The organism is Agarivorans sp. 1_MG-2023 (assembly GCF_030548385.1).
Lineage (GTDB): Bacteria > Pseudomonadota > Gammaproteobacteria > Enterobacterales > Celerinatantimonadaceae > Agarivorans.
The window spans coordinates 346028-521263 of record NZ_JAUOSJ010000001.1; the positions used below are offsets into that span (position 1 = coordinate 346028).

Annotated in this window: 160 protein-coding genes and 2 tRNA genes (1 of these 162 running past the window's edge); 100 read left to right on the plus strand and 62 right to left on the minus strand. The window is 43.2% G+C overall.

Annotated features, from left to right (window positions below; translation table 11 throughout):
- The 12 genes from napA to Q4592_RS01330 form a co-directional block, all read left to right on the plus strand.
- Positions 1-2386 carry the 3' portion of a nitrate reductase catalytic subunit NapA gene (napA, locus tag Q4592_RS01275; RefSeq protein ID WP_137672905.1) on the plus strand. Its footprint begins 104 nt before the window's first position, so only the last 2386 of its 2490 coding nucleotides appear in the window; its start codon lies beyond the left edge, outside the window; its stop codon occupies positions 2384-2386.
- Between the two features lie 84 nt (positions 2387-2470).
- Positions 2471-2920: a nitrate reductase cytochrome c-type subunit gene (locus Q4592_RS01280; protein ID WP_137673112.1), complete on the plus strand. Its 450-nt coding sequence runs from the start codon at positions 2471-2473 to the stop codon at positions 2918-2920.
- A 27-nt stretch (positions 2921-2947) separates the two neighbouring features.
- Positions 2948-3520, plus strand: a complete 573-nt coding sequence (locus tag Q4592_RS01285; protein WP_137672904.1) for a NapC/NirT family cytochrome c — start codon at positions 2948-2950, stop codon at positions 3518-3520.
- Between the two features lie 16 nt (positions 3521-3536).
- Positions 3537-3668, plus strand: coding sequence for a TIGR02808 family protein (locus tag Q4592_RS01290; protein ID WP_137672903.1), 132 nt, complete (start codon positions 3537-3539; stop codon positions 3666-3668).
- Between the two features lie 79 nt (positions 3669-3747).
- Positions 3748-4335: a molybdenum cofactor guanylyltransferase gene (locus Q4592_RS01295; protein WP_303508776.1), complete on the plus strand. Its 588-nt coding sequence runs from the start codon at positions 3748-3750 to the stop codon at positions 4333-4335.
- Entirely contained in the window at positions 4332-4850 is a 519-nt protein-coding gene (gene moaB, locus Q4592_RS01300) for a molybdenum cofactor biosynthesis protein B (protein ID WP_137672901.1), read from the plus strand. Before Q4592_RS01295 ends, moaB begins: the two co-directional genes overlap by 4 nt.
- Positions 4850-5329, plus strand: coding sequence for a cyclic pyranopterin monophosphate synthase MoaC (gene moaC / locus Q4592_RS01305; protein WP_303508777.1), 480 nt, complete (start codon positions 4850-4852; stop codon positions 5327-5329). The genes moaB and moaC overlap by 1 nt, the downstream gene beginning before the upstream one ends.
- A gap of 9 nt (positions 5330-5338) precedes the next feature.
- Entirely contained in the window at positions 5339-5587 is a 249-nt protein-coding gene (gene moaD, locus Q4592_RS01310; RefSeq protein WP_303508778.1) for a molybdopterin converting factor subunit 1, read from the plus strand.
- Positions 5588-6028 carry a molybdopterin synthase catalytic subunit MoaE gene (gene moaE, locus Q4592_RS01315; RefSeq protein WP_303508779.1) on the plus strand — a complete coding sequence of 147 codons (441 nt, stop codon included), beginning with the start codon at positions 5588-5590 and terminating at the stop codon, positions 6026-6028.
- Positions 6029-6066: 38 nt separating this feature from the next.
- Positions 6067-6738, plus strand: a complete 672-nt coding sequence (gene modA, locus Q4592_RS01320) for a molybdate ABC transporter substrate-binding protein (protein ID WP_303508780.1) — start codon at positions 6067-6069, stop codon at positions 6736-6738.
- Positions 6739-6741: 3 nt separating this feature from the next.
- Complete coding sequence (gene modB / locus Q4592_RS01325; protein ID WP_137672896.1) at positions 6742-7434, plus strand: molybdate ABC transporter permease subunit; 693 nt, start codon at positions 6742-6744, stop codon at positions 7432-7434.
- Complete coding sequence (locus tag Q4592_RS01330; protein ID WP_303508783.1) at positions 7421-8458, plus strand: ATP-binding cassette domain-containing protein; 1038 nt, start codon at positions 7421-7423, stop codon at positions 8456-8458. Before modB (Q4592_RS01325) ends, Q4592_RS01330 begins: the two co-directional genes overlap by 14 nt.
- Positions 8459-8470: 12 nt before the next feature.
- Here the strand turns inward: Q4592_RS01330 and moeA are convergent, their stop codons facing one another.
- On the minus strand, positions 8471-9703 hold the full coding sequence (gene moeA / locus Q4592_RS01335) for a molybdopterin molybdotransferase MoeA (RefSeq protein WP_303508785.1): 1233 nt from the start codon (positions 9701-9703) through the stop codon (positions 8471-8473).
- 359 nt (positions 9704-10062) lie between these two features.
- On the opposite strand from moeA, the gene Q4592_RS01340 reads away from it, so the two are divergent.
- Both Q4592_RS01340 and Q4592_RS01345 read left to right on the plus strand, forming a co-directional pair.
- Positions 10063-10662, plus strand: coding sequence for a GNAT family N-acetyltransferase (locus Q4592_RS01340; RefSeq protein WP_137672893.1), 600 nt, complete (start codon positions 10063-10065; stop codon positions 10660-10662).
- 1 nt (position 10663) lies between these two features.
- Positions 10664-10945 carry an acylphosphatase gene (locus Q4592_RS01345; RefSeq protein WP_303508787.1) on the plus strand — a complete coding sequence of 94 codons (282 nt, stop codon included), beginning with the start codon at positions 10664-10666 and terminating at the stop codon, positions 10943-10945.
- Positions 10946-10972: 27 nt separating this feature from the next.
- Here Q4592_RS01345 and metG read toward each other — a convergent pair whose 3' ends face one another.
- Complete coding sequence (gene metG, locus Q4592_RS01350; protein WP_303508790.1) at positions 10973-13030, minus strand: methionine--tRNA ligase; 2058 nt, start codon at positions 13028-13030, stop codon at positions 10973-10975.
- 202 nt (positions 13031-13232) lie between these two features.
- On the opposite strand from metG, the gene udk reads away from it, so the two are divergent.
- The 3 genes from udk (at position 13233) to Q4592_RS01365 (ending at position 16398) form a co-directional block, all read left to right on the plus strand.
- Positions 13233-13877, plus strand: coding sequence for a uridine kinase (udk, locus tag Q4592_RS01355; protein WP_303508792.1), 645 nt, complete (start codon positions 13233-13235; stop codon positions 13875-13877).
- A gap of 132 nt (positions 13878-14009) precedes the next feature.
- Positions 14010-15881 carry an AsmA family protein gene (locus Q4592_RS01360; RefSeq protein WP_303508794.1) on the plus strand — a complete coding sequence of 624 codons (1872 nt, stop codon included), beginning with the start codon at positions 14010-14012 and terminating at the stop codon, positions 15879-15881.
- A gap of 43 nt (positions 15882-15924) precedes the next feature.
- Complete coding sequence (locus Q4592_RS01365; RefSeq protein ID WP_137672888.1) at positions 15925-16398, plus strand: low molecular weight protein-tyrosine-phosphatase; 474 nt, start codon at positions 15925-15927, stop codon at positions 16396-16398.
- A 63-nt stretch (positions 16399-16461) separates the two neighbouring features.
- Here Q4592_RS01365 and rne read toward each other — a convergent pair whose 3' ends face one another.
- Positions 16462-19434 carry a ribonuclease E gene (gene rne / locus Q4592_RS01370; protein WP_303508798.1) on the minus strand — a complete coding sequence of 991 codons (2973 nt, stop codon included), beginning with the start codon at positions 19432-19434 and terminating at the stop codon, positions 16462-16464.
- A 414-nt stretch (positions 19435-19848) separates the two neighbouring features.
- On the opposite strand from rne, the gene rluC reads away from it, so the two are divergent.
- A complete protein-coding gene (gene rluC / locus Q4592_RS01375) occupies positions 19849-20799 on the plus strand; it encodes a 23S rRNA pseudouridine(955/2504/2580) synthase RluC (protein ID WP_303508801.1) in 951 nt (316 codons plus the stop codon).
- A gap of 38 nt (positions 20800-20837) precedes the next feature.
- Here rluC and Q4592_RS01380 read toward each other — a convergent pair whose 3' ends face one another.
- Positions 20838-21422 carry a nucleoside triphosphate pyrophosphatase gene (locus Q4592_RS01380; protein ID WP_303508803.1) on the minus strand — a complete coding sequence of 195 codons (585 nt, stop codon included), beginning with the start codon at positions 21420-21422 and terminating at the stop codon, positions 20838-20840.
- Positions 21423-21551: 129 nt separating this feature from the next.
- Here Q4592_RS01380 and yceD point away from each other — a divergent pair, with 129 nt between their 5' ends.
- The 13 genes from yceD to Q4592_RS01445 all read left to right on the plus strand — a co-directional run bounded on the left by yceD (position 21552) and on the right by Q4592_RS01445 (position 31892).
- A complete protein-coding gene (gene yceD / locus Q4592_RS01385) occupies positions 21552-22082 on the plus strand; it encodes a 23S rRNA accumulation protein YceD (protein WP_137673298.1) in 531 nt (176 codons plus the stop codon).
- Positions 22083-22094: 12 nt separating this feature from the next.
- Positions 22095-22268 carry a 50S ribosomal protein L32 gene (gene rpmF / locus Q4592_RS01390; protein WP_016403344.1) on the plus strand — a complete coding sequence of 58 codons (174 nt, stop codon included), beginning with the start codon at positions 22095-22097 and terminating at the stop codon, positions 22266-22268.
- A gap of 11 nt (positions 22269-22279) precedes the next feature.
- Positions 22280-23305 carry a phosphate acyltransferase PlsX gene (gene plsX / locus Q4592_RS01395; RefSeq protein ID WP_303508816.1) on the plus strand — a complete coding sequence of 342 codons (1026 nt, stop codon included), beginning with the start codon at positions 22280-22282 and terminating at the stop codon, positions 23303-23305.
- 7 nt (positions 23306-23312) lie between these two features.
- Positions 23313-24272 (plus strand): beta-ketoacyl-ACP synthase III, encoded by a 960-nt coding sequence (locus Q4592_RS01400; protein WP_303508819.1) that lies wholly within the window; start codon positions 23313-23315, stop codon positions 24270-24272.
- A 15-nt stretch (positions 24273-24287) separates the two neighbouring features.
- Positions 24288-25220, plus strand: a complete 933-nt coding sequence (gene fabD, locus Q4592_RS01405; RefSeq protein ID WP_303508821.1) for an ACP S-malonyltransferase — start codon at positions 24288-24290, stop codon at positions 25218-25220.
- Between the two features lie 13 nt (positions 25221-25233).
- Positions 25234-25968 carry a 3-oxoacyl-ACP reductase FabG gene (gene fabG, locus Q4592_RS01410; protein WP_137673295.1) on the plus strand — a complete coding sequence of 245 codons (735 nt, stop codon included), beginning with the start codon at positions 25234-25236 and terminating at the stop codon, positions 25966-25968.
- A gap of 165 nt (positions 25969-26133) precedes the next feature.
- Positions 26134-26370, plus strand: coding sequence for an acyl carrier protein (gene acpP / locus Q4592_RS01415; protein ID WP_016403339.1), 237 nt, complete (start codon positions 26134-26136; stop codon positions 26368-26370).
- Positions 26371-26444: 74 nt separating this feature from the next.
- Positions 26445-27689: a beta-ketoacyl-ACP synthase II gene (gene fabF / locus Q4592_RS01420; protein WP_137673294.1), complete on the plus strand. Its 1245-nt coding sequence runs from the start codon at positions 26445-26447 to the stop codon at positions 27687-27689.
- A 73-nt stretch (positions 27690-27762) separates the two neighbouring features.
- The gene (gene pabC / locus Q4592_RS01425; protein WP_303508830.1) at positions 27763-28554 is read left to right on the plus strand and encodes an aminodeoxychorismate lyase; all 792 of its coding nucleotides are present in this window, start codon (positions 27763-27765) and stop codon (positions 28552-28554) included.
- On the plus strand, positions 28544-29536 hold the full coding sequence (gene mltG / locus Q4592_RS01430) for an endolytic transglycosylase MltG (RefSeq protein WP_137673292.1): 993 nt from the start codon (positions 28544-28546) through the stop codon (positions 29534-29536). Before pabC ends, mltG begins: the two co-directional genes overlap by 11 nt.
- 4 nt (positions 29537-29540) lie before the next feature.
- Entirely contained in the window at positions 29541-30170 is a 630-nt protein-coding gene (gene tmk, locus Q4592_RS01435; RefSeq protein WP_303508832.1) for a dTMP kinase, read from the plus strand.
- Between the two features lie 12 nt (positions 30171-30182).
- Positions 30183-31106: a hypothetical protein gene (locus Q4592_RS01440; protein WP_303508837.1), complete on the plus strand. Its 924-nt coding sequence runs from the start codon at positions 30183-30185 to the stop codon at positions 31104-31106.
- A 6-nt stretch (positions 31107-31112) separates the two neighbouring features.
- Entirely contained in the window at positions 31113-31892 is a 780-nt protein-coding gene (locus Q4592_RS01445; RefSeq protein WP_303508840.1) for a TatD family hydrolase, read from the plus strand.
- A gap of 108 nt (positions 31893-32000) precedes the next feature.
- Here the strand turns inward: Q4592_RS01445 and rsmF are convergent, their stop codons facing one another.
- From rsmF to Q4592_RS01465, 4 genes are read right to left on the minus strand one after another with little or no spacing between them, the layout of a single operon-like run.
- On the minus strand, positions 32001-33473 hold the full coding sequence (gene rsmF / locus Q4592_RS01450) for a 16S rRNA (cytosine(1407)-C(5))-methyltransferase RsmF (RefSeq protein WP_303508842.1): 1473 nt from the start codon (positions 33471-33473) through the stop codon (positions 32001-32003).
- Positions 33440-36043, minus strand: a complete 2604-nt coding sequence (locus Q4592_RS01455) for a PqiB family protein (RefSeq protein ID WP_303508845.1) — start codon at positions 36041-36043, stop codon at positions 33440-33442. The genes rsmF and Q4592_RS01455 overlap by 34 nt, the downstream gene beginning before the upstream one ends.
- Positions 36030-36638 (minus strand): paraquat-inducible protein A, encoded by a 609-nt coding sequence (locus Q4592_RS01460; RefSeq protein WP_303508847.1) that lies wholly within the window; start codon positions 36636-36638, stop codon positions 36030-36032. Before Q4592_RS01460 ends, Q4592_RS01455 begins: the two co-directional genes overlap by 14 nt.
- Entirely contained in the window at positions 36622-37188 is a 567-nt protein-coding gene (locus tag Q4592_RS01465; protein WP_303508849.1) for a paraquat-inducible protein A, read from the minus strand. Before Q4592_RS01465 ends, Q4592_RS01460 begins: the two co-directional genes overlap by 17 nt.
- 167 nt (positions 37189-37355) lie before the next feature.
- Between Q4592_RS01465 and Q4592_RS01470 the strand changes: the two genes are divergently transcribed.
- The 4 genes from Q4592_RS01470 (at position 37356) to prc (ending at position 40851) form a co-directional block, all read left to right on the plus strand.
- Positions 37356-37616: a YebG family protein gene (locus tag Q4592_RS01470; protein WP_137673284.1), complete on the plus strand. Its 261-nt coding sequence runs from the start codon at positions 37356-37358 to the stop codon at positions 37614-37616.
- A gap of 3 nt (positions 37617-37619) precedes the next feature.
- On the plus strand, positions 37620-38099 hold the full coding sequence (locus tag Q4592_RS01475; protein WP_303508854.1) for a GAF domain-containing protein: 480 nt from the start codon (positions 37620-37622) through the stop codon (positions 38097-38099).
- 81 nt (positions 38100-38180) lie between these two features.
- Positions 38181-38810, plus strand: coding sequence for an RNA chaperone ProQ (gene proQ / locus Q4592_RS01480; RefSeq protein WP_303508856.1), 630 nt, complete (start codon positions 38181-38183; stop codon positions 38808-38810).
- A 28-nt stretch (positions 38811-38838) separates the two neighbouring features.
- Positions 38839-40851 (plus strand): carboxy terminal-processing peptidase, encoded by a 2013-nt coding sequence (gene prc / locus Q4592_RS01485; RefSeq protein WP_137673281.1) that lies wholly within the window; start codon positions 38839-38841, stop codon positions 40849-40851.
- A 63-nt stretch (positions 40852-40914) separates the two neighbouring features.
- Here the strand turns inward: prc and Q4592_RS01490 are convergent, their stop codons facing one another.
- Complete coding sequence (locus Q4592_RS01490; protein WP_303508860.1) at positions 40915-42840, minus strand: exoribonuclease II; 1926 nt, start codon at positions 42838-42840, stop codon at positions 40915-40917.
- A gap of 132 nt (positions 42841-42972) precedes the next feature.
- Between Q4592_RS01490 and cobO the strand changes: the two genes are divergently transcribed.
- On the plus strand, positions 42973-43569 hold the full coding sequence (cobO, locus tag Q4592_RS01495; protein WP_303508862.1) for a cob(I)yrinic acid a,c-diamide adenosyltransferase: 597 nt from the start codon (positions 42973-42975) through the stop codon (positions 43567-43569).
- Positions 43570-43761: 192 nt separating this feature from the next.
- Positions 43762-45051 (plus strand): serine dehydratase subunit alpha family protein, encoded by a 1290-nt coding sequence (locus tag Q4592_RS01500; RefSeq protein ID WP_303508864.1) that lies wholly within the window; start codon positions 43762-43764, stop codon positions 45049-45051.
- A gap of 8 nt (positions 45052-45059) precedes the next feature.
- Here Q4592_RS01500 and Q4592_RS01505 read toward each other — a convergent pair whose 3' ends face one another.
- Positions 45060-45995 (minus strand): LysR family transcriptional regulator, encoded by a 936-nt coding sequence (locus Q4592_RS01505; RefSeq protein WP_303508867.1) that lies wholly within the window; start codon positions 45993-45995, stop codon positions 45060-45062.
- Positions 45996-46101: 106 nt separating this feature from the next.
- Here Q4592_RS01505 and Q4592_RS01510 point away from each other — a divergent pair, with 106 nt between their 5' ends.
- From Q4592_RS01510 to Q4592_RS01525, 4 genes are all read left to right on the plus strand, one after another.
- A complete protein-coding gene (locus Q4592_RS01510) occupies positions 46102-47559 on the plus strand; it encodes an NAD-dependent succinate-semialdehyde dehydrogenase (RefSeq protein WP_303508869.1) in 1458 nt (485 codons plus the stop codon).
- An 18-nt stretch (positions 47560-47577) separates the two neighbouring features.
- The gene (gene gabT, locus Q4592_RS01515) at positions 47578-48858 is read left to right on the plus strand and encodes a 4-aminobutyrate--2-oxoglutarate transaminase (protein WP_303508872.1); all 1281 of its coding nucleotides are present in this window, start codon (positions 47578-47580) and stop codon (positions 48856-48858) included.
- Positions 48859-49041: 183 nt separating this feature from the next.
- Positions 49042-50400: a voltage-gated chloride channel family protein gene (locus Q4592_RS01520; protein ID WP_137673275.1), complete on the plus strand. Its 1359-nt coding sequence runs from the start codon at positions 49042-49044 to the stop codon at positions 50398-50400.
- A gap of 51 nt (positions 50401-50451) precedes the next feature.
- Positions 50452-50760 (plus strand): hypothetical protein, encoded by a 309-nt coding sequence (locus Q4592_RS01525; RefSeq protein ID WP_303508876.1) that lies wholly within the window; start codon positions 50452-50454, stop codon positions 50758-50760.
- A 96-nt stretch (positions 50761-50856) separates the two neighbouring features.
- Here Q4592_RS01525 and Q4592_RS01530 read toward each other — a convergent pair whose 3' ends face one another.
- Genes Q4592_RS01530 through Q4592_RS01555 form a run of 6 tightly spaced genes read right to left on the minus strand, consistent with a single transcriptional unit; the run spans position 50857 to position 66853 of the window.
- Positions 50857-51765, minus strand: a complete 909-nt coding sequence (locus tag Q4592_RS01530) for a PstS family phosphate ABC transporter substrate-binding protein (RefSeq protein WP_303508878.1) — start codon at positions 51763-51765, stop codon at positions 50857-50859.
- Complete coding sequence (locus Q4592_RS01535; protein WP_303508881.1) at positions 51762-52367, minus strand: OmpA family protein; 606 nt, start codon at positions 52365-52367, stop codon at positions 51762-51764. Before Q4592_RS01535 ends, Q4592_RS01530 begins: the two co-directional genes overlap by 4 nt.
- On the minus strand, positions 52364-53677 hold the full coding sequence (locus tag Q4592_RS01540; RefSeq protein WP_303508884.1) for a TolC family outer membrane protein: 1314 nt from the start codon (positions 53675-53677) through the stop codon (positions 52364-52366). Before Q4592_RS01540 ends, Q4592_RS01535 begins: the two co-directional genes overlap by 4 nt.
- A gap of 16 nt (positions 53678-53693) precedes the next feature.
- Complete coding sequence (locus Q4592_RS01545) at positions 53694-55013, minus strand: HlyD family type I secretion periplasmic adaptor subunit (RefSeq protein WP_303508886.1); 1320 nt, start codon at positions 55011-55013, stop codon at positions 53694-53696.
- A complete protein-coding gene (locus tag Q4592_RS01550) occupies positions 55006-57129 on the minus strand; it encodes a type I secretion system permease/ATPase (RefSeq protein ID WP_303508889.1) in 2124 nt (707 codons plus the stop codon). The genes Q4592_RS01545 and Q4592_RS01550 overlap by 8 nt, the downstream gene beginning before the upstream one ends.
- A 7-nt stretch (positions 57130-57136) precedes the next feature.
- Positions 57137-66853, minus strand: coding sequence for a hypothetical protein (locus tag Q4592_RS01555; protein ID WP_303508892.1), 9717 nt, complete (start codon positions 66851-66853; stop codon positions 57137-57139).
- A gap of 608 nt (positions 66854-67461) precedes the next feature.
- Between Q4592_RS01555 and nifH the strand changes: the two genes are divergently transcribed.
- From nifH to cowN, 7 genes are all read left to right on the plus strand, one after another.
- Entirely contained in the window at positions 67462-68340 is an 879-nt protein-coding gene (gene nifH / locus Q4592_RS01560) for a nitrogenase iron protein (RefSeq protein ID WP_137673268.1), read from the plus strand.
- Between the two features lie 42 nt (positions 68341-68382).
- Positions 68383-69828: a nitrogenase molybdenum-iron protein alpha chain gene (gene nifD, locus Q4592_RS01565; RefSeq protein ID WP_303508897.1), complete on the plus strand. Its 1446-nt coding sequence runs from the start codon at positions 68383-68385 to the stop codon at positions 69826-69828.
- A 91-nt stretch (positions 69829-69919) separates the two neighbouring features.
- Entirely contained in the window at positions 69920-71491 is a 1572-nt protein-coding gene (nifK, locus tag Q4592_RS01570) for a nitrogenase molybdenum-iron protein subunit beta (protein WP_303508899.1), read from the plus strand.
- A 54-nt stretch (positions 71492-71545) separates the two neighbouring features.
- Positions 71546-71758, plus strand: a complete 213-nt coding sequence (nifT, locus tag Q4592_RS01575; RefSeq protein WP_303508901.1) for a putative nitrogen fixation protein NifT — start codon at positions 71546-71548, stop codon at positions 71756-71758.
- Positions 71759-71801: 43 nt separating this feature from the next.
- Positions 71802-72476 carry a NifB/NifX family molybdenum-iron cluster-binding protein gene (locus Q4592_RS01580; protein ID WP_303508902.1) on the plus strand — a complete coding sequence of 225 codons (675 nt, stop codon included), beginning with the start codon at positions 71802-71804 and terminating at the stop codon, positions 72474-72476.
- Positions 72464-72907: a hypothetical protein gene (locus tag Q4592_RS01585; protein ID WP_303508905.1), complete on the plus strand. Its 444-nt coding sequence runs from the start codon at positions 72464-72466 to the stop codon at positions 72905-72907. The genes Q4592_RS01580 and Q4592_RS01585 overlap by 13 nt, the downstream gene beginning before the upstream one ends.
- An 80-nt stretch (positions 72908-72987) precedes the next feature.
- Entirely contained in the window at positions 72988-73272 is a 285-nt protein-coding gene (gene cowN / locus Q4592_RS01590; protein ID WP_137673262.1) for a N(2)-fixation sustaining protein CowN, read from the plus strand.
- 78 nt (positions 73273-73350) lie between these two features.
- On the opposite strand, the gene Q4592_RS01595 is transcribed toward cowN, so the two are convergent.
- Positions 73351-74556, minus strand: a complete 1206-nt coding sequence (locus tag Q4592_RS01595) for a multidrug effflux MFS transporter (RefSeq protein ID WP_303508908.1) — start codon at positions 74554-74556, stop codon at positions 73351-73353.
- Positions 74557-74654: 98 nt separating this feature from the next.
- Between Q4592_RS01595 and Q4592_RS01600 the strand changes: the two genes are divergently transcribed.
- The 17 genes from Q4592_RS01600 to Q4592_RS01680 all read left to right on the plus strand — a co-directional run bounded on the left by Q4592_RS01600 (position 74655) and on the right by Q4592_RS01680 (position 91616).
- Positions 74655-75140, plus strand: a complete 486-nt coding sequence (locus Q4592_RS01600) for a MarR family winged helix-turn-helix transcriptional regulator (RefSeq protein WP_303508910.1) — start codon at positions 74655-74657, stop codon at positions 75138-75140.
- A 538-nt stretch (positions 75141-75678) separates the two neighbouring features.
- Complete coding sequence (locus tag Q4592_RS01605; protein WP_303508913.1) at positions 75679-77700, plus strand: RICIN domain-containing protein; 2022 nt, start codon at positions 75679-75681, stop codon at positions 77698-77700.
- A 237-nt stretch (positions 77701-77937) separates the two neighbouring features.
- On the plus strand, positions 77938-79338 hold the full coding sequence (gene nifE / locus Q4592_RS01610; protein ID WP_303508916.1) for a nitrogenase iron-molybdenum cofactor biosynthesis protein NifE: 1401 nt from the start codon (positions 77938-77940) through the stop codon (positions 79336-79338).
- Between the two features lie 4 nt (positions 79339-79342).
- A complete protein-coding gene (gene nifN, locus Q4592_RS01615) occupies positions 79343-80740 on the plus strand; it encodes a nitrogenase iron-molybdenum cofactor biosynthesis protein NifN (RefSeq protein WP_303508918.1) in 1398 nt (465 codons plus the stop codon).
- Between the two features lie 9 nt (positions 80741-80749).
- A complete protein-coding gene (locus Q4592_RS01620; RefSeq protein WP_137673257.1) occupies positions 80750-81220 on the plus strand; it encodes a NifB/NifX family molybdenum-iron cluster-binding protein in 471 nt (156 codons plus the stop codon).
- Positions 81221-81261: 41 nt separating this feature from the next.
- Positions 81262-81567, plus strand: a complete 306-nt coding sequence (gene fdxB / locus Q4592_RS01625; RefSeq protein ID WP_137673256.1) for a ferredoxin III, nif-specific — start codon at positions 81262-81264, stop codon at positions 81565-81567.
- Between the two features lie 12 nt (positions 81568-81579).
- The gene (locus Q4592_RS01630) at positions 81580-82056 is read left to right on the plus strand and encodes a SoxR reducing system RseC family protein (RefSeq protein WP_303508924.1); all 477 of its coding nucleotides are present in this window, start codon (positions 81580-81582) and stop codon (positions 82054-82056) included.
- Between the two features lie 257 nt (positions 82057-82313).
- Positions 82314-83174: a Fe-S cluster assembly protein NifU gene (gene nifU / locus Q4592_RS01635; protein WP_303508927.1), complete on the plus strand. Its 861-nt coding sequence runs from the start codon at positions 82314-82316 to the stop codon at positions 83172-83174.
- A gap of 12 nt (positions 83175-83186) precedes the next feature.
- A complete protein-coding gene (gene nifS / locus Q4592_RS01640) occupies positions 83187-84422 on the plus strand; it encodes a cysteine desulfurase NifS (RefSeq protein ID WP_303508930.1) in 1236 nt (411 codons plus the stop codon).
- Positions 84423-84461: 39 nt separating this feature from the next.
- Positions 84462-85613, plus strand: coding sequence for a homocitrate synthase (gene nifV / locus Q4592_RS01645; protein ID WP_303508933.1), 1152 nt, complete (start codon positions 84462-84464; stop codon positions 85611-85613).
- A gap of 11 nt (positions 85614-85624) precedes the next feature.
- Positions 85625-85906 carry a nitrogenase-stabilizing/protective protein NifW gene (locus Q4592_RS01650; protein WP_303508936.1) on the plus strand — a complete coding sequence of 94 codons (282 nt, stop codon included), beginning with the start codon at positions 85625-85627 and terminating at the stop codon, positions 85904-85906.
- Positions 85907-85921: 15 nt separating this feature from the next.
- A complete protein-coding gene (locus tag Q4592_RS01655; protein WP_137673250.1) occupies positions 85922-86380 on the plus strand; it encodes a nitrogen fixation protein NifZ in 459 nt (152 codons plus the stop codon).
- Entirely contained in the window at positions 86370-87257 is an 888-nt protein-coding gene (nifM, locus tag Q4592_RS01660) for a nitrogen fixation protein NifM (RefSeq protein ID WP_303508939.1), read from the plus strand. The genes Q4592_RS01655 and nifM overlap by 11 nt, the downstream gene beginning before the upstream one ends.
- Before the next feature lie 296 nt (positions 87258-87553).
- Complete coding sequence (locus tag Q4592_RS01665) at positions 87554-89599, plus strand: PhoX family phosphatase (RefSeq protein WP_303508941.1); 2046 nt, start codon at positions 87554-87556, stop codon at positions 89597-89599.
- A 78-nt stretch (positions 89600-89677) separates the two neighbouring features.
- Positions 89678-89893 carry a twin-arginine translocase TatA/TatE family subunit gene (gene tatA / locus Q4592_RS01670; protein ID WP_303508944.1) on the plus strand — a complete coding sequence of 72 codons (216 nt, stop codon included), beginning with the start codon at positions 89678-89680 and terminating at the stop codon, positions 89891-89893.
- A gap of 421 nt (positions 89894-90314) precedes the next feature.
- Entirely contained in the window at positions 90315-90746 is a 432-nt protein-coding gene (locus Q4592_RS01675) for a hypothetical protein (protein WP_303508945.1), read from the plus strand.
- 369 nt (positions 90747-91115) lie between these two features.
- On the plus strand, positions 91116-91616 hold the full coding sequence (locus Q4592_RS01680) for a GNAT family N-acetyltransferase (RefSeq protein WP_303508947.1): 501 nt from the start codon (positions 91116-91118) through the stop codon (positions 91614-91616).
- A 39-nt stretch (positions 91617-91655) separates the two neighbouring features.
- Here Q4592_RS01680 and Q4592_RS01685 read toward each other — a convergent pair whose 3' ends face one another.
- Positions 91656-92300, minus strand: a complete 645-nt coding sequence (locus Q4592_RS01685) for a DUF3157 family protein (RefSeq protein ID WP_303508948.1) — start codon at positions 92298-92300, stop codon at positions 91656-91658.
- A gap of 215 nt (positions 92301-92515) precedes the next feature.
- Here Q4592_RS01685 and Q4592_RS01690 point away from each other — a divergent pair, with 215 nt between their 5' ends.
- From Q4592_RS01690 to Q4592_RS01700, 3 genes are all read left to right on the plus strand, one after another.
- On the plus strand, positions 92516-92992 hold the full coding sequence (locus Q4592_RS01690; RefSeq protein ID WP_303508949.1) for a YcxB family protein: 477 nt from the start codon (positions 92516-92518) through the stop codon (positions 92990-92992).
- Between the two features lie 114 nt (positions 92993-93106).
- Positions 93107-93526 carry a hypothetical protein gene (locus Q4592_RS01695; RefSeq protein ID WP_303508950.1) on the plus strand — a complete coding sequence of 140 codons (420 nt, stop codon included), beginning with the start codon at positions 93107-93109 and terminating at the stop codon, positions 93524-93526.
- 37 nt (positions 93527-93563) lie between these two features.
- Positions 93564-94100 (plus strand): GNAT family N-acetyltransferase, encoded by a 537-nt coding sequence (locus Q4592_RS01700; protein WP_303508951.1) that lies wholly within the window; start codon positions 93564-93566, stop codon positions 94098-94100.
- Positions 94101-94160: 60 nt separating this feature from the next.
- Here the strand turns inward: Q4592_RS01700 and Q4592_RS01705 are convergent, their stop codons facing one another.
- The 8 genes from Q4592_RS01705 to rsxA all read right to left on the minus strand — a co-directional run bounded on the left by Q4592_RS01705 (position 94161) and on the right by rsxA (position 100119).
- Positions 94161-94700: a flavodoxin gene (locus Q4592_RS01705; RefSeq protein ID WP_137673240.1), complete on the minus strand. Its 540-nt coding sequence runs from the start codon at positions 94698-94700 to the stop codon at positions 94161-94163.
- A 244-nt stretch (positions 94701-94944) separates the two neighbouring features.
- Complete coding sequence (locus tag Q4592_RS01710; RefSeq protein ID WP_303508955.1) at positions 94945-95211, minus strand: RnfH family protein; 267 nt, start codon at positions 95209-95211, stop codon at positions 94945-94947.
- Between the two features lie 2 nt (positions 95212-95213).
- Positions 95214-95909 (minus strand): electron transport complex subunit E, encoded by a 696-nt coding sequence (locus tag Q4592_RS01715; protein ID WP_303508957.1) that lies wholly within the window; start codon positions 95907-95909, stop codon positions 95214-95216.
- Between the two features lies 1 nt (position 95910).
- Positions 95911-96519: an RnfABCDGE type electron transport complex subunit G gene (locus Q4592_RS01720; protein WP_303508959.1), complete on the minus strand. Its 609-nt coding sequence runs from the start codon at positions 96517-96519 to the stop codon at positions 95911-95913.
- Positions 96520-96521: 2 nt separating this feature from the next.
- A complete protein-coding gene (locus Q4592_RS01725) occupies positions 96522-97526 on the minus strand; it encodes an RnfABCDGE type electron transport complex subunit D (protein WP_303508968.1) in 1005 nt (334 codons plus the stop codon).
- A complete protein-coding gene (gene rsxC, locus Q4592_RS01730) occupies positions 97519-98994 on the minus strand; it encodes an electron transport complex subunit RsxC (protein ID WP_303508970.1) in 1476 nt (491 codons plus the stop codon). The genes Q4592_RS01725 and rsxC overlap by 8 nt, the downstream gene beginning before the upstream one ends.
- 8 nt (positions 98995-99002) lie before the next feature.
- A complete protein-coding gene (locus tag Q4592_RS01735; protein ID WP_303508974.1) occupies positions 99003-99527 on the minus strand; it encodes an RnfABCDGE type electron transport complex subunit B in 525 nt (174 codons plus the stop codon).
- Between the two features lie 13 nt (positions 99528-99540).
- Entirely contained in the window at positions 99541-100119 is a 579-nt protein-coding gene (gene rsxA / locus Q4592_RS01740; protein WP_303508976.1) for an electron transport complex subunit RsxA, read from the minus strand.
- Positions 100120-100429: 310 nt separating this feature from the next.
- Here rsxA and nifL point away from each other — a divergent pair, with 310 nt between their 5' ends.
- From nifL to modC, 9 genes are all read left to right on the plus strand, one after another.
- Positions 100430-101986: a nitrogen fixation negative regulator NifL gene (gene nifL, locus Q4592_RS01745; protein ID WP_303508977.1), complete on the plus strand. Its 1557-nt coding sequence runs from the start codon at positions 100430-100432 to the stop codon at positions 101984-101986.
- Positions 101986-103533 carry a nif-specific transcriptional activator NifA gene (nifA, locus tag Q4592_RS01750; protein WP_303508979.1) on the plus strand — a complete coding sequence of 516 codons (1548 nt, stop codon included), beginning with the start codon at positions 101986-101988 and terminating at the stop codon, positions 103531-103533. Before nifL ends, nifA begins: the two co-directional genes overlap by 1 nt.
- 147 nt (positions 103534-103680) lie before the next feature.
- On the plus strand, positions 103681-104988 hold the full coding sequence (gene nifB / locus Q4592_RS01755) for a nitrogenase cofactor biosynthesis protein NifB (RefSeq protein ID WP_303508981.1): 1308 nt from the start codon (positions 103681-103683) through the stop codon (positions 104986-104988).
- Positions 104988-105254 (plus strand): ferredoxin, encoded by a 267-nt coding sequence (locus Q4592_RS01760; RefSeq protein WP_303508983.1) that lies wholly within the window; start codon positions 104988-104990, stop codon positions 105252-105254. Before nifB ends, Q4592_RS01760 begins: the two co-directional genes overlap by 1 nt.
- 8 nt (positions 105255-105262) lie before the next feature.
- The gene (locus Q4592_RS01765; RefSeq protein WP_303508986.1) at positions 105263-105886 is read left to right on the plus strand and encodes a nitrogen fixation protein NifQ; all 624 of its coding nucleotides are present in this window, start codon (positions 105263-105265) and stop codon (positions 105884-105886) included.
- Positions 105887-106368: 482 nt separating this feature from the next.
- Positions 106369-107202, plus strand: coding sequence for a TOBE domain-containing protein (locus tag Q4592_RS01770; RefSeq protein ID WP_303508988.1), 834 nt, complete (start codon positions 106369-106371; stop codon positions 107200-107202).
- 18 nt (positions 107203-107220) lie between these two features.
- Positions 107221-107988, plus strand: a complete 768-nt coding sequence (gene modA, locus Q4592_RS01775; protein ID WP_303508991.1) for a molybdate ABC transporter substrate-binding protein — start codon at positions 107221-107223, stop codon at positions 107986-107988.
- 27 nt (positions 107989-108015) lie between these two features.
- Positions 108016-108696 carry a molybdate ABC transporter permease subunit gene (gene modB / locus Q4592_RS01780; RefSeq protein ID WP_303508993.1) on the plus strand — a complete coding sequence of 227 codons (681 nt, stop codon included), beginning with the start codon at positions 108016-108018 and terminating at the stop codon, positions 108694-108696.
- The gene (modC, locus tag Q4592_RS01785) at positions 108687-109400 is read left to right on the plus strand and encodes a molybdenum ABC transporter ATP-binding protein (protein ID WP_303508995.1); all 714 of its coding nucleotides are present in this window, start codon (positions 108687-108689) and stop codon (positions 109398-109400) included. Before modB (Q4592_RS01780) ends, modC begins: the two co-directional genes overlap by 10 nt.
- Before the next feature lie 47 nt (positions 109401-109447).
- Here the strand turns inward: modC and Q4592_RS01790 are convergent, their stop codons facing one another.
- The 6 genes from Q4592_RS01790 to Q4592_RS01815 all read right to left on the minus strand — a co-directional run bounded on the left by Q4592_RS01790 (position 109448) and on the right by Q4592_RS01815 (position 118539).
- Positions 109448-112546, minus strand: coding sequence for an efflux RND transporter permease subunit (locus tag Q4592_RS01790; RefSeq protein WP_303508997.1), 3099 nt, complete (start codon positions 112544-112546; stop codon positions 109448-109450).
- Positions 112546-113658, minus strand: coding sequence for an efflux RND transporter periplasmic adaptor subunit (locus Q4592_RS01795; protein ID WP_303509000.1), 1113 nt, complete (start codon positions 113656-113658; stop codon positions 112546-112548). The genes Q4592_RS01790 and Q4592_RS01795 overlap by 1 nt, the downstream gene beginning before the upstream one ends.
- Before the next feature lie 384 nt (positions 113659-114042).
- Entirely contained in the window at positions 114043-115494 is a 1452-nt protein-coding gene (locus Q4592_RS01800; protein WP_303509003.1) for a catalase, read from the minus strand.
- Positions 115495-115833: 339 nt separating this feature from the next.
- Positions 115834-115910: transfer RNA gene (locus Q4592_RS01805), tRNA-Val, on the minus strand.
- A 236-nt stretch (positions 115911-116146) separates the two neighbouring features.
- A complete protein-coding gene (locus Q4592_RS01810) occupies positions 116147-117145 on the minus strand; it encodes a DUF3080 family protein (protein WP_303509006.1) in 999 nt (332 codons plus the stop codon).
- Positions 117142-118539, minus strand: coding sequence for an MATE family efflux transporter (locus Q4592_RS01815; protein ID WP_303509008.1), 1398 nt, complete (start codon positions 118537-118539; stop codon positions 117142-117144). Before Q4592_RS01815 ends, Q4592_RS01810 begins: the two co-directional genes overlap by 4 nt.
- Here Q4592_RS01815 and Q4592_RS01820 point away from each other — a divergent pair.
- The gene (locus tag Q4592_RS01820) at positions 118538-119158 is read left to right on the plus strand and encodes a riboflavin synthase subunit alpha (RefSeq protein ID WP_303509010.1); all 621 of its coding nucleotides are present in this window, start codon (positions 118538-118540) and stop codon (positions 119156-119158) included. The two genes, Q4592_RS01815 and Q4592_RS01820, sit on opposite strands and share 2 nt — an antisense overlap.
- Here the strand turns inward: Q4592_RS01820 and Q4592_RS01825 are convergent.
- Positions 119155-119358 (minus strand): CPXCG motif-containing cysteine-rich protein, encoded by a 204-nt coding sequence (locus Q4592_RS01825; RefSeq protein ID WP_137673217.1) that lies wholly within the window; start codon positions 119356-119358, stop codon positions 119155-119157. The two genes, Q4592_RS01820 and Q4592_RS01825, sit on opposite strands and share 4 nt — an antisense overlap.
- A 206-nt stretch (positions 119359-119564) precedes the next feature.
- Between Q4592_RS01825 and thrS the strand changes: the two genes are divergently transcribed.
- From thrS to ihfA, 7 genes are all read left to right on the plus strand, one after another.
- Positions 119565-121490: a threonine--tRNA ligase gene (thrS, locus tag Q4592_RS01830; protein WP_137673216.1), complete on the plus strand. Its 1926-nt coding sequence runs from the start codon at positions 119565-119567 to the stop codon at positions 121488-121490.
- A 3-nt stretch (positions 121491-121493) separates the two neighbouring features.
- Complete coding sequence (gene infC, locus Q4592_RS01835; RefSeq protein ID WP_137673215.1) at positions 121494-122036, plus strand: translation initiation factor IF-3; 543 nt, start codon at positions 121494-121496, stop codon at positions 122034-122036.
- Positions 122037-122136: 100 nt separating this feature from the next.
- Entirely contained in the window at positions 122137-122334 is a 198-nt protein-coding gene (gene rpmI, locus Q4592_RS01840; RefSeq protein ID WP_137673214.1) for a 50S ribosomal protein L35, read from the plus strand.
- A gap of 18 nt (positions 122335-122352) precedes the next feature.
- Positions 122353-122706: a 50S ribosomal protein L20 gene (rplT, locus tag Q4592_RS01845; RefSeq protein WP_137673213.1), complete on the plus strand. Its 354-nt coding sequence runs from the start codon at positions 122353-122355 to the stop codon at positions 122704-122706.
- Between the two features lie 178 nt (positions 122707-122884).
- Complete coding sequence (pheS, locus tag Q4592_RS01850; protein WP_303509019.1) at positions 122885-123865, plus strand: phenylalanine--tRNA ligase subunit alpha; 981 nt, start codon at positions 122885-122887, stop codon at positions 123863-123865.
- 12 nt (positions 123866-123877) lie between these two features.
- On the plus strand, positions 123878-126265 hold the full coding sequence (pheT, locus tag Q4592_RS01855) for a phenylalanine--tRNA ligase subunit beta (protein ID WP_303509021.1): 2388 nt from the start codon (positions 123878-123880) through the stop codon (positions 126263-126265).
- A 2-nt stretch (positions 126266-126267) separates the two neighbouring features.
- A complete protein-coding gene (ihfA, locus tag Q4592_RS01860) occupies positions 126268-126561 on the plus strand; it encodes an integration host factor subunit alpha (protein ID WP_016401503.1) in 294 nt (97 codons plus the stop codon).
- 58 nt (positions 126562-126619) lie between these two features.
- Here ihfA and Q4592_RS01865 read toward each other — a convergent pair whose 3' ends face one another.
- The 4 genes from Q4592_RS01865 to Q4592_RS01880 form a co-directional block, all read right to left on the minus strand.
- Entirely contained in the window at positions 126620-127378 is a 759-nt protein-coding gene (locus Q4592_RS01865; RefSeq protein ID WP_303509029.1) for an amino acid ABC transporter ATP-binding protein, read from the minus strand.
- A gap of 13 nt (positions 127379-127391) precedes the next feature.
- Complete coding sequence (locus Q4592_RS01870) at positions 127392-128483, minus strand: amino acid ABC transporter permease (RefSeq protein WP_303509032.1); 1092 nt, start codon at positions 128481-128483, stop codon at positions 127392-127394.
- A 1-nt stretch (position 128484) separates the two neighbouring features.
- Positions 128485-129681, minus strand: a complete 1197-nt coding sequence (locus Q4592_RS01875) for an amino acid ABC transporter permease (RefSeq protein ID WP_303509035.1) — start codon at positions 129679-129681, stop codon at positions 128485-128487.
- A 72-nt stretch (positions 129682-129753) separates the two neighbouring features.
- The gene (locus tag Q4592_RS01880; RefSeq protein ID WP_137673207.1) at positions 129754-130779 is read right to left on the minus strand and encodes an amino acid ABC transporter substrate-binding protein; all 1026 of its coding nucleotides are present in this window, start codon (positions 130777-130779) and stop codon (positions 129754-129756) included.
- Between the two features lie 511 nt (positions 130780-131290).
- Here Q4592_RS01880 and cobB point away from each other — a divergent pair.
- Together cobB and Q4592_RS01890 are read left to right on the plus strand one after the other, a co-directional pair.
- Complete coding sequence (gene cobB, locus Q4592_RS01885; RefSeq protein WP_303509039.1) at positions 131291-132016, plus strand: Sir2 family NAD+-dependent deacetylase; 726 nt, start codon at positions 131291-131293, stop codon at positions 132014-132016.
- A complete protein-coding gene (locus Q4592_RS01890; RefSeq protein ID WP_303509042.1) occupies positions 132013-132774 on the plus strand; it encodes a glucosaminidase domain-containing protein in 762 nt (253 codons plus the stop codon). The genes cobB and Q4592_RS01890 overlap by 4 nt, the downstream gene beginning before the upstream one ends.
- Positions 132775-132777: 3 nt before the next feature.
- Here the strand turns inward: Q4592_RS01890 and ttcA are convergent, their stop codons facing one another.
- The 11 genes from ttcA to ccoN form a co-directional block, all read right to left on the minus strand.
- A complete protein-coding gene (gene ttcA / locus Q4592_RS01895) occupies positions 132778-133674 on the minus strand; it encodes a tRNA 2-thiocytidine(32) synthetase TtcA (protein ID WP_303509044.1) in 897 nt (298 codons plus the stop codon).
- Between the two features lie 80 nt (positions 133675-133754).
- On the minus strand, positions 133755-134687 hold the full coding sequence (gene uspE, locus Q4592_RS01900) for a universal stress protein UspE (protein WP_303509046.1): 933 nt from the start codon (positions 134685-134687) through the stop codon (positions 133755-133757).
- Between the two features lie 135 nt (positions 134688-134822).
- Positions 134823-135569 (minus strand): FNR family transcription factor, encoded by a 747-nt coding sequence (locus Q4592_RS01905; RefSeq protein WP_137673202.1) that lies wholly within the window; start codon positions 135567-135569, stop codon positions 134823-134825.
- Positions 135570-135637: 68 nt separating this feature from the next.
- Positions 135638-136303 (minus strand): sulfite exporter TauE/SafE family protein, encoded by a 666-nt coding sequence (locus tag Q4592_RS01910; protein ID WP_303509050.1) that lies wholly within the window; start codon positions 136301-136303, stop codon positions 135638-135640.
- Positions 136287-136466 (minus strand): cbb3-type cytochrome oxidase assembly protein CcoS, encoded by a 180-nt coding sequence (gene ccoS, locus Q4592_RS01915; RefSeq protein ID WP_303509054.1) that lies wholly within the window; start codon positions 136464-136466, stop codon positions 136287-136289. The genes Q4592_RS01910 and ccoS overlap by 17 nt, the downstream gene beginning before the upstream one ends.
- On the minus strand, positions 136463-138850 hold the full coding sequence (locus Q4592_RS01920; protein WP_303509057.1) for a heavy metal translocating P-type ATPase: 2388 nt from the start codon (positions 138848-138850) through the stop codon (positions 136463-136465). The genes ccoS and Q4592_RS01920 overlap by 4 nt, the downstream gene beginning before the upstream one ends.
- Positions 138840-139322: a FixH family protein gene (locus Q4592_RS01925; RefSeq protein ID WP_303509058.1), complete on the minus strand. Its 483-nt coding sequence runs from the start codon at positions 139320-139322 to the stop codon at positions 138840-138842. The genes Q4592_RS01920 and Q4592_RS01925 overlap by 11 nt, the downstream gene beginning before the upstream one ends.
- Before the next feature lie 82 nt (positions 139323-139404).
- Positions 139405-140373: a cytochrome-c oxidase, cbb3-type subunit III gene (ccoP, locus tag Q4592_RS01930; RefSeq protein ID WP_303509061.1), complete on the minus strand. Its 969-nt coding sequence runs from the start codon at positions 140371-140373 to the stop codon at positions 139405-139407.
- Entirely contained in the window at positions 140370-140552 is a 183-nt protein-coding gene (locus Q4592_RS01935; RefSeq protein WP_137673196.1) for a cbb3-type cytochrome c oxidase subunit 3, read from the minus strand. Before Q4592_RS01935 ends, ccoP begins: the two co-directional genes overlap by 4 nt.
- Before the next feature lie 10 nt (positions 140553-140562).
- Complete coding sequence (gene ccoO, locus Q4592_RS01940; RefSeq protein WP_137673195.1) at positions 140563-141165, minus strand: cytochrome-c oxidase, cbb3-type subunit II; 603 nt, start codon at positions 141163-141165, stop codon at positions 140563-140565.
- A 1-nt stretch (position 141166) separates the two neighbouring features.
- Positions 141167-142600, minus strand: a complete 1434-nt coding sequence (gene ccoN, locus Q4592_RS01945) for a cytochrome-c oxidase, cbb3-type subunit I (RefSeq protein WP_137673194.1) — start codon at positions 142598-142600, stop codon at positions 141167-141169.
- A 494-nt stretch (positions 142601-143094) separates the two neighbouring features.
- Here ccoN and Q4592_RS01950 point away from each other — a divergent pair, with 494 nt between their 5' ends.
- From Q4592_RS01950 to Q4592_RS01965, 4 genes are read left to right on the plus strand one after another with little or no spacing between them, the layout of a single operon-like run.
- Positions 143095-144126: an HD-GYP domain-containing protein gene (locus Q4592_RS01950; protein ID WP_303509066.1), complete on the plus strand. Its 1032-nt coding sequence runs from the start codon at positions 143095-143097 to the stop codon at positions 144124-144126.
- A gap of 46 nt (positions 144127-144172) precedes the next feature.
- Positions 144173-145762, plus strand: a complete 1590-nt coding sequence (locus Q4592_RS01955) for a response regulator (RefSeq protein ID WP_137673192.1) — start codon at positions 144173-144175, stop codon at positions 145760-145762.
- A gap of 27 nt (positions 145763-145789) precedes the next feature.
- Positions 145790-146341, plus strand: a complete 552-nt coding sequence (locus tag Q4592_RS01960; RefSeq protein WP_303509069.1) for a YSC84-related protein — start codon at positions 145790-145792, stop codon at positions 146339-146341.
- A gap of 59 nt (positions 146342-146400) precedes the next feature.
- The gene (locus tag Q4592_RS01965) at positions 146401-148005 is read left to right on the plus strand and encodes a CRTAC1 family protein (protein WP_303509072.1); all 1605 of its coding nucleotides are present in this window, start codon (positions 146401-146403) and stop codon (positions 148003-148005) included.
- A gap of 44 nt (positions 148006-148049) precedes the next feature.
- Here the strand turns inward: Q4592_RS01965 and Q4592_RS01970 are convergent, their stop codons facing one another.
- Positions 148050-148406, minus strand: a complete 357-nt coding sequence (locus Q4592_RS01970) for a YibL family ribosome-associated protein (protein ID WP_303509075.1) — start codon at positions 148404-148406, stop codon at positions 148050-148052.
- Positions 148407-148618: 212 nt separating this feature from the next.
- Here Q4592_RS01970 and Q4592_RS01975 point away from each other — a divergent pair, with 212 nt between their 5' ends.
- Positions 148619-149908 (plus strand): site-specific integrase, encoded by a 1290-nt coding sequence (locus Q4592_RS01975; RefSeq protein WP_303509078.1) that lies wholly within the window; start codon positions 148619-148621, stop codon positions 149906-149908.
- A gap of 336 nt (positions 149909-150244) precedes the next feature.
- On the opposite strand, the gene Q4592_RS01980 is transcribed toward Q4592_RS01975, so the two are convergent.
- The 6 genes from Q4592_RS01980 to Q4592_RS02005 all read right to left on the minus strand — a co-directional run bounded on the left by Q4592_RS01980 (position 150245) and on the right by Q4592_RS02005 (position 156834).
- Positions 150245-151039: a PEP-CTERM sorting domain-containing protein gene (locus tag Q4592_RS01980; RefSeq protein WP_303509081.1), complete on the minus strand. Its 795-nt coding sequence runs from the start codon at positions 151037-151039 to the stop codon at positions 150245-150247.
- Between the two features lie 538 nt (positions 151040-151577).
- Positions 151578-152792 carry a DUF6161 domain-containing protein gene (locus tag Q4592_RS01985; RefSeq protein ID WP_303509084.1) on the minus strand — a complete coding sequence of 405 codons (1215 nt, stop codon included), beginning with the start codon at positions 152790-152792 and terminating at the stop codon, positions 151578-151580.
- Positions 152793-153063: 271 nt separating this feature from the next.
- A complete protein-coding gene (locus tag Q4592_RS01990) occupies positions 153064-154227 on the minus strand; it encodes an alpha-D-ribose 1-methylphosphonate 5-triphosphate diphosphatase (RefSeq protein WP_303509087.1) in 1164 nt (387 codons plus the stop codon).
- Between the two features lie 75 nt (positions 154228-154302).
- Positions 154303-155151, minus strand: coding sequence for a phosphonate ABC transporter, permease protein PhnE (gene phnE, locus Q4592_RS01995; RefSeq protein WP_303509089.1), 849 nt, complete (start codon positions 155149-155151; stop codon positions 154303-154305).
- Positions 155144-155941 carry a phosphonate ABC transporter ATP-binding protein gene (locus tag Q4592_RS02000; protein ID WP_303509092.1) on the minus strand — a complete coding sequence of 266 codons (798 nt, stop codon included), beginning with the start codon at positions 155939-155941 and terminating at the stop codon, positions 155144-155146. The genes phnE and Q4592_RS02000 overlap by 8 nt, the downstream gene beginning before the upstream one ends.
- A gap of 5 nt (positions 155942-155946) precedes the next feature.
- On the minus strand, positions 155947-156834 hold the full coding sequence (locus Q4592_RS02005) for a PhnD/SsuA/transferrin family substrate-binding protein (protein ID WP_303509095.1): 888 nt from the start codon (positions 156832-156834) through the stop codon (positions 155947-155949).
- A gap of 524 nt (positions 156835-157358) precedes the next feature.
- Between Q4592_RS02005 and Q4592_RS02010 the strand changes: the two genes are divergently transcribed.
- A complete protein-coding gene (locus tag Q4592_RS02010; protein WP_303509096.1) occupies positions 157359-158192 on the plus strand; it encodes a hypothetical protein in 834 nt (277 codons plus the stop codon).
- 66 nt (positions 158193-158258) lie between these two features.
- On the opposite strand, the gene Q4592_RS02015 is transcribed toward Q4592_RS02010, so the two are convergent.
- Together Q4592_RS02015 and Q4592_RS02020 are read right to left on the minus strand one after the other, a co-directional pair.
- Positions 158259-160955, minus strand: coding sequence for a hypothetical protein (locus Q4592_RS02015; RefSeq protein WP_303509098.1), 2697 nt, complete (start codon positions 160953-160955; stop codon positions 158259-158261).
- A 203-nt stretch (positions 160956-161158) separates the two neighbouring features.
- Positions 161159-162190, minus strand: a complete 1032-nt coding sequence (locus Q4592_RS02020; protein WP_303509100.1) for an AraC family transcriptional regulator — start codon at positions 162188-162190, stop codon at positions 161159-161161.
- A gap of 185 nt (positions 162191-162375) precedes the next feature.
- Between Q4592_RS02020 and Q4592_RS02025 the strand changes: the two genes are divergently transcribed.
- Both Q4592_RS02025 and Q4592_RS02030 read left to right on the plus strand, forming a co-directional pair.
- A complete protein-coding gene (locus Q4592_RS02025) occupies positions 162376-162711 on the plus strand; it encodes a DUF805 domain-containing protein (RefSeq protein ID WP_303509103.1) in 336 nt (111 codons plus the stop codon).
- Positions 162711-163193, plus strand: a complete 483-nt coding sequence (locus Q4592_RS02030) for a hypothetical protein (protein ID WP_303509107.1) — start codon at positions 162711-162713, stop codon at positions 163191-163193. The genes Q4592_RS02025 and Q4592_RS02030 overlap by 1 nt, the downstream gene beginning before the upstream one ends.
- 325 nt (positions 163194-163518) lie before the next feature.
- On the opposite strand, the gene Q4592_RS02035 is transcribed toward Q4592_RS02030, so the two are convergent.
- A complete protein-coding gene (locus Q4592_RS02035; RefSeq protein ID WP_303509109.1) occupies positions 163519-165165 on the minus strand; it encodes a methyl-accepting chemotaxis protein in 1647 nt (548 codons plus the stop codon).
- Between the two features lie 249 nt (positions 165166-165414).
- Between Q4592_RS02035 and Q4592_RS02040 the strand changes: the two genes are divergently transcribed.
- Positions 165415-165750, plus strand: a complete 336-nt coding sequence (locus Q4592_RS02040) for a PBPRA1643 family SWIM/SEC-C metal-binding motif protein (protein WP_201798728.1) — start codon at positions 165415-165417, stop codon at positions 165748-165750.
- Between the two features lie 31 nt (positions 165751-165781).
- On the opposite strand, the gene Q4592_RS02045 is transcribed toward Q4592_RS02040, so the two are convergent.
- Both Q4592_RS02045 and Q4592_RS02050 read right to left on the minus strand, forming a co-directional pair.
- A complete protein-coding gene (locus tag Q4592_RS02045) occupies positions 165782-166312 on the minus strand; it encodes a YaeQ family protein (RefSeq protein WP_303509142.1) in 531 nt (176 codons plus the stop codon).
- 117 nt (positions 166313-166429) lie between these two features.
- Positions 166430-167968: a DUF3369 domain-containing protein gene (locus tag Q4592_RS02050; protein ID WP_303509111.1), complete on the minus strand. Its 1539-nt coding sequence runs from the start codon at positions 167966-167968 to the stop codon at positions 166430-166432.
- 176 nt (positions 167969-168144) lie between these two features.
- Here Q4592_RS02050 and Q4592_RS02055 point away from each other — a divergent pair, with 176 nt between their 5' ends.
- On the plus strand, positions 168145-169365 hold the full coding sequence (locus Q4592_RS02055; protein ID WP_303509113.1) for a diguanylate cyclase: 1221 nt from the start codon (positions 168145-168147) through the stop codon (positions 169363-169365).
- A 38-nt stretch (positions 169366-169403) separates the two neighbouring features.
- Here the strand turns inward: Q4592_RS02055 and Q4592_RS02060 are convergent, their stop codons facing one another.
- Positions 169404-170594, minus strand: coding sequence for an amino acid aminotransferase (locus Q4592_RS02060; protein WP_303509116.1), 1191 nt, complete (start codon positions 170592-170594; stop codon positions 169404-169406).
- Positions 170595-170809: 215 nt separating this feature from the next.
- Here Q4592_RS02060 and Q4592_RS02065 point away from each other — a divergent pair, with 215 nt between their 5' ends.
- Together Q4592_RS02065 and tpiA are read left to right on the plus strand one after the other, a co-directional pair.
- A complete protein-coding gene (locus Q4592_RS02065) occupies positions 170810-171586 on the plus strand; it encodes a YdcF family protein (RefSeq protein ID WP_137673147.1) in 777 nt (258 codons plus the stop codon).
- A gap of 115 nt (positions 171587-171701) precedes the next feature.
- Positions 171702-172454, plus strand: coding sequence for a triose-phosphate isomerase (tpiA, locus tag Q4592_RS02070; RefSeq protein ID WP_137673146.1), 753 nt, complete (start codon positions 171702-171704; stop codon positions 172452-172454).
- A 58-nt stretch (positions 172455-172512) separates the two neighbouring features.
- Here tpiA and uvrB read toward each other — a convergent pair whose 3' ends face one another.
- On the minus strand, positions 172513-174504 hold the full coding sequence (gene uvrB / locus Q4592_RS02075) for an excinuclease ABC subunit UvrB (RefSeq protein ID WP_137673145.1): 1992 nt from the start codon (positions 174502-174504) through the stop codon (positions 172513-172515).
- A 657-nt stretch (positions 174505-175161) separates the two neighbouring features.
- On the opposite strand from uvrB, the gene Q4592_RS02080 reads away from it, so the two are divergent.
- Positions 175162-175234, plus strand: a tRNA-Asn gene (locus Q4592_RS02080).
- The last annotated feature ends 2 nt before the right edge of the window (positions 175235-175236 follow it).

The following is a 175236-nucleotide window of genomic DNA, read 5'->3' on the forward strand; positions in this document are numbered from 1 at the left end:
TTCAGAAGATACAAAGGTTACCTGGGATAAAGCCCCTTGTCGTTTTTGTGGTACGGGTTGTAGCGTATTAGTAGGCTCTCAAAATGGTAAAGTAGTGGCAACCCAAGGTGACCCTGAGTCACCGGTAAATAAGGGTTTAAACTGTATTAAGGGCTACTTCCTTTCTAAGATCATGTACGGTAAAGACCGGTTAACCACGCCATTGCTGCGTATGACCGACGGAAAATTTGATAAAAATGGCGAGTTTGCTCCTATCACTTGGGATCAGGCCTTCGACATTATGGCTGAAAAGTGGAAAAAGGCCTTGGCCGACAAAGGCCCTACTTCAGTAGGTATGTTTGGTTCAGGCCAATGGACCGTTTGGGAAGGTTACGCGGCTGCTAAGTTACATAAAGCCGGCTTTTTAACCAATAACCTCGATCCAAATGCGCGCCACTGTATGGCTTCTGCGGTAGGTGGCTTTATGCGTACCTTTGGCATAGATGAGCCAATGGGCTGTTATGACGATTTAGAAGCCGCTGATTCGTTTGTGCTTTGGGGCTCAAACATGGCGGAGATGCATCCAATTTTGTGGTCGCGCTTAACCGACCGTCGTTTGTCTGCACCGCACGTTAAAGTGCATGTGTTATCTACCTTTGAACACCGTAGCTTTGAATTAGCCGACAACGGAATGGTATTTACACCACAAACCGATTTGGCCATTCTTAACTACATTGCTCACTATATTATTGAAAATGATAAAGTGAACTGGGACTTTGTGAATAAGCATACCCACTTTAAACGTGGTGAAACCGATATTGGTTATGGCTTACGTCCAGAGCATCCTCTTCAAAAAGCTGCTGCACATCCAGACTCCGGCAAAATGACTGATATGAGCTTCGATGAATATCGCGAGTTCTTAAAAGATTATAACCTAGAAGCCGTGGCGAAATTGTCTGGCGTTCCTGCAGAAAAACTTGAAGCTTTAGCCAAAGATTACGCTGATCCTAATGTTAAAGTAACTTCGTTCTGGACCATGGGCTTTAACCAACATACTCGCGGAGTATGGGCGAATAACTCTTGTTACAATATTCATTTATTAACCGGTAAAATCTCAGAGCCAGGCAACAGCCCGTTCTCGTTAACTGGTCAACCGTCGGCGTGTGGTACTGCGCGTGAAGTGGGGACGTTCTCACATCGCTTACCAGCAGATATGGTGGTTGCTAATCCTAAACACCGTAAAATTTCTGAAGATATTTGGCAGCTACCTGAAGGCGCAATTCCGCCAAAACCGGGTTACCACGCAGTACTTCAAAACCGTATGTTGAAAGACGGTAAGCTAAATGCCTACTGGGTAATGTGTAACAACAACATGCAGGCTGCGCCTAACATTAATGAAGAAGGCTTACCGGGATACCGTAATCCAGAAAACTTTATTGTGGTGTCAGACCCATATCCAACCGTTACCGCGCAAGCTGCCGACTTAATTTTACCAACAGCAATGTGGGTAGAAAAAGAAGGCGCCTATGGTAACGCTGAGCGTCGTACACAGTTTTGGCATCAACAGGTTTCACCACCGGGTGAAGCAAAGTCAGATTTATGGCAAATGGTTGAGTTTTCTAAGCGCTTCGCTGTTGAAGAAGTTTGGCCAGCTGAGTTGATTGCTAAGAAACCAGAATATAAAGGTAAAACTTTATACGACATTCTTTATGCAAACGGTGAGGTTGACAAATTTCCGGTTGAGCAGGTTGATGCAAAACTAAATGATGAAGCTAAAGATTTTGGATTTTATCTGCAAAAAGGCTTATTTGAAGAATACGCCAAGTTTGGCCGCGACCATGGCCACGATTTAGCCCCATTTGATACTTACCATGAAGTGCGAGGTTTACGTTGGCCGGTTGTTAATGGTGAAGAAACCCGCTGGCGTTTTCGTGAAGGGTCAGATCCTTATGTTAAAGCAGGTGAGGGCGTTAACTTCTATGGTAAACCAGATGGTAAGGCCTTCATTATTGCTACGCCTTTTGAGCCAGCGGCAGAGTCTCCAGACGAAGAATACGACATGTGGTTAAGTACCGGTCGAGTACTAGAGCACTGGCACTCAGGCTCTATGACGCGTCGCGTACCAGAATTGTATCGCGCATTCCCCGATGCCGTATTATTTATTCACCCAGAAGATGCCAAACAGCGCGGCTTCAAACGTGGTGATGAAGTGCTGATTCAGTCTCGCCGTGGTGAAGTTAAATCGCGAATTGAAACTCGTGGCCGTAACCGTCCACCAAAAGGCTTAGTATTTATGCCTTGGTTCGACGCCAAGCAGCTAACCAACAAGCTCACCCTTGATGCAACGGATCCTTTATCAAAAGAGACCGACTTTAAGAAGTGTGCGGTTAAGTTAGTTAAGGTTTAAGTTAATGAAAAAGCACTGTAAGCCCCTCGCTTTCAGTGCTTCGCTAACAATATTTGCCAAGGTGGCGGAGAGAGTATTATGAAAATGCGAGTTTTATTATCAGGCTTTATAACCAGCCTTTTACTATGCGGAGCGGTTGTCGCTAACGATTATATTAGTAATGGTGGTGTAGATTCATTGCGCGGCGATACTGAGCTAAACACTCAAACTCAAGCTGCAGGTTTAAAATCTGTAGTAGAGCAAGACAAACCCTATGATAGCGATTATGTGTTTCAACCACCGTTGATCCCACACCAAATTCGCCATTATGAGATGAGTTTAAATGCGAATAAATGTTTGTCATGTCATAGCTGGAAAAACGCTCGCGAAAGTGGAGCAACTAAAATCAGCGTGACACACTATGAAGCGCGAGACGGCCAAGTACTGGCAGATGTGTCTCCACGTCGTTACTTCTGTTTACAATGCCACGTGCCTCAAAACGAAGCGGCTCCGTTGATTGAAAATGATTATGAACGTGTTGAATCGTTACGCTAAACACTAGGTTTAACCAGAGGCTAAATTATGAAGTTACTAAAAGCATTTTGGCGGAAACTAAGCACTCCCAGCAAGGCCGCTGTGGGTGTAGTGTTAGCGCTAGGCTTTACCGGTGGTATTTTATTCTGGGGTGCGTTTAACACCGGAATGGAAGCCACCAATACCGAGGCATTTTGTTCCGGATGTCATGCGCCAATTGTGGCTGAAATCCAGGAGACGATTCACTATTCAAACCGTTCCGGGGTGCGAGCAATTTGTTCAGATTGTCACGTACCGCATAATTGGACTGACAAAATAGTACGTAAAGTTCAAGCCAGTAAAGAGCTTATTGCTTTTGCGATGGGTACCATTAGTACTCAAGAAAAATTTGAAGCGCGTCGTAAACACTTAGCTGAGCGAGAGTGGCATCGTATGAGCCAAAATGACTCTCAAGAGTGTAGAAATTGTCATGAATTTGATTTCATGGATTTCTCAGAACAGCGTCCACGCAGTGTCGCTCAACACTCTGATGCATTGGCAAGTGGCGAAAAAACTTGTGTTGATTGTCACAAGGGAATCGCTCACCGCTTACCGGATATGAGCGGCGTTGAAGGCTGGTAATAATTAAGGAAGACACATGAGTACTTTAGAATCAGTTTTTTGGCATGTGTTAGGTTATGCTGCCATGCCTACCATTTTTGTTATGGGCTTTGTTGGAGTTGCGGTTGTTTCGCTAGCGATTCTATCCAAATGGGATAAAGACCAATAACTTAGTCTGTATTAAGACTTTTCATCACAACACTTAGTAGGCATTATTAGGCCTACTAAGTCGTTTCTATACGAAGATAATGCAAAGTAAATCACCAGAAGCTATCCAAGGCGTAATATTGGCCGGCGGCCAGTCTCGCAGAATGGGTACTGATAAGGCGCTACTTGATTGGCAAGGTAAAACATTGCTAGCAGCTAAAGTTGCTCAGTTAAGTGCAGTATTGCAAAGCAGTGTATTTGTGAGTGGCAGTTATAGCGGATTTGAATGCATTGCAGATGAAGCGAAATCGCTCGGGCCGTTAGCGGGCATAAAAAGCACCGTAAAAACGTTGGAGTGTGAGGCATGTGTGTTCATTCCTGTGGATATGCCTTTGTTAAGCGATGGCGTTATTGAACATTTGCTTTCTTTGTATGAGACAAATAAACAAAGCTACTATTGCCACTCAAGCATATTTCCTTTAGTTCTTGAAGTAAATCAAGCTACGATTCAATGCATTGATGAGGTACTTGCTAGGCCTGAGGCAAAGCAACGCTCGATTAAAGCCCTTTTAACACTTATTAATGCCCAAGCCGTTCAATTTTCTGAGGCGTTTACTAACACTTTGGTTAACACTAACACGCCTGAGCAATGGCAAATGATTAAACATATTAGCGGAGAACAACCATGAGCCATTTGGCTAATGATACTCAAACCTTTTTAAATATTGCAGTGCTAACGGTATCCGATACTCGCAATGAAGAAACCGATACCTCGGGCCGTTATTTAGCTGAAGCATTAACAGATGCTGGACATAAGCTAGCTGATAAAAAAATAGTCATCGATGATATTTACCAAATACGTGCAGTGTTAAGTAACTGGATTGCTGATCCAAACATTGACTGCGTTATTTCTACTGGCGGCACTGGTTTTACTGCTCGTGACAATACACCTGAAGCCGTTCATGTACTATTTGATAAAGACATTGAAGGTTTTGGAGAGTTGTTTCGTCATATCTCTTACACCGAGATCGGTACCTCAACGGTGCAGAGTCGCGCACTAGGTGGTTTCGCAAATAAAACCGTTATTTTCTGCGTACCTGGCTCTACCAATGCTTGTAAAACTGCTTGGCAAAAAATACTGCTAGAGCAACTAAATAGTACTCATAAGCCGTGTAACTTTGTTCCACACATAGGTCAAAAGTAATGAGCGAATTTACCCATATTAATGCTTCTGGTGAAGCCATTATGGTAGATGTTTCCGATAAAACTGAAACTAGCCGAATTGCTAAAGCTCAGGCACGAGTTAACATTAATCAGCAAACAGTCGCTAGCTTAGTTAATGGTGAGCAACACAAAGGTGACGTATTTGCTTGTGCACGTATTGCTGGGATACAAGCCGCTAAAAAAACCTCAGAGCTGATACCTTTATGCCACCCTTTAATGCTAAGCAAAGTGACTATAGAGTTGGATCTGGATGAAAGCGCAGGTGTGATTACGGTGATAAGTACCGCCAAGTTGAAAGGGCAAACAGGTGTTGAGATGGAAGCGTTAACAGCGGCCAGCGTTGCAGCCTTAACGATTTACGACATGTGTAAAGCGATTCAAAAAGACATTGTTATTACCGATCTTAAGCTACTAGAAAAACACGGTGGTAAGTCTGGCTCTTTTAGTACTGAGGCATAAGGTGAAAATATGCAGGTAAAAGTGTTATTTTTTGCTCGATTAAAAGAGCAGTTAGGCTGCTCTAGCCTTAGTCTTGAGCTAGCAGAGGGCAGTAATACAACTCAATTGAAAGCCGAGGTAGTAAGCAAAGGCGAACAATGGACGATTTTAGAGGAACCCTCGGTATTGATGGCGATTAATCAACAGCATGTTAGCGATGTTAAAAGCTTAGCCAATGGTGATGAAGTGGCATTTTTCCCACCGGTTACGGGCGGTTAAATGATACGGGTTCAAACTGACGACTTTAATGTGGGTGATGAGTACCAAGCACTACGTAATCGCGCTAGTGCTGGGGCAATTGTATTTTTTGTTGGCTTAGTTCGAGACATGAATTTAGGCGAACAAGTTAAAGGTTTACATTTAGAGCATTATCCCGGAATGACGGAGTCTCAATTAGAAGCCATTGTTGAGCAAGCCAAGCAACGTTGGCCTATTCAAGATGCTAGTGTGGTTCATCGCGTTGGTGATTTAGATGTGAGTGACCAAATTGTGTTTGTTGGGGTTAACAGTGCTCACCGAGAAGCATCATTTGAAGCTTGCCATTTCATTATGGATTACCTTAAAACTCAAGCCACCTTTTGGAAAAAAGAGCGCACGAATAGTAACGACACATGGTTAGATGCTCGAGAATCTGATTTAGAAGCAAAAAGTAAATGGTAAAACTGCTAGTTTCTTTTTTTCTATTATTGAGCTGCGCTGTGAAAGCTGAACCGGTAACGATAGCGGTTGCTGCTAATTTTAAGAACACTGCAGAAGCGTTAGCGAAAGATTATCAGCTCACTAATACTCAGTTTACGTATCGTATTTCTAGTGCATCAACAGGTATTTTATACAATCAAATTAAACACGGTGCTCCTTTTGATTTATTCTTTTCTGCCGACGATCTTCGACCACAACAGTTGGTTAATGAGCAGCACGCAATAAAACAGAAACCCTATGCTGTGGGACAGTTGGTTTTTTGGGCGCCACAGTTCACTGACCAAAATGGTGAGTTTGTTAAAGGTGAAGCCCTTTGGAACAAATGGTCGGAACCGTTTGCTTACGCCAACCCTGAATTAGCACCTTACGGTGCCGCGGCTCAGCAATTGGTTAGTGAGAAAAACGCTTCACAAAAAATTATACTGGCTAACAATGTATCTCAAGTGTATCAATTTATTGTTACTGGTAATGTTAAAGCCGGTTTTGTTGCTCGTTCAATTAAGACCGATTTAGACGGATCTTTCTGGATAGTACCTAAAAATAGGCATCCAGCGGTAACCCAAAATATAGCCCTACTAACAAACACATCGCAAGCTGTTGATTTTTACCATTACTTGTCTAGTTCCGCCGCACACTCTATCATCAAAGAAAATGGATATTTGTCACCTTAATCAATGACCGACGCTGAAATACAAGCCATTGTTTTATCGATAAAGCTCGCTTCTCTGAGCTGCTTTATCTTGTTGCTAGTTGGCACTCCTCTAGCTTGGTGGTTGGCTCGAAGCGAACGCAAGATTAAACATGTAATAGAAGCCATTGTGGCGTTACCTATTGTTTTACCGCCTACCGTCTTGGGTTTTTATTTGCTGATTAGCTTTGCGCCGAACAGTATTATGGGCCAGTGGTGGCTAACGCTTACTGGTAGTCAGTTAGCTTTTAGTTTCTCTGGGTTGGTATTTGCCTCTTGCTTATATTCTTTGCCTTTTGTCGTTCAACCCATTCAAAGTGCTTTTAAACAAATTGAACCAGGTGTGCTCGACGCGGCCAAGGTTTTACGAATGCCTAGGTGGAAACAACTATTAGCCGTTGAGCTACCTTTAGCCAAAAATGGCTTTATCGTTGCGATGGTCTTGGGTTTTGCACATACCTTGGGTGAGTTTGGTGTGGTACTTATGATTGGTGGCAATATTCCTGGTGAAACACAAGTAATCGCGATTGCCTTGTTTGACCACGTAGAAAGCCTCAATTTTGCCGCTGCGCATCGCTTAGCTTTAGTATTGTTAGGTTTTTCATTTGTGGCTTTATTATTAACTTATACGTTCTCTGCTTCAAAGAAGCGAGTAGGGAGCATAGGTGTTAAGTTTTAATCTTGAGTACCTACGTGATAACTTTTCACTAAAAATAGAACCAACTCAGCTACCTTTATTATGTGGAGTGTTTGGTCCATCAGGGGTGGGGAAAACAACCTTGCTTCGAGTGTTGGCCGGTCTTGAACCTCCTCGCTGTGGAGATGTCTTTTTCGCGTCACAACCTTGGTTTAATCGAAACACTAATCTCAGTTCACATCAACGTCCCTTAGCATTTGTCACTCAGGGCAGCCATCTTTTCCCTCACCTCAGTGTTAAACAAAACATCCAGTTATCAAGCCGCATCAACGGTGCTGACTTAGATTATTTGCTTAAGTTGTTTGAATTGGAGCCTGTATTAGATAAAAAGGCCGATCAGCTTTCTGGAGGGCAAGCTCAAAGAGTGGCGCTAGTTAGAGCTCTAGCAACAAAGCCTAAACTATTGCTGCTAGACGAACCACTGTCGGCGATTGATAGAGGTAGCGCGACGAAATTACTAAAAGGCTTAAAAGCTTGGCTGATAAAACACAACATAGCTAGCTTGATGGTGTCTCACAATCCTGAGGATTTAATCTTTTTTAGTGATAAAGTCTTGCTTGTCGAACCCAATAAACCCTGTGAATTGGGAGACAGCTTACAACTTATCAACCGCTTCAATGATCAACATAAGCAAACCTTGGTACTAAAAGTTGCTCTTGCTGAACGAAAGGCCGATCTTGGCTGGCGTTGGTTCAAATTTGGCGAGCAATATCTATTAGCAGAAAGCGCTAATGATTTATCAGAAGATACTCACCTGGTGGGTTTTAAGCCGAGCAATATTGTTATCGCTAAGTCTTTTGTAGAAAACTGCAGTGCGCAAAACCAATGGTTAGCAAAGGTATTGGCAATAACAGTCACCGAACTGAGTTGCTTAATTGAAGTTGAATTGGAAGGCTTAACCTTCTCAGTACCCATATCGCCAAGCGCTCAACAAGCCTTATGTTTACAAGTGAATCAATCAGTTTACTTGTTACATAAGGCTGTTAAGTTACATAATCAATTCTAGTTGCGACGAGGCTTATAGAATAGGCTCGGCAAACAATTCTATATTGACTATTTCGCCTGCGTTTACTCTACCTCTATCTTGCTCTAGTACCACAAAACAGTTGGCTTGGGTGAGGCTGGTAAAGATGGCACTGCCTTGAGCGCCAGTTGACGTTACTTGCAGCTCGCCGTTATCATTTATGCTAGCAAAGCCTCGCTGGTAATCAGTGCGCCCTGGTGACTTTCTAAAGTCTTGTAATGAAATAGCCTGTAGGCTTAAAGGCTCTCGGTACTGCCAATCAGTCGCTTTGGCAATAACTAACATCGCCAGCTTATAAAAAGTTACGTAAGCCGACACCGGGTTGCCGGGTAAGCCAATAAAGTAAGAATCTGACAAGTTACCAAAAGCAAATGGTTTACCGGGCTTTATCGCTAGCTTCCAAAAGCCAATGTCGCCGATCTCATCCAGCACTAACTTGGTGTAATCTGCTTCACCAACCGACACGCCGCCACTACAGATAACAATGTCTGCTTGCTGGTCTGCACTAATAAACGCTTCCGCGACTAATTGTTTGTCATCTGCAATTACTCCAAAATCGATGATATCAACGGGTAACTTTTCGAGAAGGGCACGAATAGCGAATCGGTTGCTATCGTATATTTGACCGTGTTGAAGTGGATTACCTGGTTGAACGAGCTCGTCACCACTCGATAGCAAAGCTACCTTCAGTTTGCTTTGTACTTTAACTTGATCAATGCCGAGTGTGGCTAACAGCCCAATATGGCTGCTGTTGAGGCGAGTTTGGGCGGTGATAACCACTTGACCCTGCTTTACATCTTCACCCATCAGTCGAACATTTTTGCCTTTGTTAATGGCTTGTTCGAATATGATTGAATTGCCTTCTACCCGTGTATTCTCTTGCATTTCAACTGCATCACAACCCGGCGGGAGAGGAGCGCCAGTCATAATCCGCACGCAATGATCTGCTTCTAAAGCGAGATTTCGAGTATCACCCGCAAACACTTTATGACTTAAAGGAAGCGTTTTATTGCTTGGCAGTTGATCTGCTGCGATGGCGTAACCATCCATAGCACTATTGTCGAACGGAGGGATGTTTAAAGGTGATGTGATATCAACAGCTAACACTCGTCCTAGAGCATTTTCTAGTGTTACATCCTCGACTGTCGTTTTTAGTGAAACAGCGTCTACAAGCTTTCTTTTAGCTTGTTCTATCGGCATAAGCCCCGGTTGACTGCAGCAATCCATCGAGTTTCCTAATTGGTTTCGGCTCGCCAAATAATCGAGCGAAGCACTGTGTAAATTTTCTCAAATTATCGCATTTCTAAGGTGTTTATTCAGTGATTAACGTAAATAATTATCACAGAGCCATTAACCATAGATTGGAACATTCACCGATGAGTTTTGTCAGCACAATCTCAGTTTCTAGGACTTGATTTGGAAAAGTATGGTTCTTGCTGGTTTTTATACTGGCAAGAGGACGAATAGCTTAGCGAATAAGAGACTTATTTTAACTAAAGGCGCTTTTAACTTTGGCTTATCATGTGTAACATGTTGTTCACAACTGGTCACCTGTCACAGTTTAGACGTTTATCAAGGGAGTTGATATGTCATCGGAAACGGCAACCAATATGGTCGTGCGTGCAATTTCTAGTATAGAGTTATATCAGTTCTGTGAGCTGCTTATGGAAGCAGCAAGCTGGTTTGAATCTCGCGGCGAACCACTTTGGAAGTTTCATCAAATTACCCCTCATTCTTTGCTAGCTAATCACCGCTTAGACGAAATGTATATGGGCTACATAGCCGGCAAACCGGTTGCAGCGATGATTCTAAACAATCGCAGTGGCGCTATAGATGTAGCACCTGAGGTGAGACGAGAAAGTTTGTTCATGCATAAACTTACCGTGAATAGGGACTATGCTGGGAAAGGTTTAGCAAAATTGATGGTGGACTGGGCGCGCTGCTACGCGCTTAAGCAAGGTTTTACCTTACTCAGTTTAATTTGTAATTGTCGCGATGAGCGTCTGCGGTGGACCTTAAGCCAGTTTGGCTTTGAAGAAGTCGAGCTGCTGAATGCTCAATATCAGTTACAACGTTATTTTTGTTTAGATTTAGATCACTGTAATGTACCACTAGAGAGTGTTCCTGTTGACGCGCTAGGGTTTGATTTTGCCATTATGAGTGAAGCAAAACCATTAATGGGGTGATATGGAGCTTAAACGCGTAACAGCACTGGCCAAGGGTAAAGTGCAAGGTGTTGGATATCGATACCATGTAATGCTTAAGGCGAATGAATTAAAAGTATGTGGCTATGCAAAAAATATGTCTAATGGTGATGTTGAAGTGGTAGCGGAAGGCAGTGAGGTAGCCTTATTTCTGCTATTGGAGCATTTGCTAATCGCGTCGCCTTATTCAAAGGTTGAACGTGTTATTAGCCAAGAGATAACAGTAATAGACAAGCCCAGTTATAATGATTTTTCTAGCTATTAAAAAAGGCGCCAATTGGCGCCTTTAAATTTACATTACTCGCATACCTGGCTGGGCGCCATCATCGGGGCTTAACACCCAAATATCTTTTCCACCAGGTCCAGCGGCTAACACCATACCTTGAGATTCACCAAAACGCATTTTTCTTGGCGCTAGGTTTGCCACCATAACGGTTAACTTGCCTTCCAAGTCTTCTGGCGCATAAGCAGACTTAATACCTGCAAATACTTGGCGAGTTTCAGTGCCAATATCTAGCTCTAAACGCAGTAGCTTTTCTGCTTTTTCTACGTGCTCGGCTTTAACGATACGAGCTATTCGCAAATCAATTTTTGCAAACTCATCGAAGCTGATTGTGTCGGCAATAGGTTCAATCGCTGTTTCACCTGTAGTGTCTTTAGCTTTTTTCTGTTCCTGGTTTTTGGCTGGTACAGCAGCAACCAAATTATCTTTAGAGGCATCAACCATGGCTTCTACTTTAGCCATATCAATGCGTTGCATTAAGGCTTTGAAGCTTTGAATTTCGTGGCCTACAAGAGTATTACCAATATCAGCCCATTTCAGTTCTACATTTAAGAACTGTTCAACCTTTGCGGTTAATTCTGGTAGTACTGGTTTTAAGTAAGTGATCAGTACCCGGAATAAATGAATCCCCATTGAACATACTTGGTGAGCACGTTCTAGTGTGTCTTCATTTTTTGCAAGCTGCCAAGGTGCTTCTTCTGCAATATATTGGTTGGCTTTGTCGGCTAAGGCCATAATTTCGCGCATAGCTTTACCAAACTCACGTCCTTCGTATAAGGCTGCGATGTTTTGTTCAGCGGCTACAAACTCATTAAGTAAAGCTTGGTTGCTTACATGCGTAGATAAGGTGGCGTTAAAGCGCTTGCTTATAAAACCGGCGGTGCGGCTGGCAATGTTAATAACCTTGCCTACTAAATCTGAGTTAACTCGTTGTGCGAAGTCTTCTAGATTTAAATCTAAGTCATCGATACGATTATTAAGCTTAGCGGCGTAGTAGTAACGCAGGTATTCTGGGTTTAAATGATCTAAATAGGTTCGCGCTTTAATAAAGGTACCGCGAGATTTAGACATTTTTGCACCATTAACGGTGACATAACCGTGGGCATAAACGCTAGTAGGTTTGCGGTAACCAGCACCTTCTAACATGGCGGGCCAAAATAAGCTGTGGAAGTAAATAATATCTTTGCCGATGAAGTGGTAAACCTCGGCGTCTGAATCTTTGTTCCAATAGCTATCAAAATCCAAATCGTCACGTTTATCACATAGGTTTTTAAAGCTGCCCATGTAACCGATAGGTGCATCTAACCAAACGTAAAAGTATTTGTCTTCAGTACCCGGGATCTTGAACCCAAAGTAGGGCGCATCACGGCTAATATCCCACTGCTGTAAACCTTGTTCAAACCACTCATTAAGTTTGTTAGACATCTCCTCTTGGAGTGAGCCAGAGACGGTCCAATCTTTTAGCATGTTTTGAAATTCTGGTAAGTCAAAGAAGTAATGCTCTGAATCTTTAAGAATAGGCTCGGCACCAGAAATAACTGATTTAGGCGATACTAAGTCTGTTGGGCTATAAGTAGCACCACAATTATCACAGTTGTCGCCGTTTTGATCTTCACTACCACATTTAGGGCAAGTGCCTTTTACAAAACGGTCAGGCAAAAACATGTTTTTCTCAGGGTCGAATAACTGAGAAATGGTACGTGTTTTAATATGGCCAGCTTGGTTCAACTTGTTGTAAATATCTTCCGATAGCGTTTGGTTTTCTGGGCTATGAGTTGAGTGGTAGTTATCAAATTCTATATGGAATTCTTTAAAGTCAGCAGTGTGCTCAAGCTGAACTTGATTGATCATTTCTTCCGGGGTGATCCCCATTTGCTGAGCTTTTAGCATGATAGGCGTACCGTGTGCATCGTCGGCACAAACATAGGTACAAGTATTGCCGCGAAGTTTTTGGAAACGAACCCAAATATCGGTTTGAATATATTCCAGTAAATGGCCTAAGTGAATAGGACCATTAGCATAAGGTAAGGCACTGGTTACCAGGATTTTGCGTTGTTCGTTTGTCATGTGATCTACTGTAAGCTCAGTCAATTAACAGGTGATTCAAGGCTGCCAATATTACCCTAAGCGGCAGTTGATGCCTAGTAGCGTAGCGCTTATGAAACAACTATTACGAATTTGCGATTAATTATCTAGCTTCAAGCTATTCCCGTAATGACTAATACTTTGTTAGCACCTATAATTGCGGCAAAAGTACCAGGTTAATTCTATGAAAAATCAAGATCATAATATTGTCGTTATTGGCATTTCTGGGGCATCGGCCTCTGGCAAAAGCCTTTTCTCTCAAACTATCGTAAACGACATTCGTAATGAGTTGGGCGATGATTGTATTGCTGTGATTAACGAAGACAGCTATTACAACGATCAGAGCCAGATTACGCCTGAAGAGCGTAAGCTAACCAACTATGATCATCCCAAATCAATGGACCACGCATTACTGGTTAATCACTTAAAACAGCTCAAACAAGGGCAGGCGATTCAGCAGCCACAATACAGTTATAAAGTGAATAACCGAATGGACGAAACCAAATCGGTTGAACCTACAAAAATCGTGGTTTTAGAAGGGATTCTATTGTTCACAGATCCTGCTATTAGAGAGCAGCTAGACATTAGTATTTTTGTAGATACACCTTTAGATATTTGTTTAGCTCGACGTATTCAGCGCGATGTTAAAGAGCGCGGTCGAACTCTAGATTCAGTGTTGTCTCAATACAACACCACTGTTCGTCCAATGTTTTTGCAGTTTGTCGAGCCGTCTAAGCAGTACGCCGATGTGATTGTGCCAAGAGGTGGAAAAAATCGGATTGCTATTGATATTATTAACGCAAAAATTCGCCATTTATTGGCGTCTTAGCTAACACCAACTCACTAGAATTAAACCAATTAAAATGAAAGCTGGCTAAAAGCGAAGCAAAGCTAGCAGATCTCGATTATCATTTATAGATAAATTGCATATTATTCAACAGCTTTGTTAATAGGGAAAATTATGAAAAAGTTGCTATATGGTGTGGTCATTGTAGTTGCAGCACTGGTTGTAGCCGTAGTTATTGCAGTTTCATTGGTAAATACCGACGATATAAAACAACTATTAGTTGATAAAACGAAACAGGCGACTGGCCGAGAGTTAGTGATCGAGGGTGATTTGGGCTGGCGCTTTTTCCCCAGTATTGGTTTTGAACTGGGTAAGGTGCGTTTATTGGACCACCCAGACTTTGGTGAAGGTGATACATTCAGTATCGAAGGTGCAGAGATGTCTGTTGCCTTAATGCCGTTATTCAGTAAAAGCGTTGAGGTAGGTGACATTTCTCTGCAGGGATTACGTTTACGTCACCAAACTAATGCCGATGGCAGTACCAATTTAGATGATTTAACCCAGTCTGACACTAACGCTGACAAATCTGATCCAGAGCCAAGTAATGAGTCTGATTCGGGGGCTTCTGCGCCAAGCGATTGGAACATAAGCTTGTCTGGTATAAACGTGGTTGATGCCAACGTTGAGCTTATAGATTTAAAACAAAACAAAACGCTGAAACTTGGACCGGTTAACTTTTCTTTAGAAGGTCTAGAGTTAGGTGCAGACAACAAATTCGCACTTTCTTTAATGTTTACTGATGGAGAGATGAGTGTTGAGCAACAAGCAGAAGGCTTACTGTTTATTGCCAATGACTTTAGTGAAGTTGCGCTAAAGGGGGTAAATAACGGCTTATCTTTGCAAGGTGCCGCTATACCCAATGGTGCGATGAATATACAAACCGGCTTTGATTTAGCTTATGTAGTTAACGCAAAAACAGCTGCATTAAGCAATTTGGTGGTGGATATAGATGGTAAAACAAAAATTAATGGTAGCAGTAGCGTTGTATTAAACGAGATACCCTTAGTTAAGTTTGACTTCACTATCCCGCTTTTAGATACCGCCCACTTTGTTGGCTCAAGCAACACTGATACAGCCAAAGAAGAGAGCGAATCACCTACACCAAGTAACAGTGAGCCTGAGCAAGAGCCAGATCTCAGCGCGCTTAAAACGGTTAATCTAGATGGTGTATTAAGAATCACTAAGTTACAGCACGAAAAATTACACATTGAGAATATCAAACAGCATGTGAGCATTAATAAAGGTATTTTGCGTCTTAAAGAGTTAAGTGCTGATTTGTACGGTGGTAAATTGTTGAGTAACGCGGTTGTAAATGCTCAAAAATCGATAGCAAGTTATTCAATGACAGCTACGCTAAGTGGCGTACAAGCAAGACCCTTATTAACCGATGCCGCAGGTTTTGAATACATCGCTGGCGGACTAAATGTCGATTTGGATCTTAAAGGTGTCGGTTTAACTCCTACAGCGGTTAAACAAAAAATATCTGGTCCAGTCAATGCTACATTCACCGATGGCGCTGTTTATGGTGTGAATATTCCGCAAATGATCCGCAGTGCTAAAGCTTCAATAAAGGGCGGAGATAAACAACAAGCTAAGGAAGAGCAGAAAACAGATTTTAGTGAACTGTTAATAAATGCCCAATTAGGTAAATCAGTAGCTACGGTTAAGAAAATGCAAATGTCTTCGCCGCTGTTGAGAATAGATGGCAAAGGTAATACTCACTTAATCAAAGAAAGCCTAGATTTTAGCTTCGTTACTAAAGTTGTCGCGAGCTTAGAAGGGCAAGGTTCTAAAAATGATTTGGCTGGCCTAGATATACCGATTAATGTTAAGGGTTCTTGGTCAGAGCCTAAAATTAACCTTGATATGAAAAAGTTGTTTGAAGGGCAGGCAAAAGAAGCCGTGAACAAAGAACTTAAAAAAGCACTGGGCGATAATGAAGACAGCAAGCAATTGCTCGACAGTCTAGGTGGCTTTTTCAACTAAGCAACAAAGGGCACTTAACGTGCCCTTTTTTATAGGATTGATTGTGGAAAAAATTGCGGGTGTAAAATCTATATTGGTTGTTTGCATGGGAAACATCTGTCGTTCAACCACAGCAGAAGCGGTATTACGGGAAAAACTAAAGCAAAGTAAGCTAAAGATTAAAGTTGACTCAGCAGGTACTACTGGATATCACAAGGGGGATAAACCAGACCCCAGAGCGATTAGAATAGCCGAAGAGAAAGGCTATAAGTTTAAAGGTATTCGTTCACGTAAGGTTGCTGATAAAGATTTTGTTAAGTGTGATTTAATATTGGCGTCAGATAAAAAAAACCTAGCCTACTTAGAAAAGCATTGCCCTGCAGAGCATGCTCATAAACTGGCGCTTTTTCTCCCTGTTGGTGGTGTAGAAAGAGAAGAAATACCCGATCCTTACTATGGCAGTGTACAAGGATTCAAACAGGTTCTTGAAATGATAGAGCAGGCCAGTGACACTATAATTGAGCGCTTAAAAGTTTAGCAACACAAAATATGAATATAAAAAAGGCCAGCATTAAGCTGGCCTTTTTAGTGTCTTATTTACCTATTCGCCTGAAGGGCTCATAGGGCTCATAGGGCTTTGTGCCGAAGTGCTAGAGCTACTATTTTGTGCTCTGCGTGTGCCCACTGTAACAGGCTTACGCACGTATGGTTTTTTAACTTCATCAGTGCTTATTGCTGGAGCACTTACTGGAGCTGGCTTAGCCATTACCGCAGACGCATTACCTTTGCCTTCAACCTTGCTTGGTTTAAGCTTACCGCGATTACTACGCTTAGGTTTTACTTCAGCTTTAACTGCTTCAACCGGTACTTCAGCTTTCACTGTTTCAACAAGTGCTTCAGCTTTCACTGTTTCAACAGGTACTTCAGCTTTCACTGTTTCAACAGGTGCTTCAGCTTTCACTGCTTCAACAGGCGCTTCGGTTTTAACTGCTTCTACCGGAGCTTCGGTTTTAACTACTTCTACCGGAGCTTCAGCTTTCACTGTTTCAACAGGCACTTCGGTTTTAACTGCTTCAACCGGAGCTTCGGTTTTAACTGCTTCAACCGGAGCTTCAGCTTTTACTGTTTCAACAGGTGCTTCGGTTTTAACTGCTTCTACCGGTGCTTCGGTTTTAACTGCTTCAACAGGGGCTTCAGCTTTCACTGTTTCAACAGCCACTTCTGCTTTAACCGCTTCTACAGGTGCTTGCGTCGAATCTGTAGCTGGGTAACGAGAATCTACCGCATCTTCATTCGTCTGGGTGCCAGTTTCAGCTTTAGGCAAATCATTAAAACGTTTGCGTCCGGCGCTGCTTGAAGAACGACGACGACGTTTTGGTTTCGGTGCATCGTTGTTCTCAGTTGAGGCTACAGGTGCCTCAGGTGCAACTGTTTTTGGCTCGACTTTTTCAGGTACTGATTGTTCTACTAATACTGGCTCTTGCACTTTAGGTTGCTCAGCAGTCTTCTCCGCATTAACACGAACTTTCTTACGTAAGTTTCGACGTTCTCTGCGTTCTTTAATTTGCTGTTCTTTAGGTGCTTGCTCTTTTTGAGCTGGCTTATTTTCTTTTACCGTCTCGGTCTTTTCAACCTTATCGCGCGCAGGCTTATTGCGCTGGTCCTTACGACGACGGGTTTTAGCGCCTTCGCTTCGCTCACCGCGCTCGTTACGTTCGTTGCGATCTTTACGTTCAGGGCGCTCTTGTCGCTCCGAATTTTTGCTATTACGCTTGTCGTTGCGTTGGTTGTTACGACGATTGTTGCGCTTGTCACGGTTATTATTGTTTTTGCTTCGAGTGTTCTGCTTAGGAGCAGGCTTTTCCTCGGTAGCAAACATGGCACTAAAGAAAGCAACAATGCGTGCTAACAAAGACGGAGAGGCTGCTGCGGCAGTTTTAACTGGTTTATTAGATTTCGCAGGAGCTGCAGGAGCCGCCGGGGCACTAAAACCTTGCAATACTGGTTGCTCAGCTTCGATTTTCTCTTTTGCTACTTGATTCGGCTGATAAACAGGAGATGGGTTTTCAGTGGTTAGCTGATAACTTGTCTCTTGTGTTTCTTCGCCGCTACGAACACGTGTAACATCGTAGTGAGGTGTTTCCATATGTTGATTAGGAATAATCACCAAACGTACGTTATGACGTTTTTCTAGTTTGTTAATTGCTACTCGTTTTTCGTTAAGCAAGTATGCAGCAACAGGAACCGGTACTTGAGCATGAACTTCCGAGGTGTTTTCTTTAAGTGCTTCTTCTTCGAACAAACGTAAGATAGAAAGTGCTAAAGATTCGTTATCGCGAATTGTCCCTTGACCATCACAACGTGGACAAATATGAGTGCTTGACTCACCTAAAGAAGGGCGTAAACGTTGGCGGGACATCTCTAATAAACCGAAACGAGAAATACGACCCACTTGAACACGCGCTCTGTCTTGACGAACGGCTTCACGGAAACGATTTTCTACTTCTCGTTGGTTCTTAACTGGTGTCATATCGATGAAATCGATAACAACCAAACCGCCCAAGTCACGTAAACGCAACTGGCGAGCAATTTCATCTGAAGCTTCTAAGTTAGTTTGTAGCGCTGTTTCTTCAATATCGCCGCCTTTGGTTGCTCGGGCGGAGTTGATATCGATAGACGTTAGCGCTTCTGTTGGATCAATAACAATTGACCCGCCAGATGGTAAACGTACTTCACGTTGGAAAGCTGATTCAATTTGCGATTCAATCTGGTAATGATTGAACATTGGCACTTCACCTTCGTAACGCTTCACGCGGCTTACAAAGTCAGGGCGTACCAACTCGATGTGTTTTTTAGCTTGGTCGAAGATAGTTTTATTATCTATCAAGATCTCACCAACATCACGACGTAAGTAATCGCGAATAGCACGTACAATAACGTTGCTCTCTTGGTGTATTAGAAAAGGAGCTTGCTTAGAATCAGAAGCGTCAGTAATAGCACCCCAGTGATTAAGCAATACTTTTAGATCCCACTGTAATTCTTCAGCTGATTTACCAACGCCTGCTGTACGAACAATAAGACCCATACCATTTGGTAATTCTAGGCCGTTCATTGCTTCTTTTAGTTGGGTGCGCTCGTCACCTTCGATACGACGAGAAATTCCGCCTGCACGAGGGTTGTTTGGCATCAATACTAAGTAGCTTCCAGCTAAACTGATAAAGGTAGTTAAAGCCGCGCCTTTGTTGCCTCGTTCTTCTTTGTCGATCTGAACGATAACTTCTTGGCCTTCTTTTACTACTTCTTTAATGCTTGGGCGTCCTTGATAGACGTAGCCTTCTGGGAAGTATTCACGTGCGATTTCTTTCATCGGAAGGAAACCGTGACGCTCTGCGCCGTAGTCTACGAATGCAGCTTCTAAACTTGGTTCTACGCGGGTGATTTTACCTTTGTAAATGTTAGCTTTTTTCTGTTCGTGACCAGGACTTTCTATGTCTAGATCGTATAGCCTTTGGCCATCGACCAATGCAACGCGCATCTCTTCAAGCTGCATCGCATTTATTAACATTCTTTTCATTTATGTTGCCTTGGGGTTTGTTTGATTAAAACAACCTCATGGACAGCAATTAACCTGCCTTAAATGGCCAGACCCTGTGTTTGATGTCAGAGTGTTCAGGTAACCTCTCGGTTAGCTACTCTAGTCCTTAGGGCGCATTTTGGCGCTTCTATAAATAATGAGTCCCGCAAGCTGAGCTTGCCGAACTTAACAATATATTCTATATAGCTTTGATTTAAGGCAAATAATTGTGATTGCCTATCAGGTTGCTATGAAAATTCTTACTATCAAGAGCGTCAAAATATACAAAATAGTACGCTCTAAAGTCGGTGCCAAATAAGGAAAACCTTTAAAAACGGGCACTTTAAGCCTTACAAATATAGCAAAGCTATATTTTTCCATCAAATTATTTATGAGCATGTTACAATTTTTGCTATGAATACCGAAAATAAAGCAGTTCAGATGGTCACTGTTAGTGACGACGAGGCTGGACAAAGAATAGATAACTTCCTATTAAAACGGCTGAAAGGGGTACCTAAAAGTCGTATTTATCGCATTTTACGCAAAGGGGAGGTTAGGGTTAACAAAAAGAGGGTTAAACCCGAATACAAAGTAGTGGGTAGTGACATTGTGCGCATCCCACCGATTCGTGTTGCCGAAGAAACGGGTTTACCTTCTAATAAACTGAATCAGGTGGTGCAGTTAGAGCAGCACATTGTATATGAAGATGATTGTTTGTTGGTTATTAACAAACCCTCGGGCATGGCCGTTCATGGCGGAAGTGGCCTCAGCTTTGGGGTTATCGAAGCATTACGCTCACTACGCCAAGATTGCCGTTACTTAGAATTAGTGCATCGGATTGACCGAGATACCTCGGGTTTGTTGGTGGTGGCTAAAAAACGCAGCGCGTTACGTGAAATGCATAGGCAACTTAGAGAAAAGGTGGTGCAGAAAGATTACCTCACCTTAGTTCACGGGCAGTGGCCTAAATCTACAAAAACGGTAGATGCGCCTTTACGCAAAAACGCAGTGGCGTCTGGTGAACGAATAGTGATCGTTGATCACCAAGAAGGTAAAGCTTCGCTAACACGTTACCGAATAGAGCGTCGCTTTGCTGATATGACTCTAATGAAAGCTAGCCCCGTAACCGGCCGAACCCATCAAATCCGGGTTCACAGCCAATATGAAGGGCATAGCATAGCTGGTGATGATAAATACACGAGTAGAGAGTTGCTCAGTGAGGCAGCATCTCAAGGTTTAAATCGTTTGTTCTTACATGCATGGCAAATACGCTTTACTCATCCTGCTACAGAAAAAGAAATGCACTTAACCGCACCTTTAGAGTCAAGCTTAAAAAGCTATTTAGATAAGCTAACGCCTTTATAGTAGTTAACAGATTAAGGAGAAAGTACCTCCTTAATCTGTTAATCAAGCAGCTTTACGCCTTGTTGCTCTAATAATGCACATAACTTTATTAGCGGCAGTCCGACTAAACTATTTGGGTCATCACCTCTTAAATGTTTAAACAGTACAATGCCAGAACCTTCGCTTTTAAAGCTTCCTGCGCAATTATAAGGTTGCTCAGCTTTTAGGTAGCGCTCTATGAGTTCTGGACTAAGGTCTCGAAAACCTACGTCAAAAGTATCTACTAAACTACTCATCTGCTGGGTAGTACTGTTATATAGCGCTAAGCCCGTGTAAAAGGTAATAACTTGGCCGCTGGCTTGGCTTAGTTGATTTACCGCACTTTTGTGGTCGCCAGGCTTACCTACAATGTTACCGTTAATACAACATACTTGATCGGAGCCTATAATAAGGTGCTCTGGGAAAGTTTGTTTTCCTGCGAGTGCTTTATGCTCTGCTAAACGCAATACTAATTGCCTAGCAGTTTCATTTGATTGAGGTGTTTCGTCTATATCTGGATTGAAAGTGTTAAACTCAGAAATAATTTTTTGTAACAGTTGTTTTCTAAAAGGTGAGCTTGAAGCCAAAACTAGGCGATTTTTCATCGTTTTTTAACCAAAATGAGCGGTCTGGTGATTTTAAACGCAAACTATAGTGATAGCGACGCTTAAAGGCATGAAAAAAGCAGAAATTGTTTTGACTATCACTGAGTGTAACTATAATATGCGCGCCTTATGCAAAAAGTGAAATTACCAGTAGAGATTGACCCGTTTAAGACGGCCAAGCGAAAGTTAGATTATCAAGGTTCACTTGAAATCAAACGATTGCCTCGTCTTAGCGATGCAACCTTGAAAGTGAATAGTGATGTAGACGTCTGGTTACGCTTTGGAACTGACCCGCAAGGGTTGGTTGTCGTTCAAGGCAAAGCGTTAACTGAGGTGGAGTTGGAATGCCAACGTTGTGGTGAAGCTTTTAGCTATGCTATTGATGTTGAGTTTACCTACTCGCCAGTCTGCGATGAATCGCAAGTGGAAGAGTTACCTGAAGATTACGAACCACTGCAATTAGATGAAGACAACTACTTTTTAGTCGCTGATTTAATTGAGGACGAGCTGTTACTGGCGTTACCAATTATACCTAAGCATTCTTTAGAAGACTGTTTAGTAAAGCAAGACGAACAAGTATTTGGAAAAATCGACATTGTAGAGGAAGAATCTAAACCGAATCCGTTTGCAGTGTTACAAAGTTTAAAAAAGAAAGACTAGGAGACTGGGTCAATGGCTGTTCAGAAAAGTAAAGTTACACGTTCAAGACGTGGCATGCGTCGTTCACATGACGCAATTGAAAACAATGTTGCATTAACAACTGACGCAACTTCAGGCGAGCTTCACCGCCGTCACCATGTTACTGCTGACGGTTACTACCGCGGTAACAAGGTAATTAACAAGTAAATTTTTGCATTTTGCAAAAACTTACAATTGCAGTTGATGCAATGGGGGGCGATGTTGGCCCCCATGTTACAGTGCCTGCCGTTGCGCAGGCACTTAACTATTACCCTCATCTAAATGTTACCTTAATCGGTGACAAGCATTTTATTAATTCCCTATTGATTGAGCATAAGCTCGCTCAGCATCCCCGCTTAGAATTTATTCACACTACTCAAGTTGTTACTGCTAACGATAAACCACTAACTGCTTTACGTTCTCGCCGTCAGTCTTCAATGCGTTTAGCCTTAGATTTGGTGCACCAGAATCAAGCCGACGCTTGCGTAAGCGCGGGTAATACAGGCGCGCTTATGGCCATGGCAAAAGTTGTATTAAAACTGCTGCCAGGTATCGAGCGACCAGCTTTAATTAGCCATTTGCCAGAACAAAATGGACGGGGTAGTTTACTGCTTGATCTCGGTGCTAATTCTAGCTGTGACTCTGAAGTGTTGATGCAGTTCGCAGTAATGGGGGCATCATTAGCCGAAAGCGTGTGGGGCTTAAAGTACCCTCGTGTAGCCTTACTCAACATTGGTGAGGAACAAATCAAAGGTAATGATGTCGTAAAACAGACTGCGCAACTTCTTGAAAACTCTAACGCAATTAATTACATTGGCTTTGTTGAGGGTAATCAAATATTTAGCGGCAAAGCTGACGTAATAGTTTGTGATGGATTTGTAGGCAATATCGCACTAAAAACCGCCGAAGGTGTTTCTCAGCTAATATTGGCTAAATTAAAGAAGCAGTTTGACGTAAACTGGTTTGCTCGTTTTATATTGACTTTGTTTTTACCAAGCTTAAAAACACAGCTAAAACAATTGAACCCCGACCAGTATAATGGCGCGAGTCTGTTAGGATTGCGCGGAATTGTCATCAAGAGCCATGGTCATGCCGATGAAACGGCATTTTTGCAAGCTATTCACCAAGCGGTTGCCGAAATACAGCAACAAGTGCCAAGCCGTATTACCGACAAACTAGAATCTTTATTAATGGATAAGCATTAAGTCATTTATGTACTCAAAAATATTATCTACAGGTAGTTATCTGCCAAGTAATGTAAGAACTAACTCAGATCTTGAGCAAATGGTAGAAACCAGTGACCAGTGGATCACTGATCGAACCGGCATTAAAGAACGTCGTATCGCTGCTAGTGATGAAACGGTCGCTGATATGGGCGCATACGCTGCAGAGTTAGCAATAGAACGAGCGGGTATAGATAAAAACGACATAGGCTTAATTATTCTTGCGACTACTTCTAGCGAAAATGCTTTTCCCGCAGCCGCGTGTGAAGTACAAGCTAAGTTAGAGCTACCTGGCGTGCCAGCCTTTGATATAGCCGCCGCGTGTGCAGGTTTCACCTATGCCTTAAGTGTTGCCGACCAATACATTAAAAGTGGTTTAGTTAAAACTGCGCTAGTGATTGGTGCCGATAGGTTATCGCAGATGTGTGATCCTGAAGATCGCTCTACCATTATTTTGTTTGGAGACGGTGCCGGTTGTGTATTGTTAGGTGCGAGTGAAGAGCCTGGTATTTTATCTACCCATATCCACGCCGATGGTCGATATGGTGATCTATTAAAACTCCCTCATCCTCAGCGTGGTATGTCTGGCACTGAGATGGAGTCTTACATGAGCATGAGCGGCAATGAAGTATTCAAAGTGGCGGTTACTCGTTTAAGCGAAATTGTGACCGAAACCTTAGCCGCTAACAATATTGAGAAAACAGAATTAGATTGGTTGGTTCCTCACCAAGCAAACTTCAGAATTATTAAAGCTACAGCCAAAAAGCTAGCCATGCCGCTTGAAAAAGTGGTACTGACTTTAGATCGACATGGTAATACTTCAGCCGCATCTGTTCCTATTGCTTTAGACGAAGCAGTGAGTGACGGACGCATTCAACGTGGCCAGTTAGTATTACTAGAAGCTTTTGGTGGTGGTTTTGCGTGGGGCAGTGCCCTAGTCAGATTTTAATTATTAGGATAGATGATGAGTAAATTAGCATTTGTTTTTCCCGGTCAAGGTTCACAAAGCGTAGGTATGCTGGCTGAATTAGCCGGAGAATATGCAGTAGTTGCCGACACCTTTAAACAGGCTTCAGACGTATTAGGTTACGACTTGGCAGGACTTATTGCCAATGGCCCCGCAGAAGATTTAAACGATACGAGCCGCACTCAACCTGCATTATTAGCTGCCTCTGTAGCGCTATGGCGTTTGTGGAATGAAAAGGGTGGCCAACAACCCGCTATATTAGCAGGGCATAGCCTAGGTGAGTACTCTGCCTTAACGTGTGCAGGCGTGCTTGATTTTGCTGACGCGCTAAAACTGGTTGAATATCGCGGACAACTGATGCAACAAGCTGTACCAGCAGGTATCGGCGCTATGTCTGCAATTATCGGTTTAGGTAACCAAGAGATTATTGACGCTTGTGAAAAAGCGGCTGAAGACCAAGTTGTAACAGCAGTTAACTTTAACTCACCTGGTCAGGTTGTTATTGCTGGCCACAAAGAAGCCGTAGAGCGCGCGAACGTGTTGTGTAAAGAAGCTGGCGCAAAACGTGCACTTCCTTTGCCTGTTAGTGTTCCATCTCACTGTGCATTAATGCAACCGGCAGCAGATGAGTTAGCTGGTTATATTGAAGGCGTTACGTTCTCTACACCTCAGTTTGATGTGATTAACAACGTAGACGTTGCGATTGAGAAAGACGCTAAAGCAATTAAACTTGCGCTAATTAAGCAACTATATAGCCCAGTGCGCTGGACAGAAACGGTAGAAGCAATGGCAGCCAAAGGCATTGACTCGGTTTATGAGTGTGGTCCTGGAAAAGTACTCAGTGGCTTAGTAAAACGTATTCATAAACCTATGGCAGCTGCGGCAATTAACGATTTAACGTCAATTAAATCAGCTTTAGATAACAAGTAACGAGGATTTATTAATGACCTTACAAGGTAAAGTTGCACTAGTCACTGGCGCAAGTCGAGGCATTGGTCGTGCGACTGCAGAAACGTTAGTAGCAAAAGGCGCTACAGTTATTGGTACAGCTACATCTGAGAAGGGTGCTCAAGCAATTGCTGATTACCTAGGTGAAAACGGTACTGGTTTAGCGTTGGACGTAACCTCTAGCGATTCGATTCAACAATTGTTTGCGGCTATCAAAGCTCAATACGGGGATATCGATATCCTAGTAAACAATGCCGGTATTACTCGCGATAACTTGTTGATGCGCATGAAAGATGACGAGTGGGAAGATATTATTAATACTAACCTAACGTCTATTTTCCGTTTGAGTAAAGCGGTACTTCGCTCAATGATGAAAAAGCGAAACGGCCGAATTATCAGTATTGGCTCAGTGGTGGGCACCATGGGCAATGCAGGCCAAGCGAATTACGCTGCAGCTAAAGCTGGAGTACTTGGTTTTACGCGTTCTTTAGCACGTGAAGTGGCTTCTCGCGGAATCACAGTAAATGCGATTGCCCCAGGATTTATTGAAACAGATATGACTCGAGCACTTGACGATAATCAACGTGGTGCTATCTTGTCGCAAGTGCCTATGGCACGTTTAGGTGATGCTCAAGAAATCGCCAAAACGGTTGCCTTTTTAGCCAGCGAAGATGCTGCTTATATAACAGGTGAAACTATTCACGTTAATGGTGGAATGTACATGGTTTAAGCAGTGGCTTAAAAAATGTGCAAAAAATTGATAGATCGCAAGTTTTTTACAAAAATAACTACGAAAAACGTGGTTAGACCACTACGGTTAGGCTTGCAAAGTAATTCGGTTTGAATACACTATCGCAACAACGCAGAAGCGTATTTACTAAGGAAAAATATTGTCATGAGTGCAATTGAAGAACGTGTTAAAAAAATCATCATCGAGCAACTTGGTGTAAGCGAAGACGAAGTTAAAAACGAAGCTTCTTTCGTAGATGACCTAGGCGCTGATTCTTTAGATACAGTAGAATTGGTTATGGCTTTAGAGGAAGAATTCGATACTGAAATTCCTGATGAAGAAGCTGAAAAAATCACTACTGTACAAGCTGCAATTGATTACGTTCTAAATAATCAAGATTAGTAAAAAAGTGGGCGACGTCAGTCGCCCGTTTTGAATCCCCCTAAGATAAGTAAATCCCCCCTGGAGGCATTTCAGTGACTAAGCGTAGAGTCGTTGTTACTGGTATTGGTGCTTTATCACCAGTAGGTAATACCGCTGAATTAACTTGGCAAGCTATTAAGGCTGGTCAAAGTGGTATTGGCCCAATCGAACACTTTGATGTAGAAGCATTCCCAACCCGCTTTGCCGGTTTAGTGAAAGACTTCAATGTTGAAGAGTTCATGACTAAAAAAGACGCCCGTAAAATGGACGCGTTTATTCAATACGGTATTGCAGCAGGGCTTATGGCCTTTGACGACGCAGGTATTGAAGTAACTGATTCAAATGCTCACGGCATTGGGGTTTCAATTGGCTCTGGCATTGGTGGCCTAGGTTTAATTGAACAAAATCATGAAAATTATTTAAAGAATGGACCACGTAAAATTAGTCCGTTTTTTGTTCCTTCAACCATTATCAACATGGTGTCAGGACATTTATCGATAATGAAAGGCCTAAAGGGCCCTAATATCGCTGTTACTACCGCATGTACTACAGGTGCCCACGCTATTGGCTTAGCGGCGCGCATGATCGCTTATGGCGACGCTGAAGTGATGTTAGCCGGTGGTGCAGAAAAAGCGTCTACCCATTTAGGCATGGGCGGCTTTGGTGCTGCTAAAGCCTTATCTACTCGCAACGACGACCCAACAAAAGCAAGTCGTCCTTGGGATAAAGACCGTGATGGTTTTGTACTAGGCGACGGTGCTGGTGTAGTCGTGCTTGAAGAATACGAAGCCGCTAAAGCACGTGGTGCTAAAATCTACGCAGAGCTTGTTGGCTTTGGCATGAGTGGCGATGCATATCATATGACTTCACCTCCAGCCGACGGTGATGGTGCAGCGCGTTCTATGGCTGCAGCCATTAAAGACGCCGGCATTGATGCTTCTGTGATTGATTATATCAATGCGCACGGTACGTCGACACCTGCTGGTGACGTTGCTGAAACTCAAGCGGTGAAAAATGTTTTTGGTGATCATGCTAAAGATGTATTGGTTAGCTCAACTAAATCGATGACCGGACATCTATTAGGTGCTGCGGGCGCTGTTGAGGCAATTATTTCAGTACTCGCTATTCGTGATCAAATCGCGCCGCCTACCATTAACTTGGAAAACCCAAGTGAAGGTTGTGACTTAGATTATGTTGTTGGCAGCGCTCGAAACGCAAAAATTGATTACGCCTTATCTAACTCGTTTGGTTTTGGCGGAACAAATGGCTCGTTAGTATTTAAGAAAATTGACGCATAATCTTTTTTCTACGCTACAGCTATTCAAAGCCTGATGTTATCATCGGGCTTTTTTATGTTTAGGGATATCGCTTTTGCAGGGCTCTGAGTTATCTGTGCTTGATCGCGGATTTAATTATGGCGATGGATTCTTCACGACAATGCTGGTGAGGAAGGGTGAAGTAGAACTATGGGACTATCACCAGCAGCGTTTGTTAAATGCTCAGCGAGTCTTAAAGTTTCCAGAAATAGACTTAGAGAGCCTACTTGACCAGGTAAAGCTAAAGGTCTCTGGCCGTCAAATCTGCGTGGCTAAAATAGTTGTTAGTCGTGGCCAAGGTGGGCGAGGGTACGCTCCTCCTAAAGTGGCTACGCCAACCATTTTAATTAACACTGCTGATTATCCCAAGGCTTATATTGATCTGCAAAAAAACGGACTCAGAGTAGGCTCTGCTACTCAGCGCTTATCTTATGGTTGCCTTTATTCCTCGGTTAAAACTCTAAATCGTTTAGAGCAAGTTATGCTAAAGATTGAAGCTGACGAACGTGGCCTTGATGATTTGGTTTGCTTAGATATAAATGATCACGTTGTTGAGGGGGTGGCTTCTAACTTGTTTTGGGTAAAGGGAAATCACATTTATACGAGTGATCTTGGCGGGGCCGGTGTTGCAGGTGTGCAGCGTCAGTTTCTTCTGAATAGCATTCAGCATTCGCCTTATCAACTTAAGCTCGGTACTTTTTCATTATCCGATTTGTTAGGTGCAGATGAAATTTTTATGAGTAACTCAATTATCCAGTTTGCTCCAGTTAAACAGTTTGATGAACGTAAGTTTAATCAGTTTCCCGTTTGTCGATGGTTTCAAGATTTGGTGAATCATGTTTCGTAAATTAGTTGTTATTGTTCTACTTTTTTCTCTAGCAGGCTTTGCGGCTTACACATGGTTTGATGACTATCTGAATACTCAGTGGCAGGAAGCACGAGACACTCAATTAGAACAAATTGAAGTGAGCTCTGGCGATAATTTTTATCGCGTTGCTCAAAACGTATTTCTAGATGCAGAGCAAGATAATTGGTGGCTAAGAGTGTGGTTTAAACTTCACCCTCAGCATAGCCAAATTAAAACTGGTCATTACCAACTACCGCCTGAACTTAGCTATGCACAGCTTACGGACATATTAGCAAGCGGTAAGGTTGTGCAGTTAAAAGTAAGCTTGATTGAAGGTGAAACGTATACTCAGTTTTGGCAAAAGCTTAACCAAACCAAAGGTATTAAAGCGAGCAGCAAAACGGAACAAGAGCTGTTAACTTGGCTTGGTAGTGAATTTACCAAGCTAGAAGGTTTATTGCTGCCAGAAACCTATTTTTTTGTTCATGGCACTCCTGCAGAAAACATTATTAAACGTTCTTTTGTAGCGCAAGAAAAAGTAATTGCAGAGCAGTGGGACAAACGTAATAAAAAAGTGCCGCTTAAATCACCATACGAAGCCTTGATTTTGGCCTCAATTATTGAAAAAGAAACGGGAGCCAAGTTTGAGCGGCCGCGCATTGCGTCGGTGTTTGTTAATCGCTTAAACAAAGGTATGCGTTTGCAAACTGATCCTACGGTTATTTACGGAATGGGCGAGCGTTATGATGGCAATATACGGCGTAAAGACTTGCGAGAAGCCACGGCCTACAATACTTACGTGATTCGCGCTTTACCTCCAACGCCAATCGCGATGGCTAGCGAAGATGCTATTATTGCCGCCCTTAATCCTGAAAAATCGAACTATTACTATTTTGTAGCCAAAGGTGGCGGTGAGCATTACTTCTCTAAGAATCTTGCAGAACACAACCGAGCGGTTAGAAAATACATATTAAAGAAGTAACAACATGACTATTGGTAAATTTATTGTAATAGAAGGGCTAGAAGGCGCAGGTAAAAGTACTGCGGTTGCCGCTATTCAGGCATTATTAAGCAAACGAAAAATTCCATTTATTAATACTCGGGAGCCTGGCGGCACGCCAATAGCTGAAGCATTACGAGATATCGTGAAGCAGGGCGTCGGCGAAGAACAAGTTTGTGATAGCACCGAGTTATTATTAATGTATGCTGCTCGAGCACAATTAGTTGAAACTCGCATTAAACCTGCTTTAGCAAGTGGTAAGTGGGTTATTGGAGATCGACACGATCTTAGCTCACAAGCCTACCAAGGCGGTGGCCGCCAATTGGGTGTTGAAAAACTTGCTGCCATCAAGCAGATCGCCATTGGCGATTTTGAACCCGATCTCACTCTTTATTTAGACATAGAACCAAGCCTTGGTTTAAGTCGAGCTCGCCACCGTGGTGAACTAGATAGAATTGAACAACAAGCCTTGAGCTTTTTTGAGCGTAGTCGAGCTGTATATCTAGAGCAGACGGAGAGCAAATCCAATATCGTTAAAATAGATGCTAGCCAAAATATTGAGCAAGTCGCTAGCGACATCTCTCAGCATCTTAAAGATTATCTAGCCGGTTTATAAGCGAGAATTACGATGAGTTTGCCGTGGTTAGGAAAAGCCTGGAAGCAATTATCAGCCCAATTAAGTGCAGATACTTTCCCGCAAAGTTTACTACTACGGGGAGAAAAGGGTTTAGGTAAGCTGCAGTTAGCTCAGTTTGTGGCCAAAACAATTCTCTGCTCCGAACAACAACACCAAGCCTGCAATCAATGCCACAGTTGTAAATTGGTTGATGCTGGCGCTCATGGAAGTTTGTTTTTACTTAATCAAGACAAACCTAAAGTTGATGATATTCGTGCGCTAAGCCTGTGGGCTAATAAAACCAGTAGTATTGGTAAAAATAAAGTCGCGATCATACAAGATATTGCTTTGCTGAATATGGCATCCAATAACGCCTTGCTAAAAACCTTAGAAGAACCGGTTGCAGACACTCGTTTTATTCTAGTTAATCATCTACCGTTCAAAGCGATGCCAACCATTCTTAGTCGCTGTCAGTTGTTAACCATCACAACGCCTGAACAAGACTTGGTGAAGCACTGGTTAAGTAAACAGAAAGTAAGGTTAGATGATAACTTCGCGTTAATATACCGATTTTGTAACGGTTCCCCGCTAACCATTGCCGAGTTTTATCGAGACCAAACCTACACCGAACTAGAACAGTTTTTATTGCAGTTCAAACAAATGGTTGAAGCAAAACCTAACAAATTGGCCGAGCTGATTCAGAAAGATAGCAATAAGTTACTTTGGCTAGGTCAAAGTTTGGCCTTAAGTTTTAGCATTGCCAAAGGTTTAGATTCGCCAGCAGTTTTTCCACAACTTGCACTAAATTCTAGTTTAACAAGCACGCTAGGGCGGGCTTACCGAGACTGGTTATCGCTAAACAAACAATTAGAACAATTTCCCGGACTTAACGTGGGCCAACAGCTCTACCCGTTGTTTGCCGAATTTAAGGATTAACAATACGTGTTAGTAGATTCACATTGTCATTTAGACCGACTTGATTATAAAGACAAACATCAAAACGTGGCTGAGGCCCTAGCAAAAGCAAAAAATGTAGGGGTAGATTATTGCCTTGCCGTTGCTATTTCACCAGACAAGTTTCCCAGTATGATGGACAAAGTAGGGGAGTTTGATAATGTATTTGCATCTTGCGGCATGCACCCTCTTTATGTTCAAGACCAAGCTTTTGACTTGGAGCTGATGGAATCATACTTGAGCCACCCTAAGGTTGTTGCAGTGGGTGAAACTGGTTTAGATTATTTCTACGCTAAAGAACACAAAGATCTACAGCATGAGGTGTTTACTCAACACATTAAGCTGGCGGTTAAACACCAAAAACCCCTAATTATCCATACTCGTGACGCGCGAGAAGATACGCTTAACTTATTGAAACAACATAATGCAGAGCGCTGTAAAGGGGTATTGCATTGTTTTACCGAAAGCTTAGAGATGGCGGAAGCAGCGATAGAGATGGGCTTTTACATATCGGCTTCCGGTATTATTAGTTTTAATTCGGCGAAAGAGCTACAAAATACCTTCAAACAGTTGCCGTTAGATCGAATTTTGGTTGAAACAGACAGTCCCTATCTAGCACCGGTTCCGCATCGTGGTGATGAAAACCAACCCGCTTATACATTAGATGTGGCGAAATGTTTGGCGAAGATTAAAGGGGTAAGCTTAGAAGAAGTAGCAGAGCAAACCACGAAAAACTTCTTCGATTTGTTCAGCTTGGCTAAGCCTTAAAAAAACGGCTCCACTCTAGTCCTTGAGCGGAGCGTAGGGGAATGGCTCTGTGTAGAGCCTTGCGCTAATAGTTTGCTAAGTGTAGTTGCAAATACTGTATTTGCAAGTTCACGCTAGCCCCTTGTCTTTAACCAATTCACGTGGGTAAGAGTTTTTAATTTTGTTTCTAATCCACTTACCTAATCCTATTACCTGGCCTTGATAGCTTAGTGCTACTTCACCTTTATTCGAGTTTGGATAGGCAATATCTTTCCCTTGATAAAACTCATGGGCTTGTTGACCATTTAACTCAATGAGGTTGTTGCTGATGTTTGCACCTAGAGCTGTTATTGCATCGTGGCTTGTTCTAAAGCCGTGTTTAAACTCTTCGGCTAATTTTACTCCTACTCGCTCAAAACGCATCTCATCTTTAACTAACAAAAAGCTGTTAGGTAATAACCAGAAGTCGCTGCCTTTAATAAATACCGAATAATCAGTTGGCAGTGTAAGGCCAAACGATTGTGAAAAGTGCAGTTGTATGGCGCTCGTTTGCTTTGCGCTTGCCGCTTTATAAGCAAAGGGCTTAATCCGCTTTTTAATCACTTCAGTAGGCATTGATTGGTCTGACTTACGTAAAGCAGCAACAAAGAATCCTTCGCTGTTAAAGCGTTGTGGCCAAACGTGCAAATACCCTTCAGGGGTTATCGCTTTTTGGCAATCAGGAAAAAGCTGGCTCAGACTGATTGGTTCAAAGCTATTCGGGTATTGAAGATTAACCTTATCAATCACTTGTTGGTTTTCTTGTTGGTTAAGAGTACAGGTTGAATAGATGACGGTTCCACCTGGTTTTAGTGCATGTAGTGCACTGCCCAATAGCTCACCTTGTAATGCAGCAATACTCTCGACATGCTGTTCACTCCAGTTATCCAAAGCTTGTGGGTCTTTTCTTAAAGTGCCTTCACCAGAGCATGGCGCATCAAGTAAAATGGCATCAAATTTCTCTGGCATCCAAGTGCCAAATACCTCAGCACTAAAGTGGGTGATAGCTGCATTTGTTACTCCACAGCGAAGTAAATTGGCGCTTAACACTTTTACTCTACTCGCGGAGAACTCATTGGCGACAATAGCGCCTTGCCCCTTAAGCTTGGCGGCCATTTGAGTGGTTTTGGACCCGGGCGCTGCGGCTGCGTCTAACAACAGACTATCGTTGTTAGCATCAAAGCAATGAAATAGGGCGCTTACCGGTAACATGGAGCTAGCTTCTTGGATGTAAAACAGTCCAGCCATATGTTCAGCTGTGTTACCTAAAGAGACGTTCTCGTTTTCACGTTCAATCCAAAAGCCTTCTTCGCACCAGGGGATGGGTTCTAGTTGCCAGCCATTATTCTTAGCTAACTGAGTAAACTGCTGCACATCGGTTTTTAAGGTATTAACCCTAATACTTTTGCGCATTGGTTGCTGGCAAATCGCTTTAAAGCTAGCCAAACTCAGGTCGCTGGGAAGGTCTTTTTCAATGCGCTCTATGAATTTGGCTGGGAAGTTAATTGGTTTAGTCAAAACGAATAGGTCTAAGGTTGAATAGAAGGGCTCCATTGTAGCCATTTTTCGTCGTATGTGGACTGTAATTGATATTTATCGTTATCATTTGCTGATTCGGCCAACGGCGTTGTTTCTGGAGTCGCGAAGGCAATACCCCCAGTTAACAGGGTTTCCATTGAATCAAGACGAATATCTGCCCCGCCTAATCCAAGTTTTACATCCACTCCTGAGGCATTCCAAAATACACTATTAGCCCTAACTAAATGGCGATAATTTGAGTCAATATTGAGTCGCGCTAGAATTTTTGAGCCATCCAGTTCTAATTTCGCTTTATCAACAGTGCCCACTTTATACTGTTTATATAATACCGGGCTGCCTATTTTGAGAGAGCCAAAATGGCTTGAGCTTAACCACACATGTAGTGAACCCTTGTCGGTATTAGGCACCTCTTTTAACAGCTTAAATGTTTGAAGCGGTTTCCCTTTACCAGGCAATGCGTTAATAAAATCGCCTTTGACCAAAGTATCCAAATTTTTCACTTCAGATAAGCTAATCGATGCACTTTCTTGCCAATACAAGCTGCCACTGCGTGCGAAGTTGCGATAATAAGGGAAATCTAGCTCAGCACTTGCCGTTAATGTGCTTAAGTCTTCACTAAATCTCAGTTGGGTGATTTTACCAATCTGCTGGCCTTGGTATTTAATTGGCATGTTGTTGTATATGCCGTGGCTATCTTGAGTAGATAGGGCGATATTTAAGTGCCGTTTAGTCGCCAATTGTTTTGATTTATAAATAGTGCGCTGGGTTTCTTTAGCCAATTCGTCGAATTGGTCAAAGCTTATACCGCCTAACACGAGTGATTTTAATGACTCACTATTTACCGTTAATCCTTCTAAACTGGCTTTAATTTCTAGGCCAGAGGCATGCCAAAAACGCGTGTTATCAGTGACTAGGTAACGGTAATTACCGTAGATTTCTAGCTCAACTTCTATTTTCCCATCTTTAAGTAGCTGATAAGAATCTACTTTACCCACCGGTACACGTCGATATAGTACTGGTGCCCCTTCAGCTAAAGAACCTAAATAGTCAGTGTTTACCGTAAGCTTAAGCGGAGCCAGCGCTTTTTCTTTAGAAAGCAAAGCGGCTTGTTTGTTGTGATGCAATCGGAACGTTTTACTGGTGCTAGACTTTTTGGACTGCCCAGGTAACAAAATAATAGGAGACTGTATAAATCCGCTTAAACCACTGCTTTCTACAGTGATGCCATTCAAGTCTGCTTCTACTGCTAATGGACTTTGGTTATAGAAACGAGAATTAATGGTGAGTAGGCTTGCGAATTCTGGTGCGATATATGTCGATAACTCAAAACTTCGGTTTTTTAGGGTTAGCGCAAGAACTTTACCTATGGTTAGTCCATTGTAGACAATAGGGCTACCTGAGCTCACACCTTTAACGTTATCAGTAGTCAGCGTGAAGGCTTTACTGCCCTGTGGTGGCTTAGGGGCTAAAGATAGCTCAAATTGTGTAGCAAGCTCTCCTTGGTCGGCAATAACTTCTATCTGCTTAGCGCCGACTAAGGCCCCTATATTTTTAACGCCATTTAAGCCAATTTCGGGTTTGATAAGAACAAGTTGAGTAGAGCTATTAAACAAATCTTCGTATTTGGGCTCAACCAAGGCTTTAGCAGTAAACTGGTCATGACTGCCGTTGTTTATAATTTCGCTAATAAAACCAATGTTAGCGCCTCGATAAATTAGTTTACTCCTACCTGCCACCAATCCATTTTGCTGTTGCATACTAATTTGAATCGGTTTGCCGCGGTGAGAATCCTTTAAGTTATCGTAGAGGGTAAAGCTTTGCCCTTTTGTGGCAATGGCAGATTGAAGAGGACTGTCAAAACTTACACCACCAGAAATAACACTGGCTAAGCTCTCGCTGCTTATCTGCATTCCGTCTAGGGAAATATCTGCCTCAAAGCCACTCACATTCCAAAAGCGCGTATTTATTTTCACTAAATGAGCGAACTGAGGCCTTATTTGAATATCAAATTCTACTTTGTGTTCGTCTGTAAGTTGGTAACGTTGAACCTCACCAACTTTAATCTTTTTAAAGTAAATCGCGGAGCCGATATTTAGAGAGCCTAAATCGTCAGCGCTTAGTCGCACGTTCAGACCTTTACCTCTAATGATGTTTGGCGGTTCCGAGAGGGCAACAAAACTGTCGTCATATTTCCCTGTGCCAGGGTTTAGTTCTATGTAGTTGCCAGATACTAAGGCATCTAAACCACTAATTTCTGTAATTGAGGCCTTCGGTGTCACTAACCAAAATTGGCTGTCAGCTTTTAAAAGTTGTTCGGCTTCTCTTTTAACTTCTGCTTTTACTATTACCCCTTCCAATTTAGGGGCTAATGCGACTGACTTAACTACGCCGATATCTAAACCCTGATAGAACAACTGTGTTTGCCCTGCAGTAATACCTTTGGCACTTTCGAACACAATGTCAATTTTTACACCGGCTTCCGACCATGCTTTAAATAGTAGCCATGCTCCTAGCACTATCGCTAAAATAGGCAGCAACCAAATAGGGGAGATTACGCGTTCTTTTTTAATCTCTGGAGCGCTAGCGTTGTTCAAGTTGTTTATCCCATATAATTCTTGTGTCGAATGACTTAGCAGCAAATAGTGTTAACAACACAACTGCACCAAACGCAGTAGCGCCGGGCCCGGCTTCTACTCCAACTAAATTGTTACGTTCGAAAACCGCAATCATAATTGACAGTACAAACAGATCAAGCATCGACCATTTGCCGATAATGTCAATTATCCTATAAATAACAATACGTTGTCGATTATCTAAATTCATCTTGAATTGCAAGCTGAGCATAATCACGATTAAGCCAACAAGTTTCATAACTGGAACAACAATACTGGCTACAAAAACGACGATGGCAATGCCTACCATGTCGTCTTTTATTAAACTAATTACACCAGACATTATTGTTTCGTATTGAGGCGCTCCGCGGGTACTTAGCACGGTAATAGGCATTAGATTGGCGGGGAAAAGGCCTACTGTAGCAGCGATAACAAATGCCCAACACTTTTGCAGGCTGTTTGGGGTTCTGGTATGCACTCGCATATGACAGCGTTGGCAATGAGTTTGCTCTTCGGACATAGAAAGTTTGCAGTGTCTACAGAGCTTTAAACCCATTTGCTTAGCGGATGTGTACATAGCGCTCCCAGTACTCTGCTGGTTCTATTCGTTGAATTAAACGAGTAGATAACAATAGCGTAATACATATACACCAGAGGCCATAACCTAAATCAATATCTGCATATTCAACCAGTTTTACTAGGGCGACTAAAAAGCTGACGATATAAACCTCAATCATGCTCCAGTGAATCAAATCATCTTGAAAATGCAACGCAGTGGCAAGACCTGGCGCTTTCCAGCCCTTGCTTAACGACAACGATGTGTAACAAATAAGGCTAAAAAGCATTATTGGTGCAATGAAACTGGCGATAACAACAGCAAAACCTACTAGGTAATAGCCGTGCTCCAACAGCAATACTGTGCCACGAAGAATGTTAGCTGAGCTGGGTATTCCCAAGAATGTAAAGCTTAATAAAGGGTAAGTATTAGCAAGAGACACCATAATTAAGCAGGTAACGGCGAGTGCAAATTGGCTAGAAAATCGGGCTCTGTTACCTCGCGCTAAGGTATGCTTACAGCGTGGGCAAATAAGAACTTTACCGGCTCTGCAATGGGCGTGCGTATCCACTAAAAGATCACAACTTGGGCAAATGGATAGCTTTGATAACTCAGAAGATTTCATAATCTACATATTAGCCAAGTCGAGCCAACTATGCTGTAAAAATTTGTCACTAGTAGTTTAAAAATGAATGATGCATACTATCCTGTATATAAAAACAGTAAATGGAGGCAGCGGTGGCTGTAATTATTAAATATGTCGTCGAACGGAACGGTGTAGAGAAAATGACTTTTAGCTCAAAGAAAGAAGCCGATAACTACGACAAAATGTTAGATGTTGCCGATCAACTTACATTGTTGATTAAGCACGCAGAGCCAAAACTTAACGAGCAACAAGCAGAAAACTTAGGTTTTTACCTTTCATCGCAGCGCAACGCTTTACAACAGGTGCTAAAGGGCCAAGAGTTTGAGCCATCAATGATAGAAGAAGAGGCTTAAAGCTTGGAACAGGTATCAACACGTTATATCACGCTTGGCAAACAGTTAGACGCTATTTTAGACAAAGACCTACCTTACATATCAAACTTAGCAAATTTTTCTGCTTTATTGTGGCTAGAGCTAAGCGATATAAATTGGGTTGGTTGTTATTTAACAAACCAAAACAAAGACACATTATTTTTGGGCCCGTTCCAGGGTAAACCTGCTTGTACCTCTATTACTGTAGGTAAAGGTGTGTGTGGCGAGGCCTTTGCTCAGCAAGAAACTCTAAGAGTGGCTGATGTGCATAGTTTTCCTGGCCACATTGCTTGTGATAGCGCGAGTGAGTCTGAAATTGTGGTGCCATTCCGTTTAAATGGGCAACTCTTTGGGGTAATCGATATTGATAGTCCTAAGCTTTCCCGTTTTGGTGCCGATGACCAAATTGGTATCGAGCATTTAGTTAACGTGCTGGAAAATAACTTGGCGGATGTGCATTTTTAATGGCTTTTCAATATACGCTCACTATAATAGCCGAAATCAGCCCTGTCGCTGTACCAGAAGAGATGTTTAAGAAAGGTCATCATGGAACAAACTAATAAACTGAAAAATAGTAAAGAAGTCATTCAATATTTGGCAATGCAATTTCCTAACTGTTTCTCTACAGAAGGTGAAGCTAAGCCACTTAAAATTGGTATTTTTCAGGATTTAGCTGAACGTCTAAAAGAAGACGAGAAAGTTAGTAATACTGTACTTCGCTCGGCACTGCGCCAATACACTTCAAGCTGGCGCTACCTACATGGCGTTAAAGTGGGTTCTAAGCGAGTTGACTTAGACGGTGTTGAAGGTGCTGAAATTGAGCAAGAGCATGTAGAACACGCGCAAAAAACCTTGAAAGAAAGCAAAGATAAAGCTTTTGCTAACAAGAAAGCGCAGGCCGAAAAAGCCGACAAAAATAAATCTGGCGAACGTAAGGCTAAAGCTGAATTTAAACGTACTAGTAAACCGAAACAAAGTACTAATAAACCAGCGGTAGAGAAAAAGCCGATTGAAAAAATCGACAGTAAAGATTTAGTTGCTGGGAAGCAAGTGCGTGTATTGGTTGGAAAAACACCAATGCCGGGCCAGATCTCAGAAGTAACAAAAGATGGCATTGCTGTTACACTTAAAAGCGGTATGTTAGTTAAAGTTAAAGCAGAACATATCGTCGCATAATCGTTTTTAGTAGTGAGAATAGGTGCCTATGAAATATTTGAGCCGTCTGTGGCTATTTTTTTTAACGCTTAGTTACTCAACTCTGTTGTTGGCTCAAACGCCTACATTAGGACAAGACGCGCTACCCACATTAAGCCAGCAAAGCCAACATGCAACCGCGGCTAAAAGGATCAGCGCTTTATACTCTCGTTCACACTACCGCAGTGTTCCGTTCGATGATGAACTTTCCAGCGAAATGTTTGATAAGTTCGTACAACAGCTCGATTACAATCGCAGCTTGTTTCTTGAGGAAGACTTTCTTCGCTTCGAACGCTACCGATTTAGTTTAGATCAAGACATTCCAGCTGGGCGTTTAGAACCGCTTTACTCAATGTTTGATTTGTCCCTTAAACGTCGTTACCAGCAATTAGTCTATTCATTACAGGTTCTCGATGAGCCGATGGATTTCACTAAAGACGAAGATTTCCAATTTGACCGCAGTGAAGCAGACTGGCCTAAAACCCAAGCAGAGATAAAAGAGCTGTGGCGTTTAAAGGTTAAGTACGATGCGCTTAACTTAAAGCTTGCGGGTCGAGATCACGACAAAATTGTAGAGGTGTTAGCTAAACGCTATAACAGTGCGATTAAACGTTTGGTGCAAACTAGCAGTGAAGATGTTTTCCAAACGGCTATGAATGCATATTCTCGTAGCATTGAACCGCATACCAGCTATTTGTCTCCTCGCACTGCAGAGCGCTTCAAAATGGAGATGAATTTATCTCTTGAAGGCATTGGAGCGGTGTTGCAAGGTCAAGATGAATATACGGTTATTCGTAGTTTGGTACCCGGCGGCCCTGCTGCAATGAGTAACCAACTAGGTCCAGAAGACAAGATTGTGGGTGTTGCCCAAGGCGAAGATGAGATTGTGGATATTATCGGCTGGCGTTTAGATGACGTTGTCGATCTTATCAAAGGCCCTAAGGGAACCACTGTTCGTTTAGAAATCTTGGCATCGGGTGGCAAAGTCGATGGTAAAACTAAAGTTGTTGATATTATTCGCGACAAGGTTCGTCTGGAAGACCGCGCAGCCAAAAGCGAAGTTATTGAGCTACATGGTAAGAAAGTAGGGGTACTTAACGTACCGAGCTTTTACGTAAACTTAAGCGAAGATGCTAGCAAAGAGCTCAATAAACTTGACGAAGAAAACATCAGCTCACTGATCGTCGACTTACGTGGAAATGGCGGTGGTGCGTTAACCGAGGCAACAGCGTTAACCGGGTTGTTTATTCCGCAAGGGCCTGTAGTTCAAGTACGTGATCAGCTGGGCCGCATTACCGTTAACAATGATACGAGTAATTCGGTAACTTACAGCGGCCCAATGGTGGTGTTAATTGACCGTTATAGTGCTTCAGCATCAGAGATTTTTGCTGCTGCGTTACAAGATTACGGGCGCGCTCTGGTTATAGGCGAACAAAGTTACGGTAAAGGTACTGTTCAGCAGCATCGCGGTTTAGGTCGAATTTACGATTTGTACGAAAATGAATTAGGTCATGTTCAATACACAATTGCTAAGTTTTATCGTATCGATGGCGGTAGTACTCAGCACCGTGGTGTAGTACCTGATATCTCTTATCCTTCAGCTTTGTTGCCAGAAGAAACTGGTGAAAGTGTAGAAGATAACGCACTACCTTGGGACAAGATAAAGCCCGCTCAGTACAAGCTATTGGGTGACGTTAGTCCTTATATTGAAGCCTTAGATAAAAAGCATTCAGCACGAATTGCCAATGATACAGAGTTTCAATATATCGTTAGTGACATAGCTGACTACCGTAAAGATAAAGATATGGTGTCGGTTAGCTTAAGTGAAAAATCGCGTATCGCGCAGCGGGATGAAAAAGAGCAGAAACAATTAGCTCGATTAAATGAGCGCTTAGTTCGCTTAGGTAAAGAACCCGTTAAAGATTTAGAAGATGCGCCGAAAGATTTAGAACTAGATGATGCATTTTTAACTGAAGCTGCTGAAATTGCTCTAGATTACTTAGAGCTACGTAACCCAAGTTAATGTTTGTCATAATTAGAAAAGCCAGCTTATAGCTGGCTTTTTTAGTTTTAGATATTGCTTGGATTAAACCGGGCTAGCTACTATTGATTGCTGTAGCTTTTTCACTTCAGTGATTTTTACTTCAATGATATCACCAAGACTAAACTGCTTATCTTTGGTAGTGATAGTGCCTAACTCGCTTTCAATGCTTAAGTCTTCAGTTTTGTCTGCAAGCTTTGTTTTAGGAACAAATGCCGACGCGCCGCTGGCTAACAATCGAATGTTTAAACCACCGCGATTAATATTGGTCACTTCCGCCTCTAAGCCAATGTTTGGATCTTGTTCAGCAAAATACTCACAGTATAAATAAGTGGCCATTTCACGTTCGGCAAAACGTTGGCGCTTTCTGCAGTCGCTTAAATGTTCAGCTAATGATTCAGACAACGGTGAGTTTGGCGTTTCTCCGTTAAGTACCGACTTAATTAAGCGATGATTAAGTAGATCGCTGTATTTGCGGATTGGAGAGGTCCAAGTGGCGTACTTTGCTTCACCTAAACCAAAGTGAGGCAAGCAAGTTTCACTGTAAATACTAAAATTGAAATGTCGTTTAACTAATTGGTCTAAGGTTTTGTTGCCGCTAGCAATAATGTTACGACGCAACTGACAGAAGTACTCTAGATCATTGAGCTTATCTCGCTCTACCGATATTTCAAATTTGCCAAGTAGTTCAACTAAGCTGTCTAGTTTTTCTTCTTTAAAGCCTGAATGGCTAGCAAATACACCGCGACCTAAATTTTCATCCAAGAAACGCCCACCGCATATGTTCGCAGCAACCATTGATTCTTCAATCATGCGATTGGCGCTACGACGATTCTGGCGCAAAATGTCCATCACTTGGCCTTTGTTATCCAAAACAAACTCGTAATCTGCTTGGTCTCCAAAAACCGAAGTATTCTGTTCACGCCATTGGTAACGTTGCTGGCTCATTAAATCCAGTTGCTGAAGAGCGGTAGCGAGTTCTTTATACTGGGCAAGCTCTAGATTCGTCTGCTCTATAAAATCTGAAACCTGATTGTAGTTAAGTCTGTGCTTAGACTGTACATTAGCTAAATAGAAGTTGGCATTGTTAAGTAGCTCGCCATTAAAACCAATCTTCATTTCGCAAACTAATGCCGGCCGCTGCTGTTCAGCAAGTAATGAGCAGCGCTCATTGGCCAGTTTACTTGGCATCATCGGCACAGTGCGGGCTGGGAGATAGAGAGTAAAAGCACGTTTTACAGCGGCTTTTTCAATCTCACCTTGCTCTTCTAAATATGCGCTAGGGTCGGCGATAGCTACTTTTAGCGTCCAATGGTCTGCATCGCGTTTGATTGATACAGCGTCATCCATGTCTAGAGTGCTTTCACCATCAATAGTAAAAAACAATTCATTAAGTAAATCTTTACGCTCAATGTTTGGATCAATGATGTTTAAGTCACCAGCAAATTCTGGCTGATCCCATGCGAGCTGGTGTTTAAGCGTGGTCGCTTTCCAGCGGGCAAAATTATCGTCACTTTCTGCAATAAACTCTACGATTTCAGCTTGGAAATAGTCGTCTTTAAGTGCATGTTTCAGCAGCTTAGCCATCACCCAATCGCCTTGTTTGATTGAGAAACCACTGTCTTTTTTAACTTTGGCATTCAAGGCTTGGTTTATTAGAGGGTGATCTACCTGTAGTTTGGTTCGCTTGTCTACAAAAGTTACGCGCGCTACAAAGGTATCAAGCGCTGCGTCGACTAGCTCTTCTGGTTCAGCTGATTCTTTACCACTGTTTTCACGAATGACCGCGCTAATACGGTCGCCATGAATTAGCCTCTTCATCATAGGGGGAGAGATGAAGTAGCTTTTTTTATTATCTGTTTGAAGGAATCCAAAGTTTTTTTCGGTGGCTTTAACCACACCTTCAACAGTTGGAATCGTCTCTCTAATTTGCTGCTTCAATTGGGCTAATAGAGGGTTATCTTTAAACATAAAGGCTTCCATCATTTATCGTGAAAGCACTATACCCAAAGGTTTATAGCTATTCTAGAGAAACAGTACTGGTTTATTGGCTTTAGCTCAGGCTACACTTGCCAACAAATGGGTAATAAGTGAAGAGCAGGGATGAGTAAAGATCAAGAGAAACACCAGCAACGCCAGGAAAAGCTAAAAGCTAGCGTCGATGCAAAGGTAGAGGATGCGCAAATCGAAAAAGGCTTGCTGCTAGTCATAACCGGAAACGGTAAAGGTAAATCAACCGCTGGCTTCGGCAACGTTGCGCGTGCAACTGGCCATGGTTATAAGGCTGTTGCCGCGCAGTTTATTAAAGGCGGCTGGGAGTGTGGTGAGCGAAACTTGCTAGAAAAGAATGGTGTTGAATTCGCTGTTATGGCTACAGGTTTTACTTGGGAAACTCAAAATCGAGAATTGGATACTCAAGCTGCGCAAGAAGTGTGGCAACGTTGTAAGCAGTGGTTAGCCGATCCGTCTATTTATTTGGTGTTATTAGACGAGATAACATACATGTTGAGTTACGATTATTTAGACGTAGATGAAGTGGTTGCAGCCATTGAGCAACGCCCTAAAGAACAGTCTGTAGTGGTTACTGGACGCGCTTGCCATCGTAAAGTGATAGAACTGGCGGATACTGTGTCGGAAGTTAAAAACGTTAAACATGCTTTTGAGTCTGGTATTAAAGCTAGAAAAGGCGTGGATTGGTAGTTATTGGTCTTCCTCCTCAAGCCCTTTTCCTGGGGCTTGATTTCTTATTTCAAAGTAAAGTTAGAAATATATCGCCAGTTTTAGATTATTTTTGAAAAACAATTCCTTTATTTGCCTAGTCATAGCCAAAAACGCCAACATTTTCTAAGCCACTAAAAATATCATATAAGTATCTTAAATCACCGAGAATTCATGATGGTAAATCAGTGGCAACAGTATATAGACCTAGTACAAAAGGAAGTGGTACCGGCATTAGGTTGCACCGAGCCCGTTACTGTTGCTTTAGCGAGCGCTAAGGCGAGCGAATTACTGGGTGGGGTTCCCGATCATCTCACCATTAAGGTTACTCCCAACTTATATAAAAATGGCATGGGGGTATTTGTACCTGGTACTGGTAAAGCCGGTTTGCCTATTGCCGCAGCAGTTGGTGCTACTGCAGGCGATGCAGATAAAGGTTTAGAGGTTCTTGCAACTATCAGTGACCAAGGCTTGATTAGGGCAAATCAGCTTTTAGACGAAAAGCGTGTGTCGGTGACGATGGTTAGCAATGACGATGTACTTTACACCGTGGTAGACGCGAGTTTGGCTGATAAGCATGTAGAAGTGTGCATTGCTAAAGCGCATACCCGTTTCGAATATATGGTAGTGAATGGTGACCTTGTTTACCAAGCAGAGAATGTACAATGCACGAGCTCAACTAGCGAGCAGAGCTTAAGCTTAACGATTGCCGATATTTTGGCATTTATAACCTCGGTTCCCTTAGCTGACATAAGCTTCATTAAACGCGCGGCAGAGTTAAATAAAGCCCTCGCCGATACGGGTTTAAGCGGCAACTTTGGCCTAGGGCTAGGTGCTAGTTTACAAAGCCAAATGGATCTGGGCCTACTAAGCGATGACTTACTCGGACGAGCAATGCGTTTGGGCGCCGCGGCGTCAGATGCGCGCATGGGCGGCGCTCATCAAGCTGCGATGAGCAATTCTGGAAGTGGGAATCAGGGTATATCTGCAACTATGCCAATTGTTGCCTTTGCTGAGTTACGCGATCTAAACGATGATCAATACGTACGCGCGCTAATGCTTAGCCATTTAGTCGCCATTTATGTTAAGTCTAAGCAAAATAAACTATCTGCACTATGTGCTGCTACCACGGCCGCAATGGGTTCTACCGCAGCACTTACTTGGTTACTAAAAGGTGACTTAGCGGCTATCCATCGGGCTATCAATTCTATGATTGGTGATGTGTCAGGTGTGTTTTGTGATGGAGCAAAAGCAGGTTGTGCCATGAAGGTATCAACCGGTGCAAGTAGCGCAGTTAAATCGGCGATACTCGCTGTTGCGGGCCGCTGTGTGTCTTCTCAGCAAGGCATTGTTTTTGAGTCGGCTGACGACAGTATTACTCAGCTGGGCCTTATGTCTAAAACTGCTATGTTGTCTACCGATGAAGCTATTATTGCTACCATGCAGCACAAGCAAGTTGGTTAACAAAGAGTTTAATGCTTACTCTGCTGATGGTTAAACACTAGAGAAAGCTCAGACATAGCCAATTGCACCTTTTCTTTATCGTTAGGGTTAACCTTGTGTACCAAGCTCAACTCAAAGGGGTAGCAATACTCCGTGGCATTAATCAATCTAATGTCTTGATTGTCTAGGTAGGGTTTAACTTCACTTTTAGGTAAATACCCGATATAAGCACCAGATAATATTAAGGCCAAGCGGCTATCAAATTGGTAGCCTTTGGCGCCAAAGTTTAACTGTTGCAGTTGCTTGCGGCCTTTAGGGTTTAACTCAATGCCAGGGTGAATGGCGGAGTATTGACTCAATATGCTCGGGTCAATGTCGGTATCACTCAGGTGATATAAAGGAGAGTGCTGGCTGGCACATAAATAGATAGTTTCACTAAATACCACTTCACTTTGTAGGCCATCAATACTTCGGTAGGCTGGGTAAAAACCAATATGGGCTGTATTGTTGATTAACGCTGATTCGATATTAGCGACGGTATCCATGTTTAGCGAAACACACAACCGTGGCGCCTTTAGTTTGATAGCCGCAATAGCTTTTCCAAGGTTAATAATGCTGCTTCTATCTAACAAATCTGAATACAAGATAATCAGTTCACCGCTTAAGGTTTTGCCTAAGTTGTCAACTAACGAGCCAAACTCTTGTATCGATGCAAATAGTTTTAAACACGCCTGGTAGACCACTTGGCCGCGCTCAGTTAACGCAAACCCACTGCGCCCACGTACACATAGCTTTAAGTTCATCCTACTTTCTAAACTCGACATATGTACGCTGATTGTTGAGCGTGTAATGCCTAAAAACCCTTCGGCGGCTGCAAAACCACCATGTTCGACAACTGCTTTAAACACTCTTAATAAACGTAGGTCGTATTCACTTAATTGCTTACCGTTGATTGGGTCTAACATAGTTTTACCTAGTTCAAACTAAAGTTTTATTGTTTGATATTTAACATTGTTTTTAATTGGTATTCAATAAGTGTTAACGGTCTGAGTCGCTATAGAGAATCACGCAATGGAAGCTATCAAACATCGTGCTTTGTTAAAAATGCAGTCTTACATCAATGGACAGTGGCACGCTTCTACCAAGCAGTTTGCTGTGCATAACCCCGCTAACCAACAGACTATTGCTTTGGTTGATGATGCCGGTATAGATGGAACTGTACTCGCTATTGAAGCGGCTAAGTCGGCCTTTAAGGCTTGGAGCAGCAAATCTGCTAACGAGCGAGGCACATTGCTTAGGCGTTGGTACCAGTTAATGTTAGAGCACCAAGATGATCTAGCGCTAATTTTGACACAAGAGCAAGGTAAGCCTTTAGCCGAAGCAAAAGGAGAGATAGCTTACGGCGCGGCATTCCTTGATTGGTTTGCCGAAGAAGGAAAACGCTGTTATGGCGATATAATTCCAGGCCCCGCGTCAGATAAACGTATCTTAGTGATTAAGCAAGCGGTAGGGGTTGTGGCTGCGGTAACTCCTTGGAACTTTCCTAACGCAATGATCGCGCGTAAAGCCGCGGCTGCATTAGCTGCAGGATGTACTTTTGTGGTTAGGCCTGCGCAACTAACGCCTTTGTCTGCCTTAGCGATGGCTGAATTAGCCCACCAAGCCGGTATTCCGGCTGGTGTGTTTAATGTTGTAGTGGGTGAAGACGCTCGAGGTATGGGAAAAATACTGACCGAAAGCACCGACGTGGCAAAATTTACCTTTACGGGCTCTACTGCTGTTGGCAAACAGCTTATTGCTCAGTGCGCTGGTAGTGTTAAAAAAGTATCTATGGAACTCGGTGGTAACGCCCCGTTCATAGTGTTTGATGATGCAGACATAGACGCTGCTGTACAGGGGGCTTTGGCATCGAAATATCGAAACGCCGGGCAAACCTGTGTTTGCGCAAATCGATTCTTTGTACAAAGAGGTGTTTATAAAGTATTTGCCGAAAAACTGGCTGCTGCATTAGCCCAATTACCCGTAGGTAATGGCTTAGCTAATGATGTAGTGATTGGCCCAATGATTAGTGAGCAAGCCAAAAATAATGTTCATGAATTGGTGACTGATTCGGTGTCTGCTGGTGCCAAAATCCTTAGTGGTGGTGAAGCTCATCATGCTGGTAGCCATTTTTATCAACCAACTATCATGACTGATGTGACTAACGATATGCCTATCGCCAGAAATGAAATATTTGGCCCGGTAGCGCCGCTGATAGTGTTTGACGATGAAGCTGAGGTTATCCAGTTAGCTAACGATACTGAGTATGGCTTAGCGGCCTATTTCTATACCAGAGATATCGGGCGGGTGTGGCGAGTAGGCGAGGCCCTCGAGTTTGGCATGGTAGGCGTGAATGAAGGGATTATTTCCAACGCAGCAGCACCCTTTGGCGGGGTAAAGCAATCGGGAAGTGGTCGTGAAGGCTCGCAATACGGTTTAGATGATTACACCGAAATTAAGTATTTGTGTATGGGCGGCTTAAACGCTTAGAAAATAGGGATATTGCTAATGAACAATCAACAACTACAACAAAGAAAACAAAAAGTATTCGCGAGAGGGCAAGGCAATATTTACCCTGTTTATGTTGAACGTGCCTTAAACGCTGAAGTATGGGATGTGGAAGGTCGCCGTTATATAGATTTTGGTACCGGGATTGCAGTTTGTAATACTGGCCATAGTCACCCTAAAGTGGTTGAAGCAGTAAAGGATCAGCTCGATAAGTTCAGCCATACCTGTGTGATGGTGAACCCATACGAAAGTGCCGTGGCATTAGCTGAAAAGTTGGTGGAACTTGCGCCTGGCTCAAGTGACAAAAAGGCTATGTTTGTGACCACTGGCGCAGAGGCTGTAGAGAATGCGGTAAAAATTGCCCGTGCAGCCACTGGGCGCAGAGGTGTAGTGGCCTTTAATGGTGGCTTTCATGGTCGTACTAATCTCACCATGGCATTAACCGGTAAAATTACGCCCTACAAACACCTATTTGGCCCCTTTACAGGAGATATTTACCATGTGCCTTTTCCCACAAAGCTACATGGTCAAAGCACTGAACAAAGCTTAGTCGCCTTGAATAGCTTGTTTAAAGTAGATATCGCGGTACAAGATGTGGCCGCCATTATCATCGAGCCGATTCAAGGAGAGGGCGGTTTTTACCCTGCGCCTAAGTCTTTGTTGCAAGCGCTACGTAAATTATGCGATGAGCAAGGGATTGTACTGATAGTTGATGAGATTCAAACGGGGTTTGGCCGTACCGGTAAAATGTTTGCCTGTGAAGAGGCTGGGATCGAGCCTGATTTAATCACGATGGCTAAAGGTATTGCTGGAGGGTTCCCCTTATCGGCAGTGGTAGGTAAAAGTGCATTAATGGATGCACCGTTACCCGGTGGGCTAGGCGGAACCTATGGTGGGTCGCCTGTCGCGTGTGCAGCGGCCTTAGCTGTGCTTGATTTAATTGAAAAAGACAAACTAGTGGAGAGGGCACAGCAAATAGGAGTGCAGTTTGGCGAGTACTTGAATCAGTTACAAAAGCAGTTTCCTGATTTGATCGCTGAAGTGAGAATTTCGGGTGCGATGATCGCCATTGAATTAGTGACAGAAGGGAATGCGAATCTGCCAAATACTGCGCTTACTCAGCAACTCATTGCCAAAGCCCCTGAGTATGGACTGATTTTGTTGGCCTGTGGTTTTTACGGCAATGTGATTAGGTTTTTGCCAGCATTAACGATTGAAGATGACATTATTGCTGAGGGTATGCAGCAATTTAAACAGGTATTTACTGACTTAGCTGATTAAGTCAAAGTTATTAAACAAGTACTTAGCGAACCTTTTCGGTTCGCTTTTTTGTTTCCGCAAAACTATACAACTTAGCTTAGCTTCGCTATGTTGTTACTTTAAGTAATAATAAAACAAGCAGCGTTACGGTAGTTTCTTGTTTTGACGAAAAGCCGCACGGCCATATGCTGCAAAGGAATTCTAATGCCAAGCCCGTTACCCAATAGCCCTAGCTCCTTGTTTGTACTATTACGTTGGCTACTATTGCTAATACCACTGGCTTTGGTGGTTGGTTCACTAAACGCGCTGTTTTTATGGTTGTTAGATTACGCCAGCCATACTCGCGCAGACAATCCTTACTTGTTGTACTTTTTGCCTATTGCTGGTGTGGTGGTGGTGTTTATCTATCGCCGTTTTGGCAAAAACTCCGAATCTGGTAATAACTTAATCATTGATGAAATCCATCAGCCTGGAGCGGGTATCCCCGCCCGTATGGCCCCGTTGGTGCTTATATCTACGGTAGTCACCCACTTATTTGGTGGCTCAGCTGGGCGTGAAGGCACCGCGGTTCAAATTGGCGGTGCTTGTAGTGCTGCCTACGGAAAGATGTTTAAGCTAACCGGTCGCGACTACCAAATTTTGTTAAGTGCCGGGGTGGCCGCTGGTTTTTCTGCGTTGTTTAGCACTCCCTTGGCAGCCACTATTTTTGCGTTAGAGGTTCTGGCTGTAGGAAGAATAAGATTTGATTCCGTCATACCCGCCTTATTTGCGGCTATTTTAGCCGATGTAGTGTGTACTGCCTGGGGCACGCCGCATACTCAATACAAAATAGATTTCCTAGAGCATGTAATGCTGTTTGAACATGTGGTTCATGTTGATTTACTTATGTTAGGTAAAGTACTCGTTGCCTCCATCGCTTTTGGTATTGTTGGATACCTATTTGGCGAGTCGGTGTTTATGTTTAAAGACATCTTCAAACACACCATCAAAAACCCTTACTTGATCGCAATCGTTGGTGGAGTAATTGTAGTCTGTATTGTTAAGCTAATTGGTAACCAGGACTATATAGGTTTGGGGGTTAATAGTTATCGTGAGGGCGGCGTAAGTATTATTAGCGCCTTTAATGAGGGCGGTGCAGAGTGGTATAGCTGGATGCTCAAATTATTACTCACTGCTATTACGTTAGCCGCAGGTTTTAAAGGGGGAGAAGTAACACCGTTGTTCTTTATCGGTGCCACTCTGGGTAATACTTTGGCCTGGATAATGGGCGCTCCTGTTGATTTATTTGCGGCAATTGGCTTCATCGCAGTATTTGCGGCGGCTACCAACACACCTTTGGCTTGTACCATTATGGGGGTTGAACTTTTCGGCTCAGACCACTTGTTGTATTTTGCTGTGGCTTGTTTTGTTGCTTACTATTTTAGTGGACACACCGGAATATACTCATCACAACGTGTGGCGGTACCTAAATCGACTAATTTTGCCGCTCATGAAAAAACCTTAGGTGAAATTAGAATGGCTAATAATAAGCTAGTGCAGTGGCTAAAAAAGCGGAAAAAGTAGATGGGCTTTTCAGTCAGTAAGAAAACCATAATAATTTCTGCGGCTCTTTGTTTGAGCCCGACTATTGTGTTTGCTTACCCTGGAAACCTGACTACCAACTTAGAAGGGAACGAGTTAAAAGCCACGGTAACCTCCAATTCTGATCAACCTATACGCTGTCAACTTTCTGCAGGTCCAGATATTGTGTGGATGGAGATTGAAGATAAACAAGAAAACTTCAAGCTGGCAGAGGGTTATAGAACCCATGATTTAAGTTTATATTGCAAAGTTATTAAGCAAAAAACTAAGCCAAGACCGTGGAGAATTAACCCTTACAACACGCCAATTCCTGAGTGGAACAAAGTTATCTACCCTGATTAGTGACTTTATCAACGACCATTTGGTCTCCTTAAACCAACATCCAAGATATGAATAGGATTCTAATAGTAAAGGCGGCAATGCCGCCTTTACTATTGGCTATTTATAGCCTCCAGCTATTTCTGGACTGGTTTGCTGTAATGTCACCAGATTTCGGTGTAAAGCCTCTTCTGGTAACGGGATAAAGCCGTACTTAAGCATTCGCTGTTGGGCATCATCTGTTTGTACGTACTGAACAAACTGTCTATATGACGAATGAGAGTAGTTGCCGTTGGGCGCTACGTTAAGATACATATAGTAAACATTGGCCAAAGGGTAGCGACCCGACAATATGGTCTCGTGATTTAAATCGAAATAGTCGCCTTGCTTATCGATTAACTGTAGTGCTTTTGCTTGGTCAAAATTATTTTGGTAAAGCGTGTAAGCAATCGCATCGATTTGTTTATCCAGTGTGCTCAGGAGTTGCGATGTGCTGACTTGAATTGCGGCATTTTGTTTGCCATCGCTACAGGCTACTAATTCGTTAAACTTTCGATGTTGATCTAGCTCTTCACTAACCGCATAGCGTTGAATAGGGCTATTAGCATAACTGGTATTTATAGTGTTCCAATTTAGCGTGGTAGCCTCTGTTTGGCAGGCAAATATTTGCTCTAAAGAAGCCATATCGATAGCGTTTATTGGATTGTCTCGATGCACCAGTATGGCAGCAGCGTCGGAGCTAAAAAACAACTCAACTGGTTGATAACCATAACGTTTAACAAACTCCGCCATGTCACTGTCTAACCATCGCTGAGAACTAATACCTACGCGACCTTTTCCGTCAATAAAGCTTTGGCTTACGGTGGTGGTTTTTATAATGCCTAATTGCTCAGCGAGTTCAGCGCTTTTTATCAACTCGATCACGGGTTCTACAAGTTCGTGTTCAACTAAAATACGCTGCTGGGTATCTGCTTGCGCTAAGTAAGTAAACAGCATGGTGAACCAAAGAAAACTGTGGATTAGCTTCATTGTTCAACTCCTCGCAATGTTGCCTCTTCAGAACTATAAATAGTCCACTGCGTTTGAGCCTGTAACTGCTGTTCTTTAAGAACTGCAATGACTCGTCGTTTCCGCTGTTTCAGCTGATGAGTGTAATCAGTATCTTGGTAATACTCTTGTATTAGTATTCGCTGCTTATCAACGCCTTGTTTTGTTAAGGCTAGGGTAATTGCATCGGTGCGTTGTTTAGCAAGCTGATGATTGTAGGTTTCGTTGCCTTCACTACTTGTATCACCTATCAGTGTCACTTGTAGTTGCGGGTTTTGCTGTAAAGTTAGCGTTAAGTGCTTTATCTGCTCTTGTTGATCATTTCTAATCTCGGACTTATCTAAGTCAAATAACACGCTATGAATGGCAAAGGATTGTTCACTTAGCCAAATAGCGCAGCCATTGTTATCTATCAATGTACCGGAAGGGGTTTCCCTGCATTTGTCGCGTTGATTGATAACCCCATCATTGTCATGATCTCTAAGATCGTCGATTTGATGGCGAGTGACTTGAGTATCTGGTTGCTTGGCGCAGGCTATAACCAGCAAACAAACCGTCATGAGAATGGTATTTTTAATGCTCATTGTTTAGCCTCCGTTTGCCATTGCTCAGGGTATTCAACTCTCAATGCGTAGGTTAAGCGACCCATCGCATTTAATATTCGATAGGCTGCAAGGGTGTGTTCGTAGTCCGTTTCAATATAGTTTTTGCGGGCTAAGAATACTTCCACCTTGGCATCAAGCACATCAAGCAAACTTCGCCTCCCCACATTAAATTGTTCTACGTAACCCAGCTCAGCGGCTTTGGCTGCATCTACATTTACTTGAAGTAATTGCTTTTGTTGGGCGAGTAATTCATACGCATGCCAAGCCAATGTTGTGCCTTCAACTACTTCGCGTTGGGCACGTATTCGAGTGGTTCTTGCTTGCTCACTGCGCCAAGCCGCGGCTTCCGTATTCGCGGTGGTACGCCCACCACTAAAAATGTCGTAGCTCATTGTTAGCATTATTCGCGCGTCGCGGTCGGGTCCACGAATACCACCAACGTTGTCATTTCTGTTGGCTACAGCTTCAAGGTTAAACTCTGGGTAATAGTTGCCACGTTCACGGCGAGTTTCTTGATGAGCGGCTTCAATATCTGCCATCGCAGATTGAATCTCTGGATGGGTATCAATTCCTTGCTGTATGGCTAGTTCTTTATTGTTAGGTATTAATTGATAGTCAAATTGTGGCTTTACTAAGTCTTCGGGAAGTCGACCCACCAACCGCGAATACTGAGCTTGTAGATCGTAAAGATTATTAGTGGCGGCTATCGTAGAGCTTTTAGATGTGGCCACTCGCGCTGATATTTGGGCTAAATCGGAATTACTGCTTAAACCATTTTGGGTACGTTCTAGAATATCGTTATAAATCTCTTGGTGCTCTAGCACGTTTCGTTGGCTAAGCTCTAATACCGTTTGTGCTTTAAGGGTGTTCAAATACACTCTAATCACATCTAAGGCGACGTTTTCAGCGTCAGACAAAAGCAGCAAGCGTTCTGACTCAGCTTCGTAACTTAAACGCGAGATATTGGCGTTGGTTTTTAAACCGTCGAAGATTAACTGAGAGGCTTTTATACCAACTTCAGTTCGATTTAAATTGCGCTCGTCACTAGGGACTTGTACACCACTGTTATAGTAGGTGTCTTCGTAACCCGCTGAAGCATATACATTCAGTTGCGGAAGGTAGTCTGCTTGAGCGCCATCTACATCTCGTAATACTGATTGAAAGCGGGCATATTGGCCGGCCACATCAGGGCTGTAGTCAATGGCATAAGCGACTGATTCTTCGATGGATAATGCAGTTGCATTTACACTTAGTAGCCAAGTAGCGGCAATTATTACAGATGAACGCATTCCTTCTCCTCATCCGTTAAGGTTCACGAAGAGCACTAGCTTTAGCCCTGAGTAAGGGTTTAAGCCAATAGCTCAATACTGATTTTTCCCCGGTTAATATGTCTACCATGGCTTGCATGCCTGGGATTACCTGCAAGTTAGGATTAGCTGTTTGATTGAGTAGAATGTGCGCCCTGTAATAGGTACTACCATCTTTATCTTGTAAGGCGTCGGGGCTTACGTAGCTAACGGTGCCTTTTTGTCCGCCATACACCACAAAGTCAAACGCAGTAAACTTCACCATCGCCGGCAAGCCTTCGTGGATAAATCCGATATCTTTAGGTGCAATTTTGGTTTCTATAATGAGCCGGCTATCTTGCGGGACAATTTCCATAATCGCTTCGCCGGGGCGAATCACGCCGCCAATCGACCGCACTAGTATGTCTTTTACTGTGCCCTCAATAGGCGAGGTGAGTTTGGTTCGATTAAGTTGGTCGGCTACTGCTCGTTGGCTTTCATCTAACTGCGCTAACTTGGCCGATACCTCATTTAGCTGAGCCTGTGCTTTAGTTCTAAACTCAACGGCAATGTTTCTTCGCTCTAAAATGGCTTCATTAATGGCCGCTCGAAGTTTGCTTGCCATTAGTTGAGCGCTAGTAATATCCCCATTAAGCTGAATTTTGTCGCGCTGTAGCTTAAGCAATTCAACTTTTGCTACGGCGCCGCTGGCGACAACATCTTCCAACATCGATATTTCTTGCTCTACCACCACTAGGCTATGTTGCAGGGTTTGTTGATTACCTATGGCATCGTTTAGCGCTTGTTGATGCTGCTCGACACTTAAAGTTGCTTCTTCGAGTTGCGCATTTAGCTGGCGGATCCGTTGTGCAAAGTTCGCGCTCGAATTGGTTTGTGCACGATGATTTTGGTTTATAAACTCAAGTGGTTTAGGACTCACTGTTACTTGCTGTGTCCAATCATTCGGGCTGGTATTTATGCTTACGCTAGCAAGTTCTGCAATAAGTCTGGTTTCTTGAGCGAGCAGGGTACTTCGCTGTTGTTCACTTTCCAAAAATGCTGCTCTAAATCGAGTATCTTCCAGGGATAGTAGAGTCTGACCTTGACTCACCTGATCACCCACTTCTACATATAGCTGTTTAACAATTCCACCCTCTAAACTTTGAATTTTACTGATGGCGGAAGAGGGAACGACTTTGCCATCGCCTACGACTACTTCATCTAAGGTGGCTAAAGTTGCCCATACAATTAGGCTAATTATCAGTCCAACGCAGAGCCATACAATGAGGCGAGATTGTTGGGCTAAGCGTTGCTGTTGCCAGGCTAGTTGACTAGTCATGTTTCGCCTCTCTCACCACACTCACGGAATGACGTTTCTTGGATTGAAGTCCCAATATTACCGAAGCCTTGTCATTAGCGACCAAATGTCCTCTTTCTAGTACAATGATTCGGTCGCAAATACTCAATAAGCTTTGTTGGTGGGAACTTATTACCATTGTCATATCACGCGGTAGCTTGCTTAAGCTTTGCTTTATCAAACTTTGATTATTGTTATCCAAGGAGCTTACCGGCTCGTCTAACAGCAGCAGTTTGGGGTGTCTATATAAAGCTCGGGCTAGTGCTACCGCTTGGCGCTGTCCGCCCGATAACAACATTCCGCGTTCACCTACTTGGCTCTCGAGACCATTACTTAAACGTTCAAGGTGGGTTTGAAGACCAGATTGGCTAATGGCTGATGCGAGTTTTTGTTCATCTAATTCAGATTCCCCTAACAGTATGTTTTGTATAACACTACCGAATACCAAATGAGCATCTTGTCCTAACCAGCCTATTTGTTGGCGTAGTACGATTGGAGGCCACATCGACGAATCAATATCTTGATAAAGTATTTGCCCACTAGTGGGAGAATATTGGCCAGCAATTAAAGAAATCAGGCTTGATTTCCCCGATCCAGCACTACCTATTATGCCCAGTCGCTCGCCCGGCATCACTTGTAGTTCAATATTGCTTAGCGCATTGAAGTTTTGCTCTGGGTAACAAAAGCTGACTTTATCAAACACCAATTTTCCTTTGAAACTGCCGGGCTGAATAATTTGCTCAGGCTTGTGTTCTTGAGGTAATTCCATGACTTGCTCTAAGCCTTGAATAGCAGAGCGGCATTGTTGGTAGCGTAAAATGAGCATGGAGAGCTGGTTAATGGCACCAGCTGCGCGACCACTCAACATTACAATGGCAATTAAACCACCCATGCTTAAAAGCCCTTCAGAAATGCGGTATACACCGATGACTACCAAGCCAATAGTGACGACTTGTTGGCTGGTAACGATTGAATGGCTCACTAAGTTACTTAGGTGCCTAGAGCGTATTTGCCAGTCACTCATTTGGCTGGTGGTTTGCTCCCAAGTTCGTTGGCTAGCACCTTCGGCGTTGAATTGTTTTACTTCAGTTAAACTAGATAGGGTTTCAAATAACTCAGCTTGCCGTTGAGTTGACAACTTAGCGCTTTGCTCCATGCTGGCCGCGATCTTTGCTTTCATCAGTAAACTAAAACTGAGCAATCCAATTAATACGCCTAACGGGACAAACACCATTGGCCCACCTAGCCAGGCAATTAGCACTAAGAAAAACAAGGTAAAGGGGAGGTCGACTAAGGTGACAAGGGTTATTGAAGTAAAGAACTCGCGCACACTGTCAAAGTCTTGTATTTGTCGAGAAAACGCCCCTACTGATTGAGGTTTATTCTCTAAGCTCATGCCTAGCACTTTTTGCATAATGCTTGCGGAAAGCTTGTTATCTATTTGCTTGCCGGCCATGTCGGTAATATTGCTGCGCGCTTTACGCAACAACCAATCAAAAAGCAGCGCTACGCTTACCCCTATTGCTAATGTCCACAAAGTGTTGAACGCCTGATTAGGCACCACTCGATCATAAACATTCATAGTGAAAAGCGGCACAACCATCGCCAGTAAATTGATAAATACTGACGCTAAGAGTAAGTCTCTAAACCAAGGTTTTACCTCATTGAGTGCTTGTGTTACCCAGTGTTGCTGTTTGGTATCGTGTAACTGTTCCACCCTTGTGTCTTTGGCGATTGTAGGGCTGATGAGCCAAAGCTGTTGTGAGACTTCTGCTTTAAAGTTCTTTAAGCTTTGTTGGCAAGCTGCATTTTTGTTGGAAAACTGATAATTAACCATATGTTGGTCGATTTCGGTCACCATCCGTAACTGTTGTTGTTTATCTAGGGCTACCAATACGCCACTAAATTGTTGGGTTTGTTCTAGTTTTACTGGAACCGCTTTTAGGCCTGTTTGTTGACACGCACGAGCGAAAAGATCAGCATTTAGCTGTCCATTTTCCAAAGGAAGACCACGTAATAGGGTTAAGCGATTAAAGCTTTGACCGAAATGGCGACACATCCATTCAATGCTGTCTAACCAGGCGTCCTGCTGTTCCATATTTTCCTTAGCTTATAATGAGATTTTGGTCGTCTATCATTTTTTGTAATAAGTCAGATTGGTCGGCCACGCTAGCATCGTCCTTGTATAAGTCATCTAAACTTACGCCCGATAAATGAATACTTTGCGTAACGTTACTGGCGTCTGGTTTTATTGTCATAAGTGCCGAACCGGAAAGCTCGCTTAATTCAATGTAGGCTTCTGCACTTGTTCCATTGGTTATACCTAATCCGTTTAAGATACTGCTTAAGTCAATCGCGTCAGCGTTTTCGGCCGCGTTAAAGTCAGTTATCGTATCAACGCTTGGATCTACAATCGTGCCTTGGTCTTCGCTCCTAAATGCAAATACATCGTTGTTTAAGCCACCAGTAAGGAGATCATTTCCAGAGCCGCCGACAATCAAATCTTGCTGTATTCCACCTTCAAGGGTACTGTCGCCCACAGCAACTAATGAAATATCTAACTCTTGACTAATGCCTTCTGCTTTATCGCTATCTATCTTGGCAAAGCTATCTATCGTTAAGGTAAAATCGGTGGCGAGATTGTGTCCACCAGTAATGGCTAAATCAGCCACCTCATTAGAGTTAAAAACCAACTCACCATTCACTGCTGTTTGCCCCGAAATTTCGAGCCCATCAGGAATCCCTGAAAGGGTTAATTTACCCACTTCGTTAGCAGCAGGGTTGGTTAGTTCCATACTGAGGCCTAATGGGATATCGCCGCTTTGTTCAGCAATAATGTGGCTAAATTTCAGGTTAACTACTGGCGGATCGGGTAGGGGCGAAATGTTAATCGTGAGGTTTTCTGTGGCCAGATCCCCAAAATCACTTTGTTGTGTACCTAATACAAAGGCACTGTCTTTAGTTTCGGAGTACAAGCTAACATCGAGTAGTCCGAAGGCATCACCAGCATAGAGCTCGATGCTGGAAACGCTGGAGGCACTAATCAGCAGTGAGGCAATGTATCCTGAACCATTATTAACAAACCGAGCTTCTTGACCATTAATAGAAATACGATCTAAACCAATCAGTGCACTAGGGTCAGAGCTATTGTTTATTTGAACACCCACTAAAATTTGCTCATTGCTATTGCTTTCAAAACTACTGATATTAACGGGGATGGTAATGGCGTCGTTTTCTAATCCTGTGATGTTATCGGGGACATCGAAAAACTGGCTATCATCGCCAATTGGCATCACCCCAACAACAAAGTCTTGAGTACTGGCTTTAAAGTCATTGGTGCCTGTTTCTACGCTTATAGCTTCAAACACTAAGGGAATGTCGCCGCTAAAATCGAGCGGAGGACTTAAATAAACCTCAGATAGCTGGCTGATATCCACGCCCCAAGCTTGGGTGGGATTACCATTAAAACTACCGCCGTCGGCACCATCATTCTCAAGTAGTTGATAGTTACTGCCATCGAAATAACTTAATACTGCGCCCTCAGGTACTCCTCTGATACTGAGCGAAAAGGTTTCCGATCCGTCTTGGTCTACAGCATTTGCTAATAAGCCCTCAATTTTTATATAGCTATCTTCATTGCCGCTGCTGTTTAGAGCGTCGAGTAGCACGAAGTCAGTAACGGGCTGTACATCTAATACTACGCTGGTTGTTTTAGTTTGATTATCTACTAAGCCATCAGCTTGGTCAGTAATGTTAGCTGAGACGTCGATAGTGAGTTGACCACTAAAATTATTTGGTGGCCTAAACTCAATCTCGTTTAATTTGCTTGGGTCTAAGACTGTCCAGGTATCATTGCCATTGTCTACTATAATCGAAGAGTCACCTATGAACTGGCTGTTTGCCGGTACAGTTAAGAGTAAACTGTTTATCGTCTCGATACCTTCACCAGCGATATTGGAATCGCCAAGAACAAACGCCATGTTTAAGTTTGTTGTGGTGTCTTCTTGAATGGTGCTGCTAGAAACCGTTAGCCCAATATCGTCAACTACAGGCTGCACTTCAATATTTATGAACTGCTGTTCGCTAATACTGTCACCTGTGCAGGTATCGGTAACAATTACCTTAACTGGGATCTGTAACTGGCCAGCATAATCTTCGTTTAACCCCACAATGGTCATGGTTTCTATTGCAGTAGCTGAAATCGTATATCCAGTTATTTGGCCCAGCGCGTTGTACTCTGGGTAAATTTCTCCGCCTTCTAACTCTACATTTTCAGGTAGATCATCCACCGAAATATAGAACGAGATAACATCACTTGGATCATTGGCTATATCCCCATCAAGGTGGCCAGCCACACTAATATCTTCTCCCTCTATCGCGTCAACAGTGGATGTAGACAGTTCACCGGGCTCTGAAGGCGTGCAAGGGATGCCTCCGCCGCCGGAATGCCCAGTAACTTGGACCAGCAAAGGCGCCGAGATGAACCGAGCATCTTCGCCGTCTATTACTCTTGCTTTTACAATAATGGTGGTTTCATCGGTATCTAAAGCACTAAACAGCGTTGCACCTGCGAGTATATCTGCAGCTGTTTCTACTATAGCGTCACTGGTTAAACCATTGGCGGGAATGATCCAGTTGTTGTTGGCCCCCATAGTGGCACCATTGGGGTGGTGTACTTCAAAGAACGCCCCGTCTGGGATCACAATCTCTATGTAGTCTAGATACTCTGAACCATCGATATCCTCTTCAATGAACAATACGCTGCCATCAAGCGAGATGGCGCTGCCGTCTATGCTAGTAAGTGGCTCTGTTGTGGCACTTAAACGTGTATTTAGCTCAACTCTGGCGGCAACGTTCACTTGCAAATCGGCATTAATAGTTTTTATATCAGTGCTGCCGTTTGGTGCGGTATCGGTGACTTGGTAGGTGATGGGTATGGTAAAATTTCCACTAAGATCGGTATCTGCTTGAATAACCAATTTTCCACTGGCTAAAAACTCTTCCCAGCTAGTGGTATTAAGGTCAAACAAAGTAGACAAATCTAAGCCACCCGCGCTTACGTCTATCGACACGCCCTCGTAAAACAAATTTATGCCAGTAGGCAAGCTTACAATGGTGTAGCCAGTTACAGACTCACTGCCATCACTATCAGCGCCTAATGCGGGTAATAAATTTAGAGAGGCTTCGCGGTCTTCTACTGCTTGGGATGTTAGGTTATTCCCGTCGTTTTCATCGACTATCGGTGACACTTCAATATTAACGGTATAGTTGAAATCGCCACTGTCTCCATCGGGTTCTGTAGAGATAGCGATGATGTCGAAAGACAACTCGCCACTAAAATCATCGGTAGTTTTTATATAAAGCTGAGACAAAATGTCGTTGCTTATTTGATAGACCCCTCCAGTTACTGGGTCTTTCGTGACCGGCGCTAGGGGATAGGGAGCGCCCATGTTATCAACTAAAGTAATTCCACTGGGTAGATTAGTAATCAGCAGGTTAATGCTCTCAGAGGCGTCGTTATCACTGGTACTAAATTCAAAATCCAAGGGGATTAATTGATCTTCGTTTACACTCACTTGATTGCTAATGATGTTGTTGGCTTGGTCTACTGCCCAATTGCCAGCACCAGAGTCGGCAACTAGAGGCTCATCTACAACACCCTTAAGCTCAATGGTGACTGTTTGAGCAGGTGTTTCTATTGAGACAGGGCTTGGTATTAAACCATCAATGGTTGATTCAGTCGCAATTGCCGAAACACTGATGGTCAATGTTTCGCTAACCGAACTGATGTCTTGTTTAGGAATGAGAGTTATTAAACCTGCATCAACCTCATTAGCATCAACTAGGTAGGTATTTGGGCCATCGAGCGCACTTGAACCACCTACAACCTGCCAGCCAGGGTCCACCACTATTTTATAGCTGAGTGTTTCAGACCCATCAGTATCGGTAAGTTGCGCGGCGATAACCTCACTCACATCAATGGCATGATCTTCTAAGCCTTTAATATCTCTTACCGACAAGCTGGGTAGGTCTGCTTCAGGTTGTACATTTACAGTGATGGATTGGCTAGTTTGTGCCGTTTGGTCACTTGGACTCGCGAATACGTTGCCAGACTCAGTTGCGACGGCAATGAGTGTAAATACAAATTGTCCCGCCAGGTTGTTGTCTGCTTTAACAGTCACTTGGTCTAATTGCGCTTGTGTGTAGCTTTTACCTTCTTTAATGGCATTGCCGTTTAGACTTAAGTGTAAACCGTTAGGTAAATCGGCAAATTGATAGCTTAATGATTCAGAGCCATCTACTTGATCAACCAAGTTTGCGGTAATGTCTAAAGTTTGCACAGAACCATCATCTTCCACCATGTTGTAGATGGTTTGTGAAGCACCGTCCCAAACCGGAGTATCCGCTACCGGCAAAACAGATACCGCAATGTCAGCATTAATGGTTCTGTTTCCAGTAGCCGTATCGATAGTGGCGCTCACTAGAATATCTACTGCACTGGTGGTGTCTGACTCATTTTCTGCTGGCTGGTAGGTTAAAATCCCATTCGGTTTGGCGTTACCATCAACAATCTCTAAATCAGTGATGGTAAATACACCGCCACTGGCAATGAGTTGGACGTTGCCTAACCATAAGCTTCCGCCATTTAGTGAAGCTTCGTCGATGAGTATGTTAGTGACAGTTTCGTTTTGATCAGTATCACCAGGTCTAACCTCAATAGACAGAGTAACCTCATTGTCTTCGGTGGTTTGCACGTCTTCGGTTCTAATCACCCCAGGAGAATCTCCCAAATTCAAAGTGGCGCTACTGGTGACTTGGTCACCATCAAAATCTTCGACTACATAGGTAATGGAATCGACTAACGCAGGGTCCTCGGTTACATCACTCTCAGTCGTGAGTTCTAACTGGCCGTTAGCATGAATAGTCAGCTCGCCATAAACCTCAGTTAATAGATTTGGATTATATAATAGGACTGTTTCTGAACCGTTGGCAGGTATGTTGTAATCAGTGCCCATGTAATTGAAGCTGATGAGCGTTGCGCCATCAGCGCCACTGACAGTTTCATTGAGTAACTGAGTGGTAAAGTTTTCTCCCTCCACTAAATCTAAGGACCTAGTTTCGCTTTGCGGTACATCGTCGGTTACTGCCACTGCTATATTAACTGGCGAGCTAGTATCGCCATCGGCGTCAATGGCGGTCACGCTAAAATCTAAAGAAAGTAGATTATCATCAAGCCCATCTGGGTGGTCGAGGGGGGCTAAAAGCACAAACTCGGTACTGCCATCTAGGTTGATTCTAATTTGAAATATATCTTCCGCTAAGCCATTACTGGCTATGTACCAACCATCACTATTGGCTGCTGTTAAGCTTATGGGGCTACCGCTAGATTCAAGCCCTAGGGCGTTAAATGCCGCGGTGTCTATTCGCAACTCAGCAATATCATCACTGCCTTGTTTTATGCTTATTACTGGGTCAACACTAGACACTCCATTAGGGTGATTACCACCTGCTAAATCGGCTTCTTCTACTTCTATTTGGCCTACAGCGCTAATGCTCGGATCTCTACCATCAAAAATAGTTACTAACGATGTGGCCGTTTGCGAAGTGCCATCGGAATCACTGGCTTTTATTGGAAGAGCAATAGTTAAGCTTTGTTCTTGGGAGGTGGGTAAGTGATCGACTTGGCTATAGAGATTGATTGTTAAGTCTACATCGGCAGCACTGTCAGCAGCTATGTTTATGTCTTCAGGTAAGCTCACTGTGAATACAACTTCGTTAGTGCTTAGTATGGCGTCATAACTGCCATCTGCGTTGTCGCGCCAAGTAAGTGCTTGGCCATTCTGACTTAAAGGATTGTTATTGGAATCTAAAACTGGGTCGCCATTGGTTATATCTAGCGCCAGTTGATCGATAGGATCTTGATTAGAGACTAATGATACTGAGCTAGTGGCAGTGCTAAATACGTCAACAGGAGTGCTTGGATCTCGCGGCGACTCACTTAGTTGCATATCCATTACCGCGATAGAAATATCGCTACTATCGTTTATCGTAATGTCTAAATTTACGCTTTGTGAATCATTGTCTGTATCACGCACGTTTAGTGTTATTGGAAACTGAGAGCCATTGTTTTGGTCTATGCCTTTAAATAAGGTGAACTCATAATCAAGTGTTTCGCTTGTTTCACCGTTAAAAGTGTCAAGAATACTAATGGTAAATACGGGGTCGTTTATGTCGTTGGTATATGCAGTTAACGTGTTGCCGAAGGGAGAAACAGCATAAGATAAAGGCTCGCCACCGCTACTAAGGGCTGGTTGTTGCTCATCAAAAGCGACTGCAGCAATAGCATCACTACCCACAACCAAATCAACACTACCTGTGGCGCTAACTTCACCCGCAATTAAATCGGCTTCATTAAGCATCACTGCTTGGTTATTGTTAAGCTGAGGATCATTACCGTCTGAGAGCCCCCACTCAACAATACCTGGTGCATTGTCACTACCGTCTAAGTCGCTAGACAATATAGTGAGCTTTAGAAAGGTTAAGTCGCTGCTGTTTAACTGGTTAATGCTATTAAACATGGTTAAGGTGGTTGTTCCAATAAGCTCATCACCATTTGCAAGGCTGGTCAGACTCAAAGTAAATACCAAGCCAATAAAAGGCACTTCTGCGCTAATGGTTTTACCGTCGTCACTTAAGGAGTAATCAAGGGATGTTAAATGCGTGCTGCTGGTTAGAAATAGCGATTGTAAGTCTACTAGCGTGGCTTCGCTGAAGGCGAGGCTTTCTGGGTCTGGATTATCGCTCCCAGGTTTTATCGTAAAGGTTTCAGTAAAGCTGTTAGGTGAGTTATCTAAATTACCTTCGGTGCTAACAGCCAAATCATCAACAAAATGACCGGCGGCACCATCACTAATTACTATGTTGTTAAAAGCGTTGCCTGTATCACCTGAGCTATCGGTGACTTGATACTCAAACCGTAACTCTTGATCTTGCTGGTGGTTTAAATTTCGGTTGGCATTAAAAAACCAGTATCCGCTGTTATCAACAAATAAACGCCCTTGGTCAGTATCAAAGACAGCAGGAATTGTCCCCACGTCTTTAGTCACTCCGTCAACGGTGACTTGAGTGACGTTTAAGTCACCGTCTAGGCTAAAGTCATTATCAGTTACATTACCAAAAACCGATTCACCTTCAATAACCTGAGCAAAGTCGTTATGCACTTGAGGAACGGAGTCTTTAAGCGCAATCACTAAGGGGGTAAGTACGGTTTCGCTGGTTCCATCAGAATCATACTGAGTGGCTGAAATGATCGGTGTTAAAAATGATTCATCAGTATTTAAGTCGTTGTCTAGGGCGCGGTAAACTAAGGTCTGAATAGAGTTATTTGCCAGAACAGTAAACTTAAATACCAGTTCGTTGGTATCAACAGTGCGCGCTTCTAGGGTTTTATTGTCTGCCGAGACAATTAAGGCAACCGCGCTGCCTTCTGATTCAACACCTGCCAGTTCAGGCTGGTTCTCTGCAAAACTAATCGCTTGCGCATCGTAAATGTTTACGTTGGAGTTGGTTACCAATACGCCCGTTTGGTATAGGTCTGTTTCGAGTAAAATATGAGGGTCAGGTTCGTTTAACAAAGGTAATGCATCTTGTGCGTTATTGCCTGCCACATCATTTACTGAGGTGTTGAGTGTCCAAGGTTCTAGCTTTTGTAAGCTACTGGTATCTATGTTGTTGGTCACCCAATTACCATTGTTATCTACGCTGGCTAGTGCTTCAATGCTTAGGGTTCCGTCGCTTATTTGAATACTCACTAGCTGGCCTTGTTCAACGCCGGTGGTGGTTCCTTGTAGGCTAGTGAGAGTGCCAGCTTTAAATTGTGCAACGTTAAAGCCATCTAAGGTATCGATATCAATGGTAGGAATACCAGTATCTAAGGTGATTACGCTGGTGGCTGTTGTTGGGTTACCTGCTACATCGGTGGTGTGTACGGTTAAGTTCAATTGGCCATCGGCTAAACTGGCCAAGTTTTCGGTGGTTTGCCATTGATTGTTTAATGATTGCACTTCAAAACTAAGGCTTCCCCCGAGTGAGTCAGTAACACTAATGAACACGGTTTGACCATCTTCTACGTCAATTAAGCATCCTTCTAATAAGGTTGAGCCTACTTCAGATTGATTGATGGCATTGTCTCCATTGCCTTCAAATCGTGCGCTTATGGTCGCTTGAGTGTCTTTAACAATGCTTGAATTGGCGTTGGTAATATTACCTGCAATGTCTGTGGTTGAAGCTTCTAGCGTGAGTTGGCCATCAAGCAAGCTTGATAAGTCTGTGCTTGCTAGTTCCCAGGCACCATTAATGACCTGAGTTTCTAGCGTTAACTGATCACCATTACTATCGGTAACCACGACTGTGACTACCTGTCCTTCCTCAACATTGTTTAACTCACCAAACAAACGGGTAGAGGGTGCTTCTGCTGCGTTTATATAGTTGTCACCCTGGCCATCAACATTTGCATTTATTTCCGCTAGGGTGTCTTTAACAATACTTGAGTTTGCAGTAGCAATGTTACCGGCAATATCTAGTGTATTAGCGGTAATGCTTAGTGTCCCTTCGGCCAGTGAACTTAAATCTACATTGTTGATTTGCCAGCTATTGTTGCTAACGGTGGTTTCAAAGTTAAGCTGTCTGCCATTGCCATCATTTACGCTGACGCTAATGCTTTGACCGTTCTCAATATTCGCTACGTCACCAAATAGCTTTGTGGTGGTAATTTCCACAGCGTTTATGTAGTTGTCGCCTAAGCCATCAATGTGGGCTTCTATACTCGCTTGGGTATCTTTTGTAATTGTAGATGTTGCTGTTGCTGGATTACCTGCAATATCTATAGCATTTGCGGTAATGCTTAGCTCACCATCTTGTAGACCAGATAAATCGTTATTGGCAATTTGCCATTGGTTGTTAGCTACCGCCGTAGTGAAATTAAGCTGGTTACCAGCAAGGTCGGTAATTTGCACAAATACGGTTTGTCCGTTTTCTATGCCAACTATGTCACCATGCAAAGGGGTGGAGGATTGCTCATACTGGTTAACATAAAGATCTCCTTGGCCATCTATTTCAGCTTCTATAGTGGCCACTACATCTTTAATTGTTGAATCGCTAGCCTCTACAAATTGACCAAAGTAATCCGTTACGCTGGCGTTTACATCTATCTTACCCTCACTCAACAGCTGAATATCTAAGCCTTGGTATTGATAGCTGTTGTTGTCGACCACTGCATTTACGGTAATGGTTTGTCCGCTAGCGTCAGTAAGGGTGATAACCACCACACGGCCATCTTCAACATCAATGGTGTTTCCTTGTATTACTACCGAGGGCACTTCAAATTGGTTTTCGTAGCCATCACCACCGTCAATAATATTTACTGTTATAACGGCATCGTTACTCAAGGGGGGGATAGCATCGGCCTGAGCCCCTTGGTTTTCAGTGGCGCTAATACTTAAATCACTATTCTGGGTAGTAAAACCCGCTTCTGGAAGTGTCTCATCTAAGGTTGGTTGCACCCTAACCACAAATGAAGCGCCTTGACTAGATGGGTTGGTACTATTGTTAGTGGTGTTTGGAGAATAGAGGGGAGGAGCTGCGGTCTCGCTATCTTCAGCAGTTGTTTCCAATAGCGGATTTTTAGCTAACTCATTAATGACGTTTTTTACTAACGGAACACTGGTGTCGACTATTTCAGAAGGCGTTACTTTCACCCACTGACCATCGGCCATCACTTTCCAAATTTGTCCTTGTATATCTACGTAGACAACTGGCTTCATCCTTTAGCCCTTACTGTAAACAATATCTGTCTAACATAATGTTTAGCACAAAATTTTTACTAATGAGTAATTAGTAAACTATTTACTTAAGAAAGTCGCTATATACTGCGGTTTAGCCGAAAACCAGGCAGCAACAAACACTCTTTAAAGGGGCTGTATAGGCGTTTAAAAGGCGGATATTTGCTCAAATCTCCTAAAAGCATTATTTAGTCGCTTTGAATTTATATAGATTTCATTCTTACTATTTTTATTAATTTTTAGTCATTTCCTTGTTTGCACCATTTAATCCGGCTTGATGAGCTACTAAGAATTATTCCTTAATAGACATTAAGTGCTGCTAATTGCTTGTGTTAATAGGTCATAAAATTAGTTTTAGCTCATGTGCTACACCATCTAAATTACCGAACCATCCCTCCAATACGCTAGTCACCTTTGCTACAAACGCGACATTTGCTCGAGCGATTGTCAGCTAGTTCAATTGTTTAAATACACTCGAAAACACATTAAATTCATATATTACAGTGCTTTATATTTTTTCTGAAGGCTTGGAACAGTATTCGCAATAGCTACTACGGGAACCGTTAATCAAGCTAATAGGAAGAAATATTATGGCTATTCGTCAATGTGCAATTTACGGAAAAGGCGGTATTGGTAAATCTACCACTACTCAAAACTTGGTTGGAGCTTTAGCGGAAGCGGGCAAAAAAGTAATGATTATTGGTTGTGATCCTAAGGCGGATTCAACGCGCTTAATCTTACATGCAAAAGCGCAAAACACCATCATGGAAATGGCTGCAGAAGCTGGCTCAGTGGAAGACATCGAATTAGAAGATGTACTTAAAGTGGGCTATGGCGGTGTTCGCTGTGTTGAGTCTGGTGGCCCAGAGCCAGGTGTTGGTTGTGCTGGTCGTGGTGTTATTACTGCCATTAACTTCTTAGAAGAAGAGGGCGCATACGAAGAAGACTTAGACTTTGTATTTTACGATGTACTTGGTGACGTTGTGTGTGGTGGTTTTGCCATGCCTATTCGCGAAAACAAAGCGCAAGAAATCTACATTGTTGTATCTGGTGAAATGATGGCGATGTACGCCGCTAACAACATTTCAAAAGGTATTTGTAAGTATGCTGCTACGGGTAGTGTGCGTTTAGCAGGTCTTATATGTAACTCGCGTAAATGTGACCGAGAAGATGAGCTTATTGAAGCACTAGCCGCCAAAATCGGTACCCAAATGATCCACTTCGTACCACGTGACAACGTAGTACAACAAGCTGAAATCCGTCGTATGACGGTAATTGAATATAACCCTAAGTGTAACCAAGCCAACGAATACCGCACGTTAGCCAACAAAATCATTGAAAACCAACTGTTTGTTGTTCCTACACCAGTAACGATGGACGAGCTTGAAGAACTATTGATGGAATTCGGCATCATGGATGAAGAAGACGAATCAATCATTGGTCAAACAGCTGAAGAAGCAACGGCTTAATCACTCATCTTAGTGAATATAACAATGCTATAGGAGGCAGCAATGTCAGATAAAAAAGCAGAGACTCAAGCGCTGATCGATGAAGTGCTAGAAGTCTATCCAGAGAAAGCCAAAGCCGATCGCAAAAAGCACTTAGGTGCTAATGACGGCGAAGCCGGCAGCTGTATTACCGCTAACCGTAAATCATTGCCCGGTGTAATGACCGCGCGTGGTTGTGCTTACGCAGGCTCTAAAGGGGTGGTGTGGGGACCAATTAAAGATATGGTACATATCTCTCATGGTCCAGTTGGCTGTGGTCAATACTCACGCGCTGGGCGTCGTAACTATTACACCGGTTACACGGGTGTGAATAGCTTTGGCACCATGAACTTCACTTCTGATTTCCAAGAGCGTGACATCGTGTTTGGTGGCGATAAAAAGCTAGCGACCATGGTTGACGAAGTAGAAATGCTATTTCCGCTGGCTAAAGGTTTGTCGATTCAATCTGAATGTCCAGTTGGCCTTATCGGTGACGATATTGAAGCTGTGGCTAAAACCAAGGGCGCAGAAATTGGCAAAACCATTGTGCCAGTGCGTTGTGAGGGTTTCCGTGGGGTGAGTCAATCACTGGGCCACCACATTGCTAACGATACCTTACGTGATTACGTATTGGATAAATCGGAAGGCAAAGAAGTCGCAACTACTGATTACGACGTCGCCATTATAGGTGACTACAACATCGGCGGTGATGCTTGGTCGTCACGTATTTTACTTGATGAAATTGGCCTACGTGTTGTTGCCCAATGGTCGGGTGATGGTACTTTGCCTGAGCTTGAAAACACTCCTTCAGTAAAACTAAACCTAGTGCACTGCTACCGTTCAATGAACTACATCTGTCGTCACATGGAAGAGAAATATGGTGTGCCATGGATGGAGTACAACTTGTTCGGCCCAACCAAGTGTGAAGAGTCGCTACGCGCTATTGCTGCCAAGTTTGATGAAAAAATTCAAGCCAAAGCGGAAGAAGTGATTGCTGGCTACAAAGCACAATGGCAAGCGGTTATCGACAAGTACCGCCCACGCTTAGAAGGCAAAAAAGTAATGTTATACGTAGGTGGTTTACGCCCGCGTCACGTTATTGGAGCCTACGAAGACTTAGGCATGGAGATTGTGGGAGCCGGTTATGAGTTTGGCCATAACGACGACTACAGCAAAACCGTACCAGAAGTGAAAGATGCCACGCTTATTTATGATGACGTGACTGGTTACGAGCTAGAAGCCTTTGCTGAAAAGCTTAAACCTGACTTGATTGGTGCTGGAGTTAAAGAGAAGTACATCTTCCAAAAGATGGGCATTCCTTTCCGTCAAATGCACAGCTGGGATTACTCAGGTCCTTACCACGGCTTTGATGGCTTTGCGATTTTTGCCCGCGATATGGATATGACCTTAAACAACCCATGTTGGGACAAACTAACACCACCATGGAAAAGTGCCAAAGCTGCGGCTTAAGTGCTAGGCAAGATCAGGATGAGTGCACTAGCGCTTTACACATTAACTCAATTCGTAGTTCACAGATGAGTGGCGCGAAAGGAGAGAGAAAATGAGTCAACAAGTAGACGATATCAAACCTGGCTACCCCTTGTTCGAACAGCCAGAATATAAAGACATGATGGCGCGCAAGCGTAGCGATCATGAAGAGGGGGCAAGCGACGAAAAGGTGAAAGAGGTGTTTGAGTGGACCACCACTCAAGAATATCAAGATCTAAACTTTTCGCGTAAAACCCTAACCGTGGACCCAGCCAAGGCCTGCCAACCTTTAGGCTCTGTGTTATGTGCTTTAGGTTTTGAGAAAACATTGCCTTATGTGCATGGTTCTCAAGGTTGTGTGGCTTACTTCCGCACGTATTTTAACCGCCATTTTAAAGAACCTGTTGCATGTGTGTCTGATTCTATGACCGAAGATGCAGCAGTGTTTGGTGGCCAGAAAAACATGTTTGACGGCTTGCAAAACTCTTTGGCGTTGTACAAGCCTGAAGTGATTGCTGTATCCACAACCTGTATGGCCGAAGTGATTGGTGATGACTTAAATGCTTTTATTGGTAACGCCAAAAAAGAAGGCTACATACCTGAAGAACTACCCACTCCGTTTGCGCATACACCTAGCTTTGTTGGCAGTCATGTCACAGGATGGGACGGCATGTTTGAGGGTTTTGCTAAGTATTTCACGGCAAAAAGCATGGACGATAAGAAAGTCGGCAGTAACGGTAAAATTAACTTGGTACCGGGTTTTGAAACCTACTTGGGTAACTACCGCGTTATTCACAAAATGATGCAGCAAATGGGTGTTGATTACAGTTTGTTGTCTGATCCATCAGAAGTATTAGATACCCCAGCCGATGGAGAATATCGGATGTATGCGGGTGGCACACCACTATCCGAGCTAGAAGATGCGCCTAACGCTATAACCACTTTACTGTTACAACCTGATCAGCTGGTTAAAACTAAAAAGTTTGTTGAAGGGACTTGGAAACATGAAGTGCCAGCCACCAACATCCCAATGGGCTTAGATTGGACAGACGAGCTATTGATCAAAATATCTGAGCTTACTGGCAAAGAAATTCCGGAATCATTAGCCACCGAGCGTGGCCGTTTAGTCGACATGATGACTGATTCCCATACCTGGTTACACGGTGTGAGCTTCTCTATCTATGGCGATCCTGATTACTTGATGGGCTTAACCAAGTTCCTACAAGAACTAGGCTGTGAAGTTAAACACATTTTGTGTAACAACGCGGCCAAGCGCTGGCGCAAGAAGATGGAAGCTCTGATTGCGCAATCGCCATCTACTGCCAATGCTGAGATCCACGTTGGTAAAGACTTGTGGCATTTCCGTTCATTGATGTTCACCAACAAACCAGACTTTATGATTGGTAACTCTTACGGCAAGTTTATTCAGCGCGACACCAAAGCAAAAGGTGAAGAGTTTGAAGTGCCGTTAATTCGCTTAGGCTTTCCGATTTTCGATCGCCACCATTTACACCGCAACACAACATTAGGTTACGAAGGCGGTATGTACATGTTGACGACCTTAGTCAACGAGGTGCTGGCCAAGCTAGATCTTGATACCAGTGAAATGGGTAAAACAGATTATGGCTTTGACCTAGTCCGTTAAGCTCCACTACCAAGCCTGGCTGGGAGTTATTCCCAGCCAGCTTAAGGAACAGCAATGCCTAATTTAATCATAAGTCGCGAATCGTCTGGAGCGCTACAAGCTTATATTGCTAAAAAGGACCTAGAGCTTCCCATTAACTCATTGCAGTTTGATCATGATGATCAGTGGGGTGGGGAGATAGAGCTAGGCGACGGCAGTAAATTCTATATCGAACCGGTTAGTCCAGCGCCAAGCTTGCCCAAAACGTTTAGAGCTAGGCGAGCTTAGTATGAGCTAGTGAGGTAAGACCCCATAAATCAAGGAAGCAGTTATGAAACAGCCAATGAGTGATAAGCTGGCCTTGCGGCTGGCAATGGCATCTAAAGCGGTGCCGGAAATAGGCTTAAAACAGTTTATTAGTTTGCTGGTAAAGCAATGTAGCGAACCGCTAACCGAAAAGAAACTGCGAACGTTAAGCCCAAAAGTATTACGTGGTGTACTGGAAGATTCTCGATTAACCATAGAGCGTGGCCAAGTAAATCAAGTACACGCAATATTAACCTCTGATCAAATAAGCCAAATGCAGGCACCCAGCGTGCCTGCGGCAAAAGAGCTAGCAGGGCCAGTGGTGCAACTGGCTGTTAGCTCCAATAATTTAGAACAAATAGATGGTCATTTTGGTTCTTGTTTACGTTTTTTGGTCTATCAAATTAACGCAAGCGGTTATCAGTTAGTCGATGTACGCCCGGTAGCGGAAAACCTCAGTGGCGATGCGCGTACCTCTTATCTCATTGAGTTAATAAAAGATTGCCAATTGTTAGCGACGTTGTCGATAGGTGGACCGGCTGCAGCCAGAGTCAGCCGCGCTGATATCTTGCCGTTAAAACAACTCACGCCACAACCCAGCCAAGATATCCTTCAGCGCTTACAAAACGTAATGGATACCCCTCCACGTTGGTTAGCGCGACTATTAGAAAAGCAGGAGGTGGATTTATGTCTACCTTAGAACCCGATGTACCGCATGCGACTAAGCAATGTAATTGTAAAGGCGATGGTAAGCTTCACCGGCCCCAGCAAGCGGGGACTTGCCAATGTGGGAATGACAATCCATCAACTGCCAAACTAAAACATAATCGTTGCGGCTGTAGCGATAAAGCCCAACAAGCGGATGAAGCTCTGAGTCAAAGTTTGATTGATACCTTTATTGCCAAATTAGCTAACCAACACGATTACCAGCAGCAACTTGCTTGCTTTAAAAAGCATCATCCGAGTATACGAATTATTGAATGCAGTGAAGACGATATGGCAGAACGTGAACCGTTTATCAGTGCCAGCTATTTTGATCTGTTCTTAATGGCGAACGGAACGAGTTGTGCGCGATTGACTAATAGTGTGGATCTAGCCATAGGCCTCGTTGTCGCCCTACATGAAGAGTAATAAGGACACACTTTCAATTTAATTTACTAAAGCTGCCTAGTAATAACTGCTAGGCAGCTTTTTAGTGAGGTGGCTTAACCATGAACAATACACGTACCGACCGTTATGTTTCATTTTGCAACATTCGTTGTGATGAAAATGCAGATCGTTTAATCACCCTTTTAGACCAGCATTTAGCGGCTGAGCATGGCGGTAAGCTTTGGCAAGACTACTTTAAAGGTAAAAGGGCAGAACAACTAAAAATGAAGCGTGACAACCTTAACTTTATTGGTAACCAAACGAATCCTTTATATGAGTATTTTGCGCTTTGCGATGATAAGCAGGCCAGCGAGTTACTCTATACCATTGAACAAGAATGCTGTTAGCTTAGGCGTTATTACAAACTTGTAGAGAAAGCCAAATACAGCAAGGTATTTGGCTTTGTGGAGATTCGCCGGACCAGATTAGCCGACTCCATGTTTTAATTGATGGTGTAAGTAATGGGCATTTAAGGCATTAGCTTTTAAGGTCGACAGCAAGGCAATTAGCGCTGAACCTGAGATGATGAGAACCATCGGCCACAAGCTATTTGTCGAAAGCACTGCTGCGATAGCGCTGATAGCAGCGCCGGCAAAAAACTGCGTTGCGCCTAGAACGGCTTGCGCTGTCCCAGCCCCTTTAGCAAAATGTTTTAAGAAACAGGCATTAGCGTTAGACATGGTTCCGCCAGTAGCAGCCATTACAATGATAAAACCACTTGCGGCAAACCAAAGATTTGTAGGCGCAATTGTTAGCGCGCTAATTAATACCACACCACCAAACAACTGTAGGGCTAAAGAGATCACCAGCATATGCTCAGGTTCTGTATGGTTAAGCCTATAAGAGTTATAGCGGTTAACCATCACCACTCCTACTACGTTTGCAATAAACAGTAGTGAGAAGAGCTCTTCTGAAATACCAAATTTTATGATGTAAGCAAAGGGGGCATTGGTGATAAACGTCATCAAAACGCCATAGGCAAAAGCTTGCGCAACTAAGTAACCCAAAGCCTGTTTGTTTTTTAATACATCCAAAAAGCCTATCGAACTCGCATGAGGTGCAGCACTTCTATCTTGTTTGGGCATTACAAATATTCCCCATATCGCCACTACACAAGCAAATATGCCAGAGCTTATAAAAATCCAATGCCAGTTAGAGATTTGTAGAATCAAGGTACCAATTGAAGGAGCGATAGAAGGAGCAATCATCATGATCAGCATGACCAATGAGAACAGCTTTGCAGCTTCTTTACCTTCAGCGTTGTCCCGTATAACAGCCGGCACTCCTACCACAGCAACGCCACCGCCAATCGACTGAAGTATTCGCCATAACCAGAATAGTTCCAGGCTGTTAGCTAATGCCAAAAATACGCTGCATAGTGCAAAAATCAATAATCCCGCTACCATCACTGGTTTCCGCCCGTATTTATCGGATAAGGGCCCACCAATAAGCTGGCCTAAGGCCATACCAAAAACGTAAATGCTGACAGTTATCGCCACTAACGAGGTATTTACGTCAAAATCGTTAGCAATAATTGGAATAGCGGGCAAATAACTATCAATGGCGTAGGGCGTCATCGCAAATACCGATGCCAGCAATAAAATCAGTTTTTTAGAAATCTTGTGTTGCATAATTTTCTCGTATTTATCTTTCTAGAAAGATACTATCTGGAAATTACCTTTCCAGCAAGATATATTGTTAATATTGCTTAGCGTTTAGAGAATTCAAATTGAAGCACCAAGAAAGTATCGACAGTATTTTGTGTTCAACCCAATTAAACTGGCCAGAAGCCTACGAGACCATGTCCCCGGCTATATTACGTATGGTTCGCGTTCATCATGGCTTTAATCAAACCCTGGAGAGTGCAATAGGGCAATATCAGTTGCAGGTGGCAGACTTTGGCATTTTGGTTACTCTCCGCCGTTATCCCGCTCCTTATTGTCTGTCGCCAACCACCTTGTACTCAGCGATGTTATTTAGTTCTGGTGGCTTAACTAAAGTGTTAAACAGAGTCACCCAAGCGGGGTTAATCGAGCGCGTAGATAACCCTGAAGATAAACGTAGCAAGCTAGTACAATTGACCACTGCTGGTAAAACCTTGATTGACAAAGTAGTTATAGAGTTACACCTGCAACAACAACGTCGTATGGCAGTGTTAACTAGCGACGAGCAGGCACAACTAAATCATTTACTCAGTAAATTGGGTGGCCGTTAAGCCGTTTAATTCACTGTCAAACCCGAAGCTCTTTTTAACTACGCTTTGTACCAGTTCCTCTGGTTATGTTGAGTAATGCCAATGCCGATACAAAGCCAATAGCCAACCATTTGCGAGGGAAACCTCTACTATTTTAGCTTTAAGACTACGAGCTAGAAACGTTTAGCGAAGCCTATTTCTTGTAAATCCTTACTTTTACCTTATTAATTAAAAATAAATTTAAAAATATTTTTATTAATTGATTTTGTAATACCTATTGGTTATTTTAATTCTAAAATTTATTTACTTGCTTATGAAAATGTTTACTTTGTGATCTGTTCATTGTGAATACTATAATTATTCATTATGTAGTATTTTTAGTTTTCCGCGTTTTGTTGTTTTTAATATGTTTTCAGTTGTTCTACAGGGTGTTCTTGAAATAATTTATTCTTGTTATTTAGTTTCTCGTATGAATTAATAATTGGTTTAATCGACTCCATTGTTGGCCAGTATTGTTTTCAATACTTTAATGGATTAACTAATATAAAATGGGAACAACATGATTTTTAGAAACAAGATATCTCTGGGTGTCACCATGGCGTTTGTTATGTCAGCCCCCTTGTCGGCAGCTACGGTTAGCGACGCAGAATACCGTAATGTTGAGGTTCGCCATAGCGGTAAATGTATCGATTTGTCTGCTGGTAACACAGCTAACTTTGCCCCTTTTGCTCAATGGACTTGTGGTGAAAATAATGCCAACCAACGATTAGCTTTTGTTAACCAAGGTAATGGTTTTTACAGCATAAAAACTAAGGCCAGTAGTAAGTGCTTAGAAGTTAAAAATGGTGATGTAAGTAATGGCGCTGATATTCAACAGTTAGATTGCCAAGTAAACGATGAAAAACAATATTGGTCGTTGCTAGACATGAATAATGGCTGGTTTAAATTAAAAAACCAACAAACAGAAAAATGTTTAGACGTAGCAGGTGCCTATACTGAAAACGGTGATGAATTTCATCAGTGGGCATGTTTAGCCGATCATCCTAATCAAGAATTTCGATTTATTTATGATGTAGACAATGGCGACAACGCTAATCCTGACGACCTTGTTGGCACTATAAATATCGAAGCCGAAGACTTTGTAAGTCAGGGTGGCACTTTTGACGATAACCAGCAAACACCGGTCAGTAAATATACCGTCGCTGGGCAAGGTGCTATTAACTACATAAACAGCGGTGATTTTGTCGATTACGACGTTAGTGTAGACAAAGCCGGTATGTACTTAGTGAGTTTTAATGTTGCTACCGCCATCACCGAAAACTCAAGCATTGAGTTACTGGTAATGGAAGACGGAGCATGGCGTTCTTATGTTCAAGCTCAAGTACCAGCCAACGGTTGGGATAACTTTTCACCACTTACTGCTAATACTGAAGTAGCGTTACCAGCGGGTGTTCAACAAGTGCGTATTCACGCACTTGGTACAAATGATTGGCAATGGAACTTAGAATCTTTCAAATTGATTTGGCAGGGTGAATTAACTGGGCCCACAGAGCCTCCATTGTTAGATGACGACGGTGACGGCGTTCTAAATGCTAACGATTTATGCCCGAATACGGGGCTAAATGAAGCCGTAGACCAAAATGGATGTTCACCATCACAGTTAGATGACGATAACGACGGTGTGAATAACGCCATCGATCTTTGTCCAAATACGCCACCTGGAGCCACGGTAGATAGCAGCGGTTGCGAAGTTTCTTCACCAAACGTCATCGACGTAAATACAGCCGATGCTAGCTTACCTAGTTTTGTGTCTTTTAATAACACAACTCCACAAGGTAAACGTTGGGAAAAAGTAGATAACTTATCTGATGAATTTGAATTTTGGAATGGTGCTAAGTGGTTAAAAACCAATTGGAACTATGGAAATACACCAGTCAACATGCTGAACAAGAATTCAGGTGTGGCCGACGGTAACCTGTGGATCCAAGCAACCTTAAATGCCGACAGCCCTAACCAGTGGTTTGAATCATCTAGAGTACGCTCGGTAGCTAAAATCAAGTTCCCGATGTATACCGAAAGCCGGATAAAAGTGGCTAACATTTCGGCCTACTCAACATTCTGGTTAAACAATGGTGACATTAACAATCGCGATGAGATTGATATCATCGAAATCAACCCTGTTCCTACCTGTAACTGCCAGCCAGACTTTCCTTGGAAAATGAACTCGCAATACTTTATTGCTAAAAACGGCTCAACAGAACGTAACCATGGTAACTCTGATAACCGTACCGATCTATCGGATCAAAATACTTTGCAAGGTGTTTTGTGGACCGAGGATTATCATGTATTTGGTGCATGGTGGAAAGATGAGCATACCGTACAGTTTTACCTAAACGGTGAACCAGTAAACAAGGTAACCACCCAGCAGCCATTCACGCTTGAGCAATTCATTATTTGGGATTTGTGGAGCCAGGATTCAAGTTGGGTAGGGGGTCTTCCTCAAAAAGATGACCTATTAAACAACGACAATAACATTATGAAAGTTGACTGGATCCGTACCTGGAAATTAGTCAACGAGTAATCCTTTGGCTTAAACAACATTCATAGTTTTAAAGGGCTTACCTTCACGGGTAAGCCCTTTTTTGTTGGTGATTAAGGTGTACGAGATACCGATACATTGTGTTGTTTGGCAGTATTTTGTTGTGTTTGCTACAAGAGAATATTCATATATATCAACACCTAAGGCTTTGGAATGTCTGTTGCAACTAGATCTGCTGAGTGCTTTAACAAGCAAAGTTACAAGTGATGAGGAGTAAGCATGAAGCGAAGTGATATTGCTGAATTATTAGATGAGCCAGCTTGTGAGCATAACCAAGGAGAAAAAAGCGGCTGTGCTAGGCCGGTGCCTGGTGCAACTGCGGGTGGTTGCAGTTTTGATGGAGCCCAAATAAGCCTGCTACCGATAGCCGACGTTGCCCATATTGTTCATGGGCCTATAGCTTGTGCTGGGAACAGTTGGAATAACCGAGGTACTCGCGCCTCTGGTCGCAACTTGTTTCGATTAGGGTTTACCACAGATTTAAACGAACAAGACGTGATAATGGGTCGAGCAGAAAAACGGTTACTTCACGCTATAAAAACCGTTATCGAGAAACATCAGCCGCCAGCTGTGTTTGTTTACGTTACTTGTGTTCCTGCCTTAGAAGGTAATGACGTTCACGCGATATGCAAACTGGCCCAGCAGCGCTGGGAACTTCCCGTTGTTGCAGTAGATGCAGCCGGTTTTTACGGGAGTAAAAACCTAGGCAACCGCATTGCGGGAGAGGTAATGGTAAAACAGGTTGTTGGAAGTGCTGAGCCGCCAGCAAAACCCTTAATGCGCCACGATCCAACACGTCAAGTAAACGATATTGTGCTGATAGGTGAATACAATATTGCTGGAGAATTTTGGCACGTATCACCCTTACTAGAACGTTTAGGGTATCGGGTATTAAGCTGTATGTCTGGCGATACCCGCTTCCACGAAATTCAAACCATGCACCGAGCCGACGCGGCCATGGTGGTGTGCTCTCGCGCGCAAATAAACGTAGCACGTATGCTAGAAGAACGCTGGGACATTCCCTGGTTCGAAGGCAGTTTTTATGGCGTAGAGGATACATCAGCAGCATTAAGAAGCTTCGCTAGATTGATCGATGATCCGCAAGTGATCCGCGAAACAGAGGTATTGATAGCTGAGCAGGAAATTGCCATTCGCAAGAAACTGCAGCCTTATATTAATCGCTTAACTGGTACTAAGGCCCTGCTGTATACCGGCGGAGTAAAGTCGTGGTCGATAGTCTCAGCATTGCAAGAGCTAGGCGTTAGCGTAGTGGCTACAGGGACCAAAAAATCCACTGCTGAAGACAAAGCCCGTATTAAACAAATAATGGGTGACGAAGCCTTAATGTTAGACGAGGGCGGTGCAAAAAACCTATTAGACATTGCTAGCCAGCAACAGGCCGACTTATTAATAGCAGGTGGGCGAAACATGTATACCGCGCTTAAAGCGCGCTTACCGTTCCTCGATATTAACCAAGAGCGTGAACACGCCTACGCAGGCTACGAGGGCATGCTTACCTTTGCTAAAGAACTGTGCCGCACCTTAGAAAGTCCAATTTGGCCGCTGGTTGCTAGTACTGCGCCGTGGCAGCAAAAAGTACGATTAAGCAGCGAGGAGTAATAATATGAGCAAAGATAACCATCACATCGCTATAAATCGCAGCGCCTTAGTAGAACAACCGTTAAAAACCAGTGCGGCTACCGGAGCAACCTTAGCCTGTATGGGCTTAAGCAATGCCATTCCTTTAATGCATGGCTCCCAGGGATGTGGGGCGTTCGCTAAGGTTTACTTGATACAACATTATCGCGAACCCATACCGCTACAAAACACTGCCATAGACCACATTGCTGCAGTAATGGGAGGTGACGACAACTTAAGCAAAGCATTGGCACTGTTATGTGAAAAACATCAGCCTCAGTTAATTATGGTGGTGACTACAGGCTTAACGGAGATGCAAGGCTGCGACGTAGCCAGAGTCATTCGTGAATTTAAAGCTAACCATCCGCAGTATTTAAAAAGCAGACTGGTTTCTGTATCAAGCCCAGATTTTAGCGGCTCGATGCAAAGTGGTTTTGCACATGCTGTTGAAGCTTGCGTGCAACAGTTAATTGTAGAGCCTACTGTTGATAGCAAATCTACGGTTGCAGCACAGCCACAACTTAATGTGTTTTGCTCAGTGGCCTTAACCAGCGCAGATTGTGAGTTAATTGAACGGTATTGCTCAGCGTTTGGATTTAACGCGGTGTTACTCCCCAATTTAAGTGATTCCTTAGATGGCCACTTGGCCGATGAAGATTTTTCTAACACCAGTACTGGCGGTACCGGGGTAAATCAAATTACCAGCATGGTAAATAGCGTAGCGAGTTTGGTGCTTGGCGAATCTCTATTACCCGCAGCAAAATTGTTACAAGAACACTATGCGGTGCCTTATCACTCATTAGGTCTGGTTATGGGCCTAGAGAAGAGTGACAAACTGGTAATGTTGCTGTCTAGGCTATCCAATCAAGCAGTGCCCGATTGGATAAATCGTCAACGTAAACGGTTGCAAGACGCCATGTTAGATTGCCACTTTCTGTTATCAGCTAGCCAAGTGTCTATGGCCTTAGAGCCCGACGCAGCAGCAGGTTACGCAACCTTGTTAGCCGAAAATGGTGCAGTGTTAAACAAACTAGTCACAACCCTCAATGTGCCAGAGCTTAAAGCGATTAAGGCAAATAACGTGGTAGTAGGGGATCTATCAGACCTTACCAATGTTATTGCCGATAGTGAGTTTGTTATAGGCAATACCCATTGCGCCAATTTATGCGAGCCCTCCACACCGGTATTACGAGCAGGCTTCCCTTGCCATGATCAGTTTGGTAATAGCGATACGCTGCAAGTGGGATACGAAGGTGCCAGAGATCGCTTATTTGCCATGGCTAATTTACTAAAAGCCAATCATCAAGACGAAGTACCTGCCCATGTAAGTGCTTACCGTTTTGAACCAGAAAGTTGTGTTAAACATCCACTGCCCATTTCCTAAGGTGCTGCTATGAATGCGATGGAAAGAAAGCTTTCAATTATCGAAGACGGCCAACAACGCGAGCACTGTTTTAAAGTGGCTTTTGCCAGTGAGAGTAAACACAAGGTTGACCAACATTTTGGTAGTGCGCATACCTTTTTGATTTATGGTTTTGGTGAGCAACATATTCAACTTATTGAAGCGCTGCAGTTTGAAGTGACTAAACCTGGTCACGACGCTGGGCGCTTGAGCCAACGCATCGAAGCCCTTAAAGGCTGTGCAGCCGTATTCAGTAACGCTTGTGGCCAACGAGCAATAGAAAAACTTAAGCAATCGGGTATCAGTAGTTTAATGGTAGATAGCGATATAGAGCTTAGTGTTTTGTTGGGAGAAATTCACTTGCAGTTTGTTCATCAACCGATGGCGTGGATGCAAAACAAACAGACTGATTCAGCCGAACAAACCCAACGTTTAAACGAACTATTAGATGAGCCTTGGTAACAAGGTAATGGAATGTAAATTAACTAAAAAAGGAAAGAGTAATGAGCGATAAAAACTTTATGGGGCTCACCAGAGACGGATCACCTTGGGAACCGCAGTTTGTTACGGCATTAGATCAAGACGCATGTATTGGTTGCGGGCGATGCTACAAAGTTTGCCCACGTGATGTGTTTGATTTGGTTGAGCGAGAAATAGACGAAGATGACGAAGCCTATGACGATTATGACGACGATGTAGTGATGGTGATGGAGCTGAAAAACGCCGGTGATTGTATTGGCTGTGCGGCTTGCTCTACCGTATGTGCTAAAAATTGCCACACCCATACACCCGCTAGCGCTTTGGTCTAGGAAGCATATCTTATGGCACAAGTAAGCTTAAATGTGGTTAGCGTGTCAGGTGATAAAGTTGTTTTAGAAGGACAGCGGCAAAGTGCCTGTTCTTCTTGTGCGAGTAAAAATAGCTGTGTCACTGTGAACAGTGAAACAGCTACCTTGCTACGAGCAGAACTTACCAGCCCAGCGCACTATAAGGTTGGGCAGCAAGTAGACATGAATTGCCACGACAGCTTTTTACTAAAAGCCATTATGGTGATGTTTGCTCCTGCTTTATGTGGTTTGCTTGGTTTTGCTTTATTGGCTAACTATTTGTTTGCGGCCGCTCATCCTCATACGGTCGAATACATTAATTTAGGGGCCGCTCTATTGGGGTTTGTCTCTGGCTTACTGTTAAGTCGGTATTTTGCCCAGCCGCTTATTGGGCAGCTTAATCAGCAATTGTCATTAAGGCCTACAACATCCTGTAGCAAATCTAACAAGTCATCCGATAATGTGATTTAACTCACACTGGAAATATTTATCCCGAGTTGATAAATCTATATTTATCAGTTGGTTACGCCCATTGGTTGATTGGGTATCCCACTTGCAATACCTAATGTAGGTAATAACCCGTTGTGATTGAGTTTGCGGCCCTTGAGCAAGAAACGCTGTGTTCTAGGTTCCCAATGGCTTATCAACACTCAGTCTAGGGCAGTAATGTTGTCTTATCACAGCGGGTTACTACCACTACCAATTAACTCATCATTGTGGGGTAGCGTATGTGGAACTATTCAGAAAAAGTAAAACAGCATTTCTTTCAACCCAAAAATGCTAAAGCAGTCGATCATGCAAACGCCATTGGAGACGTGGGTTCAATTTCCTGCGGAGACGCCTTGCGTCTTAGTCTTAAAGTAAACCCTGATAGTGATGTGATTGAAGATGCCGGATTTCAAACTTTTGGCTGTGGCAGCGCGATTGCATCTTCGTCGGCATTAACCGAGATGATCATTGGTCAAACCATCGATCAAGCAATGCGTATTTCAAATCAAGATATCGTTGATTTTTTAGATGGTTTACCGCCAGAGAAAATGCATTGCTCAGTCATGGGAATGGAAGCATTGCATGCTGCGGTAGCGCAATATCGTGGAGAAGAAATTGCCGAAGAACATGAAGAAGGTGAACTCATTTGTAAATGTTTTGCCATCGACGATGCGCTAATTAAACGCGTGGTAAGCCAAAACAAACTCGAAACCTTAGATGAGGTGATCAACTACACCAAGGCTGGCGGGGCCTGTGCAGCTTGCCATGAGAAAATTGAATGGGTACTCGAAGAATGCTTAGGTGCGCCATTGGCAGATCCCATTGTCACGCCAGCTAGCCCGAGCAAAGCTAATACCATTGTTGGCAAGATACGTCTTATTGAACAAGCCCTAGAGCAAGTAAGGCCGCAACTTCAAGCAGACGGTGGTGATGTGCAATTGTCAGACGTAGAAGATGACATGGTGTTTGTTTCACTCACCGGCGCTTGTAATGGTTGTGGTCTATCGGGTGCCACCCTAGCCATGATCGAGCAGAAGATCAGTGCCGTATTAGGCGAAACCATCACTGTATATCCAACTGGCGCAGCCAGCTTAGCTTAAGGAAACAACACTATGAGCAACCTAACTACGCTAAACAAAGCCACTCCGCTGGCCTACTTGGATAACAACGCCACTACTCAAGTTGATGCCAAAGTACTGGAACAAATGCTGCCTTATTTAAGTGAGTTTTATGGTAACCCTTCTTCTATCCATCAGTTTGGTGAGCAAGTTGGTAAAGCGATAGAACATGCAAGGCAACAAGTGCAAGCCTTGATCGGCGCAAGCTTTAGTAGCGAGGTTATCTTCACCTCGTGTGCCACCGAAGCCAGCGCAACAGCCATTATGTCGGCCATTGAAGCCTTTCCTAATAGGAAAGAGATCATTACCTCAGTGATTGAACACCCAGCCACGTTAGAGCTGTGTCAAAACCTTGAGCGCAAAGGTTATACGGTGCATTGGATAAAAGTAGATGCGCGTGGTCGATTAGACATGGAAGCGTACAAACAAGCGCTAAGTAGCGAAGTCGCTGTAGCCAGTTTTATGTGGGCAAACAACGAAACTGGGAGTCTGTTCCCAATTCGCGGCATGGCAGAGTTAGCAAAACAGCATGGCATTTTATTTCACACCGACGCAGTGCAGGTCGCTGGCAAGTTACCTATTCAAGTCGCTGACAGCGGTATAGATCTGCTGTCTATCTCTGGGCACAAGTTCCATGCACCCAAAGGAGTGGGCGCCTTGTACCTGCGCCGTGGGGCTAAATTCCGGCCATTACTGCGTGGCGGCCACCAGGAGCGTGGTCGTAGAGCAGGTACAGAAAATAGCAGCGGCATTGTTGGTTTGGGTAAAGCGGCAGAACTAGCCATGCAATCTATTGAACAAGATTCTGCGCGAATCAAGATGATGCGCAACCGTTTGGAAATAGGGCTGTTAGCGCGGATTCCACATTGTTTCGTGACCGGCGACCCTCGTCATCGTGTGCCTAATACCAGCAACATCGCTTTCGAGTTTGTTGAAGGCGAGTCCATTTTATTGATGTTGGATCAACACGGCATTGCTGCGTCTTCAGGGTCTGCCTGTACTTCAGGTTCACTAGAGCCATCGCATGTTATGCGCGCAATGGATATTCCTTATACCGCAGCACACGGCGCGATTCGTTTTTCGCTGTCTCGCTTTACGAGTGAAGAAATGATTGACCAAGTGCTGGCAGTGTTACCAGGCATCGTGGAAAAATTACGGATGCTTTCGCCTTATTGGGATACCGCAAGCAATCAACCCGCAGAGCAAAGTTTTAGCCCTGTTTACGCTTAATCCTCGAGTAGTCAGCGAACGATAAAGGGGGAGGGAACCATGTTAATTATAAACGACACCACTTTGCGTGATGGTGAGCAAACAGCGGGCGTGGCTTTTAGCGCCCAAGAAAAGCTAAACATAGCCAGTAGTTTACAAGCTGCTGGTATTGCAGAGTTAGAGGTAGGCGTACCGGCAATGAGCAGCGCCGAACGCGAGGTAATAAGTGCCATTTGCCAGCAGCTAAACACCAGTAAAACCATGGGCTGGAGCCGGCTTAATCAGCATGATATATCACTCGCTGCTGGCCTAGGTTTAGACTATTTGGACATCTCCATTCCTGCTTCTAACCAGCAACGTGAATCGAAGTTGGCGCTTAGCAAAGTGAAGTTATTTAGCTTGTTAGAGCGCGGTATTGCCCAAGCCTTAGACCTAGGTATTAAGGTATGTGTGGGGATGGAAGATGCCTCTCGGGCCACCATAGGCGAGCTACAAACTATTGCTGAGCTGGCGCAAAAATCCGGTGCATCGCGGCTTCGTTTCGCCGACACCTTGGGGGTACTGGACCCGTTTGCCACTGAAATATTTATTAGCGCCCTAAAACAAAGCAGTGATTTACACATTGAGATGCATGCCCATAACGATTTGGGTATGGCTACCGCCAATACGCTTGCGGCTATTAGGGCGGGCGTTGACTCGGTGAATACCACCGTTATTGGCTTAGGTGAACGAGCCGGCAATGCAGCCCTAGAAGAAGTTTTAATGGCGCTGAATGTTACGCATTTGGCAGGCCAGCGAACTATTCCTGAAATAGACTTAAAACAGCTTCCTAAAATATGTGAATTAGTGGCTCAAGCCTCTGGGCGCAGTGTGGCGGTAAGCAAAAGCATTATTGGTCAACATGTTTTTACCCACGAGTCAGGAATACACGTAGACGGTCTGCTAAAAGATCCGCAAAACTACCAAGGTTTTTCGCCCGCGTTATTGGGCCGTAACCACACCGTGGTATTAGGCAAACATTCTGGATTTTCGGCCATTGAATCGGTCTATCAATCACTCGGCATTGCCTTAACTAAGCCCCAGTGTATGGCCCTAAAATCACTATTGGTGAATTGGGCAGAACGCAATAAACGTAGCCCCAGTTCCCATGAGTTATTCGGGTTTTATCAACAATGTGTTAAGCCGCAGCTTCCACAAGCACTTTGTGTATAAAGGAGTAGGCCATGTTAGTTCACGCAATAGAAGATCCAAAGTTGCAGCAGCAAATAGCTAGCTTAAGCAGTGCAGAGTCGTTTCTCGAGTTTTTTAAGGTGAGTTATCAACCCAACTTACTACAAGTAAAAAGGGTGGTGTATTTACGCTTGCTTGGCCAAGTGCTTTCCGAGCAACAATGTAGCAATTTTAACGAATTTAAAGCGGCGGTGGCCAAAGCTTACTGCCTGTTAGAAAAAGGCGTGGTGTTGGCGCATGCTGCACCCGCTTGTAAAACGTGTAGCGGCTGTTAAACAGTGAGGTAGCAGATGAATACAGCAAAATTTGGTTATGGATGCAAAGTGAGAGTGGTTGAGAATATTCGCAACGACGGAAGTTTCCCTGGCTGCAAAAAAGGTGCGTTATTAGTACGTCGTGGTGCTTGCGGGTACGTTCGACAATCGGGTTACCATTTACAAAATAACCTTATCTACCAGGTGCAGTTTATTAATCGTGGATTAACCATTGGCTGTAAAGAGGCCGAGTTAATTGATGCCGAATTGGTATGGCAGCCTAATCAATTTGAATATGGTGATAAAGCAGCGCTAAGCCTTTCTTTATCGCAAGAAGGTGAAATTGTGGCCAATAAAGGCAGCATTGTTGATGTATTAGCAGTAAGGCGTAAAGCTAAAACTAGCCCAAGTTATCGAATTCAAATTGGCGAACTCGATGTAGAGGTACCAGAGCGCGCATTAGTAAGCCTTGAGGAGGCCGCTTATGTTGGATAGTGTAGAGCTTACTGCAGGTAGTCCGTTAACTAGTTCAATAGACAGCCCTCAAGCTTATCTTTGTATGAAAACCAGCATTTCTTTGTTTGAACTAAATCCAGATCAATTAAGCCCAAAACAGGTCGCCGAGTTGCAAAGGGTAGTGAATAAATCCTTTCATATTCAGCAAAAAGTGCTTGCCTCTAAAGAAGCAAAACTGGTGCATGTTGATGATGCGCAGCTAAACAAAGGTTTAGCGCTTATCAAACAAAATTTTGAATCCCCTGAAGCATTTAATAAAGCGCTACTGGCTAATCAGCTAAGTGAGCCAGGGCTGCGAGACGCGCTACGTTTAGAGCTTAGTTGTGAAGCTGTGTTGGCGTATGTAAGTAAAAATGTCGCGCCCGTTAGCGCAGCGCAAGCCCTAGCGTTTTATCAGCAGTACCCTGAAAAATTCCTACAAGTAGAACGGCGAGCAGCTCATCATATTCTGATTACTGTTAATGAGCAGTTTAAAGAGAATGCGCCAACTCAAGCTAAGTCACGTATCTATCAGTTGGCGAAGCAAGTGAATAGTGACAATTTTGAACAGTTAGCCGAGCGACATTCTGAATGTCCAACCGCGGTAAGTGGCGGCAAACTGGGCTTAGTCGCACGAGACCAGTTATTACCTCAGCTAGACGAAGCCCTGTTTAACATGGACCAAGCGAGTTTTAGTCAGCCGATTTTTACCGGTATGGGTTACCACTTGTTATGGTGCAAACAAATCATGGCTGAACACAAAATACCCTTTGATGAAGCAAAAACAAAAATTGAAGAAGCGCTTCTTGGGCAAGCGCAAAAGCAGCAACAGCGTCAGTGGTTGGTTGAAACGTGTAAAGGGTCTTCTCTTAATTGATAAGTATTTAAGTCAATAGGCACAAAATTTTGATGATTACTTGGGTATTACTTCAGTAAGCGTTCTAGATATAAATGTTGAGTGTTGTCTATAACAACGAAATATTATGCTGGAAATTAATACTATTTTTTTGGAGATAGATGAAACGGCGATTACTGGTTTATTAGTATACTTGTTAATTACTTAGCGCTTAGCAAACTCACAAAATAATCCATACAAACTTAACGTAAATGTAACATTGTGGAATTAGCTTAATCCGAACAATAAATGAGAGTACTTAACTAGGATATAGCTAAATGAGCAAGGAAACATTTAACCCAACGCGTTTTAACAAAAGTAAAAACCCAAGCTTTGATGAAGTGCTAGATGTGCACCTCTCACGCCGTAAAATCTTAAAAGGCGGCTTAGGCTTAGGCGCTATGGCTACCTTTGGTGCTTTTGGTTTAGCTGGCTGTAACTCTTCTAGCAGCACTGCTGTTGGCGGTGGTGATACACCTAGCGCAACGCTAAACTTCAACTCAATCGCTGGTTCTAAAATTGATGCTGTAAGCGTACCTGAAGGCTACACTGCACAAATTCTTGCACCTTGGGGCCAACCAATAAATGCCACAGCGACAGCTTGGAAAGATGACGGTAGCAACGATGCCGTAGACCAAAACAATGCGATGGGCATGCACCATGACGGTTTGCACTTCTTCCCGCTAAACGATGCCAGTACCGACGGCTTGTTGTGCGTAAACCACGAGTACATCGACCAAAACGCGCTACACCCCACTGGAACAGATGCTGATGCCGATGGCATTCGCAGCAGCATAGACCAAGTACGCAAGGAAATTGCTGCTCACGGCGTTAGTGTTATTCGCATTCAATTGCAGGATAATGGCCAGTGGATGATGCTAGACACCGACCCATTAAACCGCCGCTATACCGGCGCCACCGTTATGGATATTTCTGGCCCCTTAGCGCACTCTAGCAAACTAGCCACGCCATTTTCGCCAGATGGCAGCCAAGCTCGTGGCACGCTAAACAACTGTGGTAACGGCTACACACCATGGGGTACTTACTTAACCTGTGAAGAAAACTGGCCTGGTTACTTTATTAACACTGGCACCACCACTGATGAGCAAGACCGCATAGGTTTAGACACATCTGGCACCACCCGTTATGGCTGGGAAACACTCGCTGGTAACGCTGCTGAGCGTGTAGACGAGTTTGCCCGTTTTAACGTAACACCTACTGGCGCAACGGCGATGGACGACTACCGCAACGAAGCCAACGGCCACGGTTACATTGTAGAAATTGACCCCTACACAGCAAACTCACGCGCCGTAAAACGTACTGCTTTAGGCCGTTTCCGCCACGAAGGTTGTACCTTTGGAACACTTGAAGTTGGTAAACCCATTGTATTTTACTCAGGCCACGACTCGCGCTTTGAATACATGTACAAATTTGTGTCTGAGAAAATGTGGGATGCAGCCGATGCAGACCCAACAGATCGCCTAGCGGTAGGTAACAAATACATGGACCAAGGCACACTTTACGTTGCCAAGTTTGACGCTGACGGCGTAGGCCATTGGTTACCTCTTACCTTAGAGAGCGCGACCACTGCTGGAGGCACATTAGCTGACTCGTTTGCAGCACTGGAAGACATTATTTTAAACACCGCTGGCGCTGCTGATTTAGTTGGCGCAACCCCAATGGATCGCCCAGAATGGTGTGCCGTAGACCCAATTACTGGTTCTGTTTATTTAACACTAACCAACAATACTCGACGTGACGACACCACCGGTACAAACCCAGCTAATCCACGCTTAAACAATAAATTTGGCCATGTAATTCGTTGGGACGAAGGTGACGCAGCGACCGACTTTAGCTGGGACATCTTTGTATTTGGTTCACCAGCAGATGGTGACGCAGACACCAACCTATCTGGATTGGGTGAGTTTAATCAATTTGCTAGCCCAGACGGTTTGGCATTTGATAAGCGCGGCATTATGTGGATTCAAACAGACAACGGTGCAGACGAAGTTAAAAACTACACCAACGATCAAATGCTGGCAGTAGTGCCTTCTGCGATAAAAGACGCCGACGGTAATGCTGATACCATTAACAGCGAAAACCAAGGTGAATTGCGCCGCTTCTTTGTAGGACCAAACGGTTGTGAAGTTACAGGCTTTACCATAAGCCCTGACTACACCACCATGTTTGTGTGTATTCAACACCCAGGTAACTGGCCTTACAGCACCAACGCAGCAGAAGAAACACCGGTTGGTGTTGATTTGCGCCCGCGTGCGTCAGTAGTGGCGATTCGTAAAAACGACGGTAGTGCTCTAGGCGTTTAAGTTACCCGGTAAACTTTAAAACAGGCTCTATCTGAGCCTGTTTGTTGTTTAAGAGCAAGAAAACAAAAAGGAGTGAGCATGGGTTTAGGTGGAATTAGTGTTTGGCAACTGGTTATAGTGGCCGTTATTGTTGCTTTATTGTTTGGTACTAAGCGCTTACGCGGTTTGGGCGGTGATTTAGGTACTACCATTAAAGGCTTTAAACAAGCTATGAGCGAAGACAATAAGGGTAAAGCTACTACAGAAACCGGTTTACGAGTTGAAACTGGCGGCGGCAAAAACCTGAGTAAATAACCGTCTTTGATTTTGGGAGCTATGCTAATCGCCATAATGGGCTTAGTCTTGCTAGGCCCACAGCGTTTACCTCAGGCATTGCGTAGCGGTTTTAGTAATTAAAAACAGCTTAAACGCTCAATAAATCAGGTGTTTATAACTCTTGAGAATGAGCTCACCTTAAGTGATATTCATCTGTCGCTAATCACGCCACTAGAACCTACTCATAAAGTGACAGCTACAGCAGTTAGCAATAGACAACATTCAGCAACAGACTCCCACAAATAATCTTAGTTGTTTCACAGACTTTGTTTTGGGCGAACCTGCTTCTCACTTTTTAGTACTTTTTGAGCTGTTTTGTCAGCCTTGTTACTCTTGAACTGATCCAACCAGATAAAGGTGCTATTGTATGATGTAACTATCAAGGGGAATGAGGTGACTAATGTATAAAAAGCCAATCATATTAACTCTCACAATGTTTAGTTTATCAGGATGTGTGTCTACGGCGCCAACAGCAGAAGATGAGTTTGAGCTAATCGTTAAAACCAACGGCTACTATTCATCTGAAGGTTACTCAACCAAAGTTGTCGACCAAAAATTGGTAAAGAAAAAACTGTTTTATACGCTTACGTTTGACGATCTTTCCACCAACATGCTTACTTATTTGACCACCAGCACTCCTTTAGCAAATGGCAAAGTAAGCGCGAATGCTGTGGTGAGTAAAGTTAGCAGCAAATACACGATAGCTTACGATAAGCTCAATGGTGGATATGAAATACGCTTTTACGAAAACAAAGCTGACATGAACACTGATTACATACTGCACGCTAATGAGCTAGGCGAAATTGAAGATTTTAGGTTCATTGCTAAGTAGCCATTAACACCAAGGTAAGACCCACTAAGCAGTTTGGCTTTACCATTACCAATTGTTAAAGGGCCTAGAAACTTAGGCCTCAAAAGCTAATCCAATAGCTAAGTAAGCCTAATTTTCCCCTAAGATCCTTCTTCTTCAGCCCTATACTTACATTTATGATAATTATATCAATTTGATAGGTGGAACACTTATTCGCCAACTAGTTAGTGCTATTGTTTGGTCTAAGTAAAACGCATGGAAACTCTTGTTAAACACTTGAGTTTTCGGGTTTTCTCATAGCGGATTTAGATACTTATAATTCCTATGCGGCTTGGGCTAGTTTTGAGCCTTAAAGCTTTTGTTTAACACTCGCAATTTGAGAAGGACATCATGGAGCGCAAAGTAAGGGAAGCACTGTTAGGTGACGTAGCCGCTATTGCTGCTATTCATGTTAACGCTTGGAAGTCTGCTTTTAAGGGCTTAATGCCAAAAGGCTATATTGATAAGTACACGGTTCAGCTAAGGCAACGTGAATGGCTACAAGCCATTAGTACCGGCGTTGAACATGTATTGGTGGCATTAGACAATAACCAGATTGTTGGTTTCTTATCTTATAGCGAAGCTAAGGCTTCTGCTGCGATTCTCGAACTTCATAAGCTCTATCTTTGTCCTAGCGTTTACCGAAAGGGAATTGGGCAACTATTAATGGCGCAACTAGCATTAAAAGCGAAAGAAAAAGACATAGAGGAAATAAACCTTTATGTGCTGGATTCAAATAAGGTAGCGATTACCTTCTATCGAAAACTCGGATTTGAGTTTTCGGATAATAGCCTTACCGACACTTTTGAAGGTGAAACCATTACCGATCTGCAAATGGTTAAGCGGCTTTAAGCTTAAAGCAAGCGCCATTAGCCCAGGGTTGAAACATTATTAGCGTGATTCCATATTTGTGATTTTCAGGCTTAATAATTGTTTATCCCACTGGGTTTTATCTACCCCCTCTAACCAAAGAATCTCACTGGTGCGTGACTGCTCTTTGCGCAAATAGGTGTCCGGCATCCTAAAAATGGCTTGCCAAACTTTAACTTCTTGCTGGGTTAATAAGGTACCAGAGTCGGCATATAAACTGACTTCAAGCAATATTTGTACGTAGTTTTTGGTACCAGTGTTGACCAGTTGGAAATGCAGACCAAGCCGGTCTTTATCATCCCATTGGCTGTTGAGTAGGCTTATTTTTACGCCATTCTTTGCAGTAGACTTTAGTAACTCAGCTTGATTGATCGCTATGTCACTTAAACGCTCAGGTGAATGAGAAGACGCTGAGTTAGCCAATGGTGTTTCTAAGGCTGCTACAGCAACCGGTAATACAGCATTGTTTGTATCAATTGAACTAGTTGTTTCACTTTGCGTGTTTAACAGCAGGTATTGCCAGGTAAAGTCGTCATTCAACTGTACTTGAGCACCATTTTGTAAGGTAACTATTTCTAAAGCTTTAGGTTCGAATTGCTCAGCTAGGCTGGGCATTACCCAAAACAAGCCACAGATTGCAGCGTAAGCGTTTAACTTTTTCAGCATTGTGTTTTGTCCTTTAAACAAGATGGTTTTAGCATAAGCAAGCATCGGAAAAATTAACACTGCAGTGGTTATTGTTTTGGCGTTTCCCTTGTGTCGTTAAAACAGTAAAATGGCGCGATAGCAAGTAGTACTTACAGCTTGAGATTAACGATAACTAACAATCCGTTCAACCATTGAGTGCTATTAACAATATTCAACATTGATAAGTGAGTTTTATGCAGGCGTTTACCACCCAATTTACTTTGTCTCGCGCTTATCTTGCAGAGTGCTTTGATCAAACTCTACCCTATGGAAAAAATGCCAAGCCAAATTATAAGCTGCCTGTAGTGTTTTTTGCTTTAGGTATGGGATTGCTGGCGTTTATTGAAGATTCAGGCACGGTCGGATTTATGCTGATTGTTTTAGCGTTAATGGAAGTGCTACATATTCGGTTTCGCCGTGCATGGTGGCTAACCCGCCAAATGTGGGGCAGAAGTGCCGACAGTGAAGTAAAGTTGAGCATTGACGAGAACGGCATCAACACTCAAAACCCCTATACAAAAACCTCAGTGTTGTGGAGTGACATTCAGCGGGTGATTGAAACAGAGTTGGGCTTAATTTTGGTGGCTAAGTCTGGCGGCCAACAGTATTTGTCTAAATCGTTGTTTTCTGATGCGGTGATCAGCGAAATTCTTGCCATTAGTAATGAGTAGCCAAGACGAATTAAACCAGTACTAGGTGCTAGTTTTAACACTGCCTAAAAACTAGTTTTAAAATGAACAGTGACGATACGGCAGGCTTACATCAATTTAAGCAGAGGGTTATTTATGAATACCTTTTTTGTAGCGGCAGGAACACTCAGTGCTATAGCCGCCCTTATGCATGTGGGTTGTATTGTTTTTGGTGCATCGTGGTATCGCTTTTTCGGCGCGGGTGAAAAAATGGCGCTTCTGGCAGAGCAAAAAAGTATTAAACCTGCCTTAATCACCAGCGCTATTGTTGCAATTCTTTCGGTTTGGGCGCTTTATGCTTTTTCTGCCGCAACGCTATCATTCGCTTTACCTTATCCACGTATTGTTTTAGTACTGATTACATTGGTCTATTTAGTTCGCGGATTGGCTGGTTTGTTGTTGATTAAAAAGCCTATGGGCAATACACCAAAGTTTTGGTTGTGGAGTTCGGTAATTTGTTTGCTTATTGGATTGATTCACCTAGTGGGATTGAGCCAGCAATGGCCCAATCTGTAAGCCATTTTCCTCTTCGATAATTAAGGTAGGTGCAACAATGTTGTTCGAATTATTTAGCGCTAATCAATCACCAGCGGTGATTCAACTTTTTACTGAGGTATTCTCTGATTCAGAAGGAAAAGAAGAGGGGCAACTCATTGGCCATTTGGTCACTGACATTGTGGCTAATACCAAAGCAGAAGACTTGATTGGTTTTGTTACTCTAGAAGACAAGGAGATCGTCGCCAGCATATTTTTTAGCCGCTTAGTGCTTCCCAATAAGCAAGCTGGTTATATTTTATCACCGGTGGCAGTGGCTACTCGCCAGCAAGGGAAAGGCGTGGGGCAGAAGCTAATTAATGCCGGCATCAAACATTTACGTGCTTTAGGCGGTGAGGTGTTAGTCACCTATGGCGATCCAAGCTTTTACTCAAAGGTGGGTTTTAGTCAGATTAGCCAAGATATGATTAAAGCGCCTTTAGTATTGAGTCATCCCGAAGGTTGGCTAGCTCAGTCTTTGAGCGAAACTCCACTAGCGCCAATCATTGGTGAAACAGCATGTATTGAGGCTTTAAATCACCAGAAATATTGGTAGTAAAGCATGAAATAGAAAGGGCACATTAGTATGTGCCCTAGGTAATGGTTTTATAGGGTGCTACACACCAAACTCTGCTTTAATTTGTTCTAACCAACCGCTAATACGTTCTGGGTGTAACTCGCTCTGATTATCGTTATCTAACACTAGGCCAGCAAACTTACCGTTCTCTAGTAACGCAGATGAATCGTCAAACTCATAACCTTCGGCTGGCCATTCGCCAACAACATCGGCGCCGGTTTCTAGAATTGCATCGTACAATTCACCCAAGCCATCAACAAACTCGCCTGCGTAGTTCACTTGATCGCCTAAGCCGTATAATGCCACCTTAATACCTGCAAAGTCTGCTACGTCTAGTTGGGGCATAAACTCATCCCAACTTTCTGTTTGGCAATCGGCTGCTAAACCAGGTAGTTGGCCTTCACCTAGGGTTGGTGTACCTAAAATGAGCATTTTGTAAGAGGATAGGGTGTCTATGTCTACGCGATTAATGTTAAGCGGCTTGTCGCTAAGTTCCGCCCCCAATTGTTGATGGATCTGTTTAGCGATTTTTCGAGTAGTACCGGTGTCAGTACCAAAAAATATACCTATCTCTGCCATGATCGTACTCCTTAATATGCTGGCTTATTGTTAGTGCTGCAATAAGTAAACCAACCCGTTAATCTATAATTTACAGTGACTTACGATTTTATTTTATTATGTTATACAGGCGATTGTTGTAAAGGTGACAGGGTTTGGCATGTAGATTGTGCTATTTATTACTTAGTGGGTTTGTTCTGGTTTCCAGTATCGATAACGAAAAAACACTGCGGGTGCAGTGTTTGATGGAAATAAATGTAGCCTTTTAATCATCTTCGTCGTCATCATCTTCAACAGGAGGGCTCCAAGTAATCGGTCGATAAATTTCTACTCTATCCCCTGCAACTAGTTGGCTCTCTAAGGTGACGAATTTACCAAACACACCTACCTTTTGCTTTTCTAGTTGGATCTCGGGGCACAAATCTAAAATACCTGATTGATGTAAAGCGTTAATCACGCTGCTTTCATTCACTACATCTACATTTATGCACAGTTGCTGCTGTGGGGTGGCATAAGCAATACTCACTAACATCGCTACGCTCCTTCTGATTGTGCAGTAGGGCTTAGCTCGGGCGTAGCCTTGAGCGCAACCATAGACTCTAGCTTTTGTTGAATCAGCCTATGCACGCTAAGTAAAATGCCTAAAACAATAAAACCACCGGGCGGCAGTATCACTAACAGCAAGCCTCGGTAGTCAGGTATTACGGTAAATTCTATCGCCCTAAATGCTGCACCCAATAGAATATGAGCATCGGCGAACAGCGTACCTGAGCCAATTATTTCTCTAATACCGCCCAAGAATACCAATACCCAAGTAAATCCAATACCCATGGCTAAGCCGTCGACCACAGCAGGTAACGGTGCTTGGCGACTAGCGAATGATTCAACTCGACCTAAAATGGCACAGTTAGTCACGATTAATGGAATGAACAAGCCAAGCACTTTGTGTAGAGGATGAACCCAAGCATTAAGTACCATGTCGGTTATGGTGACTAAGGTTGCTATCATCAAAATGTTGATTGGGATCCGCACTGCGCGGCTAACATAATCTTTAGTTAAGGCGCTAATTAAGTTGGCTAATACCATAACGACTAAACTGGCCAGCCCTAAACCTAGGCCGTTTGTAGCGCTAGACGTTACGGCTAACAAGGGACACAAGGCTAAACATTGGCCCAGCACAACGTTGTTATTCCATAATCCGTCGGCAATTATGCGTTTGTATTGGCTCATGCTAGCTTCCTTGTTTAGTGTTTAAATCTAACAGTGCTTGATGCACTGCGTTTACCACCGCGCGCGGTGTGATGGTTGCGCCAGTAAATTGATCAAATTCACCACCATCTTTTTTTACCGCCCAGCCTTTGCTTGTTGTATTAGCTAAGCTTTTGTCGTTAAAACTTAATATCCAAGGATTTTTGGCAAGTTCTATTTTGTCACCCAAGCCTGGTGTTTCGCTGTGGTTTAGTACTCTCACTCCGGTAATGCTTAATTCAGCGTTTACCCCAACTAAAAGGTTAATTGGGCCGGCATAGCCTTTGGCACTTAGTTGCACAACATAACCACTGGACTGTTGTTGCTTATTTAAGGCGTTGTAAACAGTGTATGTGCGGTCATCAATGCTGAAGCTATGCTCGGTGGCGAGCAGAGAATTACTGTAATGTTGCTGCGGCATGACTAAGTCGATAGCGGCAAGTTTGTCTTCGTTCACTCGTTGGGCGATGGCGGGTTCAGTAATGATGTTCAAGCCGAGTAGTAAAGCGCTTGAAATACCCACAGCAAAAGCTAAAGAGAGTGACTGATAGATACTACTGTTAATGTGTTTTTCTACGCAGGGTAAGGCCATTGTTACACTCCTTTATTGCGTTTAAATAGCGATTGAGCACCAAATATTTTTGGCCGAAGATAGTGGTCTATTACCGGAGTACAGGCATTCATTATTAGCACGGCAAAGGCCACGCCTTCGGGGTAACTACCAACGCTACGGATCAACCAGATCAACAGACCACAACCAGCACCAAACAACAGTTGTCCGCGCGGACTGGTGGGGGATGTGACCATGTCAGTAGCTATAAAAAATGCCGCTAGCATTGCGCCGCCCGACAATAGATGAGCGATACCAGAAGCGTATTCATTAGGGCTTAGCATGTGAGCGATGGTCGCGGGAACAAATAACCCACCGATTAAGGCCAGTGGGATATAGGGTCGAATAATGCCTCGCCAGATCAAAAACACACCGCCTAGTGCAATCAGTAAAGCACTCGTTTCACCTAGGCTGCCTGGATGTTTTCCCAGGGCTAGATCTTGCCAATTAGTCAGCTGATTGAGATCGGCTAAAGGTGTAGCAGCGCTAATTCCATCAATGCCTAACCACGCTTGATTTAACATGATTCCTTGAGCCCCGATATCTGGAACTGAGATGGCTTGCCAGTTAGTGAGTTCAACGGGAAAACAAATCAGCAGCATTACGCGCCCTAGCATCGCGGGATTAAAGGGGTTATGCCCAAGACCACCATAAACTTGTTTGCCTAAGGTTATGGCAAAACAGCAACCAAAACTGGCTATCCACCAAGGGGTACTCGCAGGAAGGCTCATTGCCAGCAACAAAGCCGTTAACAAGGCTGATCCATCTAAGGCGGCTAGGCTGCGTTTACCTTGTAATTGCAAACAAGCAAGCTCTGCGATTAAAGCGCTCACAACACAGGAAGCCAATACAGTGAGTGCCGGTAAACCAAATAGGTAAACGCCATAGAGCGCGGCGGGCAGCAGCGCCAACACCACTAAATACATAATGTTTGTTGTAGAGGTACCCGAATGAGTATGTGGCGCGGCAATGGGATTGATTTTACTCATTAGTTTCTCCTTGGCTGACTCGAGCGCGAGCAGGGCGTTTACGTTTAGATGCTTTGGCTGCTTTTTTCGCTGCGGCTTCTTTGGCTAAGCGCTGCTGACGCGCCTCGGTTAGCTGGCGAGCTAAATTGGATTTTTGCATCATGCTGCGTTGGGCATTGATATTAGATTTTGCATGCTGAAAATATTGAACCAGCGGTATGCTAGAGGGGCATATATAGCTGCATGCTCCGCATAACAAACAGGAATCTAGGCCAAACTGCTGGGCACCCTGCCAATCATCGTGGTTACTATGGGCTGCCATTTGGAAAGGCATAAGCCCCATGGGGCACACCTTTACGCAGTTGCCGCAACGCACACAATCTTGGCTATTACGTTGATTGATTTTGTCTTCGCTTAGCGCTAGTAAACCGCCAATACTTTTATCTATGGGCACAAACGGAGAAGGCAGTACTTGGCCCATCATTGGCCCACCTGCAATCATCCGCTTGGCTTCTACTTTTAGCCCGCCACATTCTGCAAGCACTTGCGATACTAGGCTGCCGATGGGCACGGTAATGTTGGCCGGAGATTCAATTGCATCACCAGATACGGTGATCACGCGTTCGATCAAGGGGCGTTTAAATCGCACTGCTTGATAGATGGCTTTAGCCGTAGCAACGTTATGCACCAAAATACCTTGAGCAGTGCTAAGTTGGCCCGGTGGTATGGCTATGCCTGTGGCCGCTTTTATCAAATGCCGCTCTGACCCCATCGGATAAAGGCTAGGAACGACTTTAATGCTGAAATTGCTAACGTCTTCGCTAGCTGCACTTATCGCAGCGATAGCGTCAGGCTTGTTATCTTCGATAGCGATGATGGCTTTGTTTGCACCAATGGCTTTAAGCATGATGTTGATACCCGCGATGATCTCTGCGGCATGCTCTTGCATTAAGCGGTCGTCGCAGGTTAGGTAGGGTTCACATTCACCGCCGTTAATCAGTAGCGTGTGCACCTTGGCCTTGCGCGCCAAACGGAGTTTAATTCCGCTGGGAAAACCAGCACCGCCTAAACCCACTACGCCTGCATCAAGTACCCGTTGTACCAATTGTTCATGGTCTAATTTTTGATAATCGCTTGGCGGAAAATCTTCTCCCCATTGTTTTTCGCCATTACAGGTAATGACCAAAGTTTGGCTTTTAATTCCTGCGGGGTGGCTACTTAGGTAAGGTTTTATATCTACTACTTTACCGTTTACCGGCGAATGCAAAGGTACTGTCATGTCGTTACTGCCTTTAGCAATAAGCTGACCTTTAAATACCTCATCGCCTACCGATACTAAGCAACTCAGCATAGACCCATTTCGTTGCTGCATGCCGAGGTAAACCCGGTCAGGAGTAAAGCTTCGGCTAATGCTTTGTTGCTGCGTTAACTCTTTGTACCCTTTGGGATGTACCCCGCCACTAAAAGGCTTGGGTTTTAAATTGAACATGGCTACTCCTAAGCGATTTTGGGTTTTGGCCATTGCCATGTGTTTAGCTGTATGGTTTGTGCTTGCATGGTTAAACAACCTTGAGGACAGGCTTTTTCACACAGCTTACATCCAGTACAAACTTGGCTTATTACCGTATGCATTTGTTTAGTTGCGCCTACAATGGCGTCAAAAGGACAGGCTTTAAAACAGCGGGTACAACCGCTGCAGTTTGACTCATCAATCACCGCCACTAGGGGAACGGCATCAGGGTCATTGCTTACTTCCACACCCAGTAAACCAGCAATACTGGCTGCCAATCCATTACCGCCCGGAGGGCAACTGGTGGGGGACAGCCGGCCATCTACCATGGCTTCGGCTGCTTGGCGACAACCTGGCTCACCGCATTGGCCGCATTGACCGCCGGGTAACATGGCTTCTAGTTCATCCACTCTTGGGTCACCTTCAACCTTGAGCGCTTTAGACGCCCAGCCCAATAAGGCGCCTAAGGATGCGCCAATCAGAATCAGTACAACAATAGATACAATAATCATGGTAATACTCCTACTAACCCACCATGCCGCTAAACCCTAGAAAGGCCATTGATAACAATCCTGCAGTAATAAAGGCGATAGGCAAGCCAGCGAAGGCAGCAGGTACTTTGGCGAGCTTTAAACGCTGTCTTAAACCTGCAAACAACACTATGACCAAACTAAAACCGGCGGCAGAGCCAAAGGCGTAACACAGGGTTTCAAGAAAATTCATGTTGTTTTGCACCACGAGTAGCGCCACCCCTAACACCGCGCAGTTTGTAGTAATAAGCGGTAAAAAAATCCCTAGGGCTTGATAAAGTTCTGGGCTATTTTTTTGAATCAGCAACTCGGTGAGTTGCACAACTGCAGCAATCACCAGAATCAGAACTAGAATTCGCATCACCTGAATACCTAGAGGGGCTAATAGCAAGGATTCAATAAGCCATGCAGCTACTGCGGCTAAACACAGCACAAAGGTAGTGGCTAAGCCCATACCTAAGGCGCTATCTATTTTGTTTGAGACACCCATGAATGGGCACAAACCTAAAAACTTTCCTAACACCACGTTGTTTACCACTGCGGTGCTAATAAAAATAAGTAGGTAGTCAGCCATTGTGTACTTCCTAAACTTGAGGATGGTTAACAATGCAATTGCAGGCTGTGTACCAAGTTGGTGAATTGCTCCGATATAGGGAGAGAAGCCAAGCTATTCATGGCCTTAGATAAAAACGATTCACATTTACCCGGGGCTTAAAGTGGTGATAAATACGACAATAATTACTGATAATTTACTTAAATTTGTTGTAAATCAAACAAAGTATTTCTAACTGAGCCCCGTGGCATGGCGATTTAGTTTCGGGAATACCGCTTGCATTGTGTGTTTATGTTCAGCAGTTAACTCAGCAATGCAAAGGATTGATTGGATGATGAATGAACTTAAATCAACCATGGAGCAAGCTTTTCAAGACTTGGCTCCCGTGAGTAAGAACGAGATCCTTGAACAGTGCTTTCAGATCTTAGAACAAATGCCAATGGCCATGTCGATAAGCGATTTAAAGGCGAACTTCCTATTCGTAAACAAACGCTTTTCTCAGGTAACTGGTTATTCGCCAAATGATTTGCTTGGCTGCAATCACTCTTTACTCAGTTTTAAAACCACTCCGCTAGACGTTTACCAAGAACTTTGGTCTTGCATAAGCACTGGTGGCAGTTGGCAGGGGCGGCTAATTAACCGCAAGAAAAATGGTCAGCGCTATTTAGCCGAACTATCTATTACCGGCTTATGCGATTCATCTGGAAACATCACTCATTACATGAGTGTGCATCAAGATATTAGTGAGCGGCACCAACACCAAACTAAGGCCGCAAATCAAAAAGCTATGGTTGAGGCGGTGCTCAACACAGCGCCAGTGGCAATAGCTTTAGTCGACGAATCCCACCAAGTAGTGTTAGACAACTTGGCTTACAAAACCTTGCGCAGTGATTTTTCGCAAGAGCCGGTAAGTGTTGCGTTAACGCAACTAGGGCAGCGGATAAACAATGCTCATCATCAAACAGAAGAACCCTTTACCGAAGGACAAAACTTTAATATTGAAGTGGGCAAAGGAAAACGGAAGCGCTGGTTCTCTTGCTGTTTGTCGTCTGTAAAAATAAGCGGTGCTGAGGTTGATGACTACTTTGTACCAAAGCGAGACCGCTATTTGGTGATCACCTTAAGTGAAGTAAGCCGTGAGCGTCGCCGCCAAGAGCAACAACGTTTAGCAGAGTTACAACGCTCTACCGCTGAGTCAGAAGCCTTGCACAGTATGCAGGAAGCCTTGCATGCGGCTATTCACCAGATTCAGGGCCCGATAAACATGATTGATTCAGCACTGCAGATGTTTTGTGGCGGGGCTAATAGTTGTGCGCGAACCAATGCGATGCAAGCTGGCTTAGAAGCGGGTCATGCTGCCATTGATCAATTACAAAGTGCCTTACCGGAAAAGCCGCAAGAAGCTGTACAGTCGGTAAACGTTAATCAGTTGGTGCATGAGGTGACTGAAATGAGTAACCAACGGTTGTTGTCTCGCAGTATCACCATGCAACTGAGCTTAAATGGTACGTTGCCGCCGTTAAGGGGCCAGCCATCTCGATTACGGGTGGCTATAAAACAGCTTATTGATAACGCCATAGAAGCCATAGATTTAGCGAAGAAAACACGCCGTGAAATTGTATGCAGTACGCAACTGGTTGATGAAGATATTGAAATTACCGTTGAAGACAGTGGTCCAGGTATTAAAAAAGAGCTGCAACTCAAGGTTTTTGAACCCTTTTACAGTACCAAGCCCCTCAATAATAACGGTTGTAGGGGCGTGGGCTTAAGCATTGTGCAGCAAGTGGTGAGTGAGCATAGTGGCACGGTTCAATATCAATCAACCTCTTTAGGCGGCTGTAAAGCCCGCATCGTTCTTCCTCTACGTAGTATTAAGCGAGGTGAATAATGGAATATTCAACAAAACGCGAGTCACATATAGCAGAGAGTCACTTAGCCGCGTTGTACGACGTAAGCAGTGTGTTAACTAACAGTTTGGATTACCAACAAAGTGTCAGTAAAGTGCTGCAAGTACTGCACGACAAAGCCATGTTACAGCATGCCATGTTAGCGTTGATTGCTGAAAATGAACAAATGCTAAACATAGACTCTGTACACACGCCAAACCATGCTGGCGATAATGTGGCCAAGAATGTTCGGTATCGCCCTGGCGAAGGCATAGTGGGAACGGTACTGACTCAAAAACAACCTATTGTATTAAGCAAAGTGTCTAACGATTTACGTTTTGCCGACAAACTGGATCTGTACGCGCTAGATTTACCTTTTATAGCGGTGCCGATTAAAAAAGCTAATGAGGTACTGGGTGTATTAGCGGCGCAACCGCAAATAGACGATCCGCAAAAGCTCTCGTCGTTTACCCGTTTTCTTGAAATGACTGCGAACTTAATTGCTAAAAGTGTGTTGCTGGCGAAAGACGTGGCAGTACAAACCAATCAGCTAGAAGCTGAACGGGATAGGTTACGCAGAAAAGTCCGTAGCAACTACAGCATGGACAACATTGTTGGCCACTCACGGGTGATGCGGCGCGTATTTGAGCAGATCCGTTTGGTATCTAAATGGGACAGCACAGTCTTAATCCGTGGGGAGTCGGGCACTGGTAAAGAGTTAATTGCTAACGCCATTCATTACAACTCGCCACGTGCAACCGGGCCATTTATAAAACTCAACTGCGCGGCGCTGCCCGACAACTTATTGGAGTCTGAGTTATTTGGTCACGAAAAAGGTGCGTTTACAGGAGCGGTAAAACAACGTAAAGGCCGTTTTGAAATGGCCGACGGTGGCACTTTATTTTTAGATGAGATTGGCGAAATCTCAGCTGCCTTTCAAGCCAAATTGCTTCGAGTATTACAAGAAGGGGAATTTGAGCGAGTGGGTAGCACTCAAACCATTAACGTGAATGTACGGATACTAGCGGCAACTAACCGTAACTTGGAAGAAGAAGTGAGGCAGGAACGCTTTCGCGAAGACTTGTATTATCGCCTGAACGTGATGCCTATGTTCCCGCCACCGTTACGTGACCGTATCGAAGACTTACCCGATTTAGCGGAGTTTTTGATAGAAAAATTGGCTAAACAACAGCGGCGTGAGTTGTCGTTAACCGACAGCGCCATAAGAATGATGATGGCCTACGACTGGCCGGGCAATGTGCGGCAACTGGAAAACTTGTTAGAACGGGCATCGGTAATGAGTGAGAGTGGGGTGATTGACCAAGACCTTATTGTACTCGATGGCTTAGATGGGCCTAAATTTAGCCCGCGAACCCCAGTAGATAAGCCCACTATAGATAACTCTGAGATGGATGAACGGGAAAGGGTTATTGCTGCATTAGAACAAGCCGGTTGGGTGCAAGCAAAAGCCGCGCGTTTACTCAATATGACCCCGAGGCAAATTGCATATCGCATTCAAGTGATGAACATTAACGTTCGCCAAATGTAAGTTGATTGGCTGTCGTATTTACTACAAATACGACAGCCAATGCCTTTTCCTAAAGTTTTATTACTCATAACTATCTGTATTTTATGCATTTAATTATTGGAATAAGCTTTGCAACGTAAACAATAAAGTATCTAACAAGGAAGCTTTATGACTTTACAACACTTAAGGCAGAGCCAAACTAAACAGCCTGTAAGCGCTGAAGCTCAAGCCGCTTTAGTAGCAAAGCATCCTTGCTTTTCTAAAGAGGGTCACCGTTATGCAAGAATGCACTTACCGGTAGCGCCAGCCTGTAATATTCAGTGTAATTACTGCAACAGAAAGTTTGATTGCAGCAACGAAACCCGCCCTGGCGTAGTGTCTAAGTTATTATCTCCCGCTATGGCAGCACGACGTTTTGAAAAAGTAAAACAACATGTTCCAGAGACTCAGGTTGTTGGAATAGCCGGACCGGGAGATCCTTTGGCCAACCCAAAAGCAACCCTCGCCAGCTTGAAGGCTATCTCCAAAATAGATGAAGACGTGCATTTGTGCGTATCAACAAACGGTTTAGCGTTGGTTGATCAGCTTGATGCATTGCTTGCCGCTGGCGTAAAACATCTCACTATTACCATTAATTGTATCGACGCTGATATAGGGCAAAAAATCTATCCTTGGGTGTACTTTAATCAACAACGCTTACGCGGGCGCAAAGCTGCTCAAACCCTGATAGATAGGCAATTATTGGGCTTGGAGGCTGCCATAAACGCGGGTATGTTAGTTAAAGTAAATACCGTGTTGATCCCTGGGATCAATGATTTCCATATTGATTCTTTAGCTAAAGAGTTAGGTCGATTTGGCGCGTTTATCCACAACATTATGCCGCTTATTTCCGACCCCGCCCACGGTACTTACTTTGGTTTAATGGGGCAGCGTGAACCGAGCAAACAGGAATTAGATTTAGCCCGCCAAAGTGCCGGTCAAAGTATGGCGCAAATGACTCACTGCCAACAATGCAGAGCCGATGCAGTAGGCAAACTGGGTCAAGACATCGACCTTGCCGCAATTGAACAAGGTAGCGCTGTAGCCAATTCAACACTTCGAGTAGCAGTGGCGACCAGTAGTAACCAACTAATTGACCAGCATTTTGGTCACGCAACTCAGTTTTTAAGCTACTTGGTAAGCGCAGAGAGTATTGAACAACAACAAAGCGTTGATTGGCAGCAATACTGTTCCGGCAGTGATCAGTGTGCTGACGACAAGCAACAAGACTTAAACCAGCTTAGCCAATTTAATACCGTATTGTGCAGCCGAATTGGCCACACACCTTTGCAAGAGCTGTCTGACTTGGGCGTAGAGGTGAATACCAAATATGCCTTGCGAGACATTAAAGAGGCTTTGTTAGAGATACAACAATCGCTTATTAATCAAGTAAAGCCTGCCAAGCGAACTGTATGTAACGCCGGGGAGTGTAGCTAATGTCAGTATCTATTACCAAAGCCTGTATAGCATGTTTTGCATGTAAAGAAGTGTGCCCTCAAAAGGCCATCTCAAGTGGCCAATCGGCCTTTTCTGTGATTGCCCATCGCTGTAATGAATGCAGCAATAACCCTAATGGACCGCAGTGCGCGCATATATGCCCAGTTGAAACGGCGATTGTCGACAACAAAGGCCAGGCGCTTAACCCTCCCGGTTCACTAACGGGTTTGCCCCAAGATCTTAACGTGATCGCCTTATCAAACTAGGAGCGCTTATGGAACAACAAGTGTTTGATTCAACAGATGGTTTAATAGGTAGCGACTGGGTGCAAGCCTTAACTAAAGTCTGTTATCCAATGTCTTTGCATAACCGCAATTGGTTTAAACAAATTATTAGTGCACAACTGAGTGGTGAAGCAGCCTTGCCCTACGGGGTAGGCTTAGACAACTCGTGCTATTTAGATTTAAAACGTGCCATCAATAATAGCGAGATCGAAAATCAAGAATTGTTATGGAAGCAACCGTTCAAGGAGAGCTTGCGAAAACGCGCAAACGTACTGAGTGAAGTTTGTAGCCTGCGCGCCCAGGAACGCAATGAACTAATAGCAGTGTTGGTAGAGCACGCTAATCACAAAGCACCTTACGCCTTGCAAATGGCAATTATTGTGGCTACCGCGTGTTTGTCTCAATCTCACCTTTGGCGAAGTTTAGGCCTAAAGCATAGAGACGAACTCGGCGCTTTGTTGAAGTACAACTTTCCTGAGTTACACGCAATGAACACCAACAACATGCGGTGGAAACGCTTCTTTTATCGCTATTTGTGTCAGCAGGGCGGTGATTTTGTTTGTAGAGCGCCAAGCTGTGCGCAATGCCCCACCTATAGCGAATGCTTTGTGTAATTAAACGCCTCTATGCTGTCTATGAGGTTTGATATTTAGCATAGAGCGTTTGGATACTAAATAGTTTGCTCGCCAACTCTATGTGTCTATCGCTCGGTTAATCTTTCAATCTTTTCTTACATTAAAGAGGGATTCAGGTTCACCAATTAACCACATCTAACACCTTTTATGTTTAGCCTGTCATTACTGGTTAGCTAAACTCTGTACTTCCAATAAACAGTTCAAATTCAATCTAGTACAAAGATAAATACCCTTACCGGCAAACAGTATATTTGGTTCGTTGTATAGCTAACAATACAGCGCTTTTTGTTGCTTACACGACATAAGTTAGCAAGATAGGTAGTTCCTCATAGCCCGTGTCTAAGGGCTTTCAGGCCGATTCTGGCTTTGGCGCTGGATTTGCAATCAACCTTATACAAGCCCTCTAAACCATTGCTCAAGGCAATTAGCCAAGCAGTAGTTAGCGTTATATAGGTAAGACTATGACGGTGAATCAATTAAAAAGCGCGGTGCCCTTAATGGGCAAAATAAAACTATGTAGTGAGTTAGGCCCCTTCCTCTGCGACAAACGAATAAAACTACTAGAAGCGGTGGTGGAACATGGCTCATTAAGCGCTGCGGCTAAATCTATTCCTATGTCTTACAAAGCGGCATGGGACGCCTTAGATGCCATAAATAATCTGTCTGAAAAGCCGCTGGTCGTTAAGCAAAGTGGTGGCAAACATGGCGGAGGCACCCAATTAACCGACTATGGATTAAGCCTACTTAGTTTATACAAGGCGCTAGAACTCGAATATCAACAGGCGTTTGAGCAGTTAAAACCTACCTTGCAACAACCTAGTGCCGAACAACTCAATGTGGCTGATTTTCGCTTATTAATGCGTCGAATGAGTTTACGTAGTAGTGCACGAAATCAATTACTTGGTCAGGTAGTGATGATAGATAAAAAAGCGGTGAACAGCTTTGTGAAGGTAGCGATTAGCCAGCACCTTACGGTAAATGCAGTGCTAAGTAATGAGTCCGTAGAACTTTTAAATTTGAGTTTTGGTAGTCAAGTCTTGTGCCTCATAAAAGCGTCACAAGTGAGTTTACATCGAGGCGCCGAGGTCGCAAAAAATAATGTTAACCAGTTTGTTGGACGCGTTAGCAGAATTAACGAGGGAGAAGATAAGTTAGATATTACTGTGCAATTGGCAGAACAAAAAACCTTGTCGGCGATTATATCTAGCGCGTCTGCCGCACAGTTAAACATCAACGAAGCCAGTCAGGTAGCGTTATCGTTTAATGCTTCGTCGGTAATTATTTGTAGTTATTAATCTAAAAGGACGTTCGTAATGAAAAAATCTATAACTAAGTATTTCCCCCAAGCGGCGCTCGCGGTGATGTTTTTATTTAGTTCTGATTTTGTTGAAGCCGCAGAAGTAAAAGTAGCGGTGGCAGCAAATTTTTATAAACCAGTGCTAGCCATTGCCGATCAATACCAACAAGAAACGGGGCATCAGGTTAGCGTATCAGCAGGCTCTACGGGCAAGCTATACGCCCAAATAAAAAATGGCGCACCATTTGAGGTTTTTTTAGCCGCAGACCAAAAACGCCCGAGTTTATTAGTTGAGCAAGGTTTGGCAAAAGCCAGTAGTCAATTTACCTACGCTAAAGGCACGCTAGTACTGTGGTCAAGTAAACCTGAGCTAGTGGATGCGAAGGGCGAAGTATTAAACAGTGAAATAAAACACCTTGCTATTTGTAACCCTAAAACTGCGCCTTACGGAGCGGCGGCGGTAAGCGCGTTGCAGCATTTAGGTATCTATCCGCAGTTGCAAAGCAAATTTGTTGAAGGGCAATCGGTTGGGCAGACCTACCAGCAGATCAGTTCCGGCGCAGTGGATTTAGGCTTTGTCGCGTTATCTCAGGTGCTTGTAGATAGTAAGTTAAGTGGCGGGTCAATGTGGCTGGTACCAAGCAAGTTGTATGCTCCGATAAAACAAGACGCAGTATTACTTAATAAGGGCAATAGCAACCCGGCCGCTCAAGAGTTTATTGATTACTTACGTGAAAATCACATCACTGCGTTAATCAAAGATTTTGGTTACGAAGTCGAGTAACAAGCCGCAGAGGCAAAGGAGCTTTATATGCCTGATTTAGTCGTCGTTTATCTCACTCTTAAACTCGCGAGTGTGGTTACGTTAATTTTGTTAATCGTGGCTACTCCGTTAGCGTGGTGGATGTCGCAAACTCAGTCTCCATATAAGTCGATAGTAGGCGCCATGTTTGCTTTGCCTTTAGTGCTTCCTCCAACGGTATTAGGCTTTTATCTATTGTTATTGCTTGGGCCAAATGGCGCATTGGGTGAATTGTCTGAGTTTGTTGGCATAGGTGCGTTGCCTTTTACTTTCACTGGAATAGTGATTGCCTGTGTGGTGCATACTTTGCCATTTGTGGTTCAACCTATGCAAAATGCTTTTGAAGCAATAGGGAAACGACCATTGGAAGTCGCAAAAACGCTTCGAGCCAGCCCAAGCCGGGTATTTTGGAAGGTGGCATTTCCATTAGCTCGACCAGGTTTTTTTGCCGCTGCTATTCTCGGCTTCTGTCATACCATTGGTGAATTTGGTGTGGTGTTGATGATTGGCGGAAATATCGCCGGCGAAACCCGCGTTATGTCGATTGATATTTATAACCACGTAGAAGCGCTTGAATACAGCCAAGCTCATTGGTTAGCGGGTGGCATGTTGGTGTTTTCTTTTATCGCCTTACTGCTGATATACAGCCTAAATGATTTCGCCAAAAGGAGGCTTACTCAATGTGCTTAGAGTTATCATTAGATTCGCAGCGAGGTGATTTTAGTTTAAACATCGATATTACCTTACCGCCTTCCGGCGTGTCAGCACTGTTTGGGCCCTCAGGTTCAGGAAAAACCTCTTGTTTAAGATCTATGGCGGGCTTAGACCGTTTTGCAGGTGGGTATTTTTCGCTTAACGGAGAGGTGTGGCAAGATGACAAAAACAACATTTGGCTTGATTGTTATCAACGTGAAATTGGCTATGTATTTCAAGAAGCGAGCTTATTTCCTCATTTAAATGTAGAGAAAAACCTACTATTTGGTTATCGCTTAGTGCAGCCGGATAAACGCCAAGTAAGCATTAGTGATACCTGTGAGTTACTCAGTATTTCTCACTTACTTAAACGCCGAGTTACTTCTTTATCTGGTGGAGAGAGGCAACGTGTTGCCATTGCAAGAGCGCTATTAAGCTCACCAAAATTGTTACTCATGGACGAGCCCTTATCGGCGCTAGACGCAAAACTTAAGCAAGAAATCATTCCTTACCTAGAGCAATTACATCGGCAATTATCGATACCGGTTGTTTACGTTAGTCATGATATAGAGGAAGTGAAACAACTGGCCGATTACATGATTTTGTTAGAGAAAGGCCAAGTGGTGAGTCAAGCTTACGTGAGCAATTTTCAGTTAAACATAGAACCCGCGGCTACTCAGCATTATCTAAAAGCCGTATAAAAAGGCCAATGTCAGATGGCATTGGCCTAATTGCCCATCCACTATGGTTAGCTAGTCTGTTCGTTTGCTATTTCTTGTTCTAATAGTTGAGTAACATGCCCTGGCGAATGGGTTGAGCGAGCCAACAGTTGATACATCGCGGGAATAACCAACAAGCTAACTACCGAAGCGAAGGCCATACCAAATAACACCACCGTACCTACTGAAATTCGACTTTCGGCTCCGGCACCAGTAGAGATAATTAGCGGTACTGCGCCTGCTACGGTAGTAAACGCTGTCATCATAATAGGGCGTAAGCGTCGTGATGCGGCTTCTACAATCGCTTGGTTAAACTCGATGCCGCGGTCGCGAAGTTGGTTGGCATACTCAACAATTAAAATACCGTTTTTGGTCACCATGCCTATCAGCATAATCATCGCGATTTGACTGTAAATATTTAGGCTTTCACTCATGAAGTACATGCCTGCTAAGCCCCCAAATACGCCCATGGGTACCGTTAGCATTACCACCATAGGGTTGATAAAGCTTTCAAATTGCGCGGCTAATACCAAATAGGCAACCAACAGCGCTAATGTAAATATGATCAGGGTGCTGCTTTGGTTTTCTTTGTAGTCTTTTGATTCGCCACTAAAATCGATAGAAATATCGCTAGGCAGTTCATCTATTGCAAGTTGTTCTAAATAATCTAAGGCTTCACCTAGGGTATAACCTTGATTAACCGTTCCTGAAATAGTCACCGCGCGTTGTTTGTTTAAACGACTAAGTCTACTGGCTGAAGCCACTTCTTCTAGTTGCGTTACGCTGTCTAAGGTAATTAAGCTGCCGTTAGCTGCGCGTAAGTAAATTTTGCTGAGATCAGTAGCACTGTTAAAGCCTTCTTCGCCGCCACGTAAGTAAACGTCGTATTCCTCGCCACGATCTACAAAGGTCGTTTCACTGCGACCGCCCAGCATTATTTCCAAGGTGTCTGATATTTCGCTTACACTTACGCCCAGTTCAGCGGCACGTTGGCGGTCTATCTTCACAATAAGTTCTGGTGTTTTTTCTGAATAGTTAATGTCTATTGTGCTAATTATTGGATGAGACTCGGCGTGTTCTAAAATCACCTGTCCCCAATGATTTAATTCTTCAAAGCTAGAACCGGCCAATACAAACTGTATCGGATCGTCAGATTTACCTCTAAACCCCGGCTGCATAGGCCGTATCGAGATATCAGCAATGTTGGATAAGGTTTTACGCATTAGATTCACCACATCTCCTGCGTTTTGCTCTCGCTCAGCCCAGTCTTCTAACTGCACAATAATAAAAGCTGTGTTATCTCCCGCGCGTCCGCCAAAAGCGGGGGTTTGCATATTGAAGGATTTAATCAAGCCTTGGCCGACCAAAGGCATGATTTGCTGCTCGACTTGGTCAATGTTTTTGGTCATACGGTCGTAGCTGGTGCCTTCAGCACCTTTTACCATAATAAACACCACGCCTCGGTCTTCAACCGGTGCAAGTTGCGAAGGTATTTGTTGCATAAAGGCGATACTACCTAGCACACACAACACAATGGCAGTGGGGCCAGCAGTGCGAGTGGCTATGATTTTGCGCAATAGCTTTTGATAAGCAGGGATTAGTTTTGCGAAGGCTTTATCCATATAAGCACTGATTCGGCTTGGTTTAGCATTCAAGCTTAATAGTTTGCTGCTGAGCACGGGGGTGAGCGTTAATGCGATTAGCGAAGAAAAAATAACCGCTACCGATAACAGCACCGAAAACTCGGTAAACATTTTACCTACCATCCCATCCATATAAGCGATAGGTAGAAAAACCATCACCAAAACAAGGGTTGTAGCAATTACGGCAAAACCTACCTCGCGTGTTCCTCGATAAGCCGCTAACAAGGGTGGGGTACCTTGCTCTATGTGGTGGTAGATGTTTTCCACCACCACAATGGCGTCATCCACTACCAAGCCAATCGCTAAAATCAGTGCCATTAAGGTAATGAGGTTAATGGAAAAGCCAAAACTTTGTGCGGCAATAAACGCAGCAATTAACGACACCGGTACAGTAATTGCCGGGATAATGGTGATTTTTGCTTGGCCTAGGAATATATACAGAACCAGCACCACAAGCGCACCCGTGATCATGAGGGTTTGGTAAACTTCGTCTATCGCCTGGTCAATAAACACCGTTGAATCGTAGTCTACCTTAAGCTCTGTTCCGTTTGGCACAAAGCGTTGTAGTCGTTCTACTTCTTCTGTGACTTTAGTGGCCACTTCTAAAGGGTTGGCATCTAATTGAGTAACAATCCCTAGGCTTAGGTTTAAAATACCGTCACTTTTAAAGGTGGAGTTCTCATTCTCTGCACCAATAAATACACTGGCTACGTCTTTTAGATAAACGTGTGTTCCGTCTTCGCTAGTGCGGATCCGTAAGTAATCAAAGTCCTCTGGTTCAGCGTATAAGCGTTCAGTTCGCACCGACATTACCGTTGTGTCGTTACGAATTTCGCCGCCGGGTAGCTCTAAGTTCTCACGATTAAGCGCCGCGACTATGTCACTTGGTGTGACTTGTCGACCAGCCATAAGGGTAGGGTCGAGCTTTACGTACATTACCTTATAAAGTGCGCCGGTTAAATCCACCGAACTCACACCGCTAATTAAGTTAAAGCGGTCAATCAATACCCGTTCGGCATAATCGGTTAGCTCGGTACGATCCATTATGCTGGAGTTTAAGTTGATATATATCGAGGCTTCGCCCGAGCCATTATCCTTAGATACTACGGGATCGGTAATTTCGTCTGGCAAACTACGTTTGGCTCGTTCCACTGCGTCACGAACATCGCTCACGCCTTCGGTTAATGGCCAACCAAGCAAAAATGTTACGGTGACTCGCGACATACCGTTTCGAGATACAGAATCAATTTGGTCAATACCACTTATGCCAGACAGCTGGTCTTCAATTACCGAGGTAATTTGGCTATCGATAATGGTGGCAGATACGCCTTCATAGCGAGTAGAAATGGTAACCACCGGGTTTTCTACATCTGGCATTTCTAGAACTGCCAGTTGGCTAAACGATACTAGACCGAATACACACAGCAAAAGGCTAAGTACAATTGCCACCACTGGGCGCTTAACCGAAACATCAGATAACCACATTAAATAGCTTCCTGTTCATCATGAGTTATCGATTCGCTAGACGGTTTAGCATTTTCATTCTTGGCGATTTGCTGCTCTACGTTTTTTACCTTTGCTCCATCTCTTATATTAACCAAGCCTTGTATAACAATGTTGTCGTGCAAGCTGATACCTTGGTCGATAAGTACAAAATTGTTAATACGTGCACCGAGTTGCACTTCAGTACGGTGTGCAATGTGTTGCTCATCAACCACATAAACGTAGCGCTTAGTACCTGAATACTCGATAGCTTGCACTGGGATCATCGCTTGGGTAGCAGGCGGTAAGGTAAGCGTTGCTCGCATCATCATGCCGGGCTTTAATTGGTCACTGGTGTTGTCAAATGCGACTCGAACCTTAAGATTCAGCGTATCGCTGTCTACCCTTGGGTCTATAACATCGATGCTGCCAGTAAAATTTTGCTGAGACCACGCAGGTGTAGAGGCTTGAATACTCATGCCCTTTTCTAACAGAGACAAGTATTGGTCTGGTACGTTTAAATCTAGCTGTAGGTCTTGTAGGTTATCTAAGTTTAATAAGCTTTGATTCGCACTCACTAACGCGCCTTTGCTAATATCTACTAAGCCGATCACGCCAGAGAAGGGGGCGGTTAAGCTGTGGTCATCTAAGTCTGATTGTGCTGATGTAACCCGAGCTTTGGCGATGATCACGCTGGCGAGTTGGGCGTCAAAGCTGGTTTGCGAAACGGCTTTACGTTTTAGCAGTTGCTCAAATTCGTGTAGCTTACGCTGTTCATCGGCTAAGTAGGCTTTAGCTTCATCTAATAGCGCTTTAGCTTTAATACTATTTAGCTCTATCAGTACCTCGCCTTGTTTAACCCGTTGATTTGAACTCACGTTAATTTTTTCGATTTTGCCGGTTACCTCGGCAGCTATCGATACTGATTGTCGAGCACTTAAGGTTCCAATCAAGCTGAGTTCTTGAGACAAACTATGCTGTTGTACGTCTTCTGTTGTGACTAGCGTAGGTGCAGCGCGACGAGGTGCATTATTCGAATTAGATTGCTGGTTGATAAAAATTAACGCCAGCATGCTAACGATTAGAACTGGCGGTACCACAAAACGTAAATACATGAGAATCCATACAGCATAGAAAGGAACCCTATTTTACCGTTTTGTTGTTTCAGCTGGCGTAAAGCGAATGTAAAGAAATGCAAAGCTTTATCTTTACACTATTCCGCGTATGTCCCTTAACTCTTGTGTTTATGCTAACAATGACGCCTGAATCGATGAAAAAGGCAGCTTGTAGATTCATTTTTTGGATACAGTAAGGCTGCGTAGTAAACCAGAACAGGCAGAGGCGGGTTCAGTAGCATTAAATGAGGATGTTGGAAGATGCAAATCAAGCCTAAGTCTAAAATTATCTAACCATTGCTTGCGATAAAAATCTAAACACTAATAAAGAATTAGGGCTAGGGCACTCATAGTAACCTCTCGGTTACTATGAGGTTTTTAGGCTTATTGTTGGTATTCGCTCTCTGCTATCTTCAATAGTTCAGCAATTCCCTTGGCATACGCCGGGTCGGCTAAGTAACAGTGTTTTAAATGGCGCAATTGGATTTCTTTAGGCACGCCACCTAAGTTTCTTGCGGTGTTATCAAACAAAATGGCTTGTTTGTCAGCCGACATTAAGCGGAATAAATCCCCCGGCTGGCTAAAGTAGTCATCATCTTCTCTATGATCCCAGTGTGCTGCTGCGCCATCTAGGCTTAGCGGCGGTTCTGAAAAATCAGGCTGTTCTGCCCATTCGCCTTGATCATTAGGTTCATAACCCAGAGTACCGCCGTGATTGCCATCGACGCGCATGGCACCATCTCGATGGTAACTATGCACCGGACAACGAGGCGCGTTTACTGGAATGCTGTGATGATTTACCCCTAAACGGTAGCGCTGTGCATCACCGTAGGAAAACAGTCGACCTTGTAACATCTTATCTGGAGAAAAGCTGATACCAGGTACTACGCTCGCTGGATTAAACGCCGATTGTTCTACTTCTGCAAAGAAGTTCTCAGGGTTTCGGTTAAGTTCTAATTCGCCAACTTCAATCAATGGATAGTCATTGTGTGGCCAAATTTTTGTTAAGTCGAACGGATTGTAAGGTACCTTAGCCGCGTCATCTTCTGGCATCACCTGAATTTTTAAGGTCCACTTTGGAAAGGCTTTGTTATCGATACTTTCAAGTAAGTCTCTATGGTGACTTTCTCTGTCTTTTCCTATTAAGGTTTCCGCTTCGGCGTCAGATAAGTTTTCAATACCTTGTTGCGACTTAAAGTGGAACTTAACCCAGAAGCGTTCGTTGTTTGCATTGATTAAACTAAAGGTATGACTACCAAAGCCATGCATGTGGCGGTAGGTAGCGGGTATGCCTCGGTCACTCATCACGATGGTTATTTGGTGAAGCGCTTCAGGTAACGAGGTCCAAAAATCCCAGTTGTTTTTAGCACTACGCATATTGGTTCTTGGATCGCGTTTAACTGCATGATTTAGATCTGGAAATTTTAGTGGATCACGTAGAAAAAATACTGGCGTATTGTTACCCACTAAATCCCAGTTGCCTTCTTCGGTATAGAACTTAATGGCAAAGCCGCGAATATCTCGTTCGGCGTCGGCTGCACCGCGTTCACCCGCTACGGTTGTAAAGCGCGTAAACAGCTCAGTTTTTTTACCTACTTCGGAAAACAATTTGGCTTTTGTGTACTGAGTAATATCATGAGTCACTGTAAACGTGCCGTAAGCACCAGAACCCTTAGCGTGCATGCGCCGCTCTGGAATAACTTCACGATCAAAATGCGCTAGTTTTTCTAAAAACCAAACATCTTGAAGCAGTTGTGGCCCTCTCTTTCCAGCAGTTTCTACGTTCTGGTTATGAGCAACCGGACAGCCGGCGGCTGTAGTTAACTTTTTACTCATGTTGATACCTTCTATGGTGACAATGTAATCCTGAAAAATTGAATCTCATTAAGTCCTAAAAGAGTATGGACTCTAGTTCTTTTTTAAGCGACTCAGGCAGGGCACTACAATGTCATTTACATAGATTTACATATATTTGTGTGACAAATATATGTTCTTATATAACGTGTTTTACGGAACGGGTTTTAATGATTTAAATCAAAGACGTTCAAGGTAAAAAAGTTTAAGAGATAAGCGAAGTGACCGCTGGATAGGGGCGTTAACAATAGATTAAAGCGCAAACGAATAATCTGCTGGCTTAGGGAAGTTAAAGAGTAAGAAAATTGATGCTTAGAGAAGTGGTATTCGCGAGTGGATTTGAACCACCGACCCCTACCATGTCAAGGTAGTGCTCTAACCAACTGAGCTACGCGAATATCTTAGGTGTTAGCTGTAATTGAGAGTGATTTAAAAGCCGCTCCGCTTTACAGCGACTGCAATACTAGGGGAGAGCGTATCGTCAGTCAATAGTTGTAGATTTCGTTTGCTCAATAAGTGGCCTTTACAGCGCACAATTTAACTAAATGAGGCGTAAAAGGCTGAATAAGCATAAGCATAAGCAAATGGAACCCTTATCGCTTTAAAGCCTCGGCTTAGATAGCTGTAAGACTTGTTAAGCTTTACAGCTATCCAAAATCAATTGCCATTGTTTAACGTGCTGTCGATTACTCTCTTGAAAATCTAAATGGATTTTTTTTGTAGTCATTAACAAAAACGAACTTTTCTGTGAGTGGTAAAGGGCCGTTAAGGGAGGCAGTAATAGTCGAACGCTTTGATCAAGTTCTGCCAGATAGCCTTGTACTTTTTCCATATAGACTTTGTGCAGAATATTTTTGAGAACGATGCCGTTTTTGCGGTCATTTTTACAGTTGAACTCGAGCTTTTCTAACGCTGTAGAAATCTCATTGAGCCACAAGCTAGAACGTTGCATTTCTTGTAACAAGGCAAAAATACTAGGTCCCTTAGCAAACGACTCACTCAGTGCCAACAGTCCTTCATGGTCGAGGTTCTGATCTTCTATAAGTTGTTGCTGTAACTTGTTTAAGTAACTCAAATTGTTGGCTAGGGATTGATAAGCAGAGTAGGGCTGTTGACGCAATGCGTGGTCGCTCTGCCACAAGTAACGTAAACTTTGCTCGTTAACTAAATAGTTGCCCCAATAAAGATCCACCGATTGTATTTTTTTATTGAGAATCACTGTTAGCGTGTCTTCTAGCTTTGGTTCTAGTTGCTTGCCTTGAATACACGCTGCTATGCCTTGGATGATTTTAGTGTGCCAAACTAGCTGGTAATCCGCTGCAGCGTGTTTACCTAAACTGGAGTTTCCATCAAAAATAACCTGGTCTAAGCCACATTGTTTTAAGCCGACACTGTCTAGCAGTGAAAGTTGTAACAATGGTTCTGGTTGTTGGTAATCACGCCAACTAAAAGGAGTTAATGTTCTGGTTGTTTGGGGGGCAGTAATATTGATGTTCAAGACGCGATTTAAACGAGCGCTATAATCCCCAAAGAGCTGATCACTACGTGGGGCTAACCAATTAAGCAGGGAGTAAATGCAGGCAACTAGAATGACACTAGCTGCCAGCAAGTAAAAGAAGTTAGCCCTACTCATGCTTCCTTGTTGATTAGGTGCAGCTTATGCGGATTGTTAGTGGCCCACACTAGCCTTGAGAACAAGCCAATCGCGCAGGCGGTTAATGCGAGTACTATTGCTATCCAAAAACCTATCACACCCATTGGCTCGCTAGTAAAGTAATCGGTAAAAGTAAGTATAGAACCTACACCTAAGCCTATTGGCCAAAAGCTAATCAGCGTAACTATTAGGATGAAACGGGTATCTTGGTAACCCCGCAGCGCGCCAGCACAGCATACCTGTAATGAATCGGACAACTGATAAGTTGCCGCTAGCAAAAACAGAGGTGCGGCAATAGCAGCAACCGCGGTGTTATTGGTATACCAACCAATAATGTCATGACGAAATAACACCGTAGCTGTGGCAATAAACACCGTAGCTATAATAGACAAAATAACCCCGCTGTAGGCACTAATTTGTGCTTTATCTAACGACTTTTCGCCCATGTAATTACCCACTCTTATAGTTAAGGCAATGCCAATGCTTAAGGGCAACATAAACACCATAGAGGTAAAGTTTAGGGCGATTTGGTGTGCTGCAACAATGTCGGCACCAAGCGGTGATAGCAACAGAGCAATCATCGAAAACAAGGTCACCTCAAAGAATATAGCGCCACCAATCGGCAAGCCAAGTTTGAACATTCGCGAGATAATTGCCCAATCAATACCAGAACCCTGCTCAAATAATTTTAACGGCAGCAAAGTTGTACTTCGCTTGGCGTAAATAAGCATAGCAATGGCCATAAACCAATTGACCATTGCGGTTGCAACACCACAGCCAGCGCCACCTAGTTTTGGCATGCCAAGCAAACCATTAATAAACACATAATTAATGGGAATATTTAAGGCCAAACCAGCAATACCGATGAGCATAATGGCTTTAATATTTGAACACGCTTCGTTGACACCGCGTAATACCTGATACAAGGCGAAAGCTGGCAAGCCAAAGCTAACAAAAAACAAGTATTGTTTGGTTAAACCCACCAATTGCGGTTCTACATCCATCACATTGAAAACGTTTGGTGCAAACCACAAGATCACCCAAGCAGTAGCGGCGAGTATTAAAGAAATAAATAAGGCTTGGCGAAAAATGTTTCCGCCTTTAAACGCTTGTTTAGCGCCTATTTGATAAGCCACCAATGGTGTAACCGCCATCAATATGCCTTGTAATAACAAAATGATGGGGTTAAAAAAACTGGCTGCAACTGCAACAGCAGCTAAATCGGTAGGGCTTACCGAGCCAGCCATAATTGTGTCAACAAAACTCATTCCAGTTATGGTAAGTTGAGCCACGACAATAGGCCCTGCCAAACGTAAAATGGCAAAACACTCTTTTGAAAAACGTTGTTTAAAACCCAGGAAAAAATACTTCATGTTCACCGGAATAGTTCAAAGTAAAAGAAAAGTTGTCAAAGTCGAACGAGCGCCAGGCTTAATGAAGCTCTGGGTCGATTTAGTGGATATCGAAGGCTTAAACATAGGCGCTAGTGTTGCGATAAACGGGACCTGTTTAACCGCAGTCAACATTAGCGAACAAGGCGTTCAATTCGACTTGATACAAGAAACGCTAAGTCTAACAAACTTAGACCTTATTAAAGAAGGGGATTTAGTAAATATTGAACGAGCTGCCAAAGTAGGTGACGAAATCGGTGGTCACCTAGTGTCGGGGCATATTCATACCACCGCCACCATATTAGACATGCAGTACTCAGAGAATAACCTAGCAATTCATCTATCGTTAGCTAACGAGTGGAAAGACTACGTGATTTATAAAGGGTTTATCTGCATAGATGGTGCAAGTTTAACGGTAGGCAAGTTAAGCGACCAAGGATTTTGGTTGCACATTATTCCAGAAACGCTGCGAGTCACTACTTTGGGTGATAAAGCGGTTAAAGATTTAGTGAACATAGAAATAGACAGTTCAACGCAAACTGCCATAGACACCATTAAACAACTCGCAAAAGCGGGAGATTTAAAACGCTGGCTTAGCTAAAAGAATTGCTCGTCATCTGCATCTACGTAGGCCAATAGCTTGTCGTTGCTCTCGTCTATATGTAGGCGACAATGAATGGGGTTACAACAAACACGGCAATCTTCGTAGAAGTCTTGGTCACCATTACTCGCATCCATAATTAGCGGGGTATGGTGGCCACAGGTAGGGCAAGAAATCATTTTTTCGACATAGTTTTTCATAACAACTACTCCAATATGTCCACCGTTTAATTATGGTTCAAATTCCTTGGTTCGACGAGCCTTCTAATCAATAAAGCATAAGCTATTGAAGTTATTTGTTCAGACCTTTAATATTGCCGCTCTTTTAAGTGCCTTAGGTACTCAATTTTATCGACTAAATCATGTGATGTTGCGTAGGCATCACCACTGTATGTGCAAGGATAAATATGCCAGTTATTACTCTCCCTGACGGTAGCCAACGTCAATTCGAAAACCCAGTATCAACCATGGATATCGCCGCTGATATCGGCCCAGGTTTAGCTAAAGCCTGCATAGCCGGCCGTGTAAACGGCGAGCGTGTTGATGCATGTGAACTCATTACCGATGACGCTCAAGTAGCGATTATCACGGCAAAAGATGAAGATGGTTTAGAAATCATTCGTCACTCTTGTGCGCATTTATTAGGCCATGCTATCAAGCAAATGTGGCCTGAAACCAAAATGGCAATTGGCCCTACCATTGATAACGGCTTTTATTACGACATCGATTTAGAGCATTCGCTAACTCAAGAAGACATCGACAATCTTGAGAAGAAAATGAAAGCACTGGCCAAGACAAATTACGATGTGATTAAAAAAACAGTGCCTTTAGCTGAAGCTAAAACGGTTTTTGAACAACGCGAAGAACCTTACAAGCTAGAAATTATTGAAGGCATTGACGCAAGTGCAACGCCAGGCTTGTACCACCACGAAGAATACATTGATATGTGTCGTGGTCCGCACGTACCTAACATGAAATTCTGTCACCACTTTAAGTTAATGAAAGTGGCTGGTGCATACTGGCGCGGTGATAGCAAAAACAAAATGCTACAACGCGTATATGGCACTGCATGGGCAGACAAAAAGCAACTAGCGGCTTATTTAAAACGTTTAGAAGAAGCAGCAAAGCGTGATCACCGTAAAATTGGTAAGCAATTAGATCTTTACCACATGCAAGAAGAAGCACCGGGTATGGTGTTCTGGCATGACTCTGGTTGGACTATTTTCCGCCAACTAGAAACCTACGTGCGCGAACAACTTACTAAGTACGAATACCAAGAAGTAAAAGCGCCGCAGATTATGGATCGTAGCTTATGGGAGAAATCTGGTCACTGGGACAAGTATGCCGACGGCATGTTTACCACTCAATCAGAAAGCCGTGAGTATGCAGTTAAACCGATGAACTGTCCGGGTCACATCCAAATCTTTAATCAAGGTTTGAAATCGTACCGCGACTTACCGTTACGTATGGCCGAATTTGGCTCTTGTCACCGTAACGAACCATCGGGCTCTTTACACGGTTTGATGCGAGTACGTGGCTTTACCCAAGATGATGCGCATATCTTCTGTACTGAAAATCAAATTCAAGACGAAGTCGCGTCGTGTATCGACATGGTATACGAAACATATAAGACTTTTGGTTTTGAAGAAATCGAAGTAAAACTGTCTACTCGCCCAGAACAGCGAGTAGGGGATGATGAAACGTGGGATAAATCTGAAAAAGCCCTAGCCGATGCGCTAACGTCTAAAGGTATTGAGTTTTCTTACCTACCTGGCGAAGGGGCTTTCTACGGACCTAAAATTGAATTCACTTTGCACGACTGCTTAGATAGAGCATGGCAATGTGGAACGGTTCAATTAGATTTCTCTATGCCTGGTCGTTTATCTGCCTCTTTTGTTGGCGAAGATAACGAACGCCACGTTCCGGTAATGATTCACCGCGCAATTTTGGGTTCATTAGAGCGATTCATCGGTATTTTGACTGAAGAATACTCAGGCTTTTTCCCAACTTGGTTAGCACCTCGCCAAGTGGTTGTGATGAATATTACCGATAAACAGGCCGATTTTGTCCATCAAGTAGTAAAAAAATTAAATAAACAGGGCATTAGAGCCATTGCGGACTTGAGAAATGAGAAGATAGGCTTTAAAATCCGCGAACATACTCTAAAGCGTATTCCTTACTTACTGGTTGTCGGCGATAAAGAAGTCGAAAGTAATGAGGTTGCGGTTAGAACTCGTAAGGGTGACGATCTAGGTAAATTTGCTGTTGATAAGTTTGTAGAGCAAATTAAACAAGAAATCGCCAATCGTGACAATAATTGTATTGAGGTATAAATTATAAAAACCGGAAGACGTGGTCAGCAACAAGCTGCAAGAGCACATAAGATAAATGAAGAAATTCAAGCTCAAGAATTACGCCTTACAGGCATAGACGGCGAAGCCCTAGGCATTGTTAGCTTGAATGAAGCGCTAGATATAGCCGGCGAGTCTGGTGTAGATCTAGTAGAAATTAGTCCTAATGCTGAACCACCTGTTTGTCGGGTCATGGACTACGGTAAGTTCATTTACGAAAAGAGTAAATCTGTAAAAGAACAGAAGAAGAAGCAAAAACAGATTCAGGTTAAGGAAATAAAATTCCGACCTGGAACTGACGAAGGCGACTATCAGGTAAAACTACGCAACCTGGTTCGTTTTCTAGAAGAGGGTAATAAAGCTAAAGTAACGCTACGTTTCCGTGGTCGTGAAATGGCACACCAAAGCTTAGGCTTTGATCTGCTAAACCGCATTAAAGGCGATTTAGAAGAACTAGCAGTTGTGGAAGCTTTTCCAAAAATGGAAGGTCGCCAAGCTGTGATGGTGTTAGGCCCTAAAAAGAAGTAACTAAGGCATCCAAGTAACAAACAGCTTACTTTAACCGGTAAGCTGTTTTTGTTCGCCTTTAGTTATATGTTGTTAATCTCGCAATGCGGAGTGCATGTAAATGCCAAAAATGAAATCGAACAAAGGCGCAGCTAAGCGCTTTAGAAAAACTGCTTCTGGTGGTTTTAAATACAAACAAGCTGGTCTTCGTCACATCCTGACTAAGCGCCGTACTAAGGTAAAACGCCACCTTCGTCCGAAGGGTATGATTGCTGCGTCTGATATCGCATCAATTGTTCGCATGTTGCCGTACGCATAAGTTTAGAGGAAATTAAGAATGGCCAGAGTTAAACGCGGTGTACAAGCACGTGCACGTCATAAGAAAGTCTTAAAACAAGCCAAAGGTTACTACGGAGCACGTTCACGTGTTTATCGCGTAGCCTTCCAAGCGGTAATCAAAGCGGGTCAATACGCTTACCGTGACCGTCGTCAGCGTAAGCGTCAATTCCGTCAGTTATGGATTGCACGTATTAATGCGGCTTCACGTCAAAATGGTTTGTCTTACAGCCGTTTGATTGACGGACTTAAAAAAGCATCTATCGAAATCGATCGTAAGATCCTAGCTGATATTGCTGTTTTTGATAAAGCAGCATTTACAGTATTGGTAGAAAAAGCAAAAGCTGCTTTATAAGTTTTATCAAGTTTGTAAAAGGGGAGCTTAGGCTCCCTTTTTTTATTGCAAAAAAATACCCATACTACCTACCTTTTCCCGGAACAAGTCTAGCTATAAGCAGTTCATTAAAGTACTATTTCCGGTCTTATTTAAAACGAAAATCAGCCTTCCCCCATTGGCGGAATATGAGGAAATCATGCTAGATCTTGATGCGCTAATCAATCAGGCTAAGACTCACATTGAAGCGGCTTCAGCGATTAACGAACTCGATGCCGTTCGCGTGGAATACTTAGGTAAAAAAGGACTAATGACTAAACAGCTGCAAGGACTTGGCAAATTAACGCCAGAAGAACGTCCTCAAGCTGGTCAGCTTATTAATCAGGCCAAACAAGTTATCCAAGACGCGTTAAATGCAAAACGTGAATTGCTAGTACAGCAAGAACTTAATGCAAAGCTTTCGGCCGAAACCGTTGATATTACTTTGCCCGGTCGCAGTGACGAACTAGGTGGTCTACACCCAGTGACTCGCACTATTGAACGCATTCAAACGTTCTTCGGAGAGTTAGGCTTTCAAGTTAAATCTGGGCCAGAAATCGAAGATGGCTTTCATAACTTTGATGCATTAAATATTCCTGAGCATCATCCTGCTCGCGCCGACCACGATACGTTCTATTTTAATCCTGATTTAGTATTGCGTACCCAAACTTCGGGTGTGCAAATTCGTACCATGGAAACTGAAAAGCCGCCGATTAGAATTATTTCTCCTGGCCGCGTTTATCGAAACGATTACGATCAAACCCACACGCCAATGTTCCACCAGGTGGAAGGATTGATGGTTGATAAAAACGTAAACTTCACTGAATTAAAGGGCGTGTTGTATGACTTCCTGCAAAACTTCTTTGAAGATGACTTACAAGTACGTTTTCGACCGTCTTACTTCCCGTTTACAGAAACTTCTGCAGAAGTGGATGTTCTTGGTAAAAACGGTTGGTTAGAAGTGCTTGGTTGCGGCATGGTACACCCAAATGTATTACGTGCAGTAAACATTGACCCTGAAGAATACACCGGCTTTGCCTTTGGTATGGGTGTAGAGCGTTTAACTATGTTGCGTTACGGCGTTAACGATTTACGTTCATTCTTCGAAAACGACTTACGTTTCTTAAAACAATTTAATTAAGGGTTAATTAACATGAAATTTAGTGAATCATGGCTAAGAGAATGGGTTAACCCTAGCATTTCACGCGATGAGTTGTCTGAGCAGATCACCATGGCCGGCCTAGAAGTTGACGGCATTGAAGCCGTAGCGTCTAATTTTAACGGCGTTGTTATTGGTGAAGTGGTTGAGTGTGGTCAACATCCTGATGCTGACAAATTACGCGTAACCAAAATCAATGTTGGTGGCGACGAGCTATTAGACATTGTTTGTGGTGCCCCAAATTGCCGCCAAGGCTTAAAAGTAGCGGTAGCTCAAGTTGGCGCAGTATTACCCGGCGATTTCAAAATCAAAAAAGCGAAACTGCGTGGTCAACCTTCTCACGGTATGCTTTGTGCCTACAGTGAACTAGGCATCAGTGATGAGTCTGACGGTATTATGGAGCTTCCAAGTGACGCGCCAATTGGTACTGATTTGCGTGATTACCTACAGTTAGATGACGTAACTATTGAAGTTGATTTAACACCCAACCGTGCCGATTGTTTAAGCCTTCGTGGTTTGGCTCGCGAAGTAGGTGTGCTAAATCAAATGGACGTTGCCGAGCCACAATGGCAAAACGCTGTTGTAAGCATTGAAGATACGTTTACGGTGAACGTTGAAGCGACCGAGCAATGTCCACGTTACTTAGGACGCGTGATAAAAGGTATAGATGTAAAAGCAACAACACCTCTTTGGATGCAAGAACGTTTGCGCCGCAGCGGTATTCGATCTATCGATCCAGTTGTTGATGTGACTAACTATGTACTGGTAGAGCAAGGTCAACCAATGCATGCTTTTGATCTTGCAAAGCTAAACGGTTCAATTGATGTGCGTTTAGCAAACAACGGCGAAAAGCTGGTATTACTAGATGGTAACGAAGTTGAGTTAAAAGATAATACTCTGACTATTTGTGACCAGAGTGGTCCAATTGCTATGGCAGGTATCTTTGGTGGTGAGAAAACCGGTGTTACTGAAAGTAGCTGCGACATCTTTTTAGAGTGTGCGTTCTTTAGCAAACTGGCTATTACTGGTCGTGCCCGACAATATGGTTTACACACTGACTCATCTCACCGTTACGAGCGTGGGGTAGACTTCCAATTGCAAACTCAAGCAATGGAACGTGCTACACAGCTATTGGTTGAGATTTGTGGAGGCGAGGTTGGCCCAATTGTTGAGTCTGGTGATGAAGCTAAGCTTCCACAAGCGGCAACCATTACTTTGCGCCACGCGCGTTTAGAAAAAGTGATTGGTTACTCGTTTGCCAAAGATCAAGTTAGCGAAATCCTTACTCGTTTAGGTATGACTATTACTGAAACAGAACAAGGCTGGCAGGCAACTGCACCGAGTTACCGTTTTGATATGGCAATTGAAGAAGACCTTATTGAAGAGGTAGCGCGAATTTTTGGATATAACAACATTCCAAATGTTTCACCAGTTGCATCCTTAAAAATGAGTCAACACAAAGAAGTTGAGTTACCAGCAAGCAAGTTACGCCAATTGTTGTGTGGTCGTGGTTATCAAGAAGCGGTTACTTACAGTTTTGTTGACCCTAAACGCCAGCAACTATTGCACCCACAACAAGATGCTATGATTTTACCGCACCCAATTTCTGTGGAAATGTCGGCAATGCGTTTAAGTTTGTGGACAGGCTTGTTAGATACCGTGTCTTACAACCAAAAACGTCAGCAAGCTCGGGTTCGTGTTTTTGAGTCGGGTTTACGTTTTGTTCCTGATACAAACGCTGAAAACAATGTAAGCCAAACAGCAATGTTGGCTGGTGTGATTAGTGGCACAGCGAATCAAGAAGCTTGGAATAGCACAGAGCGAGAATTAGATTTCTTTGATATCAAAGGTGATGTTGAAGCGTTAATTCAACAAACCACTGATGCCGATTCATTTAGCTTTGAAGCTGCAAATATTCCTGCATTACATCCTGGGCAGTCTGCAAGCATATTGCGCCATGGTAAACATGTTGGGTATGTAGGTGCATTGCACCCACAACATCTAAAAGCCTTTGGCTTAAGTGGTAAAGTATTTGTATTTGAGCTAGAACTGGCAGCGGTTACTCAACGCAACTTACCAGACGCTAAGCCTGTTTCTAAGTTCCCTGCTAACCGACGCGACCTTGCTTTATTAGTATCAGAACAAGTTAATGCAGGAGATTTATTAAATTGCATTAAGAAAGTTGGCGGAAATCAATTAGTTGGCGTAAACTTATTCGATGTATACAAAGGGAAAGGCATTGCAGACGATATGCAAAGTATTGCGATTAGCTTAACGCTGCAAGAACAAAGCCGAACCCTTGAAGAAAAAGAGATTGCCGCTACAGTTGATACCATTGTAGAGGCGTTACGTTCAGAGTTTGACGCATCCTTGAGGGACTAGTTATGGCATTAACTAAAGCTGACCTGGCAGAAAATTTATTTGAAAACTTAGGCTTTAGCAAAAGAGAGTCTAAAGAAGTTGTAGAAGCGTTTTTTGAAGAAATACGGGTGGCTTTGGAAAGTGGGGAGCAAGTCAAAATTTCAGGTTTTGGAAACTTTGATCTAAGGGAGAAAAATCAACGCCCTGGTCGTAACCCGAAAACTGGTGAAGATATCCCCATCTCTGCGCGTCGAGTAGTCACCTTTCGTCCTGGGCAAAAGCTCAAGAGTAGGGTAGAGAACGCCGAACCAAAATAATGTTCAGTTAATAAAAAAGGAAGCCAATTGGCTTCCTTTCTTTTTATCTGTTTACTAACTAGTGATTTAAAATCTGGCTTAAGAATAGTTTAGTACGATCAGATTGTGGGTTCTCAAAGAACTGAACCGGTTCGTTCTCTTCAATTATTTCCCCTCTGTCCATAAAGATAACCCGATCTGCAACCTGCTTAGCAAAGCCCATTTCGTGGGTTACACAAAGCATGGTCATCCCTTCATTCGCTAACTCCACCATTACATCTAACACTTCTCTTACCATTTCAGGATCAAGAGCAGAAGTTGGCTCATCAAACAACATGATAGATGGATTCATACATAGGCTGCGAGCAATCGCTACGCGCTGCTGTTGACCACCAGAGAGTTGACCGGGGTACTTGTCAGCTTGTTCTGGAATTTTAACTCGCTCTAAGTATTTCATGGCAGTTGCTTCGGCCTCTGCTTTGGGGATTTTTTTAACCCAAATTGGCGCTAAACAACAGTTTTGCAATACCGTGAGATGTGGAAATAAGTTGAAGTGTTGAAAACACATACCTACGTCGCTACGCACTAACTCGATACTTTTTAAATCACTTTGTAATTCAGTACCATTTACAATTATGTCGCCTTTTTGATGTTCTTCCAGGCGGTTAATACAACGAATCATTGTAGACTTGCCAGAGCCCGATGGGCCACAGATAACAATTTTTTCGCCTTTGGCTACCGTTAAGTCTAAGTCTTTAAGTACGTGAAACTCGCCGTACCATTTGTTCATTCCCTTAAGTTGAATTACCACCTCAGGGCTTGCTTGATTAGAAGTCATTTAAATTTCCTTATTAATGTCCTGTGTGTAGTTTCTTCTCGAGATGGATCGAATAGCGAGACATGCTGAAACAGAACACCCAAAAAACAAAAGCGATAAATACATACATTTCGGTAGAAAACCCAAGCCAAGCCGGGTCAGCTAGTGCTGATTGACCGATAGCCAATAAATCGAATAACCCAATTACCAGTACCAAACTAGTGTCCTTAAACAAGGCTATAAAGGTATTAACGATAGACGGAATAGTAATTTTTAACGCTTGTGGCAAAATAATTAAACCCATAGATTGCCAGTAACTTAAGCTAAGCGCTTCACCTGCCTCGTACTGACCTTTAGGGATCGCTTGTAAACCACCACGAATTACCTCTGCCATATACGCTGATTGGAACATAATAATGCCAATCATCGCTCGAGCTAGTTTGTTGAAATCAACTTCTGCGCCAACAAACAGCGGCAACATAACCGATGCCATAAACAATACGGTAATAAGAGGCACTGCACGCCAAAATTCAATGTAGATAGTACAAAAGCTTCGTACTATTGGCATATGAGAACGTCGACCCAAAGCCAATAAAATACCGATTGGAAGAGCTGCAACAATACCCACGATAGCCAATACTAGTGTTAGCATTAAGCCACCCCATTGATGGGTTTCTACCTTAGGTAAACCGAAGGAGTCACCTAACAATAAGAAAAACACAATAATTGGGTATATAAACAAGCTGAATAACGCAATTTTAGGTTTGTGAGGGGTTTTCTCGTAAACCAAGGCTGCAATTAGAATCAAGAAGGTAACAAATACCAAATTGACTCTCCAGCGCTCAGCAGAAGGATAGAATCCATAGATTAACTGAGAAAAACGGTCTGCGACAAATACCCAACATGCGCCGTCGCTGGTACAAGCTTCGCGACTATCCCCAATCCAATCAGCTTGTAAAAACGCCCACTGAATAGCCGATGCTAAAGGTGGAATGATTAAGTACAAGATGAAAAGGGTAAAAAGGCTATTAAGCCAAGAAGAAAACAAATTCTTCTTTAACCAGCCCACAAAGCCAACACTAAGATTTGGTGGCGCTAGATCAGGTTTGAATTGATGTACTGACATATTAACGCTCCACCAAAGCCATTTTCTTGTTGTAGATATTCATCAAGATTGAAGTAGCAATACTAATGGTGAGATAAACCGCCATGGTTAGCGCAATAACTTCAATCGCTTGACCTGTTTGATTTAAAGTTGTTCCCATAAATACTGATACTAAATCCGGATAACCAATTGCTGTAGCTAACGATGAGTTTTTAGTTAAGTTTAGATATTGGCTGGTGAGCGGAGGAATAATTACCCGCATTGCCTGAGGAATGATCACTAACTTTAAGGCTTGAGTTCTGGTTAAGCCTAAAGACTCTGCTGCTTCACTCTGACCTTTACTTACGGCCAAAATACCAGATCGAACAATCTCTGCTATAAAAGCAGCGGTGTAAAAAGTAAGCGCGACTAATAAAGCGGCTAACTCTGGAATAATTACCATACCACCACGGAAGTTAAAGCCCTTTAATGCTGGGTACTCTAAGCCAATTGGCGAGCCCATTAAAAAGAATACAACCGTAGGCACCAAGATAATCATTGCTGCAGAAACAGAAAAAATAGGGAAGGGTTGACCAGTAAGCATTTGACGCTTTTTAGCCCACTTGGCTAAAACAAAAGAGCCAATAATTGCCAAAATAAAACTAATGACAACGATATTAGCGCCAGACTCCATAATGGGACCTGGCATGTAAAGGCCACGCACATTCAAAAACACCGCTTCACCAATGCTAAGACTTTGCTTAGGACTAGGCAGTGCTCTAAGTACCGCAAAGTACCAAAAGAATATTTGCAGAAGTAAAGGAATGTTACGCAGAGTTTCAATGTAAACGGTGGCAACTTTAGAAACCAACCAGTTTTGCGACAGGCGTGCTACGCCCATAATGAAACCAAGAATAGTGGCAAATATAATACCCAATACAGATATTAGAATTGTGTTTAACAAGCCAACTAAAAAAGTGCGCCCAAACGTGTGACTTTCGTCATATTCGACCAATGACTGAATAATACCGAAACCTGCAGTTTGGTTCATAAAACCAAAGCCGGTCGTAATACCACGTTGTTCTAAGTTATAAAGAGCGTTACTGATGATGTAGAAAAAGAAACCGATAACACCAATAACAACGAGAATTTGGAAAACTAGCGCTCTTACGTTGGGATCAAACCAGATCTTACGAAGACTATTTGCTGAGTTATCCTTTGAGGAAGGATGGGCAGCCATATAATGTAACCTAGTAGTGTAGGATAAAAACGGAAGAGAGCAGGGCAAGCCCTGCTCTTTTAAGAGTAGAAATTAACGAATAGGCGGAGCGTATTGGAAGCCACCGTCTTTCCATAGTGCGTTAACACCACGAGCGATACCAAGCGGAGAGCTTGTACCTACGTTTTTCTCAAAAGACTCGCCGTAGCTACCAACTTGCTTAACAATGTTGTAGCCCCATTTGTCGTCTAAGCCTAAACCTTTACCTTTAGGGCCTTCTAAACCTAAGATACGACGAACGTTAGGATTAGTAGATTTAAGCATATCGTCTGCGTTTGCAGAGCTTAAGCCATACTCTTCAGCATTGATCATGGCAAATAAAGACCACTTAACAATGTTTAGCCACTGGTCATCGCCTTGACGAACAACCGGACCCAAAGGCTCTTTAGAAATAATTTCAGGCAATACCATTGCGCTGTCTGGCTTAGCTAGTTTGATACGTAGTGCATAAAGTTGCGATTGATCTGAGGTTAAAACATCACAACGACCAGCTTCGAAACCTTTCACTGTTTGGTCTGAGGTATCAAATACTACAGGCGTGTATTTCATACCATGCTCACGGAAGTAATCGGCTAAGTTTAGCTCGGTAGTAGTACCAGATTGAATACATACTGCAGCGCCATCTAATTCTTTAGCTGAAGACACACCTAGCTCTTTGCTTACCATAAAGCCTTGGCCGTCATAATAGTTAACACCAGCAAAATTTAAACCTAGTGAACTGTCGCGGGTTAGCGTCCAAGTAGTGTTACGAGAAAGAATATCGATTTCACCAGACTGAAGTGCAGTGAAACGCTCTTTTGCAGTAAGGGGAGTATATTTAACTTTAGAAGCATCGCCTAGAACGGCGGCGGCTACTGCACGACAAACGTCTACATCTAGACCTTGCCAATTTCCGTCAGCATCTGGGTTTGAGAAACCAGGTAAGCCGGTACTAACGCCACATTGTAAGAAACCTTTACTTTTAACGTTGTCTAACGTGCCATCAGCAGCGCTAGCATTTGCTGCGAAAGCTAAGGCTACAGCAGCTACCGCAGCTTTAATATGCGTGTTTTTTAACATGTTTTCTTCCCTGTACAGTTTGTCTTTATATTGTGGGTTGAACGGCCCTATATTCAATCAAGAGCCAAAACCAGAGCCAATAACAACATAAACATTCAAATATTGGGTGTCAACATTATTGTAACACCGCAATCACAACAGAATGCCGAATAACTGACCACTGGCGCAAAACTATTCAATATAATTGAATATAGTATCAAGCAGCAGTATCCGTAGGCTTTTTATCGTTTTCTTGCGCTAGATCAAGATTAGCACAGCTACAGATAATTCCCTGATTTAGTTAGCTTAAAAGTAGCAAAAGCGAGATATGTCGCAAAAGTTTAATTTAGATTAACTATGCGGTCAGACAAACTAGATATTTGTGGCTCTGTCGAGAATCATTCTAGATAAAATGTTAACAGTTAGTAACTTTTAAGCCATGTTTGTCACATTACAACTTAAGTAGAATGGGGACTTATGCTGACTTAATATATATTTATAGAGCTTTCTATTCGATTTTGAACAAAAGAAGATGAATATGAAAAAAAATGTGATTGTTTTGACCGGAGCAGGGGTTTCTGCTGAATCAGGAATTCAAACTTTCCGAGATTCAGATGGTTTGTGGGAAAAGCATCGCGTAGAAGATGTCGCTACTCCAGAGGCTTATCAACGAGCTCCTGATTTTGTCGACCAATTCTATAATCTGCGTCGCCAACAGCTTCAAAGTAGTAAGGTACAGCCAAACGCAGCCCACTTCGCGCTTGCCGAGCTAGAGCAGCAAGATGATATAGAGCTACTAGTTATCACCCAAAACATTGATGACTTGCACGAACGTGCCGGCAGCAAGAATGTTTTGCATATGCATGGTGAGCTATTAAAGGCACGCTGCCCAATGTCTAATCAAACCACCAATTGGAAAGGCGACTTAGGTGCAGAGGTATTGTGTACATGTTGTCAGTTTCCTACTCGACTAAGACCGCATGTTGTGTGGTTTGGCGAAATGCCTATTGGCCTAGACAAGATTTACCATCGACTTAATCACTGTGATATATTTATTGCCATTGGTACCTCGGGACATGTGTTTCCGGCGGGCGGTTTTGTTCATGAAGCTGCAAGCCATGATGCAAGAACCATTGAACTCAATCTTGAGCCCTCTGAAATGCAAAGCGAATTCGCAGAGCGTCATTACGGCCCAGCGAGTGAGTTAGTTCCTAACTTCTTGCAAGAATTAACCACAGAAATAAGAGCAACTACTTGAATAAATTTTTACTTATAGGCTTGTTATCAAGCCTTATCATCGCTTGCGATCACACACCAAAAAAGACTTTACCCATCATTAGTTACGCACCGCTACCTGCTTTTGAAGAATTTACCGACGTTAATCAAAAGAAGCAGCAATTTACTCATTACATTTTGCCACTGATAAAAGCAAGTAATCAGCAAATACTTAAGCAACGTAATCAACTGGTTTCCTTCAATAGCAAGATAGCGAATAGCAAATTAAGCAAAAAACAACACAAGATTTTAATTGAGTTAGCTGAAGATTATCGGGTTGATACCACCCTTGGTGATAAGCAAATCATCACTGAGCTACTAACCAAAATAGATGTTGTGCCTCCTGCCTTAGTGTTAGCTCAAGCTGCTAACGAGTCAGCATGGGGAACGTCAAGGTTTGCCAAAGAAGGAAATAATTTGTTTGGTCAATGGTGTTATCAGAAAGGTTGTGGCTTAGTACCATTAAGCCGTGTTGACGGTGCCAACCATGAGGTACGTAAATTTGATAGTGTGTATCAGTCGGTAAATGCCTATATGAACAACCTCAACAGTCATCCTGCTTACCAAGCGTTAAGAGAACATCGCCAAATCGCCAGAACACGCGGCGAGATAGACGCTATCGAGCTAGCAAGTTTTCTTACTAGCTATTCTGAACGGGGTGAAGCCTACGTACACGAACTCCAACAGATGATGAGAAGCAATAGATCTTTGTGGCCTTCTCAATTATCAGTGAGTTCTTAAGAACTAAAGCTCTACTATTTGAACAACCCCAGTCGTCTCTTTCATTGTCTGCTGGGGTTCTAGCTCAGGTGCATCGAAACCAATATCACCACCATCAATAATGCCGCTATCTCGGTTAATAGATTTAAAGTCAAACTGTTGGTGATCGAGTAAATGAGATGGCACGACGTTTTGCACCGATCTAAACATTGATTCTACTCTTCCTGGAAAACGCTTTTCCCAATCATTCAACATTTGTTTAATTGCCTGACGCTGCAGGTTTTCTTGAGAGCCGCAAAGGTTACACGGAATAATAGGGAACTCTTTTACTTCAGCGTATTTTTCCATATCGGCTTCTTTACAGTAGGCCATTGGGCGAATCACGACATGTTTCCCATCGTCACTGACTAACTTAGGTGGCATGGTTTTTAGCTTGCCGCCATGAAACATGTTTAAGAACAAGGTTTCTAATATATCGTCTCTATGGTGGCCAAGTGCAATTTTGGTGGCACCTAGTTCGCTAGAGGTACGGTACAAAATGCCGCGGCGTAAACGAGAACACAAAGAACAGGTTGTTTTACCTTCAGGGATTTTGTCTTTTACAATTGAATAAGTATCTTCTTGCACAATCTTGTATTCAATACCTAAGTTAGCTAGGTATTCAGGTAAAATATGCTCTGGGAAGCCAGGTTGTTTTTGGTCAAGGTTAACGGCAATAACGTCAAAGCTTATTGGAGCATGCGCTTTTAGATGCAGCAAAATATCTAACATTGCGTAACTGTCTTTACCGCCAGACAAACACACCATTACTTTATCGCCTTCTTCAATCATATTGTAGTCAGCTATCGCTTGGCCTACATGTCGACGAATTCGCTTATGAAGTTTGTTTTGGTTGTATTGTTGTTTAGCTGTAACTGACATTTTGAGTTCCCAATAGAAAAGCGGGGCTATTATATAACCCCGCCTTGCTTAAGCAATCTTTTCCCTTAGCTTAAACGGATCTATTTTTGGAAAGGACTAACAAAGTTTTGTGGTTTCAATGCCAGTAGATCGCAGTCTAATTGGTCGATAACGTGCTCAGCGGTATTACCTATTAATGCTGCGCTAAAACCGCTTCGACCAGACGTACCCAAAATAACTATATCTGCACCAATCTCATTGGCCACTTCAGGAATCACATCATCGGGTAAGCCTTCTTCGAGGTGGCTAGTGACTTCTTGCTCGAACTGTTCAGCCACAAATTTATTCAGGGCTTCTTTATGGTATTCCATAACGTTTTTGTTGTACTTGAGAGGGTCGAAATCAGGCAACTCGATGGCAATATTTACTGGGGCTGCGGGATAGGCTGTAACAATATGGGGAGTGGCAGATAGTAACCGGCATAAATCCTTAGCTTCTTGAGAAATTCGCACATTGAGTTTGTGGTGCTCTTCGTCCTCAGCGCCTGCGTGAATTGCTGCAACGATCTTACCTGCTGTTGGCCAATCATGGTCTTTAACCATTAGCACTGGTGTTGGACATTTACGTAAAATATGCCAATCGTTGGGGGTAAAGATTATTGATTGCAGTGTAGGGTGAGGGTGGGTGGCTTTCACCACGAGATCGTGACCAAAATCGAGAACTTCCTCTATAACACTTTCATAGAGTCGGTTATTCCATACTACCTTGGTTTCTATCTCTAGGCCTGCGGTATCTGTTGCCGCGATAACTTCGTTCAACCAGACTTTACGTTCGTCTATTACGCCAGAGCGCATGGCTTCTCGCTCTTCGCCAGATAACATTGACGTCATCTCGTAAGAGAAGTCATAAATGGTGAGTAGAGCTTTGATTTTTGCTTGGTCTTCTTTCTGTGCTAAAAACACAGCCCGAGACAAAGCCGCCTGAGTGTCGTGCAGGGGGTCAATGACCACTAAAATATTGCGATACTTAATCATAAAGCAGCTCCTAGAATGATCTGGAATAGCTACTTAACTTTAGCTCAATTTGGAAGGAATAAATCTGACTTAGTTAACACTGACCCAAGTTTTTTATCATAGCTTGATGTAAATCAGGTCAGTGTTATTAATCACTTAGGTAGCTTTGGCGCCAGCTAATTGACGAAGGGATTCGCGGTCGGTAATTGAAATATATTTACCTTTAACCGCAATCATATCGGCTTTTTGGAAACGGCCTAACAAACGTGAAATAGTTTCTACTGTTAAACCTAAGTAATTACCGATATCACCACGAGTCATGGTAAGGCGAAACTCTCTAGGAGAGAAACCACGCTCAGAGAAGCGCTGCGATAAACCATAGATAAATGCGGCTAAACGCTCTTCAGCATTTTTCTTACTGAGTAACAAAATCATCTCTTGGTCAGCGACAATTTCGTTGCTCATTAAACGCATCATTTGACGACGAAGTTTAGGCATACTTGCCGACAAGTCATCCATCGTATCAAAAGGTATTTCACATACCATCGACGTTTCAAGGGCTTGTGCAAAACTAGGGTGTACCTGGTTATTGATAGCGTCGAAGCCCACTAAATCGCCAGCTAAATGAAAGCCAGTGATTTGCTCATCACCTTGCTCGGTAATGGTGTATGACTTAATGGTGCCTGAACGTATCGCGTATAAGCTTTTAAGTTTATCGCCAGCAGCAAAAATTTCTTCGCCTTTTTGAATAGGCTTTTTACGCTCAATAATACTGTCTAAACGATCTAGCTCAGTTTCATTTAAAGAAAATGGGATACACAATTGTGCAATGCTGCAATCTTGACAATGGATTTCACATCCACCAGTTTGGATTCTTTGACTAGCTTTTGGGTTAATGCTCATACTCAAACTATGCTATAGGAGTTCGAGGCAATTCTACTCTTTATAGAGGTATTTTTCTAGCGCTATTGCTACAACAATGTAACAACCTGATAGATCCCTAGAGCAAAAACACTAAGTCCAGAAACAATCTGTAGCTTACGGTTGTTTAACAAGTGGCTAAGTTTTTGACCAAGCATCACCGAGAGTAACATAACGCTAAAAGTTCCCAGCCCAAAGCTAAACATCACCGCGGCACCGCTTTGCCAGCTAGCTTGGCTAGCACTTAAGGTTAAAGTGGAGTACACCAACCCGCAGGGTAACCACCCCCATAACAAACCTAAAGGAACGCAAGCCAAGGGATGGTTTAAGCTGAGAAATTTACTCGCGGAGGGTTGAATTCTGTTCCATAACACTTTACCAGCAGCCTCTAACGGGGTGAGTACAGACCACCACCGGGTGAGGTGAATACCTAACAAAATTAACATTAACGCAGCAAGCCACTGAAGACCAACCAGCAAGTGTAGTGATTGGTGTATTTGCCCAATAGCCTGTATTGAACCAGACACTATCGCACCTGCAATCGCGTAACTCACTATTCGTCCAAGGTTGAAGCCAACGCTGACTAAAAATTTTGAGGACGAATTTTCAACTCTGCTACCAAGAACACAAGCAATACCGCCACACATAGCAATGCAATGTGTGGCACCTAATAAACCGGTAATAAAAGCGGCAGCGTAATCAGTTTGGAGTATCATCTTTAGCCGACTTAGTATCTTGGCCTTTCTCGTCAAACAAAATGTTTACGCCTTGGCGGTCTAGGTCTTCAAACTGTTCACTTTTGACCGCCCAGAAAAAAATACCAATACCAATACACACAAAAACAAGGGCAATAGGAATTAACACAAAAATTATGCTCATCGCTTATTCAACCTTAGTGAGTTAGTTAACACCGCTAGCGAAGACAAAGACATGCCGATGGCTGCCATATAAGGTGTCACGATACCCGACACCGCTAAGGGCAGTATCAGGGCATTATAACCTAAAGCCCATGCCAAGTTTTGAGCGATAATTTTTTTGGTTTTTTTAGCCAAATCTATAGCACTTAACAAAGTACTTAGCTTACTGCCCAGTAAGACTGCATCGGCACTAGATTTTGCAATGTCGGTACCTAAACCCATAGCGATAGATAAAGGTGCAGACGCGAGCACAGGCCCGTCATTTACGCCGTCGCCAAGCATTAGCAAATGTGGAGTGCTGGTGACTTTATGTTTTACCACATCAAGTTTTTGCTGAGGTAACGCGCCACTAGAGACGTCGGTGATACTCAGTTGATTGGCAACAAATTCCACTTGTGCAGACTCATCGCCAGTAAGCATCGACAAACTAATATCTCTTTGTTTTAAGCCTTTAGCGAATTCTATCGCATCACTTTTAATTAAGTCTGACAGATAAATCCTAGCCACTAACTGTGTGTTTACCAGTAACACTAACTCAAGCATACCTATGCGAGGTTGAGCAATTTGTTGGCAAAACTTAGCCTTTCCTAAAGTGAGCGAATGATTGTCTACCAAACCACTTAAGCCTAAACCGGTATGGTGCTCAATATTTGTTGCTTGTAACTTCTGAAAAGATTTAAACGCCAATGCTATAGGGTGAGAACTTTGACGCTCTAAGGCACCAACATATTCAAGGACAGTTTCCTTATCGTAGCCTTTGTAACACTCAAGTTCTTGGATCTGCAATCGACCTTCGGTGAGCGTACCGGTTTTGTCTGACACAACGGCTTGTAACTTAGCCAAGCTTTCTAGTACGTGGCCGCGTTTTACTAACAGGCCGTTTTTAGACAAATTATGAGTAGCAGCCGTTAGTGCTGCTGGCGTAGCCAACGATAGTGCGCAAGGGCAAGTTGCAACCAATACCGCTAAGGTGATCCAAAAAGCGTCTTCAGGTGAATGAAAATGCCAATATGTGTAGGTGAGGGCAGCAATAACCAATAAGCCAAACACAAAATAGCGAGCCACGCCGTCTGCTATAGTGGCTATTTTCGGCTTTTCACTCTGCGCTTGTTCTTGCAGGCGCATAATGTTGGCGATAAAGGTGTTTTGTGAAACGGCTTCAACTGCTAAATGTACAGTCTGTTCGTGGTTAATGGTGCCAGCAAACACGCGATCGCCTATCGACTTAACAATGGGTAAGCTTTCTCCCGTTAAAGAGGATTCATCAAATTCACTTTCACCAAAGCTAATCTGGCCATCAGCGGGCACGGTTTCCCCAGGTAAAATAACGATAAGGTCACCGGATTTAAGCTGGCTGGCCGCTACACGCTGCTGTTTGCCGTCTTTATTTAGTTTTAAAGCCAGTTTGGGAATAAGCTTAAGCATGTTTGAACTGGTTTCACTGGCTTTTCGCCGAGCCCGTAACTCCAGCAATCTTCCTAATAACAATAAGAAGGTAAACATTGAAACCGATTCAAAATAGACTTCACCCGTACCTCTTACAGTTGCATATAACGACGCGCTATAGGCCCCTAGTAGTGCAATAGAAACGGGGACATCCATGTTTAGGGTTTTAGCTTTTATGCTTCTATACGCACCAAAATAGAAAGGCTGCGCAGAAAAAAGTAGAACGGGCGTGGCCATAATCAGGCTCACCCAACGAAAGTAATCTCGGTAAATCACTTCCATTTCGTCAAACAGATCACCATAAAGAGCAATCGCAAACATCATCACTTGCATGGTGGCTAAGCCAGCGACACCAAGCTTTAACAAGTGGCTTCGATACAGCTTGCGGTCTAGTTCTTCTTGTTTGTCTGTTTGAAAAGGCGTGGCGTTGTAACCTAGGGTTTGAACGGTTTGCAGGAGCTGACTAAGTTTTACCTGTTTATCGTCCCACAACAAGGTGGCACGTTGAGTAGTGGAATTAACATGAATTTTCTGAACACCTTTAACATGCGAAAGCTGCTTTTCAATCAGCCATGCACATGCAGCACAAGCAATGCCTTCTATAGACAGCAGTACTTCTTTGTAGGCGTCTGACTGAGCGACAAAGTCTAATTGAACACTCTCATCATCGTATTCCAACATTTTAGTTAACGCGTCAGGGACCAAACCTTGAGCGCTGGGAGCTGCGGCGGTGCGATGCTTGTAATAGTCTTCTAAGCCACTGTCGATAATGGTTTGGGCTACAGCGGCACAACCTTGGCAACACATGGGTTCCATTTTACCTAGAATAGGAACAGATAAGCTCAGACCTGCCGGAACAACTTCATTGCAATGAAAGCAAAGGTGTTTGTTACTTCCCATCAATCTCTTCTATGTTGTACAGCGGCAGTTGTAGCTCTTCTTGTAAACGCCAGCTGTCATCCATTGGACTGATGCGGATAAACCAGCGACCGTTTTCATTTAAATCTTCACCAAACCTATATCGACCGGTGGCATCAGCGGTAACTACGTAACTGCGGTCGTTTCTCGCTAAGGTTTTATGGGCCAGTTCAACTTTAAGAGGTTGGTTTTTCAGTTCATCAGGTAAGGTCATATCTAACAATAAGCCGTTGTCTGTAGGTGACAACGCGGCTTTAACGCCTAACTGCTCTGCTTGTTGTATTAGTGACAAATCGGCATTAATCGCCTTACCTTTCTTATAATAAGACTCTACGACCATGTCATTGTCGGTGGTAGCAGCTATGTAAAATGTGGTTAAGCTAGCAACGACTGCAGCCATAGGTAACGCGATTAAAAACCACGGCCAAAATTGTTTGTACCAAGCTTGTTGCATGAGCTCTTACTTCCAAAAAGAGGGGGCTTAAATATAACAAAAAAAAGCGACGCATAGGCGTCGCTTTTTATAAATTTTTAGTCTATTCGCTCTTAGAAAGCTGATACACATAGGCGGAAATTAGCTGAATCTTATCTTCTCCTAGAATATCCTTCCAAGCAGGCATTACGCCATTACGACCGTAACGAAGGGTATCTTCTACCGCTCTACGCGAACCACCGTATAACCAAATACCATTGGTTAAGTTGGGTGCACCTACTGCTTCGCTACCGGTACCGTCTGCACCATGACAGGCTGCACATACGGCAAACTGATTTTTACCTGCAGCTGCATCAATGTCGTTAACTTTACGGCCTGAAAGACTCAGTACGTAAGCGGTGACTTCTTTGATTCCGTCTTCACCAAGTACTGCTTCCCATGCCGGCATTTGGCCTTGGCGACCATGCATTAAGCTTGCTTTAATCGCTTCGCCGCTGCCGCCGTATAACCAATCTCCGTCGGTTAGGTTAGGGAAGCCCTTACCACCGCGAGCGGCTGAACCATGACATTGAGAACAGTTTTGTAGAAACAAACGTTGGCCGATTTTAATTGCATCAGGATCAACCGAGAGTTCTTCAACGCTGCGGTATTCTCCAGATTCGTTGTATGCAACCTTACGAAATACTTCTCCAAAACGTTGGTCGGCTTTTTCTACTTCACCTTGATATTGGTTAGCAACGGTACCGTCGTAAGCTGCCACACGTTCCTGGCCTTCTGCGATAGTCTTAATGCCCATCTCTGAGCTCTTCCAACCAAGGAAACCTTGCCAGTTGCCTAAACCTGGGTATGCGGCTAAGTAAATCAACGAGAAGATAATGGTGATAATGAACATATAAGACCACCACTTAGGAAGAGGGTTATTTAACTCCTCAATCCCGTCAAACTCGTGGCCCATCGATTCACCTTCTTTAACACCGGTGGTGTTTTTGTTACAAGCTCTCAGCAATAAGTAACAGCCTAAGATGCTTCCTAACGTTATTACGGTAACCCACACGCTCCAAAATGTGCTCATTTTTTCTGTGCTCCTTCAAATTCCTTTGTAGAGCTAGCTTTAGGCTCATCGGCAAAAACCAAATTCGCAGCTTCGCTAAAATCCTTTTTGCGTTTCTTGCTGTAGGCCCAGGCAAATATGCCAATAAAAATCGCCATTAAGAATGCAGTGTAGAGGCCGCTAAATGTACCAAAGTCCATAACTAACTCCTTATTTCAATGCTGTACCTAACACTTGTAAGTAGGCGATGAGTGCTTCCATTTCTGTTTTTCCTTCAACCGCTGCTGCTGCGCCTTCAACGTCAGCATCGGTATATGGAACACCAAAGTGGTTTTTAAACAACGCCAATTTCTTACCGGTTAACGAGCCGTCTACCAAATTTTCCTCTAACCAAGGGAAACCAGGCATATTAGACTCAGGTACCACATCACGTGGATTAATCAGGTGAACACGATGCCACTCATCTGAATAACGTTGGCCTACACGAGCTAGATCAGGTCCAGTACGTTTAGAACCCCACAAGAAAGGATGTTCCCAAACGCTTTCACCGGCTACAGAGTAATGTCCGTAGCGCTCTGTTTCTGCGCGGAATGGACGAATCATTTGGCTATGACAGTTACTACAACCTTCGCGGATATAGATGTCTCGGCCTTCCATTTCTAATGCAGTGTAAGGAACTAAGCCGTCAACAGGTTCTGTTGTTTCCGGCTGGAAGATTAGCGGGGTGATTTGTGCTAAACCACCGAAGCTAATCGCGATAACAATTAAGATGGCAAGTAGGCCAACATTCTTTTCGATTAACTCGTGCTTCATGTTATGCCTCCTGAGCCTGTTCAATTGGTTCTAATGAGCCTTTCTCAGCAGTAATTGTTTTAAAGGCGTTATAGGCCATTACAAACATACCGGTTAAGAAGAACAAACCACCAACAAAACGAACGAAGTAGAATGGGTAAGAAGCCTGTAGTGACTCAACAAACGAGTAGGTTAAGGTACCGTCTTCGTTTACTGCGCGCCACATCAAACCTTGCATCACACCAGAAATCCACATTGCAACGATATATAGCACAACGCCAATAGTTGCTAACCAGAAGTGGGTGTTAATAAGCTTGGTGCTGTACATACGGCCTTGGCCGAACAACACAGGAATTAAGTGATAAATACTACCAATAGACACCATTGCTACCCAACCAAGGGCACCAGAGTGAACGTGACCTACAGTCCAATCAGTGTAGTGTGATAAAGCATTTACGGTTTTAATTGCCATCATTGGGCCTTCGAAGGTAGACATACCGTAGAAAGACAATGAAACAATAAGGAATCGTAGAATAGGGTCGTAGCGTAGTTTATGCCACGCGCCAGACAAGGTCATAATACCGTTAATCATGCCGCCCCAAGAAGGTGCGAATAAAATTAACGACATCACCATACCTAAAGACTGCGCCCAATCAGGTAACGCAGTGTAGTGTAAATGGTGAGGACCAGCCCAAATGTAAATAGACACAAGGGCCCAAAAGTGAACAATCGACAAACGGTAACTGTAAACCGGACGACCTGCTTGCTTAGGAACGAAGTAGTACATCATCCCTAGGAAACCAGCGGTTAATAAGAATCCTACCGCGTTATGCCCATACCACCACTGCACCATAGCGTCTACAGCGCCAGCATAAATCGAGTACGATTTAGTCATGGTAAGTGGAATAGCAGCATTGTTTACAATGTGTAAAACAGCAACGGTGATGATAAAGGCACCAAAGAACCAGTTCGCCACGTAAATATGAGACGTTTTTCGCTTCACAATGGTACCGAAAAAGGCAATACCATAGGCAACCCAAACAACCGCAATGGCAATGCCAATTGGCCACTCAAGTTCAGCGTATTCTTTTGAGGTGGTAAAACCCATAGGCAAAGTAATTGCCGCAGATACAATAATTAAGTTCCAGCCCCAAAACACAAAGGAAGCGAGGGGGCCGCCAAATAGTCTTGTTTGACAGGTACGTTGTACCACGTAAAAAGAACATGCCATTAATGCACTGGTACCAAATGCAAAAATAACGGCGTTAGTGTGAAGGGGACGTAACCGGCTATAGGTTAGCCAAGGAGTATCGAAGTTAAGTGCAGGCCAGATCAATTGCGCAGCAATTAATACCCCAACACCCATGCCAACAATACCCCAAACAATGGTCATTACAGTGAACTGGCGTACAACCGTATAGTTGTAATCAGTTTCTGTGCTAGCTGCTTGGTTCATAAATACATGCTTCCGTTGCTATTATTATTTGTTTAAGCGAGTTAAATGCAGGTGCATCAACAACATGAAACGAATTGTTAGTCTACGTTACGTTTAGCGCTGTGTGGGCGAGTATAGCTGTAGGCTAACGGCGCGATCATACTTGATCGATTAGGCAAATAACAGATTGAAAAACTAGTTATTTGCATATCTCCGCTATATTTTTAACAATTTGTTTCCAAACGGCAAACCGCATTGATCAAGATCAATTATGGGGCATTAATTTACATTCGTATAACTTATTTTGCGACCTCGATATTACGTATTTATCTAGCCCAAGCCTTAAGTCCGCTGCACTAAAGGTATTCTTTCAAGATTTCCATTATATCCTCAGTAAATGTTGAGGTTCTGTAAATCACTTAATTTGCAATTTAGTGTTATTAAAGTGTTGATTTTATGTCTATAGTTACTTTTATCTAAGAGGAAAATTGGCAGATTCGTAAACAAGGATTTTTATGGAAAACAGAGCCACCGTTCTCATCGTTGATGATACCCCTGAGAACATTGACGTATTAGCTGGCATTCTGCGTGAAGACTATAAGATACAAGTCGCACGAAATGGCGATATGGCACTAAAGATTGTATCTAAAGCTAACAAGCCTGATTTAATCTTGCTCGACATCATGATGCCAGGCATAGATGGTTTTGAAGTATGCCGCCGCTTAAAAGACGATTTAACCACTCGTCATATTCCAGTGGTATTTGTTACCGCTAAAATTAGCCCCGCAGATGAACTACATGGCTTAGAGTTAGGCGCTGTAGATTACATCACTAAACCTGTTAGTCCTCCGGTTGTTAAAGTAAGGGTAAAAACTCACTTAGCCTTATTTAACCAAAATAGAGAGCTAGACCGAAAAGTAAAAGAACAAACCGATGTAATTAACACCACCCGATTACAAATCATCCAGCGTTTAGGGCGAGCAGCTGAATATAAAGACAATGAAACCGGCCTACATGTGATTCGAATGAGTCATTACTCCAAAATATTAGGTATCGCGGCTGGCATGAGCGAACCTGATGCTGACGTACTAATGAACGCAGCGCCCATGCACGACATTGGTAAAATTGGTATTCCCGATAGCGTATTACAAAAACCCGGAAAATTAGATGCCGACGAATGGGATATCATGCAAAGTCACGCGGTAATTGGCGGTGAAATTCTTGGTGAAGGAGACAGCTCAGAGTTACTCGATTTAGCCAAAACAGTGGCGTTAACCCATCACGAAAAATGGGATGGTAGCGGATATCCAAATGGTTTGGCTGGAGAAGACATTCCTATTGTAGGCCGAATTGTAGCTATCGCAGACGTGTTTGACGCACTGACTTCTCAGCGACCTTACAAACAAGCCTGGCCAGTAGAAAAAGCAGTTGACCTATTAAAAAGCGAAGCCGGTACGCATTTTGACCCAACTCTCGTTCCTTTGTTTATTGCAGCCTTACCAGAGATTCTGGAAATAAAAGCTAAGTTTGAAGAAAACCTAGATTAAGTTGTGGGATTGGCGCTAAAAAAGCAAAGGCAAGGAATGCATTCGAATGAATCTTAGTAAGCTTACCGTTCTTATTGTCGACGACATGGCGCCAATGAGAAAAATTACCCAAGAACAATTAAGACGCTTTGGTGTTGGTAACATTGTTCAAGCCGAAAATGGTGCACAAGCACTTAGCGTACTTAAAAAACGCCATGTAGACATTATATTGTCTGATTGGAATATGCCGGTGATGAGCGGCATAGAGTTTTTGAAAGAGGTACGAAACTCGGAAACCTGGCGCCACATTCCTTTTATTATGATTACTGCAGAAGCAGAGCGCGACAGAGTCTCTGAGGCAATATCTGGCGGCGTTACCGATCTCATTATCAAGCCATTTACTACCTCTACTTTGCAGGGCAGAGTGAAACAAGCAGCACAGGGTGATGTAAGAAATAGAGCTCAATATTTCTCTACAGAAGAAATAGAAGAAATAATCAGTGACGAACTTGAGGATAAAGACGCTTATCAAGCTCCACCAGTAAAATCGCAACAGCACTCGATTTTAGTGGTAGACGACACGCCAGAAAACTTAACCTTGCTTGGCGGGCTATTACGTAGTGATTACCGTGTATTGCTTACCAAAGAAGGACAAAAAGCACTCGATATATGCCATTCAGACACGCCTCCAGATTTAGTGCTTTTAGACGTAATGATGCCAGGAATGGATGGTTATGAAGTATTGCAAAAACTGCGAGAACACCCCAGTTCTCAGCACATTCCGGTCATCTTTGTTACTGCGTTAACCGAAGTACGCGATCAAACCAAGGGCTTGTCTATCGGTGCGGTAGATTACATCACTAAACCCATACAGCCTGATTTACTTAAACTTAGGGTTAGAAATTTATTGCGCTATGTTGATTTACACAAACATTTGCAATCCGATTTAGACAACCTACTAGAGAAAGAGATCTTAAAAAACAGCGTCGACCAGCTGCTTAGGCATGACTTAAAAGGCCCAATAGCAGGAATTGTGGCTTTAGCAGAGCAGATAAAAGAAGACAGAACCCTTTCTAGCTCTGCATCAGAGCACGCAAGTGTGATAGATGAGTTGTCGATGCAGTTACTTAACATGATTAACCTATCTACAGAGCTATACAAAATAGAGCAAGGGCGCTTCAAATTACAAGCTAAGGCTTTTTCAATTCATCTTATGCTCAAAAAAATGCTCTCTGTTGTAAAGAATACCTTCAACACTAAACAACTCACCATGTACTTAGAACCTGAAGAAGAAGATCCAGGTAATGAAGCATTGGTTTATGGCGATGAATCTTTAAGCTACTCGTTATTTTTTAACTTGTTAAAAAACGCCTGTGAAGCCGCACCAGATAGAACCCGAGTATCAGTTCGTATTAGTACTTCAGCAGATAAAATCGCAGTGACTACCGAAAATATCGGTGCCGTCCCACAGAGTATACGAGAGAATTTTTGGGAAAAGTATGTCACGTCTGGTAAGCAATCGGGCACCGGACTCGGCACTTACTCAGTGAGTTTATTAACGCACGCCCAAAATGGTGAAGTAAATATGAAAGTCAGTGACGCAGAAAATACGACTACTATTACTGTATCACTGCCACTGGCCGAAACTAAAAACTAAGCCTATTTACCGTTAAAGGATAACCGAATGAAAAATTTAGTTAGTTACCTATGCGCTTCTCTATTACTTGTGAGTAACTTTGCCTTAGCCGACGTTGCCGAAGACCGCGCTGAGTACGATAAATCAGCGAACGAAACCATCGCAAAATTTAAACAAGAAAAACCCGACATCTCCTCAAAAATGTCTGCGGGGGTGGGTTATGCGGTATTTAGTAACGTTGGAGTAAACCTGTTTGTTATTTCAGCCGGCGGCGGCACTGGCATAGCGGTAGACAATGCATCAGGCAAAAAGACTTACATGAAAATGGGTGAAGCAGGGGTAGGGTTTGGTTTGGGAGTGAAAGACTTCCGCGCATTGATGATCTTTAAAACCAGAGAGTCATTCGACAAATTCGTAGAAAGTGGCTGGTTATTTGGTGCTCAGGCTGATGCAGCAGCAACCGCGGGCGATAAAGGCGGCTCAGCTGAAGTAGAAGGAGCCATTGGTGACGTGCAAATATACCAACTAACAGAAGCAGGCTTATCACTAGAAGCAACCATTAAGGGAACCAAGTTCTGGCAAGATGGTGATCTTAACTAGTTAGTTTTCACTTTATTAAAGCCAGCTAAAAGCTGGCTTTTTGTTTGTAAGGGCTCTTTATGCTAACGCTTAAATCACTTTCAAAAAGATGCTTTACCTCAGCACTTTTATTAGCTTGCTGGCTCCCTCAAACCGGTTATTCCTTAGCCTTTAAACAAGTAGTGACCAATGCAGACAGTATTATCTCTTCGTGGCATGAGCAGGAATTAAAGCGGCAAGGTGGAAAATTCGGCTCTCATGGATGGTGGCCCTGGGGAGTAGGTGGCTTTGATTATGATAACGACGGCGATATAGATATCTATTTGTCTCACCACGGCCAGCCCGGTGGGAAATTGTTAGTTAATCAACTTATCCCTAAAGGCACATTGGAATTTATAGCTCTAGATAATCAGTTACCTGGAGCAGATGACAGGCCTTGGTTTTTTGACTTTGATGGTGACGGCTGGTTAGACATTGCAGCATTTTCCGATGAAAAAAAGAATCCTTATGTAATAAACAAAGCAACCGAGTTAACGACCGGTTCTGAAAAACAAACATTCTCTCCAGTATCTTATGCAAAAACGGTAAGTGATTTAAATGGCGATGGTTATCTAGACCTAGATGCCGGCAGTAAAGGGGCCTTTTTCTATCACGCCGCCAAGCAACAGTTTATTCGCGATAAAACGTTTCGCTCTAACGCCAATCATTTACTGCCGGAAAAGTTCCAACACATAGAGGAAGAATTTAGAGCGAACAATAAAGCCAATCGGTTTTTTCGCACTAAAGTGTCCCAACATTTTTTGAATAGGTCGCCGCTGCCTGCGCCCATGTTAGCGCCACTAGATTTAAACAATGATTCACTCGCCGACATCATTGTTGCTGGGCACGGCGGATATGGTGGCGAACACCTTGGATGGTATTTCTTGGCCAATCAACAAAATGGTTTCCAGTTAGCTAACGACATTCTCAAGTTGCCCGTTAAAGCGACGCCCATTTTTGTCGGAGACTTAAATGGTGATCAACGCCAGGACATTATTACCACTGGTAAAGGCGAAGGTGATATTTACCTTGCCAGCAAGCACGGGTTTGCACAGCAAAAATCTGCTCTGCGAGAAATGTTAAATGCAGGTGCACCTTATCTAGTGAGAATATTTGCAGTCGATTTTGATAACGACCGAGATCTAGATTTAGTGGTGTCTAATCCACGTAAAAAATACGGTAAGGTGTTTGAAAATAATGGCAAAGGGCAATTTAAAGAAGTGTTGTCATTTAAGGGCTGGGATTCAAACCCCATATTTATTGCAGATATAAACAACGACTTACGCCAAGATTTAATAATAGGCGGTGCGAGTAACAAACAATTACAGGTTTTTCTTAACAAGGGGGAAGCACAGCAAAATACCGTGTACTTATACCCAAGATACAAAAGCCCAAACCCTTATGCGGTAGACGCTATATTAACGCTCTTTAATGGAGACGAGGTTATAGAACAGCAGCGTGCCCGGTGGGATGGTTTACCAACTGTGTTCTCCCTCGGAGCGTTAACTAAAGCAAGCGTTGAAGTTACGTTTCCCGATGGGAGCATGCAGCGCTATCAAGATATAGTTGCTAATCAAAGTTACAGTTTAATGGTAGATGGGGAGAAGTACTTAGGCTTTGTGCCTGCCCATTTAATCGCGGATTAATGCGGTAAAGAGTAGGGCAAAGCAGTGAGGCTTTGCCCTAATAACTAGAATTCTTTTGAAGCGTAACCTGTCACTTCTTTTATGCCCATCTCTCTGCCTAGCGCTGTCATAGGGTGTACAACGACTAAACCTTTAACTGATTTTTTTAGCTTACCCATGTCAGCTTGTTCTTGCTTAGTGAGAACGCGGCTAAAGGGGAGGGACTTTACATCACCGCCTTGCTGGCTTAACTGCTTAGTTTGCTGAGCTTTAACGCTTTTAAGCTTTTTAGTCAGTATCTCAACCGTTTTATTAAATTGGCTAATCATTGCTGTATCACCACGATCGTGGGCTGCATTTAGTTTTCTTTTGGCAGTTTCCAGCTTATTGTGAACCGTTTGAAGTTCGTTTTTCAAATTCATCAGTCGTCCTATTGCTCCAAGTGGAACAAGCGTAAATAAAGTGCCTAATTAGGCTAATCGGCGATTATACCAGTTATTATAGATGGGGATGACTTAAGTTTACTTTATATTTCTAAGGCTAATTTGTTGTCTAATTGCCGATAATGCTATTTATCGGCAATTGCTTTTTAAGCTATAATAATTCAACAAATCAACGTGTTATAGAACTTTGAATGTTTGAACTACCGCCAGCAATCCCTCTATTTGATTCCTTACAATACCTTGAAGATGGTAACAGTACTGTTAACCAACATTTAGCTAGCATTACCATCAACCAAGTACCTGACGCCGGTTATGTTTATGAGTTTGCTGTTGAATGGTTGTTAGAACAACGGTTTAGCGAAAATAACTACAAAACCTACAGAAGTGAGTTAACCACGTTTTTGCATTGGGCGTACTGTGTAGAACAAATATCAGTAGGTGATATTACTCGCCGAGTTCTAAGCCGTTACCTCGATTACTGCGCCAATCCTCCAACACCTTTAATTGCCTACAGAAACGTCGCACAATTTATTACTCATAAACAATTAGAAGAACGTATTCCTAATGTGCTTTGGCGGCCATTTTTGGGTAAAAAACGAGATGGTGTTGAGCAAGCATATCAAATCAGTGACAAAGCACTTAAGACCAAATTGGCTATCTTATCGTCCTTTTTTTCTTACTTAATTAATGAAGAATACACCGAACGAAACCCAGCAATGATGCTAATGAAAAGTGGCCGCTTTAAAGCCGGCAGCCAGCACACCGTGAGTGGCGAAGATTACGAGGATATAAAAGCGTTTAGTGATCTGCAGTGGTCGTATGTTATGGCTGCAGCCCAACAACTAGCAAATGACGAACCTAGCGAAAACGAACGAATTTTGTTTCTGGTTAGCCTTATGTATGGCTGTTATTTACGTATATCTGAAGTCGCTGCACGACCAGGTTTTTCGCCAATAATGGGACAGTTTAAACGAGATGCTAAAACCTCTGTTTGGGGTTTTTACATACCGCGCAGTAAAGGCGGTAAAAAACGGAGTGTGGCTGTTTCGAAAGAATTATTGTCAGCCTTACAACGTTACCGTAAATATTTAGGTTTAACGCCATTACCAACACCTAACGAAAACACGCCATTATTTATTCGACACCGAGCTGCAGGCCGAGGCCGCGACACGGGCTTACTCAATGCCAACCTTGGTATAAGACAACTCAGAGAACAAATCTACATAGTAATTGAACAAGCCGCTCAGCACGCAGAGACCGACGGCTTTGATCAAGACGCAAACGAAATGCGTCAGTTAACACCACACAGCATAAGGCACACCGGAATATCTCACGACATCAATTTAGTTGGTCGGCCATTATCTCATGTGCAAGCAGATGCAGGACACGACAGTATTGATACCACATCTCAATATTTGCATACCTCTAGAGTTGAGCGGCATCAGTCAGCCGAGAACAAGCCTTTAGACCACCTAAGTTAATGTTTTATTTAAACCGGTGATTACAGGCAAACTTCTCTGGATTGCTAAAAACACACCTATAAGGCGCATAATGTATATTATGTTAAATTGCATATCTAACTGATTGTATTGCTTATTTAAAATCGCCTCACCCAATATTTGTTTTTACCTCTGCTTAAATTATAGGATTACTGAGTAATATTGCTTCTTCATCTTCTGGTCATCTCTCAGTAACCTTCTGCTTAATGCATTACTGCTTACTGAGTCGTTTTTAAGTTTGTATGAAAATAGCCGCTCGCACAGAACGGCTATCTTTCTACTTGCTCAGTAAAAATAGCTACACCGGTTTATGTTTGTTCATACAGTTTTCTGTGTCGACATTACGCGCCTTACCAGCAAACCAAATAAACTCACCATCAATAAACCTAGCGAGCTAGGTTCTGGCACTTCAACTATTGTTGGTTGCCTTACAAGTAATGAACCTAGCATAGAGCTAGAGTTAGATTTCCCTCGAACTCGATTATCACTATTTAAGCCAGCATCTACTCCAGAGCGGCTATCAAAATACCCTAAGGGTGTCCTGGCTTGCATATAATCTTTATATCCTGTGTGGATATTTTTTGTGGCTAGGGATCTATAAAAGCCGTCGGCGGCAGCGGCTTCTCCTATGCAGCTAAGTCGCAGCTCATCAGAACATTCCCAATCTTTGCCAAACAAAAATTGTGACACGTCATAGTTGTCCCAGGTGCTGTTATTTAGCTTGAGGTCTACGCGGTTTAAGCCGAAGCTAGTATCCATGCCAAGGCCACCAAAGTAATTGATAAACCAACTCGCTCCAATAAAGTTGTCATTAGAAAAACCTAGATAAACGCCGCCCCATAGCGAGTTAAGCAAGGTGGCGGTTTCATTACGTGTGGCATAACGCCAATCATTGGCTTGCCATTGGTTGCCAAAGCGATCTGTCCATCCGCCGTCGGCTTCAACGTATAGTCGAGAGTAACTTTGCGAGTAAGTAAGCGGCATCCATTCTAAACCTTGTAGGGCCACTTCTTTGCCATTTTCCAAGGTGTAATCCCCACTTATAAACGTGGCGTTAGCGGTAAACGAGCTAACAATTACTACGAATGCAGACAGTGTTTTAGTAGCTTTCATGTTAATCCCTTTTAATAACGTAACTTGCTGAACATCTAAATTGATAGAATTGTCATTTTTAAGCTAAATGCAAGTCATTAGCCAGTATTTAAGGCCTTGAAAGCACATTGTTTTAAAACTGTAATAAAAACATTTGTAAGTAAAACTGACAGTAATAGACGTATTTAAGCGCCCTTCTCTATCGACATTTCGTTCCAATGGACAGGAATAGACTAAGCAAAATCCTGGTATAACCGCAGAGAGAAATTGGCAGAAACATGAAGTTATTTGGTTTAAATGAAGAAAGGTTCTAGATTTTTGACGGACTGCTATACACGCCTAACGGCCAATGTTTAAAGCCTGAACAACTACAAGCTATATGCACTGCTTTTGATTTACCACAGTATGAACGAGTACAGAAATGGCTGAATAATCGCAGAGCGGCAAAAGTCCCCGACTGGGTTGCCGAGGATCATTCAAACTCTAAGGTTGTTTCATTTAAGTAGTTAAACTCTACACATGCCGGTAAATGGTATTATCGGCATTGAAAGCCATTCTTTTACTTGGTTAGATTTCCAGCAGCCTTTAAGGCTTCATTTATTGTAGGCATTTTTAATCCATTTTCACCAGATAACATACCCGAATCACTTCGACTAAATAAGGATTGCAATACTAGGTTTCGAGATTCCAAGTCTATTGCGTTTAAATTTTGCAGGGACAAATAAAGATAGGTTAACTGCTCCCTTTCCTCGGAATCTCTCATTAAGTGAAAAGAACTAAATACCATTTTTGATAGCACTTTAATGAAAAAACCATAAACAGCAACGACCGTAGCGAACAAAATCACTCCTTGAAGAGTTTTTAGGTCTAACTCCCTAACTTCACCGACTAAAAAGCTATGAAAAAGAGAGTTAAACATTAACGTACCGGCAATCAAAGCGATTACCAACAACACAGACCAGAGCCGCCCTTCATTTTTGAACTTAAGAGCTGATTCATTCCAGTATTCAGCAGGCTTGCTTAGCCTTAGTTTCTCCCCATAAGCGCGCTCTAGAGCCTCCATCTCGACAGCACTTTCATCCAATACAGCTTTGTGCTCCGAAGCTACCTTAACCCTCAACTTTCGATGCGCCAAGTACGCTTTAACTCTTTGTTTTTTGCTTCGGTAGTCAACGTCAAAGATAAGACTATCAAACAATTCACTTCTATTTTCGATTTGAATGGATAACTCATTTGCCTCTATATCCAAGCTCTTTAACGCTTCTTTTGTCGCGCGCATTGAACCAGTGCTTTTCAAATTAGCTTCATTATCTGCATTGAACCCCCAAAAATAACCGCTATTGTAATCGTGCTGTTGCTGTCCTGCGTTCGGCCTCTTTAATATATAATCAGCAAACCCTCTTGAGCCTTCGTGACCGTATTTGGTTGCGCAGGCTACATAGTGTTCCAAATATGGATTTGAGCTCAAAAGCGTTCTAGTAAAATAACTCTGCATGATTTGCTGTTTGGCAGCCACAACTCGTTTGATTTCGGCTTCATTCGGGCTGCTGTCTACATCCTTCTTAAGTATTTCAGCCTGAATAAGAGCGTTGTCAAAGTAAGAGCGGTTTACTAGCGCTGGTACTTGCTCACCCTTAAGGGTTAGACTCGCTTCTAAATTTTCGTAAAACTTAACTTGCTGTTTGATATAGCGTATTAGAGCGGTAATCGAAGAAATCGTTTTAACCTCTCCTAAACAGTCCTTAAGTACCCAATCCAGCTTTATTGCAGCCATACACCCCCCTTATAGATAATTTTATATATTAGCAAAATAACTAATAAGAAATTTGATTAAACCCTTGATGATTCAAAAAAAAGAGTGAAGAAAAGCCCGCTAATGCGGGCTTCTTTATTTAAACAACTTAAACGCTTTCTTCCGGCTGGTTTTCCGCTTGCTTGAGCGTTTCTTCTTGGTGGTTTTAGTCTTGGTCTTTGCCTTAACGATGCCACCACCTTTAGTGTATTTATAACTTGGCTTAAGCTTGCCTCTGTTCACTTATCAAAGATTAAGCTAAGCGGCTTTTTGCAAATACTTGTTTTCCCTTTACCCAAGTCGATGAGATAGATAAGGGTGAGCCGTCTATTTCGCTGAGTAGTATGAAGTCGGCATCATAACCCATCTCAATCTTACCTTTGCTAGCGCCTAAACCTGCTGCTTTAGCGGGGTTTTCACTAACAAATTTCCAAGCATCAAATAGCGACAAGTTATTGGTGTTTACTGCGGTAAACGGAGCGCTGAACAAACTTGGGTAGTGATAATCACTACACAGTATATCTACCACGCCATGTTCTATGGCTTCTTTCACACTTATCGCGCCTACGTGTGAACCGCCTCTAACTAGATTAGGCGAGCCCATTAATACTGCAGCGCCGCCTTTTTGGCATTGGCGGGCAGCGGCTTCCGACATGGGAAATTCGGCAATAGATACACCTAATGAGATAGAACGCGAGACTTCTTCTAGGGTTTCATCATCGTGAGAGGCTAGAGAAATCCCTTGTTGTGCGGCAATTTCGGCTAAGGCTGTGGCTTGTTGTTCGCCGAGCTCTCGGTGCTGCTGTAAGTTGAGAAGGAACTGGTTAATGTCTTCTACCGACATTGATACTCGCCTGCGCATACCCGCCAAATAACGCTGTATTTTTCGTTCGTTATTGAGTGGTGGTAGGTGATCGTTTAGCGACAGTAAATGTATTCTTCCGCTAAGGATCCAATCCACTAACTCGTCATGCTTTTCAACATTCACTTTTTCATGGCGAATATGGATGCGTGCTTGGCAACTAAAACGCGGCATCAGTTTTTCTAAGGCTAATAACAACTCGCGAACGGTATCGCGGCTGCGTGGCCCCGGTTCAAAACCATCGGTAATGCTGTAATAGAAAGTAGTAATGCCGCTAGCGACTAAGCTGGCGTCGTTCGCCGCTAAAGCTAGCTCTAAAGGAAAATGGGTGCCTGCGCGCGGTGCGATATGTCGCTCAAAAGCATCGCCATGTAAATCGATTATTCCCGGTAAAATGTATTGGCCTTGGGCATCAATGTGCTGGGCATTTGGGTGTTGAATCCCCTCACCTACTTCTGTAATTTTACCGTTTTCGATCAGTAAACTGGTGGGCTGGCTCCAACCTTGTTCACTGAGTATTTTAATGCTTTCTATAACTACTGTTTGCTTATTCATTGCTCTTACTATCTCTTATATCCATATCAAGCTTGTTGGAGATTTAGGCCAACAAACCTAGTGTTTTCAGGGTGGCTATTTGCTTTGGCGTAATAGACGGTTGCGGGTAGAAGACGAAAACTGTTCTACGGCAAACACCAGTATGAAAATCATCAGTACAATCATGGCAGCTTGGTCGTAACGGAACATTTCCATAGATACAGCTAACTCTGCGCCAATACCGCCTGCGCCCACTAAACCAAGAACCACCGAAGAACGTACCGCTTTTTCTAGAGAAAATAGGCTGATGTTAATAAAGCTCGGCATTGCACCGGGCATTAGTACCACCGCTATTCTGTCCATGGGGCTAGCGCCAATTGAGGCCAGCGCTTCTGACGGGCCAGGGTCTACTTCTTCCATCGATTCGGCAAAAAAGCGCGCACAAAAACCAATGGTATCTACGATGATGGTTAAGGTTCCTGCAAACGGGCCTAAACCCACCGAGGCAACAAAAAATAGCGCCCAAGCTAAGTCGGGAACGGTTCTAAAAAAGCTCACTACTGAGCGTGTTATATGGCGTACCACCGGATGCGGCGAGGTATTGCGCGCAGCCAATATGGCAATGGGAATGCTTAACGCAATACCGATAACAGTACCCACTAGCGCCATTTGAAAAGTAACCAGTATGGCGTTGGCCATAGGCCAAACACGGTCGGTGGCCGGCGGTACCATTTCACCTGCAATGGTGGCCATATTTGGAAAGCCAGCTAATAACTCAGACAATGACAGCCCTGCGTTGGCAGTAGACCACAAGAAAAACAGCAAGAATAAGGCAACTAATACCTGACTTAAAATACTCGGTCGCTCAAAGCGAAGCGGCGCGCCGAAGTTAGTTCTGGTTTCATCGTTGCTTCTTGTAAATCCCTTATTGCTTAGCTTATCCATAAAAGGCTCGCAAACTTTGCAGACTTTGAGTATTGGTTGCACTGTCTAAAGACAATTTACGCTCTTGCAAACCTAATACGCGGTCGGCGTATTTCAGTGCATGTTCAATATTGTGTGAGACAAAAAACAGGGTTAGCCCCTTGTCTTTCACTAGTCGCTCAAACAACTCCATAATTTCTTGCCCGGACTGCGGATCAAGGCTGGCGGTTGGCTCATCGGCAAACAAAATCGTCGGCTGCTGCATTAAGGCGCGCGCTACCGCTACCCGTTGCGATTGCCCACCTGAGAGTTGGTCGCACCGTTTTCCGGCAAGGTGAGCCAAACCCACTTGCTCAAGACAATCCATAGCGCGGTCTCGCACCTCTTGTTTTGCTAAGCTGTGTAGCCAGTTTCTTGGCCCTTGGCTATAGGCCAAGTTGCCGTGAATAACATTGGTTAAGGCGGATAATCGCGGCACTAAGCAGTGTTTTTGAAATACAAAACCCACTTTGTTTCTCACTTTACTGAGGTTTCGCCCAGACTTTTTATCAATGGTTTCGCCATCAAGCACAATTGAACCGCTATCTGGTTCAATCAGCCTTAAACAGCAGCGAAGCAAAGTACTTTTGCCCGCGCCATTTGAGCCAATCAGCGCCACAGATTGCGAGGCGCTTATTGAAAAGCTTACATCGGAAAAAATAGGTGTGCTGCTATTATCAAAGCTTTTTGAAAGCCCACTCACTTTGAGCAGGCTTGACGCGGCCGACACGCCAGCACTTGCTAACGAATTCGGCTCAGCATAATTACTCATAGTGATTACTCGCCAATGAAGTCTGAGTATTCCGGGTAACCAGCGGTTGCGTACATAGAGCGTACGTAGTTGTAGTCACTGTCTTTGATGCCAGTAAGGAAGCGCATGCCTGCGTACTTTTGGTTGTCTTCGCCTTTAAGAATCGCAGCGACTAGCTCATCAGAGTGGTTAATAAAGGCTTGTTGCATGTTTTGAAACATTTTGTCGTTGATATGGCTGCCCGCCATTAACACGTCGTTTGGCAGATCGGGACCTCGAGCAACCACGCGGAATTCACCTGGCTGTAAACCGCCCTTTTCAATCTCTTTGTTACGCAATGAGATAAATTTTAAGTGGTTAATGCCAATCGCCGATACGTCACCTTTCTTGAGCGATTCCCAAAGAACCGGAACTTTGGTATTAATCATGTCTACGTCTTTAGCAGGGTTTAAGCCTGCGTCAGCTAGCGCTTGAATTGGCCCGAGGTGCTTAGAGGTAGAGCCAACAGAACCTAAACCAATTTTTGTACCTTTAAGTGAAGCGGCATCGGTATATGGGCTGTCTGCCATGGTGATGATTACTGCGAAGTAATCTGGGCGAGAGAAGCCAGCTACAATTTTTGCCTTTGAGCGTTTCTGCATCACTACGTATTCAGCTGGGCCAGTAAGCACAAAGTCCACTTTGTTAAAGCGCAAGGCCTCAACGGCAGCGGTACGGTTGGTAACGGGCAGAAACTCGATGTCGTAGCCCGTTACTTTAGACAAAGTTTCTTTAAACGCACCAAATTCACGTTGTAACTCTTCCAAACCGACAAGATCTGTTACGGCCAGCTTAACTGTTTCTGCATTTACTTGAGATGCAAATGAAAGAACTAAAGCGGCTGCCATGCCTGTTTTCTTAATCCAATTTAACATTTTGATTCACCGAAATTTTTGATTGTTGTTGAAGAAGTGAATTCAATAGTTACGAGGAAGTATTATGATTTGGTGATGGAAAAGTGATGGATTTATGACCAACTTATTGAGTGTCTAGACAAGTAATTAGCTAAACAATTGTTAAGGTAGACTAATACCAAGGTTATTTAGTGAATGCTCAGCATAGCTCCTTGAATAAAAAAACCTACTTTAAATTAAGCACACTTAAGTGACCGAACTTTTATTATTGTAATTAGCCACTTATCAAAGGTTTTTTTACGCAAGTTTCGACAGTATTTTTTTACGCAAGTTTCGACAGTATTTTTTACTTCAATCTTAAATTGCACTGCCGCAAACGCCAATCAAACATGATTAAATACACATCTTATTGATGTAAAACATAATCGCCGTAGGTACAAATTTAAACGTTGTGAGATGGGCTAAAATTCTATTAGGCCTAGTTTTACTGAATACCCTGTTCAGCAGCCTCTTACATTTTATCAAATCTTCTAGAGGATATTGTTATGAAAGAGCTCATTGTTTTAGCCGTACACGGAATGGGACAACGAAAACCTAACTTTGCAGATGGATTAGAAGACAAACTCACCGAGTACCTTGGCTCAGAAGTAATGAACAAGGTGTCTTTTCAGCGAGTGAAATACTACTCAGCCTTACAAGCTCCGCAAGACCAACTGATTAGCGACATTTGGGATAAGTACCACAATCGATTTAGTACCATTTCAAACCATGGTAGGCGCTTTTTTATGAACTCGTTTTCTGACGCGACCAGTTTAGAAGTAGCCGGTCGAAGGCAAACCAACGATTACATGAAAATTATAAAAGCTGTTCAAGGCGCAATGTTTACAGGCATGGATGAGTGTGGTTTTAACTTAAACGTGCCAGTGGTAATTATTTGCCACAGCTTAGGGGCCCAGGTCATTTCCAATTACTTTTGGGACGCGCTAAATAAAAGTAATGCCCAAGTATGGGATAAAGACCACAACGACTTTATTAGCAACATTGATGATGGAAAACTCGCCTATCTAAAAGGCAACCGAGTAAAACTAATGTTTACCACTGGCTGTAATATTCCCTTATTTTTAGGTGGCTTGGCTCAACGCGAGTGTTTTAACAAACCCAGCACCCAATTTAGTTGGCTTAATTATTTTGATGCCGACGACCTTCTCGGCTGGCCGCTAAATGAACTGGGGCCAAGCTACCAATTTGTAGTGGATAAATGTGTAAAGGTGGGGGGATTGATTAGCGGTAATACGCCGTGGAGCCACACACAGTATTGGACAGACAAAGATGTTTACCAAGCATTTGGCGACCACATTCGCGGTTATTTGAGTATGTAGTAAAGGAGCTTACGGGAACTAAGTTGTTAAGCCGTGCAACATTGCAAATGTTGCACGGCTATAGCACTACAATACTTCTGTTTTGCCGCTGCGGTCGTATGAAATAACCGGTGTTAGCAGCGGCTCATCTCTGCCTAGGTATTTGGCAAGAATAATCAGCAATACCATTGTGGTTTTAGGAAGGGCTTCGGTAAAGAAGCCACTAAACCAACCTCTTACCCTTATAAACGATTGCATGGTGTCTATTAGCTCTTCATTGGCTTGGTTAACGATGTTTATATAGGCTGTTGGATCCTTAGAGTTTACCGATTCGATTTGCTGAGTGAGCTTGCTATATATACCCACAAACTGCGACAAGCGCTGTGCATTGCTTAACATGTTTTGTACTTTCTTTTGTAGAAGACTATACGATGTATGAGCGCCCGAAGGTGCCGAGCTTGTAACTTCGGTATCTATAAATGCTTCTAGCTGGCGCTTATTGATTTCACCAGCTTTGCTGGCAGTTTCGATTTGGCCTTTTTCGGTGCCAGATAATGTCATGTTGTATAGTAGTTCGATTGCACTGGCTTCTATTTCACCTGCGTCTGCGTTGGCTAACGCACCAATATCCTTAGTACTTAAGCTTAAATGGCATTCGATGATTGAGCGTGATAACTGCTTACTTTCGCAAAGTACTTTGAAACGGTCTAAGGCTAAAAGGTAGCTTTTATTGTCAATTAAGGGCCACGGTTCTTGAGTTAAGGGGGCTAAAAATTGTTGCATTTCTGCTGGGGTCATTACGCCTTTGTCTTCAAAGCTTAATCCAATACCTATATTGGGGCTGCCGCCAAACTTAAGCGCTGCTAATACATCAAAAGCACTAACAAATTCTGCGCTTCTGCTTTCTTTAAGTGTTTTAGATGTGTGCCTAACAACGCTTTTTGCATTAAGCGCTAACAGTTGACCGGTGTGGTCAACCTTAGCCTGAGCAATTTTTTCTATGAAACTTTGCTCTGAGAAGCTAAAGCTGTCGCCTAGGTTAAGCTTAAGCCCAATTTCTTTAGACACTTTGCTGGTTTTAACCAACCAACCAGTTAATTGGCTTAAGTTGCCTTTGTTTTGCATAGCATGTAATGCATCTAGATTAAGTTGTTTGCCTAATAGCACATCTTGATACAAGTTCTGAGACGCAGCACTACTCGTGTTTAGCAAATTAAAACTGAGCATGGCTTGATTATTAGTTTGTTGACTATGCGAGCCATACACCGATAAACCAAGCTGCAGATCGGCGGCTTTTTTGATTGCTTTGCTAAATGTTGTTCGCGCTTGGTTATATTGCTCTAACCAAGCAGTAACACAACCGGTTAGCGCTTCTACCAATTGCTGATTATTCAGCTGACCTTTTAGGTTGGTTTTAGCGTCTTTAAGCTGCTTTAGTGGAGTAAGCAAAGGCTTTACTTGATCTTGCGCGAGTTCTGCGATGGATGAGATTTCGTCCAATACTCTCTCTTTAGCCTTGTTACAGCTTTTCCCCACGAAATCTTTTAGTTTTAAACGCTCTAACATGGCCGGGGTTAAAAAGGTGTTGTCTTCCAAATATTGGGTTATTTGCTCGGATACGTCATCTGGATGACTCATCCAATCTAGGTGTTTTACACTTAACGCTAAAGACAACTTCTGTTTAACGGCTGCGCCTACTTCAGCAGATAAGCCATCACTATTACCATCTGCCACCAACAATGCGATATCTTGCCAGTTTTCACTGGAGAGCTCTTGCGCTAAGTGCTCATCAAACTGTGCTAATAGCCATGTACCGGGCTCTTTATAAGCTTCTAATAAGTCTTGAAGCTTTTTAGCGGCTCCATCTAATGGCTCCAACGGTGTTGCTAAATAGGCCTCTGCAACTTTATCTAAGCCCTCTAGGTTTAGCATGGCGTCCAGGCTTATGCCTTTGTCGCGTATATGGTTGCTTAGTTGGTGAACGTCAATTTGGAGCCCTACATCTGCTGGTTTTATTACTATTTTAAAGTCACCAGTGAAGGCATAGCTGGCTTTTAACGCTACGCCTGCGCTGGTATTCACTTTGATGTCGAGTACTTTATCGCTGCTAGATACACTCCAAACATGGCCCAATGTAGCGGTAGTAGAACTTGAAACCGCTCTAGTTTGATGAATGATGACACCCTGCATAGCGTGTTTGGGATACTGAGCGTTGATAACATTGGTTAGTTTTTCTATTGAGAGCAGCGGCATTTTTTGCTTAACCAATTGGCCTAAAAAGCTGATTAGCTTTTGGTCATGTGCGACAGCGCAAACCACTTTAACCCGCCATTTTAGGTTAGCCTGACTATCGTTTGCCAAATTGAGCAGTTTAATCGGTAGGTTAACACTTACGCCGTTTGCCAGTTGTAGCTCTTGGTCTATGGCTACTAAGGCCATGTTAGCTTGCTGAAACTCAGAGTATTGTTCACTGTCTGTCGGTAAAACAAGATCAATGATTAAGTGACCACCAATGCGCCCGGTAACCGATAATCCAGTGCCAAGCGGCACCTTCCATTCTTCTGTGGCGAGTTTAAGAGAGGGGTCCGCTGTAACTTGATCAACAAACGAAAATAAACTTCGAAGCTCGGCCGCATCAATACCCACTTTGCTAAGGAGTTTTTTAGCGCCATTATCTAATGCATCCCATGCTTTAGCAGTACCCTGTTCTATTACAATGCCTTCAATCTGATCAACTTTCATAACCAGTTTACTTAAGGCTTGATTAAGGTCTAAAAGTGCCATTGTTGAATCCCTTCGATAACGTGGCTAAGTGGAGAAACCGTAATAATTAGAAACAATAATAATCATAGCCCAGTTAAAGACTAGAGATTTTGAATTTATGAAAATTCATTAGTAACCAAGGCTTTGACCTATCAAACCACGAAAGGTGTTAGGGAGTCTTTGTTTGTAGGCAACATATTTGCTTTTGACATTACTGGCGAAGGCTATGCATTGTTTTGCTTTCTATACTCGCTGGGAGTGCAACCGGATATGCGAGAAAATTCCCGGTTAAAATTAGATTTTGTCTGAAAACCAGAGCTCATAAATACCTGAGTAACTGTATGGTCGGTACTTAACAAGTTGTGTTGCGCGTGCTGTATACGGTATTCATTAACTAACTTAGAGATGTTTTTCTTGTGAATTAGGTTTACCGCAATTGATATCTTTTTTGCTGGGATAATGAGTTTTCTGGATAATTTAGACAAGGTTAAATCTGGGTCCAAGTATAATTTTTTTACATCCAGCAATTGCTCTAATTGATTAACGATATCCTGCGCTTGTTCCGCTAACATTTCTTGATTTGCGTTTTCTTCTCTAGACTCTGGAGTCTCACTTCCTAGGTGTTTTTCTTGGTTTGGCGTGCTTACACCAATAACGACCACCGCAAAAGACAGCACCGGTAGTAAGAAAAGGTGACCAATAGTCACTATGAGCAAAGAAAAACTGCCATGATTAAACATGAAATCTAAAGATACTATCGAGTCTATTGCCGCTGATGCTAAGAGCATCCAACCCGCCAGGTGTTCTGCTTTATTAACTCCTTCCCAACTGCTTAAGGAAATGTTGATTAACAAAGTGTTTTGGCTAGCATGGCGTAACAGCGCTATGCCATAAACTACGTATATAGAGGTAATAAGCGCATCTAAAGGCGGAGTCCACAAAGTTTGGCTTAGTACCGCTAATAGCACTAAGGCTGGGCCTAGAATGTGGCGTAGCCATAGAAATCGCGCTGTTCTGCTGCTCTTTGTAAAACAATACCAAGCTATAACCGGTATTAGGGAAGCTAAAACCGGTTGTATAAATTGCAGTAAGGGCCAATTTACCGTCCAACGCAGCCCAACTACTGCGGTGGTTATTGCACACACTCCCAAAAACAAGCAGCTAGTTTTGGCTAGGTCTGGTGAGCGGATATACAAAATTATCGCCATTAAACTAAGCAATAAAGACACGACAAAAGGCACCGGAATAGCCAGCATAATGAGTTATTAACCTTTACTAAATTTATAAATCCTTGCTTATAACAATATCTGCACCTGCATTGATTACCTAGCCCTTAACCAACAAAAACAGGTTTTAGCACGTCCTAAAACCTGTTTGAGGACGTTTTTGCTGCCGACATAGCCACACTAAGGCTTATTCATTTAGCAATAGGAATAAATGTATGAATTTTTATATTTTAGCTTGGCAGCGTTACTTTGATTTTTCTGGATACTCAACCAAACAAGAGTTTTGGATGTTTATGTTGATTCACTGTCTTATCTGTTTGGCGCTTATTGTATTGGCCATTGCCGTGCCAAATGCAGAATGGCTAGACACCGCTTATAACCTTGTTAGTTTTATTCCGATGGTTGCGGCTATTGTTCGCCGCTTACATGATACGGGTAAACCTGGTTGGTGGAGCTGGATATTTGTACTGCCCATTGCCGGGCCTTTTATACTCGTTTACCTGTTGTGTTTGTCTAGCGTCATTCCACCACAAGCGATGAGGTACGTATAATGAGAAGCGTACTTTTCACATTAGCATTGATAGCAGCTGTGTTTACTGGGCAAGCAGCCACTATTGATTTAACCCCACCCAAAGTGCTGGGTGTTTTAACGGTGAAACATACAACTGAAGGCAATTTGCTTTGGTTACAAGGGCGCGTAGGCGAAGGACAATATTCGACTATTGATGATGCAGGCAAACAATGCTCAATTGATGTGCCTATTGCCATTGGACACTTAACCAAAACACATATTGGCATTGTTAAGCAACCAGGATTAGAGATAGCAATCACAAATCCTGAGTTAAATCATCAGCTGCTTAGCGGTAAACCAGTAGCAAGTGACAATTGGGTATTTAGACCCGCTGACGATTCGTTGCCAGCAGACGGATACCTAGTGAGTGGCATAAACCCTGAAGAAAGCTTTGTTTTAAACTCGCGCAGGCGATGGATATCTTGGCTGTTGAATGACCAACCAAGCTTGGTTTGCCAATAAATCTGTTCCAAGCAGGTTGCTAGTTGATTAAACAATCTTTGTCAAACTGTTAAATGTAACAGTAACCAAATCAGCCAGTAAGTGCTTTAATTTACTTAACTAATCAGTACTCGCGTTCTGTTAAGTTGCTAGGGACTCGGTAGTTTATCTACTGGCCCCCCTAACCTACATGCTAGTTGAACAATTTTGCCTTTTGTTGCCACTAAATGATTTAGTGGCTTTTTTTTGGCTTGTGAAAAGCTGTGCAACTTTACACCTTCTGTTGGTTAGTCCTGCTTGCAGCACGGCCAACCAACATACTGTTTAGTGGAAATCACTCCTATAGCTACAATTTGAACGAGCCAACTAACTGATCAAGCTGATTAGACAGGCGCTGTAAGTGACTGCTGGTGTCGTTTAGCTGCTCTGCTACATCGGCTGTTTCTACTGTAAGCTGATTAATATCTTCAACATTACGATTAATTTCGCCCACCACGCTCGATTGCTCTTCTGTTGCAGTGGCCACTTGAATGTTTTGATCATTAATATGTTCTATATGCTCACTGATCTGAACCAAGGAGTTGTTGGCATTTTCGGCTTGCTCTACCACTAGCAAACTCTGTTCGCGCCCTTGAGACATTGCATTTACAGCTCGAGATGATTCGCCTTGTAGTCGGTTAATCATGTTTTGAATTTCTTCTGTAGAGCCGGCAGATCGGCTTGCTAGGTTTCTTACTTCGTCAGCAACAACCGCAAAACCGCGGCCTTGTTCGCCAGCTCGCGCCGCTTCAATGGCTGCATTAAGTGCGAGTAAGTTAGTCTGGTCGGAAATACTACGAATGGTGTCTAAAATAGAGCTAATTTCTCCAACTTGGTTAGCTAACGATTCTACTACTTCAGTAGCCTGGCCTAACTCATCGGTGAGTACCGAAATCTGCTCACGCACATTGGCTACTGTTTCACCGCCATGCTTAGATTGATGGGTGGCTTCTTTGGCCACTTCAGCAGCCTGTGAGGCGTTTCCAGCGATTTCTCCTACCGTTGCCCCTAATTCATGAATAGCAGTTGCTACTTGTACGGTTCTATCTCGAGAAGTCGTACAGTTTGTTTGGGTTGATTGCGCTCGCTGCTGAACTTCTACTGCTGTATTAGCAAGTTCATTAGAACTGGAAGCGACTTCTTTTATTGCGTGATGGATTTTAGAAATAAAGCTATTAAAACTAGTGCCAATGGCATTAATTTCATCATTTCCAGATAGCTCTATGCGAGTGTCTAGTGCCATGTTGTCGGCAGCCGAAGCAATGGTGCTTTGTAAATAGCCCACTCGGCGTTTCAGACTAAGAACAATATAGGAAGATACAACAAACGAAATGATTAAGCCTAAGCCAATGATTATACTCATTAAAAACTGACCACTAGCGTAGCTACTTAAGCTTTGCTCGTGTTGCTCTTTAGCTTGCTCTAGCAAAGAATCCATAATTGCCGACGTCTCTTTGCGCATTGTTCCGTAGGTTTTGGCATAACGCTTCTGGTATATTTCTTTCGCCGTGTCCAAGTCCTTTTTTTCAAATGCGACTAACATGGGCTCTAGCTCATTTTTGACCATATTCTCGAATTGGCGGAGCAGTTGCTCTACTTCCTTACGCCGTTGCGGATTAACTTGAGCGTCTACCGCATTTTGAAATGCCTCTCGCATTTCTATAATGTCTTCTTGGCGGGTTTCTCTTACCCTTGTTGTTACACCTTTTTTATCTCGTAAAGAGGTTTCCTGTAACAACATCATATCTATACCCACGCGCATTCTCGGTATTCTTGAAGCCACCTCTCCCATCGACCGCATCGGCGCAGAAGTATTGAGATACAACTGTTCCGCCTTTTGTTGAATCTTGGACATACTGTTTAAACTTGTCATCCCCACAACTAGTAGTGCTATACAAGGTAACAGCACGGCAAATATGAGCCGGGTTTGTAATGTAAAACGATTGGCAAACATATATCTTCCTTCTTCAAAAATGCTCAAGCAACAAAACGAAGCGTTAAAACCATGATAATGCTAATGTTATTAAGCATAGTAGGAAGACAATTATTGGTCACTTTTTAGCGAGAGTTTGAACGCAAATCTGCAAGCATTTTACTGATGTACATCAGTCTTTACCGACTAAATCCTTATGTGCAATTATTTACCGTTTATTTGCCAATGCATATGCTGTATAAGCCTGCTGCTAATTACTTTTTTGGGGAAATTATGTCTAAGTTTTTTTATAAGGGCCGAATCGAGAAAAAGCCGAAGTATGAAAGTTTTGGTTTTACGACCAAGCGAGCTGCAAAGTTGGGCACAAGTGAAAACCCATTGAACTTGACTGTTCAAACCGAAGAGAGAAAAGTGGCTGTTGTGGCACTCGCAGACGAGCACCAACTTGCGGTTGAGGTTATTGTTGATGCGTCATCGGAAGAAAATACTCAAGCCTTAGACGTTTTGCTCAACAAGCCAACCACTACTACTTTTGCAACGACGCCTAAACGTAATGATCCTTGTCACTGCGGCAGCGGTAAAAAATACAAGAAATGTTGTGGATAAAAATAGGAAGCCGAAGCTTCCTTTTTTAAACTTACTTTAAACTGCGCCAGTGAATTTCTATTTCATTGTCGTCTGATGTTACGTAAGCTGATTCTTCGGTAATGGTTACCGATAGATCCATGGTACGTTTAACAAAAGAGGCTAAAGTGCTTATCTCTTGCCAGTCAAACTGCCAAACCTGAATACTTAATTGATTAACTTTATTTTCTGTTTGCTGCCACCAAGTATCTGACTTAGCGTTAAAGGTATATACCTTAGCTAACTCCGCTGAACGAGAAGCCTTTTTCATGCGCTCTGGTGTGGGTTCGCCTACATCTACCCATACTTTGGTGTCGTTTTCTAAAGATTTTAACCAAATATCTGGTTCTTCTATTTCACTAAGCCCTTTAGTAAATTCTAAACCTTGTTCTGCGCTATGACAAAAAGCCATGGTACGCGCCATCATTCGTTCTAACGTTTCGGAGGGGTGTTGGGCAATGGTTAAGTTAAGTGTGTCGTAATAATTTCGATTCAAATCTGACAGTGAAATTCGTAACTTATAGATAGTTGGTTTTAGCGCCACAATTGTGCCCATAGTCATAAAAAAGCTTAGCCAGATTGGCTAAGCAAGTAATCAATGGAGCATGCGCTAAATTAAGCAAAAACTCAATCAGAAAGGTTAACTAGAAGTAACTTAGCCCTAATCTGGGTAAGTATTTCTAATTTCGAGAAATTCGTCGAAATCTTCGACCAAAATATCAACCAGTTTTGGATCGAAGTGTTTGCCTTTTTGGTCGGCAATAAAGGTTTTAATTTCTTCATTACTCCACGGTTCTTTGTAAGAACGTTTAGACCCTAGTGCATCAAATACGTCGGTTATCGCCATAATTCGACCAACTAATGGAATATCTTCACCGGCCAACTGACGAGGGTATCCTGTTCCATCCCATTTTTCGTGGTGGCATAGAGAGATCTCTGCGCCTAGTCGAGCAATAATTTTGTTCGAATCTGCTAATAGGTCGTAACCAATTTGAGCATGGGTTTGCATGATTTTCCATTCTTCGGCATCTAATTTACCGGGTTTATGCAATATAGACTCAGGTATGGCAATTTTGCCTAGGTCGTGTAACGGAGCGGCGTGTTTAAACACTTCAACAAACTCTGCATCGAAGCCCAACTTTTGCGCCATCAACTCACAGATTAACGATACGCGTTTAACGTGTGACCCAGTTTCTTTACTACGTTGCTCAATGGCGTCGCCAATAATAAAGATAAGCTCTTTTTGGGTATCTTGAATTTCTTCTTTAATGGTGAGATTTTCAAAGGTTAACGCAATATTTGTAGCAAATACTTCCAACAAACCTTTTTCAATGTCGTCTAATGGCTTCTCATGTTGAACATACAACAAGCTCACACTGCGACTATCGGTTGGATAAAAACCTACGTAGCAGTCTTCAGTTACTAAGGTTTTTTTCTCATCGAGCGCACGCTTAAGCAAACTTTTTACGTTGTCTGGAATTTTGCTCTGGTCAAAATCGTATTCATTGTGTTCGTTGGTAACAAAGTCACCGGTAGCAGCTAACACGTTAAAAGACTGGTGCCGTAAAACGTCTTCGGTAAGAGTAGTAATGTACATTGCTGAGCTTTCTAGCTGGAAAAGCTCAACCAATTGTTTGAGTACAGCTGAACCAAAGTGGTATAGCGTTTTACTTTTCAATACCAAAGAAGTTGATTCGATAACCTGTAATAAACCGGTGCGATGACGCTCAATAAACAGTATGTCTCGATAAGAGCGGATCGCTGAATAGGTGATTGTTTTTAGTTTGGTGGCGGTGAGTTCGGTTTTACTTTTGTAATCATTAATATCGTAATCTTTAATTACCGACTCTTCAGGCGCTTGGCCTGGTTGGCCGGTTCGTAAAATCAAACGAGTAGCATGGTTTTGATGAGTTTCGCGGATCCAACGTACTAACTCTAAGCCAGCATGGTCGGTTTCCATTACTACATCCACCAAGGCAATGGCTATGTCGTCGTTTTCTTGGAAGATTTTTTGCGCTTCTTCCGCACTATAGGCAGAAAGAAACTCCAATTTGTAACCATCTATTTCAACGTCAGATAAAACTAAGCGAGTAACGGAGTGAATTTCGGCTTCGTCGTCAATGACAAGTAATTTCCAGGTTGCTTTGGTAACTTCTTCAGCTGGTTCGTCGATATCATCGATGAAAAGAAAGTCACTCATGCGTCGCTCCATATTCTGTAGATACAGTAAAATTAGAACAGCAAATGCATAATATCAAAGAGTATTAGGGTGTTGCAGGCAAAAACTTAGAGGCTAAGCGTATTATCCATACGTTATTGATTCAAAATCTATTAATAGTTCGATAAAATCCACTCAAACTCAATTACTTGAAAACTATGGAAAGCCGCCTAACTAGCTACAACGTGTTTCCTTCTCTAGTCATACTGTCTGTGGCTGCTGGAATGTTGATTTGGCACTCTGCTTTGTCTAGCAATACAAGAGACATTATTTACTGGATGCCCTACGGTTTAGCTGCCATTACCGCTATGTTGGCTTTGCAGTTTAATCGTCGGCAGCTTATTGCCGTTGTCATGGTTAACTCGTTTAGTTACTGGATTATTTCCAATTATCTTCAGCAACCTTTAGACGTACCCGAAGCGAAAACAGCTTTTACGCTAATCTGTTTATTCATCCCATTAAACTTGGTGTTAAACCAGTTTATTAGAGAAAACGGCAGCAAAACGCGCAGAGCTTGGTTAAGTTACAGCTTTATCCTGTTACAAGTGGCTGCTATCTCGCTAAGCATTAATTACTTCGCCGTTGATATGCTTGGGATTATCGATGAGTGGTTTCCCCCTCGCCCCTTAGATGGCTTAGTGATCAGTTTACACGCCCTTGGCTTAGCCACATTGTGTTTGGTATTGGCCTTTATTCGTTTTTTAAACCAGCCCACCAGTTTGTCTATTGGTTTGTTTTTTAGTTTTGTCGCCAGTGTCTTTCCTTTGGCGTTCCTCGACAGGGAAGCGATTTCGTCAGTATTTTTTGCGGCGTCGATGCTAATTATGCTGTATAGCGGGTTCAGTGCATCACACGAATTAGCCTACCGAGACGAGTTAACCGGTTTACTTGGCAGACGAATGTTGTTTGAGAAGCTGGCTGGTATGTCTAAAAATTATAGTTTAGCGATGGTAGATATTGATCACTTCAAAAAGTTTAACGATACCTACGGCCATGATGTTGGCGACGACGTGCTGGCAATGGTGGCGTCTAAACTCGACCAAATAGAAGGCGGCGGCCAAGTGTTTCGTTATGGCGGTGAAGAGTTCACAGTATTATTCAAAGGTAAAAAGCTCGATCACGCACTTGCCTTTTTAGATGATATTAGAGAAATAATCTCGGAAACGCCCTTTGCTATTCGTGATAAAACCAATCGCGATAAAGGCGACAAAGCCGCTCGAGACGAAGAAGCTAAACCCAAAAATACTGTACAGATTACCGTAAGCATCGGTGTGGCAGAAAAAGCTAGCCATCACGCCAACGCTGAAGAAGTGATTAAAGAGGCTGACAACGCTTTATACAAAGCGAAGAACAAAGGTAGAAATATAGTGGTGGGGTGAAAGTTTGGTTAAGCGCCTTAGCGCTTAACCAAAAAGCTTTAAACTACTGCAGCAATTGCCGCACAAAGCGCTTCCATATTGTTTTTAGTCATACCCGCTACGCTGATACGACCAGAACCTACGATGTAAACACCGTGCTCTTCTTTTAAGGTTTGTACTTGTTCTTTGCTTAAACCAGAGAACGAGAACATACCGTTTTGACGTTGGATGAAGCTATAGTCACCCGTAGCGCCTTTAGCAGCCAAAGTTGCCACGAATAAATCACGCATCTCTTTAATTCGCTCACGCATGTCAGCAACTTCAGCATTCCATTGCGCTTTAAGTTCTGGGTTTTGCAAAATGGTCGTAACCACTGCCGCGCCATGTGATGGCGGGTTTGAGTAGTTTGCACGAATCCCAGCTTTAACTTGGCTAAATGCTACTGCACCCTGCTCTTTGTCGCTAGCGACTAAGGTAAAGGCTCCAACACGTTCGTTGTATAAACCAAAGTTTTTAGAAAATGAACTTGCTACTAGCAGTTCTTTTATCTCTTTGGCAAAAATACGCAGGCCAGCTGCGTCTTCTTCAACACCCTTAGCAAAACCTTGGTATGCAAAGTCGAACAACGGTAGCATTTTTTTGCTGGCGGCTAAGCTAGCAAGTTGTTGCCACTGCTCGGTTGTTGGGTCAATCCCGGTAGGGTTATGACAACAGCCGTGGAACAACACTAGGTCACCTTCGGCAACATGTTCTAGCGAGCTTAGCATTGCGTCAAAGTCTAAATCTTTAGTTTCAGCATTGTAGTAATCGTATGCTTTAACTTCTAAGCCTAAGGCTTTAAAGATATTGCCGTGGTTTGCCCAAGTAGGATTACTCACCCATACAGTACGAACACCCAAGTGGTTGTAGGCAAACTCAGCTGCATTATGCAGTGCGCCGGTTCCACCTGGTGATTGAGCGGTAAATCCACGCTGACTGGTTACAATTTCGCTGTTTTCGCCAAACAATAACTTTTGAACTTCGGTGCCATAAGCTGGATTACCTTCAATACTGAGGTAAGACTTAGTGGCTTCGTTTTCTAAAAGTTGTTTTTCTGCAATCTTAACGGTGGCCAAAACTGGGGTTTGACCCGCTTCGTTTTTGTAAATACCAACACCAAGATTGATCTTGTTGGGACGTGGATCAGCTTTAAAAGCTTCGGTTAATCCTAGAATAGGATCTGCCGGGGCGGCGGTTACGCGCTCAAACATATTTTCCTCACTGCTAATTACATACCTGTATTGAGCGAAGATTACCCTAACTAGCCAAACCTGTCTTTAGCGACAGAAAAAAATATCGGGATAATTTTGATTTAACGCACTTTTTTGGTTTAAGCATCTATTTTTGTCAATTTTGAGTAATCGTATTTCCACCATTAGCCACAATCAATTAAGATGCCTACAACGCATTTGAGAGAAACCACTATATGGACTTAAGTTTAGGTTTTATCGTTAAAAAATGGCTGGGATCGCTGTTGATGCCACTCAACATTTCGTTGTTTTTTTTGTTGCTTTCTTTTTATTTTGGCTTAACCAAACGGCCTTATCGTGCAGCAGCGACGTTACTTCCCGCTTTGCTTATATTAATAGTGACCAGTAACCCGTGGTGGGTTAATGAACAATTGTTAGAAAAAGAGCGTGCGGTGCTCCCCCCTAGTCAATTAGTTGATAGCTTTGATTTTGTTGTGGTACTAGGCGGAGGGCATATAAGTGACCCACTGCTATCGCCCACTGAACAGCTCAGCCGTTCTTCATTTGCTCGCATTATCAAAGGCATTGAGCTGAGTTTAGTTAATCCTCAAAGTCGCTTAATTGTGTCAGGTTATGGTGGCAGCGATCCTAACAGTAATGCTGAGCTAATGGAGAAGGTTGCGCAGCAAGCCAACATTCCACCTGCAAACATCATCACTATTCCTAAAGCGAGAGATACTGAACAAGAAGCCGCGGTTATTGCGACTTATATAGGGCAACGCCCCACTGCTTTGGTGACTAGCGCTACCCACATGCAACGAGCGCTAAAACACTTTAATAAGTATTCGAGCAATATTAGCCCGGTTCCGACAGACTATTTGGGTAAAGAAATTCAAGGAGAACAACAACTTTACGAATTTTTGCCCGACGCACGATTTATTCATCGCTACGATGCCTTATGGCATGAAAAACTGGGTATTTGGTGGCAACAAATTCGTGCTTATTTTTCGTAATCGTTTGTTTTAGATCAGCTATTTTCAGAATTAGACAGATAATTTCGCGTAAACACTACGTTTTTGTAATTTATTCACTATAATCGAGCCAATTTATTTAAAGGAGAGAAGCACAATGAGAACACCTCTAGTAATGGGTAACTGGAAACTAAACGGTACTAAAGATTCTGTTACCGCATTAGTAAATGGCTTAATTGCACCTGCTAAAGCAGCAACAAATGTACAAGCTGCAATTTGCCCACCTGTTGTTTTCTTAGGTCAAGTTGAAGCGTTAGTAGGCGATGCTCCAATCGCTTACGGTGCACAAGATGCTAGCGTAAACACTTCTGGTGCATTTACTGGCGAAAACTCTCCAGTTATGTTGAAAGAGTTTGGCTGTACTTACAGCTTAGTAGGCCACAGTGAGCGTCGTCAGTACCACAACGAAACAGACGCTGTAGTTGCCGCTAAATTTAAAGCTATTCAAGAAAACCAACTAGTACCTGTACTATGTATCGGCGAAACTCTTGAAGAGAACGAAGCAGGCAAAACTCAAGCGGTAGTTGAAACTCAACTTAAAGCTGTTATCGACCTTTGTGGTGTTGAGTCTCTAGAAAACGCCGTTATCGCATACGAACCTGTATGGGCAATTGGTACTGGTAAATCTGCTACTTCTGAGCAAGCTCAAGCTATTCACGCTCACATCCGTAGCTGGTTAGCAGCCCAAAGCGCAACAGTAGCTGAGAAAGTTCAAATCCTTTACGGTGGTAGCGTTAAAGCGGCTACAGCTAAAGAACTTTTCTCTCAAGCAGACATTGATGGCGCGCTAGTTGGCGGTGCTTCTCTAATGGCTGAAGAGTTTGGTGCAATTATTACTGCAGCAAACTAAGATCGTTTTAGCTAAAAAAGCCGCTGTTATCAGCGGCTTTTTTTTGTCTTAGTTTTAGTTAACTCATTTTTACTAATTGTTCCTGCATTTCGGTTATCTCATCACGCACCGCCGCAGCTTGCTCAAATTCCAGCTCTTTAGCATGGTGGATCATTTGCTTCTCTAATTGAGCAATATTTTTAAGCATTACCTCTGGGGTAAGTGCTGCGTATTTAGCTTTAGGTTCAGCAGCTTGTAAAACCTTACTCTTACCAAAGTTACTAATATCCACTACTTTTTTGTTTAGCTTCTTCGGTACAATGCCGTTGTCTACGTTGTATTGATGTTGAATTTCGCGACGGCGCTTGGTTTCGCTGATTGCTTTCCCCATGGAGCCAGTGACTTTATCACCGTAAAGAATCGCTTTACCTTGCGGATGACGTGCAGCACGGCCAATCGTTTGAATCAATGAACGTTCAGAGCGTAAGAACCCTTCTTTATCAGCATCTAGAATGGCAACCAAAGATACTTCTGGCATGTCCAAACCTTCTCGCAATAAGTTAATACCGACCAACACGTCAAACACCCCCATTCGTAAATCTCGAATGATCTCTACCCGCTCTACAGTATCGATATCAGAATGCAGATAACGTACCTTTACTTGGTGTTCAGTTAGGTACTCACTTAAATCTTCCGCCATGCGTTTGGTTAACGTTGTCACCAGAACTCGTTCGTCTATCGCAGTTCTAATGCGAATTTCAGACAACAAATCATCAACTTGGGTATTAACGGGTCTTACTTCTATCTCAGGATCAAGCAATCCAGTCGGCCTAACCACTTGCTCCACAAATTCTTGATTGGTTTTCTCTAATTCGTAATTGCTCGGTGTCGCCGATACAAAAATAGTTTGTGGGGCAATTTGTTCAAACTCTTCAAACTTTAGGGGCCTATTATCCAAGGCAGAAGGCAAACGGAAACCATAGTTCACTAAGTTCTCTTTACGAGACCGGTCCCCTTTGTACATTGCGCCAATTTGCGGAACAGTAACGTGAGACTCATCAATGATTAACATGCCATCAGCAGGCAAGTAATCAAGTAAGGTTGGTGGTGGCTCGCCAGGCGCGCGCGACGATAGATATCGAGAGTAGTTTTCGATACCTGAGCAATAACCCAGCTCGTTCATCATTTCAATATCAAACAATGTGCGTTGTGAGATCCGCTGCTCTTCTATAAGTTTATTGGCATCAAGTAGCTGCTTCTTGCGCTCATTTAACTCTTCTTTAATAAACGAAATGGCATTTAGAATAGTTTCTCTAGGGGTAACGTAGTGGGTTTTAGGAAATATAGTCACCCGCACCATCACTTCTTCTTCGGCCCCGGTTAGCGGGTCAAAGCTGCTTAAGCGCTCTACTTCTCCGTCGAACAACTCTATGCGTACTGCGTTTTTATCGGATTCTGCTGGAAAGACATCAATCACATCTCCCCTAACCCGAAAAGTAGAACGCTGAAAAGCGGCATCATTTCTAGAATATTGTAATTCAGCCAAGCGCCGCAAAATAGCACGTTGATCGATCATGTCGCCAACGCTTAAATGAAGCATCATCTGCAAATAGGACTGTGGGTCACCTAAGCCGTAGATTGCTGACACAGACGCCACTAAGACTACGTCGCGTCTCTCTAGTAGTGCTTTGGTGGCAGATAAGCGCATTTGCTCAATATGTGAGTTTACCGACGCATCTTTTTCAATAAATGTATCGGTAGTAGGAACATACGCTTCTGGTTGGTAATAATCATAATAAGAAACGAAAAACTCAACTGCATTATTAGGAAAGAACTCTTTCATCTCGCCATATAGTTGCGCAGCCAAGGTTTTATTAGGCGCCAATATAATCGTAGGGCGGTTTTGGGTAGCAATCACATTTGCCACAGTAAAGGTTTTACCCGAGCCCGTAACCCCTAATAATGTTTGGTGAGCGAGGCCATCTTCTAGACCTTCATTTAAACTACTGATTGCCTTAGGCTGATCCCCTGCGGGTGTGTAATCAGACACTAAGTCGAAAGGTTTTTTCATTATCTCACTACCGATGAACTGTTCTGAGGCTAAGTTTGTCTATTCTACGCAAAACTACTTAGATTTTACTAACCGTATTACCTTTTCAGGTAATTTAAGCTAACTCCAGCAGAGAATATTGCATTATGCTTTTACTCAGTATATTCAGCTAAATTGTGCACAGTAAGATGACTGTAATGAAAAGTAATGCACATCAAATATTTTGTAAAAGCAACAACTTTATATTGCGGTTAAATTTTGAGCTTTTTTGCCAATAAACCACTAAGCTATTGATATTTATATCGAATAAATAAAAACAGATATAGATCAAATTTGCTTCAACTGACCGTAACTGCTGGGCTAGCGCTGATATTAACTATTTCATGCACACAGTTATCCACAAAATCAGTGGATAACTATCTGTAGATAGCACTAACAAAGGCTTTTCGGCTTTGTGTATAAAATCTGTTCAACAACGCCTGGCTATAAGGAAATGGTTTTTTATGAGATTTAATTATCTGCGCATTATTTATACCAGCTGAGCAACTTTCGATCTGTTGCTTGCAACAACTGGATGTAAGTTGAGCAAACAAACAGAAAATGTCATTTTTGACGTAGAATTAGTTGACACTTATAGGGGCAATTATTACTATGCGCCCCGCACTTAAGCAAAGCGATTCCCCAATAGCTCAGTTGGTAGAGCGGTGGACTGTTAATCCATGTGTCGTTGGTTCAAGCCCAACTTGGGGAGCC

Bases quoted from the DNA above. Each gene is read 5' to 3' on its own strand.
- Q4592_RS01280 (WP_137673112.1), top strand. From the start codon at position 2,471: ATGCGAGTTTTATTATCAGGCTTTATAACCAGCCTTTTACTATGCGGA.
- Q4592_RS01285 (WP_137672904.1), top strand. From the start codon at position 2,948: ATGAAGTTACTAAAAGCATTTTGGCGGAAACTAAGCACTCCCAGCAAG.
- Q4592_RS01290 (WP_137672903.1), top strand. From the start codon at position 3,537: ATGAGTACTTTAGAATCAGTTTTTTGGCATGTGTTAGGTTATGCTGCC.
- Q4592_RS01295 (WP_303508776.1), top strand. From the start codon at position 3,748: ATGCAAAGTAAATCACCAGAAGCTATCCAAGGCGTAATATTGGCCGGC.
- moaB (WP_137672901.1), top strand. From the start codon at position 4,332: ATGAGCCATTTGGCTAATGATACTCAAACCTTTTTAAATATTGCAGTG.
- moaC (WP_303508777.1), top strand. From the start codon at position 4,850: ATGAGCGAATTTACCCATATTAATGCTTCTGGTGAAGCCATTATGGTA.
- moaD (WP_303508778.1), top strand. From the start codon at position 5,339: ATGCAGGTAAAAGTGTTATTTTTTGCTCGATTAAAAGAGCAGTTAGGC.
- moaE (WP_303508779.1), top strand. From the start codon at position 5,588: ATGATACGGGTTCAAACTGACGACTTTAATGTGGGTGATGAGTACCAA.
- modB (WP_137672896.1), top strand. From the start codon at position 6,742: ATGACCGACGCTGAAATACAAGCCATTGTTTTATCGATAAAGCTCGCT.
- moeA (WP_303508785.1), bottom strand. From the start codon at position 9,703: ATGGATTGCTGCAGTCAACCGGGGCTTATGCCGATAGAACAAGCTAAA.
- Q4592_RS01340 (WP_137672893.1), top strand. From the start codon at position 10,063: ATGTCATCGGAAACGGCAACCAATATGGTCGTGCGTGCAATTTCTAGT.
- Q4592_RS01345 (WP_303508787.1), top strand. From the start codon at position 10,664: ATGGAGCTTAAACGCGTAACAGCACTGGCCAAGGGTAAAGTGCAAGGT.
- metG (WP_303508790.1), bottom strand. From the start codon at position 13,030: ATGACAAACGAACAACGCAAAATCCTGGTAACCAGTGCCTTACCTTAT.
- udk (WP_303508792.1), top strand. From the start codon at position 13,233: ATGAAAAATCAAGATCATAATATTGTCGTTATTGGCATTTCTGGGGCA.
- Q4592_RS01360 (WP_303508794.1), top strand. From the start codon at position 14,010: ATGAAAAAGTTGCTATATGGTGTGGTCATTGTAGTTGCAGCACTGGTT.
- rne (WP_303508798.1), bottom strand. From the start codon at position 19,434: ATGAAAAGAATGTTAATAAATGCGATGCAGCTTGAAGAGATGCGCGTT.
- rluC (WP_303508801.1), top strand. From the start codon at position 19,849: ATGAATACCGAAAATAAAGCAGTTCAGATGGTCACTGTTAGTGACGAC.
- Q4592_RS01380 (WP_303508803.1), bottom strand. From the start codon at position 21,422: ATGAAAAATCGCCTAGTTTTGGCTTCAAGCTCACCTTTTAGAAAACAA.
- yceD (WP_137673298.1), top strand. From the start codon at position 21,552: ATGCAAAAAGTGAAATTACCAGTAGAGATTGACCCGTTTAAGACGGCC.
- rpmF (WP_016403344.1), top strand. From the start codon at position 22,095: ATGGCTGTTCAGAAAAGTAAAGTTACACGTTCAAGACGTGGCATGCGT.
- Q4592_RS01400 (WP_303508819.1), top strand. From the start codon at position 23,313: ATGTACTCAAAAATATTATCTACAGGTAGTTATCTGCCAAGTAATGTA.
- fabD (WP_303508821.1), top strand. From the start codon at position 24,288: ATGAGTAAATTAGCATTTGTTTTTCCCGGTCAAGGTTCACAAAGCGTA.
- fabG (WP_137673295.1), top strand. From the start codon at position 25,234: ATGACCTTACAAGGTAAAGTTGCACTAGTCACTGGCGCAAGTCGAGGC.
- acpP (WP_016403339.1), top strand. From the start codon at position 26,134: ATGAGTGCAATTGAAGAACGTGTTAAAAAAATCATCATCGAGCAACTT.
- mltG (WP_137673292.1), top strand. From the start codon at position 28,544: ATGTTTCGTAAATTAGTTGTTATTGTTCTACTTTTTTCTCTAGCAGGC.
- tmk (WP_303508832.1), top strand. From the start codon at position 29,541: ATGACTATTGGTAAATTTATTGTAATAGAAGGGCTAGAAGGCGCAGGT.
- Q4592_RS01440 (WP_303508837.1), top strand. From the start codon at position 30,183: ATGAGTTTGCCGTGGTTAGGAAAAGCCTGGAAGCAATTATCAGCCCAA.
- rsmF (WP_303508842.1), bottom strand. From the start codon at position 33,473: ATGGCTACAATGGAGCCCTTCTATTCAACCTTAGACCTATTCGTTTTG.
- Q4592_RS01460 (WP_303508847.1), bottom strand. From the start codon at position 36,638: ATGTACACATCCGCTAAGCAAATGGGTTTAAAGCTCTGTAGACACTGC.
- proQ (WP_303508856.1), top strand. From the start codon at position 38,181: ATGGAACAAACTAATAAACTGAAAAATAGTAAAGAAGTCATTCAATAT.
- prc (WP_137673281.1), top strand. From the start codon at position 38,839: ATGAAATATTTGAGCCGTCTGTGGCTATTTTTTTTAACGCTTAGTTAC.
- Q4592_RS01490 (WP_303508860.1), bottom strand. From the start codon at position 42,840: ATGTTTAAAGATAACCCTCTATTAGCCCAATTGAAGCAGCAAATTAGA.
- cobO (WP_303508862.1), top strand. From the start codon at position 42,973: ATGAGTAAAGATCAAGAGAAACACCAGCAACGCCAGGAAAAGCTAAAA.
- Q4592_RS01500 (WP_303508864.1), top strand. From the start codon at position 43,762: ATGATGGTAAATCAGTGGCAACAGTATATAGACCTAGTACAAAAGGAA.
- Q4592_RS01505 (WP_303508867.1), bottom strand. From the start codon at position 45,995: ATGTTAGACCCAATCAACGGTAAGCAATTAAGTGAATACGACCTACGT.
- Q4592_RS01510 (WP_303508869.1), top strand. From the start codon at position 46,102: ATGGAAGCTATCAAACATCGTGCTTTGTTAAAAATGCAGTCTTACATC.
- gabT (WP_303508872.1), top strand. From the start codon at position 47,578: ATGAACAATCAACAACTACAACAAAGAAAACAAAAAGTATTCGCGAGA.
- Q4592_RS01520 (WP_137673275.1), top strand. From the start codon at position 49,042: ATGCCAAGCCCGTTACCCAATAGCCCTAGCTCCTTGTTTGTACTATTA.
- Q4592_RS01530 (WP_303508878.1), bottom strand. From the start codon at position 51,765: ATGAAGCTAATCCACAGTTTTCTTTGGTTCACCATGCTGTTTACTTAC.
- Q4592_RS01535 (WP_303508881.1), bottom strand. From the start codon at position 52,367: ATGAGCATTAAAAATACCATTCTCATGACGGTTTGTTTGCTGGTTATA.
- Q4592_RS01540 (WP_303508884.1), bottom strand. From the start codon at position 53,677: ATGCGTTCATCTGTAATAATTGCCGCTACTTGGCTACTAAGTGTAAAT.
- Q4592_RS01545 (WP_303508886.1), bottom strand. From the start codon at position 55,013: ATGACTAGTCAACTAGCCTGGCAACAGCAACGCTTAGCCCAACAATCT.
- Q4592_RS01550 (WP_303508889.1), bottom strand. From the start codon at position 57,129: ATGGAACAGCAGGACGCCTGGTTAGACAGCATTGAATGGATGTGTCGC.
- Q4592_RS01555 (WP_303508892.1), bottom strand. From the start codon at position 66,853: ATGAAGCCAGTTGTCTACGTAGATATACAAGGACAAATTTGGAAAGTG.
- nifH (WP_137673268.1), top strand. From the start codon at position 67,462: ATGGCTATTCGTCAATGTGCAATTTACGGAAAAGGCGGTATTGGTAAA.
- nifD (WP_303508897.1), top strand. From the start codon at position 68,383: ATGTCAGATAAAAAAGCAGAGACTCAAGCGCTGATCGATGAAGTGCTA.
- nifK (WP_303508899.1), top strand. From the start codon at position 69,920: ATGAGTCAACAAGTAGACGATATCAAACCTGGCTACCCCTTGTTCGAA.
- nifT (WP_303508901.1), top strand. From the start codon at position 71,546: ATGCCTAATTTAATCATAAGTCGCGAATCGTCTGGAGCGCTACAAGCT.
- Q4592_RS01580 (WP_303508902.1), top strand. From the start codon at position 71,802: ATGAAACAGCCAATGAGTGATAAGCTGGCCTTGCGGCTGGCAATGGCA.
- Q4592_RS01585 (WP_303508905.1), top strand. From the start codon at position 72,464: ATGTCTACCTTAGAACCCGATGTACCGCATGCGACTAAGCAATGTAAT.
- cowN (WP_137673262.1), top strand. From the start codon at position 72,988: ATGAACAATACACGTACCGACCGTTATGTTTCATTTTGCAACATTCGT.
- Q4592_RS01595 (WP_303508908.1), bottom strand. From the start codon at position 74,556: ATGCAACACAAGATTTCTAAAAAACTGATTTTATTGCTGGCATCGGTA.
- Q4592_RS01605 (WP_303508913.1), top strand. From the start codon at position 75,679: ATGATTTTTAGAAACAAGATATCTCTGGGTGTCACCATGGCGTTTGTT.
- nifE (WP_303508916.1), top strand. From the start codon at position 77,938: ATGAAGCGAAGTGATATTGCTGAATTATTAGATGAGCCAGCTTGTGAG.
- nifN (WP_303508918.1), top strand. From the start codon at position 79,343: ATGAGCAAAGATAACCATCACATCGCTATAAATCGCAGCGCCTTAGTA.
- Q4592_RS01620 (WP_137673257.1), top strand. From the start codon at position 80,750: ATGAATGCGATGGAAAGAAAGCTTTCAATTATCGAAGACGGCCAACAA.
- fdxB (WP_137673256.1), top strand. From the start codon at position 81,262: ATGAGCGATAAAAACTTTATGGGGCTCACCAGAGACGGATCACCTTGG.
- Q4592_RS01630 (WP_303508924.1), top strand. From the start codon at position 81,580: ATGGCACAAGTAAGCTTAAATGTGGTTAGCGTGTCAGGTGATAAAGTT.
- nifU (WP_303508927.1), top strand. From the start codon at position 82,314: ATGTGGAACTATTCAGAAAAAGTAAAACAGCATTTCTTTCAACCCAAA.
- nifS (WP_303508930.1), top strand. From the start codon at position 83,187: ATGAGCAACCTAACTACGCTAAACAAAGCCACTCCGCTGGCCTACTTG.
- nifV (WP_303508933.1), top strand. From the start codon at position 84,462: ATGTTAATTATAAACGACACCACTTTGCGTGATGGTGAGCAAACAGCG.
- Q4592_RS01650 (WP_303508936.1), top strand. From the start codon at position 85,625: ATGTTAGTTCACGCAATAGAAGATCCAAAGTTGCAGCAGCAAATAGCT.
- Q4592_RS01655 (WP_137673250.1), top strand. From the start codon at position 85,922: ATGAATACAGCAAAATTTGGTTATGGATGCAAAGTGAGAGTGGTTGAG.
- nifM (WP_303508939.1), top strand. From the start codon at position 86,370: ATGTTGGATAGTGTAGAGCTTACTGCAGGTAGTCCGTTAACTAGTTCA.
- Q4592_RS01665 (WP_303508941.1), top strand. From the start codon at position 87,554: ATGAGCAAGGAAACATTTAACCCAACGCGTTTTAACAAAAGTAAAAAC.
- tatA (WP_303508944.1), top strand. From the start codon at position 89,678: ATGGGTTTAGGTGGAATTAGTGTTTGGCAACTGGTTATAGTGGCCGTT.
- Q4592_RS01675 (WP_303508945.1), top strand. From the start codon at position 90,315: ATGTATAAAAAGCCAATCATATTAACTCTCACAATGTTTAGTTTATCA.
- Q4592_RS01680 (WP_303508947.1), top strand. From the start codon at position 91,116: ATGGAGCGCAAAGTAAGGGAAGCACTGTTAGGTGACGTAGCCGCTATT.
- Q4592_RS01685 (WP_303508948.1), bottom strand. From the start codon at position 92,300: ATGCTGAAAAAGTTAAACGCTTACGCTGCAATCTGTGGCTTGTTTTGG.
- Q4592_RS01690 (WP_303508949.1), top strand. From the start codon at position 92,516: ATGCAGGCGTTTACCACCCAATTTACTTTGTCTCGCGCTTATCTTGCA.
- Q4592_RS01695 (WP_303508950.1), top strand. From the start codon at position 93,107: ATGAATACCTTTTTTGTAGCGGCAGGAACACTCAGTGCTATAGCCGCC.
- Q4592_RS01700 (WP_303508951.1), top strand. From the start codon at position 93,564: ATGTTGTTCGAATTATTTAGCGCTAATCAATCACCAGCGGTGATTCAA.
- Q4592_RS01705 (WP_137673240.1), bottom strand. From the start codon at position 94,700: ATGGCAGAGATAGGTATATTTTTTGGTACTGACACCGGTACTACTCGA.
- Q4592_RS01710 (WP_303508955.1), bottom strand. From the start codon at position 95,211: ATGTTAGTGAGTATTGCTTATGCCACCCCACAGCAGCAACTGTGCATA.
- Q4592_RS01715 (WP_303508957.1), bottom strand. From the start codon at position 95,909: ATGAGCCAATACAAACGCATAATTGCCGACGGATTATGGAATAACAAC.
- Q4592_RS01720 (WP_303508959.1), bottom strand. From the start codon at position 96,519: ATGGCCTTACCCTGCGTAGAAAAACACATTAACAGTAGTATCTATCAG.
- Q4592_RS01725 (WP_303508968.1), bottom strand. From the start codon at position 97,526: ATGAGTAAAATCAATCCCATTGCCGCGCCACATACTCATTCGGGTACC.
- rsxC (WP_303508970.1), bottom strand. From the start codon at position 98,994: ATGTTCAATTTAAAACCCAAGCCTTTTAGTGGCGGGGTACATCCCAAA.
- Q4592_RS01735 (WP_303508974.1), bottom strand. From the start codon at position 99,527: ATGATTATTGTATCTATTGTTGTACTGATTCTGATTGGCGCATCCTTA.
- rsxA (WP_303508976.1), bottom strand. From the start codon at position 100,119: ATGGCTGACTACCTACTTATTTTTATTAGCACCGCAGTGGTAAACAAC.
- nifL (WP_303508977.1), top strand. From the start codon at position 100,430: ATGATGAATGAACTTAAATCAACCATGGAGCAAGCTTTTCAAGACTTG.
- nifA (WP_303508979.1), top strand. From the start codon at position 101,986: ATGGAATATTCAACAAAACGCGAGTCACATATAGCAGAGAGTCACTTA.
- nifB (WP_303508981.1), top strand. From the start codon at position 103,681: ATGACTTTACAACACTTAAGGCAGAGCCAAACTAAACAGCCTGTAAGC.
- Q4592_RS01760 (WP_303508983.1), top strand. From the start codon at position 104,988: ATGTCAGTATCTATTACCAAAGCCTGTATAGCATGTTTTGCATGTAAA.
- Q4592_RS01765 (WP_303508986.1), top strand. From the start codon at position 105,263: ATGGAACAACAAGTGTTTGATTCAACAGATGGTTTAATAGGTAGCGAC.
- Q4592_RS01770 (WP_303508988.1), top strand. From the start codon at position 106,369: ATGACGGTGAATCAATTAAAAAGCGCGGTGCCCTTAATGGGCAAAATA.
- modA (WP_303508991.1), top strand. From the start codon at position 107,221: ATGAAAAAATCTATAACTAAGTATTTCCCCCAAGCGGCGCTCGCGGTG.
- modB (WP_303508993.1), top strand. From the start codon at position 108,016: ATGCCTGATTTAGTCGTCGTTTATCTCACTCTTAAACTCGCGAGTGTG.
- modC (WP_303508995.1), top strand. From the start codon at position 108,687: ATGTGCTTAGAGTTATCATTAGATTCGCAGCGAGGTGATTTTAGTTTA.
- Q4592_RS01790 (WP_303508997.1), bottom strand. From the start codon at position 112,546: ATGTGGTTATCTGATGTTTCGGTTAAGCGCCCAGTGGTGGCAATTGTA.
- Q4592_RS01795 (WP_303509000.1), bottom strand. From the start codon at position 113,658: ATGTATTTACGTTTTGTGGTACCGCCAGTTCTAATCGTTAGCATGCTG.
- Q4592_RS01800 (WP_303509003.1), bottom strand. From the start codon at position 115,494: ATGAGTAAAAAGTTAACTACAGCCGCCGGCTGTCCGGTTGCTCATAAC.
- Q4592_RS01810 (WP_303509006.1), bottom strand. From the start codon at position 117,145: ATGAGTAGGGCTAACTTCTTTTACTTGCTGGCAGCTAGTGTCATTCTA.
- Q4592_RS01820 (WP_303509010.1), top strand. From the start codon at position 118,538: ATGTTCACCGGAATAGTTCAAAGTAAAAGAAAAGTTGTCAAAGTCGAA.
- Q4592_RS01815 (WP_303509008.1), bottom strand. From the start codon at position 118,539: ATGAAGTATTTTTTCCTGGGTTTTAAACAACGTTTTTCAAAAGAGTGT.
- Q4592_RS01825 (WP_137673217.1), bottom strand. From the start codon at position 119,358: ATGAAAAACTATGTCGAAAAAATGATTTCTTGCCCTACCTGTGGCCAC.
- thrS (WP_137673216.1), top strand. From the start codon at position 119,565: ATGCCAGTTATTACTCTCCCTGACGGTAGCCAACGTCAATTCGAAAAC.
- rpmI (WP_137673214.1), top strand. From the start codon at position 122,137: ATGCCAAAAATGAAATCGAACAAAGGCGCAGCTAAGCGCTTTAGAAAA.
- rplT (WP_137673213.1), top strand. From the start codon at position 122,353: ATGGCCAGAGTTAAACGCGGTGTACAAGCACGTGCACGTCATAAGAAA.
- pheS (WP_303509019.1), top strand. From the start codon at position 122,885: ATGCTAGATCTTGATGCGCTAATCAATCAGGCTAAGACTCACATTGAA.
- pheT (WP_303509021.1), top strand. From the start codon at position 123,878: ATGAAATTTAGTGAATCATGGCTAAGAGAATGGGTTAACCCTAGCATT.
- ihfA (WP_016401503.1), top strand. From the start codon at position 126,268: ATGGCATTAACTAAAGCTGACCTGGCAGAAAATTTATTTGAAAACTTA.
- Q4592_RS01865 (WP_303509029.1), bottom strand. From the start codon at position 127,378: ATGACTTCTAATCAAGCAAGCCCTGAGGTGGTAATTCAACTTAAGGGA.
- Q4592_RS01870 (WP_303509032.1), bottom strand. From the start codon at position 128,483: ATGTCAGTACATCAATTCAAACCTGATCTAGCGCCACCAAATCTTAGT.
- Q4592_RS01875 (WP_303509035.1), bottom strand. From the start codon at position 129,681: ATGGCTGCCCATCCTTCCTCAAAGGATAACTCAGCAAATAGTCTTCGT.
- Q4592_RS01880 (WP_137673207.1), bottom strand. From the start codon at position 130,779: ATGTTAAAAAACACGCATATTAAAGCTGCGGTAGCTGCTGTAGCCTTA.
- cobB (WP_303509039.1), top strand. From the start codon at position 131,291: ATGAATATGAAAAAAAATGTGATTGTTTTGACCGGAGCAGGGGTTTCT.
- ttcA (WP_303509044.1), bottom strand. From the start codon at position 133,674: ATGTCAGTTACAGCTAAACAACAATACAACCAAAACAAACTTCATAAG.
- uspE (WP_303509046.1), bottom strand. From the start codon at position 134,687: ATGATTAAGTATCGCAATATTTTAGTGGTCATTGACCCCCTGCACGAC.
- Q4592_RS01905 (WP_137673202.1), bottom strand. From the start codon at position 135,569: ATGAGCATTAACCCAAAAGCTAGTCAAAGAATCCAAACTGGTGGATGT.
- Q4592_RS01910 (WP_303509050.1), bottom strand. From the start codon at position 136,303: ATGATACTCCAAACTGATTACGCTGCCGCTTTTATTACCGGTTTATTA.
- ccoS (WP_303509054.1), bottom strand. From the start codon at position 136,466: ATGAGCATAATTTTTGTGTTAATTCCTATTGCCCTTGTTTTTGTGTGT.
- Q4592_RS01920 (WP_303509057.1), bottom strand. From the start codon at position 138,850: ATGGGAAGTAACAAACACCTTTGCTTTCATTGCAATGAAGTTGTTCCG.
- Q4592_RS01925 (WP_303509058.1), bottom strand. From the start codon at position 139,322: ATGCAACAAGCTTGGTACAAACAATTTTGGCCGTGGTTTTTAATCGCG.
- ccoP (WP_303509061.1), bottom strand. From the start codon at position 140,373: ATGAGCACATTTTGGAGCGTGTGGGTTACCGTAATAACGTTAGGAAGC.
- Q4592_RS01935 (WP_137673196.1), bottom strand. From the start codon at position 140,552: ATGGACTTTGGTACATTTAGCGGCCTCTACACTGCATTCTTAATGGCG.
- ccoO (WP_137673195.1), bottom strand. From the start codon at position 141,165: ATGAAGCACGAGTTAATCGAAAAGAATGTTGGCCTACTTGCCATCTTA.
- ccoN (WP_137673194.1), bottom strand. From the start codon at position 142,600: ATGAACCAAGCAGCTAGCACAGAAACTGATTACAACTATACGGTTGTA.
- Q4592_RS01950 (WP_303509066.1), top strand. From the start codon at position 143,095: ATGGAAAACAGAGCCACCGTTCTCATCGTTGATGATACCCCTGAGAAC.
- Q4592_RS01955 (WP_137673192.1), top strand. From the start codon at position 144,173: ATGAATCTTAGTAAGCTTACCGTTCTTATTGTCGACGACATGGCGCCA.
- Q4592_RS01960 (WP_303509069.1), top strand. From the start codon at position 145,790: ATGAAAAATTTAGTTAGTTACCTATGCGCTTCTCTATTACTTGTGAGT.
- Q4592_RS01965 (WP_303509072.1), top strand. From the start codon at position 146,401: ATGCTAACGCTTAAATCACTTTCAAAAAGATGCTTTACCTCAGCACTT.
- Q4592_RS01970 (WP_303509075.1), bottom strand. From the start codon at position 148,406: ATGAATTTGAAAAACGAACTTCAAACGGTTCACAATAAGCTGGAAACT.
- Q4592_RS01975 (WP_303509078.1), top strand. From the start codon at position 148,619: ATGTTTGAACTACCGCCAGCAATCCCTCTATTTGATTCCTTACAATAC.
- Q4592_RS01980 (WP_303509081.1), bottom strand. From the start codon at position 151,039: ATGAAAGCTACTAAAACACTGTCTGCATTCGTAGTAATTGTTAGCTCG.
- Q4592_RS01985 (WP_303509084.1), bottom strand. From the start codon at position 152,792: ATGGCTGCAATAAAGCTGGATTGGGTACTTAAGGACTGTTTAGGAGAG.
- Q4592_RS01990 (WP_303509087.1), bottom strand. From the start codon at position 154,227: ATGAATAAGCAAACAGTAGTTATAGAAAGCATTAAAATACTCAGTGAA.
- phnE (WP_303509089.1), bottom strand. From the start codon at position 155,151: ATGGATAAGCTAAGCAATAAGGGATTTACAAGAAGCAACGATGAAACC.
- Q4592_RS02000 (WP_303509092.1), bottom strand. From the start codon at position 155,941: ATGAGTAATTATGCTGAGCCGAATTCGTTAGCAAGTGCTGGCGTGTCG.
- Q4592_RS02005 (WP_303509095.1), bottom strand. From the start codon at position 156,834: ATGTTAAATTGGATTAAGAAAACAGGCATGGCAGCCGCTTTAGTTCTT.
- Q4592_RS02010 (WP_303509096.1), top strand. From the start codon at position 157,359: ATGAAAGAGCTCATTGTTTTAGCCGTACACGGAATGGGACAACGAAAA.
- Q4592_RS02015 (WP_303509098.1), bottom strand. From the start codon at position 160,955: ATGGCACTTTTAGACCTTAATCAAGCCTTAAGTAAACTGGTTATGAAA.
- Q4592_RS02020 (WP_303509100.1), bottom strand. From the start codon at position 162,190: ATGCTGGCTATTCCGGTGCCTTTTGTCGTGTCTTTATTGCTTAGTTTA.
- Q4592_RS02025 (WP_303509103.1), top strand. From the start codon at position 162,376: ATGAATTTTTATATTTTAGCTTGGCAGCGTTACTTTGATTTTTCTGGA.
- Q4592_RS02030 (WP_303509107.1), top strand. From the start codon at position 162,711: ATGAGAAGCGTACTTTTCACATTAGCATTGATAGCAGCTGTGTTTACT.
- Q4592_RS02035 (WP_303509109.1), bottom strand. From the start codon at position 165,165: ATGTTTGCCAATCGTTTTACATTACAAACCCGGCTCATATTTGCCGTG.
- Q4592_RS02050 (WP_303509111.1), bottom strand. From the start codon at position 167,968: ATGAGTGACTTTCTTTTCATCGATGATATCGACGAACCAGCTGAAGAA.
- Q4592_RS02055 (WP_303509113.1), top strand. From the start codon at position 168,145: ATGGAAAGCCGCCTAACTAGCTACAACGTGTTTCCTTCTCTAGTCATA.
- Q4592_RS02060 (WP_303509116.1), bottom strand. From the start codon at position 170,594: ATGTTTGAGCGCGTAACCGCCGCCCCGGCAGATCCTATTCTAGGATTA.
- Q4592_RS02065 (WP_137673147.1), top strand. From the start codon at position 170,810: ATGGACTTAAGTTTAGGTTTTATCGTTAAAAAATGGCTGGGATCGCTG.
- tpiA (WP_137673146.1), top strand. From the start codon at position 171,702: ATGAGAACACCTCTAGTAATGGGTAACTGGAAACTAAACGGTACTAAA.
- uvrB (WP_137673145.1), bottom strand. From the start codon at position 174,504: ATGAAAAAACCTTTCGACTTAGTGTCTGATTACACACCCGCAGGGGAT.